Below are 211,195 nucleotides of genomic sequence, written 5' to 3' on the forward strand. Positions count from 1 at the left end.
AGCAAGAAGCATGCCGCGAATAAGTGGCGACAGCGCGGCGACATCGACGTCACCCTGCAACTTGATTTCCGGAAGCATCGTTGCGCTTTGATCCCTACTCGCCCCATGCGGTGCAAACGAGTATCAGCCGGCGATAGAAGAATTGCTACTGAGAAAGCTCACATGAGGATTTCGCCGTCAAGTTCAATCATAGTTTCATAGCTTGCCTTTTCGATTTTGTATCGAACCCATGGTCTGAGCCACCTTGCATGACGCGGCACGTTTCCGTCACCGGTTCAAACTCACATACGGTCGCCGTTTTGCCCGGCAGCACCATTATCCCGCTTTCGTAGCGGCAAGGCTCAGGAGAACGGGACCAATCTAAAGCGCGGCATTTAAAGCCCGACTTTGAGGCGGTTCGCTCACCTGGATCCGCCAGGAGTGATCAGTCCTGGAAGATTTGTGTATTCGGCAATCTTTTGGGGTCGTCAGGCGGTCTTCATGACAGCCCCCTCGATGACAACACCCGCAGTGACAAACTTCCACAGCGCGATAAGGAGTTTGCGCGCCAGGGCCACTATCGCGGCTTTCTTTAAGCGTCCACCATTCGACTGAACCCGATCCACAAACCAACGGCTAAGCGCTGATGCTGGCTGATTGCGTAGCCACAACCAAGACAGTTGGATCATCGTAGTGCGCAGCCGAGGGTTTCCTGCCTTTGAGACACCCTGTTCGTGGTCGATGGTCCCGCTCATCCATGGGGTTGGTGTCAAACCTGCATAGGCGGCAATCTGCCGCCGATTATCAAAATGCCGGGACAGGGCTTCGGTCCAAAGAACGGCGGCAAATTCAGCGCCAACACCCTTTAAGGACAGCAGCATCGCTGCGGGCGAGGTTGCCTCAACCGCTGGCTGCTCGTCCATCGATAGGAGAGAATTACGCTCGCTCTCCACTGCAGCGATCTGTTCCAGCAGCAACTCGAGACGGTCGAGTTCGCGATTGATTTGAGCCTTCAGGTGTTTCGGTAACTCGCGCCCATCTCCGGTCTGGAGTTCCTCCAGCCGCTGACGGCGATCCTTACGGAGCGGTTGATAGCCGCTGACGCCTTGAGCGAAGAGTAGCCCCTTCACGCGATTGACATGCCTGACCCGCTCAGCAATCAAAACTTTGCGTTCCCGGCAAATCCGACGCCGATCTTCGTCCTTCGGATCTGGCGCTCTGACCATCGCACAGACGCGAGGCTCGCCGCGCTTGAACGCAAGCAATGTGCGCGTCAGAGCCTCTCCATCGATCTTGTCGGTCTTCGCACGCCGACGTCGACGGGAAGTCGCGATCGAAGCTGCGTCGACGACGTAACTCTCGATGCCGTGAGTCTCCAGCACGCGGTGGATCCAGAAGCCGTCCAATCCTGCCTCTTGGATCGTCACGATGGGAAATAACTTCCCTGTTCTCAACCGCGCCTTCTGTTGTAGCTGCTCAAATCGATCCAGCAGCTCGGCTACATTGCCACCGGCCACTACGTGCTTCGACATCTTCTCGCCACTGCCCGGCGACAACGAAGTGATCAACCAGGTCGATCGGCTCAGTTCCAATGATACAAAAATTGCGCCAAGATCAATGCGGACAGCGGTCGGATGAATGGATGCAGGTTCCATAAACTGCTCCTCCTGAGCGAGTGTTTTGATGCAACCTCACTCTGCCAGAGCGGCGGCCGCTGTTCACTCCTCATGGGATCTAAAGCCGAAGGGGAGCTTCATTACCCGCCCCCGCTCCGCCCTTTCAACCCGGCCCAGCCGGTCGGACCGGGGGCTGATCGTCAGAACAAGAAGACCCTGTTGTCGCGTTTCTAACCGGCTGACCACGTCGCAGCCCTATCCAGCTTTGACATCAACGCTCCGCTTAATTAAGAGACCGGTTTTCAATTGCTTAGCGCATTAAGCACCGCGAAAATTGGATTGCTCGAAATATGTAACGACAATATCTATACGAGCCTTGTAAAGATATTGTCGTTACGCTATATGGGGGCAAAAGGAGTTTCCAATGCCGACCTCACATACAAGCAAAAGCCCGGACGCAAGCGTACCGCTGAATATGCGGATCAAGCCTGCGACCCGCAACTTGATCGATCGCGCCGCTGAGTTGCTTGGTAAGACGCGCACGGATTTCATGTTGGAGGCTTCCGAGCGGCGAGCAGAGGAAGTGCTGCTCGATCGCACTATCTTCACGGTAAGTCCCGAAATCTATGCTGAATATCTTGCTCGGCTCGATGCACCCACGCAGCCCAATGAGCGTTTAGCACGCACCATGTCGACCAAAGCACCGTGGGATGAGGCGTGACCCTCAGCGCACCGGCACCCCTGGCCGATCATCATCAGCTGGCCGAGTTTAATTCCGGGGTCCTTGAGTTGGACGACTGGTTGCGACGTCGCGCGCGTTCTAATCAAACGAGCGGCGCATCGCGGACCTTCGTCGTGTGCGAGGAGAGCCGCGTCATTGCCTATTACGCACTCGCCTCCGGCGCTGTCAAACAGCCGGAAGCGCCTGGCCGTTTTCGGCGCAATATGCCAGATCCAATTCCGGTCGCTGTGCTTGGTCGCCTCGCCATTGATCAGTCCTACCAGGGGCGTGGTCTCGGCAGGGCATTAGTGCGCGATGCGGGCCTGCGCCTGCTCAATGCCGCTGAAGTACTTGGCATCCGAGGCATGCTGGTTCATGCGATTTCAGATGACGCACGAGCCTTCTATGAGGCCGTGGGCTTTCTGTCTTCTCCGTCCGACCCCATGATGCTGATGGTCGGATTGCATGACCTCAATCAGGCGCTGAACCCTTAAGCGAAACTCATCAGTAATTTCGGTTGGATGCATTCTATCTCTGCTCTAAGTCGCTGTATTTTCGGAAAAGTGGTTATCATCGACGACTGATCGCGAAAAGGGCGGCCGAGGCAGAGCGCCCCAAACTGTGTCTAAGCTTCGACCGCGAACGGAGCAGCGCCAATCCAGCGCGGCGAGAATAATTCACTCGTCAATTCTCGAGCGACGACATCGTATCCGAGAGATGCATCTGGTGGCCCGCACGTGTCGGACAGTTTGACAGCATCGGACAGCCCGACGCTCATGATCGGCAAGCGAAGGGTCGTCCAGTCAAGAGCAGACCTTGGCCGGGATTCCGAAGCGTGAGGACGTCGATGTAAACTTCTTCGCGGGATTGAGTCTTGTCCGGTTGCGGAAAGATAGCATTGCCGCGCTTTATTCTCTTATCCCAGCAGTTCGGTGATAGCAAACGAGTTCGAAGGACCGTCTAAGTTCGAGTCAGGAATGCGAAATGCCGCTACAAATGTTCAACGATGAGCGACCATTTTTAGCGCCTGAGAGCCGGTTTTGTATTTGTCCATATCCGACTCTATGACGACAGCGCCGCGCGCGATCGATTTTGCGCAATAAAGTGCCGCGTCAGCGCCTTTGAGGGCAGCCTCGCAGCTTGTTTCGCCTCTCGAAACCTCGCTAATCCCAAACGAAGCGCCAATGGCGATTTCTTGGCCTAGCAGAAGCACTTTGGCTGAAAGAGATGTTGCCAATTGTTGACAGATTTCCGCAGCCTCTGCCGCAGAGAGGCCCGGCATCATGATAGCGAACTCGTCCCCGCCCAGCCGAAAAATCCTGTCCTGCGGGCGGACACCTGCTCGCAGCCGCGTGGCCACGACCTTTAGCAGCTCATCGCCCATAGCATGGCCGCAAGTATCGTTAACGGCCTTAAAGCCATCGAGATCGAGGCAAGCGATCATCAACGGCCCTTTTTTTGCCAAGGTGGAAAATTCCGCCTCCAGCAGTGAGCGGTTGGAAAGGCCCGTCAGGAAATCATGTGTTGCGGCATGCCGCATCTGCCGTTCCCGGTTCATCAGCATCTGGGCTGCTGTCTGCGTCATGTGGATCATCAGCGCGGCGCCGGCGACAAGAACCAACCCCACGGTCAAGATCAAAGGTAACGATTGCCAAACGAAGTCGGAAGCAGGCGTTGGCGGAAGCCAGGATAGAACTTCAATTTCACCCTGCGTTCCCACGGCGATTTCGGCACGAGCGCGATCGGGTGAGACTGTGGGAAGGGGACCGATTTGCGCGTTATTGAGCAGAAAGCGCTTACCGAAGAAATCTTGCAGGGTACCGCCGATCGGCATGGCTGTGATGAGCACGGGCGCGCGGTTGCCTTTGGGTTTGAAAGTCCCAAAATCCGGCTGGAACAGGCTGACAGTAAGCAGGACCGCCTCGTCTCCCATCACCTCAATTCGGCTCGTCGCCAACGGTGATGGAATGCCTGGTTTTGCCGGTCGTGGCTCGCGGGAGCGGATGGCTGTGAGAAGCTCGGAAGCATCCTTGACCATTGCCGCGGGACCACGCGCGAAAAACGGCTTGTCCTTTACGGTGTCATCCGTCCGTGAGTAGATGATCGCGTCATGGGAATCGAGGACCACCGCGGAACGTGTTCTCGATGTGCCGATCAAGGATGCCCCGATATTTCTGTCAGCCCACTTTTGATCAAAGGAATTATCTAGCTTTGCGATGGCCTCGTCCCAAATGGTCCAGGCTGTCAGGGAAAATTCGACATCGGAAATCCACAGGGAGATATTCCGTTCAACGAGCATCTCCTGGCTTCGTCGTGCCTCAGCATCGATCCGCTTCACGCCATAGTAGGGAAAGGTGGCCATTGCAGCGATGAATAAGGCTATGCCGACGATTGCTGGGCCGAGGAGCCGGATATGTAAGAAACGCATGTCTGCTCGTCGTCCCCAATGACTTGTGGATAGTGATGTCCACATTAGATCTCAGAGCTTACTGTGACGTTATCGCGCATAGACTTGAAGCGCATTTCCCGCGTCTCGTTTTCCTTGGGACAGCCCATATTTCGGGGGAGCTTCCACAACGACAGCCCAATGATACCGAACGGCACGGGAGCCTGTTACGACGTCAAAGGGTCTAGCGCAATGAGCCACGAAAGATGCAATTGAGACCATCCTCACCAAATTGCAAATCGCTGAGAACAAGCAGGTGGCTTCCGTGACGCAAGTCTCGCAGGAGCTCCCTTAGTATGTGCGCGTCCGGCCGAAAGAGCGCTGATAGTCCACCAGAGTTCGCATCTTATTGAACACGCAGCAAAAAGACTTTGCCTTGATTGCGCAAGCCTCGGATCAGGTGCGTCAGTTATGGAGGTCAGCAAGAAACATTCCCGTCTACAGCGGCGCTGTGAATACAAATGCGGTCGGTCAGTTCGTGGTTACTTCTATTCGTGGCATTGAGTGTCGAGCCGACGGACCATCCGAAAATCAGCTAGCCTTCCTACAAAGCGGGACAAGCAAGGCGCGACCAAGTCAATATCGAGGACGCTTTTCATGACGTCGATTATTTCCTCTCTGCCTGCCAATCTGATCCGTTCTCTTCCAACCGCCACGATTGCCTCGTTGAACACGAACGAGATTGGCGCACTTGGTACAGGCCAGATCAAGGCGCTAACCTCAGCCCAGCTCGCTGCATTGAGTACGCAGGATATTGCCGTTCTCACCAGTCAACAGATGAGCGCCATATCGGCGAGCGCCATTGTGGGCCTGGGGCTTGACCAACTGGCTGTTCTCTCATCGGCCCAGGTCCAGGGGGTTTCAACGACCACGCTGAAGGCTCTCACCAGCACGCAGGTCGCTGGGTTATCGACATTCCAGATCGCAGCCCTGTCGACTGGCCAGATCGCTGCTATGACCAGCACAGAGATTGGTGCTCTGTCATCCGAGGATATTGTCGCTCTTTCGAGCATTCAGATTGGATCCATCAATGCATCGGCCTTATCGCGGCTTTCCACCGATAATATCGCTTTGCTCTCGACCGGTGTGATCGCCAACCTGAAGACCACGCAGGTCGCGGCGCTGACATCCAGCCAGATCGCGGCATTGAAGACCGGTCAGGTTCATGTTCTGAGCTCTGCCCAGGTCGCGGCGTTGAGCCCGAAGCAAGTCGCGGCTCTGAGCACCGACGCCGTGGCGGTCCTTTCGACCACTCAAATTGCGGCGATGAAGACCGGTTCGATCGCGGCTCTCACCAGCGACCAGATCGCGGCGCTCTCGACATCCCAGATCGCGGCTCTGTCGACCGCGGAGATCGGCGCTCTGACCAGCACGGAGATCGGTACCCTGTCGTCCCAGGATATTACCGCTCTTTCGAGCAGCCAGATCGAAGCCATCAACGCGCACGCCCTATCGCAACTGTCCACCGATAACATCGCTTTGCTCTCGACCGGCGTCATCGCCAATCTGAAGACCACACAAATCGCGGCGCTGGCGTCCAGCCAGCTGGGTGTGCTGACGACCAGTCAAGTCCGAGTGTTGAGCTCCGCCCAGATCGCGGCGTTGAGCCCGAAGCAAGTCGCGGCTTTAAGCACCGATGCCGTGGCGGTGCTTTCGACGGTCCAGATCGCCGCGATGAAGACCGGCTCGATCGCGGCTCTCACCAGCGATCAGATCGCGGCGCTCGCGACGTCCCAGATCGCGGCTCTGTCGACCGCGGAGATCGGCGCTCTGACCAGCACGGAGATCGGTGCCCTGTCGTCGCAAGACATCGCGGCCTTGTCGAGCAACCAGATTGGATCCATCAATGCGCGCGCGCTCTCGCAGCTTTCCACTGATAACGTCGCGTTGCTATCGACCGGCGTCATCGCGAATTTGAAGACGGCACAGATCGCGGCGCTGGCGTCCGGCCAGCTGGGTGTGCTGACGACTGGCCAGGTTCATGTTCTGAGTTCTGCCCAGATCGCAGCGTTGAGCCCGAAGCAGGTCGCGGCTTTGAGCACTGACGCCGTGGCGGTCCTTTCGACCACTCAAATTGCCGCGATGAAGACTGGTTCGATCGCGGCTCTCACCAGCGATGAGATTGCGGCACTATCGACATCACAGGTCGCGGCTCTGTCGACCGGGCAGATTGGTGCGTTAATCAGCACGGAGATCGGTGTTCTATCGTCGCAAGACATCGCGGCCTTGTCGAGCGGCCAGATTGGATCCATCAGTGCGCATGCCCTTTCGCAACTGTCCACTGATAATATCGCATTGCTCTCGACCGGTGTGATCGCCAACCTGAAGACGGCGCAGATCGCGGCGCTGACATCCGGCCAGATCGCTGCATTGACGACCGGTCAGGTTCATGTTTTGAGTTCCGCCCATATTACAGCGTTGAACTCGAAGCAGGTCGCGGCTCTGAGCACCGACGCCGTGGCGGTGCTTTCGACCACTCAAATCGCCGCGATGAAGACCGGTTCGATCGCGGCTCTGACCAGCGACCAGATCGCGGTGCTGTCGACGTCTCAGATCGCGGCTCTATCGACCGCGGAGATCGGCGCTCTGACCAGCGTAGAGATCGGTGCTCTATCCTCCCAGGATATTGCCTCTCTTACGAGCAACCAAATTAGAGCGATTAGCGTTCGGGGTCTGCCGGGGCTTTCCGCCGATGATATCTCCCTGTTGTCCAGCAGCCAGCTGAACGCCATCACGACAACTCAAGAAAAAGCATTAAACTCGGACCAAGCTGCGGCCCTCATTGCCGCCTATACGGCTTTCAGTTGACCATGTCGCCTATGTGCGATGTCTGAAAATTGTCGGTACGGTGGGCCTTGGTCGCAGCCAAAGGCTGAAAGGCCTCGTTCGTCAGCTGAGCTCGGAAATGAGCTGTCGAGAAGCCGCGAAGTAACCGGTCTTTCGGCTTGGAGATCGCCTGCGAAGCAGGAGCATATGGAAGACGAATAGCATTTAAGATGAATCTCAGCTGGAATTCAACAGCTTGAAACTTAGCCTCAAAAACTCGTGCTACATGCGTTTGCTAAAGCCAAGCCGCCAGCACGCGTGTCGAATATACTCCGAATGCACATTCACCCCGCCAACCACCTAGGTTCCGGTTGGCTTGACCCACCCGTAAGTGGCATGTCGGCTTATTTTCCAAACGCGATGAATGAAAAGAAGGGCCGTTAGCTCAAGGGTTATGATCTGCACGAGCGTCTCGATCGCCTCGCCCTGTTCAATGGCCAGTTGCGCGCGTGAGACGTGCCAATTTGCTCTGTAACGCCGGCGAAATGTCTGGCTACATCCGCATCAGCTGCGGGCGGTCGATCACCTTCCCATCAGCCTAGCGATAATGCAAGTCTGGAGAAACCAGCGATAGGCAGTCGCGGATATCTCGACTGAGAAACGCTGCCCGCGCGGCGACATGACGCTCATCCAACTCATTCTCTATGCACAACGTCTGTGTCATGGTTTTTCAAGGAAGGCCGAAAGGCAGCGCCGATCGTGGTGAGTGTCCGTCGTCCAGACAATCGCCTTTCCAATCGCTGTGAATTGTAAGGTAGATCCGCGGATTGACAGTGAGCCCAGTTAACATGGCGGCTCAACCGCGTTTCCCGATCGTCGTTTCCAACAAAGCGCCATATGCATCGATCAGACGGTCCGCATCAATTTCGTTTTCTTGTGGTCCGAAGCTGAGATGGCTCACCATGAGATCGGAATAAATGGCTGTGGGACGATTGAGAAGCGCCGGTAGCTCGATCGTCAAGAGGCCTTCGTCATCGCTTTTGGGGAGCGCCATGTGAACCAGGTCCTTCCCGAGCCAGGCAATGAAATTGATCGACTGACGCTCGGTCCATTCGACCACCTTGGCGGGCAATGGCAGCCGCTTATCGTGAGTCTTTAGAAAATGATCATGCAGTTCGTTCGCCCGCATTCCACTCTGCCACAGACTTCCGCCGAATCCGCCCTGTGGCCATTCAAACTGGCCGAGATGTTCGGGAAGCGAGCCCGCGGCCTGTTGCCAATAGGCGCATACACCATTGTTCACGACATTGGCGGAGACGATGAAATAGTTGGGATTGCTCCGCCTGAACTCGATGAAATCATCAAGCTTGTCGATGTCGATATAGACAATGTCGTCGTCGCACTTCAGGAAGATCGTATCAGAATAGTTCTGCAGCCTGGTCGCGTAGTAATTATAGGCCTGAGAATATGGAGGTTTTTCCTCCGGATTGCCGAGAAACCGCTGCGTGCGCGAACGAGTGTCTCCTAGTTCCAGATTCGCGCCCCATCCTCCGCGTATCATGATGGATGCGCCTAACGAAAATCGTAAATCATTCCATTGCCCAACATTCACATGGTTGACATACAGTTGGACACCACGTTCACCACTCTTGAGAACGATTTGGTTGGGTATGCCAGGTGAGAGAATTCCGGGGGTCGTTCTGCTCCATATTTCCGATTCATTCGTACGCTCGAAAGTCAGCAATTCGCTTCGCGGCATTTTGCGTAAAGCCGTGTACTGATTGTCCCAGCCACCCACGACTATTTCATAGAAATGGTCTTTGTCGTCGTGCGGCAGGATCGCAATGTGAAGATCATTGCTGATCGCCGCGGTCGTGCGAAATGAAGTCTGGTCGGCAACCGTTCCAACCAGCTGATATCGCGCACCGCATTCCATGTAGCGTACCGGACCGAATTCCTGGGTGACCCACTCATGGTCGTGCTGCGAACGCGTGAAATCCCAGATATGCCATTCGTCGATTATACCGCGCGCCATCGCCTGCCGGATATAGTGGGTCAGAATTTCCATTCTCTTTTGCCTGCCGGCAAAGGTGACCAGGATAACGGGAGTCATGAAATCCTCAGAGATTTGAAACGAATGAGTCGCTTAAGGCTTTGGATTGACAGACGCGGGCCATAGGCGGCCGTCGGGTGAGATCGGTGCATAGTCGTGCCGCTCGGCCAGCTTTTCGATGTACCGCTGCCGATAAGCTACGTCGTCCTCAAACTCGACATTCTCCGAGACGATTTCCGCGCCGATCTCGTAATAGAGATCGAGATTGCGCAGATCGGGGATCGGCGTTTCGCCACGCTCACATTCACCCTGCATTTGCCAGAACAACCCCTCAAGACGCCGCGCCGTGGCCGGCATGTCACGTAGGACGCTCGTGTCTCGCTGGCGCTGCAATGAAGCCTTGATCACCGCCAGTCGATCTGGTTGCATCGCAAAGTCGACGGCCTTCCTCACATAATCTTCCGGTCCATGACAAATCAGGTCACCCACTCCCGCGGCGGAAACGATGCTATTGCAGAAGCGCGCAGCAAAGCCCTTGCCGGGGAAGGTCAGCACGGGTAGGCCCATGGTCAGGGCATCGGAGGCCGTCGAGTGTGCTCCATAGGGGAATGTGTCCAGGAAAAGGTCGGCCAGTCCAATTCGCGCGAGATGATCCGGATTGGCGGCCTTTGATGCGAATATAAGGCGCTCGGGCGCAACGCCGCTTCGCACGGCGGCCTGGCGCAGGCGTTGATTGACATCTTCCTCTCCTCCGAGCAGCCATAGAATGCTTTCAGGGACCGCCGCGAGGATCGTCATCCAGCGAGCAAAGCATGCTTGCGTGATTTTCTGCATGCCGTTGAAGCAGGCGAATATAAAGGCGTCCTCGGGCAATCCGACATCCGCACGGCTTGGTTTGGAGCTGATTAGCCGTTTGCGGTCGACTGGCTGATTGCAGCCGATCCGCAGCACCTTTTCCGTGAAATAGATTTCGTTTCCGGGTGGGATGATATGCTCGTCGGCGATGATATATTGATGATGAGGACTGCCCATCGTGCCGGGATAGCCGCAGAAATTGACGATCACGGGGGCGGGGCGCAAGGCGAAAATTTTCGTTCTCGCATGCTTCGTATATCCATTTACGTCAATCAGGATATCGATTTTATCCGTGATAATCCGTACAGCTGCATCCACGTCGCCTAGGCCGGAAATATCACGCCAGCAATCGACCGCATTCTTGATTCGGTCCTGCGTGGGATCGTTCGTTCGCTGCTCACCACAATAATAGGCGAAGATTTCGACACTGCTTTTGTCGTGCAGCTCCAGCACCTCGCTCAACGCAAAGCCGACGGCGTGATCCCGCAGATCCGACGAGACATAACCGACGCGCAAGCGCTGTCCGGTTCCGCACTTCATGCGCGGAAGCTGGCGCGGAAAATCTTTCAAGTCGGGCTGTCCGACGAGTTGCTTGTTGTAACGATAGGCCTTCGCGAGCTGAAACAGCGGATCGTCGGCATGACAGGAAAGTGTCAAGGGTGACATGGCGTCGAGCAATTGGCGCGTGGAGACATGTTCTGACACCACGAGAGTTGGCCACTTGCATTGACGCTGGCGCAGTGCCGTCCAATGCTGGGCGGATTCAGGCTTATCCGGCCGCAGCTCGATAGCTTGCCATAGCGCCATCTCTGCTTCCTCGAAACGACCCGCGTTCTCAAGCACCCGGCCAACATGCTGCAGCATCATCAGACGATGATTGGTTCGTTCGGCACTGATTTCGTTGGTCGCCTCCAGATAACTGCGCCACTGTTGGATGGCCTGGCCCGTCAGGCCGCAGTCTTCAAGCGCACGACCAAGGTTTACATGTGCTTGCCCGAAGCGAGGCTCGATCTTGAGACAGGTGCGCAGGGCGTTGATGGCGCCGGCGACATCCCCGATCTGTCGCAGGGCGACCGAGTAATTGAAATAGATAATGTGGAGTAGGGGATGCGTGTCGTTGAATGCTATCCACGTCTTGTAGAGCTCGGTTGTCAGAGCCGTCTTGCCGCTCGCGCTCAAGGCTTCGACGGCCTGTAAGAGCTCGGGCAGTGGTAGCTGTTGGCTGCGAGCCTTGTTCTGCAGCTCCGCAAGCGGAGAGGGAGCACTCGTGGCAAATGCATTGTTGATGAGCATGGACATCCCGTGACAAACGATGTTTCGGCCCGTCCTCGCGCTAAAGGACATCGCCATTGCACCCGTCTATCGATTCTAGCTTGCTTTGGGCTTGTCAGTGTCCCCTGAGGCTATAGTATTAATATCAACTTCCGGTAAATTCTTGCCTGCATATTGAGTAATCATAAGTTGTTTATATCGTGGTTCTGGTGTAATTACTCTCGTGGATTCGTGTTTCTTAAGGATGTACCATTTTCTCAAGTTAATGACTTTAATTCATCTTATTTTATTTGCCTAAATAAGATACGCCTCATAATAATATAAATCAGAATAGCTGATCCGATCTATTTTCTATATAATAGCATTTATGTCGCGACCGCTAACAACTTCAGGTTATGATATATTGATATAGAATACTTACTATTTTTCCAAAAAGTACTTAAAGGTGTTCGCGATGAAAAGAATATCTCAGGTTGTTTTCCGTATAGTTCGGCAAAAATAATGGTTCGTTAACCTGAAATTAAAGACGCTCCGTTAGTCCTGTCCTTAAGACACGAGCTGATGGCGCAATATCAGCCTGTGCTGAAGTCCGGTTTTGATCGAGCGGCTTAGCGGTAGCGGGACGCTTGAAAGGCAGGCGTTGGAATCAGGATCATTGCGGATCCTGCATGCATGAAGCCCTCCCAACGCTTCGGCTCCTGAGAGCCATGTTTCTCACAACACTCTTTCCGTTCGGCGGGATGCCAGGTCGCAAGGGCTGCCACAACGCCCGGCCATGTCGGTGTCACGGTTTCGACGCGTCACGCGTCTGAAGCCGGGTCAAGAGATGGCGCGCGCGTTTCATCCTGTCGACGTTTGAGAAATGACGTCTGCTAAAGGTTAACATTAGGGGCCCCCACACCAATGACCTCAATCATTTCTTCTTTGACCGTCAATCAAATCAAAGCTCTTTCCACCACTGTAATCGCGTCCTTGACGACCAACGATGTGGCCGCGTTGAGCACCACGCAAATCAAAGCGCTGTCTTCCACTCAGATCAAAGCGCTGCAGACCGCCGACATCGCGGCCCTGACGACCGACCAGATGAGCGCCGTATCCGCGAGCGCGATCAAGGGCCTCAGCCTCGGCCAGCTGGCGGTGCTCGACACGACAAAGATTGAAAATCTCAGCACCGAACAGGTTGCCGCCCTCGGCGCGGATCAGATCGGCGCGTTCGGCTCGTCACAGGCCGGAGCCTTGACCACCTCGCAGGTCCGCGTTTTGAGCTCGGCCCAAATCGCTTCCTTGTCGACGGATGATATCGCCAGCTTCTCGACGGACGATATCGCCGCCATCACGACAGCCGCGTTGGCGGGCTTGTCGACGGCCAATGTCGCCGCGCTCTCGTCTGATCAGGCTGCCGTGCTGACGACGGCACAAGTTGCCGCGTTGAAAACGACTCAGGTTAACGCCCTGACGTCGACCCAAATTGGCGCTTTGAGTTCTTCGCAGGTCGCTACCCTCAGCTCGACACAGGTCGCTGCTTTGACCACCGGCAATGTTGCCGGTCTCTCGACCGCACAGGTTGCGGCACTCAGCGCCAAGTCGGTTGTCGGGCTGACCACCGCCCAGATCGGCGCCCTCGGCTCCGACAACATCGCCGCGCTGACGACGGCACAGGTAGCAGCCCTGAACTCTGCGCAGATCGGCGCTCTTAGCAGCGCCGAAATCACCGGTCTTTCAACCGCCGACATTGCTGCGATCAACACCACGGCGCTCGGCGGTCTATCGACCGCGAATGTGGCAATCCTTTCCTCCGATCAGACTGCTGCCTTGAGAAATGAGCAGGTCGCCGCGCTTAAGACGATCCAGATCCATGCTCTTTCGTCCACGCAGGTCGGTGCCCTCACCACCGCTCAGGTCGCCACGCTCAGCTCGATACAGGTTGCCGCGTTGACCACCGACAATGTCGCGGGCCTTTCGACCGCGCAGATTGGGGCGCTGACATCGAAGTCCGTGACCGGTCTTTCGACTGCCCAGGTCGGCGCCCTCAGCTCCACGCAGGTCGAGGCGCTTAGCCCCGTGCTGATCAGCTCCTTGAATTCAGCCCAGATTGGCGCCCTGTCAACGGATGATATTGCCAGCTTCTCGACCGCTGACGTCGCCGCGATCACGACGGCGGCACTTGCCGGTCTGTCGGCCACCAACATCGCGGTGCTCTCATCCGACCAGGCGGCTGCGCTGACCACGGCGCAGGTTGCGGCATTGAAGACGACGCAGGTGCATGCGCTTACCTCGACCCAGGTGGGTGCCTTGAGCACTTCGCAGATCGGCAACTTTAGCGCGGCTCAGCTCGGAGCACTGACGACCGACAATGTCGCGGGCCTTTCGACGACGCAAATCGGCGCCCTCACCTCCAAGTCAGTCACCGGACTTTCGACCGCGCAAGTCGGCGCATTGGGCTCGGCTCAGGTCGAGGCCCTCAGCCCCGCCCTTGTCGGCGCGCTGAATTCTGCGCAGATCGGTGCGCTGTCGACGGTTGATATTGCCAGCTTCTCGACCGCCGACGTCGCGGCCATTACAACTGCCGCTCTTGCAGGTCTGTCGACCGCCAACATCGCGGCGCTCTCTTCCGACCAGGCAGCGGCGCTGACCACGGCGCAGGTGGCTGCCCTGAAGACCACGCAGGTCAACGCACTCACCTCGACCCAGGTCGGTGCGCTGAGTGCGTTGCAAGTTGGCACTCTGAGTGCGGCTCAGTTGACCGCCTTGACCACGGACAATGTTGCCGGACTATCGACCACACAGGTCGCGGCGCTCTCCGCCAAGTCGGTGACCGGTCTGACCACGGCACAGGTTGGCGCCCTTGGTTCTGACAATGTCGCGGCGCTGACGACCGCCCAGGTCGGCGCGTTGAACTCTACTCAGATCGGTGCGTTGAGCAGCGCGGAAATTGCCGGTCTTTCGACCGCTGACATTGCGGCCATCAACACGACAGCTCTCGGTGGGCTGTCGACGGCCAATGTCGCCAGCCTGTCGTCCGATCAGGCCGCGGCTCTGAGAACCGAGCAGGTCGCAGCGCTCAAGACCGCTCAGGTCCATGCCCTGACATCCACCCAACTTGGCGCTCTGAACACCGCGCAGGTGGGCGTGCTCAGTGCAACGCAAGTGACAGCGTTGACCACCGACAATGTCGCGGGTCTTTCGACCGCTCAGGCGGTGGCGCTCTCGGCCAAGTCGGTCACCGGTCTCACGACGGCGCAGGTCGGTGCTCTTGGTTCGGCCAATGTCGCGGCCCTTACGACGGCCCAGATTGGCGCCCTGAATTCCACGCAGATCGGCGCGCTCAGCAGTACCGAAATCGCCGGCTTGTCGACCGCCGATATCGCGGCAATCAACACAACGGCGCTTTCGGGCCTTTCGGAGGCGAACGTTGCGGCACTCTCGTCCGATCAGGCGGCTGCCCTGACGACCGCTCAAGTCTCTGTCTTGAAGACCAGCCAGGTTCACGCTCTCACTTCGACTCAGGTCGGTGCTCTGAGTGCCACTCAGGTCGGAATGCTAAATGCGGCTCAGCTCGGCGCAATGACGACCGACAATGTCGCTGGCCTTTCGACCACTCAGGTTGCGGCGCTTTCCGCCAAATCGGTCGCGGGCCTTACCACGGCTCAGGTTGGCGCGCTCGGTTCGGACAATGTCGCGGCGCTTACGACCGCTCAAGTCGGCGCCCTGAACTCGACCCAAATTGGCGCCTTGAGCAGCGCGGAAATCGCAGGACTTTCGACCGCTGACATTGCCGCGATCAACACCGCGGCCATCGGAGGCCTTTCGACCGCCAACGTCGCGGCTCTGTCGTCAGATCAGGCGGCAGCCCTGACAACGGCACAGATGGCGGCACTCAAGACCACACAGGTCCATTCTCTGACCTCCACCCAGGTCGGCGCGCTGAGCGCCTCCCAGGTTGGTACTCTAAGCGCGGCGCAGGTCAGTGCGCTGACGACCGATAACGTCGCTGGCCTTTCTACGGCACAGATCGGCGCTCTTACGTCGAAGTCCGTGACCGGCCTTACGAGCGCCCAGGTCGGTGTGCTGAACTCGACGCAAGTCGCGGCGTTAAGCCCCGCTCTGGTCGGCGCATTGAACTCTGCCCAGATCGGTGCCCTTTCGACCGATGATATCGCCAGCTTCTCGACCGCCGACATCGCCGCGATCAGCACCGCGGCTCTTGCCGGACTGTCGACGGCTAACGTCGCGGCATTGTCCTCCGATCAGGCGGCTGCGCTGACGACGGGTCAGGTGGCTGCCCTCAAAACCACGCAGGTCAATGCACTGACCTCGACCCAGGTTGGTGCCCTCAGCACCTCGCAGGTCGGGACCCTCAGCGCAACCCAGGTTGCTTCGTTGACGACCGGCAACATCGCCGGACTGTCGACCACCCAGGTCGCGGCGCTTTCCTCCAAGTCGGTGACCGGCCTCACAACGGCTCAGGTTGGTGCTCTCGGCTCTGACAATGTTGCTGCATTGACGACGGCTCAGGTCGGCGCCCTGAACTCTACCCAGATCGGTGCCTTGAGCAGCGGGGAACTTTCCGGTCTGTCGACGGCTGATATCAGCGCCATTAGCACGGCAGCACTCGGTGGGCTTTCGGAAGCCAATGTCGCGGCTCTGTCGTCCGACCAGGCGGCTGCCTTGAGCACGGCCCAGGTAGCCGCCCTGAAAACGAGCCAGGTCCATGCACTTACCTCCACCCAGGTCGGTGCGCTGAGCGCCTCCCAGGTTGGTACTCTAAGCGCGGCGCAGGTCAGTGCGCTGACGACCGATAACGTCGCTGGCCTTTCTACGGCACAGATCGGCGCTCTTACGTCGAAGTCCGTGACCGGTCTTTCGACCGCTCAGGTCGGCGTGTTGAACTCGACGCAAGTCGCGGCGTTAAGCCCCGCTCTGGTCGGCGCATTGAACTCTGCCCAGATCGGTGCCCTTTCGTCCGATGATATCGCCAGCTTCTCGACCGCCGACATCGCCGCGATCAGCACCGCGGCTCTTGCCGGACTGTCGACGGCTAACGTCGCGGCACTGTCCTCCGATCAGGCGGCTGCGCTGACGACGGGTCAGGTGGCTGCCCTCAAAACCACGCAGATCAGCGCTCTCACCTCGACGCAGGTTGGTGTTCTGAATGCATCGCAGGTGGGTACGCTCAGCTCGGCCCAACTCGGCGCGCTGACCACCGATAATGTCGCCGGCCTCTCGACCACCCAGGTCGCTGCACTAAGCGCAAAGTCGGTCACCGGTCTTTCCACGGCCCAGGTTGCCGCTCTGGGCTCGGAGAATGTCGGCGCTCTCACCACGTCCCAGGTCAGCGCCCTCAGCTCAGCGCAGATCGGTGCCTTGAGTAGCGCCGAAGTTTCCGGCCTGTCCACCGCTGATATTGCCGCAATCAACACAGCAGCACTCGGTGGATTGTCGGAGGCCAATATTGCCGCTCTCTCGTCCGACCAGGCCGCCGCCTTGACCACGGCACAGGTGGCAAGCCTGAAGACCAACCAGGTGCACGCTCTTACCTCGACGCAGGTCGGTGCTCTAAGCGCCTCTCAGGTGGGAACACTCAGCGCCGCTCAAGTCGGCGCGCTGACCACCGATAACGTTGCTGGCCTCTCGTCCACCCAGGTCGCGGCGCTGAGCTCAAAGTCGGTAGCCGGTCTCACCACGGCTCAAGTCGGCGCTCTCGGCTCGGCCAATGTCGGTGCTCTCACGACGGCTCAGGTCGGTGCGTTCAACTCGGCTCAGATCGGAGCCTTGAGTAGCAGCGAACTCGCCGGCCTGTCGACCGCCGATATCGCCGCAATCAACACCGTTGCTCTGGGGGGCCTGTCGACCTCGAATGTGGCGGCGCTGTCATCCGATCAGGCGGCGGCCCTGACGACGGCTCAGGTTGCTGCCCTGAAGACAACGCAGGTCAATGCACTCACTTCGACGCAGGTTGGCGCTTTGGATACCGCGCAGATCGCCACGCTCAGCTCGGCCCAGCTCGGCGCCCTTACCACCGACAATATAGCTGGCCTTACGACCACCCAGGTCGGTGCTCTTGCGACAAAGTCGGTGATTGGCCTGACCACGGCTCAGGTCGGTGCTCTCGGCTCTGACAATGTTGCTGCATTGACGACTGCTCAGGTCGGTGTGCTCAACTCGGCGCAAATCGGTGCTCTGAGCAGTGCGGAGGTCTCCGGTCTGTCGACGGCTGATATCGCCGCCATCAACACGACAGCACTCGGCGGCCTGTCGGAAGCCAGTGTTGCGGCTCTCTCGTCCGACCAGGTCGCCGCCTTGACCACGGCACAAGTGGCGAGCTTGAAGACCAGCCAGGTCCATGCTCTCACCTCGACACAGGTCAGCGCTCTAAGTGTCTCGCAAGTGGGAACGCTCAGCGCCGCTCAAGTGGGGGCGCTGACCACCGACAACGTGGCGGGTCTCTCGACCACGCAGGTGGGTGCTCTCGCGGCAAAGTCCGTGGCCGGTCTTACCACGGCTCAGGTCGGTGCGCTGAGCACGGACCAGGTTGGTGCTCTGACCTCCGCCCAGGCCGCCGCCTTGACCTCAAGCCAGGTCGGTGCTCTGTCAACGGCTGATATTGCGGCGTTCTCGACCGCGGATATTGCGGCTATCAGCACGACTGCCGTCGCCGGTCTCTCCACGGCGGACATCGGCAGCTTCTCGAGTGATCAGGTGCAAGCGGTCACGTCGACCCAGATCGCGGCAATGAACAACGATCAGGTGGCGGCCATTATTGCGGCTTATCATGCTAGCTGAAGTCTATCGTCAAGAGCTGCTTACATTTAAACAGCGAATGTAACAAACTGCTCACGGCGCCTTTCGGGCGCCGTGAATTTTTTGTAGGGAGTGACGTCCTTGTCGACTCTCCAGCCGTCATGTCGTCGACCAGCTCATTGAACGCGGTGCTAAGATTCGTGTGTATCTGCGCAAATTCGCTCCAGCCGATGAAATGGTCGACTTTTGGAATCCCTGCAACGCTCCGTTCGTGTCAATACCGGACCAGGCTTCGGTCCTGGCAGCCCTGGGCATCAAACAGCAGATACGGCTGAATTGAATCGAGATCTCGTCGCCTTTCGCGAGCTCACAGAAGTGTTTTGGTTGGAGTTGCTCATTTTCGGAGATTATTTCAAGACGGGAGACGCTAGATTGTCGGACTTCATCGTCCGCAGGTGACGCAAGGATAGATAGCGAAGCGATATGTGGATTTCAAAAAGTAAGAAGCTTGCCTTGCACTCGGTCACTCCGCGGGAAGAAAGCCCGAAGAAAAAGCTGACCGGCCGTGCTCCTGATGTGACCGACATCGAGTTCACTCCACAGGAGCTTTTCGGAGCAATGGCCCGGTGCTCACATCTTCATCCGGTAAATCCAGAGGTCGTGACCTTTGAAAGCGAGGGTAGCCGGCAACTTATTTCGATGCATGTCGACGATTATGCAGAGGATTTCTTCCTTCTCCCTTCGATGAAACGTCTAAAAGATTCTTCGCGTTCGCATCTCGTCGACGTGGACATAGGAATAGAGATAATCCGTGGCGACGCGATCGAAGAAGGCTTGCGGATTCATCAGGAACTCGCGGCCACGTCTGGTTGGCAGCAGCACATCCTTTTTCCGGCGAAGCAGCTTCAGATGGCGGGTCATGTCCCGCACGACCCAGAGCGGCGGCATGTCGCTTTCGTTCAGCACTTTGTTCATGCTGTAGAGGTCTTGGGCCGTAAAGTCGGGCCAGAGGAAGTTCACAGCGGCCCAATGCACGAACCTGCGGTTCATGGCGCCGGTCGCCGTCAATCCTATGCCACCCTCACCGTCAGCATAGGCAACCGCAAGAAGCATGCCGCGAATAAGTGGCGACAGCGCGGCGACATCGACGTCACCCTGCAACTTGATTTCCGGAAGCATCGTTGCGCTTTGATCCCTACTCGCCCCATGCGGTGCAAACGAGTATCAGCCGGCGATAGAAGAATTGCTACTGAGAAAGCTCACATGAGGATTTCGCCGTCAAGTTCAATCATAGTTTCATAGCTTGCCTTTTCGATTTTGTATCGAACCCATGGTCTGAGCCACCTTGCATGACGCGGCACGTTTCCGTCACCGGTTCAAACTCACATACGGTCGCCGTTTTGCCCGGCAGCACCATTATCCCGCTTTCGTAGCGGCAAGGCTCAGGAGAACGGGACCAATCTAAAGCGCGGCATTTAAAGCCCGACTTTGAGGCGGTTCGCTCACCTGGATCCGCCAGGAGTGATCAGTCCTGGAAGATTTGTGTATTCGGCAATCTTTTGGGGTCGTCAGGCGGTCTTCATGACAGCCCCCTCGATGACAACACCCGCAGTGACAAACTTCCACAGCGCGATAAGGAGTTTGCGCGCCAGGGCCACTATCGCGGCTTTCTTTAAGCGTCCACCATTCGACTGAACCCGATCCACAAACCAACGGCTAAGCGCTGATGCTGGCTGATTGCGTAGCCACAACCAAGACAGTTGGATCATCGTAGTGCGCAGCCGAGGGTTTCCTGCCTTTGAGACACCCTGTTCGTGGTCGATGGTCCCGCTCATCCATGGGGTTGGTGTCAAACCTGCATAGGCGGCAATCTGCCGCCGATTATCAAAATGCCGGGACAGGGCTTCGGTCCAAAGAACGGCGGCAAATTCAGCGCCAACACCCTTTAAGGACAGCAGCATCGCTGCGGGCGAGGTTGCCTCAACCGCTGGCTGCTCGTCCATCGATAGGAGAGAATTACGCTCGCTCTCCACTGCAGCGATCTGTTCCAGCAGCAACTCGAGACGGTCGAGTTCGCGATTGATTTGAGCCTTCAGGTGTTTCGGTAACTCGCGCCCATCTCCGGTCTGGAGTTCCTCCAGCCGCTGACGGCGATCCTTACGGAGCGGTTGATAGCCGCTGACGCCTTGAGCGAAGAGTAGCCCCTTCACGCGATTGACATGCCTGACCCGCTCAGCAATCAAAACTTTGCGTTCCCGGCAAATCCGACGCCGATCTTCGTCCTTCGGATCTGGCGCTCTGACCATCGCACAGACGCGAGGCTCGCCGCGCTTGAACGCAAGCAATGTGCGCGTCAGAGCCTCTCCATCGATCTTGTCGGTCTTCGCACGCCGACGTCGACGGGAAGTCGCGATCGAAGCTGCGTCGACGACGTAACTCTCGATGCCGTGAGTCTCCAGCACGCGGTGGATCCAGAAGCCGTCCAATCCTGCCTCTTGGATCGTCACGATGGGAAATAACTTCCCTGTTCTCAACCGCGCCTTCTGTTGTAGCTGCTCAAATCGATCCAGCAGCTCGGCTACATTGCCACCGGCCACTACGTGCTTCGACATCTTCTCGCCACTGCCCGGCGACAACGAAGTGATCAACCAGGTCGATCGGCTCAGTTCCAATGATACAAAAATTGCGCCAAGATCAATGCGGACAGCGGTCGGATGAATGGATGCAGGTTCCATAAACTGCTCCTCCTGAGCGAGTGTTTTGATGCAACCTCACTCTGCCAGAGCGGCGGCCGCTGTTCACTCCTCATGGGATCTAAAGCCGAAGGGGAGCTTCATTACCCGCCCCCGCTCCGCCCTTTCAACCCGGCCCAGCCGGTCGGACCGGGGGCTGATCGTCAGAACAAGAAGACCCTGTTGTCGCGTTTCTAACCGGCTGACCACGTCGCAGCCCTATCCAGCTTTGACACGGATGCCTAAGTCATTGATAATGTAGGATCCGACACGAAAATAAGGTTCGAATCCCTCAAGCGCAACAAGATGAATGATAGGACCTTATACGTTCCAACCCTTAAATTAGCTCGGGGGAGGTGTTTTGCTTCACGGCAACTGTCTATGGCGGATCGCTCGGAGCTCGGCAAGGAATCCAGTCGCAATTTCGATTGCTTCGGAGGCATCGCCAGGGGCGACATCCAATCCATGGGTGGCGCGGTTCATGATCTGCAGGGCGCTCCGAAACCGATCTGCGGCTTGGGGAAGCATGTCAAGTCGCTGCAATTCCGCTAGCATTGGTCCAAGAGCAAGCGGACGCTCGGCTTCCGTCTGATCCGTCAAAAGCAGTCGGATTTCCCGCTCAACCTCGATGCGTAGCTTCACAAGCGCCATCAACGGGAATTCGCGTGCAAATTCCGCTTCTGTCGGTAGCTCTGTCTGCAACGGCTCGGGAAGGGCGGCAGAGAGCCGGTATTCGGCAACCCCCATCGGTTTTGTTGAGTCTCGAAGCGCGTATTCGACAATCACCTCATTCTTCCCCTTGCACAGGATGATACCTATGCTCGGAGCATCGGACTCGTGACGGAGCTGGTCATCGACCGCGGAGAGATAAAAGTTCATTTTCCCGGCAAATTCGGGCTTAAAGTCCTCGATCTTCAATTCGACGACGACGAAGCAACGCAACCGCAAGTGATAGAACAGAAGGTCCAGATAGTAGTCCTGGCCACCAACCTCGAGTGGATGCTGGCTACCGACGAACGCAAAGCCTTTACCGAGTTCAAGGATTAGAGAACGTAGGTGCTCGAGCAATCCCTGCTCGAGTTCTCGCTCCGACATCGCAGGACCGAGAGTGAGAAAATCAAAACTATACGGATCTTTGATCAGTTCCTGGGCGAGTTCAGACTGCGGCGCGGGCAGTGTTCGAGCGAAATTGGTCAGAGCCTTTCCCTGCCGGCGATGAAGCCCGCTTTCAATCTGATGCACGAGGATGTTGCGACTCCATCCATGATCTACCGCCTGGCGGGCGTACCAGAGACGCTCTTCGGCGTCTTTCAGCATCTCGATGAGCTTGACGTTATGGCCCCAGGGCAAATGTGCAACAAGCTGTTGCACGATTTCCTCGTTTGGGAATGCCTCAGCAAAGGCACGCATATATTTGAGGTTTCGCGGCGAAAGGCCAGTCATTTCTGGAAAATCGCGCCTGAGGTCTGCTGCCAGCCGATCAATCACGCGGGTTCCCCAACCTTCCGCTGTCTGACGGGCCAGGATGTCGCGGCCAATGCTCCAATAGAGCATAATCAGTTCTCGGTTAACGGCAACAGCAGCCCTTAAGCGAGCCGCTCGGATTCTTTCCTTGAGCTCTGCGAGTAGGATACGTAACTACCGTCTGGTGCAGGGATAAGCGTCGCCATATCGTGAGTCTTTACCAGCTGCCGCCCCAAAAAGCTTCAATTCATTTCAACAGGGGCCGAGCGATTTATAAATTGGTGGAAAGACAATAGATTTCCGTAAAAAGATGGAGTTCCGGTTCGAATCTCATCAAGAGCGAGACATTGGACAGGAGGGCAATGCCTGTCGAATGGGCTATCCTAGCAGTTCTTCATCACCTGTGGCTTTGCGTTGCCGAGTATTTTCTACGCGGTATGCGAATTGTGCTCTAGTCAGTCCAAGCATACGAGCGGCGGCGGAAAGATTTCCATGCGCCCGATCCAAGGCCGCGGTGTATAGTGCCTGTTCAAGAGTACTGAGTGAAAATCCTTCGGATTCTAACAATTGATTGGGATCGGTCGGCGTTCCCCTGTATTCGTGGCTGTTGCTGCTCCCCGAACTGATAGCGAAGCGTGTCAGTTGAGCTTCGATCTGTGCAGCGGAAATCGTTGTATTGTTGGTCTTTGTGTCGAGCACGGCGACAAGTACGTTACGCATCTGGCGCAGGTTTCCTGGCCAGAGTTCTGCCTCGATCAACTCCTCGGCCGCCGCTTCGAAGCGGAGAGGCTCGAGGCTCATTCGATCCGCAAGCACCGGCAACATCGAGCGCGCCAACGCCACTCGCTCGCCTTCCCTTTCGCTTAATGTCGGCATGCGAACGGTTATCGGGGAGAGAACGGAAAAAAGTTCTTTTAGAGAGCCTTGCTCCTTCGTTGCAAAGCATTGGTCAGCGACCGCGACGACGCGCGGTCCACCAGTCGCGATGCCTTCCTCGATTGCGCGGGCGAAGTGGTGCTGGACGTCGTGGGGTATAGTTTCCACAGCGTCGATGACGATCATCTCGCGATGGGATGTTCGTCGGGTTGCCTTCATCGGCCGTGCGACCTCGGCGCAAAGCGCAAGGTCGACCTGCACCCCAACCAAGCGTCGCAGATCGGTCGCAGACGCAGCAGACCTGCGGTGCAGATAGCGCGCCGCTATACCGCGTCCCGTCCCCGGTGCACCCGTTAGCAGCACGGGCAGGGTTGTGGCCGCGAGGCGGTCGAGTTTGTCGCGGACCGGCATCAGGATCAGGTTGTCGAGGCTGGAGAAGGACGTGTCGGTGGCGCGCGCGGCGCTGCCCCGCGAGGCGGGAGCGGGGCTGATGTCGTCGGCAACATCGATACGTTCGCGGAAAAGCGTCACTTCTGGATCATTGAGGCCCCAGCCATCGGCTGGTTTTCCGACCACTCGGCAATGGCTGTGGCCCTGCGCGGCACATTCGATCTCCTTGTACACGATCAGCGTGTCAAAGAACTCGCTGGCATAACCCGAGGCGTAGCCAAGCTGCGTCCAGCAGACGGATTCGGATGCCAGTCGCGTCTTACTGAACTCGGCGGCTTCGACGCTGTCGCGCCAAAGGAATTCGGCAGAAAATCGCTTCTTGCGGAAGTCGTAGGAGTTGAAGACAGTCTCTACGCGCACCACGCCGCTAAAAGTGTGTAGCCGCGTTCCGGCCGTGAATGCGTCACCTATGTCCAGATTTGGCCAGCCGGCGCGCACGAAGCGTGCGTCCGAGCGGCCGGACATGAAGCCCAGGCGCAAAAGGAAGACGCGCGCCTCTTTCTCGCCGAGCAACCGCACAAGTTCCCGCCTCAGATCGGAAAGGGCGGACGCGCGCTGCATGACGATGCGTGCGCCATTCAGCTGGATCGTTCCGTCATTGGGATTGAAGACCAAGCTGGAGAGAAGCTGCCGGACGGTTGGATTGCCGCCTCGATCCAGCATCCTAGAAGATTCGACCAATCCCTGCATCAAGACCTCTTCCGCGCAGCGAGCCGTTTGGCGATCCTTTCTCGGACGCCGATTTATCATTTCATCAAGTCGCTTCATCTTTTCAGTAAGCGATTGCCTTGGCAAGCCACGTATGTGGGAGCGCGCATCCCAAAAAATACCGTTGTATTTCAACATATTGGAGTTTGGTCGAGAAACTTCTTTCATTCCCCCGCCTGCGTGTTTGACAGGCGGTCGGGAGTTCTCGTCCTAATGAACCAGTTCTGCTGCGTCGGGGAGGGCAAGGCAGAATGGAGGAAGTTCGGGCCGAGGCTCCGGCATGCCATCCTCGACGGCACGGGAGGAAAGATGACGAGCTTGCAGGATATGTTCGACGTTCGTGGCAAATCGGTCATCGTGACCGGCGGCGCGAGCGGCATAGGGCGGGCCTATGCGGAAGTGATGGCGGATAACGGTGCTCGTGTCTGCATCTTCGATATGGATGGCGAAAATCTCGACCGTGTCGTGGCGGAAATCGCCCGACATGGAGCTGACGTTTGCGGTCTGGAGATCGATGTCTCGGATCGGCCGGCCATGGCGGCGGCTTTCGACGCGGTAGCAGAGCGTCAGGGACGGATCGACATCGTCTTTGCAAATGCGGGCATCGATGCTGGGCCTGGCTTCCTGTCGACGACAGGTGAGCGGCTCCAAGGCGGCGCCATCGATGTTCTCGACGATCATCACTGGGATCGGGTGATCGAGGTCAATCTCTCTTCGGTCTACACAACCGTCAAGCATGCGGCCCGGCACATGAAAGCGACGGGGGGCGGTCGTATCATCGTGACCTCCTCGATCGCTGCCCAGATCAATGAGGCGATCGTTGGCACGCCCTACATGCCAGCCAAGGCCGGCGTAGACCATTTCGTGCGCCAGATGGCGATGGAATTGGGCCAATTCGGCATTCTCATCAATTGCATCTCGCCTGGTCCCTTCATGACCAATATCGCCGGCGGCAGGCTGCGGATACCGGCGGATCGCAAGGCCTTCGAACAGCAATCGCTGATCGGGCGGATTGGCGATCCCGAGGACATCAAGGGGCTTGCTCTCTATCTCGCGTCGCCGTGCTCGTCCTACGTCACGGGCAGCCAGATTGTCATTGACGGAGGTTCGATGCACCGCATCAAGTAAATGAACTTCGCCGGATGCGGGAGGAGGAAATCGCAGCCGGCGAATGAGCTTCAGAGGGAGGATAAAATAATGGAATCGAAAAGCAGTTTGTCGATGCCTTCTCGCCGCACGGTGCTGAAGGGAATAGGCGCCGGCCTTGCCGCCTCGGCGCTCGGTGCGCCGACGATTGCCCGCGCGCAATCGGCCGGCACGATCAAGGTCGGCTTCATCACGCCGGCGACCGGGCCCCTTGCCCTTTTCGGTGAGACCGACGGCTGGGCTCTGGAAAAGGTCAAGGCGCAGCTCAAGAATGGTCTGGAGACGGCGGCCGGCCACTACGATGTCGAATTCCTGATCCGCGACAGTCAGTCGGACCCCAACAAGTCGGCGGAAGTCGCCGGCGATCTCATTCTCAATGAGGGCGTTCACCTGCTGCTGCCGGCGTCTACGACCGATACGGTAAGCCCTGCTGCCGATCAGGCCGAACTCAACGAATGCCCCTGCATTTCGACAGGCGCGCCTTGGCAGGCGGTCATCTTCCCGCGTGGAGGCAAGGACAAGCCGTTCAAATGGACCTATCACTTCTTCTGGGGCCTGGACGAAGCGCTGAACACCTATGTCGGCCTCTGGAACACGCTGGACAGCAACCGCAAGGTCGGCATGCTGTTTCCGCAGAACGCCGATGGTGAGACATGGGGCAACATGGATTATGGCCTGCCTGCACCCACCAAGAAAGCCGGCTTCGAGATCGTCGTTCCCGGCTTCTTCCAGCCGCGCACCAACGATTTTTCGGCGCAGATCACGGCTTTCAAGCAAGCCGACTGCGATATCATCGGCGGTATTGCCTATCCGGCCGATCTGAAGACCTTCGTCAACCAGTGCGCCCAGCAGGGCTATAAGCCGAAGGCGATCACGGTCGCGGCTGCATTGCTCTTCGCCTCGGGCGTGGAAGCCATGGGCTCGCTCGGGGAGGGCATGTCTTCGGAAGTTTGGTGGACCCCCGCCTTTCCCTTCAAGTCGACGCTGACCGGTCAGGTGAGCCGCGATCTTGCCGACCAGTGGGAAGCGGAAAAGAAGAAGCAGTGGACGCAGCCACTCGGCTACAGCCATGCCATCCTCGAAGTGGCGATCGACCTTCTCAAGCGCTCCAAGAACCCACTCGACCGCACCGCCAATCTCGAGGCGGTTGTCGCCACCAACACGCAAACGTTGATCGGGCCAGTCAATTTTGCCAAGGGACCGCATCAGAACGTGGCGACCTCGCCGATTTTCGGCGGGCAATGGGTCAAGGGCGACAAATGGCCGTATGATCTGAAGATCGTCGACAATACCGTCAACAAGCTCTTCCAGCCGGAGCGCAAGATCGTGCCGCTGCCCTGGCGGACTGCCTGAACAAGGCGTGAAGCCAAGGCAAAGCGAGATACCGCCCCTGCTTGATGCGATCGGGCCGGGACGGATCGGACGGAGGATCGAAGGGCGCGCCCAAACGCGCCGCCGGCATTAAAAGGCCGGGGTGGAGGAGCATGGAAAACGGCGTACTACTCGAGGCACGCGACCTCAGCAAATCGTTCGGGGCTCTCAAGGTCCTGCACGAGGTGAGTTTTGCGGTCGGCGCTGGCGAGGTTCTGGGCATTGTCGGCCCGAATGGTGCCGGCAAGACAACCCTATTCAACCTGATCAGCGGCGACATGCGTGTCGATGGCGGTGAGTTGGTCTTTGACGGCCAGAAACTCGTTGGTCAGCCGCCCTATCGCCGCTGCAAAATCGGCATTGGCCGGACCTACCAGATCCCGCGTCCCTATGTCGGTATGACGACCTTCGAAAACCTCCTCGTCGCCGCGTTTTTCGGCAGCGGCACCAAGGATGCCGAGAGCTATCAGCGCTGCGCAGAGATCCTCAAGGCCTGCGAGTTGTCCGACAAGGCGAACCGTTCCGCCGGCTCGCTGACGCTGCTCGATCGTAAGCGGCTGGAACTGGCGCGTGCGCTTGCCTCGTCGCCAAAGCTCCTGTTGCTCGACGAAATTGCCGGTGGGCTTACCGATGAGGAGGGTAGGGCGCTCGTCTCGCTTATCCGCCGCATCCGCGACAGCGGGGTCACTATTGTCTGGATCGAACATGTGCTGCACGCGCTGCTCGCCGTCGCCGACCGCATGCTGGTGCTGAATTTCGGGGAGAAGATCGCAGAAGGTGTGCCGGCCGAAGTCATCCAAAGTCCGGAGGTGCGAAGGGTCTATATGGGGGTCGAGGCATGAGCGCAGCACTGCTTTCCACACATGGACTGGTCGCCCGCTACGGCGATTTTCAGGCTCTTTACGGTATCGACTTCGAGATTGCCGCGGGCGAGGTCGTCGCCCTGATCGGGGCAAACGGTGCCGGCAAGTCGACGCTTCTGAAATCGATCATGGGCCTTCTGAGCGTTGCGCCGGGCATGGTGCAGCTCGAGGGACGGCCGGTCGGCGGCGCCAAGCCGCACCGGATGGTGGCCGATGGCGTGGCGATCGTGCCCGAGGGCCGTCGCCTCTTTGTCGGCATGTCTGTCATCGACAATCTGCGCGTCGCTATCGACCATGCCGGCAAATCCGCCGCCAATGGCTGGACGCTGGAGCGCCTGTTCGCGCTCTTTCCGGTCCTGAAGGAAAAGCAGGCCGTGCCTGTGCAGTCCCTGTCCGGTGGACAGCAGCAGATGGTGGCGATTGGCAGGGCGCTGCTCAGCCAGCCGCGCGTACTTCTATGCGACGAAATCAGCCTGGGCCTCGCGCCGAAGGTGGTGAAGGAAATCTACCAGGCGCTGCCGTCGATCTGTGAAACAGGTACGGCGATCGTGTTGGTGGAGCAGGACGTCGGGCTCGCCCGCTCCTCGTCGAACCGGCTCTACTGCATGCTCGAAGGCCGCGTCAGCCTTACCGGCCGATCAGCTGATATCTCGCGCGAAGCGATTGGCGAAGCGTATTTCGGAGGGGCCCATGCTGTGGCTTGACGGCCTTGTCCAGGGCATTCTTCTCGGCGGTCTCTATGCCCAATATGCGCTCGGCATGGCGCTGATGTTCGGCGTCATGCGCGTCGTCAACATCACCCATGGCGACCTGGTGATCCTCCTGGCGCTGATCGGCATCAGCCTGGCTACCACATTCTCGCTCGGCCCGTGGTCGGTGCTGGTGATCCTCGTGGTGCTTGGGGCCATCATCGGCGTCATCCTGCAGCGACTCATCCTCAACCGCGTCGTCGGCGCCGATCCGCTTCCCTCGCTGATCGCCACCTTCGGGCTCTCCATCGCCCTGCAGAACGCCATGCTGCAGATATGGTCGGCCGACACCCGCTCGCTAGGCGGCGGCGACATCGTGCATGCCTCCTTCCAACTCGGGCCGCTCTTCGTCGGCGTCTTGCCAGTGATCGTGCTTCTGACGGCTACCGTGCTGACCGGCGGCCTCGATGTCGCGTTGCGCTCGACACGCTTTGGCCGTGCCCTGCGCGCAGCTTCGGCCGATGTGGAAGCCGCGGCGCTGACAGGTGTCAACCCGAAGACGGTCTATACCGGGGCAACGGCAATCGCTGTCGCGATCCTCGGATTTGCCGCGGTCTTCCAGTCGTTGCGTTCGACCGTGGCGCCTGCCGACGGGGCCTTCCAGCTGATCTACGCCTTCGAGGCTGTCATCATCGGCGGCATGGGGTCGATCTGGGGTGCCTTCCTCGGAGCGATGGCGCTCGGGGTCAGCCAGTCGGTGGGATTCCGCATCGACCCCGGCTTCGGCATCCTCGCCGGCCACCTCGTTTTTCTGATCATCCTCGCCCTGCGTCCCCAGGGCTTCCTAGGAAGGGGTTGAGCCGTGACCAATGCCTTCGCCGCCCGCTTGACCGATGCCGTCCCGCGGCCCGCCGTGCGCGTACAGCGCCAGACGCGCTCGAGCCTGATTGCACTCGTTATCAGCGTCGCGCTGCTCGCGGCTGTCGCTTCGATGCCGCTCTGGGCAAGCCAGGGCCTCATCCGCGATGTCGTTGAACTATGCTGCTACATCACCGTCGCGCAGATGTGGAACCTGCTCGCCGGTTATGGTGGCCTCGTCTCCGTCGGCCAGCAGGCCTTCGTCGGTACGGCCGCTTATGCAATGTTCATCATGGCGCAGCTTTGGGGCTTAAGCCCCTTCCTTGCCGTGCCTTTGTCGGTCATCGCACCGGCGATACTGGCGGCACTTACCTATGGCCTGCTGCATCGGCTCGATGGCCCATATTTCGCTATCGGCACCTGGGTGGTGGCGGAAGTCATGCGCCTTGCCACGTCCGTCTTCAGCTATGTCAATGCCGGCGCCGGCATGAGCCTGCGTGTCATGTCCAGCTATACGCCCACTGAACGCGCAATCGGCATTTCGGTACTGGCGGCGCTGATGCTGCTTGTCGCCGTCGGCGGCAGCTATCTGCTATTGCGTTCGCGCTATGGCTTGGCGCTGGTCGCCGTGCGAGACAATCCGATTGCCGCGGCAAGCCAGGGCGTCAATGTGGGCCTCCTGAAATTCCTGATCTGGGTTGCCGCCGCCATCGGCACTGGCCTTGCCGGTGCCATCTACTTCATGGCGCAGCTGCGCATAACGCCACCGGCTGCCTATAGCCCCACCTGGGCGAATGTGGCGATCTTCATCGTCATGGTGGGCGGGCTCGGCTCGCTCGAAGGGGTGCTGATCGGCGCGCTTGTCTATTTTGTCGCCGACCGCCTGTTCGGACAGTACGGCGCCACCTATCTCGTCGTCCTCGGGCTACTCACCCTCGTCATGGCGCTTTTTGCCCGCGGCGGTCTCTGGGGATTGATCCAGAAGGCGACAAACGCCTCCTGGTTCCCGACGAGGCGCACGCTTCTGGAGGACCCGCGATGAGGGCGGCACTGTTCGAGGCAGTCGGACGACCCCTGGATGTCAAAACGATCGAAACGCCGCAGCCCGGCGCTGACGAGCTATTGCTCCGCGTTGCCGCCTGCGGCATTTGCGGTTCCGACCTGCACATGACGGAAGATCCCGAAACCTTCGCGCTCAAAAGAGGCGGCGTCCTCGGCCATGAAATTTCTAGCGAAGTGGTGACCTGCGGCGCTGAGGTCGCGAATTTCAAAACCGGCGACCGGGTTGCCGTCGCACCGATGCGCGGCTGCGGCCACTGCGACAGCTGCTCGCGCGGCGAACCCGCGTGGTGCGCCGAGATGCGGCTGATCGGCGGCGGCTATGCCGAATTCGTCACCGTCGCTGCCCGTCAGTGCCGCCGGTTGCCGGACGATTTGCCGACCGAGGAGGGGGCTCTGGCCGAACCGGTTGCAGTCGGCCTGCATGCGGTCATGCGTTCGGGGCTGAAGCCGGGCAACCGCGTGCTGATTCTCGGTGCAGGCCCCATCGGTCTTCTTGTCGCCTTCTGGGCGAGGCGGCTGGGGGCGGCCCATGTCGTCATCGCCGATCTGAACCGCCACCAAGCAGAGCGTGCCGCCGAAATCGGCGCCACCGGCTTCGCACTCTCCGGGGAGGGTCTGGCAGAGGAGTTTCGCGCATTGACCGGTGGCGTACCGGACATCGTCTTTGAATGCGTCGGCAAACGCGGGTTGATCGATGCTGCCTGCCGGCTGGTACGCGTGCATGGCACGGTGGTCGCGGTTGGCCTCTGCGTCGGCGGCGACACATGGGACCCGTTCGCGGCGATTTCCAAGGAAATACAGGTGATCTTCGCCGTGTTCTTCACCATGGCGGAGTTCGACATGGCGCTGCAGGCGCTCAGTCCTGGCCGCCATCGGCCGCAGGCGCTGGTGACCGGCCGGATCGGTCTTGCCGCCGTGCCAGAGGCATTCGAAGCGCTCAAGCGACGCACCACGCAATGCAAGGTGCTGATTACGCCCGCGGTCGGCTGAAACGGCATAGGAGGAGGTTTGGAATGAATTTCGAAACGGTGCATTACGACATCGAAGGTGTTGCGACCGCTGTACGCGTCATCGGCAAAGGCCCGGCCGTGCTCGCGCTGCATGGCGCCGCCACCATCGAAGGCACGGAATGGGCGCGGGGTCTCGCCGATCGCTTCCGCGTCTACTTGCCCTATCATCCCGGCTTCGGCGACAGCGGCGAAGCGCCAGATATTACCGGCATGCAGGATATCATTGTCCACAACCTGCATCTGGTCGCCGCCCTTGGCCTCGATCGGCCGCATCTCGTCGGCCACTCCATGGGCGGTTGGATGGCTGCCGAAATGGCCGTCGTCGCAGGCGAGCGTTTCGGCAGGCTGGTGCTGAATGCGCCGGCTGGCCTCAACGATCCAGATCATCCTGGCGCCGACCTGCCGGCGATCGCGCCCGAGGCGCTACCCGGCTATCTCGCGCATAATATCGACGTTGCCTTGCGCTATTTTCCGGGCGGAGCCGAATGCCCGCCGCTCGACGCCTTCCTTGCCGCCCGCGAAAAGGAGGCGCAGGCGCTCGGCAACATCGTCAAGGCCCACGGCATGGGCCATCCCAATCTCCGCCGCTGGCTTTCCCGCATCCCGAACGAGACACTGATCGTCTGGGGCGAGAAGGACCGAATGCTGCCCGCGTCGCAGGCGCCGCTCTGGGAAAAACGCATTCCAAACGCCCACACCTTCATGGTGCCGGATGTCGGCCATTTCGCCATGCAGGAGGACCCGCGCGTGGTGACCGCCATCGGCGATTTCCTCGCCGGCTGAGACAGCTTGCCGCGAGAACACACCAGATTGTCAGGAGGAACAGATGAACGCACCTTTGAAACATGGCGCCGGGTATTGGGGCACCAAGACAAACTTCGCCAGCCTTCTCGAGCATATCAGCAAGATCGGCCCGATTCTTGAAGAGAATGCCGTGGCTACCGAAAAGCTCGGTAGGCTGAATGAGCCTACTTTCGAGGCGCTGAAGCCGCTTCGTATGTCGCACATCTTCGCGACCGAAGAACTCGGCGGCGCACAGCTTTCGCCGACACAAGGCCTGCAGTTGATCGAGGCCATCACCTACCACAGCGGCGCTGCCGGCTGGGTGTCGATGGTGCATGCCTGCATCGGGGCGATGTCCGCCGCCTTCCTGCCCGACACCGCGATCTCACGGCTCTTCGGCGGTGGCACCGACAACCGCTTTTCGGGTCAGGGCACACCGACCGGCATGCTGAAGAAGGTCGATGGCGGCTATTTGTTGAACGGCAAATGGTCCTATGCAAGCGGTATTCACCACGCCACGTTCACCCATACCGCCGCCCTGCTCGACGACGGCAACGGCCATCCGGCCAAGGATGAGAATGGTAACGTCGTGGTGCTGTGCGCCCACGCGCCGGTCGGCGAGCATGGACTGCTCGGCAATTGGAACGTGCTCGGCCTGCAGGGAACCGGCAGCATCGACTACGACGCCAAGGATGTCTTCATCGCCGACGACATGGTTTTCCCGATCATGACCGCCGAGCCGCAGCGCCAGAAGGAATTCTTCAGCCTCGGCGTCGTCGGGCTGGCTGCCATCGGCCATTCGGGCTGGGCGATCGGCGCATCCCGCCGCATGCTCGATGAAATGGCCAAGTTCGCCGTGACCAAAACCGGTCGCGCCGGCATGCTCGGCGAGAGCGATAAATTCTGGTTCGATTACGGCCGTGCGGAAGCTCGCGCGCGCGCCGCCCGCGCCTTCTTGTTTGAGGTCTGGCGCGACGTGGAGGCCTCGATCGAGGCGGGGAACCGGGTATCTACGCGGCAGATCACCCTCGTGCATCTCGCCAAGTCGGAAGTGCACGAGGCGGGCGTCGATGCCTGCCACTTCGTCTACCGCGCAGCCGGTGGTGCGTCGCTGCGCGACGGCGTGATGCAGCGCACTTACCGCGAGATGCTGGTGGCGGCCAACCATTTCACGATCAACACCAACATTGTCGGTGCCGCCGGCCGCGAGATCGGCGGGCTGTGGAGCGATCGCGTCTGGCAGTTCTACGACCTGGTGGAGAAGAAATGATGGCGCAGTCCGGAAAGCAGGAGCGTGAAGCTCCGGCGACGGTCGCTGCCGGCGTGACGGAGGCTTTCATGATGGCCTTCCGCCACCATCCGGCGGGCGTTGCCATCATCACCGCCGATCCGGGTGACGGGCCGGTGGCCCTGACGGTAAGCTCGCTAATCTCAATCAGTGCCTCGCCGCCGATGGTGGCTTTCTCGCTGTCGGATAATTCCTCCAGCGCGCACGCCGTGCGTCGGGCGCAGACGGTGGTCGTGCATTTCGTGCGACGCAGCGATAGGGAGCTTGCCCGGCTCTGCGCCACCAGCGGCAGGGATCGTTTCGGGCCTGATGTGCGCTGGGCGCGGTTCGAAAGCGGCGAACCTTATTATCCGGATGTCGGCCTCTGGTTCCGGGCAGCGGTTCGCGGACTGTTTCCGCTCCCCGGCGCCTGTCTGGTCTCAGCCGAACTCCTTGAGGCCTCTCCTGGGGCGCACGAGGAGCGCCGGGATGACGCCTTGGTCTATGCCAACCGCGCCTGGCACGGACTGCGCCCGATGGCCGATGCCGGCTTGGCGCCGTTGTTCCTATGGCCGGACGATTCTGCAACATTTTGAAGAACGTCATGAGCCGTCACAGGCTCCAGATCACCGCCTGCTCATGGCGCTTGATCAGGTGCCTGAGGTTTTCGAAGCTCTTGCGAATATGGGCGCAGAAGGCCTCGACTGCCGGGACACGGATTTCCTCGGTGCGCCGCAGGAGACCGAGCGCGCGCTCGGGATGAGGAATATTGACCGGCAGTGCCGTGATCGACTTGTCATTGCGATAGGCGAAAACGACGCTGTGCGGCAGGATGGTGAGCGCATCGCTCGCCTTCAGATAGTTGATTGCGCTCACCAGCGAGCCGCCGGAATAGCGGATCTTCGCCTCGGTGGCGCCGAGCGAGAGGACGAGACTGTGCAGATCGGCAAACAGCGGGCTGCCGGTGGGCGGGGCAATCCATGGATAGTCGAGGAGTTCCGCAGGCGCGAGCTTGTGCCTCAGGAGAAGGGGGTGGGTTACACGGCAGGCGACGACATTGCGGCCAGGAAGCAGTTCCTGGAAGCGCATCCCGGAGCCCTCGTCCAGCACGTCGATCGGGCAAATGGCGAGGTCGATGCGATCGGCGTCGATCGCCGCCCGCAGATCCGGCAGGTAGCCGTAGCTCTGCTCGATGCGCACGTCCGGTGTGGCATTCTGGAACTCGGCGATCATGCCGGAGATCAGCGCATCCATGAAGAAGGGCGTGCCGCCGACGCGCACTACGCCCGTCCGTCCGTGTCGGAAGCCGTCGACAAGCGACGAGGCCTTGCGCGCAGCCACCAGCATGGCTTGACCGTGGTCGGCGAGCGCCCTGCCCAGCGGGGTCGGCTGCAACGGCCGGCGGCCCTTGACGAACAACGGTTCGCCGAGCCGCTTTTCCAGCATGCCAAGGGTACGCGACACCGCCGGCTGCGTGAGCCCCAGCAGGGCCGCTCCCTCCGTGACGCCACCGGCCTGTACGACGGCGGCAAGCTGTATCAGGTGTCGTTCATCCATCTTCATAGCAATAAGGTATATTAAACTGCAGAAAAATCATCAACTGCTACGTTTGGAGCTGGTAACGTACGGTTGAGGAGGTGCCATGGTGATCATGTCTTTTACAGAAGCGGATTCGGCTGCGCTTGTGGCAGAGCGACTGGCGCAGTGCGCCGGACCGCTGCCGGCCTTCCTCACCGCGCTGGTCGGACATATCCATCAGGCCATTAAGGAAACGCGGCCGACCCATGCGGATTGGCGACACGCCATCGAATTTCTGACCGAAGTCGGTCACGTAAGTGACCACAAACGGCAGGAATGGGTGTTGCTCTCCGATCTTTTCGGCGTGACGGCGCTGGTGGAGGAGATCAACACCCGCCGCCCGAAGGGCGCTACGCCCAACACCGTGCGCGGCCCGTTCTATCGCGCCGATGCACCCCGGCTTGTGTCGGGCGCGGATATATCGCTCGACGGCATTGGCGACCCGTTGCTGGTCAATGCCCGCGTGACCGATCTCGATGGAAATCCCGTCGTCGGCGCGAAGGTCGAGACATGGCAGGCCAATGCGGAAGGGTTTTACGAGAACCAGCAGCCGGATCTCCAGCCGGAGTTCAATCTGCGTGGCGTTTTCAGCACTGATATAGATGGCGGCTTTTCCTATAGGACGGTTCGACCGGGCGGTTATGCCGTGCCCTGCGACGGACCGGTCGGACGGACGCTGCATGCGATCGGCTATCCGCTGCGCCGCCCGGCGCATCTCCATTTTACGATCACGGCACCCGGCTTCGAGACGATCAGTACCCACGTCTATGATGGGCGCGATCCGCATCTGTCACAGGACGCATTGTTCGGCGTCAAACAGGAACTGGTCGGCACCTTCCTGCCGGTTGGCGGCATTGAAGGCCCGACGCCGGTCAAAGGCAATTGCTGGTCGCTCGATTTCACCTTCATAATGGTGCGGGCGCGAGAGGAGCGCAGGTCGGCATGACACTCGATTTTTCCTATCAGCCGCATTCGACACGCGTCGTCTTTGCTTCCGGAGCGAGCGCCGGCGTCGCCCAATGGATCGAGACGCTGGGCTGCCGCCGCGCGCTGGTGCTGACGACGCCGCAGCAGGCAGCCGACGGCGAGGCGCTGGCCGCGCGGATTGGCGCGCTTGCAGTCGGCACGTTTGCAGGCGCCACGATGCACACCCCGGTCGATGTCACCGAGAAGGCCTTGGCGCGCGCGGCCGCACTTCAGGCCGATTGCGTCGTCTCGCTTGGCGGCGGCTCGACCACCGGTCTTGGCAAGGCGATGGCCTACCGTACCGACATTCATCAGATCGTCATCCCGACCACCTATGCCGGTTCGGAAATAACGCCGATCCTCGGTCAGACGGAAGGCGGCATCAAGACGACGGTTCGCAGCCCGAAGATCGTGCCGGAGGTGGTCATCTATGACCCCGACCTGACGCTTGGCCTGCCTGTTGCCATGAGCGTCACCAGCGGCCTCAACGCCATCGCGCATGCCGCCGAAGGTCTTTATGCCGATGATCGCAACCCCATTACCACCATAATTGCGATCGAGGGCATGCGCGCATTTGCCGAAGCGCTACCCGTGATCGTCAAGACGCCGCGCGATGCCGAGGCGCGGGAAAAGGCACTCTACGGCGCTTGGCTCTGCGGCACCGTGCTTGGGCAGATTTCGATGTCGCTGCATCACAAGATCTGCCACACGCTGGGCGGCAGTTTCGACACGCCGCATGCGGAGACGCATGCGATCATGCTGCCGCACACGATCGGCTTCAATGCCGCCGCAGTGCCGGAGCTGCTTGCGCCGATCGGGAGCATTTTCGGCGGCACGCCGGGCCAGGGGCTCTACGATTTCGCCAGATCCGTCGGCTCGCCGCTGGCGCTGAAGGATTTCGGCCTCACCGAGAGCGATCTCGACCGCGCCGCCGAAATCGCGACACGCAACCCTTATGCCAATCCGCGGCCGATCAACCGAGCCTCGATCCGCGCGCTGCTTCAGGACGCCTGGGCGGGAGAACGCCCACCACTCTAAAACGCTTGTGTTTACTTTGGGAGGAGGAAACCAAAATGTTTACGAGACGTGACCTGCTGAAAACCGCGGCGGCGACCGGCGCGCTCGCGGCGACATCCAGCCTTGCCATGCCCGCGATCGCCAAGGGAGCGGCGATCAAGCTCGGTTATGTCAGCCCGCAGACCGGTCCGCTTGCCGCTTTCGCCGAGGCCGACAAGTTCATCCTCGATGGCTTCCTGGCCAAGACGAAGGCCGCCGGGCTCAATTACGAAATTGTAGTCAAGGACAGCCAGTCCAACCCGAACCGCGCCGCCGAAGTCGCCAAGGAGCTGATCGTCAAGGACGAGGTCAATCTCGTGCTCGTCGCATCGACGCCGGAAACCACCAATCCGGTCGCCACTACCTGCGAGGCGGAAGAGATGCCCTGCATCTCGACGGCCGCGCCCTGGCAGCCCTGGTTCATCGGTCAGCAGGCCAATCCAGGCGACCCCTCATCATGGAAGCCCTTCAACAGCACTTTTCATTTCTTCTGGGGCCTGGAGGATGTGATCGCTGTCTACACCAACATGTGGCAGCAGCTGGAAACCAACAAGAAGGTGGGCGGCCTCTTCCCGAACGACGGGGACGGCAATGCCTGGGGCGATAAAGTGGTCGGTTTCCCGCCGGTTCTCGAAAAAGGCGGCTACACCCTTGCCGATCCCGGTCGCTACCAGAACCTGACCGATGATTTTTCCGCGCAGATCAATGCCTTCAAGTCGGGCAACTGCGAGGTCATCACAGGCGTCATGATCCCGCCTGATTTCACCACCTTCTGGAACCAGGCCAAGCAGCAGGGTTTCCATCCGAAGATCGCCTCCATCGGCAAAGCCATCCTATTCCCGCAAGCTCTTGAGGCTTTGGGCAAGAGTGGTCACAACCTGTCCTGCGAGGTCTGGTGGTCGGCCAGCCATCCGTTCAAATCTTCGCTGACGGGAGAGAGCGCCGCGGAACTTGCCGCAGGCTTCACCAAAGCCACAGGTCGGCCCTGGACGCAGCCGATCGGCTTCGTTCACGCGCTCTTCGAGCTGGCCGCGGATGTCATGAAGCGGGCGGACCCGACGGACGGCGCGGCAGTGATCAAGGCGATCGCGGCAACCAAGCTGGACACGATCGTTGGCCCGGTCGCCTGGGACGGTGCTAATGTCCCGCCTTTTGCCGCGAAGAACGTGGCCAAAACACCGCTCGTTGGTGGCCAGTGGAGATTGAAGGACGGCGGCGGCTACGATCTTGTCATCACCGACAACAGGACCGCTCTCAATATTCCCACAGGCGGCAAGATGGAGCCGATCGCCTCGGCGTGATGCCTTGACCGGGTTCGGCCCGGAGGCGGTCATGCGCCGGATTCGGCGAAGGACGAAACGGACACCAATCAGGAAGACGATGGTCATACTTGCCCTCGAAAACGTTTCGAAGAGCTTCGGCGCCCTGAAGGTCGCGGATGGAGTGTCGTTTGCACTGGAGAGCGGAGAGGCGCTCGGCATCATCGGGCCAAACGGTGCGGGAAAATCCTCCCTGTTCAATCTCATCAGCGGCAATCTGCGCGTCGATGAGGGGCGGATTATCTATCGCGACGAAGACGTGACGTGCCAGCCGCCGATGGCGCGATGCCTGGTAGGGATCGGCCGCACATTCCAGATCCCGCAGCCCTTCCAGCAGCTAACCGTTTTCGAAAACCTTCTGGTCGCTGCCGCCTACGGATCGCGAAAGACGGAGCGGGAGGTGTCGGAGCGCTGCGCGGATATTCTGGTAAACACCGGGCTGATCGCGCGCGCCAACCAAGTTGCCGGCAGTCTCGGCCTACTCCAGCGCAAACGCCTCGAACTTGCTCGGGCGCTGGCGACAGAACCCAAGGTGCTGCTGCTGGACGAGATCGCCGGCGGCCTGACGGAGGGCGAGTGTGGGGAGCTGGTGGAGACGATCCGGACGATCCACGGAGCCGGTGTCGCCATCATCTGGGTCGAGCACGTGCTGCATGCCCTCAACTCCGTAGTGAGCCGTCTTCTCGTCCTAAATTTCGGCAAGGTGGTCGGCCTCGGCAGGCCGGCCGAAATCATGGAATCGCAGGCGGTCCGCCAGATCTATCTCGGGATTGACGTCTGATGGCTCTTCTTGAAACACGGGGCCTCACGGCTTTCTACGGCGACTTCCAGGCGCTCTTCGGGGTCGACATCACGCTTGATGCCGGTGAGACTTTGGCGATCATCGGCGCAAACGGCGCCGGCAAATCCACGCTGATGCGCTCGATTTCGGGCATGCTCGCCAACGAGCCCGACCAGATCAGTTTCGATGGCAGGCCGATCGGCGCACTGCCGGCGCCAGAGGTCATGGCGCTCGGTGTCGCCATGGTGCCGGAAGGTCGCAGGCTCTTCCCGTCGCTCACGGTGGAGGAAAATCTGCTGATCGGCAAATATGGGCGCAGCGTCAAAGGGGCGTGGACGCTTGAGACAATATACGAGCTCTTTCCGGTCTTGAAGGAGAGGCGCGGCAATTCCGGCACCGCGCTATCGGGCGGCCAGCAGCAGATGGTCGCGATCGGCCGGGCGCTGATGTCCAATCCGAGGGTGTTGCTCTGCGACGAAATCAGCCTGGGCCTGGCACCGGTGGTGATCCGCGATATCTACGCAGCCTTTCCCAAAATCCGCGCCGAGGGCGCAGCCATCGTGATTGTCGAACAGGATATCGGCCAGGCACTCAAGGTGGCAGACCGTCTCTATTGCATGATGGAGGGACGCGTGACGCTGACCGGAACGCCGGACGCAATTAGCCGCACCGACATCCATTCTGCCTATTTCGGAGCGCATACGGGATGAACTGGTTCGACACGATCATACAAGGCATTCTGCTTGGCGGTCTGTACGCGCTGTTCGCGGCCGGCCTGAGCCTCGTTTTCGGCATCATGCGGCTGGTCAATCTCGCGCATGGCGATCTTATCGTCCTAGCCGCCTTCCTGCTTCTGGTGCTGGTCAGCGCGCTCGGGCTCAATCCCTTCGTTGCGGCTCTCGTCGCCGTTCCGGTGATGTATGTGGTCGGCTGGGCCCTGCAGTTCCTCGTGCTCAATCGCACCATCGGAGACGACATCCTGCCGCCGCTGCTTGTCACCTTCGGCCTTTCGGTCGTTATCCAGAACGCGCTGTTGGAAGGCTTTTCCGCCGATAGCCGCCGCGTTTCGGTGGGCGCGCTGGAAACCGCGTCTCTCAAATTCGGTCCGGTCAGTGTCGGCACTATGCCGCTCCTGACTTTTCTGGCGGCGGTTGCCGTTATCGTCGGACTGAACCTCGTCTTCTACAAGACGAGCCTTGGCCGCGCCTTCCGCGCCACCTCCGACGATCGCGCCACGGCGGGCCTCATGGGCATCCGCTCCGACCGCATCTTCGCGACCGCGACGGGGCTCGCAATGGTGGTAGTAACGATTGCGGCCCTCTTTCTCGGCACGCGCGCCAATTTCGACCCAACCATGGGTCCGGCGCGGCTGATCTACGCCTTCGAGGCGGTCATCATCGGCGGGCTCGGCTCCTTCTGGGGTACGCTCGCCGGCGGCGTGATCATCGGCGTCGCGCAAACGATGGGCGCAGCCGTCAACCCCGAATGGCAGATCCTTGCGGGCCATGTTGCGTTTCTTCTCGTGCTGTTGGTCCGCCCGCGCGGGCTTTTTCCAAGGGCGGTGGACTGACATGGTGTATGACAGGCTTTCCTCCGATTCCGCTTCGCCCGCGCCGCCGCCCAGCTGGACCGTATCGACGCGCAACCGCGCCTCGTCGTTTGCGGTGATTCTCGTCGTTGCGATGGTCGCAGCAGGCGTTGCCGCTCCCTTTTTCGTGCCACGCGCCGCACTTCAGGACCTGTTCTTCATCCTGACGATGTTGACGCTCGCGCAATGCTGGAACCTGCTTGCCGGCTATGCCGGGCTCGTTTCGGTCGGCCAGCAGGCCTTCGTCGGCTTCGGGGCCTACGTCATGTCCGCTGCCGTCATCCTCAGCGGGCTCAATCCTGTTGTCGCGATCGTGCTCGGCGGGCTTGCCGCCATGATGCTTTCCGTGCCGACGGCCTTTTTCGTCTTCCGGTTACACGGTGCCTATTTCGCGATCGGTACCTGGGTTATCGCCGAGGTAACGCGGCTGTCCCTGGCGCAATGGAAGGCGCTCGGCGGCGGCACGGGAACATCGCTGCCTTCCGGTATCACGCGCGATTTGCCGGGTGCCCGCTTTGCTGCCGAATGGCTCGGCGTGCGGCCGGCCCAGGCCGCGGATATGGTGTGCTATTGGCTGGCGCTTTTGCTGGCGTTTGCCGCCATCGGCTTTGCCTATCGGCTATTGCGTTCCAAGCAGGGATTGGGGCTTGCCGCCGTGCGTGACAACCGCGAGGCGGCAAGATCGGTCGGCATCGATCCAAACCGCATTAAATTTGCCGTCTATCTCGCCACTGCCTTCGTCACGGGCCTGACCGGCGCGCTCATCTACCTGCAAAAGGCACGCATCTCGCCGGACGCCGCCTTTTCGGTCACCGACTGGACCGCCTATGTGATCTTCATCGTCGTCATTGGCGGCATCGGTACGATCGAGGGACCGATCGTCGGCGTCATCGTCTTCTTCATTCTGCAGAAGCTCTTTGCCGATTACGGCTCTTGGTATCTGCTCGTTCTCGGCCTTCTCGGCATTGCCGTCATGCTGTTTGCCCCGCGCGGATTGTGGGGCCTCTTTGCCGAGCGCACCGGACTTCAACTTTTTCCCGTTCGCCGCATCCTTGCCGGTGGACCATTGACCAAGACTATCAAGGGAGGGCCGCATGGCTGACATCAATACCGACGTTTTGATCATAGGGACGGGCCCTGCCGGCTCGGGCTCAGCGGCACTGCTTGCCAGCTACGGCGTCGAGACTATGGTCATCAACCGCTACCGCTGGCTGGCCAACACGCCGCGCGCGCATATCACCAACCAGCGCACGATGGAGGTTTTGCGCGATCTTGGAAGGGATGTCGAGGACGAGGCCTATCTCTTTGCCACCGGGCAGGATTTGATGGGTCAGAACGTCTTTTGCACCTCGCTTGCCGGCGAAGAGATCGGGCGTATGCGCAGTTGGGGAACGCATCCGGTCAGCCGGGCCGAGCATCAGCTGTCGTCCCCCTCGCACATGAACGATCTGCCCCAGACCTTCATGGAGCCGTTGCTTTTCAAGACGGCATGTTCGCGCGGCGCGCAGGCGCGGATGTCGACCGAATATATTCGCCACAAGCAGGACGCCGACGGCGTAACGACGACCTGCCGCGACAGGCTCACAGGCGCGGAGCTCACGGTCCGGTCCAAATACCTGATTGGCGCCGACGGCGGCAATTCCAAGGTGGCTGAAGATGCAGGGCTCAGCTTCGAGGGCCGTATGGGCGTCGGCGGATCGATGAATATTCTCTTTAAAGCCGATCTTTCGAAATACGTCGCCCATCGTCCCTCGGTGCTCTACTGGGTCGTCCAGCCGGGCGCTGACGTCGGCGGCATCGGCATGGGCCTGGTGCGCATGGTTCGACCATGGAATGAATGGCTGATCGTCTGGGGATACGACATCAACCAGCCGGCGCCGGATGTAGACACGGCCTTCGCCACCAAGGTGGTGCGCGACCTCGTCGGGGACCACGAGCTGGCGGTGGAAATCCAGTCGGTTTCGACCTGGACCGTCAATAATCTCTATGCAACGACGATGCAGAACGGCCGGGTCTTCTGCATGGGTGATGCCACCCATCGGCATCCGCCGTCGAACGGACTGGGTTCCAATACGTCGATCCAGGATGCTTTCAATCTCGCGTGGAAACTCAGTTATGTGTTGAAAGGCAAGGCTGGTCCCGCTTTGCTCGACAGCTACCAGCGCGAGCGCGCGCCGATCGCCAAGCAGATCGTGACCAGAGCCAACAAGTCGATCGAGGAGTTCGGGCCGATCTTCAAGGCGCTTGGCCTACTCGATTCCATCGACCCCGTGAAAATGCAGCAGAACATGGATTCACGCTGCGACGATACGCCGGCAGCCGAAACACAGCGCGCTGCCATCCGTCAGGCGATCGCAGCCAAGGTCTATGAATTCGATGCCCACGGCGTCGAAATGAACCAGCGTTATCGCTCGGATGCCGTTCTCGCCGACGGTGAGCCCGAGCCGGCCTTTGAGAAAGATGCGGAGTTGCACTACCAGCCGACTACCTGGCCGGGTGCGCGGCTGCCGCATGCCTGGATCTTTGCCGATGACGGCGCCAAGGCTTCGACGCTCGATCTTTGCGGTAAGGGCCGCTTTACGGTGCTCACCGGCATTGGCGGCCGCGGTTGGGTCGAGGCTGCAAAGCTGCTCGGCCGTGAGCTTGGCCTTGACATCGAGGCACATATCATCGGGCCGCGCCAGCGTTGGCAGGATCTGACCGGCGACTGGGCCAATCTGCGCGAGGTCCGTGACAGCGGCGTCGTGCTTGTTCGACCCGACCAACATGTCTGCTGGCGCCGCGAAACCATCGCCCGGGATCCCATGGCGGAGCTTCGTCGTGCACTGTCCTTTGTTCTAGCTTTGTGAGATTTCGCTATGGAAACGCATGAAAAGGGATTTTTCACGGAGGAGAACTCCGTCGAGGTCGTCACCGGGCGCAATGCCAATGCGCGTGATCCGCGGCTGAAGCAGGTGATCGAGGTCATCACGCGCAAGCTGCACGAGGCGGTCAAGGAAATCGAGCCGACGCAGGATGAATGGTTCAAGGCGATCATGTACCTGACCCAGACCGGTCATCTCTGCAACGAGTGGCGGCAGGAATTCATCCTGCTTTCGGACGTGCTCGGCGTGTCGATGCTTGTCGATGCGATCAACAACCGCAAACCGTCGGGTGCGTCGGAATCGACCGTGCTTGGACCATTCCATGTCGCGGACGCGCCCGAATTGCCGATGGGGGCCAATATCTGCCTCGATCAGAAAGGCGAGGATATGGTCATTCATGGCCGCATTCTCGATATCGACGGCCGACCCGTTGCCAATGCCGTGCTCGACGTCTGGCAGGCCAACGATGAAGGTTTCTACGACGTGCAGCAGAAGGGCATTCAGCCCGATTTCAATCTGCGCGGCGTGTTCCGCACCGGCGCGGACGGCCGCTACTGGTTCCGGGCGGTCAAGCCGAAGTTCTATCCGATCCCCGATGACGGCACGGTCGGCAAGCTCCTGGCGGGACTCGGCCGCCATCCCTATCGCCCGGCCCACCTGCATTTCATCCTCAAGGCCGAGGGGTTCGAGACGCTGACGACACATATATTCGACCCCCACGATCCCTATATCAACTCCGACGCCGTCTTCGGCGTCAAGGAAAGCCTGCTGGCCGAATTCAAACGCGTCGACGATGCGGCGCGGGCTCACGAGCTGGAGTTTCCGGGCTGGTTCTGGGAGGTCGAATACGATTTCGTGCTGGCACCCTCGAAACCGGGCTAGGCTTTGCCGGCGACGCGAAAAGGCCGGAGCGCGACAACCTGTGCTTCGGCCTCACGCAGCCGATTGCGGCGACGGCCGCTCGGGCCGGACCCTTTCATTCACGCTCGGCCATGAAAGGGCCGTGGGCCCAGCGGATTTCCTGCTCGTGCTTTTCGACCGACCGGCGCAGCTCGGAGAATTCGCGTCGCAGATGTCCAATAAGCTTGCGGGCGGCCGGATTTGAATAGGGCTTCGTTCTCGTCATAATCCCGAGCGCGCGCTGCGGCTGCGGGATGTCAAGCGGAATGACGCTAATCCTGTTTTCACGCCGGAACGAGTGAGCGACGGAAAGCGGCAGGATTGCCAGGGCGTCCGTTCCGACCAGATAGTTCAAGACGCTCATCAGGGAGCCTCCGGCGTAACGGATCGAAACTTCCTCAATTCCCAGCGTGAGCAGAATATTGTGCAGGTCCAGTACCAGCGGCGAGCCGGGCAGAGGAGCGACCCATGGATAATTGAGGATGTCCTCCGTCGCCAGATTGCGTTTGCGCATCAGCGGATGGCCCGCACCGCAGGCCAGCACGTTTCGCGCAGGCAGCAGTGGTTCGAACTGCTGGTCAGCGCGAAGGTCGGTGGAGCCCGTCGGTGTAACCGCGACATCGATCTGGCCGGATTCGAGCTCGCTTACAAGGTCGGAATAGTTGCCGTAAGACTGGTGCACCATGATCCCCGGTTCATCGTGCTGGAACGAGGCGATCATGGGCGAGACAACCGCATCCATGAAGAAAGGAACGCCGCCGATCCGCACGCGGCCGAACGAACCCGACTTGAAGCTGCGGATGATTTCCATCGCCTTGCGCGAGGACGCGAGAATAGCCTTGCCTTGCAGGCCAAGCTGTTCGCCAAGGGGCGTCGGCTGCATCGGCCGGCGCCCGGAAACGAACAGCGGCTCACCTACACGCTTTTCGAGGATGGAGATGGTCCGCGACACGGCCGACTGTGTCATGCCAAGCATGGCAGCGGCTTCCGTCACGCCTCCGGTTTCGATGACGGCGGCAAGCTGAACAAGGTGATGTTCCACAATCTTCATAGCAAAATGCTATAGTATTTATGAACAATCTCATCAACAGTCGTTTTAGATCGGCTATATTTTGCAAGTGTTGAGTGATTGGCAAGCGGCTGAGATCCTGATTGCCAATCGACGGGGAGAAAGCGGAGGAGGGCCGCGCCCCGGGACGATCGATTGTTTCACGGGAGGAGAACGATGGCACTTGTCAGCGGCTATCATCATTTGACCCTTTGCACCGATGGCGTGCAAGAGGATTACGATTTTTATACCAAAGCGCTCGGCCTTTATTCGGTCAAACGCACCGTGCTGTTCGACGGCACCATCCCCGTCTATCACCTCTATTACGGATCCCGCAGCGGCGAGGCTTCGACGATCATCACGACCTTTCCGTTCCGTAAGCCCGCCGTTTTTGGCCGACGTGGAACGAACCAGTCGAAGATCATCCAGCAGGCGATCCCTGCCGGCGCGTCCGGCTATTGGGTCGAGCGGCTCAATGCCCGTGGTATCGAGGCTAAGAAAATATCGCGCTTCGGTATCGCGCGCGTGGCCTTCAAACACCCTTGCGGCATTCCGCATGAACTTGTCGAAAGCCCTGCAGACAACCGGCCGCCCATCGTCAACGAGGCGCAAGGCGTTACGGCGGAGCATGGTATCAAGGGCATTTACGGCGCGGCGATTGCCGTGTTCGATCGCACCGCCATGGATGACTTCCTGACAGTTGGCCTGTCGATGAAAAAGGAGGCTGACAGCAATGAGGGACTGATGTTCTCCGTCCCGAACGCAAACGGTCCCAACAGCATGGTCGAAATCCTGCATGAAGCAAATAGCCCGCAGGGCACTTGGACGCTTGCTGGCGGTACCATTCATCATCTGGCGCTGAACACTGGCGACGAACAGAACCAGCTGCAGCTGAAGGCGCATCTGGAGGGTTTGGGGTTCACGGACGTTTCCGACCAGAAGGATCGTAACTATTTCAAGTCCTGCTACGTCCGCTCACCGGGCGGCGCGCTGTTTGAGATTGCCTGGTCGGTCGAGGGCGGTTGGGCGCTTGACGAGCCGGCCGACCGTATCGGCACCACGCTGGTCTTCCCGCCGTGGTTCGAGAACCGTCGCGAAGAGCTGATCGCCGGCCTGGAACCGGCGAACTTCTGAGCCGGGGCAATGGCGATGCATCATGAATCTCTCCTGCTCGGCGCTACGCCCGAGGAGGCCCAAGTCCACTGCATCTTCATCCATGGGCGTACCCAGTCGCCCGAAGACATGCACCAGCAGGTGATCGCCAGGCTCAAAGCATCGGGCGTGGCCTTTATTCTACCGCGCGCCACCGGCAAGAGCTGGTACGGAGCGCGGGCGACGGAGCGGCTGACATCGACAACGCGGAAGGAACTGGAAGACTCCCTGGCTTATCTACGTGGCATCACAGGCGACCTGACTTATCGCCGTCATGGGACGCCGCTGGTGATCGGAGGCTTCAGTCAGGGTGCGTGCCTGGCTTTGGAATATGCGATGAAATATGGACCATGGCGGGGTGCCATGGTCAATCTTACTGGTTGCCGTGTTGGCACCTCGGAGTGCGACAGACCCTTTGCGGACCTTGATCGCATGCCGGTTTATCTAACCGGGTCCGACAAGGATCCTTGGATACCAGTCGGGGCCTTTGCCGAAGCTGCCGAAAGTCTTGCCCGAGCACGGGCGAGCTTACGTTGCGAGGTCTTGCCCGATCGTGCCCATGAGGTGTCGGCCCAGGAAATTGGCGAGTTCGACAATTTGCTCTCGCAGATGCCGGCGGTGATCGCGTAGCACTGTAATATGCACTGCTCCTTTGAAAAATTATGATGATGTTCGCGAGGAATGTGCAAGCGGAGGATATTTAGACTCCGCCAACAAACGGACAAACCTTCAATTGAGCACCGTGCTGGAGCTACCCTTCCCGGTCTTGCCGCGTGGTAGCACACCAGGGTTTGGCCGCGTCGGCATTCCGGCAACGTTAGAGCAGGACATCAGAACGAAACCATCCTGATCAACCGCTCTCCTCAACCAGCATTTCTGACCATTGACGGGTACCGCGACTTCATCGAAATACTAGACATGTTCTTCGTCGGCACCATCGGCGGATAGTCTCATAAGAAACGACGACCCCGTGATCGAGCAGCGTTTCCGCGACGGCGTTCAGGCTCAGATTAAAACGGAAGCAGAGCCAGACAGAATAGGCAACGATTTCGGTCGGTTGGCGGGCGGTGGTCCTGTGGGCCGGCTTATTCAGGCATCGCTTCATGGATAGGGATTTGCGGTTCGATACTCTTCAAGAGCAAAAGTAGGAGGGACTGAAGGCAGAGGCATTTCAGGGCTATCGGCTAACTTAGCAGTAAGAAGAAGCAAGCTGCGCCATCTGAGATCACTTCCAACGATTGGCCGGATCGTTGTCGCTTGCGGGAGACGACTAAGGGGATTTCTACCGGTGCCAGGCTAAATGCCCTGCGTATCGCTTGACGATCCTTGTAGGCAGGGTAGCGATCAAGGGGACTCCCTGAACGGCGGTCAGCACAGTGGAAATTTCGACGCGTCAGGGGAAGACTTTCGACGTGCGTCATTCCCAGATCACGGTTTAGTAATTTCCAATCCTGATGACGTTGACTTCCAATTATCATGGTGCAAATTTCCAACTGTCAGAGATTCGGAGAAAGCATGTACGAACGTCTCGTCGCGCACCGGGTGGAGGAAGCCCTTTCAGATACCCCGGTGGTCCTGATCGTAGGACCGCGCCGGGCAGGCAAAACCACACTTGTCCGGAAAATCGGGGAGGCCGGTCGGACCTATATTACTCTCGACGATCAGACGACGCTCGATGCCGCGCAATCCGATCCGACCGGTTTCATTCGCAGCCTCGATCGCGCCATAATCGATGAGGTCCAGCGCGCGCCCGATCTGCTGCTTGCGATCAAAAAGACGGTGGACGAGGGCTATCGTCCCGGGCGCTTCCTCCTGACTGGCTCGGCCAATGTGCTCACCTTGCCGCGAGTTGCCGACAGTCTAGCGGGACGGATGGAAACCATTCGAATGCTGCCACTTGCTCGCGCTGAAATAAAAAGTCAGACGCCGACGTTCCTCGAACGACTATTTGAGGGGACGCTTCAGGGAAACCGAGAGGCGATTGTCGGCGACGACCTCATCCAACTCGTGCTGTTAGGAGGTTTTCCCGAGGCGATTAGCCGCGAGAGCGAACGGCGACGACAAGATTGGGCTCGGTCCTATCTGACATCTGTTCTGACCCGCGATCTTAGAGACATCGCCGAGATCGAGAAGCTGACCGAGCTGCCGAAATTTGTTCGACTGCTGGCGGAGCATTCGGGGCAGTTGGTCAACTATTCGCAGTTCGGCTCCAGCATCCATGTCAGCCACAAGACGGGGCAGCGCTATGTGGCGCTGTTGGAGCAGGTCTACCTCGTCTCGACATTGCAGCCTTGGTACACAAACGCGCTGAAGCGGATCGCCAAGACGCCTAAGCTACATTTTCTCGATTCCGGCCTTCTCGCAGCGGTGCGCGGGTTGACGTTCGATCGGACAAAGGCGGACCGCAGCGTATTTGGCGCGCTTCTGGAAAGCTTCGTGTTTGCCGAAATCCTGAAGCTCTCGGATGCGTCCGACTTACGCCTGACGCCATATCATTTTCGCGATCAACAGATGCATGAGGTGGACATCGTCCTAGAACGCGATGATGGCATGATCGTGGGGATCGAGGTTAAGGCCTCAGCGACGGTGAAATCCGGTGACTTCGCCGGACTGCGGACCCTGGCCGAAGCGTGCAAGGACCGGTTCGCCTACGGTGTAGTGCTGTACGATAGCACCGATTTCGTTCCCTTCGGCGACAGGTTGGCCGCAGCGCCATTGTCCGCCTTATGGGGCTGATGATCATCCGACAATCTGCAAATCATCGCGCACAAGGCACAGCCTGTCCATCAAACCTGTTTTGAGATGGACCTGTTGCCGTAAGGGGTGCTAAAGCAAGCCAAAGCAGATCTGATTTCCGACAATCGCCACGTAGGCGGTGAATACTGCCCAAACTGGAAGACTTGGCAGCGCTAGAATCAGGCTGGTTAATAGGATCGTATCCACAATAGCGTCGCCTCAGCAAAGAGAAATGATACACGTCGCCGCGGGTTCGAATCTAATCAAGAGCATAAATACACTCCGTTTTTTTGCGTGAGTAGTAAACGGGTGCGTGCGTTTGTGAACGCCAACAGCAGCCGTTCCTGGGATTTTCGGTTGGCGGACCATAAACATCCGCCGACGACACAATGCGTGAGGGTTGCAGCGCTAAGTCGCCTGACTCTGTTGCTGCGCCGCAAAATTATTCCCTGACCACAATCAGTGTCGGCAAAATCTGCTTTGTCTACGGCTTCATGGACAATAATCTCGTGCGAAATTAACAGGGGACGTCTATGAGAAAATACTTTGCAGGCATCGTCGCACTCGCGGCATTGACTTTCGCTAGCAGCGTCAGCGCCGAAACGATCAAGGTGGGCGTCGTCCCAGGAGTGTATGCCGACTCCATCGAGGCACTGGTTCCTGAAGCGAAGGCGAAGGGGCTCGACATCCAGGTTGTCGAATTCACCGACTGGACGACGCCGAACATAGCCCTGCAGTCGGGCGATATCGACGTGAACTATTTCCAGCATCAGCCGTTTCTGGACAACGCCATCAAGGAGCGTGGATACGACTTCAAGAGCGCCGGTATCGGCGTGCTCGCCAACATCGGCCTTTATTCCCTCAAGCATAAGAGCTTCGACGAGATCCCGGACAAGGGCACCGTTGCGATCGCCAACGACCCCGTGAACCAGGGACGCGGCCTTCTTCTCCTGCAGAAGGCGGGCCTTCTGAAGCTCAAGGATGGCGTCGGATTCAAGGGGACGCTTGACGACATCATCGACAATCCGAAGCACCTCACGTTCAACGAGGTCGAAGGGCCGCAGCTCTCCCGCGTGACCGCAGACGTCGATCTCGCGCAGGGCTACCCGCACTTCATCGTCGCATCGAAGGCGTTCAATCCGAGCTCGGGATTGCTCTATTCCGGCGTTGACGACAAGCAGTTCGCAATCGTCTTCGCAGTGCAGTCGGCGAAGGTCGACGATGCCGGGATCAAGGAACTGGTCGATCTCTATCAGAAATCGGACGCCGTGAGGGGCGCGATCGACAAGGCGTTCGCCTCGGACCCCAAGCTCTATACGCTGCCATGGGTACATTGAACGCAACGGTACGACGCAAGTCCGAAGCAGAAGGCGACAAGCCGCAGGCTCCGGCAATCGCAACAGTCCCGGTGGAGCACGCTCTTCCGGGACAAAATGTCGGCACAGTATCGTTCACTGATGTCGAGAAGCGCTACAAGTCGTCGGCAGGCGAGGTGCACGCGCTTCGCGGTATTTCCGTCGATGTGCCTGCCGGATCGATCTACGGCATCATCGGTCGGAGCGGCGCAGGCAAATCGAGCCTTCTTCGCACGATCAACCGCCTGGAACGGCCGACTGGCGGACGTGTGACGGTGGACGGCGTCGATGTCTCGTCGCTCGACGAAAACGGGCTTGTTGGGCTTCGCCGCAGGATCGGAATGATCTTCCAGCACTTCAACCTCCTGTCGTCGAAGTCCGTCTGGGGCAATGTCGCGTTCCCACTGATCGTCGCGGGCGTTCCGAAGCGCCAAATCGAAGAGCGTGTCGCGGAGGTTCTGTCGCTCGTCGGGCTCGAGGGCAAGGAAAAGACCTACCCGTCGCGGCTGTCGGGCGGACAGAAGCAACGGGTCGGCATCGCGCGGGCACTCGTTCACCGGCCGGAGATCCTGCTCTGCGACGAGGCCACGTCCGCACTTGATCCGGAAACGACTCTTTCGATACTTGCGCTTCTCAAGGACATCAACCGCCGGCTCAATCTGACGATCATTCTCATCACGCACGAGATGAGCGTCATTCGTGAGATCTGTGACCAGGTTTTGGTCCTCGACGAGGGAAGCGTTGCGGAAACCGGCCCTGTCTGGCAGGTCTTTGGAAATCCGACCCATCCGGCAACCCGGGCATTGCTCCAACCATTGAACCGCGACATCCCTGAAGACGTCCAAGTCGACTTCGCGGTCAGCCGGATCGAGAGACAAGGCGAACGATCATGGAACTGTCTTACACTGGACTGGGCGGCTTGGAGCCAGACGTCGCAGCGATCGCCAATGCACTGGGTACGTCGACGCGGGTCCTGCAGAGTTCGCTCGACCGCATTCAGGGACATGTGAGTGGTCGCCTGCTCATTTCCATCAACGGGGCGACAACGACGGTGCCCAAGGGTCTCGAAAATCTCGCTCATCAAGTCAGGATACTCGGCTATGTCGGCGATGATGTATGAGCGCCTGTGGCAGGCGTTGCTCGACACGATTGTGATGGTCGGTGTCTCCTCGCTGATCGCATTTGCGGCAGGCATTCCGCTTGCAGTGTTTCTGGTACTTGCCCAGCCCGGCGGGCTGATCGAGGCTCCGAAAACCCAGCGCGTTCTGGCAGCGATCATCAACGGCTTTCGCGCCACGCCGTTCATCGTGCTACTCGTCGCGCTGCTGCCGCTCACCCGGCTGATCACGGGGACGACATCATCTGCTCGCCCACGGCCTTTACCTTTCCGCCGCCGGCGGTTTTGATGTAATAGAGCACGTTCGGCGTATCGTGCATGGCGGCGTCCACTCGACCGGTCTGAAGTTCCATGTAGGCGTTGTCGACATTGGGGAACTGGCGCAGTTCCGTGTCCTTGAAGTTCGCCTTGGCGTAGTCGGCGGCAGAGGTGCCGGTCTTGATTGCGAGCGTCTTGCCTTTCAGGTCGGCTGGGCCGACAATTTTGCTGTCTGCAGGTACCATCAGCAGGAAACCGCTATCGTAATAGCCGTCGGAGAAATCGATGACCTTCTTGCGCTCGTCCTTGATGGTGATGCCGGCGAGGCCAACATCGACCTGCTTGGTCTGGAGTGCAGGGATGATACCGTTGAAGTCCATCGGCTGAAGCGTGTAGGTCACGCCGATATCCTTGGCGACCGCATCCCACAGGTCGATATCGAAGCCTACATATTTGTCGCCTTGTTTGAATTCGAACGGCACGAAGGCGGTATCGGTGGCCACGACGAGGTCTTTCGCCTGAGCGGCACCCTGTACGCAAATGTAGAACGCTTTATTGATCTTGTCGCATTGAAAATTTGCGTGGCGATTTCGCGTGGAAATCAGCCTCTGCCCCAATTTTGTGCCTTCGTCGTACCCATCACCTCCGTAGGTAGACAAAGATCATGGCGAAAAAACCATATGGCAGAATGACTTAGGATGCACGGGAAGCACGTGCGGACGAACCCTCGTCAAGCCGATTGATTAAACACGATGCGATCTGCTGAAATATGAAACACATGAACCGCATGATGCAAAATCGCAACATCTGTTTCAAAACTCAAGAAAAGCTCAATTGTCCCTGATGTTTCGGAAGGGTTTCGGGGGGCTTGGCTCCCAGCCCGCCGAGGGCGAACAGCCTTGCTATGACCGGTTTCGCTGTCCTGCAGCGCGAGGCATGAAAAATCCAAATAATGGGCGCAACTGGTGCTCCGCCATCAGCGCGTGACGATCGCCGCCGCCAGTTGCCGTGATGAGGATCGGTTTCGACTTGAGCTCATGGGGGGCGATGAGATCGATCAGATGCTTGAACAGGCCAGGATATGTACCCTTATAGGTTGGAGCACCGACGATCAAAATATCGGCGTCGACAATCTCCTCGATGACATGCTGTGCCTTGTCATCGAGTTCTTTGCGCCAGAAGAGAAGTACCGAGCGATGGCCCGACATCAATCATGTCGTAAGTCACCCTATCAAAGCCGTAGCGATCGCTTGCGCGTCCGGCGACATGCTGCACGAGCGCTGTGGTTTTGGAAGGCCGACTAAAGCTTCCAGATATCGCGGCGATCCTAGGGGTTCCCATATCTTTCCTTTCTGTCGGTTTGCGGGGCCGCATGCCCGCTCAGTGCTGCCCTTTCGGTAATGACGGGATAGAATTCGCCAATATCTCGCGTGCCTGGGGAATGGCCATCGATCGCAAGCCTCGCTGCTGCCCGCTGGAAGGCTGCGTTGATAGGTGCTGCGACGCCGTGAATTCTTCCTAGCCGGACGATTTCGCCGTTCAGATAATCGACCTCGCTTGAGGTGCCGCGGGTGAAGCTTTGCCAGGTCGATTGCTGGCCGGGCTTGATGCCGCTCTCTGGCGCGACGCGCCAGGACGAGATGTCGATCGTCCACTCCGAGGGGGCTGCCGGATCGTAACCGGCAGCAATGAGAACGGCGCGTGCCTCTTGGGCCAACCTGGCTGCGGCCTCTGAGCGAAGCTCGGGAGAACCTGCGAAAAGCTCGACCGCATTGGTAACGTTATGTTCGAGCTTGGCTGCCTTCCATCGCCGGATGTCGGGGCGTGCTTCGGCGAGGTAGCCCGCCTTTGCAAGATCGGCGACGATCGACACGGCCGTGTCGTCGAGCCCTTCGGGATAGCGGCCAAGGGCGACGATGCCGACATTTGGCTCGCCTCCGACGACGACCTCGCCGGTGACGGTGTAGCACGCCGGAATGCGGATACTGGCCGCATAGACACGATCGAAGCGCCGCAGCGCGATATCTTCCGCGGCGAGCCCGTTTTGCAATGTTACGAGAGGCAGTTCCGATGCAGAGCCTTTACCCTCGACCTGCCGCCAGGCCCAGAATTTCGTGGCCGACTCGACATCCTGTGCCTTGACCGCAAGGACAAGAATATCACCCGGGCGAAGCGTTGGCGGCGAAGCTGTGTCGGCGGTCTTGAGCCGGAGCACACTGTGTGCGCCCGCCCGTCGATACGAGAGACCGTGAGCGGCGATATGGGCAATCTGGGCGCCGCGTCCAACGAGCACATAGGGAATGCCATGCGTTTCGAACTCGGCAGCAAGGCTCGCGCCGACCGCGCCGGCACCGATGATGATGTAGCGTGTCATGATCAGGCCGTCTTCAATACGGTGAGACTGGCCGGAGGCGCCAATGGCGCGTCCCTTTCGCTCTTCCAACGTTCGAAGGCGGCGCGCCCGAGAATGGAAATGGATGTGTCTTCCTGCGGCGCATGGACGAGCACCGACTGAATGTCCCGGAAATGGCGTTCCAGTCCCAGTTCGTTCCCGAGGCCGGGATTACCAATGCCGCGCACGGCGATCTGTACCGCGTCGCGCAGCTGCCGGCCCGCAAGCAGCCGGGCCCGTATGTGCTTTTCGGCCTCGGCTTGCTTGTCCTTCAGGGCATCGAAAATGATCTGCCGGGCGCCGGAGACGAGGAGGTCGATTTCACCGGAAAGCGTCACGAAGCGTTCGGTACGAGCGATCGGATGGCCGAGGTTTGTTGGAACACGCTCGTGGGCAAAACGGATGAACGCCTCCTGTGCCGCTTCGGCCACCCCCAGATAGAGCGCGGTCAGCGCCAACGTGATTGCTGCGTGGGCACGGTTGTCCTGCTGGGCAACGGATGGATCGACGAGATCGATGACATTTTCCAGCGGGATTTCCACATCGGTATATTCGACATCGTGAGAGCCGGAGGCACGCATGCCAAGGCTGTTCCAGTTCTCGATCACGCGAATGCCCGGAAGCTTGTTCGGAACGACGAATGTTCCCACCTGGGCGGGTGTTTCATCGGTGTGTGCCCAGACCAGGAAATGGGTCAGTCCGTGCGCGCCGGTGACGAAGCGCTTGCGGCCGGTGATCGACCAGCCGGTGGCGGTACGGCGAGCGACCGTCGCCGGCAGGCCGCCACGGGCGGGTGAGCCGAGCTCGGGCTCGACACGCGCCGCGTTGAGAAGCAGCGGACGCTGCTTGGCCTGCGCGAGCAGGCTCGTATAGAGATCCTCCGGCCAATGGCTTTTTGTTGCCTGGCCGAGATGGCTAAAGATCGTCATTGCGCTGATGAGCGCGACCGACGGATCACCCCGCCCGAGCGCCGCAAGGATCGTCGCGACCTCGTATAGGGTTGCGCCGGCGCCACCATATCTCTCCGCGACGGTGCTTTCGAGCAGGCCGCTTTGATGAACCGCGCGGATACCGACCCATGGGAAGTCCCCGGTCCGGTCCGCCTCCGGGGCAGCGTCCGCAAGAGCACGCGTTGTCGCCTTCAGCAGGCCTGGATCGAAAGGCGTGTCATGGGCGATCATCAAGCCGCGGCCTTTTTCTTTGCGTCTTCCCGTTCGCGTATGCCCTCACGCACCAGCGGCAGGATGTGGCGGCCGTAGTCGACGGCGTCGTTGAAGTTGTCGTAGCCGCGGATAGAGATCAGGTCGGCGCCGAGATCGATATAGTCGAGGATCGAATCGGCGATCGTGCGCGGCGATCCGACAAGCGCGGTAGTTGCCCCGGAGGCATTGGTCGCAGTAACCGTCGGATACCATAGGGCGCGATCATGGACGTCGCCGCGTGCGGCAATGTCGAGAAGCCGCTGCGATCCGACATTGGCGGGGCGAGGGGCGGTGGGCGGCGCGCGATGAAGGCCCTTTTCCCGGTTTTCCTTAAGGCGATCGAGGACCCGGTGAGCTTTTTCCCAAGCCAGTTCGTCGGTCTCCGCGACGATCGGACGGAAGGTCACCCAGATTCGAGGCCGGTCGGTCCTACCGGCCTTTGCCGCCTCGGCATAGATCCGCTCGATCTGCTGCTTGGTTTCCGCCAGAGGCTCGCCCCACAGTCCGAAGATGTCGCAGAGAGAGCCGCCAATGCGGTAGGCGGCGTCCGATGATCCGCCGAGCGAGATCGGGATCAGTCCGTGCGTCGGGCGAACGGCACTGCGGAATTGCTTGAATTGGTAGTATTTGCCGTCGAAATCAAAGGGCTCCGTTGAGCTCCATGCAAGCCGCAGGATACGGATATATTCCTCCTGCCGCTCGTAGCGCTGCTCCTTGTCGAGGAAGTCGCCCTCGCGCGCCTGTTCCTCGTCGCTGCCGCCGGCTATGAAGTGGACGACCACGCGCCCGCCGCTCAACTGGTCAAGTGTGGCAAGCGATTTGGCCGCGACCGTCGGATAGATGGTATTAGGCCTGAGCGCGACGATGATCTTGATGTTCTTCGTATGCGCAAGGACGGTGGCGCCAATGGTGAATGGGTCGAAGGAGGAGGACGAGTAGGGGATCAGCGTATAGTTGAAGCCGTAGTCATCGAGCGCGCGTGCATAGCGCTCGAGATAGCTGGGATCCACCGGAGCGTCCGGGATGGGATTGAGATCGTTCGAGGCGTTGGGAAAGCTAACGCTGATGAATTCCGCGGACATGGGAGCTCCTCTGATTGTCGAATGTTGGACAAAAGTTAGGCGGCAGCTAAGAAGTAAGGAAGACAGGTCTTTCTATTTCCATTGAAACTATAGAAAATATTCCCTAATCGCTCCCGCGGAAGATCTGGCCGGGCGGCGGCCTTACCAGTCGGGCGACCAACCGAGGCTTGGAGCGACGGTTTCAGTAAGATCGGTGAGCAGCCGGATGTTCTCGGCAAGGTCGAAGGCAGGCGGCAGAAAGAGGACGACTTCGTCGGCCGCGGCAAGGCCGGGATCACTGAGCACCGCTTCCATGACCTGGTCCGGCGTGCCGTGGAAGACCGGTGAGATCTGGCTTCCTGGCGGCTGATTGGTCCGCGAGCTCGGCTCAAGCGCGCCCTTCGGCCGCGATGCCGCAATGCCTTGGGTGCGACGCTCGAGATCATAGGCGGCGTATTTTTCGCGAAGGTCCGGCGTGGTGCCGACCAGGATTGACGCTGCCACAGCAACAGGCGGCGGCTCGCTTGTCCGTTCCCTCCGCCAGGTGGCTCGGAAAGCCTCGATGCAGCGCGCCTGATAATCTGCGAAGCTCTCACCTTCGGCGTGATCATGCTGTACGGTTCCCGCTATCAGCCCGATGCCGAGTTCGGCGGCTTGTATCGCCGATCCAAGGCTGGCGGAGCCCTGTCTGATGCGCGAGCGAAGGGTCGGACTATGCGGCGTCACCCTCAGTTGGCTGCCCTCCGCGGCACCCTGGCCGGGTCCTGTGATGGTGTGCAGAACTTCGCCTGCGATCGCGGAAAGAAAACGGGCCTGACGGCGCTTGGCTTCCGTCCGGGCATCGGTATCGACCGTGCCGAAGACGGCATCGAAGGCGGCGTTGGAGCCGGTCGAGATCGCCAGTTCCAGCCGGCCGCCGATCAGGAGATCTGTCGTGCCTGCGGCTTCCGCCAGCAGGATGGGGTCCTGATAGCGCATCGGAATGACGGCCGAACCGAGGACGATATGGCTGGTGTGTTGGCCGGCTGCGGCAAAGAAGGGGAGCGGTGAGGACAGATAATGGTCGAAATGGCGCTGATAGGCCCAGCCCGACTGGTAGCCCAGACGTTCGGCCGCCTTGAAAAGTTCGATGCCCTCCCGCAAGCCGTGGGCAGGCCCGGTCTCGTCGTTGAACGAGACGCGCGTGTTGAAGCCAAGCCGCTTCTTCGGACGGAATGACGCGGACGGCGCCGCGGCGGGGGCGATGACGGTCATGCAATCTTTTCCTTGTCGAAGATCGGCCGGTGCTGCGGGGGTTGGGTGCGTGTGAAACGTGCGGCACCCGAAGGGATCGATTCCAACAGCGAGCGCGTATAGGCCTGGCGGGGGGTGTCGAAGATCTCACCCACGGTGCCATGCTCGACGATGCGTCCGCGCTGCATGACCGAGACCGTGTGGGCAAGCTGGCGCACGAGCGCCAGATCATGCGACACGAAAATATAGGTAAGGCCGAGCTTGACCTGCAGCGACAGCAGTACCTCGACAATATCGGCCTGAACGCTGACGTCGAGCGCGGAGGTAGGCTCGTCAAGCACGATCACGTCAGGTTTCAGGACAAGCGAGCGGGCAATGGCGACGCGCTGGCGCTGGCCGCCAGACAAGGCGGCGGGCTTGCGGGACAGGAGATGCTCTCCCAGCCCGACGTTTGCGAACGCCCTGCGCACCGCAAGTGCCCGCTCCTGATGGGTCCCGATCTTGAAGCGGTCCAGCGGCTCGCGCACGAGCCTCTCGACGTTCCAGGTCGGATCAAGCGATGTGAAGGGGTTCTGGTAGACGAGCTGCAGGTGCCGCCAGACAGAGCGCAGCTGTTCGGGTGATCGACCGTTGACCTGTTCGCCGCCAACAGTGATCTTCCCGGCGTCGGGCTGCTCAAGCCCGAGCAGAAGCCGGATCGCCGTTGTCTTTCCGGATCCGGATTCACCGACCAGCGCATGCGTCGTTCCCGCCTGAACGTCGAACGAGACGTCGTTGACGGCGGTCAGCACCTTGCCGTCGACGGTGAAGGTCTTCGTTACGCCGCTGACCTCGATCTTCGGTGTCCTTTCACGCGGGGCGCCAAGATGCCGGAAACCGGGCTCTCGCAACGGCCGGTACCGGTTCGGGTTGAGTGCCGGCACGTCGCCGTGAAGTTTTCTGGCGTAAGAGGAGGAAGGCGCGGAGAATATCGTAGCGGTACTGCCAGCCTCCTGGACGATGCCGTCCTTGAGGACCACGATGGAATCCGCGCGCTCGGCTGCGATCGCCAGGTCGTGGGTGATCAGGAGAAGACTGATCTGCAGTTCCTCCTGCAACTTCGACAACAGGTCGAGAATCCGCTTTTGGATCGTCACATCGAGCGCGGAGGTCGGCTCGTCTGCGACCAGCAGCGACGGCCGCGGCAGAACGGCGAGCCCGATCAGCACGCGCTGGAGCATGCCGCCGGAAAGTTGATGCGGATAGGAGTCGTAGACGCGCTGGGGATTGTCGAGCCCGACCTGTGCGAATGTCTCAAGAACGAGTGCCTTGCGAAGCACCTTGTCCGTTTCGTCGAGCAGTGCGGCCGCTTCCATCGCCTGCGCGCCGATGGTGCGGACCGGGTTCAAGGAGTTGCCGGGGTCCTGCGGCACGAAACCGATCCTGCGTCCCCTGAATGGACGGAAGCGGCGCTCCGGAAGCCCCAGAAGCTCCTGGCCCTCGAATTCGACGCGGCCCGTGGCATGTCCCGCTGCGGGAAGCAGTCGCAGGACGGCGCGGGCGATGGTCGATTTTCCCGATCCGGATTCGCCGATCAGCGCGAGACCTTTGCCGCGTCCAAGCTCGAAGCCGACATTGCTGACGACCCTATGGGTACTGTAGGCGACCGACAATCCTTCGGCCCGCAGCAGCGGGGTCGATGGGCGGTTTGAAAGCATGGTCAGTCTGTCTTGCGGAGCCATCGGCTGATCCTGTTTACAGAGAGGACGGTTGCGATCGTGACGAGGGCCGGGGCATAAACCAGCCAGGGCCATTTGAGGTAATCCTTGCCGATCGAGATCAGCAGACCCCAGTCGGAGGCCGGCGGCGGATCGCCGTAGCCAAGGAAGGCGAGGCTGGCGATCACCAGGATGGAATCGCCAAACTGCAGGACGGCAAGCGGCAGCACCGATCGCGATGCGTTCGGAAGCACGTGACGCCACAGAATGTGCCAGCGCGAGCCACCGAGGAGGAAGGACGATTCGACGAATGTGGCCTGTCGGGTCTTGATGACTTCGGAGCGCATCACCCGGGCAAACAGCGCAACGGCTGAGATGCCGGTCGCGATTGCCGCATTGGTCGTGTCGAAACCGATTGCGGTGACGACGATGACCGCCAGCAGGAATTTGGGGATGGCCAGCAACACATCGACGAGCCGGGCAAAGACCGTGTCCACCCAGCCGCCGAAGAAGCCGGCCAGCAGTCCGATAATTCCGCCGGCGACGACGCCGATGACGACTGCAATCAGTGCGCTCGCCACCGAAGAAGCCGTGCCATAGACGACGCGTGTATAGAGGTCGCGGCCGAGATGGTCAGTACCGAACCAGTGTGCCGCACTTGGGCCGAGCAGCTTTTGAGCGGGAGTGCCGTTCACCGGATCGTAATGGGTAAACAGGCTGGGCGCCAAAGACCAGCCGATCGCCAGAGCAACGACCAGAAACGAAAGGATGACGACGGGCGGCACGCGCAGGCCCGTCAGACGGCTGAGCGCGGTCGTGCGGGGGGTGGAGGAAACAGAGGCAAGTGTCATGGGGTCAGCCCCTTGGAGATGGGGAGAGAGCTGTCGTCGGCAGTCGTCGGACGGCGGTCTTGCCCGCCGAGAAGTTTGACGCGCGGATCGAGCAGCGGATAGGTAAGGTCGGCGATCAGGTTGACGACCACGAAGACCACTGCGGCGAGCGAGACGACGGCTTGCAGGACCGGCAGGTCCTGCGTGCTGACCGACCGCTGCACCAGGCTGCCGAGCCCGTTTCGGCCAAACACCGTCTCGGTTATCAGCGAGCCCCCGAGCAATTCGCCGATCGTCAAAGCGACGACCGTGATGACCGGAAGCGATGAGGGCTTGAGCAGGTGCATGACGAAGAGACGCATCTGGCCGAGCCCGCGTCCACGTGCGACGGCGGCATAATCCTGGCTGGATTCATGGTCGAGATTGGCAATCAGGACTTCGGCGATCTGTGCCGAGATCGGAATGCCGAGGGCGATCGCCGCGAAAAGCGTTGCCCAGAAACTGTCGGGCTGGATGACGCGAAAGACGCCGAGCTGAAAGCCGAAGAGATGGATCAGCACCAGGCCGATCACGAAGTTCGGAACCGACAGGAACAGGGACGGGAAGCCGCGGAGCAGTCCCTGGCCAAGCCGCCGGGGCAGAAATTGCGTGCCGTAGGCGATGATTGCCGCCAGGAACAGCGCAACCGCGAGCCCCGCCGAGGCAAGCACGAGTGTCGACGGCAGAACCTCCGCGATCAGCGTTGCCACCGGCCGGTTAGTTCGCATCGACAGACCAAGATCGCCAGTCATGAAGCCGGAAAAGGCGTTCCAGAGCTGCACGGGGACCGGCTTGTCCAATCCCTGCGCGGCGATGATCTCCTTGATCTCATCCGGGGTGAAGCCGTTCTGCGGGTTGTTCAGGACGTTGGTAATCGGATCGCCGGGCAGGATGCTGACGACGACAAAGGTGAAGACATAAGACAACAGGATCACGACGATCGCTTGCAGGAGCCGCTTTCCGGCATACACGAAATAGGCTTTTCTCATGCCCATCACCTCTGTGTCTGTTGAACGGCCGGACTATTCGCTTTTCGTGGCGGTGTAGTAGCTGGCATAGGCGACGCCGTTGTAGACCGCTCCCTTGAGCTTAGGCGACTGCACATAGATGCGCTGGACGATCTGTGTCCGCGGAATGAAATAACCCTGGTCGAGGACGTATGTCTGCAACTCATCGAGCAGCGGTTTGCGGGCTTCGATGGAGCCGGCGCCGGCGATCTTGTCGCGCAGGTCGTTGAGGGTCTTGTCGCTCTCGTCGAGCGCGAACCAGTTCTCGCCATTGTTGGCATTCGTCAGGATGCTGGCGACGGTGCCGGCGTCGATGAAGGAGCGCGTCACCTCATATGCCGGTACGCCCGCGCCGCCATACTTTACCTTCTGCCCGAAGGTGACGACGTCATAGGCACGGATATCGACCTTCCAGCCGATCTTGCCGAGCTGCTGGGCAATCAGTTCGTCGATCGATTTCGATGTCGCGAGGTAGGGGTTGGAATTCAACGTCAGCGACAGCGGCTTGCCATCCTTGACGCGAATGCCGTCCGTTCCCTTCTTCCAGCCTGCCTCGTCGAGAAGCTTCTCTGCCTTTTCAGGATTGTAGGCAAGCAGCGGGCTCTGGTCGGTCGCACCCGGAACGTTGCTCTGGATGAACGACGTCGCAAGCTTCCAGTCGGGCGTATAGACCGTGTCGATGATCTCCTGGCGATTGATGCCAGCCTGAAGTGCTTGGCGAACCCTCACGTCGTCATAGGGCGCAAGCTTGGTGTTGATCGCCCAGCCGTTGACGAAGCCGAGATAGCGAGGCGTCGCTACCGTGAGGCCTTCCGACTTGAGAGACTCGAGCTCCTGCGGCGATGCGTTGTAGGCAACGTCGGCCTGCCCGGACTGGACGGCCGCGACGCGCAGCGACGGTTCCGAGACGAGCTTGTAGGTGATCGTATCGAGATGGGCGGGACCGGTCTGGCCGACCGCGGCAGGACCCCAGTTGTAATCCTTGCGCTTGGCAAGCTTGACGTAGTCGCCTTCCTTCCAGGACTCGACGACATAAGGCCCGCTGCCGGAGGTCCTGCTCAGGTCCGCTTGGGCGCTTGCCGGCGAGGCGATGGTCTTCGGGGAGATGAGGATAGAGCCGTGATAGCCGAGTGTCGGGATGAAGCCGAGGGTCGGCTTCTTGAAGAAAACCTTCACGGTCGTCGCATCGACGGCTTCGGCATGATCATAGGTCTTGGGGAACAGGCCGATCGGGTTGATGCCCTCGCTCTTGCGTCCGGCATACCAGATGTCGAGATTGGCAACGACGGCTGCTGCATCGAGCGGGCTCCCGTCGGAGAAGGTCACGCCGGTCTTCAGATGCAGGGTGAATTCCGTCGCATTGTCATTCTGCTCCCAGCGCTCGGCGATCCACGGGCTTACCTTGCCGTCGGCATCGACATAAAGAAGCTTGTCGGTGACATGGCCCCAGATATGGCCCTGAAAGCTTGAGATCGCGCTGTTGTTGGGAATCCAGGTGTCGCCCAGCGAATCGATCAGGAAGACGACATCTCCGCCATCATGCGCGCCGTCCTCAGCCAATGCCGGGGTTACATTCGCTGTTGCGACCAGGGCGGCAAATGCCAGCGCAGAGGTGGCGGTCAGCAGACGACGCCGGGAAAGAAGAAGGCGAGGAGAACGGTCGTTCATGAAGCAGTCCTGTTTGGTTGCCGGGCTAATGACGAACAGGAGCCTATGTGAGCGGATCGGTTTCGAGAAAGACTGGTTGTTCTTTTTCCATCAAATTTGTAGATTATTTTGTCAGCGCGATCTGAAGCACGAGGATCAGGATTTCCGCCGGTCGAGTGCCGGGCGAGTGGGATTGCGTGACGACGGTCTATCCGACGATAAACGTCATTCCATCGAGAATGCGTACGGGCGGCGGTTCACCGGTAAAGCGCTCGACATCGACCTTCGTCAGCTGGCCCGTCGAGCCTTGGGAAAGCTGCGATGTGCCGGCGTCACGGGTGAGGATGTTCGGATTTCCATGAACGCACATGGCCATCGCAGCTTCAGCGTTATCGGGCTCGAACCATGCGCCGGTGGCAAGCTGCATGACACCCGGTCTTACATCCCTACTGATGACAGCGGCGGCGAGGCAACTGCCGCGGGCGTTGAACAGCCTGACGATATCGCGGTCCGAAATGCCACGCTCTGCGGCATCGGCAGGGTGGATGCGCAGCGGTTCCCGGCCGCCGATCTTGGTGGAACGGCTGAAGTCACCATAGTCCAGCTGGCTGTGAAGGCGCGAGTGGGGCTGGTTGCAGACGAGATAAAGAGGATAGGGACCTTCCGCCGCCTCCGTCTTCGGGTCCGGTCCATACCAACGTGGATGGCCGCGGCAATCGTCATAACCAAAGCTCTCGATTGTTTCGGAGAAAATTTCGATCTTGCCCGATGGCGTCGGCAACGGATGGGCGTTCGGATCGGCCCGGAATGCGCGCGCAGGCCCGCCGTCGTCGGGTCTTACCGGTAGCAGCAGCTCTCCCTTTTCCCAGAACGTTTCGAAGTCCGGCGCCGGATGACCGGCTGCGACGAGGGCTGTTCGCGTGGTCTCGAAGAGGAAAGCGAGCCACTCACGGCTTGACCGGTTTTCGGTGAATTCAGCGCGCTTGCCGAGGCGCTCTGCAATATCAGCGAATATCTCGTAGTCGGAGCGTGCTTCGCCGACCGGTTCAATCAGCTTCTTCATCGCGATCATCATCGGATCGCGGTCGGCCGCACCGATATCGTCGCGCTCGAGCGTCGTGGTTGCGGGCAGGACGATATCGGCGTGGCGTGCAGACGACGTCCAGGCCGTCTCGTGCACGATAATCGTCTCCGGCTTCTTGAACGCCTGGCGAAGCCTGTTGAGATCCTGATGGTGGTGGAACGGATTGCCGCCGGCCCAATAGACGAGGCGGATGTCAGGATAATGCAGGGCCTGACCATTGTAATGGAACGGTTCGCCCGGGTTCAGAAGCATGTCGGCGATCCGTGCGACGGGAATGAAATCCGGCACCGGATTGTGAAACTGCTTGAGCGTCGGCAGGGGCACGGCATGCTGGCTTTTGCCGATATTGCCGAGCGCACCAAGCGAATAGGAAAAGCCGCCGCCATCCAGGCCGATCTGGCCGAGCATGGCCGCCAGTACGATCCCCATCCAGACCGGCTGCTCGCCGTAATCGGCGCGCTGCAGCGAATGGCTGACGGTGATCAGCGTTCGGGCATTCGCCATGCTGCGCGCCAAATCCACGATCGTCTCGGCGGCGATACCGCAGATGCCGGCTGCCCATTGCGGGCTCTTCTCGATGCCATCCTCGCGTCCCAGCAGATAGGCCTCAAGGCGTGGATAGCCTGTCGTATAGCGGTCGAGAAATTCCCGATCGTGCCGTCCCTCGCTGATGAGCACGAAGGCGATCGCCAGCATGAGCGCGACATCCGTTCCCGGGATGACCGGCAGCCATTCGGCCTCGAGATCACCTGCAATGTCATCCTTGAGCGGGCTGATGAGGACGAAACGCGCGCCGCGCGCACGGGCGCTGCTCAGCGCCGGGCGTACGACGTGCCGGCTGATGCCGCCGCCGTGGACATCGGTATTCTTCACCGCCATGCCGCCGAAGGCGACGATCAGCTCGCTGCTGCGCTCTATCGCTTCCCAGGTAACGCTCTTTCGGTCGAAGGTATCGTAAGGACCGAGCACATGCGGAATGATGACCATCGCCGCGCCCGAACTGTAGGTATTGACCGATCTGACATATCCGCCGAGCACGTTGAGGAAGCGGTGGATCTGGCTTTGCGCATGATGAAACCGCCCTGCGCTGGACCAGCCGTACGAGCCGCCGAAAATGGCCTGCGGTCCGGCTTCGGCGTGAACACGGCGAAGCTCGTTGGCGACAAGATCGAGCGCTTCGGGCCAGCTGACCTCGACATAACCGTCGCTCCCACGTTTTCCGGCATTATCAGGCCGGCCTTCAAGCCAGCCGCGCCTGACGGCCGGGCGCCGGATGCGGGCGGGGCTATGAGCGATTGCGGACAGGTTGCCGAGCAGGGGCGATGGATGCGGGTCGGCGGGATGGGGACGGATTTCGAGGACGTCGCCCCGGTACCGTCCGTAGAATGCGCCCCAATGAGAGCTGTGGGGTTTGAAGCCGTCCATCGCAGCGTCTCCCGTGAACGAGGGTGGAAAGATCGGCAATCCTCACCCAGGCAGGATCTTGCCGGGGTTCATGATGCCCTCGGATCGCCGGCGTGGGATGGATTCGCCACGGCCATGCTGGTCACGCAACGCGTGCGAGGTCGATAAGCGGTTATCGAATCTTGCTGTAGTTGGACCGATAGCTCGGGGGATAGGATGCCCATCTTTCACGTCCTTTTCCGTGCTGACCGTGACAGCCGGAATCGCGCTATGCCGTCACGATCAGGCATCGATGCGGGTTGGCCGGTACCAAGTCTCACAGACGCGCCGTCAGACGGCGATCTTCTCGCCATTCAGGTGGCGCTCAAGGAAGGGCAGGCTATCCTGCCCCCAGTAGAGCTCATTTTCGTAGCGAAACGTCGGGAGACCGAAGACGCCGGCGGCCCTGGCGATCTCGATGTTGGATCGCCAGATCGACTGGATGGCCTCGGTCTTCGCGCGTTCTTCCAGCTTCGCACCGTTGAAGCCGACGGAATGGGCGATCGCCTGACGCACCTCGCTCCGGCCGATATCCGCCGCTTCGGCCCAGAATGCCGTCTGCAGCGCGCGGGTTAGTTTTAGCCAATCCAAACGATCCTCGATGGCCGCAATGACCATGAAGCCCGCGGGAGTCGGGTCCGAAAGGGCGGCGCGATTTTCGAAATTGAGCGTCTTGCCGCGCAAAGCCGCCCAGCGTTTCAGGTCTTTCATCCAGTAGGCGCGCCGAACCTCGGGCCTGTTGCGGGAATAGATACCGCCGTTCTCTTCGATTACGGAAATGACGTGCGGGCGGATCAACATGTCGTGCGCTTGTGCAAGATCTGTAAACGCATCGAGGCCGATGAAGGACCAGGGCGAGCCGATGCCGAAGAAATAGTCAATTACCTTTGTCATGCTATGCCTTTTCAGCGTTTTTGATCGAAGAAACCGCGACGTCAAATACAAAAAGCGCGCAGTCTCTGGCGGTCAGAACAGCCTGGGGATCGCGGCCGACGGCGACTGTCGCGAGTGCTCCCTCGTAGAGAAGGCAAAGATGGGCGGCCGGCTGGACTGCTTCTACGCCTGCTCTCGTCATGAGCGAGGCAAACAAATGACGCACCGTTGCTTTGTGGTTGCGCGCGACGGCAACGACGCGTTCTGAATCGCCATGCTCGGCGACCGCAAGCGCAAATGCGCACCCTCGAAATTCAGGGCTATCTGCTTTTTCATGCAGACGCTCGAAGATCAGGTTGAGCTGATCTCGCGGATTTGCTGCCTCGGCGAAGACGGCGTCCAAAGAGCGGATTACCCGCTCATGGCGATCCTTAAGATAGGCCGCGACGAGATGATCCTTGGATGGAAAATGCCGGTAGAGCGTTGCCTTGGCGACCTTGGTCTCATCGATGATGCGATCGATGCCCACAGCGCGGATACCCTCTCGATAGAAAAGCGCGCCGGCAGACGCAAGAATGTGATCTGAAATGGAGGCTTTCATGGAATTGCTACGGGGCCTTCTCGAAACAGCGCGCTGACATGCGAGTGCAGCGAGGGAGATTTCTATGCCCTCCGACCATTAAGAGAAAGACAGGTCATTCCGCTTGAATGGGTCGCTGGAAATATTTTTGCTCCGACACATGGCGTTGGTGCATGGCTCAAGGAGTGGCCGGATTCCAGTCCATGATCCCGTGGCTATGTCGTAGGCGGCTTGCACCGGACAGATTTCGGGCGTTCGGATGCCAGCATCCGGTTAAGCACGGTGCAGCCAATGGCGACTTCCGTCTGCTGCGTGCGGAAGGATCGTGGCCGCAGTCGATGCCCGACAATCGCGGTCTCAACCAGCGAACGCTTGCCGTGGCAGGTCGCAGCTTGCCATTTCATCCGTCCGCCCGTGTTGATCGCCGCGATGTGCCGGTCTCGTTGACTGGCGGTTTCTGTATCGGAGCAGTTGATCGCATTGTTGCGCGGCGGAATGACGACGACAGCATCGGCGCCGTGCTTGATGACGTCGTTGTAGGTCGGCTTCCCACCATAGGCACCATCGGGCGTGATTTGGCGGATCGGAGTGTCGATTTGGCCGAGCAGCGGTTCGACTTGCGAGCCGTTGCCGGTGTCTTGGTCGGTCATGACGTGGGCGATGATCTCGCCGCTGTCGGCATCCAGTGCAAGGTGCAGTTTGCGCCAGGTCCGTCGGGAGTTGGTGTCGTGCTTTTCCTCCAGCCACTGGCCAGCGCCGTAGACCTCGGCCCCGGTGCTGTCAATGAGGACGTGAACGGGCTCATTTCTCGAAACCGGGCGGCTTTGCCGCCGATCAGACGATCGCCACAAACTTGCCCTCCGGCTCAGCGTGGCATGATGGGGAACGGCGAGATCTAGCCCCGTCAATTGCAGCACCGAAGTCAGCGAACCTTCCATCTGGCGCAGCCGCAAGCTGAATACGAGGGCCAAGGTCAGGGCAGTCTCAATCGGCAGGCACGAGTAGCGTGGCTGGCCGCCACGCATTGTTCTCTTCGGCGCCGGCCGGGATGACAGCGCCGCTGGCGTCATCCAAAGCGTCAGGCTGCCGCGCCGGCGTGGATCGGCCTCCTATTCCGACCAATTGGTCAACTTGAATTTCATCTTGCCAATATGGTGACGGCGGGCGGAATGGTGTTTGTAGGGCATGGACGAAAATCATGGCGTCCGTTGGCGATCCCGCCCGCCTATCGGCAAACCATTGGAATTTGATCCATGCACCAACGCTCATCGTCAGCGAATAGCGCTGACGATGTCCATGAAGCGCTTGACGCGGGCGGGCTCGACCTTGTTCCAAGTATTGCCCTCATATTTGAAATGCGTGCCGATGACGACGCCGCTGGCGCAGGAGAGGATGTCGGTGACATTGTCCTTGTTGACGCCTGTATTGGCGAAAACGGGAACATCCCTCACGGCTTCGCAGACCTTGCGCAAGCCGGACTGATCGACCGGCTGCCCGGTCAGCGGACCGGACACAAGGATGGCGTCGGCCAGCGATGAGAAGACCGCGCTCTTTGCGCGCAGTTCGATCGGGCGCTGGTCGAGCGAATGGGCGAATTCGGCATTGATGTTGAACAGCATCTTCATGTCGGTGCGGCCGAGCTTGGCGCGCAGCCGCGCCGGCGTCGCGCAATCCGGGGCCCAGATACCCATGTCGGAGGCGAAGACGCCGGTGAAGATCTCGCGCACGAAGCTTGCGCCGGTGGCGGCACCGATGGCGACGCTTGCCGTCGGATCCCAGAGATAATTGACGCCGAAGGGAATCTTGAGTTCCGCCTTCGCAGCCTGGACGATCGCCGTCATTGCAGCGATACCCTCCGGCGGTGCCTTCAACTCGTAAGGCCTGTCATTCTCGTTGCCAAACATGATGGCATCGACGCCGCCTTCCTGCAGCGCGCGAATATCTTCCATCACGTCGTCGATGAGTTTCGAGACGCCGCCTTTCGGATCATAATTCGGCGAACCGGGCAATGCGCCGATATGCGCCATGGCAATGATGACCTTCTTCTTGTCACCAAAAAATTCAAAAACCATCGAAAGCTCCGAAATTGGGCGTTAGGGAAAGCGGGTTTTCACAAACCGGATGCTTCAGGAGGATGCGCCGGCGACCATCACTTCAACCCTGGCGGCTTCAAGCGCTTTTGCCAGTTCTGGCGGCGGCGATGCATTGGTGATCAGCATGTCGAATTGTGACAGCGGGGCGATATGAACGAGCGACATGCAATCGAATTTCGATGCGTCGCAGAGAACGACCTTCTTCGTCGAGCGGCGGAGATAGACGCGCTTCATCTCCGTATCATCGAAGGAATAATCATAAATACCGTCTGACGTCAGTCCGGAAACGCCGACAAAGGCGATGTCGAACCAAAGTGCTTCGAACTGGGAAATCGCCGTTGCATTGGAGATCGACAATTCATCGTTTCTCATGCGTCCGCCAGGCAAGTAGACTTCCGCCAGGCCTTCCCCAAGCTGGGTGGCGTTGCGCACGCTGTTGGTGAAAAACTTTACATGCTGCTGGCCGGCGAGCAACCGGGCAAGCAGGAATGTTGTCGTGCCGACATCCAGCGCGATGGTGCGAAGTCCTGAGGCGACCCGCGCTGCCGCTTCCGCAATCAGCCGTTTCGGCAATGCGTTCTTGGCAAGGCGAGCCTGAAAGGTCGGCTCGTTGAGGCGCGAGGTGGTTGCTGAAAGGCCGGGTTCGACAATTGTGGTAAGGTCGGTGCTGACTGCTCCGCCATGGGTGCGGGCAAGCCGTCCTTCCTTCTCCAGTTCCGTCAGGTCGCGCCGCACGGTCATTTCAGACACGCCGAGCTGTGCGGCAATTTCCGTTACGGATACGGCGCCCGTTTCGGCCAGCGCATCCAAAATGAAGGAACGGCGCGTGCGCGCGAGAACTTTCGTTTTTTCGACGGTCAGCGTTTCGGCGTCATGGCCTGTGATCATTGGTCTGTCTTTCATTTAGATAAGCTGAGCGGGTGTTTGCGTTCGCATGCTACCGAAGCTCAGCCTTCCCATTACATAACCAGTGCTTAGCTCAGAAAGCGAACAAATTCAAACATAAATTTCGATTGATTTGTAAGTTTTTGTTGTTATATGATCGCGGTGTTGTTTTGGTCGGAGATATGGCTCGTGGGACATCCGAAGTTTGCGGAACTCGACGGTTTGAAGGCGATCGTTACCGGCGGCGGCAATGGAATAGGCCGTGCAATCGCGCAGGCGCTGGCAAAACAGGGTGTCAAGATCACCATTTGCGACATCAATCTGGAGGCGGCGAACACAGTCGCACAATCGATTGCCGGCCATGCGCTGGAGATTGATGTTCGTTCGCGTTCCTCCGTGGAAAAGACGTTCGAACGAGCCGCGGATCTCATGGGCGGCTACGATATACTGATTGCCAATGCCGGGGTCTCTACGATGCAGCATGCGCTGGAGATCACCGACGAGGAGTGGGACTTCAACTTCGACGTCAACACGCGCGGCATCTTCCTGACGAACCAGATCGCTGCGCGCCGCTTCGTGTCGCAGGGCCAGGGTGTGATTGTCAACACGGCCTCGCTTGCCGCGAAGGTCGGCGCGCCGCTTCTGGCGCATTACTCTGCCAGCAAGTTCGCCGTTCTCGGCTGGACACAGGCGCTTGCCCGCGAACTGGCCTCGAAAGGCATCCGCGTCAATGCCGTCTGCCCGGGCTTCGTCAAGACCGGCATGCAGGAGCGCGAGATCGATTGGGAAGCCAAATTGCGCGGCGTCAGCCCCGAGCGCGTCGTTGAAGACTATATCGCCCAGACGCCGCTCGGGCGGCTGGAAACACCCGAAGATGTCGCCGATGTCGTCGTTTTCCTCTGCTCGAATTCCGCCCGTTTCATGACCGGTCAGGGCGTCAATGTCACCGGCGGCGTCTATATGACCTGACAGGCCAGCCGACCGCCCAAGCCGCATCATATCGGAGAGAGCATGGCATCCATCGTCTTTGAGGGAGTGGAAAAGCGTTATCCGGACGGATATGCGGCAATCCAGCACCTCGATCTCACCATCGAGGATGGTGAGTTTCTGGTTCTAGTCGGCCCAAGCGGCTGTGGTAAGTCGACCGCGCTGCGAATGATTGCGGGTCTCGAGGATATCACTTCGGGTCGCCTGTTGGTTGGCGATACGCTCGCCAACGGCCTTGCGCCCCGTGACCGCGACATCGCGATGGTCTTTCAATCCTACGCGCTTTATCCGCATATGACCGTTGCCGAGAATATCGGCTTCGGCCTTTCCGTGCGCGGCGTCGACAAGACGGAAATCGATCGCAAGGTCAGGGAAACGGCCAAGCTTCTCGAACTCGACGCCTATCTCGGCCGCAAGCCGGGGCAGCTTTCCGGCGGTCAGCGACAGCGCGTGGCGATGGGCCGGGCGCTGGTGCGCGCGCCCAAGGCGTTTCTGATGGACGAACCTTTGAGCAATCTCGACGCACGGCTGCGCGGCCAGATGCGGGCCGAAATCGCCCGGCTGCAGAAGTTGAGCGGCATTACCACCGTCTATGTCACGCATGACCAGATCGAGGCGATGACCATGGGTGACCGCGTCGCCGTGATGCGCGCCGGCGTTTTGCAGCAGCTCGGCACGCCGCGCGCGCTTTACGACACGCCCGCCAATCTCTTCGTTGCCGGTTTCATCGGCACGCCGTCGATGAACTTCCTGAAAGCCACGCTGGCGGGCAGTGAGGGCGGTCTGGCTGCTGCCGCCGGAGGGTTCACTCTGCCGGTGCCAGAGCCTGTCATTGCCGCGCGTCCGGCGCTTGCGCGTCATGTCGGCAAGGAGATCATTGTCGGCGTTCGGGCCGAGGCGTTGAGCACCGCGGATGCTGTTGATCCGAGTTTCGGGCGCATGGAAGGAACGGTTGCCTTCATGGAGGATTTCGGCGCCACGAAACTTATCCATCTCGAGATTGGCGGGGCCGGCAAGCTGGAGGAGGTGACGGCGGAGGCAGACGAAGTTTCGCTTTCCGGCCCTCGATTGCGTGCCTCCGTGCCGGCAACACTTCCGCTTCGCGTTGGCGAGACGATCGCCCTGTCGGTCAACCCGGCAGAACTGCATTTCTTCGACGCAGCGACTGAAAACGCGATCCGCGACTGAAAGGTTCTTTCGCCATGCCCGTGTTCATCGGCATCGATATCGGGACGACCTCGACGATCGCGGTAGCGATGTCGGAAACCGGAAAACCGTTGGCCTCGGCCTCGCGCCCCTCGCATTTGTCCTCGCCGCATCCCGGTTTTGCCGAGGCCGACCCTGGGCAATGGTGGGCGAACACGCAGGTCGTGGTGCGGGACATGATCACGCGCTTGCCTGAGGGATGCGAACTCGCCGGCGTCTGCGTCACCGGAATGTTGCCGGCTGTGGTGCTGCTCGATCGCCAGCGCCGCGTCCTGCGTGCGAGCATCCAGCAGAGCGATGCGCGTTGCGGGGCGGAAGTCGAAGCCATGAAAGCGGCGTTGGACGAGGCGCGCTTCCTCAGCCGCACCGGCCAGGGCCTGACCCAGCAATTGGTCGCCCCGAAACTGCAATGGCTCAAGGCGCATGAGCCGGATGTCTATGGCCGGATCGCCCATGTCCTCGGCTCCTATGATTTCATCAACATGCACCTGACCGGGCGCCTGACGGTCGAGCGCAACTGGGCGCTCGAAGCGGGATTCATCGATCTTGACGATCACCGGATTGCGGACGACCTCGTGGTGCTGTCGGGACTTCGCCCCGGCGCCCTGCCGGAGCTCGTCGCATCGCATGAGGTCATCGGCGCGGTGACGGCAGACGCGGCGCAACTGACCGGCCTGCCGGAAGGCCTGCCCGTCTTCGGCGGAGCCGCCGACCATATCGCCTCCGCGCTAGCGGCTGGCCTGACGCAGGCCGGCGATGTCCTCCTCAAATTTGGTGGGGCAGGCGATATCATCGCCATTGCCGGCAGGCCGGAGCCAGATCGTCAACTTTTTCTGGATTACCATCTCGTCCCCGGCCTTTATGCGCCGAACGGCTGCATGGCCTCCTCCGGCTCGCTTCTCAGATGGCTTGCCGCCCTCATCGGTGGCTCGGAAGGTGACGATGTTTTAAAGCAGCTCGACCAGGAAGCGGCGGCCGTGCCTGCCGGCGCGGACGGCGTGCGTGCACTGCCTTATTTTCTCGGCGAGAAGACGCCGATTCATGACCCGCTGGCGCGCGGTACGTTCACCGGCCTCAGTCTCGGTCATACGCGCGGCCATATATGGCGCGCGGCGTTGGAGGCGATTGCCTGCGGCTTCCGCCATCATCTCGATGTTCTTTCGGAAACGGGGCGCCCGGCAACACGGCTGATCGCCTCCGACGGGGGAAGCCGAAGCCGTATCTGGATGCAGATCGTCGCCGATATCTGCGGCCAGCCGATCCATGTCTTGTCGGATGCCTTCGGCTCGTCGATTGGTGCGGCCTGGGTGACGGCGGCCGGATCAGGCGTGGCGGCATGGGGGGATGTCGCGGCCTCCGTGCGCTTTGGCGCGGTGCTGCAGCCTTCGCCCGAAGGTGTCGCCGCCGGCGACCGGATCTATGCCGACTACCGCGATCTCTACCGGTCGCTGAAACCCTTCTTCGCGCGTGGAGACTAGCCATGATCAAGGCAATCGCCTGGGATGTCGACGGGACGCTGATCGACAGCGAACCGGTTCACCACAAGGCGCTAATGGCCGTTTCGGAGCGCTATGGCGTCAACATTGCTGCCGATGATACGCGTTTCATCGGGGTGGCGATGAGCGATGTCTGGACGACGCTCGCACCGCTCTATCCGCTGGGACTTGGCCCGGAGACTTGGATCGCCGAGATTGTCGAAGCCTATATTGAGCGGACCGCCGAATTGCAACCGATTGCTGGCGCGCGGGAGACGGTGCTTGCGCTAGCCGAGTCCGGGCTTGTTCAATGCGCGGTTTCCAATTCGTCTCGCCGCATCGTCGAGGCCAATCTTAAGGCTATGGGGCTCGACCGCGCGATGGCCTTTGCGATCGGGCGCGAGGATGTAGTGCACGGCAAGCCCGATCCCGAGCCCTATCGGCTTGCCAGCGGGCGTCTTGGCCTTGATGCTTCGCACATGCTGGCCGTCGAGGATAGCGTCGTGGGCGCGGCCTCGGCGCGGGCGGCGGGCATGCCGGTGCTGCGCTATGGCGCGGATTTCACCGACTTCGCGGCGATCCTCGACCTGGTTGAGGAGCGGAGGCTTCGCGCATGATGAATTTCTGGCCCTGTAATCCGCCTGAACGCGCCGCAAAGGCGGCGCTCGTCGTGATTGACATGCAGGTCGATTTCTGCGCGCCGGGCGGGTGGGTCGATCAGTTGGGCGAGGATGTCAACAATACGCGCTCCATCATCCCGGCCGTTGCCGAGGCCCTGACAATCGCGCGGGCCGCGGGCCTAGCCGTCTTCCACACCCGAGAGGGCCATAAGCCGGACCTGTCGGATCTACCGGCCAACAAGCAATGGCGCACCCGCATCCATGGGCTCGGCATCGGCGATGAAGGTGCTTCCGGGCGCATCCTCGTGCGCGGCGAACCCGGCTTCGAAATCGTTCCCGAGCTTGCGCCGCTCGCTGGCGAAATGGTGATCGACAAGCCGGGCAAGTCGGGTTTCCACGCGACCGATTTCGATGCGCGGCTGACGGCTCTAGGCATCACCCATCTCATCGTCATCGGCGTCACCTCCGATTGCTGTGTGCAATCGACCTTCAGAGACGGCTTCGAGCGCGGTTATGAATGCGTCATTCTCGAAGACTGCACGGCAGCGGTCGAAACGGCCAATCACGAAGCGACGATGGATATCTTGAAAGCCTTCGGCGGCCGCTGGGGGACAGTGTCCGATCTCGCGAGCTTCCGCGCCGCCGTGGAGGCGCTTCATGGCTGACAACTTCCCCGGCGTTGCCGCCGCCCCGTATTCCTGGCCCTTCGACGGGCAATGGAGCGCTGCCGACAGCGCGCTTCTCATCCTGGGGTTCCAGAACGGTACGATCGCCGCACTCGGTGCGGAGCCGGAGGCTGCTGTTGCGGCAAAGCTGATCGCATGCGCCCGGGAAGCCGGCCTGCCGGTGATTGCGAGCCGGCGCGGCCGCAGCGAGACGCTTTCCCCGGCTGCTGCCCGGCGCGCCGCCATGGGCGATCCCGTCTTTGCGCCCGGGACGTCGGAATGGCAGCTTTCCGACATGCTCGGCCTGCAGGTGGAGGCTTTGATCTTCGACCATCCGGGCGACAATGCCTTCTATTCGACTGGGCTCGAAGCCTGGTTGCGGCGGCGCGGCATCCGCAATCTGGTGCTGGCGGGTGTTCCAACCGAGGGCCTGCTGCACGCGACCCAACGTGCTGCCAATGACATGGGCTTCGAATGCATCGCCGTTTCCGATGCGTGCAAGGGAACGACGGATGCACGTCATGCCGGGCAATTGCGCATCACCGTCTTCGGCAACGGGCTTTTTGGCACCGTGACGTGCTCGGATCAACTGCTCTCGGCGCTGAGGGCGCCCATCCCGACCTGAAGAGGATCGACATGTCTGATTTTCACTGGCCGGCCGAGACCGGCAGCCTCGACTTCCATACGCTGACAGCTGCCTATGCGTCCGGTCAACTCAAGCCTTCCACGGTCGTCAACGCCATCTATGACCGGATCGAGGCGCGGGGTGACGACCATGTATGGATCTATCTTGTCTCCCGCGCCGACGCACTGAGAGCGGCAGAGGAATTGGAGAATGCCGGCTATGACGGCCGTCCTCTCTGGGGGATTCCTTTTTCGATCAAGGATTGCAACGACGTTATCGGCCTACCGACGACGAATGCGCTGAAAGAGGGGACCTATATAGCCGAAAGCACCGGTCAGGCCGTGACTCGCCTTTTCGACAATGGCGCGATCCTGATCGGCAAGACCAACATGGACCAGTTCGGCATCGGCCTTGTCGGCATGCGCACGCCGTATGGTGCGTGTTCGTCGGTGTTCAACGATGATTATATTTCCGGTGGTTCCAGTTCCGGTTCTGGTGTTTCCGTGGCGGCAGGGCTTTCCAGCTTCTCGATCGCCAATGACGCCGCCGGCTCCGGCCGCGTGCCGGCGGGCTTCAACAATATCGTCGGGATCAAGCCGACGCCGGGCATTGTCAGCAATGCCTGCGTATCGGGCGGCGGCTGCGTGAAGACGATCGAGACCGTGTCCGTCTTCGCGCTGACGGTGGAGGATGGCATGGCGGTCATGCGCGTCATCACCGGCTACGATCCGACCTATCCCTTTTCCAAGCCCGAGGCCGATCATGTCGCGCTCGACATGCGGCCGGCCCCGCCGAAGTTCCGCTTCGGCATTCCTGCCGGCGCGGCGCTTCGCTTCTTCGGCGATAGCGAGGCGGAGCGGCTGTTCCAGGAAGCCGTCAAGCGGCTGGATGCCATGGGTGGCGTGGCGGTCGAGGTCGATTTCGCCGCATTCGAGGAAACCCAGCGTATTCTCTACGAAGGCCCGTGGATTTCGGAGCGTGCGCTCAGCCTCGATAAGGTGCTGGCCCAGCATGGCGACGCGATCCATCCGGTCACAAAGACGATTCTCGAAAACAGCGGGCAATATTCATCCGTTGATACATTCCGCGCCATTCACCGCATCGCCGAGTTGAAATGCGCGACACGCCCAATCTGGGACGACATCGAAGTGCTTTTGGTGCCGACGACGCCGACGATCTATCGCAAAAGCGAGATTCTCGCCGATCCGATCGCGCTCAACGCGCGCCTCGGTATCTATACCAATTTCGTCAATCTGATGGGGCTTTGCGGGATCGCCGTGCCGAACGGTTTCCGCGTCGACGGGTTGCCCTCGGGTGTCACCTTCCTCGCTCCCGGCATGGCTGAAGCAAAAGCGGCGGCGATCGCGGCTGAATTCCATCATCGCGCCGGCATCGGGCTCGGCATGAACCTCAATCCCTATCCGGCCTATGGCGCCCCAACGGAAATTCCGGCCGGTCACCGCGAGATTGCCGTTGTCGGCGCACATCTGTCCGGCATGCCGCTCAATCATGAACTGACGGAGCGCGGCGGCGTATTCCGTGGCCATACCCGCACGACAGGCGATTATCGGCTTTATGCGCTCACCGGCACGACACCGGCCAAGCCCGGTCTCGTTCGCGATCCGAACGCCAAGGGGCCGGGCATCGAGGTCGAGATCTGGTCACTGCCGCTCGCAGGCTTTGCCGATTTCATCGAGCGCATTCCGCAACCGCTGGGGATCGGTAAGGTCGCGCTCGAGAGCGGTCGCCAGGTATCCGGATTCCTTTGCGAGACCGTGGCGCTGAACGGCGCGATCGACATTACCGCGCATGCCGGCTGGAAGAATTATCTGGCTTCGAAAGCGGCTTGAGAAAGGTGCTCGCGGGGAGCGTTTCCGTTAAAACCGGAAGCATATGAAGCGCTTCGGACGTTTTGTTTGTCTTGCTCGAAATGCCAAAAAGGCCCCGCGAGATGCCCACCTTTTTAATCGTCGGAGTTTGTCCGCTCAGTTGATGCCTTTGGTCAGTCCCTGCACGAAATAGCGGTTGAGGACGAGGACGATGAGCACGATTGGCACGGTCGAGAAATGCGCCAACGCCCCCAGCGTCCCCCAGGTGATATCCTTTGTGCCGTAGGCCGAAAGTAACGCCACCGAGATCGGCTTGGAATCGAGCCGTGTCAGGAACATGGCGAAGAGGAAGTCGTTCCACGAGAAGAGCACGCAAAAGAGTGCGGAGGCGATGATGCCGGAACGCACCGCGGGCAAAGATACTTTCCAGAAGGCGCTGAACTGCCGGCAGCCATCCGTCAGCGCCGCTTCTTCCAGCTCCTGCGGCAGGCCACGGAAATAGGAATACATCATCCAGCTCACGAAGGCGGTGTTAAGCACGCAATTGATGAGGACGACGCTGAACCAGCTGCCGATAAGGCCGATATCGCGCATCAGCAGATAGAACGGGATAAGCGCCGCGACAGCGGGGACCATGCGGATCGTCATGAAGAAATAAGCAACGCCCATGGCGGCAGGATGTCTCGAGCGGGCGAGCGCATAGCCGGCAGGAACGCCGAGTATCAGCGAAAACAGCATCGAGCCGCCTGCAATCAAGAGGCTGGAAGCGATGAGGCTGCCGACATCGAAGATTCGCAGCGCATTGCGGAACTGGTCCAGCGTCGGCGTGAAGAAGAGATGCGGCGGAATGGAGAAGATCGCGTTCGACGGTTTGTAGGCGGTCATGGCGAGCCACAGGAAGGGCAGCAGGAAGAAGACGAGGGTCAGCAGCAGGAAGCCGCGTCGTGCCGTGTCAAAGACCATGGAGCGTCGCGTCATCGGCCGTTGGCCTTCTTGTCGAAATGGCGGATCATGAGGATGAAGCAGGTGGCGATGATCGCCACACAGAGAAGCGCGATGTTGGAAATCGCCGACGCCTTGCCGATATTGAAGAAGCTCAGGCCCTCCTTCACCGCATAGACCATGAGCATGTTGGTCGAATTGCCCGGTCCGCCACCGGTCGTCACGAACACGCTGTCAAAGACGCGGAAGGCGTCGATGGTGCGCAGCGTCAGCGCCAGCATGACGGCTGGCAGCATGAGCGGCAAGGTGATGGAACGGAAGGTGCGCCAGGCGGTTGCTCCGTCGACGGCGGCGGCCTCCAGGAGGTCGCCGGGCAGCGCCTTTAGGCCGGCCAGCAGAATGAGCGCGACGAGCGGCGTCCATTCCCAGATGTCGATGAAGATGAGCGTGGCCAGCGCGGTCGACGGCGTGGCGAAGAGGCCGCGCGGATCGGTGATACCCCACTGGGCAAGATAATAGCCGACCATGCCGTAGTCGGCGAGCAGCAAGCCCTTGAAGATGAGACCGACGACCAGCGGCGTGATGGTGACGGGAACAAGGATCAATGTCAGGCAGACGCGATTAAACCGGTCGTCGCGCCAGAGCGCCAGCGCGATGACAAAGCCGAAGATGAGTTCGATGGCGACGGAAAAGACGGTGAAGATCACCGTATTGGCGATGGCGCCGCGAAAATCGGCGTCTGCCAGCAGGTTGAAGTAATTGTCGATGCCGACGAAATGCGTCCGCGCCGGTTTCAGCAGATTGTATTCGTATAGGCTGTACCACATGCCTTTTACGAGCGGGAAGACGCCGAGCGCGATCACATAGGCGACGGCGGGGAGCGCCATGGCAAGCAGGAACAATTTTCGCCGCGTGGCAAAAGGGACAGGCGAGAAGCCCGTGGCCGCCTTGCTTTCAACGGAGCTGGTCAGGTTCATCGCGTAATTCGTCATCACCGAATGGCCGCTTGCTTCGCGTTTCGATCTGAGAGGAAAACGGGCCGGCGTGCAAACGGAATCTTGCTTTCAGCGTACCGCTGAAGCTCGCGCGACCAGCGCCCTCGAAAATGAAAGGCCCGCATCACGGTCTTTCGTGAAGCGGGCCTGTTCTTAGAACAGCTTGGCGGCTGCTTCCTGCGCCGCGTCAAGCGCGGCCTTGGGCTCGACCGTACCAACGAGGACGGAGTTGACTGCCGTGCCCAGGATGTCCTGGATTTCCGGATACTCCGGAATGCGCGGGCGATAGTCGCCGTCGCCGTTCTCGAAGACTTCGTTGAGGACAGGCAGGAATGGATACTTGGCGTTCAGCTCCTTGTCGGTAACCGTGCTCTTGCGGATGTAGCTGCCCGCACCGAGCATATTCATCTCCTTCTGGATCTTCGGACTGGTGACCCATTTGATGAAGGTCCAGGCGGCTTCTTTCTGCTTGTCCTTCGCATCGGCGTTGATGGCCATGCCCCAGCCGCCGATTCCGTAGATCTTCGGTAAACCCTTACCGCGCGGAGCAAGCGCGACATCGACCTTGCCGACCACCTTCGACGTCTTCGGATCGTAATAGCCGGGCGCGCCGACAGACCAAGTCTGCATCGTGGCGGCAATCCCTTGGCGGAAGCTTTCCTCGCGGCCGCCCCAGTCATAATCGGCGGCACCGGGAGGAGCTGCCTTCTTGAAGAGATCGCGATAAACAGTCAGGCTCTTGATATTGGCTTCGGAATTGAGCGCCGGCTTGCCGTCCTTGTCGAGGATGGCGCCGCCCATTTCGGCGTTATATTGCATCCAGTCCTGAGCGACCGCCGGGCCTTTCTGGCCGTTGGCGACAAAGCCGTACTGCTTCTTGGCCGGGTCGGTCAGCTTATAGGCGGCGGCAACCAGATCTTCCATCGTTTCCGGCGCCTTCAGGCCGGCGGCATCGAAGAGATCCTTGCGATAGGCGAGAACGTTGGCATAGCCGGCAAAGGGGTAGGCGACCTGCTTGCCTTTGTAGTTGCCGAGCGCTTCCATGAGCTTGGGATAGATGTCGGCGGTATCGAGCTCCTTGGCATCGCGCTTCATCAGGTCGTTGAGATCAATCGTATAGCCATTGGCGGCGAACTGCCCTGCCCAGACGATGTCCATGGTGATCAGGTCATAGCCGGCGGTGTGGCCCACGAAATCGGCGGTCGTCTTCGTCAGCAGAGAGCCGTAATCCATGATGTCGACCTTGATCTCTGCGCCGGTCGCTTCCTTGAACTCGGGCGCGATCTGCGCCAGCACGGCCGAAAACTGGTCGTTCATGGATGCCAGATTGAGAGTGATGCCGGCCAGCGGCTTGTCGGCGGCCTGCGCCATGCCCGCTGTCAGGGCAAGGATGCAAACGGTAGCAAATTTCTGAAAATTCCCCTTCATGAATGTCATTAGTGTTCTCCTTTTCATGATTGATTGCCACTATACATCAAACAAAAACGCACTCAAGTACACTTGACAAAAAAGCAATAACGGCCTGAATATAACAAAATTGAACAATATCGCTCATTTTTTGCTTGATGATTGTGCAATATGCCTCGTTTTTGCGCATCGGCCGGCTTGCTTAAGAGACTGCGGTCATGCCGGACTTGGCGCGAGGCCGTGTCAAAGAAAAAAATGTCAGGATCGAACATGAATGGGGGTCTCAGCATATCGCGACTTGAAACGCTAGAAAAACGGCTCGTCGCCGAGATGGAGGCCACGGAAGCGCTCGGGCGGGTCTGGGCTCCAGCACCGGAGCCAGGACCTGCTTGTATCTCGCGCTATAATGTCGTGATCTGTGGGGCCGGCATGTCGGGGCTCGCTATCGCCTTTGGCCTGAAACGGCGTGGGGTTGCGGGCGTTCAGGTGATCGACAAGGCCGGGAAGGGGCGGGAAGGGCCTTGGATCGGCTGCGCGCGCATGAAGACGCTGCGCTCGCCGAAATATCTCGCGGGGCCGGATTTTGGCCTGCCGTCGCTGACGCCGCGCGCCTGGTACGAAGCCGTCCATGGCACAGACGCCTATGAAAGCCTCGACAAGATGTCACGGCAAGACTGGATGGCCTATCTCGGCTGGTATCGTGCGGTGACGGAGCCCGATGTGGCCAACGGCACGAGCCTTGCCGGTATCTCGCAAGTCGGAGGCTGGTTGCGGCTTGCGCTCGAAGCGGACGGTGAAACGCGACAGATCGAATGCCATCGGCTTGTGCTGGCGACCGGTATTGATGGCGGCGGCGCGCCCATGATCCCCGATTTCGTTCGTACCTTGCCCAAGTCGTACTGGACCCATAGTGCCGAGATCGCAGACGACAGCCATCTCAAGGATCGAGATGTCGCCATTCTGGGTTCGGCGACCTCCAGCTTCGACTGGGCGGTGACGGCTTTGGAAAAGGGTGCGAAAAGCGTGGCGATGATCGGCCGCTCGCGCAATTTCGGCCGGACGGAAGTGTTGGCCTGGACCAATTTTCCGGGCTTCCTCGGTCATTTCGGCGATCTGTCGGATCTGCAAAAATGGCGCTATATGCGGCTATACAATGGCTTCAAGATCCCGCCGACACAGGATCAGTTCGACCGTGTCGTGTCCGATCCGCGCTTCACGATGGCGCTGGGCCACAAGGTGCAGTCCGTGACATTGGATGCCGCGCGGGTTGTGATCGAAAGCGACAGCGGCATGTTCAGCGCCGATCATCTCCTGCTTGGAACCGGTTATACGATCGATTTCAACCAGCGCGCGGAATTGAAGAGCATTGCGCCGCATGTTGCTTTCTGGTCCGATCGTTTCACGCCGCCGGATGGCGAGGCATCGGCCGAGATCGCGGCCCATCCCTATCTCGGGCGCGGCTTCGAACTCACGCCGAAGAATGCGGCGACCCACGGCTGGCTGTCGCACATCCATTTGTTTAATTGTTCAGCCATTGCTAGCCTAGGCCCGATCAGTAACGGTGTGACTGGCATGAAATACGGTCTGCCGCGCATCGTCGATGCGGTTGTGGGTGGTCTCTTTCACGAGGCGGCCGACGATTTTCTCCGTGACCTTGCGGCCTATCGGGAGCATCATTTCGATCCGCGCGGCTATGATGGAGACCTTGAAGGCATGAAGGAAGTGTCATCATGACAATCATACCTACGTTTCCGCTCGACAGGGTTCTGGAAAGGGCTCGGCGTGACAGCGTGGAATTTCCCTATCTGCTCGCCAATCACGTTCCAATGGTCCTCGTGGCGCTCGATCGCATGGGCGCGACCCCTGAGCGTCTCGACGAATGGTACGAGATTTATCGCGTGGCAAACCAGCTCGTTCCCGCGCCGCCAACCGTGGCCCCGATCGAGCGTGAGCATTGGGACGTGGCGCTCGGTGACCGGACACGGGAATCAGATTATCGCGCCTATTTCGTCGCGGAAGTCGAACGGCTCGGGACCGATGCCGCGATCCGCCATTATTTGCCTCGGCTTATCCAGGGTGTGGCCGGCAGTGCGCTGCACCCGCTGATGCGGCTGGCTTACGCGGTGCTCAATAGCGACCCAGCGGAAGTGGGAACGGCGCTCGGATACTGGGCAACCTGTTATCTGCCCTTGCCCGATCCGACTGGGATAAAACCGGACACGGACGATCCGGCAGCGATTCTCGCTGCTATGAATGATGTTGCCGGCGCACACGACTATGTGCCTGAAACCGATCTTCTCTGGCACAATATACGCGAAGTCGCCGCCTTGCCGGACTTTCCGCCGGTGATCGATCGCTTGCGCATTGATGAAGCGACACCGAAACGCATGGCGGAGACGGCCCTGGCCCTATTCGCCGCGACCATGGATTTCTCGGCGCTCCACGCCGTTACCGGCTTGCATTGGGCTCGGTTGGTCGCGCCGCATCTGGATGCTCCGCTGCCGCTCTACCGTGCCTTTTGGCAGGTGATTGCCACACTCGTTCCGAAGATCGGCTTCCCGGTGCTTCCGACCGCCGAAGCCCTTCAGGTGATGCGTGAGATGCAGGTGCCGGACTGGCCGGAGATAAGGGCCGCCGCGGTGGCCTCTAACGACGAACACGACGTTAGCCTGGTCTTTTCGGCGTTGCAGGAACACCTGGCCTGGGGTGATCCTCTTTATCGAGTCGTGGCGGCGCGCCGCGTCCGGCTGATCTAGAGGTTGGCGTGCTGAGTTTCAGCTCAATTTGAGCCACTTTTTCATTTCGCGTTGTACCAACTGAGTGCAATTATGGTGTTGATCGAAAACATTTTCTTGCGGTGTGGGCGGATCCGTCCAGAATAAAAAAGTGAATTAAATTCGTGCGATAATCAACACTCCGACATCACTTCCTCACCCTCTTCCACTAATCCCATCATCCCCTTGCAGGGCTTCGCCCTTGCGGATGATCCCAGGATGCGCAGACATTCGTTCAGGCGCTCCACCTGAGTTTCGGTCTCGGCCAGATGTTTTTCCAACAGAGTCTGCAGCTGTACTGAGCGTGCACTCTTCTGCATTGTGGGAAGCGCCTTCACCAACTGCTTCTCCGCATGCAAGAGATCTCGTAGTTCATCGAGAAGCACGGCTTCAATCGCCTCTGATGCTTCTGGCGGGGCGCTGCGGGCCGCGATCTTCGTGGCTTTGTCCGGGGCGCCTCTCAAGTCTTGAAAGGCCGGAGCTTCGACAAACTTCCACGGCTCGCCCTCGTTCCAGGGGCCGCGCGTGTCTACCTCGCCAAGATCGCCTTCCCCGGTCGAATCGTTGAAGAACTGATCAACCAGCCCGGCCGTGGGCGCAATCCTGCCGACGCTGAGCGGCGGCTTTCCCATGCTTTCGAGCGCAAGCTGGAATGCCCGCATGTGAGTGATTTCCCTGGTCATCAAGAATTGAAGAGCGTCCTTCGTTCCGGGATCGCGACAAAAATCGATCAGGCGCTCGTAAACGATCTTGGCGCGCGCTTCCGCGGCAATATTGCTTCGGAGGTCGACATCGAGTTCGCCTGTGATCTTCAGATAATCGGCTGTCCACGGATTACCCATCGAGTTAAACAGGTTCACGCCACCACCTCCAGCGATAGCGATCAGAGGATCGGCCTCGGCTTCTTCGCGCACTGACTTCAGTGGCTTGAGGTGCATTCTTGCGAGCGTACCGACAATTTCAAGGTGGCTGAGCTCCTCGGTGCCGATGTCCATCAACAGGTCCTTGCGACCAGCGTCTTCGCAGTTAAGGCCTTGGATCGAGTACTGCATCGCTGCGGCCAGTTCGCCGTTTGCCCCTCCAAACTGCTCCAGCAGCATGTTTCCGAACTTCGGGTCCGGTTCGTCCACACGAACGGTATACATAAGCTTCTTGACATGATGATACACGGGCGGCGTCCTCCTTGGTTGCCGCGCTCGAACACCAGCGGCTGAGGTTTGTTCCGGCTCTCATCAAAAATGGCTGGCCAATGAACCAGGCGGAAGCAATCCGCGCGAACCTCTCTTGGCCGCTAGGTTTAATTCCGCCCATGTTCGTTGACCGAACTCAGAAATAATTGTCGGTAAGCATGCCAGCTATGCGAGCCCGGGAAAAAACGACCGGAAGTCGTTATTTTGAGCGATTGAGAGTCTTTAGCCCGTTAGGTGGTGGTCGATCTCTCCCGGGCGAAATTCACACGGATAGATGAGTGCCCGCTCGACATCGGCTTTGCTCAAGAGTTTTTCGATGACGCCAATGGCTGATTTGTTGGTAGCGACCACCTCCGGCTTCGCGATCGCAAAGATCACCGTAACGTTGTACTCCTGAACGAGATGGTCCGCCACCATCGGACCGCTTCTCCCGTCGCTCAAATGGACATCGATCAGAGCTATATCGGCAATTGCGCCGAGGGCCTGCTCTTCATTGAAGCTTCTTGCGAGCCCGACAAGGGCATAACCGAGCGATGATATCGTATGCTCTAGATCCGCCGCGAGCTAGGAGGCGTGACGCAGGTTGCCGTCATACGTCGATCCGCGAAACTCGGCGATGAGGGTCGGCCATACGAAGGCCAGGTTCTTTCCCTTGAGCGGCACGGCAAGTCGGCTGGTTTTCAGGGTGTCGAGTGTCTTCCTGAGGTAGGCGGCATCCTTGGCATCGAAGCCGGTTCCCACCCACCGACATAGATCCAGTCGCGTCCCTTGTGGCCGGCAACAAGAAGGCTTCCGATGCCCCGCGGGCGGAGGCTGATTGCTCATAGCCGACGATCATTAAGCTTTTGCTTTGCACACATTTGATCTTTATCCAGTCCCCAGTTCGCCCGCAGCGATAGGGTCGATCCCAGTGTTTCGCGATCATACGCTCGAGCACCCTGGAACAGGCCTTGGCGAGAAGTGCCGCGCCATCGCCTCGAATTCTTCGGAGCTGTATTGCGCCTGCGGCGCCATCGAGAGAATCCTCAGGCAGATGCCGGCGGACGGAAAGTTCCATTCCCGTGAGATCATGGCCGTTGAAATAAAGCGGATCGAAGGCAAAAATGACCGCTTCCGCCGGGGCTCGCTTGCCGCCGCGTCCGACGAGCGAGCGCTGCAACGCCCCAAAAGTCCGAGTACCCCTTGTTATCGAACACAATGGCCTCGCCATCGAGAATGGCGGTGTCGACATCCAGTTTCCGCGCGGCATTGGTGATAGCTGGAAAGTGATGGGTCCAATCGTGGCCTCCGCGTGTAATGACGCGCATACGTTTCCGCTCAATATGGACACATGGGCGATAGCCGTTTCACTTTAAGCGCCCGGTCAGGGCCTTCCGGCGGATCCGTCTTCAAGAGAGCGAGACACGGCTCGATACGGTCCGACATTTAGCCAAAGGGAAGATTTGGGCTGGGCAGGGTCACGGCGTTGGGCGGGCTTCGACCGGGCGACCCAGGCGAGCCGTGTTGCAGGGGCAACTCGGTCATGAGCGATCTTAAAAGTGAGTCTGGAAAACGGTCACTTTTTATTCAGCGGGCATGAGTTTCGCGTTCGGCTCGGCCTTGTGTCGCGAAGCCTACGACTTCACCTGTCTAAACAGCCAATCTCTAGCAGCGTTGATGTAGAAAAACTTCCGCGCGGAACCCATGTGGTCGACACCCTTGAATGTGAGAAATGTAATGTTGCTGTCCTCATTCAGGTAACCGTTGATCTGATTGCTCAGTACTTTCTGATTATTGACTGGGAATATAAGTGCTGGATCGAGCTGCTCGGCTGGCCGAGTTACTTTGGCACCCGCGTTTCTCCATACTGGCACGCACTTCTCGTTCCAGGGTGTCGCCTTGTTGTCCTCGGTACCCGTGATAATCAGGACCTTCTGCTTGGCAAGCGCGACAACATCGCTAGGTCGCTGCTGGCCAGCGATTATGAGCCCGGCTGCAAAAGTCTCTGGATGTTTTGCCATCAGCCAGAGGGAACTCATCGCGCCCATCGACCATCCGGTGCAGTAGACCCTCTTTGGGTCGATCTTCAGCACCTTGTCTCTCCGGTCGTCTAAATTCGGGTTGCCGTAGTTCCATGTGTTGCTCAGCAGAGACTCGACCAGCCGATACGTATTTTCAACGTCGCAAGTGTGCTCCCAATAGTCGTTCATCGTGGTGCGCTCGTAGCGCGGCGTGATAACCACGCATTCATGTTTGTCTTGCTCCTCCGGTAAGGTCCATATGCTCGCGATGCACTGTTCAGTCAGCGTCTGAGCGCATGTGCCGTCGTAGCTCGTTCCCGAATGGGTGATAGCGAGGAGGAGAGGGTAGGCTTTGTTCTCGCCGCCTTTTTCCAGGAACGACTTCGGCAGATAGATACTATATTCGAGCCAAGCGGAACGCGTATCGTCCCACCACCAATGGTTCTGCTCCCAGGCGTCGACGCCGCGGATCACGACGCTGTTTCCGCGCCGGCCGGCATTCGTCCCATACAGTTCCGGTTGCGGCGTAGACCGACCCGCCCACTGTTCTGACGTTCTTGGCCTGTGTCAGCGCGACCTTGTCGCTGTCTGCGGTTGGAAGGCTGAGGTCTGGGTTATGCTCGAATTCGGTGATAACGTACCGGCCGGCAACACTCTTTTGGTCAGGACGCAGCGCCGGCTCTGCATTGGTATAGATGGTGGCGATCGCCCTTGGTTTGGCGGGGGCGGTCGTAGCGTTTTTGTCGGGTTCCCGCGGCATTCCCGGGAAAAATCCTTCGGCGGCCGGGAAGACAGCAGTAGCGTATGTGTCAGTCGTTAAACTGGCTGGATCGATATCGACGTCATATTCAACCGCAATTCCATAAACCTGTTCGCCACCGCCGGTGACTTCGCAGAGTGCATAAATGTTCCGAAGACCTGGACCCTTGTGGCTATTTGATCTCCCGAAGTCGTCTGGTGCGGCCGCCGCGAAGCCGTTTCCAACCTCTGCGCGGGCCTCCCTGCCTCCGAGACCTATTACGGAGGCGGCGCCGGCCAAGGCCGTCCCAATTGCAACAAAATCCCGTCTCGATAGATTGGCCATGAGAGTCTCCTCTTGATGTCAGGCTGGGGCGTCTTGGGACACGCGGGCCGAGTTGTCGGTTTCGATGACATAGAAATAGATGAGCATGCCCACGAAAATCACTCCCGTGAGAAGCGTGCTGGGGATCAGGTCGACTTTGTGGGCAAGCGCATCGCCCGCGCCTGGCCGCCAGTGCGAATAAGGGCTAGTGTCGTCCAGTAGGGTATTGCCTCGCTTAGTTTGCCGTCCTGCCTCCAAAGGGTCGTTGCAAGCGCGACCAGGGCAAAGAGCACGACGGCGGTACCGATCGGCGTGAAACCAAGTCTGAATGATACTGCGTCTCCCCCGATCGTGCCCAGTACACCCGCCAACCATTGTAATCCAGTACATCGGGTTGACGCCTACCGACGTAGCTCCCGAACGCAGCCAATAGGCTCGATAAAGAAGCACGCTCACAACATAGAAACCTAGGACAACAGCCGCGGATATAGAGAAATCGATCTTGTGGTCGTGGAATGCGTCGCCGATGGTCGGAGCGCCGGCGCGAATTATGATGATTGCGGCCCAGAAGAAGAGCGCTGTTTTCCGGGGGCTCGCATGCTCGGCCATGAATACTAGAAGCAGAGCGCCGATGATCCAGGGAAGCCCGGTCACATGCCCAAGGCCAAGACCGTCGGACATAACATCCCCGGTGTTGGTTCCGAAGGTACTGGCTGGCACCAGCGTAAGCCAGTATCGGGCGTTGAGTTTGGGCAGTGTATGCATGACAGGCGCCGTCTCTTCGTCTGGACAACAGTGCAATTTATAGGTACTTATAGGTACCATAATTGTGGCGAACGTTCGACGGGTAACGAGGAGAGGCTTCTTGAGCGATGGCACCGACCAGCCTCCAACTCGTAAGAAACGAGGTCGCCCGCCAACGATGGCGCCAGAGGCGCGTCGCGCTCTCGTTGTCGATGCGGCCTACACGGTTTTTCTAGAAAACGGCTTTGCGGGGACGACCACCGAGATGGTCGCGTCCAAAGCGAGCATATCGAAGCGATCCATCTATGAGCACTTCGCGGGCAAGATCGAGCTGTTCGGGGCAGTAGTGTTGAACAACCGCCATCTGCTCATCGATCTGCCACGCCCATCCGACGAAGGCCTTCCGATGATCGACAAGCTTGTGAAGGTGTTCCGCCTCGATTTGGACAGCCGACGCGACCAGGAACGGGAAGCGCTGCTGAACCTCATCTTGCGAGAGTCCGTCCTCTTTCCCGAGTTGGCGGACTATCTTTACGGGCAAAACATACTCCGGACGCGTGAAGACCTAATCGAATGGCTGGAGGCCGAGCGTGATCGTGGTGCCATAGAGCTGAATGATGTTGTGCTGTGCGCCGGCATGCTGATGGACATCGCCTTTGGAGCGCTGCTGCCCAGAAGGCGACAACAGGGCGACGAAGCAAGAGACCAGCGGAAGCAGGAGATTCGTCAGCGCTTTCAGATATTTCTCAGAGGCATCGCGCATTACGCCGAGCGCTAAGTGGGCTTACCGGCGATGACCGCTACGGAATGATCGGTAATAGGCTGGGAAGGGTCGGCATTATAGCCTAATCACGCGGGACGTGGTCAGACTGTTTTCGGCGTGGGATATCCGACGACGTGGCCGTGACGCCGGCGCGTCGAGCAACCTACTTGCACGATCTCAAAACGTCCTATTATATTCAACAGGCTGGTCTGCTCGATCTGGGAGACAAGGGATGATCCCACTGACGAAATTGAAGCCGAGCGCTTTCTATTGGGCGACGCGGAAAGACGATCGGGAGGAAGGAGCGCAGATTGTTCAAGTGTCCACAATATTTGGTGAGGACCCAGAATATTGGACCGTTGCTTGTCTGGGCTCGGACGAGCATCGCATGCCTGCAGATTTCGAATTCATTGTCAGGATTGTTCCACCGGGTTCCAAACTCGCGATTGATTTGGCCGCGCAGTGATTACATTCGCATCTCTTTCGCCAGCCGCGACTTAGATCTCTTCGCCGCCGCGCGCATTTTTCCCAGCCCAACTCCCGGACCTTGTTTCCGGGGTTTTTTATTTCGATAATAAACCTCCACCTGCGGCGGAGGGCTGGACGAGTTCTACACGGTATTTGAGAGACCTCCTGCTTGAACCGCTGGGGTGGCCCAGACTTCGAACAAGGAGGTTTTATGGATGAGCAGACGCTCTCGCATGCGCTGCTTTCCCAGATCGGCACTAATCATGCTGTACACCATCGAACGGAAGAAGGTCGGGGTTTATCAACTATTATGAATCCTTCACCTTCATTCCGAATGTGCGAGGTGAGATCGGAAAGTGGCAAGAAAGAGATGACGCTGCACGGCAACATTGCCTCCTTCCGGAGCATCTTCATTCGAGATCGATACGCGCATCATCGTGTTCTCCCATATCGATGATAAAGGACATTATCATGCATTTCAGGGAGCTGGTGAACGGCCAAATGGTCGTGCGTTCGAATCTCATCATCTCCTTCAGCCGCAAAAAGCGATCGGCCAACGACATCTCTTGGTAGCAGGCGCTCTCAAGACCATAATGCGGGGGAAGGCGGGAATGATCAGTACTTCAGAGGTTGTGAATACACGCACGGCGATATTTGCCCGATTAGAAAAACCAATCGCGTAAACGGTTGGGCTGCCCGTCTCCTTGATCGACACATCGCATGATTTTCGAAATTCAATTCGCTCTGATGATTCGTATTTCAGGCGCTAAGCGGCCCGAATGAGGCTGTTCAGAGAGCCGTCAAAGAGGTGCTGAACTCCTATTCGGTTGCCATTTGGACACAATGGTAAACAACCGAACTGTCACAATTCACTATTTGTTAGGTCCGGATATTGCCTCCCGCCTTCTGGTTGATATTTCTGCCTTGCTTCTAACATCCGAAGGAGATTCCGGAATGCGGAAATGGGCGGCGATTTTACCCTTGGTTGCACTCAGCGCCTGCGCGGGACCATCCGATGGACCGAGCGCCCTCAATATTCGCAACGCAAGGATGCCCGATACCCAGCGGAAGATTCCGGTCGTGCCGCTCTCGGAGGCTCCGATGGGTGCGCAGATCGTCGCATCGTCCCATGCGTACACGGATCAGGGATTGGCAAGCCTACGCTCGGGCGGCGTTTCGGATGCACGCCTGCGGCCGGGCGACGTGTTCGACGTAACGGTGCTGGATACCGGCGAGGACGGATTGCTGTCCGCCACCCAAAGCAAGTCCCTCAATCTCGGCCGCTTCACCGTCGATTCTCGCGGTTTCGTCACCATGCCATACGTCGGCAAGCAGCGCGTCATCGATTCCACGCCGGAAGGCCTGCAGTCGAAGATCGTCACCGCCCTCAAAGGCTCCTCGGTCAATCCTCAGGCTGTCGTGACGGTCGTCGACAAGCCGTCCAGCGCCGTAACAGTCGATGGCAAGGTGCGCTCCGCCGGCCGCTTCCCGTTGACAGCCCGTGGGGAGCGCGTGCTTGACGTTCTTGCGCTCGCCGGCGGCGCATCGTCCGCGCCGGCCAACACGACGGTGACGCTGACGCGCGGTTCGCAAAGAGCAAGCGCGCCTCTGGATCGCATCCTTCAGGATAGCAAGCAGAACGTGCGCCTCCTGCCTGGCGATCAACTGTTCGTCAGTGGCTCTTTGCAGACGTTCACGGCGCTCGGCGCCTTCAAGAGCGTCGGCGAGTTCCCACTTGAGCCTGGCCAGACCACCTTGGCGCAGGCGCTCGCCCGTGCCGGCGGCCTGCTCGATGACCGCGCGGACTCCCGCAACTTCTATCTTTTCCGAAACCAGAAGAGCTACTCGCAGGTTGCGTCGGGCGCAGCCAAGAGTTCCAGCGCTCCGGCCGTTGTTTCGGTCAAGCCGATCATCTACAGCGTCAATCTCAAGCAAGTCTCGAATTTCGTGCTGATGCAGCAGTTCAAGATGCAGGATGGCGACACGATCTTCGCCAGCAATGCGGACACGGTCGATTTTGCCAAGCTGTTGACCGTCTATCAGAAGAGCGCGCCGACAGCTGCGGCCCCGCTTCCAGGTAGTTCCTCCTCGAATTGACAGGGCTGAAACTAGATCGCCTCTATCAAGGCAAGGGCCGCCATAGCGTTTGGCGGCCTTTGGGAAGGCGCCGGGTCCGCCAGATGTCGGGCAGCGGCCTTGATTTGAGCGATTGATTCCTGGGCCTCGTCACAATGGTCCAGAAGCAGGTTGATGACGCATCCGGCCGAGTAAAGATCGGCGCTGATCTGCATGGCGGTATCGCCTGAAACCTCCGGCGCTGTGAAGCCAGGCGTCATCGCTTTGGCGATGTCGAGATCGCTGTATCGGCTTCCACATTCTACCGTTGTCCCGAAATCGGCGATTTTCAGCTGATTGAGATCACCATCTTGAAGCAGAAGATTGGCCGGCGAAATATCTCCGTGGACATAACCGGCGTGATGGATCGCGCTCAGTCCGGCGAGCATGGACTTCGCCGCGGCCCTGACATCCGCCTCCGACAGGGAAACTTCCGCCAATCGTTGAGACAAGGATGGCCCAATCCATTCCATAATGAGCGCCGGTCGCCCATCGGGCAGGCGGATGGCACACTGAGTAGTGGCAAGGTCGTTGCAGCGTAGCGACATGCCGATGCTCGCTTCCCGCAGCAGCAAGGCCTTGGCGGTTGCCTCATTCATCCGATCCGGCGGGATCGTTTTCATGACATGAAAGGTGCCGAGATCGCGATGGCGCAACCGCCTGATTTCGGTCCGGTCGTTGCGGTGTACAATTGCTTCGACAAGAAAGGTATTTCCGATCATAGCCGTTTCACCCTCGGGAAGGGATGGCAGGCGTCGGTCCAATGCATCGCGCAATCGATCGATCAGAAGATCGCGCATCATCTTCGGTCGCTCGACATTGCCATCATGGGTGAGGAGATGCAGCAGCTCAGCAAAGCTGGCCGCAATCCTTTTAATGCCCTCGTCGTTGGTATCGCCACTCATGTCGCGCCGATGACAATTGCGCTGACATTTTCGCGGCAATTGGCGATGAGTGCTTCCTGGATCAGCGCCTCGGCCGCTTGTTCCAGCGGCGTCTCGATCAGGATTTCCGCGATGACGCGATCGGTCAGCGTGCGCGAAAGCGGACCGCTTGCAAGCAGGAGCCTGTCGCCGCGTTGAAGCTGGTCGCCAACGGTTTCCGAGACGAATTGATCCTTCAGCCCCAGAGCTCGGCCAAGTGTGCGCCGCAATCCTATGTCGATATGGTCGTGGGTCAACAGCCGCATCATGCCGTCGCGAAGCAGATAGCAGCGTGCATCTCCCGCCCATATCGCCACAAACTCGCCATCTAGCAAGGTCGCGGTCACGACGCTGGCGACGAGAGGCTCGCGTTCGGCGGTGGCAGCCTTGGCGCGTAGGATCGCATGGGCATGGTTGAGCTTGCTCTTGATATCCTGTACCAGCGGCTGCAGCGCTTCACGCTGCGAAATACCGGTAAGGATTCCCGTCGTTATTCTTGCCGCCTCGATGGCGCTGATGCCATCGCCGACACCATCCGCTATCGCGAAGATATGCGGTGCGGCGCTTATAAGAAGCGCATCGGCATTCAATGAGAGACGCGTTCCGGCATGGCTGGCATGGCTGTACGCTATCGCAAAATCTGACGATTCAGTCTTCGCCGTTTGTGGCGCTTCGATTGCGGCAGCAGAGTATATATCCGGCTCGACGCTGACAGGGGTTTTCGGGGCTTCTACCGTGACGAGCTTGACGAAATCCTGTGCGGTGGGAGCGGCCGCGGTGCGGAACCCTTTGCCCTGGCGCGTGCCGGGATTGATACGCCACCAAAGCGAGCCCGGTGCGGGAGCATTGCTCATTGCGGCGGACTGCATCACGCTTGAGTGCTTGTCGATGAATGGCGGGCGAAGCCGCTTGATGCCCTCGACGAAACGGCTCATCGCGAAATCGGCCTTGTCGGAGGTCTCCGCCAGGGCTTCGGCAGCGGTAAACCAGCTATCGTCTTCGCACAGATCACGCAGCTGTCCGGAGAAGCGCTGCAATTGAGCGGCGATAATCAGAGGAAAACTTCGGCCGACGCGGTCACGGCTGGGCAGAAGGACGCCTGCGACAGCAGACGGCCCCCAGACGCCCTTGCCGACGACGAAGCGCCAGGCGGTCGTCGCATGAAACAGCCGGCGCCAATCCGATCCCAATGTCGCTTCCAGTGCGATCAGGCCATTGTGAACCCATTGGTCGAGTTCGCTCTGGAGACGCGAGCCGAGCGCGGCGGAAACGAAATCTCCATGCGTCGGCAATTTTCCGAAAAAGCCGACCGCATCTGCTTGCATCGGCGATTGGGTGCGGGCGAGCGGCTCGTTCATCGGCGGACCGTCAGAATTGCGCCGGGCAGCTGAAATCGGACAATGCCTGCAGCCGGAAGGGATTAAGCACCGAGCCGAATTGGACGTCGAATTCCGCCGTCTGGCCCTTGTCCTCAAATCGAGCCCGGAAAAGATCGGGGGCCTGGACCGTCACCTTGGCGGCATCGAACAGGCGGAAGGGCGACCAGTCGCCGGTCTGTGTGATGGCCGGTTGCAGATCTCCCGGGAAAAATCTGACATTGGACTGGTTCACTGCGCCAGCGGGTGGCCAGGTTATGGATTTTGGCACTATTTGTCCGTGATTATAAAGGACATGCTCGCCGACGATATCAACCATCACTGAATTGGCATTGTCCGACAACGAAACGGGCTTGATATTGATTGATATCGAGGGTTTCTCACTGCCGGCCGGAAAGAAGGCATGCTCGATCTTGCTGGCATTTTCGAACTGCGCGATTGCCTGGCTCGGAATGCTGTCGCCGCCGAAAGTACCACGCCAGCCCCAAGGCTGAGCGCTCGTGTCGACAAATGCATCCAGCCGGTTCTTGAAGAAAGACTGGAACAGGCCTTGCGGTCCGAACAATCGGATGAAGTCCGCCATGGCGATGTCCTGGCTGGATTTCCGGTCGAACGGATAGCGACCGGTTACGATGCGGGCGCAGAGATCGGCGCCTTCCGCAGCCCATAGATCGTTGATGCGGGCGCGGGCCGTCTTGACCGCCAGCGAGCCGATATCTGCGGCAACCGCCACCATCCATGCATCGGCCGGCGCCGGCAGCCCGCGGGCCTGCTGCAGCAAGTCCTGATTGGCATTGGCGAGTTGGCCGCCGGCGTCGAAGACACGTGCCACTTCCGCCGTCGAGTTCGCTGCGCGCGACAATTGGCCGTAGATATTCTGGAGGATCGGCTGGAGACTTTGGATCTGGGAGCGCGGCTTATCGTTGCCATTGGCGTTGCCGTCCTGGGATGCCGGTTGCGCATTGACGGCATTCGCCTCGAGCGCGGCCCGCAACGGACCGTAAGGATCGGGCGCGCTGACCGCGCCTGTGGTGGCGGCTGTCAGCGCCACGTCCGGCACGTCGTCGAGCGAGGCAATCTCGGCACTTACGTGAGGGCGCAGGTCGGTGGCGGCTGCTATGGATTTCAGCGCCATCTCCACTGGGCTTGGATTGGCCGCCAGGATGCGCGCCGTCTCGGTCGCATCGGCAAGATTGCTCGATGGGCGCACCTGAAGATCGGCCAGCAACGAAGACCATTGCTGCTGGAATGCGTCGAAATAAAGCTGCAGCGTCGCCTGGGAAATCGCGTCCGTGGTCATTGTCGAAGGAGCCGCGCCGCCGTCACCGCGGACCCATTGTTCCTTGAGCGCTTCGGAGGCTGCGGTCGCGACCATCGGCAGCACCACGTCACGATAACCTTTGCCCGTGAAAATTCCCGGAATGCCCTCCCGCAGCGCTGTCTTGGATTTGCGTTGGAAAATCTGGGCTCCGAGCGGCCCCAATGCGTCGGTAGGGAGCCAGGCATCAAGCTGGCGAGCCTGCCGGGAATGGATGAGGATATCATAGGCTCGGGCCGCAAGACTTTGCGAGTGGATCGTTTCCCGTGCCTTGGCAATCAGGGCATTGTCCAGCTCGATCGCGGGCAGGCTGCCCGCTGCCATGGCCTCTGCGTGAGCAGCGAGCGCCTTGCGCGTGGCCGAGCGTCCTTCGCCGGGGTAAAGTGCAGCAAACATGTCTTCCGATTGCTGCGCGACGAAATCCCTGTCGGACGGCCCCAATCCACCCAGCATGCCGTACAGTTTCAAGGCGTCGAAAGTCTTCTGAACGTCCGATGTCTGCTTGAGCTCGTTTTGAAGTGCCACGAGCATACGAGGCAGAAGCAGCGCGTTCAAGGCGCGCTGATAGGCTCCGCGCTGGCGGCTGGCGATCTTGTCACCTTGGTCCAGGCCGAAACTGGTCGGCCAGACGCGCGCCTCATCGAAGCCGCTGTTGACCGCACGCAGATTGTCGAGCGCCGGCAGGACCCGCAGAAAATCCGCGTCGGTGACATCGCGCACCTGAATACCGCTTGCGAGCTTCTCGTAATTGTCGATCCGCCGCTCTGCTGCCGCGATCGCGCGCGAGTTCTGAAAGTAGGTTGCCGTCCAGCCGGTGAAGACGATCGCAAGCGCGACGGCCGCCGCGCCATAAGCGATCCGTCTGATCATGGCTTGCCGGCCCGAAAGGCGCCTGTCGCGGGCGACCAGCGACGCCTCGCCGAAGATGACCTCCTTGAACAGACGCGACAGGAAATAGCTGCGTCGCGTGCGCGGAGTGTCCGTCGCGCGGCTCTGCGTGCCCGAAGCAAAATAGACGCCGCGAACGAGAGGGGATTCGATGAGGCTGGAGGATGCACAGAGCTCGGTCAACAGCTCCTGCAGGCGCTCTCCCAATGAGGCAAGCTCCGCAGGAAAGCGGAAGATGCGACCGCGAACCTCGATATTCGGCTCCTGCTGCAGGCGTTCAATCAGCATGGCATCCACGCGCTGCTGCAGCAGCGCGAACTCTTCCATGAAACGCTCGGGCAGGTTCTCGCCCTTATAGCTTTCATCGAGATTGAAGGTCGTGCCCCAGACCTGCTCACGATCGGTTTTGGCAAGACCGTCGAAGAATTCGACAAAGCCGGTCAGAAGATCGGCCTTCGTCAGGACGACGTAGACGGGTACGCGCGCATGCAGGAACTCGTCGAGCTCCGACAGGCGTTTGCGAATGGAACGCACCTCTTCGAGCTGTGCCTCATGATCGCGGCTGAGAAGGTCGCTGATCGAGAGCGTGACGAGCGCGCCGTTGATCGGCTGCGAGCGGCGGTACTTGCGCAACAGCCCGAGAAAGCCTTCCCATCCGGCCTTGGACGCACCATTCAAATCGTCTTGCGTGGTATAGCGGCCAGCGGTGTCGATCAGGATCGCCTCGTCGGCGAACCACCAATTGCAGTTGCGGGTGCCGCCGGCGCCCTGCACGGAATTGCTGCCCATGGCATCGCCGAGCGGGAACTTCAACCCCGAATTGGTCAGCGCCGTCGTCTTTCCCGATCCCGGCGCGCCGAAGATGACATACCAGGGCAGTTCGTAGATATAGCCGAAACGCTTCTTGCTGATGCGGCGCAGAAGCAGCAGGGCTTCCTTCAGGCGGCTATGGATTTCGCCGACTTCCGCCTGCTGGCTGGCGGCATCGTCGGCAATACCTTCCACGAGCGCCTTGTCCCTTTTGCGCGCGCGCATGGTCGTCACCAGCATGTAGATCAGCCAACCCGCTACGATCACGCCGATCGCGATCATCCGGGCGGTGCTGCTCGACAGCGGCTTGAAAGCACCATAGCCGGCCATGGAACCGTAGAACCAGATGACGACGCAGATCGCCACGACCCAGATCAGCGAGATGAAGCGCTGACCGAGAAGACCGGCATAGGCCGAGACATAGGAGCGAAGCGTGTAAAACGCGCCAAGCGGATTCATCGAACTCCTCCCGTCGTCGCGGATGTAGCCGGTGCATTAGCGCTCGGCGTTTGTGGTGTTGCCTGCGGATTGAGGGCTGCATCGCCAAGACGTTGTGTTGGGTCGGTCAGCACCAGGATCTCCGTCCGGCGGTTGGCTTCGCGGCCTTCCGCCGTGTCGTTGCTTGCGAGCGGATCGCTGTCGGCGCGCCCTTCCGTGAGAATGGCCTCCTTGCCGGTATAGGCGGCAAGAATATCGCCGACGGCGCGGGCGCGAGCCTCGGAAAGATGCCAGTTCGACGGGAACTGCGCCGTGCGGATCGGCACATTGTCGGTATAGCCGACGACGACGGCACGGAATTTTTCCGAAGCCAACGCTCCGCCGATGCGCTGGAGGAGATCGCGGAATTTAGCGCTGACTTCGGCGCTGCCCGTGTCGAACAGGCCGGAATTGTTGATGCGCACCAGTAGCCTGCCATTGGAATTCGACAGCGTGACCAGTTTGCGGTCGACTTCTGGCTGCAGGAAAGCGAGCAGATTGTCGAGCGGCGTCGGCTGCGGCTTGACCTGCGGCGGTATTTCCGGCTGCTTCTTCGCGGGAGGGGGCGTCTGTGCGACTTCTTTCGGCTTCGGCGCGTCGATCAGAACGCTCGGCGTATCGCGTGGCGGCAGGTTGGCCAGGCGCTCGAATGTGGCGTCGGAGGCGTTGTTGAGCGAAAGCGTGAAGAACATGTAGCCGAGCGCGAACAGAAGCGCGAGGACGGAAAGGATCGTCCAAAGCGCGACAGCCGTGCGCAGCGGCTTGTGGCGCGCCGAAACGCCGCGCCAGTGCGGCGACAGCTCGCGTTCGAAAACACCATACTGACCAAGCAACGTCTTGTAGAGACTGTCGCGGATACGCCCGAGTTCCAGCGATCCGCGCGGCGAAACGCGCGTGCGGCCTTCGAAGGCGAGCGACAGGCAGAGATAGATGAGAAGCAGCAGGTCCTTGTTGGTGCCCGGGCTCTGCTGGAAATGGTCCAGGAGATCGAAAACCCGGTCGCCGCCGGTCACGTCCATGTGGAAGGTCGAGACGAGGCCGGATCGCGCCCAGCCGGCGCGTACGCCCCAAGGCTTGCTCAGAACCACGTCGTCAATGGTCGCGCAGATGACATAATGCGCCGCGCGTGCTCGTTCCGGGCTGATGCGCGCACCCGCGAGATCGCGCTCATAGCGCCCAACCGCATCGATCGTCAGCTGCCTGAGCTCGGCAATGTCGGGCTGTTGTTCGGTGTTGCGCAGGCTGTGAGCGAGATTGAGCAATGGTGCGGCCGAGCGCACGATGGTTGGAACATCATCACCGCCAAAGCGAAAGCCGCGGATCAGCGCATCGACGGACCAGCCGCCGGCTGCATTGCCCGATTTGTCGTTCGGCTGCTTATCCAGCTCCTCGTCGAGAATATCGGCCACCTTGCGGGCTGCTTCGTTCTTGCGCGCGCCGTCCTCCGTCAGCTCGATGATCGTCGGCAGTTCGTGCCAGGGTGTTGAGCGTGGTGTGTTCATTCTCTGAGAGCCCACAGTTCCATCTCCAGACCAGGGAAGTCGCCCGCGAGATGCAGCGCGATCGCGCCGGAGGTATCAAGCTGTTTCCAAAGCGGATTCTTCGTATCGAGTTCGAAGTAGATCGTGCCGGACCGGTATGGCAGCTGCCGCGGCAGCACGGGAAGGGGCCTGACGGGAATGCCGGGTAGTGCGACATTGACAAGTTCGGCGATCCGCTCCACAGAGCCGATCTTGATCTGCGCGGGCAGCTTGCGTCTGACATCCTCGGCCGACATCTCGGCGCGAACGGCAAGCACAAAGCCCGCATCCTTGAGCAGCGAGCGGTCGTTGATGGTGCCGACGCGCACGTCGTGACGCCGTTCGATAAGTTCGATCGCAACGGCGGCCTGCTCGAGCACCGCGGAAAGCGAGGCGCGCAGATCGTTGAACACAGCGGCAAACGTCGCCTTCAGATCGTCATGGCGATAGGGCGGAAAATCGGTCGCCCGCTTGCGATCGGTTGTGAAGGTGGCGAGTTCGCCGGCTAGCTGGATGCATTCCTCGTAGAAGATGATCGGATGCATCCGCGAAGCATTCGCCGCGATATGCCGCAGCATCGGATCGGCACGATTGAGAATATGCAGCAGAAAATAATCGCCGACCTCGGCGGTTCCACGCACCGTCGGGTCACCAATGCGCTCGGCGATTGCTTCAGCGCGATGCCGCACGATTCCGAGCAATTCGGTAATGAGCTCATTCAAACGTGCTTCGGCCGCGCAATTCAGCGACGGGGCGATATAATCCGGATCGAGAATGACCGAACGGTCGGAGCGAACCTCGATGATGCGTGCAAGGCCGATCAAGTCGTATCCAGCGAGTTCGTCGCCGGTCTTCAGGTAGCGCAGGTTCAGGCGGCCGACATCGATCGGCGCCATGAAGTCGGTTTCCACATTCGCATCCGGCGCCTCATATTGCGAGGCTGTTATGCGCACGCTGTTGCGCATGGCGCTGCCGTTCATGGCGACGTCGGCTCTTCCAGGCTGACGGCTGGGCAGGGCCAGATAGACGATAGCGTTCTTCGTTGAATCGTCGAGTTCCAAGGGGGGCGGCAGATCCGCATCAACAGGCGCTTCGAAGGGCGTGCCATCGGGCAGGATGCCGCGCAGGTTCGACAAAGCAAACTGGCCGATCGCGAGCGCGCTGCGATCGATGCCGATCTCGGCGATGCCCCAGGGGTAAGGTGCGAGCCCCCGCGCGGTCGTTCGGACCAACCTCTCCGTCCAGCGGTCGGCTTGCTGGAAATGCTGCACGCGAAGGAACATACCCTCGCTCCAAGCCACGCGATTTTCGTTCTTCATCGGGTGTTGCCCGTCCTCTCTGCCAAACTGGCGGTATCGTCTTCGTCGCGGCCATGGGCGTGGGCGCTGAACGCCTCGGCCAGCAGGTCGCGGACCGAGATGCTTCTGCCGCCTCTTTCGAACTGCGCGCGGTAAGCCTTCCAGTAATCGCCGTTGCCGCGCCAAAGAGCCTTGCGCTGGGAGGCATCGACATGCGCCTCGATCATGCGGGGCTCGAACATCCGATTGGCTTCGCGAACAAGGTTTTCAAGACCGGCGTTAAGCGTGGATTGCCTCGAAATGAGCGATCGAAGGCGGTCGGCCAATTGCTCCGTCCGTTCGCGACTGAACAATGACGTAGACGCACCGGCCCGGCTGTCCTCAATTCCGAAGATGGAGGCTTCGTCGTCGAGTGTCTGCTCCAGCGTCGAAACGAGCGCTTCGAGCTGCCGCAGCGGATCGAATTGCAGCGCAAAACTCGCATCGTCCAGGCCTTGATCCGTATTGTCGGCGGCGCGCATATCATTGGCCGGAATGATCGTCTTTGCAGTTTCGACCGTCTCGGAACCGGAATCGCGGGCAACGGCAACGGAGACATGGGTTGCCGCGCCATGTTCCAGCTGGCTGCCCAGCTCGAAGTCCGAATTCCAATCATCCGGAAGTATCGGTTTGATGCCGTTGACATCGGGCGGGCCGTTCCAGCCGATGTCGACATTCCTACTTGGCGACTTGCCATTTTTCGACGATTGCGCCAGCCCGGCGATCCAGTCGTCGCCATTGCGCTGCCCGAGTACGCCGGTTGCCGTGCCGCCGCCGGGCGCGATGTCGGCAAGGATCGACGAGATCGTCAACCTTTCGTCGCTGAGGCGCAGATCCGCTGCCGGATCGTCCATCTCGCGATCAGCTTCCCCAGTAATGACGACGGTGAACGCGACGTCGCCGAATGCGATTTTGGACTTATCCGTAAGTCTCGCCGTCTCGCCTTCGAAAATGGTCGCGCCGTCCACACGAGTGCCATTGGCGCTCTGGTCCCGCACGAAAAAGCCGGCGCGATCGCGTTCGATCGCGCAATGAATTTTCGAAATCAGCCGCTTTGGATCGGAAACCTGCCAATCGCAATCGGGCGATCGACCGAGTGTGCGTTTGCCCCGCTCGAAGAACCACCCCTTGCTGGAACCTTCTCCGGCTGTCTGCCGCAGTTCAAGCCGCATGGGGGACTCCTTGATCGGATTGGCGCTTCACCTTGCGTGGCTCGGCGACAATGGCATCGCCACTGTCTCTATCCGCCGCCGCGACGCGCGCCCAGCTATTCCATCCGAGCCTCGGCGGATCATCGACGTCGCCAAGCCTGCAAAATGGGATGTGTTCCTTCTTCAGAACCACCTGAATGTCAAAATCGAGCGACGGATCCACATAAAGGCGCGTCAGGGCAAACAGCGCATTTATACTGGCGCTGCCCGGAGAAAGAGACCGGTAATCCTCATAATCGACCGGGCCGATCACGACGCGGAAACTGCCGCCGAAATCATGGACTGCCGCGCCCGCGGTCGAGTTCACGCCAAGCTGCACACCCTGCGGCTGCCCCATGCGGCTGCGCTCGCCCTCGGGAATGGAAAGCCATCTGCCTTTGAATAATTCGATCGCAACCGGCAGGCCGCTGAACTCCTGCAGCATGGCCTGCAGATTGACCGCATTGCGGTTTCTGGCCGAAAAAAATCCGGAAAATCGGAGGATCAGTTCGTCATCGGGGCGTACCTGCTCCCTCAGCCGGGCGGTACCGAAACCCGTCAGTGCGAACAGGGTCTTGATAAAGGCGTTTCCGTTTCTGTCCCGGCTCCATCGCAATCCGCGCGCAAGACGATATTTCTCGCAGGCATCGACGAAAAGCTCCGCAAGGCGGCTCGTAAAGAGATCAAAAAAGCTTGAAAGGCCATGAGCTCGATTGCGCTCTTCGCGCATGACTAGCTCGTTGTAACTCGGCGGCATGGCACCGAGTGGCCCGAGCAGACCGGCCATGCTTGCCTTGATCGATCCCGCTCCGCCCTTTCGCTTGAAGTCGCTCATGGCAAGCGGCACCGGCGAAACGCCAACGGGTGAGGACACCGTCAAATGATCACCGGCCGCGTGCTGGGCGATACGAAACGCCGTCGATGGCTCGAAACGACCGGGGTCGCGTTCGAGCAGCGCGGCAAGCATTTCGCTATCACTTGGCCGGAACTGGTCCATCGCTTGCGTTCATCTCCCTCGTCACAATAGCGGCCGCTCGGCGGCGCGCGCCGGCCAGACGGCGATTGGTTTCGATTGCCCCTTCATCGAGATGGAAAGGCGAGTGAAGCTGTTGATCGAGGTGTAAAGCCCGAAAAACCGGTCGAGGACACTGCCGAAGAGATAGGCCGAAGGCCTGTCGATGGCGGCCGGATCAAACTCCAGGGTGATATCGGTGCCCGTCACCATCCCGCCGCCGCCAAGCCGCGTCATCGAGCTTTTGGCGTCGACCCGCACAAGAGCATCCGCGAGCAGTCTGGTTTCGCGGCTGTCCCTGAAAGCATAGAGCGCAAGAATATCCTTCAGCGCGGCGCCATCATTGTCGAATATGGAAAGATGATTGAGCTGGAGATGCGACATGAGCCGCCAGTTGCGCCCTTGCTGCTCGTTCATTCGCACGGAAGGCGTAGGTGCCATCAAGGCTTCGACTGAGCCGACTGCCTCGCTGCCGGAAGCCAGCTGCAGATAGGGATGACCGCCGCCAAAGGGCAATTGCTCCGGCAGTTCGCGGTTAAGGCACAGCGCGTCGATGCTGGCGATCTTGTCAAGCGGACCGCTTGCCCGGCGAGCGCGGTCTACGAACGCGATTTCCATGTCCGAGGTATGGTCATCGGCGTCAAAGCGGCGCGTGCATTGCCAAAAGAGCGTAGAGGCTCCGCCCTTCAGGCTGCGACCGAAGAAGGGTTGGCACTCTTCCTCGTCCCCAGTGCGCGCCGACACGACCACCTTCTCGATCGTATAGATCTCCCGCGTCTTCTGCCGTCTAGCATCGGGAAGCACGCGATATTCGGTGCGCGCACCGTCGAGTGCGATCGGTTCGCAACTCTGGCGAAACAAGTTTACGATCGGAGTGGCATTCAGGACGAAATCCCGGGCGGAGATGGCGCGCTCCAGCTTTACGCTGCTTTCATCGAGATAAATGAAGATTTCCAGCGTTTCGCCACGCCAGGCCTTCAGGCCGACGATATCGATGAAGAGGAATTTCTGCGGCAAGGCGAAGAATTCCGTCAGCAGACGATAACCGGTGAAGCTTGAGTTGGGATAGGGCAGGATCGCCTCGTCCGGTTCGAAGCCGACCGGGCGGAGCGCGGCCGCCGGCAGCGTGACCGGCGCTCGATCATCGGCGTGGTGGGCAAGTGCGATGCCGAGCGTGTGATTGACGAGAAGCTCGTAAATGGCGACGGCCTGCTGCCAGGACGAACCGATATGAAGCCGCAGCCTGTCCACGCCGATCTCACTGAGCGGTTTGTTGGCATCTCGTGCCCGGATCGACAGGCGAAGACAACCGGCCGCACCTGCATGAGGGGAGGGCGGCGCGCTGATCGGGTGGCCAGTCAGCGAAGCCGAGACGATCTCGATCGGCGCGACCAGCGTATCCTGTGTCGTGCGGAAGCGGCAGCTCTCGCCGCCAATCGGCTCCGCGAAGATTTCGGTGTGACGCGGCAGGGTTTGCACCGATGTTAGCGTGCTGCTTGGCGTGAAGCGCACGATGCTCATCGAGGGCAATGGCGCGAGATAATGCGGATAAAGAGTTTCCAGCAACCCATCCGTCAGTTCCGGAAACTCGTCGTCGAGCTTCTGGCGCACGCGGGCGGCGGAATAAGCAAAGCTCTGGATCAGCCGTTCGACATGCGGATCGTCCGCAACCTCGCCCGTCAGGCGTAGACGACCAGCGATTTTAGGGAAAGCGTCGGCAAAACGTGCCGCACGCCGACGGATCGCGGCCAGCTCGTCGTTGTAACGCTGCAGGAAGCCGTCAGCCATTATTGGCCTCCACCAGGAAGCGCTGAGTGGAGGGGTCGATCGTCGATTCAAAGCTGATCGGCGGCATACCCTCATGCACGCGGAAGGTTGCGTGGATGCGCAGCCGCAAGGCTCGTTCGCCATTTCCGCGGCTCTTGAGGATACTCACCTGCACATCGGAAAGCCGCGTTTCGAACAGCGTGATGCGCCGCTCGATCAGGCGTGCGAGACGGCTCTTGGCTTCATCGGTGACGAGATTTGCCGAGACCATGCCATCGACGCCGAAGGACACCAGCGCATCGCCGAGTTCATCGTAAATGGAGGGCGGAGCAGTCGGCCGGCGGCGCGTGTTGAGTAGAGCTTCGAGATCGCGGCGAATGCATTCGCGCAGTTCGCGCAGTTGCTCGGCCGCCGTCAGCGGTGGATCCTGCAGGCGATCGGGGTCCCCGTCGATCAGTCGATCGATGATCGACCTCGCGACGATCCTTTCTCGCGGCCTGTAGCGCTCCAACGGATCAGCCATGGGCAGCGCGCCTCGTCCCGGCAGAGTTTGCAGCAACTTCCAGCGACTTCAGATCATGGAAGGAAACCAGATCGTCGCCCGCCAGGAAGCACTTTTGGCCGCGGCCGGTCGTAATGCCCGTCGGCTCGTCGACCCATTCGGTCTCGCGGCCCAGCAGCAGCTTGGCGCCTGTCGTGCCGTGATAGATCGCCGGCAGCAGCACGGGTGCGCTAGCGCCGTCCACGAGCTCAAGCTCGGCCCTGCGGAAAGCGAGATCGCGGGGGCGGGCAATCGGCTCAAGGCGAAGCGCGGCAATCCTGGAAAAGTCGATCCACAGATAGGAGCCGCCGGTCATGATGACCTCAAGAGCATGCGGGATCCGATCATCTAGATCGCGAAGGTCCGAAACGAGTTGACCATTCCAGCGCAATGGCCGTTCACCCCTGATCGCCTCAAGGGACTGCAGTGCCGCGGCCGTATCCGAAGAATGGTCGCGATGGGCGATCGCCACCTTCATGGTCGCCTGATCGAGCGCCGTCGGGCCGTTCGGGAATTCCGGCACCGCCGCTTCCTCGAACCAGGCCAAACGTGCAGCCATCGCACGAAGCTGGTTGCGCAGCATAGCGAAGCCCATCATGTCTTCCGGCGCGAATGTTGTCGCGATATTGCACTGCGCATCGGCTCGCGCGTAATCACCGGCAAGGATCAGAAGATCGATCAGAATATGCCTGCCATCCTTGTCCGTCGGCGCTGCCTTTACATGTGCCTTCGCCTGCTCAATTGCGTCGTCGAGCGCGTTTTCGCTAAGAGCTTCGGCGATCCTGGCGGAGAGCGTCATGCGGACATCCTTTGCGTGTTCGCGGGGCGGGAGAATGCATAGGTCGCATTCGCCGTTTCCGCGATGAGGTGAAAACTTGTCGAGACGTCGTCGAGCTGAAAATGCGGCTGCAGCCGTACCGTGCAGGCGAACATGCCCGGCTTGCCGGGAATTTCATCGACGCTGATGCCGGCCGAGCGCAACGGGAAACGCGTGCGCAGCGACAGGTCGGCGTCGTCGTTGCCAAGCGTGTAGGTTGACAGCCAATCGTTCAGCTTGCGTTCGATAGAGGCGCTATCGGCCAGCTTGCCGATGTCATCGCGCATGATGACCTTGAGATAGTGCGAGAAGCGCGAGGCGCACAGCACATACTGCAGCATCGCAGCTATGCGGGCATTTTGCCGGGCGTGCTCGCTCGAATAATGCGGCGGCGCATGCAGGGACTGATTGGAATTGAAGATCGCCGACGATGAGAGATATGTCGTAGCTACAGGGACGATGCCGAGCTCGCACAACTGCTGCTCCTGTCCACTGGTCAGACGTATTTCGACGGGAGCCTGTTGCGACAACCCGTTGCTTTCGATGCCGAGATCATAGGGAGCGAGCTCCTCCGCGCTCAGCATGCCGCCATCGATGGCGTCCTGCGTCACGCCGCGAATATCGGCGAACCAGCCGGTTTCGATGAAATTGCGGATGACGATCATCGCGAAAGCGAAGGCACCATTGCCCCAAAGCAAGGTGCTGCCATCGGCTGCGATGCTTTCGCGGAAAGGGAACCGATCGTCGCGCTCGCGCGAAAACGCCTCATAGGGCGCGCGCATCAGGATCCGTGGGGCGACCAGCCCGAGGAAACGGGAATCCTCGCGCGCGCGAAGCCCATTCCAGCGGATGCGGGTGGGATCATAGGCCAGCCAGGAAAAATCCTGGACGCGATTGAGCTCGTCAAAATCCTGCAGGCCGATGGCCTGTGGTGCGGCGGCGGCTACGAACGGGCAGAAGGCAGCGGCGGCGGCCATGCCGATCTGCGTGAGCGCGCCGACCGTATCGCTGCTGACCCGATCTTGTGGAGAAAGCTCGTAGTCGCCGATCAACAGACCGAACGGCTCTCCACCGGGCATGCCGAATTCGCGACTGTAGATCAGCTCGAAGAGATGGCTCTGGTCGAACTCCGTCGTCCGCTCCAGATGCCGCGTCAGCTGAGCCCAGCTGACGCTGAGGATCTTGACCTTCACCTCTTCCGATCGGCCGGTGTGGCGCATCAGCATGGCAAGTCCGCGCCACCGCGCTTCCATTGCCTGGAAGTCCGGATGGTGCAAGATGGCATTGACCTGCTTGTTGAGCGCATCGTCGATCATGGCGATCACGCGATGCACCTGACGCGGCCAGGCTGCTCTCGGTTCCGTCGTTGTCACGGTCATGGCGCTGACTGAAGGCGCGCGGCGAGGAGATCGCCGCGCCGCCCCTCCTAGTTCTTGCTCGGAATGCGCGCGACCATGCGAAGCGACGTGGTCAGCTCTTCCATCTGCAGCCAGGGGCGCATCCAGGCGACGGCGTTGTAGGAGCCCGGCTTGCCCGGAACTTCCTGGACGGTCACCTTGGCATCGCGCAACGGATATTTGGCGCGAGATTCCTCGCCTGCATCGTCGTTCGCGTTGACGTAGTTGGCGATCCAGCGGTTGAGCCAGTTCTCGCAATCCTGCGCTTCCATGAAGGAGCCGATCTTGTCGCGGCCCATGACCTTCAGATAATGGGCAAAGCGCGAGGTGGCCATCATGTAGGGCAGGCGCGCGGAAACCGCGGCATTGGCCGTTGCTTCAGGCTTGTCGTAAACCTTCGGCTTGTGAGTCGTCTGCGCACCGAAGAACACGGCGTAATCGGTGTTCTTGTAATGGCAGAGCGGCAGGAAGCCCAGCTTGCCGAGTTCGGCGTCGCGACGGTCGGTGATGCCGACTTCGGTCGGGCACTTGAGGTCGAGGTCGCCATCGTCGCTCGAGAAGATGTGCATCGGCAGGTTTTCGACCTTGCCGCCGTTTTCCGCGCCGCGGATCGCCGTGCACCAGCCGCTCTGGGCAAAGGCATCCGTCAGCCGCGTTCCCATCACGTAGGCTGCATTCATCCAGCAGTAGGAATTGTGCTCGAGCTCGCCGGTCTTCGAATGATCGGTTTCATCGAAAGCGAAGTCGTCGATCGGATTGGTCTTCGGGCCATAGGGCATGCGGGCAAGCACGCGGGGGAGGGCGAGTGTCACGAAGCGCGAATCCTCGCTCTCGCGCAGGCTGCGCCACTTGGCGTATTCGACCGTTTCGAAGATCTTTTCCAGGTCACGCGGACGGGCGAGTTCGCGATAGTCGTCGAAGCCGAACATGCGCGGGCTTGCGGCCGAAATGAACGGCGCGAAAGCGGCGGCCGCGATCGACGAAATCGCCTGCAGCGTCTGCACGTCATCGAAGGAATTGTCGAATTCGTAATCGCCGATAAGGGCGCCCATGGGCTCACCGCCCGGCGTGCCGAATTCGTCTTCGTAGATCGACTTGAAGAGCCGCGACTGATCGAACTCCACTGCCTTTGCGAGATCCTTGGAAACGTCGCGCTTGGAAGCGTTCAGCACACGGATTTTCAGGTTGACGCTGGTCTCGCTGTTCTTGACGAGATATTGTAGGCCGCGCCAGCTGCCTTCCAGCTTGGTGAATTCGGGCGACTGCATGATTGCGGCAAGCTGACGGGAGATTTTCCGGTCGAGCTCGGCAATGGCCTTGTTGAGCGTTACCGTCAGGTTGCGGTCATAGGTGACGGTGCCCTTGAGTGCCTGATCGGTCAGCGTTCTAAGGAGATCCTGCGCACGATCGGGCTCGGTCTGCCTGGTGGCCGCCACGATCTGCGACAGCAGATTTTCCTCGGGCGCGAACTCGGCCTCTTTGGTCTTCAGTTGGCTTTCAGCGCTCATTTTTCGATCCTTGCGGAAATGCGGGCGATACCGATGGAGTTCAAATCTGTCGTTATCGGCCGCTTGAAACGAAACTGGGCGATCGGCTTAGGCTGATCGCCGACGACGATCAGCTTGCGGCGGGCTTTTCGGCCAATCCGAGCTCGGACATCAGCTTGGAAAGATCAGCCTTGTTCTGGAGCACGTCTTCCAGCAGCCGCTCCAGCTCTTCCGAACGGTCGGCCTTGCTCATGAGATCGCGGAGCTGGTTGCGCGCATCGAGGAGGGCCTTGAGCGCCGGGACCTGACTAACGATGGAACCCGGCTCGAAATCCCGCATGCTCTCGAATTTCAGCGAGACGGGAAGCTGCGAACCGTCGCCCTCCAGCGTGTTTTCGACAGAAATGTTCAGGCCGGGCGTCATGCGGCGCATGACATCGTCGAAATTATCGCGATCGATCTGAACGAATTTGCGCTCGCCGAACGGTTTCAGCGGTTGGGTCGGGTTACCCGAGAAGTCGCCGAGAACGCCGACGACGAAAGGCAATTCCTTGACGACCATCGCACCTTCGGTCTCCACCTCATACTTGATGTGGACCCTGGGCTTGCGCACTCGCTCCAGCTTTTCGTGAACACTCGCCATAAAGTTTCTCCTTCCATGCCAGCGGCAAATTCGCTCTACAGATGTGGCGCAACTCGACTTTGGAAAGGGCCGGTTGCAAAAAGTTAAGAAGACGGTTGTATTTCTCACCCATTCTTATTCGATTTCAGCTGGATGCCCGCCGCCGTCAGCACGGCGTTGCGAGCCTGCTGCTCCGGCAGTAATTCGGCCAGTAGTTCGGAAAAATCCATGCGACCGCGCCTGACCATCGTCTCGATCGACATCGAGATCGGAGAGTGGGGTTCAGTGCGGCGGAAGTAGCGCGCCACGGCAAGCAGCAGCTCGAAGGCCTCCTCGCGCGAGCCGATCTGTTCAGCGCTCAACGCGCGTGGACGCACTTGCACCTGCTCGCCGTCCTCCGGCTGCGGTTCCATCGCAGCCACGGCCTCAGACGATTCGATGCCGGCGAGAGAGCGAAGCGCCAAGGCCGCCTCCTGCAAAACATTATGCGTATTGGAACTCGGCGGCGCCATCTGCCCGCAGCGCTCGTTCAGGATGGATACGAGCCGGTCGAAGGCGGCAATGCAGCCATTGACCGTTTCAAGATGCGAACTCATCGCCGTCGTGCCTGCATCGAGAACTGCCTGACTTAACTCGTCACGCCGCTTCACTTCGTTGGGCCGTTGCGACAGCTGAAAGTCCCAGAGGGAAAACTGGCCAAATTTGGCGCCAGGAATGAGCGGCGACAACCTGATCGCTTGGATGATGGTTCCTTCGCCGCCAATGCCATTGAGACCCGAAAGCGGGGCAAGTCGTTCCTCGATATCGTCGACACCGACGGAATGAAATTTCTCCCAATGCTTGTCCAAAAGCGACGCGATTGCATGATAGACGTCCCGCAACCCTTCGAAACCGCGCAGACGTAATTCCGCTTCAGCCAACCATGCTAATACTTCGAGGTCCTTACTTTTTGAAGAAATAATCTGCAATCCGAGATTGCTGACATCTGTCCAAAGAGGCGAAACGCTAATATTTTCACCCGGCGATATACCTCGTTCCGCCGCGCGAGCCTGGTTTCTTGCATCCTTTATTCTATAGTATATTTCACGCATAGAAGTATTATTGCGCAGATTTTCTCCGCACGGCGCGTTTTCTTCAAATGGATTTTCTATGTCGCGAACGTTCAGCAGGGAATTAACTCCATATCATGAACTACATCGTTAGAGGGCGTGATAGTTAGGTCGATATATTCCTTTGTCAACCATGTCTATTCTGCAACAGATTTATGACGATTCCATTTTTTGACCACGTGAAAAATTTTTTGTAGTCCATCTGGACGTATGGAAATAACCGCCCTAGTTGTTGCCGCGATTTGGAGCGTGTGGTTGAAATGTAACCAGAGGGAGGAAACTTCTAGGTGTCGAACATCGATCTCAATCGTCTGATCAGAACGCTTGAGCCAGCATTGCGCGTCGGTCTCGAGGCTGCAGCATCGCTTGCAGCACGTGATCGCCATGCGAATGTCGATGTCGCACATTGGATATTGTCGTTGCTGGATATATCCGAAGTTAGCTCTTTGTTTGAAGAGCTTAGCGTTTCTTCCGCGGCGCTCCGCGCCGAGCTTGATAGCGCCATCGCCGACCTGCCGAGAGGCGATGGTGCCGCACTGGTGCTCTCTCAAAATTTGCTCGCTCTGATGCGCGAGGCCTGGCTTGTCGCGTCGCTCCAATGTGGGCGGAGCCACATCACGGTCGCCGATCTTTTGACCGCGTTGAGCGACGACCAGTCGCTGCGAATCATGGCGCGGGGCATGGCGCCTTCGCTGCGCGGCCTTGATCGCAACGCGCTCGAAAAAAAATTGAACGCGACTTCCGCTTCCGATGGCGCATCGTCATTGTCAGAGAATTCCGAAACCGTTACCGCCGCCGGCGAGAACGAATTCCTGCGCCTCTACACACGCGATATGACGGCGGATGCAAGGCTTGGCCGTATAGATCCGGTTGTCGGACGTGATCGCGAGCTGCGCCAGGTGATCGATATCCTGATGCGCCGCCGCCAGAACAATCCGATGCTGGTCGGCGAAGCGGGTGTCGGCAAGACGGCCGTTGCCGAGGCGCTGGCACTGGAAATTGCGTCCGGCAACGTGCCTGATATGCTGAAGCCGGTACGGATTCTTCTTCTCGACCTCAGCCTGCTGCAGGCCGGCGCCGGCGTCAAAGGCGAGTTCGAGCGCCGCTTGCACGGCGTTGTCGCGGCCGTGCGGGCCTCCGTGGAGCCGATCATCCTTTTCATCGATGAGGCGCATGGCCTGATTGGTGCCGGCGGACAGGCCGGGCAGGGGGATGCCGCCAATATTCTGAAACCGGCGCTGGCGCGCGGTGAGCTCAGGACGATCGCGGCCACGACTTGGAGCGAATACAAGCGCTATATCGAGAAGGATGCGGCGCTGACCCGGCGCTTCCAGGTCGTTCAGGTGCTTGAGCCCGACGAAGAAACCGCAATCCGCATGTTGCGTGGCGTCGTCGGCAGCTTCAAGGCTCATCACAAGGTACGTATTCGCGACGAGGCGCTCGCGGCAGCCGTCCGCCTCTCGGCGCGCTATATCCCGGCGCGGCAATTGCCCGACAAGGCAATCAGCCTCATCGATACCGCGGCGGCAGCCGTCTCGCTGGCTCGGCAGACCGTTCCCGAGGCGCTCAAGGAATTGCGTAACGAGCAGCAGATGCTCGAGGTTGAAGCCGCCGCGCTTTCAGCCGAGCCGCCGAGCCCGGATATCGTCGAGCGTCTTGCGATCATCGAACGCGAAAAGGTCGAGGTGGTAGGTGAGATCGAACGGCTACAGGCCAAGCTCGACGCCGAAATCAGGCTATCGGCTGAGGCCGATCGCATCGAAGCCGCGCTCGGCGGTCCTGATGATCAGCAGGTAGAAGAGGGCATTCGGCAGCGCGGCGGCAACGTCGCTCTTTTCCCGCCCAATGGCTCATCCGTCGAGGTCGCTCGCGCGGCTCTCATACAGGCCGAGCGCAGCCTTGCCGACGTTGCCGGAGAGGCGCCTCTGGTTCCCCGCGTGGTCGATAAGGAAGTGATAGCCGGGATCGTCGCGCGCTGGACCGGCATTCCCGTTGGCAAACTGCTGTCTGATCAGGTCGAGACCGTCAAGACGCTCGATGCAAGGCTGAAGGAGCGCGTGCTCGGACAAGATAACGCGATCGCACGGATTTCGGCCGCTATGCGGTCCGCCCGCGCCGGCCTTTCCGACCCACGTCGTCCGCCCGCCGTCTTCCTACTCGTCGGCATGTCGGGAACCGGCAAGACCGAGACGGCGCTTTCGCTCGCCGATCTTCTTTATGGCGGCAGCCAGTATCTGACGACCATCAACATGTCCGAGTTTAAGGAGGAGCACAAGGTTTCGCTGCTGCTCGGATCTCCCCCCGGTTATGTCGGCTATGGCGAGGGCGGCGTCCTGACCGAGGCCGTTCGCCGTCGTCCTTATGGCGTGCTGCTGCTGGATGAGATCGACAAGGCGCATCCGGGCGTCCAGGAAGTATTTTACCAGGTTTTCGACAAGGGAACGCTGCGCGACGGCGAGGGCCGGGACATCGATTTCAAGAACACCACCATCGTGATGACCGCCAATACCGGCTCCGAACTGCTGGCGGCCCTGGCGGCAGACCCGGAAACTATGCCTGAGGGCGAGGCGCTGGAAGCACTACTGCTTCCCGAATTGCAGAAACACTTCAAGCCGGCCTTTATCGGCCGCGCGACCGTTCTGCCCTTCATGCCGCTGAACGGCGAGACGCTGAGCGGGATCGTCGACATTCAGATCGGCCGCATCCGTGATCGCGTCGCCGCCTCGTACGGCACAAGTGTTTCGCTCGCCCCCGAAGCCCGCGAGGCGCTGGTTGGCCGCGCCAAGGCGAGCGAGATGGGCGCGCGTGCCATCGAAACCATGATTGGCCGCGATCTTCTGCCCGAGCTTTCGACCTTCTTCCTCGACGCGGTTGCGCAGGGGCGCAAGGTTGGCGGCATCACCATCAGCTTTCACGATCACCGCTTTCTCGTCGAGGAGGATCCGGTGGGTGACCACGAATTCGCTGGCCCCGAGGAAGGCGGCACGGCGAATAAAGCAGCCCCGGACGAACACAGCGCCCGGATGCGGCATTAGACGGAAGGGTAACCCCGCCCTGCAGCGACAGGGCGAATTCAAATCTCAACAGGAGAGTTCAGAGCATGCCGATTTATCTGCAGATCGACGGAATTCAGGGTGATGCAACCCACGAGCAGCACAAGAAGTGGATGGACATCGAAGTCATCCACTGGAATGTCTCGCGCAACATGAAGACGTCAGCCGGCTCGGCTGCCAATCGCGAAGCTTCCGAGCCGACCGTTTCGGAAGTTATCCTGACCAAGGTCAGCGATTCCTCGTCGACGAAGCTGTTCCAGGAAGCATGCTCGGGCCGCACCGGCAAGCAGGCCGTGATCCATCTGGTAACGACCGGCAACCCGGGCGATACCTACATCGAGTACACGCTTACCAACACGCTGATCGCCAGCTACTCGGTCGATTCCAACGGCGACCGCCCGGTCGAGACGATCAAGCTCAACTTCACCAAGATGGAAGTGAAGTACACGCCTTACGACGACTCGCAGACGCCGCAGTCGCCGATGATCGCATCCTACGACCTGGCAACGACCAAGGCTGCCTAACATCAGTATCGTTTTCCGGCGCGCTGGCATCAGCGCGCCGGAAGCGCGTCCGCTGCCAGATCGTGCTTTGTTGCGATCGGCATGTTTCGGCAAACGTCCCTCAAAAGAGGTCGCCATGGTAGATTTTTCCGTTTCGTCAGCGGCACTGCAAATGGAGCCCGTGAAGCAGGCCGATCTTCCGCCCGTGAAGCGCGCAGGCCGCGGGCCGTCCTACGACTACTTTTCCTATCAAAGCGGCCCGCGCGAATTCGCGGCGCGTGGTCAGGCGATGGGAGCCGCCGCATCGCTTTTCCGGATGTTCTCCGAAAAAGCCAACGAGATGTCGCTGACGCATTGGCTCCAGCGATGGCTGCGCAACAACGAGGCGCATATCATTCGCGAGATGGATACCAACCATCATTCGGTGTTCGTTGCGCAATTCAATTATTCCGTCACCGACGGCGAAACACGGGTCCTGATGGCGCGCGGTGCCTATCTGCTTGGCACAGTGCCGAACCGCGCCGATATCGGCAAGATCCTGACCCCGCAAGTACTCTATGGCCCGGGCATGCACGAGACGCTGCCGAACGGCACCCTGTTCCAAATCGTCTATCTGGTTGGCGGCCGCAAACAGCAGATCGGCAGTACCGGCACCGTAGGGTCGGCAAGCTCATTGGTAGGATAAGCGCAGATGAACGATCAGCCCTCGGCCAATGATTTCATCCAGGCGACCCGAAACCTCAGGGTTTCCTCACCGCTTGGAACGGACCAACTCCTGCCGGAGCGAGTGATGATCACGGAAGGCGTTTCGTCGCTTTTCGACATCCGCCTCTCCGTACGCGCCAAGCGTGAAGTCATCAAGCCGGAGGAGCTGATCGGTCGACTGATCGATATATCCCTGGAAGTCCAGCAGGATGACGGCGGTGGGGATGGCGTTCGCCGCCCGTTCAACGGCTTGGTCACCGCGCTTCAGGAGGGGCCACCGATCACGCGCGGCCTGCGCTCCTATTCGATGGTGCTGAAACCGCAGATGTGGCTGCTATCGCAGCGCTCCGACTGCCGCATCTGGATGGACAAGACCAGTATCGATATTGTCGAGACGCTGTTTTCCGAACACGGAATTCCCGCCCCGGATGTGTCCGGCGTCGTCACACCGCCGCCGCCACAACATTATTCCGTGCAGTGGAACGAAACGGATCTGGATTATCTGACGCGCCGCTTCGAGGAAGACGGTCTCTTCTACTGGTTTTCGCATGAAGAGGGTAGCCACCGGCTGCATGTCGCCGATGGCGCCAACTCATGGGCCGGCCCGTCTCCGTCGGCGCAGGGAGAGGGGCGCGTGCGCCTTGCCCAAGGCTCGACAGACCGCAATCACATCAGCGATTGGACGAAGCATTACGCCTATGTTCCAGGCCAGCGTGCCGGCGCCGACTGGAACTTCGAGACACCGCAAATGGTGCCGGGCACCACCACGCCGTCATTGGTGCAGATGCCCGGCGCGATAAAGCGGGAGCTTTACGAATATCCGGCCCGCATTTCATCCGTTGCGGAAGCCGAGAGGGCGCAGAAGCTGCGCATGCAGGCGAGCGAGGCCGACCATAATCGGGTCGTCGGCCGATCGTCATCGCGCATATTAGAGGCCGGCCGGCGATTTACGCCTTACGAAGTGGCGCATCCCGAACATGTCTATGAAGAGCATGTGATCATTCGCGCCACTCATTATGCGGTCGATCCCTCTTACGAAACCAATGCGGATCAGCCGGAATATACCAACGAATTCGAAGCCGTGCCGTCGCGCGTGCCGATGACGCCGCATCGCACGACCGAGCGCCCACGCATCCGCGGCACGCAGGTCGCAATCGTCGCCGGTCCTCCCGGGGAGGAAATCCATCCGGACCAATATGGCCGCATCAAGCTCTGGTATCCCTGGGATCGCCGCGCCAAGAAGGACGGATCGGACACCTGCTGGGTGCGCGTCGCCCAGAGCTGGGCCGGCGGCACCTGGGGCGGCCAGGTCATTCCCCGCATCGGCATGGAAGTCATGGTCGCCTTCATCGACGGCGATCCGGATCGCCCGCTGGTGACGGGCGTGGTGCCGAACCCGAGCAACAGCGTGCCCTACGACCTTCCCGCCAACAAAACCCGCATGGTCCTGCGCTCCAATACGCATAAGGGCACCGGCTTCAATGAGATGACCTTCGAGGACGATGCCGGCCGCGAAAACATGTTCTTCCACGCCCAGAAGGACCAGACGACGCGCGTGCGCAACGACCGCACCAAACGCGTCGACCGCCACGAAGTCGCCTCCATCGGCGGAAACCGCGCGGTGGAGGTGAGCGGCAACCAGAAGCACGAGATCGGTGGATCGGTGAATACGGTGGTCGGCGGTACGGGGCCTATGGCCATGGCGCTGATGGGGGCGGTGCAAGGACTGTCGGGTCACACCGCCGGATTGCTCGCACAAGCAGGGCAGATTGCTGGCGGCGGCGGTGAGGGGCTTGCTGCATTTGCGGGCACCGTTGCCTCTTCCGCTCTGGGCTTCCTCGGTGCAGGAGGGCTTGACAGCCGGGAAGGCGTTGTTTCAGGACCCAATCCGAGGGCTGATGCCGGTACAGATCTTGCCGGATCAGGCACGGGCGTTGGAGACGCCGCAGGCGGTCTCTTTCCGCTTCCGGGCATCATGAATACCGTTGTCGGCGCCTTCAAATCCGACACGATCGGTATTGCGCGAGCCGAGCAGATCGGCATGAGCAAGGTTACGAATGTCGGCCAGACCTCGTTGGAGAGCGTGGGCAAATTCAAGAAAATTGCGGTTGGCGAGGAATTCGTCATCGAATGCGGCGACTCCAAGTTCATCATGAAATCCAATGGCGAAGTCATAATTCTTGGGAAGACATTCAATTTCGTCGCTACCGGTCATTTCCAAATGCGTGGCAAGCCGATCGATTTGAACTGAGGCATCTCATGGAATTGATCAATCGGCTGCCTTTTCCGGCGATGGCATTCCGTCAATTCGATAAGGACGGGAAGCTCGATTGTGTCGTCGCTGTTCGCGGCACGTTCCTGCATAATCAGGGCCAGCCGCTGGAAATCATGCGGGAGCAGGAAGAGTTCCAGTGGGAAGATGCTTATGATGGCGATCCCCATAAGGGCATCATACTGCGACAAACCGATTTGACGCCGGAAAAACCGGGCACGGACGTCACATTCCTTGGTAACGCCTATGCACCCGAAGGTCGCCCTTCAACAAATTGGACGGTTTCGCTGCGTGTCGGCCATCTCGAAAAAAAGCTGCGCGTCTATGGTGAGCGCTTCTGGAAACCGGTTGTTCGCGACGCTTGGGCCGGATTCTCCGCGAAAGAACCGAAGCGCGTGCTCAAGGACTGGAGGCTTTCCGAGGCGACGCCTGTGAGTGTTTTGCCGATGACATGGTCGAAAGCCTATGGCGGCGAGGTGCCGGGCACAGGTGATCCGGACGCCGATATTCCCGCAGACGTCGAACTATATAATCCTTTAGGCTGCGGCATCGTCAATCTTGATATGGAGCCGGGCTCCGCTCCAGTGCAGGCGCCGCAGATCACGAGCGGTAACGACGAGGGACTGGATTGGCGTGCTGCCGCAAAGCCGGAAGGATTCGGCCCGATCTCCCCCTGGTGGCGTTTTCGCCAAAAGCATTCCGGGACTTACGACGAGCATTGGCTAAGCGAGCGTCATCCATTGCTGCCTGATGATTTCGATCCTTTGTTTTGGCAGTGCGCCCATCCCGACCTGATCGCGACACCGCATCTGCTGGGAGATGAGGATTATCAGCTCGAAAATCTGCATGCCGATTTACCGCGGGCGACGGGCCAATTGCCGGGCCTGACCTTCGGCGTTCATTGCATGCGCGAGGATATCGGCGATTGGCATGTCCTGAAGCTTGATGGCGTTCATTTCGATTGGCGCTCGGACGACCGCGTGTTGCTGACCTGGAGGGCGCGGTTTCCTCTTCCGGAAGCGGCGGATGCTAGGCTTACGTTGACACGGGTCAAATTGGGGGGCGTTTCGTCAAATGCTCAAGCCGAGGTGCTGGCATGAGCATATCGCGCGGCGATTATATCGGCGAACCTGGCTACCCCGATCCCTGGACTACGAAGCAGCCACGCGAGGGTCTCCGCGATATCGATGAAGCGCGGATCGTGTCGCTTTCGCCTGATGTATGCTTGACGCCCGTCGGCTCTTCCGTGGTGCCGATCCCTTATCCGGTCGTGGATTATTGCGGCCATGACCGCGATTATACGCCGTCGGTGCGCTTCACCGGTAAGAAGGCCATGGTGATGCGCTCCTGTACAACCCATGTGCATGGTGACGCCCCCGGAACCAGAAAAGGTGTGAAATCGGGCACAGTCGAAAGTATTTGCGAGCCGATTGGCCACGCCGCGCAGGTACGTGCGGAAGGGGCGAATGTCATCCGTCACCTCGATCGCTTCTGGATGAACAACAAGAATACGCAAGGAGAGGCTATCTTTGTACGTGATATGGCAACGTACCAGGCTCCTGCGATTGGTGATCCCGTACCCGGTTCATTGCGTAGCCGGCCCATACTTCTAGCGCAAGCGAACACGGGTACGATGACGGACGCGGGAGGAGGCCTGTTTTCTCCGGGGGCAACCACCGCCGGAGGGCAAACCAGAGCGCCTGCCCCTTCTATTCCCAATTCTCAACTGCCCTCGGCCGGGCAAGCGGCGCGCAGATTGCTGCTGCGACGCCTTGGTATCTACGGAATTGCAGCCGAAGAGCTCATTCGGGAGTTGAATCTTCCTTCGGAGCAGAGGGCAGCGGAAAACCGTGCGCTTGGGGTCATACTTTCTCCGGCTGGTGCTTCCATAATGACGCGAGACAAATTGCTGGGTGGTCGTCAACCAGTGACATTCGGCAATATCCTGGATGCCAACACGTGGGATTTCTCAGGCAAATACGGTTTGGCTATTGATGCGGATGAAAGGGTGCCGCTTGCAAATGATATTCTATCATCGATAGCAGGCAGACCGATGGACGTGCGCACAATGTCAGACGCCCAGGTTAAAGGTCTGCTTTCGCCTTTCCAGGGTTTGTCTGAGAAGGAGGTCGAGCAGAAGCTCAAGGATATGGCCGAGGCGCGACGCCAAGAGGAACAGGAAAAGAAGGAGAAACCAAATCCGAATCCTGAACCTGTTCCACCTCCGCCGATCGATCCCGGCGCCCGCGTCGACGACAAGAAGAAACGCAGAAAGAAATGCTTGATTGGCCCCTACGATGAGATCAAGAAGGAATGTTCCGAAGCTGGTGACTATGCACATCATGTAGTAGCTGACATGACTTATCGGTTGGGAGATCGGCCCGGAAAGGTAACAAAAGACCGCGTTCCGAACGCACCGACTGAAGGCGAGGGTGAGTCAATATGCCTGACGGAAGCACAGCATAGCAGAAAAGAAGGTTCTGGAGGGGTCCATGAAAACCTTCGAAACCTAATGAAGGGCATTGACAACCCTGAATATCCCGGCACAGCTCTGATGGCTAATATTCTCGACAAGTCCCAAGAAGCATTGCTAAACACGAAGGGTATCGACAAGGCTTGTGCCAAGGCAGCAAACGCACGTGCCGAGGCACAGGTCAAGGAGAAAACAGGATTATTGGCGCCTGGGCGCACGAAGGAAAAGCCTCTCCCGACAGGGCGTATCGCTGATGTTCTACTCCAGGGGCACTATCCGTAAGCAAAGGAAATCTGGCTATGACCGATATATTGGAAGATGAAGAAGATTTCGAAGAGCTATACGGCAAGTGGGAGCCGAAACTGTATCACGCTGTCATGGCGGAAAACGATCGCTATTTCGCGGCTCTTGTTGGCGGTCCGCGTTGGGACGATCCCTATACCATTATCCTCATGCGTGACGTTATCGGACAAACCTTCTCTCGCTCAGACGTTCGGCGGGAGCTCCGTGATATCCAAGTGCTGCCTGCGAAGGATAAGGATGCAGCGCCGTCCTATGTGGCGATCAGCCTCAACGGCGACATATATGTTGTGGGTCCTCAAGGGTCGGAACATTCAGTCATTCCAGGTACCCGGGCCGAATCCGAGGCTGCGCCGGACATTGAATTTAACTCGATCCTTCCATTTGATGACCGCTGGCTAGTCGCGGGCAGCGATGGCTTCCTGAAACTCGGCAAGGGTGAAATCTGGGAAGAGGCGGCTCCGCCCTTGAAATCAGAATATCCCTACCGCGAGCCAAAATGGTCGATTCTTGGCGCCAACGGCGAAGGCAATATCTTTGTGGTTGCAACTCAGGCCGCAGATACACGGCACTTTAATCTCTATCCGGGCCATCCGCTGTATCGCAAGGACATGAGCGGAGACGAAGTGCTCACGCTTCAAAGAAAGCTGTCGGCGGAACGAAATGCCTTTCCTCAGCTGACGACGCTTTTCACTGGCAGGCCTGATGCTTGGAAAAAGCACGAATTGCCACCACGCATAGCCAGCGCAATATCCGACTACCCCTATGTCGCGAGTTTTGTAAGCGGAGTGAACGGTAGCGACTACGTCATAGGTTCGGACGGACTTGTAATGGAGGGGGGCCCTCCAAGAGGTCTTTCGGAGATTTCGTCAGTTCCCGATCGAGAAAAAAACTTCTTTGGCGGAGCGTTCTGGCAACGCAACCTAGTTCTTATCGCTGATTCCGAAATATTCCAATTTGATGGTCATCTCGCGAAGACCTTCACACCGAAGGTAAAGATTAAGCTCGGGTCCCGGAGAATTCAGCCATCTGCTATTTTTGCCCGCAACGAAAAGCTCTACGTTTTCGACTACGGCCTTCGCTACTTCATTTTCGACGGCCAAGAATGGGTCCAGCGCGACATACCGGCGAATCTGTCAGAGCGACCTTTTAAAGGGAGTAGATAGAGGCAACGGCGTTGGTGCCGAGGGAGCGAATTCAAAATAATGAGCGAGAAGCTAAAGATCGAATTTACCCGCGCCTGCGCTCGGTCCGAAAGTATCGTGATTGTCAACGCAGTGCAGGAGATATCAGACACTTATGATCCTGATTGCCGAATTTACCGTTTTGAGCATGACGGTAAAGTTGGCGAACAATGGTATTATGACAACTTTAATTTCCACATGCAGGACATAACGTTGTTCCGCAATCCGGATGTTGATCCGACGACCGACTATCTAACTTACATGTCCTCTGAAGGCGACGTCTATCATGCATGGTGGAAGGGCAATTTTCGCGAGAAAATTCATGGCGCCGGAAGTTGGGTCGATGACGCCAAGGGCTACGGCCGACTACTGTCGATCGCGTCTATAGGAAACGTCTTATATGCTGTCGGAGCGGGCGGCCAAATTTACATACGTGACGGGCGCGATGACTGGCGTCTTTTGACAGATAAGCTTCTATATGATCCGGAAGCTCATCGTAAAGTCGCTGCCGAAGCTCCCGATGCCACTGATCCCAAATTTCTCGATTGGTTGATGAATTCTGAAAAGGATGAGCCGCGCAATGTCTATTTCAATTGCATAAAAGGTGTCAGTGGTGACGCAATATACCTTTGCGGAGAGGAAGGCACAAAGCCAATTCTATGCTTTTGGGACGGCGCTGAACTGCATGAGTTGAATACCCACCTTCCCGAGGCCGCTCTCACCGGAATACACATAGAAAACTCCGACAGTATCTGGATCTGTGGTCGAGAAGGTGTGTTGCTGCACGGTAGCTATGCTCGCGGCTTTACGCCGGTTTCATTGCGACCGCAGCATAATCTTTTTCATATGATTACACCCTATCGAGGCAAATTGGTCTTGCCATCGAGCGCGCGTCCGGGTGGGCTCTTCGAGCTCGATCCAAAAACCTCCGATCTGAAGAGATTTTCACCCGCATTGCCGAAACTGCGTGGCGACTACATTTTCTATGCTGGTGCGGTCGCGGACGTTCTTTGGGTCGTTGGTCAGAAGGATATTTTCCGTTTGGAAGGAGCCGAGTGGGAACGCATTGAGCATCCGGATCTCTAGCGTATTTGCCGGAAAAGGACGGCGCTACGGGGACACATTCGAAAGGCGAGCAATAGCATGAGAATGTTATCCCGAGCGCGCGCAGCATCCGAGGATGTGCTTTCCATTGTCGCGGTGGTGGAGAATTCCGAAATCTACCAACCTGACGCGCGCGCCTATCAGTACCGCCATCGGGCCGATCTTGGCGAATATTGGTACTACGAAAATTTCCCGCTCAGCGTTCAGGATGTCGTCTATTTTAATGACCGCAATTCATCTCAGTCCTATTTCGTTCTATTGTCGGCAGAAGGTGACGTTTATCACTTCGCTTCGCCCGATAGATTCCAGGAGCGGATTGTCGGTGCAGGCACAACGGCGGATGACTCCAAATTCTACGGCAAGATCTTGAAAATCTCTCAGATTGGCGACCGGTTGTATGCTTGTGGCGCGGGTGGGCAGATCTACGTGCGTCACGGCCGCGATGACTGGCGAATGCTATCTGACGCGGTACTGAATGATCCTGAAGCAAAGAAGCGGTTGTTGGAGAGTGGCCCTAGCTTGGGGCAGCCCGGCTGGAAAGAATGGATAATTCAGAAAGCTCTCAATCCAGGTACGCGGGAGGTAGTCTTCTACGATATCAAGGGCTTTTCAGAAGATGCCATCTATGTGTGTGGGACTGAGCGAACAAAGCCTGTCCTTTGCTTCTGGGACGGCAGTGAACTGCATGAAATCAATATTCCGCTGGCTGAAGCTGCGCTGACGGGCATTTATATTGAAAACTCCGAAAGTGTCTGGTCTGCGGTCGTGAGGGTGTTATTTTGCATGGCAGCCGCAATCGCGGCTTCGCTCCGGTAAACGCCGACACGCGATTGAATCTGTTTCATTCTATCACGCCCTATCGCGGCAAGCTCGTCTTGCCAGCGAGCGTCAGGCCGGGCGGCCTTTACGAGCTTGATCCAAGCAGTGGCGAATTTCGCCGATTCCAGCCGCCCCTGCCTCGCCTCAGCAGCCGCGATGATCCTGCATCCATTGACAATGGGCCATTCTTCGCACAATCCGCTGGAGATGTTTTATGGGTAGTTGCGTCAAAGGATATTTTCCGATTTGACGGTCAGGCTTGGGAGCGGATCAAGCATCCGGACATCTAATTGTTGCCTCGATAGGCCTGAAAGTCGCAAGAACGAGAACCGGCTACCAACGCCGAATAGACATTGGCGCGAGCAATTTAGCGAGGTCATATGTCAGCCGTCGAATTTCTTGCAACGCGAGGAGAGCCGCGACAGGCGAAGCGGATTTTGGAAGCAGAGGCCAATAAGGCCCACGACAGGCTTCCGGCGGATTTGATAGCTTTCTGGGCGAAGCACGGCGTCGGGCATTACGCAGACCGTAATTATTGGTTGTGCATGCCGTTCATGTTTGACGATTTTCTCGCAGTTATATTAGCCGAAGCGCCAAACCTACAAAGTAAGGATTTCGCCGCTTTTGGATATTCGAGCCTGGGAACGATCGATCTCTGGAACAGGAACGGGCGTCATTTCACCCTTCTCGCTGGATGTTGGGCTGTTGATGGATTTGACCAGTCGCAAGGAAACCGATCCGCTGCCACATGATCTGCACGAGCTATATAGTTTGGCAGGCGTTGAAATGCCGGAAAATGCGAATGAGCTCTTTCTCGAAAGGCGAAAAGCCCCGGAGGCCATCTGGAATATCCTGATGGGAGCCACGTCGTCCGACGCCCATAGATTCATCCAGGATGAGAATAGGCATCAGCTTTTACCGCAACTGCGCAAGGCTCATGGTCAATTGTCGGAAGCGGAAATCTATCTGCGCGAAAATCCCAAGCTTCCTAATATTGCAACCTCCTATCGAAAAACGAGTTGACTAGTTCACTCGCTCGACTTCCTAGCTCATTGCACTATTCATTTGCGGTCGAAATCGACGGGCGTCAGAATATCGTCGACGAGGTCATTCCAGTTACGGCATCAGACCTGTAAGCGCTCAGTGGCATCCGCATGGTGTGGAAAAAGCATGTGAACCCGGAGAACATTTTGTCCGAACCCCATCCTCGCACAATCGCGACCTTAGATAAGCTGGATTCCGTCGAATGGTTCGCCAACGTCGGGAAAAGAGATCAGAACTACGCGAACTATCTAAATTCATGGGACGAGGCCATCGAAGCCTGCTCGGCGCTCGAGTGGGAGAACCTTACTCTGGAAGCCGCCAATCAACTAACGGCGCAAATTAGAGTGAAGAGTAAGGAGAGATTCAATCAGTGGAATGCGGTTCTCAAAATTGTAAAACCACTTTCTGATGCTCTGGTGAGAGTTAAGTCAGAACATATCGCAACATCGAACAAACTGCCTGATTCATTTTTGAGTTGCGTCAGATGGGACATATTCCATTTGTGCATGGAAGCTGAATATTCCGATCTGGTCGAACCAGGATTTTTCTCTTCTCTTTCGTTTTATTATTTCAATGGTCACTTCCCCTGCGGCTTTTCCGGCGTGTTTCCGAAAGGGCGATTTCTAATATACTGAGATGACAAGCCTGATGGAGCCAATAACGTTCCCGAGGTCTTAAATGAACGATACCTATCTTTCACGCTTTTGGGGCAATGACTATCATATCGTCCTCGATGTCGCAGATATCGGGCGCTCGTTGCCGCTTCTTTGGACGGACATTGCGATTGCGGATCAAAGCAGGAGATTGGAAGCCTTCAAGGCGCTGGTGCGCCAAGTTTTTGTTCACATGCCGGAGACGAGTAGTTTACTTCTGCAGAGAACGACGGACGCCTATCTCGTCAAAGTGCGCGATGATGTGGTGCTCGTTGCCGACCGGCAAGCGGGCGATCAGGTTTTATCCTACAGGGGATTTGCGCCGACTGTTAAACCCAGGTTCGGGGGAAGTGTTGGAGCCTTCTACAAAATGCTCGACGGCTTCTGCGACTTCCATTCTATGGGTGGTTTGTTGCCAGAAAGAGAAATCCGCCCGATAGGCAAGGATGGCAATGAATACTGGACGGAACCTTCTTCAAAGCTCTTTGAGACTGTCAAATCGAAGGATTATTTTCATATATTCAACAGCGGTGGAAAGGGACAAGGCTATATCAATCTTAGCAGCACTGTCGATGATGATCCGGAGGGGTTGCTTCTTTGGGTCGATGATGACGAGCCTATGACCGATATGGATTTCTGGGATCTGTTCGATAATTGGACCTCCATCGCCATGGAGGACGATTGATCGAGGCGGCATCCGCATAGTGTAGAAATAGCGTGTGCATCCGAAGGACATTTCCGTCGAACCTTATTTTCGCAAACCGCGATGCTTGATAGCTGGATTCCGTCGAATGGTTCGTAAATGCGTGAAAAAAGGGATCAGAACTACATGCGCTATGTAAATTCATAGGACGAGGTTATTGAAGCCTGAGTTACGGTGATAGTTCGTTTAAATAAGAACGCGCCCTAATTGGCACACCCGATGACCCGTCTCATTGCGGCTGGAGAACCAAAATTTAGTGCACTGTCACCGTAATTCTTATGAGTCTCGAAATGAACGAAGAGCTTTCGGACCTACTTGCGCAACCGGATGAAATGGGAAGGCCCAAGAAGCCGATTACCGAGCAAGATATACAGCTTTTCGAGGACATGGAACATGTTCGCCTGCCGGATGACTTTAGGTCATTCCTGCTTGAGTATGGAGCTCGCGATCTGAACAGCCGGCGCATTTTTGCGTTTAAAAGCAAAGCGAAGTTTGCTGACGGAAAAAGGAAAACCATCTCAGTTGGCGCTATTTCCGGCCCTTTAAAAATGCTGGAAACTCGCAAGCGGTACGTAGACCCAGCGAATAATAATTCCGGCCCGATCGCACGGAGGCGACCCATTCCAACCATGTTTGGGCCATGGACTTCGTTCATGACCAATTGGCCACGGGCCGCAAAATCCGGGTATTGACGGTTGTCGATACCTTCTCGCGCTTCTCGCCAGCAGTCGATGCCCGCTTCAGCTATCGAGGCGAAGACGTGGTGCAGACGCTTGAGCGGGTGTGCCGGCAAGTCGGTTATCCGGCGTCCTTCGTGTCGATAATGGCAGTGAATTCATCTCCCGAGATCTTGATCTCTGGGCCTACCACAAGGGTGTCGTGCTCGACTTCTCGCGCCCAGGCAAACCGACAGACAACAGCTACATCGAGTCATTTAACGGCAAGTTTCGCGCCGAGTGCCTGAACGCTCATTGGTTCATGTGCCCACGCCATTGCGACGCAATGGCGGATGACGACGCGCGTTCGAAGATGGAGGATTGGCGTAGAGACTATAACGAGTTCCGGCCACACAGCGCGATCGGCAACAAGGTTCCGATTTCGCTCATGAATGGCTCATCGGCACCCCCGCCGGCTTGAGCCCTAACCCCGGAAAATTCCAGCGCCCGCTGGCCCAAATTCGGGGAGCACTTCAAATAAACCGCTGGAGCGAACTCAAAACTGGATAAAACTTGGGGCAAGGTCAGGACCTCCATAGCGATGGAAGACGATTAATCGGGCGGTGTCTTTCGAAGCAATCCAAATCAACTTGAGTTTGTAGACTCGTGAGGGGCGGCTATAAAATCCCGCTCGGCACGATGCTCATTGATATCGGCATGAAGCCATGTTCAATGTCTGTCCGCGACCCCATCATGAGGAAACTAGCCAACCCAATAGGTTTTGTTTCACTACGAAATCTAGGGTTGGGCGGCGTTCGCATGCACGCCGCCCGGTTTCTCAGAAGGGATAATGTTGCGCCGAATCCTCGATGGTGATCCATCTGAGATCGGTGAACTCGGCAATCGCAGCCTTGCCGCCGAAGCGGCCGTAGCCGCTGCCCTTCACGCCGCCGAACGGCATTTGCGCCTCGTCGTTCAGTGTTGGACCGTTGATGTGGCAAATGCCAGACTGGATTCGGCCGGCGACAGCAAGCGCCCGCTGCACGTCGCGGCTGAAGACGGCGGATGACAGGCCGTATTCCGTGTCGTTGGCGACACGCACCGCCTCGTCCTCGCTCGCTACCCGGATGATCGGCTTTACCGGACCGAAGGATTCTTCCGAATAAACGCGCATGTCGGGTGTGACGAAATCAAGCAGTGTCGCTTCGACCACGGTGTGGTCGCGCTTGCCGCCGGCCACAAGCTTGGCTCCCTTGGTCTGCGCGTCGGCGATCAGCTCTTCCATCTTCTTGGCCGATTCGAGGCTGATCAGTGAGCCGAGAACCACATGACCGCGCGGATCGCCGGCGGGCAATGCTGCCGCACGCGCCGCCAGCTTGACGACGAAGGCATCCGCGATCGCCTGATGCACGATGATGCGCTCGGTCGACATGCAAATTTGGCCCTGATGCATGAAGGCGCCGAAGATCGCCCCGTTGACGGCTCCATCGATATCCGCATCCTCAAGCACGACAAGCGGGGCCTTGCCGCCGAGCTCGAGCAGCGCCGGCTTCAGATGTTTGCCACTGAGTTCGGCGATAATCTTGCCGACCTTGGTCGAGCCGGTGAAATTGATGCGACGGACAGCCGGGTGGGCAATCAGCGCCTCGACGATACCGGGCGCGTCTTCGGGTGCATTGGTGATGACGTTGATGACGCCGGCAGGCATACCGGCTTCGGTCAGCGCGGTTCCGATCAGCCGCTGCGTACCGGGGCATTGCTCGGATGCCTTGAGGATGACGGTATTGCCGCAGGCAATCGGCATGGCAATGGCACGTGTCGCGAGGATCACGGGTGCATTCCAGGGCGCGATTGCCAGGCAGACGCCGGCAGCCTGGCGCACGCCCAAGGCGAGCGTGCCGGGCTTGTCGGAGGGGATGATCTCGCCGCCTATCTGCGTCGTCATGGCGGCCGCCTCGCGCAGAATATTGGCCGCAAGCATGACGTTGAAGCCGGCCCAGGGCGCCGTCGCCCCCGTCTCTTCCATCATCAATTTCGTAAACTCGCCGACCTTGGAGTCCATGATATCGGCCGCCTTCGCCAAGATCGCGCGCCGCCGACCGGGACCTGTGCTCGACCAGGCGGAAAAGGCGTTGGAAGCGGCCTCGATGGCCGCTGCGACGTCCTCCAGCCCCGCCGCCGGTGCCGTGCTTGCCAGCTCACCCGTGAAGGGATCGAGCCGGTTGTAGGTGCGGCCGCTGGCCGCTGGGCGGTCAGCGCCGTTGATGAGAAGGGAAATGTTCATCTCTTGTCTCCTGATGAGGGCAATATTCTAGAATCCGACCACGTCGGCATTGATGGAGGCTTCCAGCCCGCCATCGACCGGAAGGTTGGCGCCGTTGATCCAGCGCGCACCGTCCGAGCAAAGGAACAGGATCGCGGGCGCGATATCGGCCGACCTACCGGCCCGACCGACGCGGGTGATATCGCTGTCGACGCGGGCATCACCCAGCACGGCGCGGAACTGTTTCAGGATCGGCGTCTCCACGGGGCCGGGGCTGACGGCATTGACGCGAATGCCGCGCTCCCTGAAGAGCGGCTGATGTGCGGCTCGCATCGTCCAGAGCAGCAGCAACTCCTTGGAGAGCGGGTAGCCCTCGTCGTTCTTCAATCCATGTTCGCTGACGAGAGTGGCGACATCCGGAAAACCCTGGATTCCAGTCAACATCTTTGCCCGCTCCAGATTGGCGCGCCAGCCATAGCCGGCGATAGACGCGACATTGACGATCGCTCCACCCTCGCGCAGTCGGAGCGCGAGGGCTTCCGAAAGGGCGCGCAGGCCGTAGAAATTGACAGCCAACGTCGCCGTGACGCCGGTATTTCCGGAGAGACCGGCGACATTGGCGAGCGCGTCGATGCGATTGGGCAGCTGCTTGACTATGTCCTCGACACCGGCGGCGCTCGAAATATCCCCCTTGATGAAGGAGCTGATGCCCGATGATGGTTCGCGGACGTCGACGCCGATAACGTCGGCTCCCATCTGTCCCGCGAGTTCCGCGGCACGCGCGCCGATGCCCGAGGCAACCCCGGTAATGAGGATGGTCTTGCCGAAAAGCATGATTTCACCTTTCTATGAAAGCAGCGAAAGCTCGCCGTTAATGTTTATCCTTGAGGAGATCGGAAAAGGTCAGCCGGTAGCCGACGGGCAGGAGCTGCAGATCGAAACGGCGTTCGATCTCCCCCCAGAGGCCGCGCGGCAAATAGAGCGAGAAGATCACCGCGGCCGCGCCCAGGCCGACCAAGTACCAGACACCCGTTCCGCCGAAGACGGTTTCGATGACGAAGAAGAGAATGGCGCCGAGGATCGCACCCTCGAACTTGCCGATGCCGCCGACCAGCACCATGAAGATCATGTAGGCGGTCCATTGCACGCTGAAATAGGTCTTGGGCTGGAAGGTAACCGCCGTTGCCAGCCACAGCCCCCCGGCAACGGCGATGCCGAAGGCGGCAAGAACGAAGAGTAGCCGTTTCGTCGCCGCGACGCGGACGCCGACGGAGGCTGCCGCGTCCTCATTGTCGCGGATCGCCTGCATGGCGGCCCCTGTCCGGCTGCGCATCAGGGCAAAGAGCGCGCCTAGCAGCCCGACCATGACCGCAAGCGCCAGCCAATAGATCGCCACGCGCCGAATGCCGCTATCATAGGCATTGAGCGAGATCAGCGAGGTTCCTGTTTCGCCCTGAATGAGCCGGTCGAGATTGACGAGCAGATGGGCAAGCTCGGCAAGCACCCACATGCCAATGGCGAATTCGCCGCCCTTCAACCGCAACATCAGCCATGAGAGCGGCAGCGATATCGCGCCGGTGACAATTGCGGCGGCAATCAACGAAATAAAGGGATCAAGCCCGGCATCCGCCAAACGAATGGTGAAATAGGCGCCAAGTCCGAAGAAGACCTGCTGGCCGACGGAAACGAGGCCGCCGAAGCCCGCCAGCGCATTCCACATCGCCGCCAGGATCACATAAATGAAAAGAGTCGTCATGCGATCGGTGACGCCGTCACTCGATATGGCGGGCATGGCGGCGAGAAGCCCAATTACGACGATCATGGCGGCCAAGGTCATTCGCGAGGATGAGGTCCAGCGCTCGATGGAAATTCGGGGTGCGATCGTGCTCATGATGGGCTCCGAAGCAGCGTGCGGATTTTACCGAGGCCCGGGAAACCGAAACGGTGCAGCCGCACGAAAAGAACGAGAAGGAAGGCGACGTGGCCGCCGATCAGGAAACCCTGCGGATGGATCTGGGCACCGATCGATTGCGAAAGCCCGAGCACGATGCCGCCTGCCAAGGTTCCCCAGAGCGAGCCGGCGCCGCCGATGACGGCCGCCTCGAAGGCAAACAGCAGTTGCGGGCCGCCCGAATAAGGGTTGAAGGTCGCCCGCATGGCCAGGAAAGCGCCGGCAATGCCTACGGTGCCCATGGTGATCGCGGTTGCGACGGCATTGACGCGGCGGGCATCGATACCGACGAGGCCGGCGGTATCCGGATCCTCCGCCGTGGCGCGAATGGAACGGCCGAGCGCGAAGCGGCTCAAGAAAAGCTGCAGTCCGCCGATGATGACGATCGCCGTCACCATCATCAGCACGGCAAGCTTGCCGACGAAGACGTGACCGGGCAACTGCCAGGACGCATAGGAGAGATTGCCGATGAAGGGCGCCAGCGAGCGCGTATCCGCCCCGAATTGCTCGAACAGCAGGTTGTCGATGACGATCGACAGGCCGAAGGTCGTGAGGATCGGTAGCAACGTCCCTCCACGCGCGCTGCGCTCGAGGACGAAGCGCTGCAGAAGCCAACCGATGACAGCCATGACAGGCAATATGATCAGAAGGCCGACAAAGGGCGGAATGCCGAGTTTCGCTGCCAGCAGCCAAAGCCCATAGGCGGCGACGATGGCAAGGCTGCCATGCGCGAGATTGATGATGCGCATGACGGAGAACATGAAGGAGAGGCCGCAGGCGATAACGGCATAGTAGCCGCCAAGCAGGATGCCTTGAACGAGGGTGTTGATCACGAAACGCTCCTCTCGGCTGTCGGCCGATGTAGGCCGAAATAGGCCCGGGTCACCTCCTCGCGCGTAACGCCGTTTGCCGGCCTGTCGAGCACGATGTTTCCCTCCAACATGCAGATGACGCGGCTCGCGACGCTCATGGCGCGCGCCAGGTCCTGCTCGACAAGCACGATGGTCGTGCCGGATGAGAGAAGACCCTGCAATTGGTCGTAGACGCGGTCGACGACGAGCGGCGACAGGCCGAGGGAGACCTCGTCGAGCAGCAGGATATCCGGATTGCTCATCAGCGCTCGGCCGATCGCGGTCGCCTGTTGCTCGCCACCCGAGAGGTGGCCGGTCTTGGCGTATCGGCGCGGCTTCAGGTTGGGAAAAGCATCGAAGATCCGCTCGATCGTCCAGTCACCCTCGCGGCCGGCGCTGGTGCCGAGCTGCAGATTTTCTTCCACGGTCATCTGTGAGAACAGCCGCCGCCCCTCCGGCACAAGCGCGATGCCCCTGGCGATACGCCTGTGCGAGGGAACTGCCGTGACGTCTTCGCCGTCGAGCAGAATCTGGCCGGCGGCCGGCAGATGCGCACCGGCAATGGAACGCAGCAAGGTCGTCTTGCCGGCACCATTGGCGCCGACCATTGCCAGCACCTCTCCCTTGGAGAGATCGAAGCTGATGCCGCGCACCGCCTGCAGCAGACCATGCCGAACATCGAGATTGCGAATGGACAGAATGCTCATGCGGGCGTTCCTCCAAGATAGGCGCGCACCACTTCGGTATCGCTCATGACGGCCTTCGGATCGCCATCGGCAATGATCTTGCCGGCATCCATGCAGATCAGCCGTTCGACCACCTGGACGAGGATGTGGACGATATGCTCGATCCAGACGATGCCGATGCCGCGCCGCCGCAGCTCCAAAATGGTCCCGACAAGCTCGCTCGCTTCGCCATCCGTCAGCCCGCCGCCGATCTCGTCGAGCAGCAGCAGACGAGGACCGGTGGCAAGCGCGCGAGCCAGCTCGAGCCGCTTGCGATCGAGCAGGCCGAGCGTATCGGCGCGACGATTGGCAACGCCAAGCATGCCGCAGAGCCGCAGGGAATCGATGACGCGCTCATAGGCTTCATCACGGCTCGATGCCTTGCCGTGGGAGGCAGCGACGAAGACATTCTCGAATGTCGTCATGCCGCTAAAAGGTTTCGGGATCTGATGCGTCCTGACGAGACCGGACCGGCAGCGATCAGCCGCTGTCAAAGTCGTCACATTCCGGCCGTCGAAGATGATCGTTCCGGCACTCAGCGGAAAGGCGCCGGCCAGCGCGCTCAGCAGCGTCGTCTTGCCGGCTCCATTCGGGCCGACAATACCAATCGCATCGCCATCTCCCATGGAAAAATCAAGATTTTCGAGGACCACAAGCGCTCCGAAGCGCTTGCGGATCCCCCTGGCCGACAGGAAATCCTGGCTTGGCCTTTGTCGTTCCTGTTCCCGCACGATAGCCTTACCCATTATAAGCGATGAGCTTGGCTGCGACGGGCACGTTCGGATCGGTGGCATGCTCGGTGACGACATAGTCAAGCGCGAACTTCGAACCGGCTGGGGCCTTGACCCATTGTGTGCCGATGATCGGGCCGGGAGAAACATTGGCGACGGGGCCGCTGGTGAAATCCACCTTGCCGGCGATGGTCGTCGTCTTCAGCCCACTTAGCGCCTTGGCGACAGCCTCCTTGCTTTTCGCATCCGAGGCGGCCTTTAGCGCCTCAAAACCGGCGTCGAGCAGGGATAGGCTGGCGCCGAGCTGCTGGGTCCACTGCTTGCCGCTTGCCGTCTCGTAGCCATCGGCGAGCTCGGACCCCGAAACATCTGTCAGCGTCGACTTGTAGGGAAAAGCCTTGTGCCAATAGGCGGCGCTGGCGATGTTGACGCCGAGGTCGCCGAGCGACTCGATGTCGGATGGAAAGAGCCCGGTCTTGGCGACCTGGCAGATCTTGAACTGCTGGATGAGACCCTGCTGGGCCGCCTGGCGCCAGAAAGCGGCGAAATCCGGCGGAATCGGGAAGCTGTTGAAGATCTCGACGCCTTCCTGGCGGAAGAGCGCGATCTGCGAGGAGAAATCGGTCGTGCCGGTCTCATAGGCGCCGGGATCGACGATGGTGAAACCGGCCTTGGCAAGCGCCGGCGCCAAATTGGCGCGGATGGCATTGCCATCGGCATCATTCGGATACATGACGCCAACCTTCTTGTTGGTCTCGATCAGGTTCCATTGCGATATATAGGTCTTCAGGAATTCGCCGACACCGAAGCCGAAGTGGTAGGTCCATTTGAATGGCGAGGGAGCCCCAGGCTTGGCTCCGCGGCCGAAATACCAGGCTTCCCACGGCATGACCGTCGACAGGCACGGCACGCCGGCGGCCTCGCAGGCATCGGCGACGGGATTGATGGTCTCCGGCGTCGAAACGGCCAGCATCAGATCGACCGCCTGGTTGTTGATCAGATCCTTTGCCAGTTGGCCGGCGCGCGACGGATCGGACTGCGTATCGCGGTCGAGGATATCGACCTTCCATGTCTTGCCACCGGCCCGCAATCCATTGGCCAGCGCCTTGCGCGCGAGATCGAGCACATAGCCATCCGTTTCGCCGAAGCCACCAAGCGGCCCGGTCCGCGGGCTGATGAAGCCGACCTTCAGTGTGTCGTCGGCGGCAAAGGCCTCGCGGCCGCCAAAGGCCAATGCGGTTGTTCCCGCCGCGGCCGCGGCCATGAAATCGCGCCGCGTCAGTCCGCCGCCCAAAATTCGTTCCCTGAAACCAGTCATGCCATTTCCTCCCTTTTGGCGGAGCCCTCTTAACTCCGTATTCCCTCGTTTCTTGCCGATCCGCGGCGTCAGATCGGATAGTTCCGTCTGCCGGAAGCGAGCGTGATCCAGCGCAGTTCCGTGAATTCGTCGATCGCCGCCCGGCCGCCGAAGCGGCCATAGCCGCTCGACTTGACGCCGCCAAACGGCATTTGCGGCTCGTCCGCGACGGTTGCCTCGTTGATGTGGCAGATGCCGGTCTCGATGCGTCTGGCGACGGCGAACGCCTGGTTGATGTCCTGGCTGAAGACAGCTGACGACAGGCCATATTCGTTGTCGTTGGCGACGGTCACGGCTTCGTCGATGCTGTCGACACGGATGATGGCCGCCAGCGGCCCGAAGCTTTCCTCGCGATAGATGCGCATGGCCGGTGTTACGTGATCGATGACGGTCGCGTCGATCAGCGTGCCGCGGGCGTGACCACCGCAGACGACCACCGCGCCCTTCTGTGAGGCATCCTCGACCAGCGCGCGGACACGGCGTGCGGCTTCGGCCGTGATCATCGTCCCGAGCGGCGTGTTGCCGTCGCGCGGGTTGCCGGCCACGAGCGTCTCGGCCTTGACCCTGAACTTCTCCACGAATTCATCGGCGATCTCCTCCATGAGGATGATCCGCTCGGTCGACATGCAGATCTGGCCCTGGTTCATGAAGGCGCCAAAGGCGGCGGCGCGAACGGCCTCATCGATATCGGCATCGGCAAGCACGATGAAGGGCGCCTTGCCGCCAAGCTCGAGCAGACAGCGCTTGAGATGACGCGCGGACGTTTCGGCGATCAGGCGGCCGACGCGGGTCGAGCCGGTGAAATTGATCCGGCGCACGGCCGGATGTGCGATCAAGACCTCGACGATGGCGGCGGCATCCTTCGGCGCATTGGTAACGACATTGACGACCCCGGCTGGAAATCCGGCTTCGCGCATGATTTCGCCGATCAGACAATGGGTCTTGGGGCAAAGCTCGGATGCCTTCAGAATGACCGTATTGCCGCAAGCAAGCGGCATGGCGATCGCGCGCACGCCGAGAATGATTGGCGCATTCCACGGCGCGATCCCAAGACAGACGCCGGCAGGCTGGCGAACCGCCATGGCGAGGCTCCCTGCCTCGCCGGACGGGATGATCTCGCCGGCAACCTGCGTTGTCATGGCTCCGGCTTCGCGCAGCATGTCGGCGGCGAGATCGCAATTGATCCGCGCCCAGAGCGCGGTCGCTCCGGTCTCGCCAACCATCGCCTCGACGAAGCCTGCCGTTCGGGCCGCCAGAATATCGGCGGCCTTGTTCAACAGCGCCCTTCGTTGATGGGGGCCTATTTCGGACCATGCTGGAAAGGCGGCCGCGGCGGCATTGGCAGCGCTGGTCGCGTCGGCCAGAGAGGCGGCCGGTGCGATCGTCGCGACATCGCCCGTCGCCGGATCGATGCATTCGAATGTCGACGCATCCGATGCGTCGAGCGCTTTGTCATTGATCAGCAGTTTCGCCACCAACATCGCGATCATCCGCTCTCTGGCAGGCCACGCTTGCCATCATCTGACTGGGAAGGGATGCACACGGATTCACGCGGCCGGGATGCAGCCTCGTCGAGCATATGTTTCGTGTGGAGACCTCCTCCCAAAGGCTCATGGGAAGAGATTACGTGGTTACCGAGAGCTTTGAATGTGATTTTCTGGGTTAATATTGCAATTATCTGGCAATCATGTCACGTTTTCGTCACCCCAAGCCAAGGAGAATGCATTGGTTTTCGACAGCGGCATCCATCTTCATGCCCGCGGTGAATGGCACGAGCCATCCCTGACGCACCGCACGATCCGCTTCCAAAAAGGTCTTTACGTCTCCTTCCACCATATCGTCCTGCTGCAGGCGGGCAGAGCCACATTTGTCCTTGACGCCGAAGATGAGAGAACCCTGCGGGGGCCGACCATTGCCTATATGCCGCCACAGGCGCGCGGCGAGCTGCATATGGCCGCCGGCGCGGCGAGCTTCCTCGTCGGCGCCTCGCCGCAGATCATGGTCGATGCGATTGGCAATCGAGCAGAATCCTACGCGCTCAGAATTTTCAGCGAGCGCCCCTGGTTCATGATCGAACGCAATATCAACGCCGTCAATGAGGTACAGCCGCTGGTCGCCGGCTTCGTTCGAGAACTCGGCGATCCCGCGCGCGCGTCCTGGATGGCGATTTCGGCCTATATGCGCCTGATCCTTCTGACGCTTTGGCGGGCCGGAGGAGCAGAGACATCGGAGCAGCGCGGGCGCGGTGGCAATGCGTCGATCCTGCAGCGATATCGGCAGCTGGTGGAAGCCTGGTTCCGGCAGCATCGGCCGATCACGGACTATGCGCGAGAACTCGGCGTCACGACCGATCGCCTGCACGCCATCTGCCAGGGCGCGCTCGGGCGCTCCCCTGTGCAATTGCTGCATGAGCGGGTGGTGCAGGAGGCAAAGTTGCGGCTGGAGCGCTCGGCCCGCACCGTGCAGGAAATCTCGGACGGGCTTGGCTTTCGCGACCCGACCTATTTCAGCCACTTCTTCAAACGGAAGACCGGCTTTTCGCCGGCGGCCTATCGTGAGGTTGCCCGCAGTAGCGAGGTCGCGGAAAGCACGCTTTCGTCGGGCTATGCCGATTGGCCGTAATTTCGAGCGGGCAGGCTTTGCGGCTCAAGCGTCGGTAGGCTTGGTTACTGCCAACATCAAGGCATCCAGCGCCACCGCACCTTCGCCGTCGGGATAGATCACGACAGGATTGAGGTCTATTTCCCGGATAGCCGGTTCGGCCAGCAGCAGCTGGCCGAGCGCAGCGATGATGCGGGCGGCGGCATTCACGTCGAGCGGCGGCGAGCCGCGGAAACCGCGCAGCAGAGGCGCATTCTTCAGCCGATGTAGCTCGCGGCTGATAGCGTCTTCAGGCAGATCGGGCGTCAGAATCCGAACATCCTTCAGGATTTCAGCCGTAACGCCGCCAAAGCCCGCCAGGATCACGGGTCCCCAGTCAGGGTCGTTGCGTGCTCCGATGATCAGCTCGATGCCGCGTTTGCACATGGCTTCGATCAGTACGCCGTCCAGGGTAAGGCCTGGGCGATGGCGCGCGATATCGGCATGCAGCTTGCTCCAGCCCTCCTGGAGGCTGGCTGCGTCCGACAATCCAATGACGACACCGCCGGCGTCGCTCTTGTGGCTGAGCTCGGGCGATTGCGCCTTCAGCACCACCGGATACCCAATCGCGCCGGCTGCGGTGAAAGCTTGTTCGAGGGTTGTTGCCAGGCGGCCTTCAGGAAACGGAATTCCAAGCGGCGCTAGCATTTGCTTGGCTTGATATTCGGGAATGACACCTCCCTGCCAGGGGAGGCCGGCAATCGCGACCGGAGCGGAGGTGTAGGTGGCAATGTCACTCGCCGCGAACGCATCGATGCGCTTCAGCGCGCGGAAGGCCCGTTCTGTCGATGGGAAATAGACGATACCGAGCGCCCGCAACTGCGCAATATAGTTCGCCGGGATGGGGGCTCCCTCATCAAGCCCGGCGAAGATCAGCGGCTTTGTCGGCTTGCGCTCTCGCACGGCTTTCAGGATCGGCGGCAGTTTGATGGCTAGGGTGACGGGATCGGTCTGGATGATGCAAGCGACAATGCTGGCGAACCGGGTATCGTCGAAGAGGGCCGTGAGCGTTCTGTCGTAAAGGTCCGGCTCCACGAGACCCTGTGCCGTCAGATCCAGCGGATTGCTGACACCGACGAAGGGCGGCAGAACAGCGCGCAGCGCTGGCGCTGTCTCATCGTTAATTGGAGGAAGATCCAGTCCAAGCTCCTCACACAGGTCGAGCGTCAGCGCCTTGAACGCGCCGGATTCGCCAAGCACCGCGAGGCCTCCAGCCGGAGGCGCCAGGCATCGCAGAGCGATCTCGGCGATGTCACCAAGTTCCTCGAGCGTTTCGGCCAGGATAACGCCGGCATGGGCGACCTTGGCGCGCATGAGCTGATAATCGCCGGCCATGGCACCGGTGTGGGTCGCGGCGGATTCACGCGCCGCGCTGCTCCGGCCGGGATGAAGAAGGACGATCCGCTTTCCCCTCGCATATGCTTCGCGCGCCGCGGCAAGGAAACGGGCGGGCTTGCGGAATTGTTCGACGATCATCGCGATGACCCGCGTGGAGGCATCCTCCACCAGAAATTCCACATAGTCCTCGACGCCGCTTGCAGCTTCGTTGCCGGTGGAGACGGAATAGGAGAGGCCCAGATCACGGCTGGCGAAGGTCACGCCGAGGACGGCGGCCATGGCGCCGCTCTGCGAGACTATCGCGATACCCGGCCGATCGCCCAGTGCCTTTGAAGCGGTTTCGATAAAGGTCAGGGGGATGCGGTCAACATGGTTGACCATGCCGAGGCAGTTCGGCCCCTCGATCACCATTCCGACTTCCGCCGCCATGCGGGTGATCTCGCGTTGTTCGGCCACCCCTTCCTCACCGCCCTCGGCAAAGCCCGCCGAAAAGATCACCGCCGCGCCAACGCGGCGACGGGCAAGCGCCTCGATCGAGGAAAGCACGGCAGCGCGCGGAACGGCAAGAACCGCCGCATCCACCCCGTCCGGAAGGTCACTGATCGAGGCGAGGCAGGGCCGGTTGCCGATTTCGGTCCGTTTGGGGTTGATCAGATGAATGGCCCCGGCATAGCCGCTGCGATCGAGGTTGGAAAGTACCGAAGCGCCAAGCGCGCCGGGCTTGTCGGAGGCGCCGACGATCGCCACCGATCTCGGGCGCAGCAGCCGTTCCATGGAGCCGCTAGGAAGAGCCGATGGGTGTGCGCTGGTGATCTCGACCGTCATGTAAGGCTCTCCTCAGGCCTGATGCTTGGATTTGTCATAGGCACCCAGACCGGGCTTGTACGTCTTGTCGTCGATGAACTGCTTGATACCTTCCTTGCGTCCCTCGTTATCATAACTGTTGGCCGCTTCCTGGGCGCGGACGAGGTAATCCTCCGCATTGTCGTAAGTCATCTCCCGCACGCGCCGAATGACATCCTTGGTGGCTTTGAGCGCGACGGGGTTCTTTTGCAGCAGGATGTTGGCGACATCGGTTACCCGCGCTTTCAACTGTGCAAGCGGTAGGGACTCGTTGACGAAGCCCCATTCGGCCGCCTTCCTGCCGTCGATGTTTTCGCCGGTCAGCGCGTGATACATGGCGTTGCGGAAGGATGTAAGTTCGCTCGCCACCTTGGCGGCGCCACCGCCGGGCAGGATGCCCCAGTTGATTTCGCTCAGTCCGAATCTGGCTTCATCGGCGGCAAAGGCGAGGTCGCAGGCGAAAAGAGGTCCGTAACCGCCGCCGAAGCACCAGCCATTCACCATGGCGATGGTCGGTTTCTGATACCAGCGCAGCCGACGCCACCAGCCGTAGCTTTCGCGCTGCGCCTTTCGCGTACCCTGTAGACCGTAAGCCTCGGTCTCGCGGAAATATTCCTTGAGATCCATACCTGCTGACCAGGCCGTGCCCTCGCCGGAAAGAACCAGAACACCGACATCGGCCCGAAACTCGAGCCCATCCAGAACCTCCGTCATGCGCCGATTGAGCGTGGGGCTCATCGCGTTGCGTTTCTCCGGGCGATTGAAGCTGACCCAGGCGATGCCGGCTTCAACGGTAAAGGCGACGGTATCTTTTTCGGGATGCTCTGTTGTCATGATGGTGTCCTTCTTGCCGCCAGGGCCTGCACATCAAGGGGAGCGGGCCGCAAGGAGGTGACCCGCATCGAATGCGGTAAGCTGTACCGGGGCCGTTTGACGGCAGCGCGATCGAAATGAAATTCCTCTCATCTCCGCCGGCGGCAATGCGGTTAACGAGACGTGGAGCGCGCTGTAGCGTCGCTGATCAACGGATCGCGGCGCTGCTGCCGATATTCTTCAAAAGAAAATTCCTCCAATACCGGCATATGACCTCCTCGCCGATAATGTTATGTCTCATAGCATTGTTTGATTGTTATGTGCAATAGCATTATAGGCGAATTATGGATATCGACACCCGTGCATCAAGATTGAGCGACCCGCTTGACGCTTTGCTTGGCTATCAGCTGAGGAGGGCATCCAATGTGATGATGGCCGACCTGGGCTCAAGGCTTCAGGCCATTGAACTCAGGCCGGTCGAAGCTTCCATTCTGACACTGATCGATGCCAATCCCGGCTGTACCCAGAGCGATCTTGGACGTAGCCTCGGCATCCAGCGTGCCAACATGGTTCCCCTGATGGTCGGGCTGACCAAGGCCGGGCTTGTCGACCGGGCTCCGGTCGGCGGCCGATCGCGGGCTCTTCGCCTGACAAGGACCGGCTCGGCGAAACTGGAGACGGTGCACGCCATCATCGAGGCGCACGAGGCGCGGTTTCGGCGTCTTTTCGCGCCCGAGCTTAGGGAGGCAGCGTTGGAAGTCCTGCGAGGCATCCGGCAAGAAGGCGAAGGGGTCTCGCGCCAGTATGATCGGGAACCGCCGGCCGGTGCTTGATGGGGCTCGAGCCGCGACGGCTGGCCGTCGGGGCGCTGTACCAATTATCCTGCCGCGGCAAGCTCACGGCGATAGCCGACATCGATGACGATTCGTCCGCCGGAGGCCCTCGAAACGCAGGCGCACATGCGTGAATTTTCCTGCCGCTCGGCTTCGGAAAAGAAGACATCTCTATGGTCGATCACGCCATCTGTTTCCACGATCTTGACGGCACAGTGCCCATATTCTCCATCGGGAATCGAAAACCATGCCGACGCCCGCCTCCAGCCATACGTCTAACATCGATTGATCGGCCCGAACCCGAACAGGAGCACCGAGCTCCGCGACTTCGACATGGAAGGCGTGCTCTGCAAAGCGACCATATCGCCGAAGACCTCGCAGCGCAGCCGGCTCATGGAGCGGCCACCTTTATGCTGAGCCTGGCGCGCCGCTTCCAGGAGGGCCGCGCGGGCCGCAGATATGGGCCTCGTCATCTGGTGGCAGGGCCGCGAATTCGGCATCGAGATCCGGTATTTCGCCGTCATCTTCAGCAAAAACCTGCAGCCGCTCGTCAAGCAGTGCGGCAAACTCGTCGAGAAAAGCCATCTGGTTGCGGATTTTCGCGGCATAGGCCAGCCGGAGCGTCTTCGCCCGTGAGGCGAGTACTTTTGCCATGCCGTAGATCGGGGTAATCCCGATACCGCCGGCAATCAGGGGTAGCGGGAGGCGTGCCAGGAAAGCTCGAAGCGGTTTTCGGGTTCGGTCAGTTCTATGTCGTCACCCGATGGCTTGGATCCAGGATTATTCGCCTCAAAAGCCGCGCACCGTCCTGTCGTCTCTGGTGATGACCAGGCGGCCAAGGAAGAGCTAAGGCTCGACTAGAGTCGGCGGAATTTTGGCCTCGCACGTCCGTGGTCGATCTCATGATTGGGCATGCTCATTGTATCGATTGCTCGCGCTTTTAGTCCCGCATGAACCCTAGCAGGACAGGGACTCGCCGTCCTTATCGTTCGCGGTACCCTCGAGAAGATATTGCGGCGCGTAGCTCGAGCGGCGGAATTCACGGCCTCAAAGCACGCTTAATTGCGCCCAAGATCGAGCATAAACGCAAGCATTTTATCGAATTACTCACCTTTGCCGTCAAGTTTCACATTGGACAATTGGAGCCAAGGAGGATTGTCGGCGTACATCTCGCGGATCAAACGCTTGATTTGCTCGATCCGGGCGTTGGGCTCATTGTGCCGATAGCTCATGATCACCGGGGAGGTCGCTCTTTCCTCCGCGATTGTCCGATAGCACACGTCATCTGGCCGCTGCCGTTGAGATGCAGCAGGGATGAGACAGACTCCGGCGCCGGCGGCGACCATGCCTAGCGCACCCTGGATGTCGCGAACCTCCTCGACCTTCGAGATCCCAATTCCGAACTCTGTAAACAGAGATAGAACTTCGTCGGCGAAACTCGGCCGCGGCGCAGAAGGATAAAGAATGACAGTTTCCTGCGAGAGCGAAGCAAGGTCAATTGGCTCTTCGGAAACAGACAAGGGGTGAAACTTGGGTATCGCCGCGACAAGGCGCTCTTCGCGAAGCGTAAGACGTTCGACCTCCCTATCGTTGAACCTGACCCTACCGAAGCCGAGATCAATACGTCGCTCCTTCAAAGCGCTGACCTGCTCCGTCGACATCATCTCCCGAATTTCGATATCAAGATCGGGCCAGACCTGCCTCATACGCCGAACCAGATCAGGAATGCCGCCGTAAAGCGTTGAGCCCACGCATCCGATAACAAACCGCTCGCGTTTCGAGCTGCCGATCTTGCGGGTCTGATCAATAATATGCTCAGTCCGTACGAGGATATGGCGAGCCTGCTCATAGAGAAACCGCCCGGCCTCCGTCAGCGCGATCGGACGTTGATTGCGATCGATCAGTTGTACGCCCAGTTCTTCCTCAAGCTGCTGAATTTGTCGGCTAAGCGGCGGTTGGGCTATATGGAGCAGATCGGCAGCTCGTGAGAAGTTCCGCTCACGCGCCACCGTTACGAAATATCTAAGTTGGCGAAGATCCATCCGCTGGCCTCCCGATGCATCTTTTGGGACTATCGCTGGCGATCGCCAGGCCGTCCAGCCGGATTGCATCGGCCGTTACCGGCATAAAAAATCACAAACCGCCGCATTGAAAGCGTCTGGACTCTCCACGTTTAAAATATGTCGGCCTGGTAGGCAAAGATGACGGCCGTCGCACACCCCCTTTGCTATCGCTTCCAGATCGTTCGGCGGACATACACTATCATCGGCACCGGACAGAGCGAGGATCGGGTTCGAGATCGAGCCAATATCCTCTCGGAGGTCTGCATCCCGCAACGCTTCGCAGCAGCCGAGATAGCCTTCCTTGGAGGTCCTCGAAAAGCTATCAAGTACCCTCGCGGTTGCGTCGGGGTGGGAGGCGCGAAACTCCGGCGTGAACCAGCGCTCGGCCGTGGCGGGCACCAAAGCCTCCAAGCCGCTGGCCCTGACGTCATCGATCCTCGCTGTCCAACCTTCGGCACTCCCGATCTTGGCCGCCGTTGCGCAAAGTATTATTTTCTCAAATCGAGCCCGATGATGGATCCCGAGCCACTGTCCCGTCAGGCCACCGATGGAGAGACCACAGAAGTGGGCACGCGGGATACCGAGAGCGTCCATTAGCGAGATCACATCACCGCCGAGGTCGGCAAGCGTATAGGGCCGAGGGGGTGCGGATGACAACCCGTGCCCCCGGCGGTCATAGCGCAGAATCCTGAAACTGTCAGCGAGTTCGCGAATTTGGCGATCCCACATGCGCAGGTCCGTGCCAAGCGAGTTGCAAAATATAAGCCAGGCCTTGTCGGAGGTCTCGCTAGTAGTACCGTCAACTCGATAATGCAGGCGATGCGTTGGTAGGTCTAGGAATGACATTAGATCAACGTAACGCCCACTGAAACGCACTAAGCGGAGCGTTGTCTATTGTGTCATTCACACCAAAGTCGCACATTGTCTCCTCCCGAGTTGCTACGCATTCAAGAACACGAGGTCAGCCGAGGTCGCCTCCCGCGACCGGCAGTATGCTTCCAGTAATGTATGAGGCCTCGTCGGAAGCCAGAAATAGGATTGGCGCGGCCTGCTCGGCGATGCTGCCATAACGCTTCATGAAGCTTGATTGCCTTACCTGCGCGACGACCTCGCCCATCCAGGCCTTTTCCTCGTCGGTGTCGCCTTCAGCGTTCCGAGGGATAGCCCGTGCGGGAGCTTCCGTACCGCCGGGCGCGGTCGCCACGACACGGATGTTCCGTTCAGCCAGCTCCATGGCTAGCGACTGGGTGATGGCATTGATGCCGCCCTTGGCCGCCGAGTAGGGCACGCGATGAATCCCCCGGGTGGCATTCGATGATACGTTGACAATAGTGCCGCCGCCGCGCGCCAGCAGATGCGGGATCACCGCGTGGCATCCGTAGAGCGTCGGCATCAAGGATCGACGTATTTCCGCGTCGATCTGCGTCGGCTGGAATGCTTCGTAGGGACGCATTCGGATCGCTCCGCCGACGTTGTTAATCAATACATCGATGCCGCCGAAGGTTTCTACGGCAAAACGCATCGCAGCCGATGCGCCTTCGTAGGTCTCCAGATCGGCCATGAACGACGCCGCGTGCGTGCCTGCCTCGCGCGCCACTTCCCCGACAAGATCGGCGCGATCCACCAGCACGACGCGAGCACCTTCTTCGGCGGCGCGTATGGCCACGGCACGCCCAATGCCTTGCGCCGCGCCCGTCACAACGAGTACCTTGCGAGCAAAGCGGTCTCGATAGGTGGTCATCGCTATGCCGCCTCTTTCCCAACCGCATTGGGCGTGAACTTCTCGTAGTAGAAGCTGCTAGGGCTGACACCATTGTCATTAAAGTGCTTGCGCACCGCATCGACCATGGGCGGCGGGCCGCAAAGGTAGACGTCGACATCACCGCCGTGCAGGACTTCCGCGGGCATATGCTGCGTTATCCAACCTTTGCGCGGGTGGCTGGACGTGTTTTCGGCGACGACGGTGCTGAAGCTGAAATTCGGCAGGCGATCGGCATAAGCCTCTATCACGTCGACGAGAACGAGATCGAGATCTCGCGTCACCCCATAGATCATATGGATCGACTGGTCAGAGCCGGCGCGAGCGAGCGTTTCAAGCATCGAGAGGAAGGGCGCGAGCCCTGTCCCGCCAGCAAGAAACAACAGGGGACGTTTCACTTCACGCAGATAGAAACTTCCCAGCGGGCCCGTCAGGTCAAGCTTGTCGCCAGGCTTCGCGCCGGCGAGCCAGCCGCTCATCGCACCGTTGGGAATCCGCTTGATGAGAAAGGCGACGCGCTGATCACCCGGAGCCGAGGAGAAGGAGTAGGAGCGGTTCTGACCATAGCCGGGAACGTCGATATTGACGTATTGGCCGGGCAGGAAGGCCGGTAAGGATGCCGCATCCACTCGCAGTTCAAGGACAATCGCAGCATCTAGGTGCGGCGTCACGGCGGTAACGGTGGCCGCGAACTTCTGATGGCCGGTCTTGCAGGCAAGCGAGGTCGCGGGCACTGAAAGAACGCAATCCGATGTCGGTCTCATCTGGCAGGTGAGCACCAGACCCCTTTCCGCCTCGTCCGCGGTCAGGGCGTCGTCGATAAAATCATCACCGAGGTCGTAGCTGCCGCTTTCAGCGCGGCACTTGCACGTGCCGCACACGCCGTCGGAGCAATCCATCGGGAGGTTGATCTTGGCGCGATAGGCAGCGTCGAGAACCTTCTCGCCGCTATTGCATCCGATGAAACGGGTAACGCCGTCCTCGAAGTTCAAAGCGATGTTGTAGCTGGTCATGGAAGCCTCCTCATGCGTTCCAATGCCGTCAGGAGATGCCTGTCAGATGTGATAGACGTCGATGACCTGGCGAATGTAGTCATTCTTCAGCACGATCTTCTTGTTTGAGATCAGCAGTTGATCGCCGCTCCTGCGCAAGGTGACAAACATGGTTCCGAAGAACTGGTCCGTCACCTTGTAGCGGTGATTGAGCGTGTGGAAGTTGCAGCGAATGTCGACCTCCGCTTCGCGGCGAGCCAATACCTCGACATTGGTGACGTTGTGGCTGGTGCGTGGTTCAGGCGTCGATGCACCGGAGCGCTCGGTCTTGATACGGAACACCCGGTCTTCCAGCCCGTCCCGGCTTGGATAGAAAATCAGCGATATCTGGCTATCCGGGTCCTCGGTCAGTTGATCGTCATCATCCCAGGCCGGCATCCAGTATTCGACATCCGGTGCATAGCAGGTCAACCATTCATCCCATTCGCGATCATCGAGCAGTCGCGCCTCGCGATAGAGGAAGGCGCGGATCTCGTCATAGGAAATGCTCATGAGAGGACTCCTTCCTTCTCGGCCGCGAGCGCCTCGCGCATCACCTTCGCCCAATATTCATGCTGGCGGACGAACAGTCCCTCGTCCTCGCTGCGTTCCCCTGACAGCAGCGGCTCCAGGCCCATCCGCCTGGCATTCTCGTCCGGGCCGTCGATCCAGAGGGGCGCCCCGCGCGACAGATCATTCCATAGTGCCGTCGTTCCGGCGTAACCGGCCTGGCAGGCTCGGAATTCCTCCAGGTCATCTGCGGTACCCATGCCCGATACATTGAAGAAGTCTTCATATTGCCGGATACGAAGCGTGCGATCCGCCTCGCTTTCGCCCTTCGGCGCAAAGCAGAAGATGCTGATCTCTGTCTTGTCGACGCTGATGGGGCGGGTCACGCGGATCTGGGTGCTGAACTGGTCCATCAGGAACATATTCGGATAAAGGCAGAGATTGCGGGTCTGGTTGATGATGAAATCCGCCTTGTCGGCGCCCATGCGGGTTTCGATCTCGTCGCGACGGTTATAGACCGGCCTGACCTCCGGGTTCATCGCCCGGGTCCACAACAGGATATGGCCGTTCTCGAAACCGTAGACGCCGGCGATGGACTTGCTCCAGCCATTGGCATCGACGGCCTTCGTGCCCTCCTCGTTGCGCCGTCCCATGGTGGCGGCGTAGTTCCAGTGGACGGAGCTGACGTGATAGCCGTCGCAACCGTTCTCCATCTGCAGCTTCCAGTTTCCGTCATAGATGTAGGACGAGTTGCCACGCAGGACTTCCAGGCCCTCGGGCGCCTGATCCACGATCTGGTCGATGATGACCTTGGCTGCGCCGAGATAATGCTCCAGTGAGGCAACGTCTCCGTTCAAGCTGCCGAAGAGGAAGCCGCGATAGCTCTGGAAACGCGGCACCCGCTTGAGATCGTGCGAGCCATCCTTTGCGAATTGCTCGGGATATTGCGTCGTCTTCTCGTCCTTGACCTTCAGCAGCTTGCCGGTGTTGGAGAAGGTCCAGCCGTGGAAGGGGCAGGTGAAGCTGCCCTTGTTGCCATGCTTGCGGCGGCAGAGCATGGCGCCGCGATGAGCACAGGCATTGATGACGGCATGCAGCTCTCCAGTCTTGTCGCGAGTGATGACCACGGGCTGGCGGCCGATATAGGTGGTGTAATAGTCGTTGTTATCTGGAATCTGGCTTTCATGCGCCAGGTAGACCCAATTGCTCTCGAAGATATGCTTCATCTCCAGCTCGAACAGGTCTTCATTAGTGAAGATGTCGCGGCGGCAGCGGAATATTCCCGCCTCCTTGTCATCCTGCACCGCGGTTGCAAGCAGATGATCGAGATCTCGGGCCTTATCGATGATCGCAGACATGGTTTTTCTCCCGCTCGCGGCGCCTCGGCGCGGCACTAGCAACAATGTCGATGATGAAGAGAGGGGCGGTGGCCGTCCCGGCCACCGCGTCATGCGGTTAGGCTGCCGCGCGCTTGCGCTGCTCGTTGATCTGGTTGTCGACGCCGTTGACGAGGGCTGTCAGATGGAAGTCGAACTCGATTTCGGCATAGGGGCCACTGAGATTATTGGCCTTGATACCGGCCTCGTCGGTGCGTTCGGTGACCTCGGGCACGAGGCCGTCCCTGGTCGCATAGGCAAAGTCGTCATTGACGAGCGGATCGCCGGCGATGTTGATCTGGGTCGTCAGCTTGCGATGGTCGTCGGCGCTGATGAAGAAGTGGATATGAGCTGGGCGCTGGCCGTGGCGGCCGAGTGCCGACAGCAGCTTTTCGGTGGGGCTGCCCGGCGGCACGCCATAGCCATGCGGCACGATGCTCTGGAACTTGTAACAGCCATTGACGTCGGCGATGATCGTGCGACGCATGTTGAACGGGGCCTGCTTTCCCGTGGGGTCGAAATGCGAATAGAAGCCACGGGTATCACAGTGCCATACCTCGACGCTTGCGCCGGGTAGCGGCTTGCCATCGGCGCCATGGACGGTGCCGTGCATGATGAGCGCGTGGCCGTTGGCATCGGTGCCGTCGTCAAGGCGGGCAAAGCCGTGCGCGACCGGCGCGCCGGCCACATAGAGCGGCCCTTCGATCGTGCGCGGCGTCTCGTTCTTGATGCCGAGCGCGTCGTCGATGGCATCGAGGCGTTCGTCGAGAAAATGGTCCAGCCCGAGGCCGGGCGAGATGAGGCCGGCCTGGCCGGCCGCGCCGAGTTCGTTCAGCCAGGCGATCGCCGTCCAGTATTCGTCGGGTGTGATGTCGAGGTCGTCAATCGCCCTGAACAGATCCGACACCAGCCGGTGGATGACCTGCTTGACGCGCGGATTGCCGCCATCATTGGTCAGGCCGCTGAGCACCTTCAGGAAATCCTGTACGTCAGGCCTGTCAAAAATCCTCACACTCATGTCGTACTCCTCCTCTTTTCCGATCGTTGCGATAGCCGCTTCGAAGACCCTGCGAGCGGCAAGGCCCTCTTGCGGGTCGTCGCCTCAGGTGTCGTCGTCGCGGATCGACGACGGATGCCGCAAAAGCGGCGTGACTTTGATGGTCATGAACTTGAACAGCGGCAATCCACTCAGGATCGCATGCAGCTCTTCATTGTCCTTCACATCGAAAATACTGTGGTTCGCGTATTCGCCGGCAATGCGCCAAATATGCCGCCATTTGCCGCTGCGCTGCAGTTCCTGAGAATAGGCCTTCTCTCTAGCGATAATCTCACCCGCGTCGGTCTGCGGGAGATCCCAGGGGATGTTAACGTCCATTCGCACGAGAAAAAGCATGACCCCTATCCTTTACATAGCGACGCTGACGGTCTTGCGCGGCCCATCGCGTAGGAAGAATTTCACGCGCTCATCGTCGAGCGCGATGCCGAGGCCTGGCCCATTTGGAACGGCGAGCTCGAATTCGCCATAGTCTAGCGGCGTCGCGAGAATTTCCTCGGTCAGCAGCAGCGGCCCGAAGAGTTCCGTTCCCCATTGCAGATTGGCGAAAGTGGAAAAGACGTGAGCGGAAGCGGCGGTCCCAACGACGCCCTCGAGCATGGTGCCACCATAGAGTTCGATGCCGGCTGCATCGGCGATGGACGCGACGCGCTGCGCATTGAAGAGGCCGCCGCTTTGCTCGATCTTGATGGCGAAGACATCCACGCCGTTGGTCTTCGCGAGCTCGAAAGCGGTTTCTGGACCCTGTAGGGATTCATCGGCCATCAGGGCGATGGAAAAGCGGCGCACGAGCCGCGTCAATGCCGCCGCGGAAGCGACTGGCTGTTCGACCAGCTGGCAGCCCGCATCAGCAAGCGCGGCCATGCCGTAGGCCGCTTCGGTTTCGCTCCAGGCCATGTTGACGTCGACGCGAACCGCACCGCGGTCCCCAAGCGCGCGCTTGATCGCCGCGACATGCGCGATGTCTTCGCTGAGCGTCCTGGCGCCGATCTTCAGCTTGAAAATCCTGTGGCGGCGAAGGTCGAGCATCTTCTCGGCCTCGGCTATGTCGGTGGCCGTATCGCCGGAGGCGAGTGTCCATGCGACTGGCAACCGGTCGCGTACGCGTCCTCCCAGGAGTTCGCTGACCGGCAAGCCGAGACGCTTGCCGTGCGCATCCAGCAGTGCCGTTTCGACGGCGCATTTGGCGAAGCGGTTTTCCTTGATCCTTTTACCGACGCGCGCCATCAGGAGCTGTATACGGGTGGCGTCCTGGCCCATCAGAGCCGGCTGAAAATAGGTATCGATCGCGAGTTTCATACCCTCCGGGCTTTCCCCGCCGTAGGAGAGCCCGCCGATCGTCGTTCCCTCGCCAATGCCAACGATGCCGTCGCTGCAATGGATTTTGACCAGCATCAGGCTCTGACCATGCATCGTCGTGACGGAGAGCCTGTGCGGCCGGATGGTCGGCAGGTCGATCAGCAAGGTTTCCACCCCGTCGATGACCGGGGCCATGGGTGCGTTCTGAGCAATGGGTGCGAAAACCGTGTTCATGACGCAAATGTGCGCCGCGGCCGAAGGATCGTCCAACACTGAATAGGTTTATTATAATACCCTGTAGGTATAATGTGCTTCAACCTGACCGGAATGCAGGCTTTCCGCACTACACAACACCAGACGAGTTTAAAAATAAGCGGTGAGTAGGAGGCGTCGAAAGGGACTTCGTCAACTCCGCTCCTCGTCGGCCGACGAGCACCCAAGCGATCCGGTATCAGTTATCGATAATCGCTACCGCGCGGCACCAGCCGGCGGATGCTCGCTCGATCTTGACGGGGAAGCAGCTGATCGTGAAGCCGGCCGAGGGGAGTTCCTCCAGATTGTGCAGCTTTTCGATATGGCAATAGCCGGTGTGCCGGCCGGCCTTGTGGCCTTCCCAGATCAGCGATGCATCCCCGGTCTCGATATATTTTTTTGCGGTATGCACGAACGGAGCATCCCAGCTCCAGCCGTCCGTGCCGGTGACGCGGACGCCCCGGTCCAGAAGGTACATGGTCGCTTCATAGCCCATGCCGCAGCCGCTTGCGACATAGTCCGGCTGGCCGAACTTGATGCCAGCGGATGTGTTGACGACGACGATTTCCAGGGGCTTCAGCACGTGGCCGATACGCTTCAGCTCGGCTTCGACGTCGGCCGCCGTGGCGACATAACCGTCGGGAAAATGGCGGAAGTCGAGCTTCACCGCCGGCTGGTAGCACCATTCGAGCGGCACCTCGTCGATACGCCAGGCCGGTTCGCCATGGTTCATCGTCGGATGGTAATGCCACGGCGCGTCAAGATGCGTGCCGTTGTGGGTCGAAAGCACCACTTTTTCAACCGCCCAGCCTGCTCCTTCGGGCAGGTCCTCGGCCTTCAACCCTGGAAAGAAGGACAGGATCTGGTCGAGGCTTTGGACGTGGTCGATATAGCTCACGGACGGAATCTGGATCGGCGGGTCGGCCGGGATGTCGTTGGCAATCGGGACTGAAAGGTCGATGATACGGTGCGCCATTGTTTCCTCCCAAGGCGATGCGTTCGCGCAATATGGCGTCAGGCGAATTGCCGGACGACCTTGTTCTTCAAGATGCCGATCTTCTCGATCTCCAACTCGACGATGTCGCCGTCCTCCAGGAAGTGGCCGGTTTCCAGGCCGCATCCGTTGCCGATCGTGCCCGAGCCGATAAATTCGCCAGCATGGACGGTTTCGTCCTGCGACATATGCGCCAGGATCTGCTCGAAGCTGAAGAGCATGCCAGCCGTCGTGCTTTCGCAACGGACCTCGCCGTTCACTCGGACGGCAGCCTTCAGCGAATAGGGATCGGGTATCTCGTCCCGGGTCACGATCCAAGGACCGAGAACGTTGGCGCCGTCGAAGCTTTTGCCCTTGGCCGGGCCGAGCCATCCCGGCATTTCCTTGCCCTGCTGGTCGCGCGCCGAAAAGTCGTTGAAGATCGTGTAACCGAAGATGTGGTCTCGGGCGTCTTCGACGCTGATATTGGCGGCGGTCTTGCCCACGACGATGCCGTATTCGAGCTCGTAGTCCATCACCCTGGAATAACGGGGCCATGCCACCGTGGCGCCGGGGCCGCCCACGATCAGCCGGTTTGTGATGTAGTAGATCGGCAATTGACGATAGATATCCGCAAGCGGCGCAAGCGGTTCGGCGTCTATGGCCGCAATGGCCTCGCTGTCGCCCGCGGCCATCAGCCGCCGCATGCCTCGGCCCGACTGCCGTATATGGGTTTCGTAGCTCATGCCGTCGCGCATCTGACGCGGTTCGGGAAGCGGCGCCAGCAATTCGGCCGAACCGACCGGCAGCCCGAGCGCGGCGTTGTCGCCGTGTTCGGCAAACAGGCGCCGGGCTTCCTCAAGCGCGCCATCGCCGCCGTCGATCAGCGCCAGCATCGAAGAAAAGCTTCGCGCATTGTCACTGTGAAGCTCGGCCGCGTGTGTCAAGTCGAATAGGCGCGTATCGCCTTCATGCACGATTCCGACACGTGGGGAACCGTCCGCGTTTCGAAAAGTCGCCAGTTTCATCAGTCTCCTCCGACTTGCGATCATATATATTTTGTGACTATATCGATATTTGATATCATCCCGATTGGGAAGCGGGATTTTGGGAGGAATTTAAATGACGGTTTTCGCGAGGGCCGCGTTCGGAGCGGCACTGGTACTTGCTGCGTGGGCGGACAATGCTACGGCGCAGACGAAGGTCAATATCGGCTGCACGGCGACGACGGATTGCGCATCCGCCGCGGTGGCGCTGCAGGAGGGCATCTTCAAGAAGAACGGTCTGGACGTCAGTCTGACGCTGATAGGGCTGAATTCCAACATTCCCGCGGCCCTGCTCTCGGACTCGATCCAGATCGGGGGGCCGACGCCGTCCGTCTTCTTGCAGGCCATCGATGGCGGGCTCGATCTCGTCGCGGTGGCGGGAGCCAGTTCCACCGCCAACAGTACCTATGACTCGGCAGGGGTGATCGCCGCGCCGGCAAGCGGGATCAGGGGCCCGAAGGATTTCGTTGGCAAGAAGGTGGGCGCACCCGGTATAGGGGCCTTCCTCCAGGTCCTTTTCTCCAAGTGGCTGATCGATAACGGCGTCGATCCCAAACAGGTGAATTTCGTCGAGGTCACCTTTCCGACGATGAGCGATGCACTGAAATCCGGAGCCGTGGATGCCGTGGTCGGGGCCGAGCCGTTCATGTCGCGCATTCTGGCGAGCGGCACAGGCAAGATCGCGGGCTATTTCCTCGAAAAGCTGCCGGAGCGCCGACCGCAGATCCTTTATGCGTCCACTCGTGTCTGGGCGGATGCGAATCCGGATGCCTTGAAGGCGTTCCGGGCCTCCATCCAGGAAGGCGCGAAGATCGTCAACGAGTATCCCGACAAGGGCCGGAAAGCCATCGCCAATTTCACGAAGATTTCGATGGACGTGCTTTCGAAGATGAAGCTTTCTGTTGCGGATCCAGGGATCGATCAGGAACAACTTGATTGGTGGGTCAGCACCATGAGCGAGCAGAATATGCTGCAGGGAAAGCCGGATACGGCGACACTTATCCAGAAATGATCGAAGCTAAAATCAATCCACTGTTCGGGGAGGCTGCGACGGCCTCCGATACCTTGAGCGAGCGCGCCGCGGCGGTTGTCGAGCACGATATTCTGTCGGGCATCTGGCCGCCCGGGGAACGCCTCGGTATTCAGGCCCTCTCCGAGCGTTACGGCATCGGTGCCACGCCGCTCAGGGAAGGTCTGTCTCGTCTTGTCTCGAGAGGATTGATTTCGGCCGTCGGCCAAAAAGGTTTCCGGGTCGCCGGTGTTTCGAAAGCCGATCTTGCCGACATCACGCTCGTGCGAACCCTGACTGAGCTGGAAGCCCTGCGGCTTTCAATGCAGCAGGGAGGCGATGAATGGGAGGCGGGCATCCTGTCGGCTCTCCACCGTCTCGTCCGGTCCGTCGAACGCGATCCTGAGACGATGCGGGAAGGAACTCCGGAGTTCGACCGCCTGCACAAAGCCTTCCATCGGGCGTTGCTCGAAGCCTGCGGCTCGGAGCGCCTGCTGCGAATACACGATGATCTGTATTACCAGGCTTATCGCTACCGACGGGTGATGATGAGTCGCCTTGCGCCGCATCACGATGCTTTCCTGGAAGCCCACAAGGCGCTTGCCGATGTCGTTCTGGCGCGGCGGTTCGACAAGGCCGAGGCCGAGCTCGCCAGCCATCTCGCCCAAACCCTCGATGTCGTCTACGGCCGAACAGAAACATAAGGGGAAACATGAACATGGCCGTGACAGCCAATCCAACGGCGATAAGCAGAGATGCCGCGCAGTCGGTGATAAGCTTCGACGGGGTGAGCCTTGCCTATGGCGGCCGGGTCATCATCTCCGAATTGAGCCTCGACGTCCGCCGCGGCGAAATCGTCTGCATCATCGGGCCTTCGGGCTGCGGCAAGACCACGGCGCTTCGCATGGCCGGGGGCCTCGTGCGTCCGAGCGCCGGCACGGTGAGGCTGCTCGGCGCCCCGCTGACCGCCCCACGGCAGGACGTGGCGATCGTCTTTCAAGACTACGCCAAGGCGCTACTCCCCTGGCGCACGGCGGCCGCGAATATCTCGCTGGCGCTTGAGGCGGCCGGCGTACCGCGTGGCGAGCGGCAGGCCCGCATCGGGCCACTTCTCACCAAGGTTGGGCTTGCGGGACACGAAGATAAATATCCTGGGGAGATGTCGGGTGGCATGCAGCAGCGCATTCAGATTGCCCGCTGTCTGGCCCAGGAGCCGGCCGTGTTGCTGATGGACGAACCGTTCGGAGCTCTCGACGCCATGACCCGACAGGGCCTGCAGGACGAGATGCTCTCGCTGGTGGCGGAAACAGGGACGACCGTCTTCTTCGTGACCCATGACCTGGAGGAGGCGGTCTATCTCGGCGACCGGGTCATTGGCCTCATGCCTAATCCCGGCCGCATCGGCATCGACCAGCCGGTAGATCTGCCCCGCCCGCGCAATCAACTCGAGACCCGCGAAATGCCCGAATTCCTGCGGCTTCGGCGCGCGCTGTTCGATTTCATTGAGAAGGCTGAACCATGAGCGCTAGCCGATGGAAAGGTTTCGTTGTGCCGGGAGCGCTGCTGATTGCGGCGGAAATCGGCATGCGGACCCGTGAATCGGATTCTCTGTCGCTTGCTGCACCGAGCGACATCGCTGCTGCTCTAGTCCGGATCCTGGTTGACGGATCACTGCTGGCTGCAACGCGTGATACGCTGGTGACCGCAGGTGTCGGCCTGTTTCTCGGCGGAGTGATCGGTTTGATACTCGGCATGCTGTTTGGTCTGGTCGAGACGGTGGATCGTCTGATGGAGGTGACTGTGGAAGCGGTACGCCCGATTCCGTCGGTCGCGGTTCTGCCGATCGCCATGCTGCTATTTGGTTTCGGTTATCGCATGGAGATCGCCATTGTCGCCTTCTCCTGCCTTTGGCCGATCATGATCCTGACTCGCTCGGCAATGGGTGGCATCGAGCCGCGACTGATGGAAGTCGCGCGAGCACTCAGGCTGTCGACCTGGAGCCAGCTGCGAAAGATCGTGCTGCCCGCAGCGCTACCGCGCATCATGGTCGCATTTCGTTTGGCGGCGGCGATTGCGCTTGTCGTGTCCGTCACAGTCGAAATCGCCGTCAATCCAATCGGACTGGGCTACGGCATCCTGATCGCGCAGCAGGCCCTGCAGCCAGCCATTATGCTCGCATATCTGGTCTGGATCGGTATCGTGGGATGGGGGCTGAACGGTCTGTTGTCGCTGGTGCAGAACAAATTTTTTGGCCGCATCGGACGAGTGGAGACCATTACATGAAGGCCTGGCGCGTGCTCTGGCTCGGATTGAGCTTTCTGATCGCCGTTCTCCTCGTCTGGGCATGGCAGATGCTGGCGGAATATAAACTGGTCAGCCCCGTTTTCCTGCCCGGGCCGGATCGCGCCTGGGGCGCTTTGATGAAAGGCTTCATGACCGGCGATCTCGGGAGAAAGCTGCTCTCGACAGTGGGGCGGATGTTCTGGGGATGGCTGATCGCCTCCTTACTCGGCATTATTCTAGGCGCCGCCATCGGCACCTCTCCGCGCCTGCGCGCCTATCTTTCGCCGATGCTGGAGTTCCTTCGCCCGCTGCCGGCCTCCGCGACGATTCCCGTGGCCATCGCGATACTCGGCCTGTCGGACGGCATGGTGCTTGCCGTGATCGCCTTCGGCGCGCTTTGGCCGGTGCTCCTTGCCACCGTGCATGGTTTTTCGGGGGTTGAACCGCGCCTCTATGAGGTCGGGCGAGCGCTAAAACTTTCGCGAGTGGCCGTGATCGGCAAGATTGCATTGCCATCGGCGAGCCCGGATATTCTCGCTGGTATGCGCCTCGGGCTCACGGTGGCTCTCATCCTGTCAATCGTATGTGAGATGATTGCAGGTCGGGATGGACTCGGTAACTGGATTCTGCTCGCCGCACGCTCGTTTCGTGCCCCGGACCTCTATGCTGGCGTGATCCTGCTCGGTGTGCTGGGATATCTGACCGCGGTTGCGATTGGACTTGTCGAGGCCCGATTGCTTGACTGGCGACGGCGCACGAAATAACTCCAAGCAACAGACGTTGAATCTGCTCACGCGCGGCCACGACGGCACTGCTTTTGCAACCTCCGGCGAGCAACCTATCGCTACGGTTCGGAGGTTGGTCAACGGCGCTGTGTCGCAACGCCAGGCCTATTCGGACCCGCAGCTAAAGCGGCGCTGGCAGACTTGGAGCGCTTCGACATCATCAAGGAAATAACGGGTCGCAAGCGCGGGAGAGTCTTCAGCTATGGCCCGTACCTCGCAATTCTGAGTGAGGGCACCGATCCGTCGTCCCCGGCCGCGTGAAAAAACAGAATATTTATAGGTCGCTGGGTCGAATCCGTTCAGCTGCAAACAGTACCGGAGATTGCGATTGCTTCTGGCCCAAATCTATTAAGCTGATGCATGACCTGAGATTGATGCGCGGGCGCGACTGGTACCTGAATTTATGACGCCACAAGCCACATATACGCTGCCGCCGTCCAGGAGAAGCCAAGGCCGCCGCAGCCTTCACCAGTGACCGGGTCGAAATATTCAGCAAAACCCTCCGCCTCAATTGCCGAGATGGTCGACTTGCGCAGCTTCTCGGCATCATCTACGCGGCCATTGCGCTTCAGGCCGTCGATCAGCAGCCAGTTGATGATCGCCCAGGCCGGGCCGCGCCAGTACCGTTTCGGCTCCCAGCTGTCGATGCCGGGCTTTACTGTCGGGAAGGCGACTTTCATCCCCTTGGACCAAGCCTTCATTTCATCGGCGAGAGCGCCGACGACTGCCTTGTCGAGATCGAGCGACAGAAGCGGGATGAAGCCCGCCTGTGTCGGCGCCACGATATCCTGGCCAGAAACGAGATCGCGGGATACGAAACGCGACAGATCGGGTCGCCACTGGGCGAGGATCGCGTTACGAGTTTTTTCATTGAGCGCGGCGATCTCGGACGCGTCTTCCATGCGGCCAAATTCGTGGGCGAGTGCAGCAAGGTCTTCGCCGGCCTTGAGCAGGATCGCGGTGGTCTGGATCTCGGCGACCTTGAAAGGTGCCTTCGCCCACTGTCTAGCTGGCTCCCAGGCGCAGGCGGCATAGGTATCAACCAGGTGGATGAAGCGCTGATAGTCCTCGTTGCGGGGACGCATCAAAGCGTTCACGTGGCCGGTATCCTTGCGCACGACCGGCGTGTCGGTGGTGGTGGGAACGCGGGCGAGCGCGACGTCCCATGCGGGAGAATTGTCGCTGCCACTTTCCCAGGGATGGAGCAGGGCAACGAGGCCTGTTCCTTGCGGGTCGCGGGCCGCATACCACCAGCGCTGCCATTTCAGGGCCGCCTCGTAGAGCGGCAGGGTGCGGGTCTTGTCACCGGTGGCTTGGTGCAGCTTGCGCAGCGCGATGGCGAAAACCGGCGGCTGGGTGATGCCGGAGGTGGGGATCGTGTGGTGGGTGCGCCAGACGTTCGGGCCTGGAAAATAGGTATCGCTCGCCTGGTGGAAGACGATATGCGGGATCATGCCGTCCGCCCACTGGCCCTCGACCAGCCGCTCCAGTTCGCGATAGGCGCGGTCCGTATCGTAGAGCGCGAAGCCCATGGCGACGAAGGCGGAATCCCAGTTCCATTGGAAGGGATAGAGCCGGTCCGTCGGCACCGTATAGCCGCCGCGGTCATTGGCGACGAGAATGCGCTTGGCTTGATCGATATGCAGGTTCATGTGGGTACTCCGGTATTGGGGAGGGACGCCCCTAGGCCGTCACGGGCGGAAAGGATTGGCCGCTTTCGGCGGAAAGCCAGGTGATGCGCTTGCGATCGAGCTTCAGGCCGATCGTATCGCCGCTCCTGACGGTTTCGGAGGCAGGCAGGATGACGCGGACGGGCTGATCGTGGATCGAGCCGGTCAGGAGCAGGTGCGAGCCCATCGGTTCGGCGACCCGCACTTTCATTTCAAGGCCCTCGGGCAGGCCCGCGAGCTCGACCGCCTCGCCGCGCAGGCCGAGGATGATCTCCTTGCCGGCTTCCCGCGGCGTATTCAGTTGCTCGATCCCGGCAGCGACCTGGCCGTTCAGGACGGGGACCTTGATGAAGTTCATCGGCGGATTGCCGATGAACCCGCCGACGAAGCGCGTTGCGGGATGATTGTAAACATCGACCGGCGAGCCGACCTGCTCTACGATCCCTCCGTGCATGACGGCGATGCGATCGGAAAGGCCCATCGCCTCCGTCTGGTCGTGCGTGACGTAGATCGTCGTCGTGCCGGCCGACTGCAGCACCGTCTTGAGTTCGGTGCGCATTTCGAGGCGAAGCAGCGCATCGAGGTTGGAGAGCGGTTCGTCCATGAGGAGTACCTTGGGCTCGACGGCAAGCGCGCGGGCAACGGCGACGCGCTGGCGCTGGCCGCCCGAAAGCTTGTTCGGGTAACGGTCGAGATATTGCTCGATATGCAGCAGGCCGGCGGCCTTTTCGACTTGCGCCTTGACGCGTGCCTCGTCCGCCTTCTGCATGCGCAACCCGAAGGCGACGTTTTCATAGACCGTCATATGCGGGAAGACCGCGTAGTTTTGGAAGACCATCGCGAGGCCGCGGTCCTTGGGAGCGAGCCCGAGGACCGACTTGTCGCCGATGCGGACATCGCCGCCGGATGCGGTTTCGAGACCGGCGATGATGCGCAGGAGCGTGGTCTTGCCGCAGCCGGACGGGCCGAGAAGCGAGACGAATTCACCGTCGTTGATCGCCAGCGAGACCTCTTTCAGGGCCTGGAATGTTCCGAAACTCTTGCGGACACGGTCGATGACAATATTGGCCATGGAGTTGGTCCCGTTATTTGGAGGAAATGCCCCAGATCGCGAAAAGGTAGCGCCTGACCGCGAAGATGAAGACAACAGAGGGAAGGATGAGCATCAGGCCGCCGGCGAAGCGGTAATGCATCGGGCTTTCGGAAAGCACCGTCAGCAGATAGGCGGTCAGCGTGCGATTGCGCACCGTCAGCACCGAGGCGGCGAAGACTTCGTTCCACGAAATGACGAACGCGAAGACCGCCGTCGCGACGATCCCCGGCAAGGCGAGCGGCGCCACGACCTTGAAAAAGGCCTGGATGCGGGTGCAGCCGAAAACCCATGCGACTTCTTCCAGCTCCTTCGGGACGCCGAGGAAAATGCCCTGGGTCACTAGAGCCGCGAAGGGGAGCGCCAGGACCGTATGGATCAGGCCGACGCCGACGATCGTATCGTAAAGGCCGAGCCGGATGAAGGAGACGGTGAGCGGCAGCGCCAGGATCGCCAGCGGGAAGGCGCGCGTCAGCAGAACCAGCAGCCGGTAGCTGTCCTTGCCCGGAAAATTGTATCGGGCGAGCGCATAACCGGCGGGTGCCCCGAGCAGGATGGAGAGCGCTACCGTGATGCCCGCGGCGCCCAGCGAATTGAGGAACGAGCGGACGACCCCTTCCGTCTGCAGGAAGAGCATGAAGGGTTCGAGCGAGATACCGGTCGGCAGGCCGGTCTTCGGCCAAATGTAAACGCCCTGTCGTCCGCCGAGCGCGCCTAGCGCCACGAGATAGATCGGCACCAGAACCCAGGCGCAAAGCGCGCCGATACCGCTCCAGAGCAACCAGCGGCGCGATGAAACGAAGCTTGCGGGATTGGCTGTTGCTGCTTCGGAACCGATGGCTTGTGTACTCATGGCAGGCGCTCCGGATCGACCTTGAAGGCCTTGAGATAGACGAGGGTTGCGGCGAGCGAGATGACCATGATCAGAACCGCATAGGCGGCCGCGACGCTGTAATTCTGGTTCTGGTTCTGCCAGTTGTAGGCTTCGCCCACGAGGACCGGGAAATTACGGCCGCCCAGTGCGTATACGACTGCGAAGACCTCGAAGGCGAGCACGGTGCGCAGGATGAGGGCCGATTGCAGCGCCGGGCGGATCAATGGCAGGGTTATTTTCCAGAAGCGCGTCCATGGACCAGCCCCGAAAATTTCGGCGGCCTCCTTGAACTCCTTCGGCACCTGGTTGAGGCCGGCGACGATGATGACCATGACGATCGCCGTGCCGCGCCAGATCTCCGCCACCGCGATGGCGACGAAAAGCGCGACCGGCGTCTGATAGGAGAGCCAACTCGCCTGCCGGCTGATCACGCCGAGGCTGAAGAGCAGCGAGTTGAAATAACCGGTATTCTGCAGGATCGACAGCCAGACGAGGCCGGCGGCGAGATCCGAAATGCCGAGCGGAATCGTCCAGATCCAAAGGATCGTCTCCCGCCCGCGACCGATCTTGGCGACCATCGTGCCCATGGCTAGCGCGATGGCGATCTGGACCGGTACGACCATGATCGTCAGCAGGAAGGTGTTGCGCACCGATTGGATGAAATTGATGTCCGCTACCATGCGCTGCATGTTTGCAAGCGACGGCGCGCCGTCATCCGAGACCGCCAGCCAGATCGTCTGCACCAGCGGCACGATGAAAAGCAGGCCGAGGAAAACGACGGATGGCAGGATCAGCAGATAGGGGATCCAGGGTCGGTTTTGGCTCATAGGCTCCCGCCTCGAAAAGCAGGGTTACGGAAAGAATGACCGGACATTCGCGTCCAGGCACCCCAGGAAGGGTTATTGAACCGGACAGGCGCCGTCACTCTTGGCATCCGGTGCCCAGCAGGAAGCCTTGGTGTCGGTCATCAGCTTGGCCATGACGGCACCCTGCTTGGCGAGCACGTCGCCAACGGGCTGATTCTGCAGCACGATCAGCTGGAAGCTGTCCATATAGATCTTGTTGAACTCGCCGCCCTTGTCGCCGAGGCCGACTGGGAGAAGCGAGATCACCGCGTCCTTGGCGGCCTGGGTCTTGGTGACGGCACCGGCGAGAAGCGCGATGCCCTGATCGAGATCCGGCGGCAGCTGAACGTTCAGCGTTGGAAAGAAGCCGACCTTGGACGCGGTGAGCAGCTGGATCTTCTCAGTCGTCAGTGTTTCGATGATCTTCATCGCGCCCGCCGCATCCGGGGCGCCCTTCGGGATCGAAAGGCCGGCGAGAACGGGCATGTATCCGCGCCCCTTGGGGCCGGCCGGAGGCGGGAATACGACATAGTCGTCCGGCGAGGCGGAAATGGCATTCTTCAGTCGGGCGACATGGTCCCAGGCGACCATGACTTCACCGGCGGCCAGCGGCTCCTGCATGAAGTCGTAATTGGTCGAGTTGGGGTTTACATAGGCCCAGAGCGACTTGAGTTTCTCCCAGCCTGCCACGGCATCGGCGTTCTTGAAGGTGCGTACTACGCCGCCGGTAAAGGACGGATAGAAATAACCCTGGAAGTAACGTGCCATCAGGCCCTTGGGACCGGCCGGGAAGCCGATCTGCGGCTGGCCAGTCGCCTGCTGCATGTTCTTGCCCCACTCGATCAGCTGATCGTAGGTGATGGCGTTGATATCGGCGCCCTTTGGCAGGTATTGCAGGGCTTCCTTCTTGGCGGCCATGACATAGGTCGCCTGCATCCACGGAATGTATTGCTGAGTGGATTTGCCGAGCTTGCCGAGGTCGAGGAGCGATTGCGGCATGCCGCCGGCAGCGAGCGTCTTAGCGAGATTATCAAGCGGTTCGAGCTGATCCTTGTCGGCAAGTGGCGAAAGCTCACCGTGCAGCGCGCCGATCAGGCTGACGGTGTGCTTGCCGGCCTTGGCCTCCGCTTCCATGCGTACGGCGAACTGCGGCGGTTCCTCGACCACATAATCTACCTTGCCGGCATCCTTCAGCAGGTCCTGCCGCACGACGGTTGCCTCCTCGATCGGGCGAAGCTGGGTGGATACGAAAACCGTCTGGGCAAGCACCGGCGAAGCAAAGGCCAGCACAGCGGAAGCCAGAATTCCGAATGACGTGATGCGTTTCATGTTCTCTCCTCCTTCATTGTTTTTATCTGTGATGCACTGTGTCGGATCATGCCGCCTTCATTGGACGGCGATGACTGTCGCGATCAATGAATTCGATCGCGTGAAGCTCCTGCAGTTCCTCCGCGGGTTCGCCGGCGATCGCCCGCAACAGCAGCGAGGCGAAGCTCGCGCCGAGGTTTTCGCCGGTCATGCGCATGGTCGAGAGGGAAGGGCTGGTGAAAGCGCCCGTCGGCAGGTCGTCGTGACCGACAATGCTGATCGCGTCGCCGCCGTCGATCTCGCGTAGCGCCCTCAGCGCTCCGATCGCCATTTCGTCCGTGGAGCAAACGAGCGCAGTGGGACGCGAAGGCTGCCGTAGCAATTCCAGTGCGGCGAGATAACCGCCCTGTTCCGTGGGCGCGCCTTCGGCGCAGAGATCGGCATTCAGACCTGCCTCATCCATCGCGGCCTTCCAGCCCGTGCGGCGCGCATGCGCGAAGTAATATTCCTGAGGCCCGGCAACATGGCCGATGCGGCGGTGGCCGGCGGCCTGAAAGCGGACCGTTGCCGCGTGGAACCCGGCAAAGCCGTCGCCGTCGATATAGGGATGCGGCACGAGGCTTTCGGTGCGGCCGTTGGTGACGAAGGGAATGCCACGCGACTGGAGAAATTCGACGCGTTCATCCCGTCGCCTGGTGCGGACGAGAAGCATGGCGTCGACGCGGCGGCCATCAACGAACCGACGGCAGATGTCGAGTTCGCTCTCACCGCGTGGCACGGGTGCGATGACGAGATTGAGGCCAGCACTCGCAAGATGTTCAGCACAGTTGGAGAGCATGTCGAGGAAATGCGGCGGACCGATATGGCCGGGGTCGCTCGGCAGCGTGACGGCAACCAGTTCCGCGCGTTGTTTTCTGAGCCTGCGCGCCGATGCGTTGGGACGGTAACCAGCTATGTCCGCGGCCTCTCTGACCCGCTTGCGGGTCGCGGCAGAGACATCGTCATAACCATCGAGTGCACGGGAAACCGTGGTGATCGACAGTCCGAGCGACTGCGCGAGCTGCTTGAGATTGGCCAAGATCATCCTCCAAAACAGCAAGAAAGATTCTCCAAAACGTTTTGGGAGTCAAGTCAAAACGTTTTGGGTCCATCGATGGGCAAGCTAAGGTGAACACCTGCCGCCTCCCGATGCGCATGTTTCAGATCCCGTTCGCGATCTGACACCAGCCATGTGATCTCATCTATGGAGATCGCGGCTTTTGCATAAGGCCGCGCCGCCTGCTGACAGATCGTCATGCTGGGAAGGTCGATGCTTTGAAGAAACGTCCTTGGAACAATGGTCAATCCGAAGGGCGGATCAAGCGCCTCGAGATGCCGAAGCGAGCCATGGACGGCCGCGCGGCCCAGACTGATGAGAGAGAATGCTGCCGATGAATCACGGAAATCGAGGATGAGCCCCGAGAAGTTACTCGGCTCAGTTCCGCATTGAAACCGACAGCGTGAGTTCTTGGATCTCGGACCCGCCATGCTTCTGTCCCGACGTTTTGCTGCAGGACCGAAAGCAAACTGGACCCGACGGAGGAGCAGCGATCGAATAACAGGCGCGAGACCCGGACACTATTTCAGACGGAAAGATATCTTATCTCGCGCAGCACGCGCTGTGTCGTCCTTTCGAAAGCGAATATCTTGGCATCGATTATATCCGCTCGAAACCCGATGAAGAGCCTTCCGTTCTCGATATCCGGCGTGCAGGAAAGGGATTGGACCGTTCCGGCCGCCACATAGCGGTTGGCAATGGACGTAGGTAGAATGCCGACGCCAAGAGCCGCGGCAACCAGCTCGCCAATGACCGCGACGCTGTTGCAAATAATAATGCGCTCCGGTTTCAAGCCTTCAAGTGCAAACCAATGCGTCACCTGCCGGTACATCGCGGATGGTGGCGGGTTCGAAATGATCGGCCTGTCGGCCAGCACCTTGGGTGTGATCTCGCCCGGCAGGTGCCACGCCCTCGGAGCGACCCATTGTGTCGGCTGAGGTCCGAGCGGCCGCAGATCGAGCTTCTCGTCGCCCAGCGGATTCAACAGCACCGCCACGTCCAGCCGGTTGTCGATCAGCATCCCCTCCAAGAGCGTACTGGTCGTGACCGTCCACTCGGGCTCCAAGGCAGGATGATCGCCGGACAATCCGGCAAGCAATGGTGCGAGGCAGGTGACGGCGAAACCTTCCGCAAGACCTACGCGCAGTGGACCGACAACCTTCGGATCGAACTCCCGCTCCTTGATGCCTCGCATCTCGGCCATGATGGTTGCCGCGCGTGGCAGCAGGTCGCGTCCCTGCGCCGTGATTTCCAGCCCTCGGCTTCCCCTGTGAAACAAGTCGCTCGCGAGCGTCGTGCTCAGCTCCTTGAGTCTCAGGGATACCGTGGGTTGGGCAACGTGAAGCTGGTCCGCCGCCTTCTGGACCGAGCCCAGCTGGGCTGTCCAATAAAAGGCCTCAATCTGGGCAAAGGTGATCCGCATTATTTAAAAAACCTATATGACAAGCTCAGAATAACAAATTTGCTCAGGAAAATAAATGATTATAAGAAAATATCTCGACGGCATGTGAAGGGCCGCTGGGGAGGAGCAAGATCATGACTGAGCGTTCGGATATCATTCTCAAGGTAAGGAGGAGGGTCATTCCGATCCTGCTGCTTTGCTATTTCGCGGCCTTTCTCGACCGCGTGAATATCGGCTTTGCGGCACTGACCATGAACGCCGATCTTGGCTTCAGCGCATCCGCTTTCGGCTTTGGCGCGGGAATATTCTTCCTCGGGTATGTTCTTTGCGAGCTGCCGAGCAACCTCATGCTTGCAAAGGTGGGGGCGCGGCTTTGGATTGCGCGCATATTGATCACTTGGGGCATTCTTTCGGCGCTCACCGCATTCGTCTGGTCGCCCGCCAGCTTCTATGTGGTCCGGGTACTTCTCGGTGCCGCGGAAGCCGGTTTCTTTCCGGGCATCATCTTCTACATTACGCTTTGGTTTCCGAGAGCATATCGTGGTTCGACCTTCGCGCTCTTCAATGTCGCCGTTCCTTTGGCCTCGGTAATCGGTGCGCCGCTATCCGGATTGATTTTGCAGGGGTTCGACGGCGTGGCAGGCCTCCATGGCTGGCAGTGGATGTTCCTCATCGAGGGGTTGCCCGCATTCATCATGGGCTTCGTGGTCCTCTTCGCCTTGCCGGAATTACCTGAAACGGCGCGCTTTCTCACCCACGATGAACGGGGCTGGCTCGTCGACGCCCTGCGAAGCGATCGGCAGATGCAGGAAGCATCCGGACGTTTTTCCGCCGTGCAGGCGCTCTTCGATCCCAAGGTATTGTTGATGTGTCTGATTGCCGTCGGGCTGGTCATGGGCACGACCGGCATTGCCATCTGGATGCCGCAGTTCATCAAGCAATTCGGCCTCTCCAATCTGCAGACCAGCTTTATGGCTGCTATTCCATCTGCTTTCATGGCAGTTGCAATGATCGTGGTGGGCCGGAGTTCGGATCGCAGGCACGAGCGCGTCTGGCATACCGCCGGGCCATTTATGGTGAGCGCTCTCGGATTTCTGATCGCTGCCTTCTCGGGCAATCCGGTTGTTTCGGTGGTGGGCCTGACCCTGGGGGCGGCCGGAATTGGCGGCGCGTCGCCGACTATCTGGACATTCCCATCGACGCTGTTGACGGGCACCGCCGCCGCTGCTGGAATCGCACTCATCAACTCGGTCGGCAGTACCGGCGGTTTCTTTGGGCCCTCGATTATCGGTTGGGTTCGCGACGCGACGGGCGGCTTTCAGGGAGCACTCATATTCCTGGCGATCGTCATGGCGATCACCGCCAGTCTCATCCTCATTCTCGGCAGAAGCATGCGAGAGCTCCTTTCCCCGCTCGGTCGGGGCCAGACTCCGACAAAGGCATGATCATGAAAATCGACGAAATACGCCTCTATCATCTAGTCGCCATGTTGCCGGAGCCAATCGGCAACGCGCTGGTCTCCTTTGCGAAGCGGGAAACCTTGCTGGTGGAAGTCGCGGCCGGTGACCTGACGGGCTGGGGGGAGGCGTGGCTCGCGCCCAGAACCGCGGCTGCCGCCATCGAGTTTCAGCTCGCGGGGCGGATACTCGGGCAGGATCCCTCCCACATATTGTCGGTGTGGCGAAATTTGCGGCAGGCCGTCGAGGGAGAAACCGCCGCACCTGCCATCGCCGCCCTGGATATGGCGCTGCACGATCTGACCGCGCGCGCCTACAAGATTCCGGTGTCCACGCTCATTGGCGGCGCCCGGCGTCAACGGGTGACGGCCTATGCAAGCGGGCCGTTTTTCAAGCCTGGCGGACATCCTTACCGCGACTTTGAGCGGGAGATCGATGGATATCTCGAGGCGGGCTTTCGGGCCATCAAGCTGAGAAGCGGATACACGGTTGAAGACGATGCCAAGACGGTCCTCGCCTCTCGACGGCAAATCGGCGCTGATCGCGATCTGATGGTCGACTTCAATCAGTCCTGCTCGGCCCGGCGCGCCATGCGAACCGCCGATCTCATGAAAGATGCCGAACTGCTGTGGATCGAAGAGCCGACTAAGCCGACGGATATCGGCGGTTATCATGCTTTCGCTGCTCATGCCGCAACCGCGCTTGCTGGCGGAGAGACATTCACCAATGCATCGGCGTTCCTCCCGTTCCTAATGGGCGGATGCCTGGATATCCTGCAACCCGATATAGCGATCTGCGGCGGGCTGACCGGGGTCTCACAGGTAGGCCTACTCGCCGACCTTTACGATCGACCGCTTATACCGCATGTCTGGGGAAGCATCGTCAATTTGCATGCCGCCCTGCACTTTGTTTCGACATTGCCGGAACATAGAGGCGGTGGGCAAGCGCATTTTCCCTATCTGGAATTCGACGTCGGTCCCAATCCCTTGCTCGATCTTGCGCAAAGACCTGTCCTGAATGTCGATGGAACGATCAGCGTGCCGGACCTGCCAGGCCTTGGCGTGAATCTCAAGGCGGAAGACTTGCAACCCTATACCGCCGAATTCAGGAGGATCGCCTGATCGGGCATCACGACGCCGGCTATGCTTGCCGCCTACAAGTTCACGCTTAGCGAAGTCGCCAACCTCTCCGAAGGTTTCGATCCGCTTCATTGGGGTGCCGTTTGACTATCCTTTGATTGAGCGCATTAGCGGCCTTAAGATAGCGCGCTATTTCCGGACCAAGCTGAAGGTGAAGTGGCTGCCGCGATGATAGTCGACGGCGTAGATCACGGGAACTCCGACATCATTAAAGCAGGTTTCAGTAATGAGGAGGGCAGGGCCGAAATCCTTGAGATCGTGGCGCTCAGCCACCTGTTGGGGAAGCATGACGGCGCTAACGGACGCGGACGACATTCGGGGGCGGTGCCGGTATTGCTCCAGCAGAGACAGTAGCGATCCGCTCCAGTCGATATCGTATAGCCGAGCGGGAACGATACGACGTGGTACGAAGTCAAGGCAATACATGATCGGATTATCGTTCTCGAGGCGTACCCGCTCCAGACGGATGACCGTCTCCTTATCGTCCAGCCGTAAATGCTTGGCGACCGTCGCATCGGGAATTTCTTCGGAGATGGAAAGCACCTTGTTCACGGTCTTATAGCCGTAGGCGAGCGTCATGTCGGTGACGCTTTCGAAGACCGTGATCGGGCGATCGACGTGGACGGCCGACATTGCGGAGACAAAACGGCCGCGGCCATGCTCGACATAAATATCGCCCTCCTGCTCGAGCAATTTCAATGCCTCGCGCAGGGCGGGTCGGGAAACGTTGAAGCGCTGCGTCAGCTGGGCTTCGGTTGGCAATTTTTCGCCGGGCCTTAGTCCCTCGCTTTGAATGAGGTCAGCGATACGGTCGCGAAGCTGGATCACGATGGTGCGCGTATCGCGAATAGACTCGTCCAATTCATCCCTCTCACAACAATTTCATCACATCCACCGTCTTGTCTGACAAATATCGCTTGGTCAAGGCTTTCATGCAAGGTCGAAGGCTTCTCCAACTCTGCCAGTGCACGCGTAGGCACCAATGATCGCATGATCAACGTCTTGACAGTTAGACTCGATGATGTCAGTTGTCTTACAACTTTGCTGGATCGGCGAAGCTACACCCCAAAGCGCGTCCATGCGACGTCATCAACCGAGAGACACTCATGCTGAATTTTGATGAAGAGCGGTTCCTGCGTATTCAGTCCGGCGCCTTGGCGCTGGCCCAGCGCCTCGACCACGTGATTGGTACCTGCCTCGCCGCGGGTGCGCAGAATGTATTTTTCCTCGGAACTGGCGGCGCCGCCATTCTCATGCAGCCGGCGGCCCAATTGCTGCAGCGCAATTCGTCCTTCCCAACCTTCATCGATCTGACGGCTGAGCTTTATATTTCCTCCTCTGTCAACCTGACTGCAAGATCCATCGTCGTCATGCCTTCGCTTTCCGGGACGACAAAAGAGAGCGTCGCCATGCTCTCCAAGCTCAAGGAGATCGGCGCCACCGTGCTGACGCTGGTCGGGCATGAGGAAACGCCTCTCGGCAAAGGCGGCGACCATGTCTTCGTCAACTTCGCCGAGGATGATACGTCCTGCGAATCCTTCTATCTGCAGTCACTTATTATCGCTCTGTCGATCATGAAGCATCGAGGTGAAATCTCCAACTATGACAGCATAGTCAGGGAACTGACGACACTCCCCAAACTTCTGCTGGAGGTGAAGCGCGATTTCGAGGCCAAGGCCGAAGCCTATGCGACGGCGTTCGCATCGTCTGATTATCACATCATCACAGGCGCCGGAAATGTCTGGCCGGAGGCCTTCTACTACGGCATGTGCATCCTTGAAGAAATGCAGTGGATCCGCACGCGCCCGGTCCACGCGTCCGATTTCTTCCACGGCACGCTGGAGTTGATCGACAAGGACGTCAGCGTTATCCTGTTTAAGGGCGAGGACGCCTTCCGGCCAGTGGCCGAGCGCGTTCAGAACTTCGCCCCGAACTACACGGAAAGGCTGATCGTGCTGGATACGGCGGAATTCACGTTGTCGGGGATATCTGAGGAGGTCCGCGCGCTGATTTCGCCGGTGCTGCTTGCAACCGTGCTGGAACGCATCAGCGCGCATCTCGAGATCATGCGCAATCATCCGCTGACCACCCGTCGGTACTATAAGCGGGTTGCCTATTGAGCCACCCGGCGAAACAAGCAGCCTAGCCGCGGACGCTGAAGGCGCTCGCGGCTGCAAGCGTCATTAACAGCTGGGTTTTCCGCGGGGGGACGAATGCCGCCTTTTCGATTTGCGACCGTCGGTGACAATTGTATCGATCGCTTTCTGCCGCCGGTGGCCCAGTCGCTCGTCGGCGGAAACGCCGTGAATGTCGCGGTTCAACTCGCCCGGCTCGGTCACTCGGCCACCTATTTTGGGGCGGTAGGCGATGACCTGGACGGTGTCCGGACAAAACACATACTCAAGGAGAATGGCGTTAAAACCGATCATGTTCGTCTCCGTCCCGGCGTGACCGCCTATACGGACATCGACCAGACCGCTGTTGGTGACCGGATCATGGTCTTTGAAGAGTTCGGCGTCTGCGCGGGCTATCGACCGAGCGAGAGCGAGGTTGCTATTCTGAAGGATGTCGATCACGTCCATCTCGGCTGGATGGATGACGGCGGCGCCTTGCGTCGCCGGCTCGCCGCTGATGGCGTGAGCGTGTCCCAGGACATTTCCGTCAATGCAAGTCCTGAAAATCTGGGCGTCGCGGGACTGACAGTCGCTTTTGCTTCCGCCGGCGCTCGTGGTGACAAGGCCGAAGCCATGCTGTGGCATATGATCAGGGGCGGCGCGATCTGTGCCGTCGTCACGTGCGGCGCCGACGGGGCGATTGCCTCGCGCGGATCGGAGAGGGCCGAGATCGGCATTTCCAAGGTTCAAGTCATCGATACGACAGGGGCAGGAGACAGCTTCATTGCTGGCTTCCTCGCGTCTTTCATTGCTTCGATGCCGCTGTCGGCCTGCATGGCGGCCGGCCGCGACAGGGCCGCGATCACCTGCACCCATGTCGGCGGCTTTCCTCAGGCGCCGATGCCGCTCAGCTCCGCGGCGCGATAACTCGCGCCGCGAAAGTGGCGGCCGGCCCTGCCTTCAATGCAGGATCTGGCTTAGGAAGAGTTTGCTGCGCTCGTTCCGAGGATTGTCGAAGAACTCCGCCGGCGTCGCTTCCTCGACGATCGCGCCGCGATCCATGAAGATGACGCGGTCGGCGACCTGGCGCGCGAAGCCCATTTCATGGGTGACGCAGATCATCGTCATACCGGTATCGGCAAGCGATACCATCGTATCGAGAACTTCCTTGACCATTTCAGGATCGAGCGCCGAGGTTGGCTCGTCAAAAAGCATGACCTTCGGCTGCATGCAGAGCGCGCGGGCGATCGCGACGCGCTGTTGCTGGCCGCCGGAAAGCTGGGCAGGAAACTTGTTGGCGTGCTCGGGAATGCGAACCCGTTCGAGATAATGCCTCGCGATTTCGATTGCTTTGTACCTGTCCATCTTACGCACCCAGACGGGCGCAAGAATGCAGTTTTGCAAAACAGTGAGATGTGGGAAGAGATTGAAATGCTGGAAGACCATTCCAACCTCGCGACGGATCTCGTCTATGTTCTTCTCGTTTTCCGAAAGCTCGGTGCCGCGCACGGCGATCCGGCCCTCCTGGTGCGCTTCGAGCCGGTTGATGCAGCGGATAAGCGTCGATTTTCCCGAACCGGACGGGCCGCATATGACCACGCGCTCGCCTTTGCGGATCGAAAGATTGATATCGTCCAGCGCATGGTAGTGACCATACCATTTATGTACGCCTGACAGTTCGATTTCCGGCTGTTCGATGCGGGGCTGTGACATCAATTTATCTCCCTGGATGACTTGAGAACGAGCCAGCCCGACAGGATGATGATAACCCCGCCGGCGATCGTATAGGTTTCAATCGGATTGCCGAACAGCATCACGCCATAAAGGCAGCCCCAGATGATCTGACTGTATTGAAAAGGGGCGAGAACCGAGGCATCGCCACTGCGAAAGGCGCGCACGAGAAATGCATGTCCGGCGTAGAGCAGTGTGCCCGCCAGCCCGGCATACGCCAAGGTGGGCAACGCGACGCGGCCGAAGCCGCCCGTCGCCATGGTGACGCCAAATGCGCCGCAGCCAAGCATGAAGAGAAGGGCGGCGACCAAGGCATCGTCGCTTTCTTCTGCCTCGATGACGCGCAACAGAATGAGCGAGGCGGCGAACAGGAGCGCCGAGCCAATCGCCGCGGCGTGGCCGAGGTTCAGCATCACGCCAGCGGGCCTGAGCGCGACGGCCACGCCGGCAAAACCAAGCAGCACACCCAACTGACCGGTCCAGGACAGCCGCTCTCCCAAAAGGATATAGGCGAGAACGGCAACGAGAACCGGTGTCAGGAACGCTAGGACATAGGCTTGCGCGAGCGGAAGCATCGCGAAAGCATAATGGATGAGGAGCGTATCGCCGGCGAGTAGCAAGGCGCGCAGAAGCGCAAGCCGCGGCCGTTTCGGCACCAGTCCGCTGAGCGTGCCGTTCGAGGCCGCGCGTCCAATGACGAGCGCGAATGCCGCGCAGGTGGTCATGAATGTCACCTGTGGCACCCGCACATCCGCACTCATCAGTTTCACCAGCGCATCGCAGCCGGAAAAGACGCCGAAGGCGGCCAGGACGCCGCCGATAGCGGGCAGATTGGCGCTGGCCCTGAGGGTCGGCGGATGAGGGCTATCGGGCATTGAAGCGGCCAAATCGCTCTTCGATGCGAGCCTGAAGGAATTCCAGCGCCATGGAGAGAATCCAGTAGATCATCGAAGCGGTGATAAGCATTTCGATGTGGCGGAACTCCGTTTGACCCTGGGTGCGGGCAAGATACATGATCTCCCAGACGCCGACGACCGAGACGAGCGAGGAATCCTTCAGCATGGCGATGAACTGATTGCCCGTTGGCGGGATGATGACGCGCATCGCTTGCGGAAGGATTACCAGGAACATGGTCTGGTTCGGGCTGAGCCCCAGAGCTGTCGCGCCTTCGGATTGACCGCGCGGAATGCTCTGGATACCGGCGCGAAAGATTTCCGTCATGTAGGCACCGTAGCACAGGGAAAGCGCCAAGATGCCCGCCGGTATGGCGCTGATGACGTAACCGACCTGAGGCAGGCCGAGATAGATGATATAGATCTGCATCAGGAGCGGCAGACCGCGAAAGAGCGAAGTGTAGAACGTCGCAAGGCCGTAGATGACGCCGTTTCGCGACAATTTCGCGATGGCGCCCGCCAACGCGATCACGGTGGCGATGATGATCGATATGGCGGATATGTAGAGTGTCGTCACCACACCCTGTGAGATGAGGAACCCGATCTTTTTGGCAATGAAGGTATAGGAAAGATCGAATGTATAAAAGAAGAGCAGCAGGAGCGCGAGGAGCTCGATCCACACACCCACGATCTGCTGACCGCGCGGCAACAATCTCAGAAGCTTGATGTTGACGGCGATGATAAGGGAGATCAGCACGGCGGAGACGAGCCTGCTTGCCTGGGGACTGTCCGTCAGCCAGCCAACCGTCATCGGCACCAGCTTGCCAATCCAGGCCGAACTGATGCCAAGCGCGTATAAAACAGTGGTCATCAGCGTCAGCAGGAGCAGCAGCCCGGTTCGTCGTGCCGCGTCCGGGTAGTTCAAGATCAATCTTCCAAGCATCATCGTTCCCCTTGATGATCTTTCTAGGCGGCTCTTTCGCGCCACCAGTCCTGTGCCTGCAGCTTCCAATAGGTGAGTTGTGCCGCCGCGAGTCCGGCAATCCCGCCGGCCCAGACGAGACCGAAGGGCTGAAACAGGCGGTAACGATCGGATTGGCCCAGAATCCCCTCCGCCACGATCTTGCCACCAATCGCGGTCGTATTGAGACCGTGGCCACCAAACGCGGTACAATGCCAGACACCCGGCATCATCTCGCCAATTTGTGGCATGAGGTGACGGGCGTAGGACATTAGCCCTGACCAGGCGAGCTCGGTCTTGAGTTCGGAGAGTTGCGGGTAAGTCCCAGTCATTTCGCGACGCAATTCGCGGGCGAGCGCTACCGGCGAGGCGGCGCGCGTGGTGATGCGCCCGCCCCAGAGAAGACGCCTGCCGTCTTCCACGACGCGATAATAGTCCCCGGCGCGGCGGTTGTCGCCGATCGCGCAGCGTGTCGTGATCGCTTGGGCGATCAGATCGGGATTTTCCTCGGAGATCATCACATAGGTGGCGATCGGCAGGAAAGAGCGCTTGAGCTTGCCAACCAACTGGCCGGTATAACCGCCCGTCGTCAGCACGACCCGGCGCGCCTTCACATGGCCACGCGCCGTCTGCACGATCTTCTGGGCGCCCGCGAGCTGGCAACCGGTCGCCGCCGAACTTTCATATATGCGCCCGCCGAGGCGCTCGAATTCGCGGGCTATCGCTCGCAGATAATTCAGCGGATGGATGTGGAAGGACTTCTTGCTGTGGAGGGCCTGAAAATAGCGATTGGATTTCAAAATGGCGCGAAGCTGATCGCGGTCCATAAATTCGAGATCGCTGCCGAAATCGCGGTTCATGTCTTCGGCATAGCGCTTGAGGCCGTCACCGCCGTCATATCGCAGCGCGCTGATGATGCCCGGCGTCAGCTTAGCGTCGGCAATATCGAGATCGCGGATGGTATCGCGAACGAAGTCGACGCCCTCGATGGAAAGGCGGTGAATGGCCTTTGCGGTTTCGGTGCCGGTGACGCGGGCGATCGCCGCGCTGTCGGTGGCAAACCCCGCGCTGACGAAGCCGCCATTCCGGCCGGAAGCGCCAAAGCCGACGGATTCGGCCTCCAGCACGACGACGTTGAGATTGGCGCGCGCGAGTTGCAAGGCCGTCGTCAATCCGGCAAGGCCGCCGCCGATGATCACCGTGTCGCATTCGACCGGGCCACTCAGCGCGGGCCGTGCGGCAGTCTCACTCATCGTTCGGCGATAATAGGTGTCGGGATACGACATGGTCGATCTTTCAAGGCAATCGGGAAGAAAAAGGGTCGGGGCTGCCGCCCTGACCCGCGCTTGATCAGTCGGTGCTGTAATCCGCGCCGTACCACTTCTTGGTAAGCGTTCCGAGCGTGCCGTCGGCTTTCATGGATTTGATGATCTCGCCAACCTTGGCGGTCCATTCTGAATCACCTTTTTCCGCGATGACCACAAGTGGTTCACGAAAGGCATATTCGCCTTGGATGATGCGAAGCGGATAGCCGTTCTTGATCGCATTCAAAGCGGTCTGTTCTGGCGCGATGACGGCGTCAAGGCGTACGCCCGGACCGAGGCGCAGGTCGTCGAAGGGAAGCATGGAATCAGCGAAGGTACGCACTTCGCCAGGCTCGACCTTATATTGAATTGGCGGCATACCTGGCGCGTCGATCTGCAAATTGCGGCGAATGAAGTCTTCCGAAGTGGTTGCCGTTTCGACCCCGATTACCTTGCCGTTGAGATCGCCAACGGACTTCAGCGGGCTGTCTTTATGGACCACGTAGACATAAGGGCTGTAATAGTAGATGCCGGCGAAATCGATGACCTGGGCGCGGGATTTGGTGGGTGTAACCGAGCCGACACCGACATCGTAGCGGCCCTGCCAGTGCCCACCCGTGAGGGTTGCCCAGTCTGGGGTCTGGAAGCTGACCTCCACGCCAAGGCGCTTGCCGATCTCTCGGGAGACGTCGATATCGAAGCCGACCATCTCATTATTGTCGTTGAGGAAGCTTTGTGGTGGCCAGCCGCTGTTCGTCGCGACCACCATGGTTTTCTTTGACATGACGCGGTCAAGCGTTCCGCCCGCGTGCGCGAGGGATGCCATTGCGAGGACGGCCGCGGCGATTGCCGTACATTTCACGAAACGTTTCATAGATCCTCCATTGCCAGGCACTCGTTCCACTTTATGTAAGATGTCTGACAACTGGAACTAGATTGCATTGGTCCTAGAGTGTCAAGGCTCCTGTCCCAAAAACTTTATGACCCTTCGGCAATAACTCATGAAATCCCCGCATAGCAACTCCCAAGAACACCAATAGCGCGGGTATGGAGGGATCGAATCCGTGAGAGGTGGTGTCAGACGAGTTTCGCCCACGCACCGAAACTGTGTGCTTTGCGCATTTGCTTATGCGCGCCAGGTCCGGAGATAACCTCTCGGGCTATTCCAACCGGATAATGTCCAAGCAGCGTTGCCGCATGGACCATATGGCACCGTCGATCCTGGGCTGGACGGAAGCTGAAATGTTGGGCCAGACGCTGGAGCGCATGTTTACCGACCAGCACCGTCAGCGAGACATATTGGGAAATGAGATGCGCGACGCGCTGGCATACGGATGTGAAGAGGTTTAGACGATACTCGGCCACTAGGCGAGCCGTGTGGAACATTATTTCACTTTGGCAGTTGATCATAAGGGAAATTAAGGAGGATACGCAAATGCGAAAGATAATTATTGCCTGTGCGGCCATCTTCATCGGTGCTGGTTTACCTGTGGCTGCGGTTGCGGAAGAGGTCGTCATTGATGGGCCTTCCTATGATCAGGGCTATCGCCATCATCGCCATCACCATCCGTATGTTGCCTTAACCGATCGGGGCGTTGCCATTGGATCGGTTCGCGATCGTGACCGTTACGATCGATATAATGATCGCGGCGGCTGCATGACAAGGACTGTCACACGCACCGATGAAAACGGCGACCAGATCACTAAAACCATTCGGCGCTGCGATTAACAGCGCCGATGGGTAATTGCTCCCTGCGAGCATCTATCCCTAACGTCACCGGGAGTGGCACGGTCGTCGATTAGACTTCTGCCGGACTGGCACGCGAAGAAAAAGCGCCGCAAGAGATCGTGCGCCCCCAGCTTTTCTGCGCCAGTGCTTGGGCTTGGCGAAGAGCTTATAAGATCGGTCTGAGGCCGCACGAGTACTTGGACGGGAAGAGAAGGCGCACCCTGGCTTTGCGAATGGCGAGGCGCGGCGCCTTGCCCCTGTGACTACGCTCCCGGTCTCGGCCACCTGCTTCGCGATTTAATTGGCGCCCTGTGGCTGACGCCGCGCCGAGCAGAGGCCGCACCCCGCGAAAGCCTCGCGCGAATTAGTCGAATACCCAGCTACCGAGACTGGCCTCCTGTTGGATGGTGGTGCTCGTCGATCAGCAAGGTTTTCGCATCGATACATCTGGCGCTTCATTCTGCTGGCAGGCCGCGGTCCGAACACGATAGCGGAGGTATTCTATTGTCAAACGGCCGCTGGCCTCAGTTGCAGACTCAATTCGATAAACTCCCTCCGAAGGAGATAAGAGCGCGCAGCTGGTGAATTGGAGGTGGCCTGATTGGCTCTGCCTCCAATTTCCAATTCATACATACTCGATAATTCGGCGGATGGCTGGATTACAGCGAGATTTCGCCTACGATGCCGCGAGTAAATATCCCTCCCGCGGATCATCAATTGCGGTCCCATTGATCGTGATCGCATATCCTCCTGTCGGATCAACTCTCGAAACCGAAATTTCGTATCGACCGCTGGGCAGTTCCAGCGCAGCCGAGTAGCCGTCCCATCCGGCCGGCAGCGCAGGCTTGATGTGCAATCGCCCGCTGTCGGTGCGAATGCCGAGGATACCTTCGATTGCGACGCGATAGAACCACCCGGCCGAACCGGTGTACCAGCTCCAGCCACCGCGGCCCCTGAGGTCGCCTTCTCCATAAACGTCGCCGGCGATGACATAGGGCTCGACGCGATAGGTCTCCGCGGACGATTTGTCGAGCGCGTGGTTGATGGGGTTCAGCATTTCGACCGCGCGCCAGGCGTCCTCGCCGCGGCCCATCCGGGCAAGGGCAAGAGCCGTCCACATGGCGGCATGCGTGTATTGGCCGCCGTTTTCGCGGACACCTGGCGGGTAGGCCTTGATCACACCGGGATCATTGACCGGCTTGACGAAAGGTGGCGTCAGCAGGCGGATGAACTTGCCCTCCTCATCAACCAGCTTATCGAGGACCGCGTTCATGGCCATGTTGCTGCGATCGGCATCTCCCTCGCCGGAGAGCACGCTCCAGGATTGGGCGATCGAGTCGATCTTGTCTTCCGCCGATTGGCTGGAGCCGAGAGGCGCGCCGTTGTCGTAGTAACCACGGCGATAATATTCGCCATCCCATCCGGCCGTTTCGATCGCGGCCTTGAGCTTTTCAAGATGATCCGCCCAACGGCTGACGCGTTGCGTGTCGCCGCGCTTTTCCGCATAGGCGATGAAGCGACGCAAGGCGCCCGCGAGGAACCAGCCCAGCCAAACGCTTTCACCACGGCCGGCGATGCCGACACGATCCATCTTGTCGCACCAGTCACCGCTCATCATCAGCGGCAACCCGTTGACGCCCGTGCGCTTGATCGCGAGATCGAGGCCGAGAGCGGCATGTTCGTAGAGCGATGCGGTCTCGTCGGAGACACGTGGCTGCAGGAAGGCGTCGTACTGGCCGGGGCTGAGCTGCGCGCCTTCGACGAAGGGCAGCATCTCGTCCATGATCGAGGCGTCGCCGGTCACCGTGCAATATTGGTCGAGGGCATAGGCAAGCCAGACCGGATCGTCGGAGATGTTCGTGCGAACGCCGGCACCGCTATCTTCCAGCCACCAGTGCTGGAAATCGCCTTCTGGGAACTGACGGCGGCCGGTATTGAGGATCTGCTTGCGGGCGATCTCAGGCGAATGCAGCAGGAAGGCCAGCGAATCCTGCAGCTGGTCGCGCAGGTTCCACGCACCGCTCGATTGGTAGAAGGCGGTACGGGCCATGATGCGGCAGCCATAGGTCTGATAGGGCAGCCAATTGTTGACCATGAAGTCAAGCCGCTTGTCCGGTGTCGAGACGTGCGTCTTGCCGGTGAAGCTCTTCCAGAACTCACGCGTCTTCTCTAGAACCTCCGCAAAACCGATGGAGCGGATGTCGGCGATGAGAGCGGCGGCTTCCTCCTGCGAGGCGGCATCACCCATATAAAAGCAGATGTCGCGCACTTCACCTGACTCGATCGTCAGGTCGAATGCCATAGCGGCTGCGGGATCACCATCGAGATCGACGGCATTGGAGAGCCGCGAGCCGGCCGAAACCGTGCGCGGCTGCTGGATCGTCCCGTGCCGGCCGATGAACTCGCGGCGGCTGGTGGAGACGCTCGACGGTGCTTCGCTTGCAGCAAAAGCCGCAACACGCGTCCCGAAGCTTACGCTGAACGGATTTTTCGCAAAGACCGCTCCGCTCACGCTGTCGAAGCTCGAGATGATGAAGGGCTTGCTCTTCGTCGGGTTGTTGCCGAGAATCCATTCGGCATAGCCGTAAAGACGCAGCTTGCGTGCTTCGCCTGCATCGTTGCGGATACGCAGTTGCGTCAGCTTGACGGGCTTTTCCATGTCGAGGGTCTGGGTGACCTCCAGGGAAATCTCGTCCTGAACCGTCGAAAAGATCGAGTAGCCAAGGCCATGCCGGGCTTCGAAGCGCGTGTCTGCGCGCTGCGCGAGCGACGCGTAGGGCACGATGACGGAGCCGCGGTCGAGATCCTTCAGATAGAAGGCCTCACCCGGACGGTTTGTGACCATGTCGTTGGTCCAGGGCGTCAGCTGATGATCGCGGGAATTCTGGCTCCAGGTGAAGGCAGCGCCTTCCGCCGAGACATGGAAGCCGAAGCTCTCGTTGGCCATGATGTTAACCCACGGATGAGGCGTCTGTTCGCCGCCGGACAGGCGCACGACATATTCGCTGCCGTCGGCCGCAAAGCCGCCATAGCCGTTCCAGAAGACAAGATCACTGCCATCGACTGGGGGCGTCCCGACAGTGTCGCGAACCATACGCGGCACCAGGGTGGAATCGCCCCACTGACCAAGCAGCGCGGGCGTACCGGAAACGGAACGGGCCTTCTGCACCTGATCGATGAGGCTGCCGTCGCGACCGCGCAGCACGACGCGCGAGGCGGCGATGATGGCGTCATAGGCTTCCGGAGTCGTCAGATCCTTGCGCAGGACATAGATATTGCGCTGGATGCCGGCAACCTCGCTGGCGTGGCGCGCCGCGTCACAGAGCTGGTCGATGGTACGTTGCATTTCGGCAGCAGCCTCACCGGTGCGCTCGTTGAAGATGACAAGATCGACCTCGACGCCGCGCGATTGTAAGAGGCCTTGCGCACGCAGAAGTTCCTTGACGAGATCGGTGCCGAGCTCGTCGGTGATGCGCAAGGTCATCAGTGGTGCATCACCGGAGAGAGTCGCTCCCCAAAGAACGGACTGCGACTTTAGGCCTTCGCGAACCGTCTTATTGTCGGCACGCAGCGCCATGTCCGGATAGATGATGTAGCGGGCAAAGCGCTGGTAGGCGGCCGCCTCCTTCGAGTTGACGCCGATCTGGCGCAGCTGGCTCTGCGTTCTCGTCCAGGCCTGCACAAGACCTTGGGCAAAGCTTTCCGGCTGGCGATAGTGCTCGACCGCAGCCTCGAGCTCGGTGCGTTCGGCCGCGGCAATGGTCCAGAAGGTTACGCTGACCTTTTCTCCTGCCGGCACACGAAGCGTCCTGCGCAGCGACAGGCAGGTATCCATCGTGAAGCCGCTCGAATTGGAAAGTTCCGCACCTGCGTCGAACGCGGCAGCTTCCGTTAGCGTGCGCCCCCGCCCAAGGAAGCGCATGCGGTCCGTCTCATACTGTGTCTGCAGGCTCTCGCCCGACGTATCGACGATGAGATGGGCGATGGCGACCTCGGGATCCGTCACGCCACGCTTCTGCCGCTCGACGAAGATTGCGTCACCTTTCGCGGCGATTTCTGTCTTCAGGAACATGCGGGCAAAGACGGGGTGACCTGTATCGACGGCATCGAGAGTGGCGACAGGCTCCATATAGGAGGTCACCTCGATCACTCGATCTTCCGTGCCGGTGTTGCTGATCGTCAGACGGCGGCCTTCGGCATCGTAATTGCTTGCGACGAAGACTTCCATTTCGCTCGTCAGCTCGCCGACGGTCTTGATAAACTCCGCCTTGTCGTCGCTGAAGCTCACCCGAACATGCTCGTTGGCGATCGAACGCGGCTCCGCCGTTGCCGACCACCATTCGTTCGATGCGGTGTCGCGCAGAAAGACGAACGATCCCCAGCGATCCTCGGTCGGGTCGGCACGCCAGCGATTGACGGAGAGATTTTTCCAGCGGCTGTAGCCGGAGCCGGTCGCCGTCAGCATCGTGGAGTAACGGCCGTTCGACAACAGCAGCAATTCGCGCTCGCGTGAGGCCGGATCTTCCAGGCGCCGCACTTCCGGACGCATCAGGTCGCCTTGGATGGTCGCGGGCGCGTCGGTTTCGTGCTTCGAGGCCATGACGGGAATATCGCGCGGCGCCTTTTCCTGCAGCAGCAATTCGGCAGCCTCGATCACTGGATCGGCATGGAACAGTTCGCGCAGCAGCCCATCGAAAGCCACGTTGGCGACAGCGGCGATCGACATGCCGTGATGGTGCGCATAGTAGTTGTAAACCACCGCGCATTGCTTGCCCTCGGGCACGCGGCTTGCCGTGAAATCGACCGCATCATGGAAACCATACATGCCGAGCGCGCCGACGGCCCGCAACCGCTCTAGGTTTTCGAGGGCCGCGACCGGATTGTACTGGCTGGCCAGCAACGAGGCGTAAGGCGCGATGACGGCGTTCTGTCCGAGACCGCGTTTCAGGCCGAGCGTCGGCACCCCGAAGTTGCTGTACTGATAGTTCATCTGATGATCGCGGGCGTTGAAGGCCGCTTCCGAGATGCCCCACGGCGTGCCAAGCTTGCGCGCGTAGTTCATCTGCTCCAGAACGATCAGATTGTTGGTCTGGTTGAGAATCCCGCCGCTGCGCTCCTGCATGACGAGAGGCGGCATCAGATATTCGAACATCGAGCCGGACCACGAGACCAGCGCACCGCGCGTGCCGACGGGCACGACGTGGCGGCCGAGCTTGTACCAGTGCTCGGTCGGGAGATCACCTTTTGCTACGGAGAAGAGGCTCGTCAGACGAGCTTCCGAAGCAAGTAGATCGTAGCAGGCGGCATCCACTTCTTCCGTCTCGACGCGGAAGCCGATCGACAGCAACCGGCGCTCCGGGCGATAGAGGAAGCTGAAATCCATATCGAAGGCGATTTCACGGGCGCGATTGCCGATCCGGATCAGCCTTTCGCTGATATCAGGTGCCTGGGCGGGATCGAAAGCCTTGTCGACCTGATGGAGTTCGCAGGTTTCGACCAGCTTCTCCGCCCAATGGACGACTTCCTCGCTCCGCGTGGTCTTGACTTCCCTGTCAAGGCTTCCGGCAAGTTCGCGGATTTCCCGAGCCTGCCCGGCAAATCGTTCGATGAGGCCCGAGGAGAATTGCTTCTCGCGTTTACCGGTCGCGACCGCCGCTTCAAGCTCGGCGATACGGCCGTCCAGCCGGTCATGAAGGGATCGGTTCGACCGCGTATCGTCATCAAGCTCCGAAAGCACCTCGCGCAGAATTGCCGCGACGTCGCCGATGCCGTCGAGATCGGTGTGGATATGGGCAAGAGGAGACTGGGCCCAGATGCGGCATGCGGATGAAACGGCGATCAGATGGCCGGCAAAATTTCCGCTATCGACTGAGGATACATATTTGCGGCCCAGCGGCTTCAACGTGTCCGTATGATACCAGTTGAAGAGATGACCTCGATATTTTTCCAGCTTTTCGACCGTCTCGATCGTCTGTTCGATGCGCTTGACCGCGTCCTCGAACGAAATCCAGCCGAAACGACGCGCCGAAATGACCGACAGCAGATAGACGCCGATATTGGTCGGCGATGTGCGCATGGCGACGACCGCATGCGGCGTCTGCTGAACGTTGTCGGGCGGCAGGAAGTGCTGGTCGGGAACGACGAAGTGGTCGAAGTAGCGCCAGGTACGTCTCGCGATCTTGCGCAATTCGTTGCGGACGTGGTCGGGCACAACAAGCCGATCTTCGGTTTCCGCCGTCTGGCTGACCAGCCAGGCGATGGCTGGCGACAGCACCCAGAGAAACGCGAAGGGAAGTCCGACCAGCCACGCGATGCCGCCGGAAGAGGCGGCGAAGACCAGCGCCACAACGGCCAGGAGGGGCGCGCGCCACATGACCTTGTAATGGCCGAGGATCGTCGTCTGCGCCATGGCCTGCGCACTTGCGGCGGTGCGCCACTGCAACATCAGCTTGCGGCTGACGAACATGCGGTAGAGCGAGCGGACAATCGCATCCGCCATGACGCAGGCGATGTCGGCGATGAAGATGATGCGCAGCGCCACCTGGGCATTGGCATTCTCAATATCTTTCCAGACGGTATGGAGATGCGCCCGCAGGATGATGTCGCTGCTTCGCGGGATGATACCATTGATCAGTGACAATGTCGGAGCAACGAACAGGCTGAAGATCAGCAGGATCTGCCAGATGAGCGCGCCGAAAGGATCCATCCAGTACCAACCGAGCACGGAAGCGAAGAACCAGGCGATCGGCGTCAGCGAGCGACGCAAATTGTCGAGCATCTTCCAGCAGCCGAGCGCGGTAATGCCACGGCGCTCGTCGAAAATGTACGGAATAAGCTGCCAATCGCCGCGAGCCCAGCGATGCTGACGCGAGACTTCGACCTCGTAGCGAATGGGGAAATCTTCAACGAGCTCGCAGTCCGTCACCAGACCGCATCGCGCCATCGAGCCTTCGAGCAGGTCGTGGCTCAATATCGAGTTCTCACTGATCCGACCCTTCAGCGAGGCTTCGAAGGCGTCGACATGATAAAGGCCCTTGCCGGTGAAGGTACCCTCACCGGTGATGTCCTGATAAACGTCGGAAACCGCGAAGACATAAGGGTCTAGACCGCGATTGACCGAGAAGACACGCTGGAAGGTCGATGCGTCCTTGCCCGTCGTCAGCGACGGCGTTACGCGCGGCTGCAGCACGCCATAGCCATCGACGACGCGCTGCTTCTTGTCGTCGAAAACCGGGCGATTGATCGGATGGTGCATCTTGCCGACGAGCTTCGTGACGGTATCACGAACAATGCGCGTGTCGCTGTCCAACGTCATGACGTACTTGACATCGGCCGGCACGACATCGAAGCCCGCGATAAAGCTCGTGTCTTGGCTGCCGCGCAGCAGCATGTTGAGCTCGTGCAGCTTGCCCCGCTTGCGCTCCCAGCCCATCCACACGCCTTCGGCCGGGTTATATTGCCGGCGGCGATGCAGGAGATAGAAGCGCTGCCTGCCTTCTTCCGAATAACGTGATTCCAATTCGGCGATCTTGCCGCGCGCATAATCGAGAACGTCGAGATCGCGGGCGGTCTGTTCTTCCTCGGCATCCGGCCAGTCGGTCAGGAGCCCGTAATAGATCTCACCGCGAGCATTGGCAAGGTAATGTACCTCAAGATTGCGGACGAGTTCATCGACGTGCTCACGCCTGCCGATCAGGGAAGGAATGGTGACAAGCGTGCGGGCGTCCGCCGGCAAGCCCTTCTTGAATTCATAGCCGACGAGACGATCCGGTGTGATGAAGAACGTGGCGAAGAAATTGAAGAGGCCGGTCGCGCCCTCGGATGCTGGGAGCGCGAACATCAGCAGCAGGACGATCGTCGCAAACAGCGGCATTCCCGCGTCGACGAATGCCCATTCGACCAAGACGAGCGCCAGCAAAGTCAGGAGAAGCACGGGAACGGCGATCGATAGCCAGTTCAGCTTGCGGACCATCCGCATGAACCGCAGGCCGAGCGTCGGTCGGAAGCCGATTTCCGCCTCCAGTGCCGGGCGCCCGTCGCCGACGAAATAGTAGCCAACGTTGCTTGCAGATCCGTCCCTGCTCTCATTCTTTGCACGGTCGGTCAGCCGCACGGCGGCCTCGGCGATATCCATCTCCGTCTTGTCGGACCGCTTCGCGAGCTTTTCGATCTGGCGGCGGTAGCTGTTGCGAGATCCGGCATCGAGCTCTGCATAATCCGTCTGCTGCCAGAGCAGCTTGTCGATGGTGCTGACCTCTTCGACCCACTCCGACCAGTCGGTGTCGTTGATCTCGCGCAGGCTCTTGATGATGCTGCCCATCAGCGCATTGGCCGCGCCGAGACGGGTCTGCTCAGCCGACATGACGGCTTCGGCATCCGTTTCCTTGGCGGAAAGTTTGGCCTCCAACCAATTCAACGCAGCTTCTGTTGGTTCGAGTGCATTGCGAAGACGATAGTGGAGCTGCGTGACGAAGGTCGTGTCGTCGAGATTGGCAGCGAGCGTTTCCAGATGTTGCGCCGCGCCGGCGTCACCGAGCGAAATTGCCTCGGTGGCCGCTGCATTGGCCGCCGCGCGCATTTCGCGGCTCTTATCGATCTGCGATGCCACCCGGCGAAGATTGTCGATCAAGACATAGCGCACCAGCGAAGGGAGCGCCCAGAGTTCGCCGATCCGTAAGGTTTCGCGGTCCTGGAACCCTTCGGTGACTGCGGTCATGCCAGCATTGCTGATATTGCTGTGCGCATGCGCCATGTAGAGCCAGGCGAGCGCGAGGGTGCGCGGCACCTCCGTGCCGTCGAGATTGATCTTGCGCAGTTCGCGATAGAATTTTTTCGGAAAGTCGCGGCGAACTTCCTGGATTGCCTCTTCGACAATGTAGTGGTTGTCGAGCAGCCATTCGGCAGCTGGCGTGATGCTTTCGCCAGCATCGACATCCGCGGCGGCGGCGCGATAGACCCGCAGGATCTCGTTTTCGTTCTCCTTGTGTCGGAGATAGAAATCGAAGCCACTGAATTTTAGGAGATCAAGCGTGCGAGTTTCTGCAAACTTCGCTGCCATGGTTCTCAGCTGATCGTTGGACAAGAGAGTGGCGCGAATTCCGAATTCGCGATCCAGATGAGCCATCTGAGGAGTTGGAGCAGAATCGTTGACAGTATCTTTAGATGACATGTGTCTTTCGCTTTTGTCTCGTCGTTTCCCAAATGCAGAGTTCCAGAAACGACAACCCGGAGCCTGAGATCTTCATTGCAGCGCCCCAGTTGACGGTAACTGGGGCGATGATTGCCGCTTAACTAGCCGCACCACCCTGAACGCAGGATTAATTGTCTGGGCCGGCGACGTTGGCGGCCGTCGGAATTGCCGTCTCGAAGCAATCGGCCATTCTCGCTGAGCTTTCCTGCAAAGCTCCTTAGAGGCAAAACAAAATCATCTTATTCCTGAACTACTGGCACACAATCTGACGGCGTATTTGATCCCGTAATTCACAAAGGAATGAATTACCAGAAGGGGAGCTTAAATGTCCGTAATCGCACCGACACTTTCCCATGTGCTTCAAAATATCGAGCGGTTCAAGGCAGAGCTAGACAGCAGCGCCGACCTCCAGCGTCGCCTGGCATATGCTCGCGCTTGGTATGCTCTTCAAACCGAAGCCGTGGCAAGTCGCCTATCACCTGAGGAGCGCCTCAGACTGAGAGCCGCCCTCTAGGCGGGAATCCTCGCATTTCCTGCGGTTTTCAGCCGAACTTCATGCCACTGCGCGGGCTTACCACGCAGACGTCGTCGAGACACCTAGAATGTGGCGATATTACAATGTGTTAGAGGAAGGAGGGCGCAATTCCAATCAAAAGCATGAATAAGATGAAGGCGACTCCAACCGGACACCTGCGTGCCTTCCCGATAGTCGGCACGCGTTCACAATCAAGCTCCGAAACGGACGGCTACAAATTCCGGATTGGACGCATGTAAGTTCCGAGGTGAACGCGCCGGCTATCTTAATTCGCGCCACGGTCGTTTGGTGATAATACGACCGAAAGGTGGCCCCTGTTGGCTAATGTCGTCTAGTCGCGCCAAGGCGCACCAACGCATATCCGGCACCGCCAATCTCAATCAAAAGGTCTGATCTCATTTCCCGATCGGTGACCACCTTGATTTTGGTCCATTTGTCTATCTTCGTGTCGTGCGGGAGAGGCAATCCCTCTCGCAGCAGGAGGGTGAGCTCAGGTGCTCTTTCCGACTTATAAATACAAATCCTCATTGCGCGGGACCCTAACTGCACAGATTTGTGACAGCTATATTGCAGTGCGTTATCAACTATTGCAATGCCGCGAAATCATCCTTTGCAAATGGCCGACGAATATGTCTGTCCTCTTATCCATGATTCTACCGCTTCTGCCGCTATGCGTATGGGATAACGATAGATCAATCAGCTTCCGGCATTCGACCGCACGCCTTGATCCAACGGCCTCATTGGCTCGTGAGCCGACACGTGGAGCCTCGGCAACAGGGCACTACGTCCGCTGGCGATGAGCTTCGATGTGCCAGCTTTCATGACGAAAGCCATTTTTGGTGGCATGCACCATGAAAAGCAATGATTGCAGTCCATTCAAGTGCTGAAGCTCAGGTCGGTGGAGTGCCGATGGGCTGCTCACGAGCACAATGCATTCTCGCTGTGACGGTCAGAACGCGCTCTTCACCACGCCGCCATCAACCCTGAGCGCCGCACCATTGGTGGCCGAGGAAAGCGGGCTCGCGATATAGGCGACCATGGTTGCTATTTCTTCGGGCGTTGTGAAACGCTTGATCAGTGAAGTTGGTCGGATTTTCTCGAAGAATTCGGTCTCGAACTGCGCGAAGCTCTTTCCTTCGGATCCGGGCAACGCTGCGACGAAATCCTCGACCCCGCGCGACTTCGTTGGACCAGGCAGCACACTGTTGACCGTGATCGCGGTGCCGGCAACGGATTCGGCGATACCGCGCGCTGCCGCGATCTGAGCCGCCTTGGTCACACCATAATGCACCATCTCGGCAGGAATATGCACGCCGCTTTCGCTCGATATGAAGATGATGCGCCCCCAGTTATGCCGGCGCATCGACGACAGATAAAGACGCGCGAGACGAACGCCCGAAAGCACGTTGACATCGAAGAAACGTCGCCAGTCAGCATCGGGGATTTCTTCGAATGGCTTGGGTTCGAATATGCCAAGGTTGTTGATCAGGATCTCGACGTTTGGGAAGCGCTTCGTGACCGCATCGGCCGCCGCCTCGGTGCCGAGATCGCCGGCAAATCCGTCAACGTGGCCACTTCCGATCGCGGCAAGTTCGGCGACCGTGCGATCGACCGCATCTTGGGTTCGTCCGTTGACGATGACATGGGCGCCTTCGCGAAGGAGAGTTGCCGCGATGGCATGACCGATGCCGGCGGTGCTGCCGGTGACCAGAGCCAGTTTACCGTTAAGCTCGAGGTTCATGAGGGTTCTCCAATGAGAGATATGACAGGAAGAGCACGCGGAATAAGCATGTTTCGCAAGGGAAGGCTATTTGCTTTGAGAACCACGACCCTACGACGGATCCGGTTGATTGACTAGTTCACTTCCTTGGTAGCGATCGCCGAATGACGATCAACGCATTATCCGTGAGCGATCGTGCGAGATCCTTTGCATTCAACCTCGGCTTCTTCTTCCGATGAGCAACGGCGCCGGTATGGCATTGCCGTCAATGGGTTATCAGATTTCGCATCGGTCGTTCCTCGCGTCTCTGTTAAAGGCAGCGAGACGGCGTCACGTCCTGGTGGATGCCGGGATTTATGCAGAAGGCGCATAAATTGCATGTTCAAATCTCGTTTGTGGCCGAATTCAAAAGCAACGTAAGCTTTTCCCATTAGAAAACGGAAGCTCACCAACGAGCTCAGGGGATCGAAATTTGATGAATTCAGCGCCACTGGACGTGAATGCGCTTGTGATCGTGCCGCAGCGAAAAATCGGCACGAAGATCATGGCGGCGATCTGCGTCATCCTGCTTGTTCTTCTGGCGAGAGCCTTCTGGAAGGGCGATATCGCCTGGGAATATGTCGGACAGAACCTGTTCACCAGGGCCGTCATGGCGGGTGTCGGCAACACGATCATCATGACCTTCTGCGCCATGATCGTCGGCATCGTTCTCGGTGTCGTTGCCGCAATCATGCGCATGTCGGACAATCCGGTTCTGCGCGGTATCTCGGTCGGCTATATCTGGCTGTTCCGCGGCACACCGGCGTTGCTGCAGCTTCTCCTGTGGTTCAATCTTGCCTTGATCTTCCCGACGATCGGTATTCCCGGATTGTGGTCGCTCCGCACCGTCGATGTCATGACACCCTTCGTTGCCGCCCTCCTTGGCCTTGGCATTCAGCAGGGTGCTTATACCGCCGAAGTCGTGCGCGCCGGTCTTCTGTCGATCGACAAGGGGCAGATGGAAGCAGCCCAATCGATCGGCATGACGAAATTGCGGGCAACGCTGAAGATCGTTCTGCCGCAGGCCATGCGTGTCATCGTCCCGCCGATCGGCAACGAAACCATCGGCATGGTGAAGCTCACCTCGCTTGCCAGCGTCATTCAATATTCGGAAGTGCTCAAAAACGTCGAGGATATCTACTATGTCAACTCGCGGGTCATCGAACTGCTGATCGTCGCCGCCATCTGGTACATGGTCGTCGTCACCATCCTCAGCATCGCACAAATCTATATCGAGCGGCATTTCTCCAAGGGCTGGGGCAGGCGGGATGCGGGCGCCCAGCAGGCGGCCAACCAGGCTCTCACCGGGGAGGCAAGCTGATGGACGCGATCATCAAGGCGCACGGCCTGCAGAAGTACTTCGGCACGTTTCATGTCCTGAAGGATATCGATTTCGAGATCAGGAAAGGCGAAGTCGTCTGCATTATCGGACCTTCCGGTTCGGGAAAAAGCACCTTTCTGCGCTGCATCAACCAGCTCGAACAGATCGATGCCGGCTATGTCACGGTCGAAGATGAAATCGCCGGCTATCGCCGCGAGGGCAATCGGCTCTTTCCGCTGCCGGATCGGGAGATCGCCCGCCAGCGGCAGGCCGTCGGCATGGTCTTCCAGAAGTTTCATCTCTTCCCGCATCGCACGGTCCTGCAGAACATCATCGAAGGTCCGGTCGGCGTGCAGAAGCGGCCGAGGCAGGAATGCCTCGCCGAGGCGCGCGTTCTTCTGCGGCGTGTCGGCCTCGCCGACAAGGCGGGCGCCTATCCAGGCGAATTGTCCGGTGGTCAGCAGCAGCGCATCGCCATTGCCCGTGCGCTCGCCATGAAACCGAAGGCCATGCTCTTCGACGAGCCGACCTCGGCACTCGATCCCGAACTTGTCGGCGAAGTCCTCGGCGTCATGAAGGAGCTTGCCGCCTCCGGGACGACGATGATCGTCGTCACCCATGAAATCGGCTTTTGCCGAGAGGTCGCCGACCGTGTCGTCTTCATGGATGCCGGCATGATCGTCGAGACCGGCACACCCAGCGACATATTGGAAAACCCCAGGAATCCCAGAGTGAAGAACTTCATCTCTGCGGTGCTTTAACAAGAAAAACCCGAAGCAAGATCATCAGAGGACAATCGCATGAAACTCATTCGTCTCGCCGTTTCGGCGGCCCTGCTTTCGCTCGCGGCCACCGCCGCCTCCGCGGACTCGAGCCTGAACCTCATCAAGGACGGCGAGCTACGCATCATGACCAACCCGATCTATCCGCCCATGGAGTTCGTCAATCCGGATACTGGCACGATCGATGGCTTCGACGTCGACCTGGCAAATGCGATCGCCAAGAAGCTCAACCTGACGACCGTGTTCGTGACCTCCGCCTTCCAGGAGCTGCAGAGCGGCCTTCAGACCGGCCGCGCCGACATGATCATCTCCGGCATGAGCGACAACGTGAAGCGCCAGGCCAGCATGGATTTCGTCGATTACATCACCAGCGGCCCGATCCTCTTCACCGTCAACGCCAATGCCGCGACCTACAAGCAGGCGACCGACCTTTGCGGCAAGACAGTTGCCGGAAGCCGCAGCACCTCCTTCGGTGATAACGTCAAGGCGTGGAGCGCGGAGAATTGCGAAGGCAAGGGCAAGCCCGCCATCAAGTTCGAGGGAACAGCGGATTCGAACGCCGCCCGGCTCGGCATGAAGCAGGGCCGCTATGACGCGGTCGTGCAGGGCATCGAAACGATCGCCTATCAGATGCGCATCGAGCCGAACACCTACACGCTCGTCGGCGAGCCGCTGCTCAGCAACGACACATTTGGCATTGGTTTCAAGAAGGACCACACCGCGCTTCGCGATGCGGTTGCCGGTGCTCTCGATGGGCTGATCAAGGACGGCACCTATGACGAGATCCTCAAGAAGTGGGGCCTCATCCACAATGCCGTTCCGAAAGCCGTGATCAACGGCGTCAAGTAAAGCTTGAAGAAGCGCCGCGATAAGAGCGGCGCTTCCCTTTCCATCGTAGGCAGTCATCGGCCGGGGTGTCTCAGCGCCCGCGGATGGATGGCTGCGTCCCAAACACCTTGAAGCGCATGCAGAGTCCCATGACTGCGAAGAGTGCAATCAAATCGGCAAGACCAAGCCTGTGGCCGGCAGGCCGGCAATCGGCTGTGGCGCTTGCCTTCGATGTCGATGGCCCGACGGGCGATGCGATGCTTGACGGCTCGCTGCTCTCCAATCCCCGCTATTTCACGCAAGGCGCCTATGGTCCGTGGCGGGCATTGCCGCGGCTTCTCGATCTGCTCGCGGCTCATGGGCTCAAGGCGACCTTCTTCGTGCCGACCTGGGTGGTCGAACATTGGCCGTCGCAATGCGAACGGATCCTTCGGGATGCGCATGAGATCGCTTATCACGGCCACTATCACGAGGTTTTCATCGACTGCAGCCGGCAGCAGCAGCTCGACATCATGGGGCGCTCCCGCGACATCTTTCAAAGCCGCATGGGTGTGACGCCGGTCGGCTTCCGCACGCCCTCCGGCGACTGGAGTGACGAGACCGCGCAATTGCTGCACGAGTTCGGCGTCATCTATTCGAGCTCTATGCGCGGCGACGACAGGCCTTATTTTCACACGGCATCGCTCGGTCGTGGGCTGGTCGAGATTCCGGGCCGCTGGGATATCGATGATTATACCGCGCTCGCCTACAGCGAAGAGCCTGATTTTCCCATCGGCCTCGACCGCATCTTCGGTTACGCCGATGTTCAAAGGAACTGGTGCGCCGAATTCGAAGGCTATCACCGCGAAGGGCTCTGCTGGACGACGATCCTGCATCCGAAAGTCTGCGCCAAACCTGGTCGGCTTGCGATCCTCGAGGGTCTGTTCAAGGCGATCACCAGCCATGGCGACAGCGTCTGGGCGACACACTGCGCGGAAATCGCGAAGTGGTGGATCGCACAACATCCGGAGAAGGCCGCATGAGCAGCACGGCATTTGAAGGTTTCTGGCCACGGGGCAAGACATGCGCGGCGATCGTCTCGGTGATCTTCGACGATGGGCTCGATGCCGTCGTGCAGGCGCCGGATCTCAAAGGGCGCAGCAAGAGCTTTTCGGTCTGGCAATATGGCGCCGCGCGCGGCGTCGAGCGTCTCTGCAACGTCTTTGCCGATGCTGGCATATCCACCAGCTGGTTCGTGCCCGGCATCGTTGCGGAGAAACACGAACGGTTGCTGCGCGATATCGTGGCGCCACACCATCAGATCGAGAGCCACGGCTGGGATTTCGAGCGCTATGACGCGATGGATGCGCCTGCCGCCGCGGACCTACTCAAGCGCAGCCGTGACAGGTTGAGCGGGATCGCATCGAATGAGGTTTCCGGCTTCCGGTTGCCTGCCGGCAACTGGCCGCATCACTTCGACCGGCTACTGGTTGAGGCGGGATATACCTGGTCGGCATCGCTGAACGGAGACGATGTGCCCTACAGCCATTCCTCGTCGCTGGTGGAGATCCCGGTTCACATCGAGCTGGAAGATCGGCCCTATTTCCAGTTCAATTTCACCCCGGCCTTTCCAAAAGGGCAAAGCCGCATTCCGTCTTATGAGGCGGTTCTTGGCAACTGGATCGCCGAGTTCGATGCCTATCGCAAATACGGCCTTTGCTATGTCATCCAGCTTCGCCCGGAATGGACCGGCACGCCGGGCCGGATCGCGCTCGTCGAAGCCTTGCTCGCCCATATTACAAGCTTCGGTGACGTGTGGCTGGCGACGGCGGCGGATGTCGCGCGCTGGCATGCCAATAAGGGCCTTGCCGCACCGGGCGATCACCCGATCAATGTCTACGAAGCCTATGTCGATGAGGAACGGCCCCGTGAGCGATAATCTGACACAGGCACTGGCGGAGCTTGTGTGCTCGACGAGCTATGAAGCTTTTCCGCCCGAGACCATTCACAAGGCGAAGCTCCATATTCTCGATACGCTGGGAGCGGCCATCGCCGGCTCGGCCTCTCGCGAAACCAATGCGGTCGTGGCGATGCTTGATATCAAGGCCCAGACCGGTCATGCCGCGATCTGGGGACGACCGATCGCGTCGGACGCAAGGACAGCCGCCTTCGTCAACGGCGTATCGGCCCATGCCTACGAGCTTGATGACAGCGGCGGTTGCGATCATTCCGGCGCCGTCGTCCTTCCAGCTGTGGTCGCCGCGCTTGGCGATCGAAGCCAGCCAGTGAGCGGCAGCGTGCTGCTGCGCAGCGTCCTGCTCGGCTATGAAGTCGGCCGTCGCGTGCTGGAGGCGGTCGGCGGATATGAAGAGCACAACGGTCTTGGCTGGCATTCGACAGGCACTTGCGGTTCATTCGGCGCTGCCGCTGCCGTCGGCAGCATCGTGAACCTCGATGTCAATGCAATGGCCTCCGCTCTCGGCTCCGCTTGCTCCTTTGCTGGTGGAACCTGGGCCTTCATCCGCAATGGCAGCTCGACCAAGAAGCTTCATGCCGGCCGCGCCGCCGAAGGCGGGCTTATGGCCGCCTATCTCGCACGGCAGGGATTCGAGGGGCCTGATAGCGTCTTCGAGGTGGAGCGCTGGGGCAGCTTTTTTGCGACTTTCGGCGCCGGCAAGGGCGATCCGCAGGCGCTGATCCGCGACTTCGGACACAACTGGCGCCTGAACCGATGCTCGATCAAGCCGCATGCCACCTGCCGTGGCACGCATGCGGGCATCGATGCGCTTGATATCATGCTACAACGTCATGGTCTCAAGCCCGACGATATCGCCGCCATCGAGGTCGATATCAGCGGCTTCCAGTATGGCATGTGCGGCGGCAAGATCATCGAGTCGCGCGCACAGGCCCAGATGAGCTTGCCCTATGCCCTGGCGGCCCGGCTGCGCTACGGCAAGGTCTTTCTGGCCGAGCTTGAGGAGGCCGCGTGGTCGGCCGTGGAGATCGGCCTGTTGATGGATCGCATCACGGTGCGAATTGATCCCTCCATGAAGGACGAGGACGAGCCGGCGATCACCATCGTCACGACATCCGGCGAACGGCATCAGCTCGTCGTCGAATTTCCTCTTGGAGGCCCGCAGAACCCGCTGAGTGATGAGCGACTGATCGGCAAATATGCCGCGCTTGCCGCCATGGTGCTGCCGGCATCAAGGGTCGACGCCCTCAGCGACTTCGTTCTCGATCTCGAAAATCAGACCGACGCCAGCAGCCTGCTGGCGCTCCTTCAATAGGGAGTGCGCCCGGAGGAGGGCGGCATTCGTTCAAAAGGGAAGACCGCGATGAGGAATCAGAAAGAAGTCACATGGTCGCCGCTGTTCAAGGAGGCCGTCTCCAGGGATTTCGAGAGCTTTCATGAGTGCCTTGATCAAGACAAGCGCATCGCCTTGCACGACGTCGCCGGATCGAAGGTCCACGCCGAGATGCTTGCGCGCGCGGGCATTCTGACCGCGGAGGACAACGCGCAGATTCAGGCCGGTCTCGACAAGGTGGCCGAAGAGATGCGTTCAGGTGCCTTCGAATGGAAGACCGAACTCGAAGACGTCCACACCAATGTCGAGGATCGGCTGATCGCGCTTATCGGCGATGCGGGCAAGAAGCTGCACACGGCAAGATCGCGCAACGACCAGGTGGCGACCGACATTCGTCTCTATGCCCGCGAGCAACTGGATCTTCTCGGCGGCGATCTCAAGACGCTGATCGGCGCCTTTGTCGATCTCGCTGAGAAACATGCCGATGCGATCATGCCCGGCTTCACGCATTTGCAGGTGGCGCAGCCCGTCACCTTCGGCCATCACCTGATGGCCTATGTCGAAATGTTCCTGCGCGATCTCGACCGGGTTGGCGCGGCACGCGAACGGCTCAACATTTCGCCGCTTGGCGCGGCGGCGCTTGCGGGCACCGGTTATCCGATTGATCCTGAATACAGCGCCTCCAAGCTTGGCTTTTCTACCTCCTTCGCCAACTCGCTCGACGCCGTTTCCGATCGCGATTATGTCGTCGATGTCTGCAGCGCCGGCTCGATCATCATGGGGCACCTGTCGCGTTTCAGCGAGGAAGTCATTCTCTGGTGCACGCCGATGTTCGGTTTCATCGAGGTCGGCGATCAGTTCTGCACCGGTTCCTCGATCATGCCCCAGAAGCGCAATCCGGATCTGGCCGAGCTGGTGCGCGGCAAGGCCGCCCGCGTCATGGGCAATCTCGCCTTTTCGGCCGCGCTCATGAAAAGCCAGCCGCTTGCCTTCAACAAGGACCAGCAGGAATCGAAGCCGCCGCTGACCGATACGCTTGAGACCGTCCGCGCCGCCGTCAGCGTCACGGCGCAAATGATCCCGACCATCACGGTCAAGCACGCAAGGATGCTCGCGGCCGCTACTCAAGGCTATTCGACCGCAACCGACCTTGCCGATTACCTCGTCCGCGCCGGCGTTCCGTTCCGCGATGCGCACCATGCGGTCGCCGCGATCGTCGGTGCGGCCCGCGACAAGGCCCTTCCGACGCTCTCGGAGCTTTCCCTTGCCGAGATGCAGGCCTTTGCGCCTGGTATTCGCGAGGATGTCTTCGAGGTGCTGACGGTCGAGGGATCGGTTGCTAGCCGCGATCACAGGGGCGGCACGGCGCCGCGAAGGGTCCGGCAAGCCATCGAGACCGTGCGTCGGGCGATCGCCTGAGCGGATCGGTTGCCATTCCATCCACATGCTTTAATGCTTGCCGTTCGAGACAGCAAAGAAGCCGGGTAGGGAATGGAGCCAAGGTTCGATCACAACAGGTTGCCGCCGCTACAGACCCTGCAGACCTTTTCCGTTGTCGCGGAAACGGGCAGTTTCACAGCGGCGGCGGCGGAGCTCAACCTCAGTCAGAGCGCGATCAGCCGGCAGGTGCAGCAGCTCGAGCATTATTTCGGCTGCAGCCTGTTCGAACGCCACACCCGCAAGGTGGCGCTGACGGAGCGCGGCATGGCGCTGATTCCGATCGTCGACGGATTGCTGGCGTCGCTGAAGACCTCGTTCGAGGCGACGCGAACGACAGTGCGCTCGCTGACCATCCGCATGCCGCCGACCTTCGCGCGCAAATGGTTCCTGCCGCGCCTGCCGGATCTCCACAGGCATCACGAGGACCTGAACATCAATATCGATACCGCCTGGTTCCTGAGGCCGACATTTTCGGTCGGCGATATCGACATGCTGATTACCTACGGCAATGGTAACTGGCCCGGAATGGACGTGCTGCCGCTATTGCGGGAGCAGTTGACGCCGATGTGCTCGCCACAGTTTCTATCGAAACTGGGCGATCCGCCCGCGGTCAAAAACCTGCAGAACTGCGTTCTGCTGCATTCCAATCCGCGCCATAGCGACTGGACCCTTTGGCTGCAGGCCGAAGGCGTTTATTCGTTCCAGGCGGCCCGTCATCAAGTCTTCGACACGCAGGATTTCGCGATGACCGCTGCTGCGAGCGGCTATGGCGTGACGATGGGCGATCTTGCCTTTTCGCGCCAGGATCTCCAAAGCGGCGAGCTGGTCGCTCCATTCGAGCGGATTATCGACAGCGGCTACGGCTACTACGCACTCTGGCCGGCCCGCGCCGAAGCGCGCCAGAAAGTGCGCGCCTTTTCGGATTGGCTGAGGCACGCCTGCAGCGCGAGCTCGGACGGCTTTGGCGGAGATCGAGCCGGGACGTCATCGTAAGTTCCGTTTCCCGCGCGCGATGGAGCGACCTCAAAGCCTGGTTCATGCCCGGCCGTGCCACCCAAAAAAACGCATCGGCCGCTAGTTCTCCGAAGACAAGGGCAGGGGAGGGCCGAGGAGCGCAGGCGAACTGGGGATCATTGGTCTTCAGGGTATCTGTGATGCCGCATCCTTGTATTGAGGGAATGCCGATAGCTGCGAGCGAGCAGCTATCGGCGTCGGTCAGGAGAACCGAAAGGAAGGCGGGGAGCCCTTCCAGTGCCAGAACGAGGCACCATGCGGAAAGTTCCTGATGACCATTGAAAGAGGTGTGTTCCTCTATTTCCTCGCCAGCTTAGCGCATGGTCGCCGTTGGCCATTTCGCCGTCCGCCCAGAGGCTTCGTCAATCGCCGACCTCATATTCCCCGGCGAGTTGTCTATCGAGTGGAACATTTTGGGAGCTTCTGAGTAGTTTGTTCAAGCCAGACTTCTTTTACCCATGGACAAACGCGGAAACGGAACAATTCCGCCCAGCGCGGAATTGAAACTGTTGAAAACTGTCCCTCGATTTGACGGAGAACGCCGTGCCAAAGACCGCAAGAATTCCTGACGTTATCTCACCCGACGATCACGTCCTCACGGCAAAGGAAGCGCTTGAGGTTTCTTTTCTCAAGCTGGAGCAAGAAGTGGAGGTCCGCCTCGTCGCCGCGGCTCTACGTGCGGGATGGTCGGCAGACGAGGCGTTGGATGCCATCGATCAGCTCCGGGCGGAGGAAAACGGAGATTGAGGCGCGCGCTCGGGCGCGGCCCTCGCGGTCGGCGTTTAAATCACGTGGCCGTGTGATGAAAAAAGAGACCTGATATAATCGGGCGCCATCTGAATTCCGCTGGGTGCGGCGACGGCGACTGTGTCCAAGATGTAGGTTCGAAAGGGAGGCTCCGCATGCGGAAGCTCCCTCCAGCGTTTAATCGCGATGCTCCGGCATTGCCTTCAGTTGGTCCTTTGTCCAAGACGTCACGCCATGGACATCGCCGCTTTCGTCACGCATGAAATCGAGATCGGTCACTCGCACGGATACCGGCTTCGCACCGATGCCAAGGAAGCCGCCGACATCAATTACGACGCTGCTGCTGCTGCCGGCTCCATGCACGTGGTCAACCGTACCGATCTTATGATCATCGGCGCCATAAATGGATGCGCCTTCCAGATTAGCTTGTGTGAGTTCTTCTTCGGTCAGTCGTATGTGGTTGCTATGATCCATGAGCGTTTCCTCCTTTTGCTTCCGAACGCCTATTGACCAGCGACGTGATGGTGTTGCGTTCGTGTTTATCCGTGTGTTGGGAGCTGACGTCACAAACCGCGACATCGTCTCCTCGATCAACATGAAGACCAACGACCGTGTAATCGCTTTGTTCCCGGATTGAGACTTCTGGCAAGCAATGGCTGCCCTTCATGCGCGCCAAAACCGTTTAGGTGGCGGCCTCCACGCACCTCAAAAAGAAAGCAGGGCGTCTGGCCTCTTCAAAAACACTGATTTGCGTTTAACCACACTTCGAAACGCGGGTGGTTTGCTCATAGTTGTTCCGCGATCCAGGAACTCGATCTCGTGATCGGGCGTTGTACGTCGTCAATTTGGTGTACGCGAGAGGTGAACGTGGTTGAGAGCAAGAAGCCGGTAGTGGTCAGTTCCGGCATTCCCGGGCTGGACGAAATTCTCCGTGGCGGTTTGCCCGCATCAAATCTCTATATCGTTCAAGGTGCGCCGGGGTCGGGCAAGACGACCGCAGCTTTACAATTCCTCCGCGCCGGTGCCGCGAACGGAGAGCGCTGCATTTATGTCAGCCTGTCTCAGACGAGGGCGGAGCTAGAAGCGATCGCCCTGTCGCACGGCTGGACGCTTGAGGGCATCCGGGTGGAAGAGCTCGCGGCCTCCGATTCGATCAAGGGAGTGACCGACCAGTCCATTTTTCAGACGGCCGAACTCCGTCTCGACGAGACAAGGAAGATGATCGAAACCGCGATTGAGGAACACAAACCGAGCCGATTGGTCTATGACTCACTGCTGGAAATACGGTTGATCACCGGCGATTCACCCCGCTTTCGTCGTGAGTTGATCGCCTTCAAGGCGTTTCTTGCCAAACGCGACATCGTGGCTCTGCTGCTTGATACCCAAACACCAGAGACCGATCGAACAGGCGAAGAGGTCGATGGCATCGCTCACGGCGTCATTCGTCTCGACAAATCGCTTGAGGAATATGGCGCGGTTCGCCGCCGCATCGAGGTCAGTAAGATGCGCGGCGTGCCTGTCGCGGACGGCTATCACGACATGGCGATCCGAGAAGGCGAGGGCGTGGTCGTGTTCCCGCGGATCATACCGGGCGCCGTGGCGAGAGCGATCGAGCCTCAGTTGATCAAGTCAGGTGTGGATACCCTCGATGACATGTTCGGCGGTGGGCAGGAAGCGGGAACAACCACGCTCGTCATCGGTCAGGCGGGTACTGGTAAATCAACCATGGCCTCGCTTTATGCGACTGCGGCCCTCAAACGAGGCGAGAGCGTAGGCCTGTTCTTGTTTGAGGAACGAATAGAGACTTTCTTCCGGCGTTCGGAGGGATTGGGAATGGATCTGCGCCAATTCCACGAAGATGGTCAGTTGATCATCCGGGATTTCAACCCGAATGAGATATCGCCAGGTGAGTTCGGTCAGATCGTGCAGCAAGCGGTGAGCAGTGAAAGGGTAAAAGTCGTCGTCATCGATAGCTTCACGGGATATCTGAATTCATTGCCCCATCGCGAGAAGGCGGTCCGAGACATCCAATCGCTCCTGAAATTTCTCGCGCGAGCTGGCGTGCTTACCATCCTTATAGTGGCGCAGCATGGTCTGCTCGGACAAGGGGTCGCTATTGATGTCGATGTAAGCTTTCTGGGCGACACGGTGCTTTTGCTGCGAATTACCGAGCATGAGGGTAGGCTGCGACGGAGCATTACCGTCGTGAAGAAACGGCACGGTCCACACGATCTCGACGTACGGGAATTGTTCATTCAAAGCTCCGGTGTCGCGGTGATCCCTTATAACCCCATTCCGGAGACCTAATCGCCCGTGGCCGCGAATGACAGCCATCTCGACTGGGTATTGGTAATCGCGCCTTATCGGCGCGACGCCGAACATTTGGAGATACTCTTAGCTCAGGAGGACGTCATTGCGCGGCGAGCGGAGGGCTTGGAACAATTGAGGGCGCTGTTGGCACAAACGCCCGGTGTCGTGGTTGCGACCCAGGAAGCACTCGATCCGGAGGTGCAGAAGGCGATCGGTCGCCACCTTGTCGAGCAGCCAGAATGGTCCGAGATGCCTATCCTTATCCTATTGGATCGGATGGTTCCTCCGACCCGCGTTCAGGCTGAGCTGTCAACCGTTTGGCCCCGCTCGCGGCAGCTCTACTATCAGCGTCCCGTAACGGCGCTCGAATTGCTGAGTGGCGTTCAATCGAGCCTCTTGGCCCGCCTGCGCCAACGAGACGTTCGGGATCACATCGAGCGTGAGCGCGAGCTTCGGCGTGAGCTCAACCATCGGGTAAAGAACATTCTTTCCAGCATTTCCTCAATCTTCCAGATGACGCGTCGGCGTGCAGTTTCGCTGGATGAGTTCGCCGACGATTTCGCCGGTCGGCTTGCCGCTCTTGCCAACGTACATTCCGCGGTGTTCCAGGCGAATGGCGATGCAGCCGAGTTCTCCCATATCGCCGAATTGACCTTCAGCCCATATCGGGCGAAAGGCGCCGATCGCATTAGTTTCGCGGGGCCGGAAATTTTGCTGAGTGCCGAAGCCGCGACGACGTTGGCCTTGTGCTTCCATGAGCTCGCGACAAATGCGCTTAAATACGGTGCCCTCTTAAAACCAGAGGGCCGGATCAGTCTGAAATGGTCCGTCTCACAAGATGGGAACCTGGATCTCGAATGGCTTGAGAGAGGAGGTCCGCCAGTATCGGAACCCAAAAGGAGTGGATATGGAACACGCTACATCCGCTCGGCGTTATACAACCTCTTTGGCACGCCGCCCACCATCCTGTTTCATCCACAGGGGCTACGGTGTACTCAAGTCGGTCCCCTTGCACGCGTGTCACCGAAGGACCTTTGACCTCCAGGAGGCCTTTTAGCCATGTCATCTTCGGCACATCCACTGCGCATATTCTGTCTTGAAGACAACCCGCTGATCATCTTTCAGCTTGAGGCCATGATTGAGGATTTGGGGCATATCTTTGCGGGGTCCGCCATGAGCTTCACCGACCTCGTCAAAAGACAGGATCTTGGCAGTATAGACGGAGTGCTAGTGGATATCGATCTCGCTGATGGACGCACTGGCCCTAATGCGGCTATCTGGCTTTCCCAGCAGGGGATTCCAAGTATCTTCGTCACAGGCCAGGAGGCGATCGCGGCGGAATATTCCCAAGCGGTGCTTGCAATTATTGGGAAACCGGTGGCCGAGATCGAACTCGCGGAAAGGCTGGAGCTGTTTCGGCACACCAAACCGCAACCATGACCCAAGACGCTGACGATCGCTCGTCGACAGAGGAGCGGTCTTCGGTCGGTTCGAAAGCGGGCTCGTCAATGCCCTGGCGGCTGAAATCCGCCGTGTCTAGCAACCGTCGGGCTTGTCGGCTTTGCTTGGTATTCCCTTGGCACATCTAAGATCATAAGCAAGGCTCTGTTCGCCGAGGGGTGCATGGTTCGCGGGCACGAGGCTTCAGACCGTGTCCACCCACGAACTCTTCCCATACGCGCACTTTCACAGGCCTTTTCGGGGGCTTAGCCGGCGGGTGTTTCGCAATCCGTTACTGATCACGAACCTTGTCACAAGCAGCTAACTCGTGATTGCTCTTGATGGTAACCGAAGAGGAACATTCTCTTTACTGAGTAATTTTCCTTTCAGCTCATAGGAGCTGAAAATCGAAAGGAGAATGCCATGAAAACGAGACTTGTAGTTTCAGTTACTGCCCTTGGCCTTCTGGCCGGTTCGGCGTTCGCGCAATCTTCCACGGTAACCGGCGCTGCGGGCGGCGCGGTGACGGGAGCGGTTGTCGGCGGCCCTGTCGGGGCTGCCGTGGGAGGTGTGGCCGGTGCGATTGCCGGTACAGCGATCGATCCGCCGCCGGAGAAAGTGGTCACCTACGTTCAGGAACAGCCCCTGCCTCCATCCGAGGCCGTCGTGCAGGATCAGATCGTTGTGGGCCGCGCGCTTCCAGAGACGGTTGTCGTCACGCCGGTGCCGGATAACCCGACTTATGCCTACGCCGTCGTCAACCACAAACGCGTCATCGTTCAACCGAAGACGCGCAAGGTCGTTCGCATCCTTGAATAATGCCGAAAGGGCCTCCGAGAGAGGCCCTTTTCATTGCATTCGGAAGGTGGTGCGAGGCGGACTCAAGCTTGCGACCCTGGACCGACGGGAAGCTTATGGAAGAATTGCGCCCGGTTGGCATCGAGCGCCGAGTGGAAGCCGTCGAACACCTCATTTGTGAGACCTTAGGGATTGGCTTCCGTCTTCAGCATCAGGGAGGGACAGCGGAGACGAGGACGGCCTTGTTGCGGAACTCCGCTCATTCTCGGTAAAAGTCGCTGGTTCGGCTCCTCTCAAGAGCGAACATGCTCGGAGCATATTCCCTGAGAATTTCCATGAGCCCGTTACAGCCCAGCCGGCTCGGCACAGCCGAACAGGATTGCTTGGCTCATCTGCCGGTAGCGTGCGGTGATTTCCTCTGGTGACGGTGCGAAAAAGCTCTGATTGGTCCCACGAGCACCGTCGCAGAGCAACTGCACCAAGGTCTCGACCGATATCGTCGGCCGAAGAGTCAGTTGGCCGTTTGCCATGATTTGCTCGAGTAGTGCGGCGAAATCGGCCTGGAAAACTGTTGCAGCTTCTACCATCTCCGGGCGGCATAGGCGAAACGCGTAGTCGTTGACTTCAAACGCGAAAGGTGAAAGCACCAATTTTCTTCTCGTATCGCCATACCGAACGTCGAGCACAGCTGTGACGATATCAAGGACATCGGCGCCAGCCGAAAACAGCCTGCTGCCTTCGCTAAGACTGCCTTGCCGAGTACGCTCATTGTTTTGGCGAACCATTGCCTGGAAAGCTTCTTCCTTGCTGCTGAAGTGATGATAGAGGCCTCGGCGCGTGATATTGCAATATTTTGCCAGTTTGCTCATCGTCATGGCTTCGTAGCCATGATCGAGAAAACTCTGGGTAATATTGGAAACCAGGACTTCATAGGCCGACATGCAACGCGCTTTCAACGAATCTTTCAGGTCAATCTATAAGATGCGGCGTGACCATGGAGCAAGAACAGCGAGCATTCGGTACGCGGCTGGCGGTCCCTTTGAGGATTATTGATAGCCATGCAAAGTTGTCGTGGCGCGAACCGGTAGAGCAGTCTGACAATCCTGATCTTCAAACGTGGCTTTGTCTCCATAGGCTCGATTTTCATACCGCGCGTGCCGCTGTGTTGTTCGGCTCGAACTTGTAGTTGACGATGGCCACCAACGCCAATGCCGACGAGACGATAAGAGCGATTGTCGATACGAAGCTCAGCGCGAGGCCAATCTTGCTTGGATCGCCGATAATGTCCTGACTGACGAAGCCGATCAACGTGGGGCCGACGCCCATGCCGATGAGTGTCACAATCAGGACGCCGACTGCGCTTGAGATGCCACGCATGCGTGATGGTGTGATGTCCTGAAGTGCGGCAGGACCGTTCGCAACGATGATTGTGGAAAGAAATGTTGCGGTAGATATCAAGGCAAGCGCGACGTTGAGGGTCGAAGCAAAAGGTACTGCCGCGGTGAACAGCGATGCAACCAGGGCAGCGCCGCACATAAGGATGGGGCGAGCGGCCGCAATACCACGTCGAACCAGGCTATCGCCGAGTACTGCGCCAAGGATCAACCCCGATACACTCGAGGCGATCAAGAGCGGTCCGAGGCTAAAGCCGACGGCGACTGGCGGCATATGAAAGGTGCGGATCAACATGGTGGGGATCCATGCACTGTAGCTATAGGCTTGGGTCGCCGCGAAGGCCAGGCAGAAATAAAGGCTCGCGAGTTCCACCCGATTATTCAAGAAATAGGCGCGGATCTCGACCATGCCCGGTACAGCGGCTGGAACGGTTCCGGAATGCCTGCGGGGTTCCTTGAGGCTTGCAGCCCAAAGGGCGACAGCGATGCCAGGCAGTCCGATGAAGACGAATACCATCTGCCATATGTACCGCATGCCGGACAGAAGGAAGACGTTTCCCGCGCTCGATAATTCATGAAGAACCGTTGCTGCCAAAACGAGCGATAGACCGGCTCCGATGAATGCGCCTGTGCTGTAAATGCTTATCGAAAGTCCGCGTCGGCGGGTGGGGAACAAATCGCTGATCAGGGAATAGGCGGCGGGTGTGAGGGCCGCTTCTCCCAATGCGACACCCGTCCGGCACAGCAAAAGAGCTCCAAAACTGCCTGCAAAGCCGCAAGCGGCTGTCATGATGCTCCAGAGCGCGATTCCAACGGCGGCGATCCGCACACGGTTTCCGGCATCAACCCAGCGACCCAGCGGCAATCCGGCGGTTGCGAGAACAATGGCGAAGGTGAAACCCTGCAGGAGGCCGATCTGCAGATCCGTCAGATGAAGGTCCTGTCTCAGCGGCTCCGCCAGGAGACCAAGTATCTGCCGGTCGAGGTAAGACAAGGTGGAGGCGATGGTCAGAACGCCCAAGGTGTAGAACGGGTTGATCGGTCTGGGTAAGGGCATCCGCTCAGGTCCTTTTGGCAAACCAGTGGTTTTGCCGATGATATGAAGCGTCCATTAAATTTCCCACCTTCTCGTGCGCGTACAATTCGACACCGGTCGATTTCTCATATTGCAATAATATGAGAAACATTCTCGTTGACAAGTTACCTACGATCCGGCATTTACTTCTCATATTTTTATAATCTGAGAAGTTTTTAAATCGTCGCCAAAGAATTGCGAGTCGGCGCAGCGCTCCTAGTCAGCAGGTGGACCGGAACGATCTGACGAGGACTTTGGATGGTTTCGTTGGCGGATGCGCTAGCCGGAGATCGCATTCTTGGAGCAGATAGTAGAATTTCCGGAGGCATTTCCACCTCTTGCAGGCGAGGGAACAAACGATCGGCCATGGAGCGGCGTGAGCGGCATGATTTCGCGCGTTTCCTTCCCGTCAGCGGTTTTTTTCCTGGCTTCGGCAATGTTCGAGGCCCATAAGCAATCGCCGCGATCCGCAGCGCTGTTTGCGACACAGCAGCGTTGGCTCCTAAGCCATGCCGCGGTCGCCCACTTTTTTCGGCCTATCGGCGATGTAGAGCCGGGTCTCAGCCGTAGAAGTCTTGGCCTTCTGGCAACCTTCCTTGGTCTTGCGAGCCGCAATACAGCCTATACCTTCTTTGATGAATCGATGAAGTATGGCGTCATTCAGGCTATCGACAGTCGGGTAGCCGACCATCGTGGATGGGCAAAACCATCGCCTGATTCCCTGTCTCTCCTGGCGCTCTGGTACAATCTGCATTTCCAGGCACTCGATCTGCTCGATGACGGACAAAGATACGTGCAGTTCTCCACGCAATGGGAGAGCTTGCTTCCGTTGATCCAGCCGCTTGTGGCGGATGCTCTGTTCTTCACTCCCGAAGTGCGCACGCCGGGACCGCTCTACAGGATCTTCAGCTGGATCGATTCGGGTGGCTGGGTGATGGACCGGCTGATCGCAGGTGTCGATCGGCAAAGCTTCCCGCAGCCGGAGCGATATCTCACGGACGTCAGCTCCATTGCATATCTGGCACGAGCGACCGGTCTTTCTAGCGCGCATACCAGCCGCAAGATCTCGGAAGCTCAAGCGATCGGAGGCCTCGGCTGGGCTGGGCGGCCGGGACATTCGCCGATGTGGATTTCGCGCGGCTTCTACGAGGAATATGCGGCGTTTCAGGCGCAAAAGCTGATCATCCTCGATGGCGCGCTCGCCAACGCTTTAAGGGGTGGCGCGCCGGTTTCTCAAGGAGCCCGCAATTGCGAATAAGACGATCTGTCTTCCTCGGCGTTTGCCGACATTCGCCTGCAGAAACTCCTCAAGATCTCCCAAGTCAAAAATGGATGCTGACCTCTGTAGCCAACTTTATTAGTCCTGCTGCGGGAAGGGGTTGTGCCGGCAATTTTCGACCATTCCTTGCGGAATTCCTTCCAACACGACTGCGTATGCTGAGATTGAGGTTCATTTTGACTTTCGGATACCGTTTTTTCCGATCCTGGGGACTGGCCGCGAGCGTTGCAGTAATGGCGCCGGCATGCCTTGCCTTTGCGCAGACGGCCTCGCAGGTAACGCCGCAGAGCTTCGAGCCGCAGTTGCAGAAGCAGAACAGCGGCATCGTCATTCCCGAAGCATCAGGTCCGGTCGCGCCCAAGGGAGCGGAGAAGCTCACCGTGCGCCTGAAGGCCGTCACGGTCGAAGGCGGGCTTCCGGGCTTTGCCGAAGATGAGGCGCGCGTGACGAAGAGCCTGACCGGCAGCCGAGTGACGGCGGCCGCCCTCTTCGAGGCGGCGGGTCAGCTCGAGCGGGCCTATGGCGCCAAGGGATATGGCCTGGTGCGTGTGGTGCTGCCGGCGCAGCGCCTGGTCGATGGCGCGACCTTGCGCATTGTCGTCATCAACGGCTTCGTCGAAAGCATCGACACCTCGCATCTTCCCGACAATATCCGCAAACGCATTGGCAAGATGCTCTCGCCGCTGGTGGGCGAGAAGGGGATGTCCAACGATGAGATCGAGCGTCGGCTGCTTTTGGCGGGCGACCTGCCGGGCACGGTGCTGCGCTCGACGCTGTCGCGCGGCACGAAGCCCGGCGGCAGCGTGCTGACGATCGAGGCGCGCTACAAGCCGGTCACGGGCTTCGTCTCGGGCGACAATAATTCCACCGACGCGCTCGGCAAATACAACACCGGCGTCGGTCTGGACTTCAATTCAGTATTCGGCTTCGGTGAACTCTTCTATCTGAGAGCCTCGGGTGCGCCGCGTTTCGGCGGTGACGAAGGCTATTTCACCGGCGCGCCGCGCAACCGGTCCTTGGCCGGCGGTGTAACCCTGCCGATCGGCATCGACGGGCTGACGCTGAACCTTGAAGCCACCGCCTCGCGCACGACGCCGGAGGCGAGCGCATCCGGGCTGCAGTTCATGTCGGACTTCACCCGCTATTCGGCCCGGCTCGCCTATCCGTTGATCCGCTCGCGCGAGCTCACGTTCAACCTCAATGGCGGCTTCGATGCGCAGGACGAAGAACTGCAGCTTCTCAATGGCGGCGGTGCCGCACTGTCGAAGGATCGGCTGCGCATCCTGCGCGCGGGCGCGGATCTTTCCTGGTATGTATCCGGCGATGCGCTCGTCAGTGCTGGTCTGACCGGTTCGTTCGGCCTCAATGCGCTTGGCGCACGCAGTGCAGCCGATGCCAATGGCAGCGGCACGCCCTTGTCGCGCCAAGGCGCGGACGCCGATTTCCAGAAGGTCGAGGTCACTCTCGGCTATCGCCAGCCGATCGTAGAGCATCTGGTCTTCGATCTCCGCGCGAAGGCGCAGACCTCCTTCGGCCAGCCGCTGCTCAATTCCGAGCAGATCGGCCTCGTCTCCTCCTCGGGCCTGTCGAGCTTTCCGACTGGCTCGATGCAGGGCGATTCCGGCTTCGTGCTGCGCGCGGAGGCGCAGTTCCCCTTCGTTACCAGTTTCACCTTGCCGTTCGGCTGGCCGGAATTCCCGGCGCAGCAGGGAACCAGTCTGCCGGATGGAAAGACCACAACCGGCGGCGTGGTGGTTTCGCCTTACCTGTTCGGCGCCTATGGCGGCGTCAAGCTCTACCAGCCGACGGCGCTGGAAAGTGGCTTCTCGCGCGGCGCGGCCTATGGCCTCGGCCTGCGGCTGGCAGCGGCCGAGCAGGCGAGCTTCAACAGCACCAACGTCAATCTTGAATACGGCCGTGTCGAGCACTTCGGCGATGGCTCCAACGACAACCGCTTCACCGTCTCGGCGGCGTTTCAGTTTTAGGATAGCAGCGATGACCCCACAGACGAACCGTCGGACGTTCAGCAATGGAGTGCTTTCGCACGGAACCCGGACGCGCAAGGTCCGGCTCCTCGCGCTTCTGGCATCGACGGCGCTTGCCCACGCGACGGTGGCGCCGGCCCAGTCACTGCCTTCAGGCGGGCAGGTGGCAGCGGGTAGTGCCACGATCGGGACACCATCGGCCGGCGCCTTGACCATCAACCAGACGAGCGGCAGCGCCGTCGTCAATTGGCAGAGCTTCAATGTCGGCAAGGCAAATCGCGTCACCTTCGTCCAACCCGATGCCAATGCCGCCATCCTCAATCGTGTGACCGGTGAGACAAGCTCGACCATATCAGGCCAGATCAACGCTAATGGCCAAGTCTATCTGATCAATCCGAACGGCATTGCGATCACCAGTTCAGGCACGGTCAAGGCAGGCGCCTTCGTCGCCTCGACCCTCGGCATCTCTGATGACGACTTCATGGGCGGCAAGAGGACGTTCACCGGTAATGGCGCCTCTGCCCCGGTGGCGAATACCGGTGCGATCACCATCAACCGCGGCGGCTACATGGCGCTGATCGGCGGCACGGTCGCCAATGCCGGTGTCATCACCGTGCCGATGGGCAAGGCGGCCTTGGGATCCGGCGAACAGGCAACGCTGGATCTGTCCGGCGACGGTTTCCTGCAGGTGGCGGTGCCGACCAAGGCGGGCGGCAGTGGCGCGCTGGTCGACAATAGCGGCAAGATTTCTGCCAGGGGCGGCACGGTACAGCTCACCGCCGCCGCGGCCAAGGATATGGCGCGGCAGGCGGTCAACATGTCGGGCACGATTGAGGCCAATGGCGTTTCCGGCAAGAGCGGCGATATCACGCTCACCGGCGGCGACGGCGAAGTGGCGGTTTCGGGCTCGCTCGATGCCGGCAACGCCGCCGGTACGGGTGGCAAAGTCACCGTGACGGGCCGGTCGATCAAGCTTGCCTCCGCCAAGGTCAACGCGTCCGGCAAGACCGGCGGCGGCACGGTCAATATCGGCGGCAACCGTCAGGGGAAGGGTCCGCTGCAGCATGCCGAGACGCTTGATGTCGACGCGCATACCGTCATCAATGCCAATGCGGTGACCATGGGCACCGGCGGCAATGTCGTCTTATGGTCTGACGATCTGACGAACTTTGCCGGCACGATCACGGCCAAGGGCGGCGCAATCTCGGGCAATGGCGGCGAGGCCGAGGTATCGGGCAAGGCGCTGCTTTCCTATACCGGCCTTACCGATCTGACGGCAGCGCATGGTTCCGTCGGCAATCTGCTGCTTGATCCCTACAATGTCACGATCTCGACGGGGACAGGCAGCAACACGGATGGCGGTTTTAACGCCACCGGCAACGACAGCGTCATCAATGTCAACACGCTCACCAACGCACTCCAGACCGCAAATGTCACGGTCACGACCGGATCGTCGTCGGATGCCACCAATCCGCAGGCCGGCACCATCACCGTCGCGGCGCCGATCAACTGGAGTGCGCTCACCACGCTGACGCTCGCGGCGGCATCGGACATCAACATCAACAGCGCGATCACGGCAAATGGCGGCCTGATCGTCTCTTCCGGCGGTACGATTTCTGCTCCGGCGGCGGTCAATGTCGGCGCCTTCGTGCTGGCTGCAGGCAACTGGGTGCAGAACAGCGGAACGCTGCCCGCCTTCTCGGCCAAGGACTTCCGCATCACCGATGGTACGTCCTTCCTGCGCGTAACCGGCGGCGACGGCACCAGCGCCACGCCCTACACGGTCGCGGATGTCTACGGCTTGCAGGGCATCGGCTCGCGCGGCGCCAATCTCGCCGCCAATTGGATCTTGGCTAACGACATCGACGCCTCCGGAACCGCGATCTGGAATGACGGCGCGGGATTCGTGCCCATTGGCGACGACTACACCCAATTCCGCGGCACGTTCGACGGCAATGGCCACACCATCAGCGGCCTCACCGTTTCCTTGGCCGAGAGCCAATCCGACAATTCCCATTATCCGGGTTCTCCGACCTTAGCTGGTTTGTTCGGCGGCATCCTGGGTGGATCGGTTAGCAATGTCGGGCTCGTCGGCGGATCGATCAGCGGCGGTTATGCCGGCGCGCTGGCGGGCGTAAGTGTGAATACGATAATCAATGGGTATGCGATCGGCGTTACGGTCAGGGCCGGCGCGGGCGAAGCCGGCGGGCTCGTCGGTATCAACGAAGGTACGATCATCAATTCCTATGCCACCGGCTCGGTCAGCGGGGTGAACTCCTCCGTCGGCGGACTGGTGGGTTCTAACCATTCCCAGGGCAGTATCACCAATTCCTATGCCAGCGGCTCGGTCAGCGGCACGGGCAGCCTTGGCGGGTTGACCGGCGACAACTACGGAACCGTCACGACCTCGTTCTGGGACATGGACACCACCGGTCAGTCCTCGGCTTGCGGATACTGTGGGGGTGTCGTCTCCGCGACCGGCCTGACCACGGGGCAGGCGCGCGATTCATCCAGTTACGCGGGCTTGGATTTTGCCAACACTTGGTACCAGGCCGGCGACATGCGGCCGATCCTGCGCTCGGAGGCTGCCGTCAACGGCGTCATCACCAATCTGCATCAGCTCGCGCTGATCGGCGCGAACCTTAACGGCAACTACACGCTCGCCAACAATATCGACGCCAGCGAGACGTCGGGTGCCAACGCTTCCGGCATCTGGTCGACGAACGGCTGGGTGCCGCTCGGGGACATGGTGAACGCGGCGTTCAACGGCAACTTCAACGGCAACAACCACACCATCAGCGCCCTCACTGTGAGCGGCAATGACTATGTTGGTTTGTTCGGAGTGTCGAGCGGATTGATTAGCAATGTGGGGCTTGTTGGAGGGTCGGTCAGGGGCGTCAACTTGTATGTCGGCGCGCTGGTTGGCTACAATTACGGTTCGATCAGTAATTCCTACAGCACCGCTACCGTCTCTGGTGGAGGTTTAGTCGGCGGGCTGGTCGGCCGGAACTACTCCGGCAGCATCAGCAATTCCTATGCCAGCGGCGCCGTCAGCGGCAGCCAAGAAGTGGGTGGGCTGGTCGGCCGGAACGAGGGCGGTACGATCATCAACACCTATGCCAGCGGCGCCGTCAGCGGCAGCCAAGAAGTGGGTGGGCTGGTCGGCCAGAACAGCATCAGAGGCACGATCAGCAACAATTACGCGATCGGCGCGGTCAGCGGTTTCCAATATGTGGGTGGACTGGTCGGCTATGACCAGGGCGGTACGATTTCCAACGCCTATGCGACCGGATTAGTTGGCGGCAGCTCCAACGTCGGAGGTTTGGTGGGCGCCACTAACAGCGGTTCCAATTTCACCAATAGTTTCTGGGACATCGACACCACAGGACAGCCGTCCGGTTATGGTTCTAATCTCGGGACATTTTCCGCAACCGGCCTCACCACGGCGCAGATGGCCGACCCCTTCAGCTTCATCGATGCCGGCTGGGATTTGGCCAATGTCTGGGGCAAATCGACAAGCGGCGCCAATGGTGGCTACATGATGCTGCGCTCGCTCAGCACCGGGCTCTATGACGATTATGTCAAGATCGGTAGCGGCACGCGGAGCTATGGCGACGCCAATTCTGCGATTACCGGCGCGACGCTATCGGGCGTCGGCACAGGCAATGTCTCGCTCGCCTGGGGCAGTGCGATTTCGGGCACGACCAATGCCGGGACCTACAATTATTCCGACCCCGATATCGTCTCGGTGACGGAGAACGGTCCTCGCACGGCCTATGTCGATTATAGCGGCGCGTTGACGATTTCGCAGCGCGTGCTCAACCTTTCGGGCGGTCGCACCTATGACGGCACGACCAATGTCGCCGCCGGCAATCTGTCACTCGACAATTTCGCCAATGGCGAGACGCTGACGCTGACCGGCGTGGGCTCCATGGCCGACAAGAATGCCGGCACCGGCAAGGTGCTGTCGGTTGGCACGCTGTCGCTCAGCAATGGCAGCGGCCTGGCCTCGAACTATACGCTGATCGGCGGCACCGACACGGTCGACATCACCAAGGCGACGATCTCCGACATCACCGGCATCACGGCAATCAATAGAACCTATGACGGCACGACCAATGCGGCGTTGAACACGTCGGGCGCCGTCTTTAACGGTATGATCGCCGGAGATAG

General features: G+C 59.7%; 166 protein-coding genes and 14 pseudogenes. 87 read left to right on the top strand and 93 right to left on the bottom strand.

Annotation, left to right across the window (positions count from 1 at the left end):
- Positions 1-467 precede the first annotated feature (467 nt).
- Entirely contained in the window at positions 468-1,634 is a 1,167-nt protein-coding gene (locus JJQ51_RS00355) for an IS110-like element ISRel9 family transposase (RefSeq protein ID WP_011053406.1), read from the bottom strand.
- Positions 1,635-2,019: 385 nt separating this feature from the next.
- Here JJQ51_RS00355 and JJQ51_RS00360 point away from each other — a divergent pair, with 385 nt between their 5' ends.
- Both JJQ51_RS00360 and JJQ51_RS00365 read left to right on the top strand, forming a co-directional pair.
- Positions 2,020-2,316, top strand: a complete 297-nt coding sequence (locus JJQ51_RS00360; RefSeq protein ID WP_113396042.1) for a type II toxin-antitoxin system TacA family antitoxin — start codon at positions 2,020-2,022, stop codon at positions 2,314-2,316.
- On the top strand, positions 2,313-2,810 hold the full coding sequence (locus JJQ51_RS00365) for a GNAT family N-acetyltransferase (RefSeq protein WP_113396041.1): 498 nt from the start codon (positions 2,313-2,315) through the stop codon (positions 2,808-2,810). The genes JJQ51_RS00360 and JJQ51_RS00365 overlap by 4 nt, the downstream gene beginning before the upstream one ends.
- Before the next feature lie 506 nt (positions 2,811-3,316).
- Here JJQ51_RS00365 and JJQ51_RS00370 read toward each other — a convergent pair.
- Positions 3,317-4,744, bottom strand: coding sequence for a sensor domain-containing diguanylate cyclase (locus JJQ51_RS00370; RefSeq protein ID WP_269244115.1), 1,428 nt, complete (start codon positions 4,742-4,744; stop codon positions 3,317-3,319).
- Between the two features lie 615 nt (positions 4,745-5,359).
- On the opposite strand from JJQ51_RS00370, the gene JJQ51_RS00375 reads away from it, so the two are divergent.
- A complete protein-coding gene (locus JJQ51_RS00375; RefSeq protein WP_269244116.1) occupies positions 5,360-7,570 on the top strand; it encodes a beta strand repeat-containing protein in 2,211 nt (736 codons plus the stop codon).
- A gap of 814 nt (positions 7,571-8,384) precedes the next feature.
- Here JJQ51_RS00375 and JJQ51_RS00380 read toward each other — a convergent pair.
- Positions 8,385-9,641, bottom strand: a complete 1,257-nt coding sequence (locus tag JJQ51_RS00380) for a hypothetical protein (RefSeq protein WP_269244117.1) — start codon at positions 9,639-9,641, stop codon at positions 8,385-8,387.
- A gap of 33 nt (positions 9,642-9,674) precedes the next feature.
- Entirely contained in the window at positions 9,675-11,729 is a 2,055-nt protein-coding gene (locus JJQ51_RS00385; RefSeq protein ID WP_269244118.1) for an O-linked N-acetylglucosamine transferase, SPINDLY family protein, read from the bottom strand.
- Positions 11,730-12,611: 882 nt separating this feature from the next.
- Here JJQ51_RS00385 and JJQ51_RS00390 point away from each other — a divergent pair.
- Entirely contained in the window at positions 12,612-18,491 is a 5,880-nt protein-coding gene (locus JJQ51_RS00390) for a beta strand repeat-containing protein (protein ID WP_269244119.1), read from the top strand.
- 729 nt (positions 18,492-19,220) lie between these two features.
- Here JJQ51_RS00390 and JJQ51_RS00395 read toward each other — a convergent pair.
- The 4 genes and pseudogenes from JJQ51_RS00395 to JJQ51_RS00410 form a co-directional block, all read right to left on the bottom strand.
- Positions 19,221-19,628: pseudogene (locus JJQ51_RS00395) on the bottom strand (hypothetical protein); the annotation flags it as partial.
- Between the two features lie 389 nt (positions 19,629-20,017).
- On the bottom strand, positions 20,018-21,184 hold the full coding sequence (locus JJQ51_RS00400) for an IS110-like element ISRel9 family transposase (protein WP_011053406.1): 1,167 nt from the start codon (positions 21,182-21,184) through the stop codon (positions 20,018-20,020).
- A gap of 363 nt (positions 21,185-21,547) precedes the next feature.
- Positions 21,548-22,813, bottom strand: coding sequence for a PDDEXK nuclease domain-containing protein (locus tag JJQ51_RS00405; protein WP_269244348.1), 1,266 nt, complete (start codon positions 22,811-22,813; stop codon positions 21,548-21,550).
- Between the two features lie 210 nt (positions 22,814-23,023).
- Positions 23,024-24,847 (bottom strand): XylR N-terminal domain-containing protein, encoded by a 1,824-nt coding sequence (locus JJQ51_RS00410; RefSeq protein ID WP_145636417.1) that lies wholly within the window; start codon positions 24,845-24,847, stop codon positions 23,024-23,026.
- Between the two features lie 141 nt (positions 24,848-24,988).
- Between JJQ51_RS00410 and JJQ51_RS00415 the strand changes: the two genes are divergently transcribed.
- The 10 genes from JJQ51_RS00415 to JJQ51_RS00460 all read left to right on the top strand — a co-directional run bounded on the left by JJQ51_RS00415 (position 24,989) and on the right by JJQ51_RS00460 (position 34,324).
- Positions 24,989-25,807 (top strand): SDR family NAD(P)-dependent oxidoreductase, encoded by an 819-nt coding sequence (locus tag JJQ51_RS00415; RefSeq protein WP_112341950.1) that lies wholly within the window; start codon positions 24,989-24,991, stop codon positions 25,805-25,807.
- A 69-nt stretch (positions 25,808-25,876) separates the two neighbouring features.
- Positions 25,877-27,178, top strand: a complete 1,302-nt coding sequence (locus JJQ51_RS00420; RefSeq protein ID WP_269244120.1) for an ABC transporter substrate-binding protein — start codon at positions 25,877-25,879, stop codon at positions 27,176-27,178.
- 131 nt (positions 27,179-27,309) lie between these two features.
- The gene (locus JJQ51_RS00425; RefSeq protein ID WP_113396038.1) at positions 27,310-28,038 is read left to right on the top strand and encodes an ABC transporter ATP-binding protein; all 729 of its coding nucleotides are present in this window, start codon (positions 27,310-27,312) and stop codon (positions 28,036-28,038) included.
- Positions 28,035-28,763 carry an ABC transporter ATP-binding protein gene (locus JJQ51_RS00430; RefSeq protein ID WP_113396037.1) on the top strand — a complete coding sequence of 243 codons (729 nt, stop codon included), beginning with the start codon at positions 28,035-28,037 and terminating at the stop codon, positions 28,761-28,763. The genes JJQ51_RS00425 and JJQ51_RS00430 overlap by 4 nt, the downstream gene beginning before the upstream one ends.
- Complete coding sequence (locus tag JJQ51_RS00435) at positions 28,750-29,607, top strand: branched-chain amino acid ABC transporter permease (RefSeq protein WP_113396036.1); 858 nt, start codon at positions 28,750-28,752, stop codon at positions 29,605-29,607. Before JJQ51_RS00430 ends, JJQ51_RS00435 begins: the two co-directional genes overlap by 14 nt.
- A 3-nt stretch (positions 29,608-29,610) precedes the next feature.
- Positions 29,611-30,648: a branched-chain amino acid ABC transporter permease gene (locus JJQ51_RS00440; RefSeq protein ID WP_246661223.1), complete on the top strand. Its 1,038-nt coding sequence runs from the start codon at positions 29,611-29,613 to the stop codon at positions 30,646-30,648.
- Positions 30,645-31,658, top strand: coding sequence for a zinc-dependent alcohol dehydrogenase (locus JJQ51_RS00445; RefSeq protein ID WP_269244121.1), 1,014 nt, complete (start codon positions 30,645-30,647; stop codon positions 31,656-31,658). Before JJQ51_RS00440 ends, JJQ51_RS00445 begins: the two co-directional genes overlap by 4 nt.
- A 23-nt stretch (positions 31,659-31,681) precedes the next feature.
- The gene (locus JJQ51_RS00450) at positions 31,682-32,461 is read left to right on the top strand and encodes an alpha/beta fold hydrolase (protein ID WP_113396034.1); all 780 of its coding nucleotides are present in this window, start codon (positions 31,682-31,684) and stop codon (positions 32,459-32,461) included.
- A gap of 43 nt (positions 32,462-32,504) precedes the next feature.
- Positions 32,505-33,731 carry an acyl-CoA dehydrogenase gene (locus tag JJQ51_RS00455; protein WP_113396033.1) on the top strand — a complete coding sequence of 409 codons (1,227 nt, stop codon included), beginning with the start codon at positions 32,505-32,507 and terminating at the stop codon, positions 33,729-33,731.
- Positions 33,728-34,324: a flavin reductase family protein gene (locus JJQ51_RS00460; RefSeq protein ID WP_233790218.1), complete on the top strand. Its 597-nt coding sequence runs from the start codon at positions 33,728-33,730 to the stop codon at positions 34,322-34,324. Before JJQ51_RS00455 ends, JJQ51_RS00460 begins: the two co-directional genes overlap by 4 nt.
- A 16-nt stretch (positions 34,325-34,340) precedes the next feature.
- On the opposite strand, the gene JJQ51_RS00465 is transcribed toward JJQ51_RS00460, so the two are convergent.
- The gene (locus JJQ51_RS00465; protein ID WP_269244122.1) at positions 34,341-35,291 is read right to left on the bottom strand and encodes a LysR family transcriptional regulator; all 951 of its coding nucleotides are present in this window, start codon (positions 35,289-35,291) and stop codon (positions 34,341-34,343) included.
- Positions 35,292-35,370: 79 nt separating this feature from the next.
- Here JJQ51_RS00465 and JJQ51_RS00470 point away from each other — a divergent pair, with 79 nt between their 5' ends.
- From JJQ51_RS00470 to JJQ51_RS00510, 9 genes are all read left to right on the top strand, one after another.
- The gene (locus JJQ51_RS00470) at positions 35,371-36,252 is read left to right on the top strand and encodes a dioxygenase family protein (protein WP_113396030.1); all 882 of its coding nucleotides are present in this window, start codon (positions 35,371-35,373) and stop codon (positions 36,250-36,252) included.
- Positions 36,249-37,310, top strand: a complete 1,062-nt coding sequence (locus JJQ51_RS00475; protein WP_269244123.1) for a maleylacetate reductase — start codon at positions 36,249-36,251, stop codon at positions 37,308-37,310. Before JJQ51_RS00470 ends, JJQ51_RS00475 begins: the two co-directional genes overlap by 4 nt.
- Before the next feature lie 35 nt (positions 37,311-37,345).
- On the top strand, positions 37,346-38,629 hold the full coding sequence (locus JJQ51_RS00480) for an ABC transporter substrate-binding protein (RefSeq protein ID WP_269244124.1): 1,284 nt from the start codon (positions 37,346-37,348) through the stop codon (positions 38,627-38,629).
- A 79-nt stretch (positions 38,630-38,708) separates the two neighbouring features.
- Positions 38,709-39,428 (top strand): ABC transporter ATP-binding protein, encoded by a 720-nt coding sequence (locus JJQ51_RS00485; protein WP_269244125.1) that lies wholly within the window; start codon positions 38,709-38,711, stop codon positions 39,426-39,428.
- A complete protein-coding gene (locus JJQ51_RS00490) occupies positions 39,428-40,138 on the top strand; it encodes an ABC transporter ATP-binding protein (RefSeq protein WP_269244126.1) in 711 nt (236 codons plus the stop codon). The genes JJQ51_RS00485 and JJQ51_RS00490 overlap by 1 nt, the downstream gene beginning before the upstream one ends.
- Positions 40,135-40,998: a branched-chain amino acid ABC transporter permease gene (locus tag JJQ51_RS00495; protein ID WP_269244127.1), complete on the top strand. Its 864-nt coding sequence runs from the start codon at positions 40,135-40,137 to the stop codon at positions 40,996-40,998. The genes JJQ51_RS00490 and JJQ51_RS00495 overlap by 4 nt, the downstream gene beginning before the upstream one ends.
- 1 nt (position 40,999) lies before the next feature.
- Positions 41,000-42,118: a branched-chain amino acid ABC transporter permease gene (locus JJQ51_RS00500; protein ID WP_145321099.1), complete on the top strand. Its 1,119-nt coding sequence runs from the start codon at positions 41,000-41,002 to the stop codon at positions 42,116-42,118.
- Complete coding sequence (locus JJQ51_RS00505; protein WP_269244128.1) at positions 42,111-43,865, top strand: FAD-dependent oxidoreductase; 1,755 nt, start codon at positions 42,111-42,113, stop codon at positions 43,863-43,865. Before JJQ51_RS00500 ends, JJQ51_RS00505 begins: the two co-directional genes overlap by 8 nt.
- Positions 43,866-43,874: 9 nt before the next feature.
- Positions 43,875-44,762: an intradiol ring-cleavage dioxygenase gene (locus JJQ51_RS00510; RefSeq protein ID WP_113396022.1), complete on the top strand. Its 888-nt coding sequence runs from the start codon at positions 43,875-43,877 to the stop codon at positions 44,760-44,762.
- 94 nt (positions 44,763-44,856) lie between these two features.
- Here the strand turns inward: JJQ51_RS00510 and JJQ51_RS00515 are convergent, their stop codons facing one another.
- Positions 44,857-45,831 (bottom strand): LysR family transcriptional regulator, encoded by a 975-nt coding sequence (locus JJQ51_RS00515; RefSeq protein WP_113248730.1) that lies wholly within the window; start codon positions 45,829-45,831, stop codon positions 44,857-44,859.
- Positions 45,832-46,005: 174 nt separating this feature from the next.
- Here JJQ51_RS00515 and JJQ51_RS00520 point away from each other — a divergent pair, with 174 nt between their 5' ends.
- Positions 46,006-46,962 (top strand): VOC family protein, encoded by a 957-nt coding sequence (locus JJQ51_RS00520; RefSeq protein WP_113396021.1) that lies wholly within the window; start codon positions 46,006-46,008, stop codon positions 46,960-46,962.
- A gap of 9 nt (positions 46,963-46,971) precedes the next feature.
- Positions 46,972-47,610 carry an alpha/beta hydrolase gene (locus JJQ51_RS00525; protein ID WP_113396020.1) on the top strand — a complete coding sequence of 213 codons (639 nt, stop codon included), beginning with the start codon at positions 46,972-46,974 and terminating at the stop codon, positions 47,608-47,610.
- Between the two features lie 201 nt (positions 47,611-47,811).
- Here JJQ51_RS00525 and JJQ51_RS00530 read toward each other — a convergent pair.
- Positions 47,812-48,085, bottom strand: a pseudogene (locus JJQ51_RS00530) (IS6 family transposase); the annotation flags it as partial.
- 410 nt (positions 48,086-48,495) lie between these two features.
- Between JJQ51_RS00530 and JJQ51_RS00535 the strand changes: the two are divergent.
- The 4 genes and pseudogenes from JJQ51_RS00535 to JJQ51_RS00550 all read left to right on the top strand — a co-directional run.
- The gene (locus JJQ51_RS00535) at positions 48,496-49,716 is read left to right on the top strand and encodes an ATP-binding protein (RefSeq protein ID WP_152094995.1); all 1,221 of its coding nucleotides are present in this window, start codon (positions 48,496-48,498) and stop codon (positions 49,714-49,716) included.
- Between the two features lie 533 nt (positions 49,717-50,249).
- Positions 50,250-51,053, top strand: a complete 804-nt coding sequence (locus JJQ51_RS00540) for a MetQ/NlpA family ABC transporter substrate-binding protein (protein WP_269244129.1) — start codon at positions 50,250-50,252, stop codon at positions 51,051-51,053.
- A pseudogene (locus JJQ51_RS00545) lies at positions 51,041-52,191 on the top strand (methionine ABC transporter ATP-binding protein). Before JJQ51_RS00540 ends, JJQ51_RS00545 begins: the two are co-directional and overlap by 13 nt.
- Positions 52,172-52,429, top strand: a pseudogene (locus tag JJQ51_RS00550) (ABC transporter permease); the annotation flags it as partial. The pseudogenes JJQ51_RS00545 and JJQ51_RS00550, both read left to right, overlap by 20 nt.
- Here the strand turns inward: JJQ51_RS00550 and glnH are convergent.
- The 16 genes and pseudogenes from glnH to JJQ51_RS00630 all read right to left on the bottom strand — a co-directional run.
- Positions 52,425-53,006: pseudogene (glnH, locus tag JJQ51_RS00555) on the bottom strand (glutamine ABC transporter substrate-binding protein GlnH); the annotation flags it as partial. The pseudogenes JJQ51_RS00550 and glnH overlap by 5 nt on opposite strands.
- Positions 53,007-53,381: 375 nt before the next feature.
- Positions 53,382-53,787, bottom strand: a pseudogene (locus JJQ51_RS00560) (NAD(P)H-dependent oxidoreductase); the annotation flags it as partial.
- Positions 53,774-54,820 (bottom strand): ketopantoate reductase family protein, encoded by a 1,047-nt coding sequence (locus JJQ51_RS00565; RefSeq protein ID WP_269244131.1) that lies wholly within the window; start codon positions 54,818-54,820, stop codon positions 53,774-53,776. The gene JJQ51_RS00565 and the pseudogene JJQ51_RS00560, both read right to left, overlap by 14 nt.
- A 2-nt stretch (positions 54,821-54,822) precedes the next feature.
- Positions 54,823-56,019 (bottom strand): acyl-CoA dehydrogenase family protein, encoded by a 1,197-nt coding sequence (locus JJQ51_RS00570; RefSeq protein ID WP_152094337.1) that lies wholly within the window; start codon positions 56,017-56,019, stop codon positions 54,823-54,825.
- Positions 56,019-57,122 (bottom strand): LLM class flavin-dependent oxidoreductase, encoded by a 1,104-nt coding sequence (locus tag JJQ51_RS00575; protein WP_113396178.1) that lies wholly within the window; start codon positions 57,120-57,122, stop codon positions 56,019-56,021. Before JJQ51_RS00575 ends, JJQ51_RS00570 begins: the two co-directional genes overlap by 1 nt.
- 141 nt (positions 57,123-57,263) lie before the next feature.
- Positions 57,264-58,355, bottom strand: a complete 1,092-nt coding sequence (locus JJQ51_RS00580; RefSeq protein ID WP_113396177.1) for an LLM class flavin-dependent oxidoreductase — start codon at positions 58,353-58,355, stop codon at positions 57,264-57,266.
- On the bottom strand, positions 58,352-60,055 hold the full coding sequence (locus JJQ51_RS00585) for an ABC transporter ATP-binding protein (protein ID WP_269244132.1): 1,704 nt from the start codon (positions 60,053-60,055) through the stop codon (positions 58,352-58,354). Before JJQ51_RS00585 ends, JJQ51_RS00580 begins: the two co-directional genes overlap by 4 nt.
- Positions 60,034-60,882, bottom strand: coding sequence for an ABC transporter permease (locus tag JJQ51_RS00590; RefSeq protein ID WP_113352285.1), 849 nt, complete (start codon positions 60,880-60,882; stop codon positions 60,034-60,036). Before JJQ51_RS00590 ends, JJQ51_RS00585 begins: the two co-directional genes overlap by 22 nt.
- Positions 60,879-61,889, bottom strand: coding sequence for an ABC transporter permease (locus JJQ51_RS00595; RefSeq protein ID WP_269244133.1), 1,011 nt, complete (start codon positions 61,887-61,889; stop codon positions 60,879-60,881). The genes JJQ51_RS00590 and JJQ51_RS00595 overlap by 4 nt, the downstream gene beginning before the upstream one ends.
- A 33-nt stretch (positions 61,890-61,922) precedes the next feature.
- Positions 61,923-63,575, bottom strand: a complete 1,653-nt coding sequence (locus JJQ51_RS00600) for an ABC transporter substrate-binding protein (protein ID WP_269244134.1) — start codon at positions 63,573-63,575, stop codon at positions 61,923-61,925.
- A gap of 187 nt (positions 63,576-63,762) precedes the next feature.
- Positions 63,763-66,063, bottom strand: a complete 2,301-nt coding sequence (locus JJQ51_RS00605; protein ID WP_269244135.1) for a molybdopterin guanine dinucleotide-containing S/N-oxide reductase — start codon at positions 66,061-66,063, stop codon at positions 63,763-63,765.
- Positions 66,064-66,372: 309 nt separating this feature from the next.
- Positions 66,373-66,975, bottom strand: coding sequence for a 2-hydroxychromene-2-carboxylate isomerase (locus tag JJQ51_RS00610; protein WP_269244136.1), 603 nt, complete (start codon positions 66,973-66,975; stop codon positions 66,373-66,375).
- 1 nt (position 66,976) lies between these two features.
- Positions 66,977-67,555, bottom strand: a complete 579-nt coding sequence (locus JJQ51_RS00615; protein WP_269244137.1) for a TetR/AcrR family transcriptional regulator — start codon at positions 67,553-67,555, stop codon at positions 66,977-66,979.
- 194 nt (positions 67,556-67,749) lie between these two features.
- Entirely contained in the window at positions 67,750-68,616 is an 867-nt protein-coding gene (locus JJQ51_RS00620) for an IS5 family transposase (protein ID WP_246661867.1), read from the bottom strand.
- A 189-nt stretch (positions 68,617-68,805) separates the two neighbouring features.
- Positions 68,806-69,606 carry a BtpA/SgcQ family protein gene (locus tag JJQ51_RS00625; RefSeq protein WP_113352280.1) on the bottom strand — a complete coding sequence of 267 codons (801 nt, stop codon included), beginning with the start codon at positions 69,604-69,606 and terminating at the stop codon, positions 68,806-68,808.
- Positions 69,607-69,660: 54 nt separating this feature from the next.
- Entirely contained in the window at positions 69,661-70,515 is an 855-nt protein-coding gene (locus tag JJQ51_RS00630) for a DeoR/GlpR family DNA-binding transcription regulator (protein ID WP_113352279.1), read from the bottom strand.
- 150 nt (positions 70,516-70,665) lie between these two features.
- On the opposite strand from JJQ51_RS00630, the gene JJQ51_RS00635 reads away from it, so the two are divergent.
- Genes JJQ51_RS00635 through atzF form a run of 7 tightly spaced genes read left to right on the top strand, consistent with a single transcriptional unit; the run spans position 70,666 to position 77,940 of the window.
- Positions 70,666-71,481, top strand: a complete 816-nt coding sequence (locus tag JJQ51_RS00635) for an SDR family NAD(P)-dependent oxidoreductase (RefSeq protein ID WP_113352278.1) — start codon at positions 70,666-70,668, stop codon at positions 71,479-71,481.
- Between the two features lie 42 nt (positions 71,482-71,523).
- Positions 71,524-72,687 carry an ABC transporter ATP-binding protein gene (locus tag JJQ51_RS00640; RefSeq protein ID WP_113352277.1) on the top strand — a complete coding sequence of 388 codons (1,164 nt, stop codon included), beginning with the start codon at positions 71,524-71,526 and terminating at the stop codon, positions 72,685-72,687.
- Positions 72,688-72,701: 14 nt separating this feature from the next.
- Positions 72,702-74,183: an FGGY-family carbohydrate kinase gene (locus tag JJQ51_RS00645; protein WP_113390728.1), complete on the top strand. Its 1,482-nt coding sequence runs from the start codon at positions 72,702-72,704 to the stop codon at positions 74,181-74,183.
- Positions 74,184-74,185: 2 nt separating this feature from the next.
- Positions 74,186-74,797 carry an HAD family hydrolase gene (locus tag JJQ51_RS00650; RefSeq protein ID WP_113352275.1) on the top strand — a complete coding sequence of 204 codons (612 nt, stop codon included), beginning with the start codon at positions 74,186-74,188 and terminating at the stop codon, positions 74,795-74,797.
- On the top strand, positions 74,794-75,465 hold the full coding sequence (locus JJQ51_RS00655; RefSeq protein ID WP_113352274.1) for a cysteine hydrolase family protein: 672 nt from the start codon (positions 74,794-74,796) through the stop codon (positions 75,463-75,465). The genes JJQ51_RS00650 and JJQ51_RS00655 overlap by 4 nt, the downstream gene beginning before the upstream one ends.
- Positions 75,458-76,090, top strand: a complete 633-nt coding sequence (locus JJQ51_RS00660; protein WP_113390727.1) for a cysteine hydrolase family protein — start codon at positions 75,458-75,460, stop codon at positions 76,088-76,090. Before JJQ51_RS00655 ends, JJQ51_RS00660 begins: the two co-directional genes overlap by 8 nt.
- Positions 76,091-76,101: 11 nt before the next feature.
- Entirely contained in the window at positions 76,102-77,940 is a 1,839-nt protein-coding gene (gene atzF, locus JJQ51_RS00665) for an allophanate hydrolase (RefSeq protein ID WP_113390726.1), read from the top strand.
- A 135-nt stretch (positions 77,941-78,075) separates the two neighbouring features.
- Here atzF and JJQ51_RS00670 read toward each other — a convergent pair whose 3' ends face one another.
- The 3 genes from JJQ51_RS00670 to JJQ51_RS00680 form a co-directional block, all read right to left on the bottom strand.
- Positions 78,076-78,882, bottom strand: a complete 807-nt coding sequence (locus tag JJQ51_RS00670) for a carbohydrate ABC transporter permease (protein WP_113390745.1) — start codon at positions 78,880-78,882, stop codon at positions 78,076-78,078.
- Between the two features lie 11 nt (positions 78,883-78,893).
- Positions 78,894-79,838: a carbohydrate ABC transporter permease gene (locus JJQ51_RS00675; protein ID WP_113390744.1), complete on the bottom strand. Its 945-nt coding sequence runs from the start codon at positions 79,836-79,838 to the stop codon at positions 78,894-78,896.
- Between the two features lie 171 nt (positions 79,839-80,009).
- The gene (locus JJQ51_RS00680; RefSeq protein WP_442967280.1) at positions 80,010-81,284 is read right to left on the bottom strand and encodes an ABC transporter substrate-binding protein; all 1,275 of its coding nucleotides are present in this window, start codon (positions 81,282-81,284) and stop codon (positions 80,010-80,012) included.
- A 249-nt stretch (positions 81,285-81,533) separates the two neighbouring features.
- Here JJQ51_RS00680 and JJQ51_RS00685 point away from each other — a divergent pair, with 249 nt between their 5' ends.
- Positions 81,534-82,997, top strand: coding sequence for a SidA/IucD/PvdA family monooxygenase (locus JJQ51_RS00685; protein WP_233790072.1), 1,464 nt, complete (start codon positions 81,534-81,536; stop codon positions 82,995-82,997).
- The gene (locus JJQ51_RS00690) at positions 82,994-84,019 is read left to right on the top strand and encodes a questin oxidase family protein (RefSeq protein WP_113352268.1); all 1,026 of its coding nucleotides are present in this window, start codon (positions 82,994-82,996) and stop codon (positions 84,017-84,019) included. Before JJQ51_RS00685 ends, JJQ51_RS00690 begins: the two co-directional genes overlap by 4 nt.
- Positions 84,020-84,177: 158 nt before the next feature.
- Here the strand turns inward: JJQ51_RS00690 and JJQ51_RS00695 are convergent.
- The 7 genes and pseudogenes from JJQ51_RS00695 to JJQ51_RS32875 form a co-directional block, all read right to left on the bottom strand.
- Positions 84,178-85,206: pseudogene (locus JJQ51_RS00695) on the bottom strand (DUF892 family protein); the annotation flags it as partial.
- A gap of 243 nt (positions 85,207-85,449) precedes the next feature.
- Positions 85,450-85,644, bottom strand: coding sequence for a hypothetical protein (locus tag JJQ51_RS00700; RefSeq protein WP_113352239.1), 195 nt, complete (start codon positions 85,642-85,644; stop codon positions 85,450-85,452).
- A gap of 147 nt (positions 85,645-85,791) precedes the next feature.
- Positions 85,792-86,758, bottom strand: a pseudogene (locus tag JJQ51_RS00705) (ATP-dependent DNA ligase).
- Positions 86,759-86,840: 82 nt separating this feature from the next.
- On the bottom strand, positions 86,841-87,701 hold the full coding sequence (locus tag JJQ51_RS00710; RefSeq protein ID WP_269244138.1) for a prolyl oligopeptidase family serine peptidase: 861 nt from the start codon (positions 87,699-87,701) through the stop codon (positions 86,841-86,843).
- Positions 87,625-88,311, bottom strand: a complete 687-nt coding sequence (locus JJQ51_RS00715; RefSeq protein WP_269244139.1) for a hypothetical protein — start codon at positions 88,309-88,311, stop codon at positions 87,625-87,627. Before JJQ51_RS00715 ends, JJQ51_RS00710 begins: the two co-directional genes overlap by 77 nt.
- A gap of 125 nt (positions 88,312-88,436) precedes the next feature.
- Entirely contained in the window at positions 88,437-88,661 is a 225-nt protein-coding gene (locus tag JJQ51_RS00720) for a hypothetical protein (protein WP_246661226.1), read from the bottom strand.
- 232 nt (positions 88,662-88,893) lie between these two features.
- Positions 88,894-89,115, bottom strand: a pseudogene (locus JJQ51_RS32875) (hypothetical protein); the annotation flags it as partial.
- A gap of 40 nt (positions 89,116-89,155) precedes the next feature.
- Between JJQ51_RS32875 and JJQ51_RS00725 the strand changes: the two are divergent.
- From JJQ51_RS00725 to JJQ51_RS00735, 3 genes are all read left to right on the top strand, one after another.
- Positions 89,156-89,812 carry a TetR/AcrR family transcriptional regulator gene (locus tag JJQ51_RS00725; RefSeq protein ID WP_145322882.1) on the top strand — a complete coding sequence of 219 codons (657 nt, stop codon included), beginning with the start codon at positions 89,156-89,158 and terminating at the stop codon, positions 89,810-89,812.
- 217 nt (positions 89,813-90,029) lie between these two features.
- On the top strand, positions 90,030-90,263 hold the full coding sequence (locus JJQ51_RS00730; RefSeq protein ID WP_113352235.1) for a hypothetical protein: 234 nt from the start codon (positions 90,030-90,032) through the stop codon (positions 90,261-90,263).
- A gap of 956 nt (positions 90,264-91,219) precedes the next feature.
- A complete protein-coding gene (locus tag JJQ51_RS00735) occupies positions 91,220-92,362 on the top strand; it encodes a polysaccharide biosynthesis/export family protein (RefSeq protein ID WP_113352234.1) in 1,143 nt (380 codons plus the stop codon).
- A gap of 11 nt (positions 92,363-92,373) precedes the next feature.
- On the opposite strand, the gene JJQ51_RS00740 is transcribed toward JJQ51_RS00735, so the two are convergent.
- The 14 genes from JJQ51_RS00740 to tssA form a co-directional block, all read right to left on the bottom strand.
- Positions 92,374-93,285, bottom strand: a complete 912-nt coding sequence (locus JJQ51_RS00740; RefSeq protein WP_113352233.1) for a protein kinase domain-containing protein — start codon at positions 93,283-93,285, stop codon at positions 92,374-92,376.
- Positions 93,282-94,661 carry a type VI secretion system-associated protein TagF gene (tagF, locus tag JJQ51_RS00745; RefSeq protein ID WP_113352232.1) on the bottom strand — a complete coding sequence of 460 codons (1,380 nt, stop codon included), beginning with the start codon at positions 94,659-94,661 and terminating at the stop codon, positions 93,282-93,284. The genes JJQ51_RS00740 and tagF overlap by 4 nt, the downstream gene beginning before the upstream one ends.
- A 10-nt stretch (positions 94,662-94,671) precedes the next feature.
- Entirely contained in the window at positions 94,672-98,154 is a 3,483-nt protein-coding gene (gene tssM, locus JJQ51_RS00750; protein WP_113352231.1) for a type VI secretion system membrane subunit TssM, read from the bottom strand.
- Positions 98,151-99,674, bottom strand: a complete 1,524-nt coding sequence (gene tssL / locus JJQ51_RS00755) for a type VI secretion system protein TssL, long form (protein ID WP_113390702.1) — start codon at positions 99,672-99,674, stop codon at positions 98,151-98,153. Before tssL ends, tssM begins: the two co-directional genes overlap by 4 nt.
- A complete protein-coding gene (gene tssK / locus JJQ51_RS00760; protein WP_269244140.1) occupies positions 99,671-101,011 on the bottom strand; it encodes a type VI secretion system baseplate subunit TssK in 1,341 nt (446 codons plus the stop codon). The genes tssL and tssK overlap by 4 nt, the downstream gene beginning before the upstream one ends.
- A complete protein-coding gene (locus JJQ51_RS00765; RefSeq protein ID WP_113390701.1) occupies positions 101,008-102,201 on the bottom strand; it encodes an FHA domain-containing protein in 1,194 nt (397 codons plus the stop codon). The genes tssK and JJQ51_RS00765 overlap by 4 nt, the downstream gene beginning before the upstream one ends.
- Entirely contained in the window at positions 102,191-103,216 is a 1,026-nt protein-coding gene (gene tssG / locus JJQ51_RS00770; protein ID WP_113352227.1) for a type VI secretion system baseplate subunit TssG, read from the bottom strand. The genes JJQ51_RS00765 and tssG overlap by 11 nt, the downstream gene beginning before the upstream one ends.
- Before the next feature lie 21 nt (positions 103,217-103,237).
- On the bottom strand, positions 103,238-105,019 hold the full coding sequence (gene tssF, locus JJQ51_RS00775; protein WP_152095320.1) for a type VI secretion system baseplate subunit TssF: 1,782 nt from the start codon (positions 105,017-105,019) through the stop codon (positions 103,238-103,240).
- Complete coding sequence (tssE, locus tag JJQ51_RS00780) at positions 105,012-105,521, bottom strand: type VI secretion system baseplate subunit TssE (RefSeq protein WP_113390699.1); 510 nt, start codon at positions 105,519-105,521, stop codon at positions 105,012-105,014. The genes tssF and tssE overlap by 8 nt, the downstream gene beginning before the upstream one ends.
- Positions 105,514-106,338, bottom strand: a complete 825-nt coding sequence (locus JJQ51_RS00785; protein WP_113390698.1) for a type VI secretion system accessory protein TagJ — start codon at positions 106,336-106,338, stop codon at positions 105,514-105,516. Before JJQ51_RS00785 ends, tssE begins: the two co-directional genes overlap by 8 nt.
- On the bottom strand, positions 106,335-107,735 hold the full coding sequence (gene tssC / locus JJQ51_RS00790) for a type VI secretion system contractile sheath large subunit (RefSeq protein ID WP_145322886.1): 1,401 nt from the start codon (positions 107,733-107,735) through the stop codon (positions 106,335-106,337). The genes JJQ51_RS00785 and tssC (JJQ51_RS00790) overlap by 4 nt, the downstream gene beginning before the upstream one ends.
- Before the next feature lie 47 nt (positions 107,736-107,782).
- On the bottom strand, positions 107,783-109,261 hold the full coding sequence (tssC, locus tag JJQ51_RS00795) for a type VI secretion system contractile sheath large subunit (RefSeq protein ID WP_095437909.1): 1,479 nt from the start codon (positions 109,259-109,261) through the stop codon (positions 107,783-107,785).
- A gap of 109 nt (positions 109,262-109,370) precedes the next feature.
- Complete coding sequence (gene tssB, locus JJQ51_RS00800) at positions 109,371-109,883, bottom strand: type VI secretion system contractile sheath small subunit (RefSeq protein WP_069613678.1); 513 nt, start codon at positions 109,881-109,883, stop codon at positions 109,371-109,373.
- A gap of 104 nt (positions 109,884-109,987) precedes the next feature.
- On the bottom strand, positions 109,988-111,028 hold the full coding sequence (tssA, locus tag JJQ51_RS00805) for a type VI secretion system protein TssA (protein ID WP_113331839.1): 1,041 nt from the start codon (positions 111,026-111,028) through the stop codon (positions 109,988-109,990).
- 230 nt (positions 111,029-111,258) lie between these two features.
- On the opposite strand from tssA, the gene tssH reads away from it, so the two are divergent.
- The 15 genes and pseudogenes from tssH to JJQ51_RS00875 all read left to right on the top strand — a co-directional run.
- Positions 111,259-114,006: a type VI secretion system ATPase TssH gene (gene tssH / locus JJQ51_RS00810; protein ID WP_113352220.1), complete on the top strand. Its 2,748-nt coding sequence runs from the start codon at positions 111,259-111,261 to the stop codon at positions 114,004-114,006.
- A gap of 65 nt (positions 114,007-114,071) precedes the next feature.
- Positions 114,072-114,548 carry an Hcp family type VI secretion system effector gene (locus tag JJQ51_RS00815; protein ID WP_069613675.1) on the top strand — a complete coding sequence of 159 codons (477 nt, stop codon included), beginning with the start codon at positions 114,072-114,074 and terminating at the stop codon, positions 114,546-114,548.
- Positions 114,549-114,663: 115 nt separating this feature from the next.
- The gene (locus JJQ51_RS00820) at positions 114,664-115,212 is read left to right on the top strand and encodes a hypothetical protein (RefSeq protein WP_113352219.1); all 549 of its coding nucleotides are present in this window, start codon (positions 114,664-114,666) and stop codon (positions 115,210-115,212) included.
- A 6-nt stretch (positions 115,213-115,218) separates the two neighbouring features.
- Complete coding sequence (gene tssI / locus JJQ51_RS00825; protein ID WP_113352218.1) at positions 115,219-117,483, top strand: type VI secretion system tip protein TssI/VgrG; 2,265 nt, start codon at positions 115,219-115,221, stop codon at positions 117,481-117,483.
- An 8-nt stretch (positions 117,484-117,491) separates the two neighbouring features.
- On the top strand, positions 117,492-118,604 hold the full coding sequence (locus JJQ51_RS00830) for a DUF2169 family type VI secretion system accessory protein (RefSeq protein WP_113352217.1): 1,113 nt from the start codon (positions 117,492-117,494) through the stop codon (positions 118,602-118,604).
- The gene (locus JJQ51_RS00835; RefSeq protein WP_233788536.1) at positions 118,601-120,259 is read left to right on the top strand and encodes a DUF4150 domain-containing protein; all 1,659 of its coding nucleotides are present in this window, start codon (positions 118,601-118,603) and stop codon (positions 120,257-120,259) included. Before JJQ51_RS00830 ends, JJQ51_RS00835 begins: the two co-directional genes overlap by 4 nt.
- 17 nt (positions 120,260-120,276) lie before the next feature.
- Entirely contained in the window at positions 120,277-121,443 is a 1,167-nt protein-coding gene (locus tag JJQ51_RS00840) for a hypothetical protein (RefSeq protein ID WP_233788535.1), read from the top strand.
- A gap of 39 nt (positions 121,444-121,482) precedes the next feature.
- On the top strand, positions 121,483-122,547 hold the full coding sequence (locus JJQ51_RS00845; RefSeq protein ID WP_113390696.1) for a hypothetical protein: 1,065 nt from the start codon (positions 121,483-121,485) through the stop codon (positions 122,545-122,547).
- A 57-nt stretch (positions 122,548-122,604) separates the two neighbouring features.
- Positions 122,605-123,381 (top strand): hypothetical protein, encoded by a 777-nt coding sequence (locus JJQ51_RS00850; protein ID WP_152095318.1) that lies wholly within the window; start codon positions 122,605-122,607, stop codon positions 123,379-123,381.
- A gap of 383 nt (positions 123,382-123,764) precedes the next feature.
- Positions 123,765-124,001: pseudogene (locus JJQ51_RS32880) on the top strand (GAD-like domain-containing protein); the annotation flags it as partial.
- 7 nt (positions 124,002-124,008) lie between these two features.
- Positions 124,009-124,407 (top strand): hypothetical protein, encoded by a 399-nt coding sequence (locus JJQ51_RS00855; protein ID WP_269244141.1) that lies wholly within the window; start codon positions 124,009-124,011, stop codon positions 124,405-124,407.
- A gap of 149 nt (positions 124,408-124,556) precedes the next feature.
- Complete coding sequence (locus JJQ51_RS00860; RefSeq protein WP_113352213.1) at positions 124,557-125,063, top strand: hypothetical protein; 507 nt, start codon at positions 124,557-124,559, stop codon at positions 125,061-125,063.
- A gap of 43 nt (positions 125,064-125,106) precedes the next feature.
- Entirely contained in the window at positions 125,107-125,766 is a 660-nt protein-coding gene (locus tag JJQ51_RS00865) for a hypothetical protein (protein WP_152095315.1), read from the top strand.
- A gap of 350 nt (positions 125,767-126,116) precedes the next feature.
- Positions 126,117-126,476, top strand: coding sequence for an SMI1/KNR4 family protein (locus JJQ51_RS00870; protein WP_331275821.1), 360 nt, complete (start codon positions 126,117-126,119; stop codon positions 126,474-126,476).
- A pseudogene (locus JJQ51_RS00875) lies at positions 126,380-126,921 on the top strand (DDE-type integrase/transposase/recombinase); the annotation flags it as partial. The gene JJQ51_RS00870 and the pseudogene JJQ51_RS00875, both read left to right, overlap by 97 nt.
- Before the next feature lie 357 nt (positions 126,922-127,278).
- On the opposite strand, the gene JJQ51_RS00880 reads toward JJQ51_RS00875, so the two are convergent.
- The 8 genes from JJQ51_RS00880 to JJQ51_RS00915 form a co-directional block, all read right to left on the bottom strand.
- On the bottom strand, positions 127,279-128,724 hold the full coding sequence (locus tag JJQ51_RS00880; protein WP_113352210.1) for an aldehyde dehydrogenase: 1,446 nt from the start codon (positions 128,722-128,724) through the stop codon (positions 127,279-127,281).
- A 27-nt stretch (positions 128,725-128,751) separates the two neighbouring features.
- Positions 128,752-129,537: a coniferyl-alcohol dehydrogenase gene (locus JJQ51_RS00885; RefSeq protein WP_113352209.1), complete on the bottom strand. Its 786-nt coding sequence runs from the start codon at positions 129,535-129,537 to the stop codon at positions 128,752-128,754.
- A 37-nt stretch (positions 129,538-129,574) separates the two neighbouring features.
- Complete coding sequence (locus JJQ51_RS00890; protein WP_113352208.1) at positions 129,575-130,594, bottom strand: branched-chain amino acid ABC transporter permease; 1,020 nt, start codon at positions 130,592-130,594, stop codon at positions 129,575-129,577.
- Positions 130,591-131,487 carry a branched-chain amino acid ABC transporter permease gene (locus JJQ51_RS00895; RefSeq protein ID WP_113352207.1) on the bottom strand — a complete coding sequence of 299 codons (897 nt, stop codon included), beginning with the start codon at positions 131,485-131,487 and terminating at the stop codon, positions 130,591-130,593. The genes JJQ51_RS00890 and JJQ51_RS00895 overlap by 4 nt, the downstream gene beginning before the upstream one ends.
- On the bottom strand, positions 131,484-132,212 hold the full coding sequence (locus JJQ51_RS00900) for an ABC transporter ATP-binding protein (protein ID WP_113352206.1): 729 nt from the start codon (positions 132,210-132,212) through the stop codon (positions 131,484-131,486). The genes JJQ51_RS00895 and JJQ51_RS00900 overlap by 4 nt, the downstream gene beginning before the upstream one ends.
- Positions 132,209-132,976: an ABC transporter ATP-binding protein gene (locus JJQ51_RS00905; protein WP_113352205.1), complete on the bottom strand. Its 768-nt coding sequence runs from the start codon at positions 132,974-132,976 to the stop codon at positions 132,209-132,211. The genes JJQ51_RS00900 and JJQ51_RS00905 overlap by 4 nt, the downstream gene beginning before the upstream one ends.
- Positions 132,969-134,279, bottom strand: coding sequence for an ABC transporter substrate-binding protein (locus tag JJQ51_RS00910; protein ID WP_113352204.1), 1,311 nt, complete (start codon positions 134,277-134,279; stop codon positions 132,969-132,971). Before JJQ51_RS00910 ends, JJQ51_RS00905 begins: the two co-directional genes overlap by 8 nt.
- Positions 134,280-134,347: 68 nt before the next feature.
- The gene (locus JJQ51_RS00915; RefSeq protein ID WP_113352309.1) at positions 134,348-135,799 is read right to left on the bottom strand and encodes an aldehyde dehydrogenase; all 1,452 of its coding nucleotides are present in this window, start codon (positions 135,797-135,799) and stop codon (positions 134,348-134,350) included.
- Positions 135,800-136,043: 244 nt separating this feature from the next.
- Between JJQ51_RS00915 and JJQ51_RS00920 the strand changes: the two genes are divergently transcribed.
- Positions 136,044-136,940: a helix-turn-helix transcriptional regulator gene (locus JJQ51_RS00920; RefSeq protein ID WP_113352203.1), complete on the top strand. Its 897-nt coding sequence runs from the start codon at positions 136,044-136,046 to the stop codon at positions 136,938-136,940.
- Between the two features lie 24 nt (positions 136,941-136,964).
- Here the strand turns inward: JJQ51_RS00920 and JJQ51_RS00925 are convergent, their stop codons facing one another.
- Both JJQ51_RS00925 and JJQ51_RS00930 read right to left on the bottom strand, forming a co-directional pair.
- Positions 136,965-139,121, bottom strand: a complete 2,157-nt coding sequence (locus JJQ51_RS00925) for an acetate--CoA ligase family protein (protein WP_113352202.1) — start codon at positions 139,119-139,121, stop codon at positions 136,965-136,967.
- Positions 139,122-139,133: 12 nt separating this feature from the next.
- Positions 139,134-139,973 carry a p-hydroxycinnamoyl CoA hydratase/lyase gene (locus tag JJQ51_RS00930; RefSeq protein WP_113395616.1) on the bottom strand — a complete coding sequence of 280 codons (840 nt, stop codon included), beginning with the start codon at positions 139,971-139,973 and terminating at the stop codon, positions 139,134-139,136.
- 407 nt (positions 139,974-140,380) lie between these two features.
- On the opposite strand from JJQ51_RS00930, the gene JJQ51_RS00935 reads away from it, so the two are divergent.
- Positions 140,381-140,785 carry a MarR family winged helix-turn-helix transcriptional regulator gene (locus tag JJQ51_RS00935; RefSeq protein WP_233788533.1) on the top strand — a complete coding sequence of 135 codons (405 nt, stop codon included), beginning with the start codon at positions 140,381-140,383 and terminating at the stop codon, positions 140,783-140,785.
- A gap of 44 nt (positions 140,786-140,829) precedes the next feature.
- Here the strand turns inward: JJQ51_RS00935 and JJQ51_RS00940 are convergent, their stop codons facing one another.
- The 13 genes from JJQ51_RS00940 to JJQ51_RS01000 all read right to left on the bottom strand — a co-directional run bounded on the left by JJQ51_RS00940 (position 140,830) and on the right by JJQ51_RS01000 (position 152,130).
- Positions 140,830-140,970 (bottom strand): hypothetical protein, encoded by a 141-nt coding sequence (locus JJQ51_RS00940; RefSeq protein ID WP_156090770.1) that lies wholly within the window; start codon positions 140,968-140,970, stop codon positions 140,830-140,832.
- 223 nt (positions 140,971-141,193) lie between these two features.
- Positions 141,194-141,439 (bottom strand): hypothetical protein, encoded by a 246-nt coding sequence (locus JJQ51_RS00945; protein WP_113352199.1) that lies wholly within the window; start codon positions 141,437-141,439, stop codon positions 141,194-141,196.
- Positions 141,440-141,888: 449 nt separating this feature from the next.
- Positions 141,889-142,827: a LysR family transcriptional regulator gene (locus tag JJQ51_RS00950; protein WP_113352198.1), complete on the bottom strand. Its 939-nt coding sequence runs from the start codon at positions 142,825-142,827 to the stop codon at positions 141,889-141,891.
- Positions 142,828-142,902: 75 nt separating this feature from the next.
- The gene (gene pcaD / locus JJQ51_RS00955; protein ID WP_113352197.1) at positions 142,903-143,694 is read right to left on the bottom strand and encodes a 3-oxoadipate enol-lactonase; all 792 of its coding nucleotides are present in this window, start codon (positions 143,692-143,694) and stop codon (positions 142,903-142,905) included.
- 115 nt (positions 143,695-143,809) lie between these two features.
- Positions 143,810-144,589, bottom strand: coding sequence for a benzoate diol dehydrogenase BenD (benD, locus tag JJQ51_RS00960; RefSeq protein WP_113352196.1), 780 nt, complete (start codon positions 144,587-144,589; stop codon positions 143,810-143,812).
- A 2-nt stretch (positions 144,590-144,591) separates the two neighbouring features.
- A complete protein-coding gene (gene benC / locus JJQ51_RS00965) occupies positions 144,592-145,620 on the bottom strand; it encodes a benzoate 1,2-dioxygenase electron transfer component BenC (RefSeq protein ID WP_269244142.1) in 1,029 nt (342 codons plus the stop codon).
- A 42-nt stretch (positions 145,621-145,662) separates the two neighbouring features.
- On the bottom strand, positions 145,663-146,151 hold the full coding sequence (gene benB, locus JJQ51_RS00970; protein ID WP_113352194.1) for a benzoate 1,2-dioxygenase small subunit: 489 nt from the start codon (positions 146,149-146,151) through the stop codon (positions 145,663-145,665).
- The gene (locus JJQ51_RS00975; RefSeq protein WP_269244143.1) at positions 146,148-147,506 is read right to left on the bottom strand and encodes a Rieske 2Fe-2S domain-containing protein; all 1,359 of its coding nucleotides are present in this window, start codon (positions 147,504-147,506) and stop codon (positions 146,148-146,150) included. The genes benB and JJQ51_RS00975 overlap by 4 nt, the downstream gene beginning before the upstream one ends.
- A gap of 97 nt (positions 147,507-147,603) precedes the next feature.
- On the bottom strand, positions 147,604-148,542 hold the full coding sequence (catA, locus tag JJQ51_RS00980) for a catechol 1,2-dioxygenase (protein ID WP_269244144.1): 939 nt from the start codon (positions 148,540-148,542) through the stop codon (positions 147,604-147,606).
- An 84-nt stretch (positions 148,543-148,626) separates the two neighbouring features.
- Entirely contained in the window at positions 148,627-148,917 is a 291-nt protein-coding gene (catC, locus tag JJQ51_RS00985) for a muconolactone Delta-isomerase (RefSeq protein WP_113352191.1), read from the bottom strand.
- 12 nt (positions 148,918-148,929) lie between these two features.
- Positions 148,930-150,072, bottom strand: coding sequence for a muconate/chloromuconate family cycloisomerase (locus JJQ51_RS00990; protein WP_113352190.1), 1,143 nt, complete (start codon positions 150,070-150,072; stop codon positions 148,930-148,932).
- A gap of 256 nt (positions 150,073-150,328) precedes the next feature.
- On the bottom strand, positions 150,329-151,105 hold the full coding sequence (locus JJQ51_RS00995; protein WP_113352189.1) for a cyclase family protein: 777 nt from the start codon (positions 151,103-151,105) through the stop codon (positions 150,329-150,331).
- 38 nt (positions 151,106-151,143) lie between these two features.
- Positions 151,144-152,130, bottom strand: a complete 987-nt coding sequence (locus JJQ51_RS01000) for a fumarylacetoacetate hydrolase family protein (protein WP_113352188.1) — start codon at positions 152,128-152,130, stop codon at positions 151,144-151,146.
- A gap of 94 nt (positions 152,131-152,224) precedes the next feature.
- Between JJQ51_RS01000 and JJQ51_RS01005 the strand changes: the two genes are divergently transcribed.
- From JJQ51_RS01005 to JJQ51_RS32830, 6 genes and pseudogenes are all read left to right on the top strand, one after another.
- Positions 152,225-153,160: an ABC transporter substrate-binding protein gene (locus tag JJQ51_RS01005; protein WP_113352187.1), complete on the top strand. Its 936-nt coding sequence runs from the start codon at positions 152,225-152,227 to the stop codon at positions 153,158-153,160.
- Positions 153,157-153,861, top strand: a complete 705-nt coding sequence (locus JJQ51_RS01010; protein WP_113352186.1) for a GntR family transcriptional regulator — start codon at positions 153,157-153,159, stop codon at positions 153,859-153,861. The genes JJQ51_RS01005 and JJQ51_RS01010 overlap by 4 nt, the downstream gene beginning before the upstream one ends.
- Positions 153,862-153,875: 14 nt before the next feature.
- Positions 153,876-154,679, top strand: a complete 804-nt coding sequence (locus tag JJQ51_RS01015; RefSeq protein WP_113352185.1) for an ABC transporter ATP-binding protein — start codon at positions 153,876-153,878, stop codon at positions 154,677-154,679.
- Positions 154,676-155,440 (top strand): ABC transporter permease, encoded by a 765-nt coding sequence (locus tag JJQ51_RS01020; protein WP_113352184.1) that lies wholly within the window; start codon positions 154,676-154,678, stop codon positions 155,438-155,440. The genes JJQ51_RS01015 and JJQ51_RS01020 overlap by 4 nt, the downstream gene beginning before the upstream one ends.
- Positions 155,437-156,204, top strand: coding sequence for an ABC transporter permease (locus JJQ51_RS01025; protein WP_113352183.1), 768 nt, complete (start codon positions 155,437-155,439; stop codon positions 156,202-156,204). The genes JJQ51_RS01020 and JJQ51_RS01025 overlap by 4 nt, the downstream gene beginning before the upstream one ends.
- A gap of 141 nt (positions 156,205-156,345) precedes the next feature.
- Positions 156,346-156,486: pseudogene (locus JJQ51_RS32830) on the top strand (Fic family protein); the annotation flags it as partial.
- A 140-nt stretch (positions 156,487-156,626) separates the two neighbouring features.
- On the opposite strand, the gene JJQ51_RS01030 reads toward JJQ51_RS32830, so the two are convergent.
- From JJQ51_RS01030 to JJQ51_RS01055, 6 genes are all read right to left on the bottom strand, one after another.
- Entirely contained in the window at positions 156,627-157,877 is a 1,251-nt protein-coding gene (locus JJQ51_RS01030; RefSeq protein ID WP_145636527.1) for an MGH1-like glycoside hydrolase domain-containing protein, read from the bottom strand.
- 31 nt (positions 157,878-157,908) lie between these two features.
- Complete coding sequence (locus tag JJQ51_RS01035; RefSeq protein WP_113352181.1) at positions 157,909-158,967, bottom strand: ABC transporter ATP-binding protein; 1,059 nt, start codon at positions 158,965-158,967, stop codon at positions 157,909-157,911.
- 13 nt (positions 158,968-158,980) lie between these two features.
- Positions 158,981-159,838, bottom strand: a complete 858-nt coding sequence (locus JJQ51_RS01040; protein WP_113390684.1) for a carbohydrate ABC transporter permease — start codon at positions 159,836-159,838, stop codon at positions 158,981-158,983.
- On the bottom strand, positions 159,835-160,686 hold the full coding sequence (locus JJQ51_RS01045; protein WP_113352179.1) for a carbohydrate ABC transporter permease: 852 nt from the start codon (positions 160,684-160,686) through the stop codon (positions 159,835-159,837). The genes JJQ51_RS01040 and JJQ51_RS01045 overlap by 4 nt, the downstream gene beginning before the upstream one ends.
- 72 nt (positions 160,687-160,758) lie before the next feature.
- Positions 160,759-162,033, bottom strand: a complete 1,275-nt coding sequence (locus JJQ51_RS01050) for an ABC transporter substrate-binding protein (RefSeq protein ID WP_269244145.1) — start codon at positions 162,031-162,033, stop codon at positions 160,759-160,761.
- Between the two features lie 46 nt (positions 162,034-162,079).
- Positions 162,080-163,090, bottom strand: a complete 1,011-nt coding sequence (locus JJQ51_RS01055) for a LacI family DNA-binding transcriptional regulator (RefSeq protein ID WP_113352308.1) — start codon at positions 163,088-163,090, stop codon at positions 162,080-162,082.
- Between the two features lie 103 nt (positions 163,091-163,193).
- Here JJQ51_RS01055 and JJQ51_RS32885 point away from each other — a divergent pair.
- Positions 163,194-163,446 (top strand): annotated as a pseudogene (locus JJQ51_RS32885) (hypothetical protein); the annotation flags it as partial.
- A 188-nt stretch (positions 163,447-163,634) separates the two neighbouring features.
- Here JJQ51_RS32885 and JJQ51_RS01065 read toward each other — a convergent pair.
- Positions 163,635-164,531 carry a LysR family transcriptional regulator gene (locus JJQ51_RS01065; protein WP_113390683.1) on the bottom strand — a complete coding sequence of 299 codons (897 nt, stop codon included), beginning with the start codon at positions 164,529-164,531 and terminating at the stop codon, positions 163,635-163,637.
- A 113-nt stretch (positions 164,532-164,644) separates the two neighbouring features.
- Here JJQ51_RS01065 and JJQ51_RS01070 point away from each other — a divergent pair, with 113 nt between their 5' ends.
- Both JJQ51_RS01070 and JJQ51_RS01075 read left to right on the top strand, forming a co-directional pair.
- On the top strand, positions 164,645-165,955 hold the full coding sequence (locus JJQ51_RS01070; protein ID WP_113352175.1) for an MFS transporter: 1,311 nt from the start codon (positions 164,645-164,647) through the stop codon (positions 165,953-165,955).
- On the top strand, positions 165,952-167,088 hold the full coding sequence (locus JJQ51_RS01075; protein ID WP_269244146.1) for a mandelate racemase/muconate lactonizing enzyme family protein: 1,137 nt from the start codon (positions 165,952-165,954) through the stop codon (positions 167,086-167,088). The genes JJQ51_RS01070 and JJQ51_RS01075 overlap by 4 nt, the downstream gene beginning before the upstream one ends.
- Before the next feature lie 147 nt (positions 167,089-167,235).
- Here the strand turns inward: JJQ51_RS01075 and JJQ51_RS01080 are convergent, their stop codons facing one another.
- Positions 167,236-167,967: a GntR family transcriptional regulator gene (locus tag JJQ51_RS01080; RefSeq protein ID WP_113390680.1), complete on the bottom strand. Its 732-nt coding sequence runs from the start codon at positions 167,965-167,967 to the stop codon at positions 167,236-167,238.
- A 245-nt stretch (positions 167,968-168,212) separates the two neighbouring features.
- On the opposite strand from JJQ51_RS01080, the gene JJQ51_RS01085 reads away from it, so the two are divergent.
- Together JJQ51_RS01085 and JJQ51_RS01090 are read left to right on the top strand one after the other, a co-directional pair.
- Entirely contained in the window at positions 168,213-169,226 is a 1,014-nt protein-coding gene (locus tag JJQ51_RS01085) for an SIS domain-containing protein (protein ID WP_269244147.1), read from the top strand.
- A 93-nt stretch (positions 169,227-169,319) separates the two neighbouring features.
- Entirely contained in the window at positions 169,320-170,147 is an 828-nt protein-coding gene (locus tag JJQ51_RS01090) for a PfkB family carbohydrate kinase (protein ID WP_269244148.1), read from the top strand.
- Positions 170,148-170,180: 33 nt separating this feature from the next.
- On the opposite strand, the gene JJQ51_RS01095 is transcribed toward JJQ51_RS01090, so the two are convergent.
- From JJQ51_RS01095 to JJQ51_RS01115, 5 genes are all read right to left on the bottom strand, one after another.
- A complete protein-coding gene (locus JJQ51_RS01095; protein WP_145322933.1) occupies positions 170,181-170,933 on the bottom strand; it encodes an amino acid ABC transporter ATP-binding protein in 753 nt (250 codons plus the stop codon).
- Entirely contained in the window at positions 170,933-171,826 is an 894-nt protein-coding gene (locus tag JJQ51_RS01100) for a DMT family transporter (protein ID WP_269244149.1), read from the bottom strand. Before JJQ51_RS01100 ends, JJQ51_RS01095 begins: the two co-directional genes overlap by 1 nt.
- The gene (locus JJQ51_RS01105) at positions 171,816-172,787 is read right to left on the bottom strand and encodes an amino acid ABC transporter permease (RefSeq protein WP_183811528.1); all 972 of its coding nucleotides are present in this window, start codon (positions 172,785-172,787) and stop codon (positions 171,816-171,818) included. Before JJQ51_RS01105 ends, JJQ51_RS01100 begins: the two co-directional genes overlap by 11 nt.
- A 23-nt stretch (positions 172,788-172,810) precedes the next feature.
- Positions 172,811-174,091 (bottom strand): NAD(P)/FAD-dependent oxidoreductase, encoded by a 1,281-nt coding sequence (locus JJQ51_RS01110; RefSeq protein WP_113420268.1) that lies wholly within the window; start codon positions 174,089-174,091, stop codon positions 172,811-172,813.
- Between the two features lie 64 nt (positions 174,092-174,155).
- On the bottom strand, positions 174,156-174,983 hold the full coding sequence (locus tag JJQ51_RS01115) for a transporter substrate-binding domain-containing protein (protein WP_183811524.1): 828 nt from the start codon (positions 174,981-174,983) through the stop codon (positions 174,156-174,158).
- 323 nt (positions 174,984-175,306) lie between these two features.
- Between JJQ51_RS01115 and JJQ51_RS01120 the strand changes: the two genes are divergently transcribed.
- Positions 175,307-175,459 carry a hypothetical protein gene (locus tag JJQ51_RS01120; RefSeq protein ID WP_269244150.1) on the top strand — a complete coding sequence of 51 codons (153 nt, stop codon included), beginning with the start codon at positions 175,307-175,309 and terminating at the stop codon, positions 175,457-175,459.
- 25 nt (positions 175,460-175,484) lie between these two features.
- A complete protein-coding gene (locus JJQ51_RS01125; RefSeq protein ID WP_145322941.1) occupies positions 175,485-175,838 on the top strand; it encodes a hypothetical protein in 354 nt (117 codons plus the stop codon).
- Between the two features lie 676 nt (positions 175,839-176,514).
- Here the strand turns inward: JJQ51_RS01125 and JJQ51_RS01130 are convergent.
- Both JJQ51_RS01130 and JJQ51_RS01135 read right to left on the bottom strand, forming a co-directional pair.
- The gene (locus JJQ51_RS01130; RefSeq protein WP_442967269.1) at positions 176,515-185,007 is read right to left on the bottom strand and encodes a GH36-type glycosyl hydrolase domain-containing protein; all 8,493 of its coding nucleotides are present in this window, start codon (positions 185,005-185,007) and stop codon (positions 176,515-176,517) included.
- Between the two features lie 1,505 nt (positions 185,008-186,512).
- Complete coding sequence (locus tag JJQ51_RS01135) at positions 186,513-187,304, bottom strand: SDR family NAD(P)-dependent oxidoreductase (RefSeq protein ID WP_113352158.1); 792 nt, start codon at positions 187,302-187,304, stop codon at positions 186,513-186,515.
- A 454-nt stretch (positions 187,305-187,758) separates the two neighbouring features.
- Between JJQ51_RS01135 and JJQ51_RS01140 the strand changes: the two genes are divergently transcribed.
- The 9 genes from JJQ51_RS01140 (at position 187,759) to JJQ51_RS01180 (ending at position 196,741) form a co-directional block, all read left to right on the top strand.
- Entirely contained in the window at positions 187,759-188,643 is an 885-nt protein-coding gene (locus JJQ51_RS01140) for an amino acid ABC transporter permease (RefSeq protein ID WP_152094370.1), read from the top strand.
- On the top strand, positions 188,643-189,404 hold the full coding sequence (locus tag JJQ51_RS01145) for an amino acid ABC transporter ATP-binding protein (RefSeq protein WP_269244151.1): 762 nt from the start codon (positions 188,643-188,645) through the stop codon (positions 189,402-189,404). Before JJQ51_RS01140 ends, JJQ51_RS01145 begins: the two co-directional genes overlap by 1 nt.
- Positions 189,405-189,443: 39 nt before the next feature.
- Entirely contained in the window at positions 189,444-190,274 is an 831-nt protein-coding gene (locus JJQ51_RS01150) for an ABC transporter substrate-binding protein (protein WP_269244152.1), read from the top strand.
- Positions 190,275-190,402: 128 nt separating this feature from the next.
- Complete coding sequence (locus tag JJQ51_RS01155; protein WP_233788532.1) at positions 190,403-191,275, top strand: polysaccharide deacetylase family protein; 873 nt, start codon at positions 190,403-190,405, stop codon at positions 191,273-191,275.
- Positions 191,272-192,171, top strand: coding sequence for a polysaccharide deacetylase family protein (locus JJQ51_RS01160; RefSeq protein ID WP_145322947.1), 900 nt, complete (start codon positions 191,272-191,274; stop codon positions 192,169-192,171). The genes JJQ51_RS01155 and JJQ51_RS01160 overlap by 4 nt, the downstream gene beginning before the upstream one ends.
- Positions 192,161-193,522, top strand: coding sequence for an MmgE/PrpD family protein (locus tag JJQ51_RS01165; RefSeq protein ID WP_145322949.1), 1,362 nt, complete (start codon positions 192,161-192,163; stop codon positions 193,520-193,522). Before JJQ51_RS01160 ends, JJQ51_RS01165 begins: the two co-directional genes overlap by 11 nt.
- 48 nt (positions 193,523-193,570) lie before the next feature.
- Complete coding sequence (argH, locus tag JJQ51_RS01170) at positions 193,571-194,959, top strand: argininosuccinate lyase (RefSeq protein WP_113420256.1); 1,389 nt, start codon at positions 193,571-193,573, stop codon at positions 194,957-194,959.
- Between the two features lie 72 nt (positions 194,960-195,031).
- Positions 195,032-195,973: a LysR substrate-binding domain-containing protein gene (locus tag JJQ51_RS01175; RefSeq protein WP_113352151.1), complete on the top strand. Its 942-nt coding sequence runs from the start codon at positions 195,032-195,034 to the stop codon at positions 195,971-195,973.
- Between the two features lie 564 nt (positions 195,974-196,537).
- Entirely contained in the window at positions 196,538-196,741 is a 204-nt protein-coding gene (locus tag JJQ51_RS01180; protein WP_152094378.1) for a hypothetical protein, read from the top strand.
- A gap of 177 nt (positions 196,742-196,918) precedes the next feature.
- Here the strand turns inward: JJQ51_RS01180 and JJQ51_RS01185 are convergent, their stop codons facing one another.
- Positions 196,919-197,215, bottom strand: coding sequence for a PRC-barrel domain-containing protein (locus tag JJQ51_RS01185; RefSeq protein WP_113420254.1), 297 nt, complete (start codon positions 197,213-197,215; stop codon positions 196,919-196,921).
- 393 nt (positions 197,216-197,608) lie between these two features.
- Between JJQ51_RS01185 and JJQ51_RS01190 the strand changes: the two genes are divergently transcribed.
- The 4 genes from JJQ51_RS01190 to JJQ51_RS01205 all read left to right on the top strand — a co-directional run bounded on the left by JJQ51_RS01190 (position 197,609) and on the right by JJQ51_RS01205 (position 201,310).
- Positions 197,609-199,048 (top strand): ATPase domain-containing protein, encoded by a 1,440-nt coding sequence (locus JJQ51_RS01190; RefSeq protein ID WP_269244153.1) that lies wholly within the window; start codon positions 197,609-197,611, stop codon positions 199,046-199,048.
- Between the two features lie 6 nt (positions 199,049-199,054).
- Positions 199,055-200,089, top strand: coding sequence for a sensor histidine kinase (locus tag JJQ51_RS01195; RefSeq protein ID WP_269244154.1), 1,035 nt, complete (start codon positions 199,055-199,057; stop codon positions 200,087-200,089).
- Positions 200,090-200,110: 21 nt separating this feature from the next.
- Entirely contained in the window at positions 200,111-200,491 is a 381-nt protein-coding gene (locus tag JJQ51_RS01200) for a response regulator (protein WP_152095297.1), read from the top strand.
- Positions 200,492-200,914: 423 nt separating this feature from the next.
- Positions 200,915-201,310 (top strand): DUF1236 domain-containing protein, encoded by a 396-nt coding sequence (locus JJQ51_RS01205; protein WP_145322951.1) that lies wholly within the window; start codon positions 200,915-200,917, stop codon positions 201,308-201,310.
- 77 nt (positions 201,311-201,387) lie between these two features.
- Here the strand turns inward: JJQ51_RS01205 and JJQ51_RS01210 are convergent.
- The 3 genes and pseudogenes from JJQ51_RS01210 to JJQ51_RS01220 all read right to left on the bottom strand — a co-directional run.
- Positions 201,388-201,533: pseudogene (locus JJQ51_RS01210) on the bottom strand (alpha/beta fold hydrolase); the annotation flags it as partial.
- 100 nt (positions 201,534-201,633) lie between these two features.
- Positions 201,634-202,230 (bottom strand): TetR/AcrR family transcriptional regulator, encoded by a 597-nt coding sequence (locus JJQ51_RS01215; protein ID WP_145322953.1) that lies wholly within the window; start codon positions 202,228-202,230, stop codon positions 201,634-201,636.
- 202 nt (positions 202,231-202,432) lie between these two features.
- Positions 202,433-203,740, bottom strand: coding sequence for an MFS transporter (locus JJQ51_RS01220; RefSeq protein ID WP_269244155.1), 1,308 nt, complete (start codon positions 203,738-203,740; stop codon positions 202,433-202,435).
- Between the two features lie 316 nt (positions 203,741-204,056).
- On the opposite strand from JJQ51_RS01220, the gene JJQ51_RS01225 reads away from it, so the two are divergent.
- The 3 genes from JJQ51_RS01225 to JJQ51_RS01235 form a co-directional block, all read left to right on the top strand.
- Positions 204,057-205,016, top strand: a complete 960-nt coding sequence (locus JJQ51_RS01225) for a hypothetical protein (protein ID WP_269244156.1) — start codon at positions 204,057-204,059, stop codon at positions 205,014-205,016.
- 254 nt (positions 205,017-205,270) lie between these two features.
- Positions 205,271-207,022 (top strand): ShlB/FhaC/HecB family hemolysin secretion/activation protein, encoded by a 1,752-nt coding sequence (locus JJQ51_RS01230; protein ID WP_269244157.1) that lies wholly within the window; start codon positions 205,271-205,273, stop codon positions 207,020-207,022.
- Positions 207,023-207,032: 10 nt separating this feature from the next.
- Positions 207,033-211,195 (top strand): beta strand repeat-containing protein (locus JJQ51_RS01235; protein WP_269244158.1); only part of this gene is annotated, 4,163 nt, incomplete at its 3' end.

Origin of the sequence: Rhizobium sp. AG207R (assembly GCF_027109195.1) — a bacterium.
Taxonomy (GTDB): Bacteria; Pseudomonadota; Alphaproteobacteria; order Rhizobiales; family Rhizobiaceae; genus Rhizobium; species Rhizobium dioscoreae.

Bases quoted from the DNA above. Each gene is read 5' to 3' on its own strand.
- JJQ51_RS00610 (WP_269244136.1), bottom strand. From the start codon at position 66,975: ATGACAAAGGTAATTGACTATTTCTTCGGCATCGGCTCGCCCTGGTCC.
- JJQ51_RS00495 (WP_269244127.1), top strand. From the start codon at position 40,135: ATGAACTGGTTCGACACGATCATACAAGGCATTCTGCTTGGCGGTCTG.
- JJQ51_RS00935 (WP_233788533.1), top strand. From the start codon at position 140,381: ATGATGGCCGACCTGGGCTCAAGGCTTCAGGCCATTGAACTCAGGCCG.
- JJQ51_RS00540 (WP_269244129.1), top strand. From the start codon at position 50,250: ATGAGAAAATACTTTGCAGGCATCGTCGCACTCGCGGCATTGACTTTC.
- tssG (WP_113352227.1), bottom strand. From the start codon at position 103,216: ATGGACCAGTTCCGGCCAAGTGATAGCGAAATGCTTGCCGCGCTGCTC.
- JJQ51_RS00535 (WP_152094995.1), top strand. From the start codon at position 48,496: ATGTACGAACGTCTCGTCGCGCACCGGGTGGAGGAAGCCCTTTCAGAT.
- JJQ51_RS00435 (WP_113396036.1), top strand. From the start codon at position 28,750: ATGCTGTGGCTTGACGGCCTTGTCCAGGGCATTCTTCTCGGCGGTCTC.
- JJQ51_RS01155 (WP_233788532.1), top strand. From the start codon at position 190,403: ATGACTGCGAAGAGTGCAATCAAATCGGCAAGACCAAGCCTGTGGCCG.
- JJQ51_RS01160 (WP_145322947.1), top strand. From the start codon at position 191,272: ATGAGCAGCACGGCATTTGAAGGTTTCTGGCCACGGGGCAAGACATGC.
- JJQ51_RS01095 (WP_145322933.1), bottom strand. From the start codon at position 170,933: ATGTCACAGCCCCGCATCGAACAGCCGGAAATCGAACTGTCAGGCGTA.
- JJQ51_RS01035 (WP_113352181.1), bottom strand. From the start codon at position 158,967: ATGGCCAATATTGTCATCGACCGTGTCCGCAAGAGTTTCGGAACATTC.
- JJQ51_RS00410 (WP_145636417.1), bottom strand. From the start codon at position 24,847: ATGAAAGAAGTTTCTCGACCAAACTCCAATATGTTGAAATACAACGGT.
- JJQ51_RS00505 (WP_269244128.1), top strand. From the start codon at position 42,111: ATGGCTGACATCAATACCGACGTTTTGATCATAGGGACGGGCCCTGCC.
- JJQ51_RS00850 (WP_152095318.1), top strand. From the start codon at position 122,605: ATGAGAATGTTATCCCGAGCGCGCGCAGCATCCGAGGATGTGCTTTCC.
- JJQ51_RS00375 (WP_269244116.1), top strand. From the start codon at position 5,360: ATGACGTCGATTATTTCCTCTCTGCCTGCCAATCTGATCCGTTCTCTT.
- JJQ51_RS00645 (WP_113390728.1), top strand. From the start codon at position 72,702: ATGCCCGTGTTCATCGGCATCGATATCGGGACGACCTCGACGATCGCG.
- JJQ51_RS01215 (WP_145322953.1), bottom strand. From the start codon at position 202,230: ATGTCGGCCTATGAAGTCCTGGTTTCCAATATTACCCAGAGTTTTCTC.
- JJQ51_RS00575 (WP_113396178.1), bottom strand. From the start codon at position 57,122: ATGTCCGCGGAATTCATCAGCGTTAGCTTTCCCAACGCCTCGAACGAT.
- JJQ51_RS00995 (WP_113352189.1), bottom strand. From the start codon at position 151,105: ATGGCGCACCGTATCATCGACCTTTCAGTCCCGATTGCCAACGACATC.
- JJQ51_RS00380 (WP_269244117.1), bottom strand. From the start codon at position 9,641: ATGACTCCCGTTATCCTGGTCACCTTTGCCGGCAGGCAAAAGAGAATG.
- JJQ51_RS00635 (WP_113352278.1), top strand. From the start codon at position 70,666: ATGATCGCGGTGTTGTTTTGGTCGGAGATATGGCTCGTGGGACATCCG.
- JJQ51_RS01070 (WP_113352175.1), top strand. From the start codon at position 164,645: ATGACTGAGCGTTCGGATATCATTCTCAAGGTAAGGAGGAGGGTCATT.
- JJQ51_RS00640 (WP_113352277.1), top strand. From the start codon at position 71,524: ATGGCATCCATCGTCTTTGAGGGAGTGGAAAAGCGTTATCCGGACGGA.
- JJQ51_RS01140 (WP_152094370.1), top strand. From the start codon at position 187,759: ATGAATTCAGCGCCACTGGACGTGAATGCGCTTGTGATCGTGCCGCAG.
- benC (WP_269244142.1), bottom strand. From the start codon at position 145,620: ATGACCAGCTACAACATCGCTTTGAACTTCGAGGACGGCGTTACCCGT.
- JJQ51_RS01110 (WP_113420268.1), bottom strand. From the start codon at position 174,091: ATGTCGTATCCCGACACCTATTATCGCCGAACGATGAGTGAGACTGCC.
- JJQ51_RS01025 (WP_113352183.1), top strand. From the start codon at position 155,437: ATGAAGGCCTGGCGCGTGCTCTGGCTCGGATTGAGCTTTCTGATCGCC.
- benD (WP_113352196.1), bottom strand. From the start codon at position 144,589: ATGACCACCTATCGAGACCGCTTTGCTCGCAAGGTACTCGTTGTGACG.
- JJQ51_RS01015 (WP_113352185.1), top strand. From the start codon at position 153,876: ATGGCCGTGACAGCCAATCCAACGGCGATAAGCAGAGATGCCGCGCAG.
- JJQ51_RS00880 (WP_113352210.1), bottom strand. From the start codon at position 128,724: ATGAACATTTCCCTTCTCATCAACGGCGCTGACCGCCCAGCGGCCAGC.
- JJQ51_RS00615 (WP_269244137.1), bottom strand. From the start codon at position 67,555: ATGAAAGCCTCCATTTCAGATCACATTCTTGCGTCTGCCGGCGCGCTT.
- JJQ51_RS00385 (WP_269244118.1), bottom strand. From the start codon at position 11,729: ATGCTCATCAACAATGCATTTGCCACGAGTGCTCCCTCTCCGCTTGCG.
- pcaD (WP_113352197.1), bottom strand. From the start codon at position 143,694: ATGTCATTCCTAGACCTACCAACGCATCGCCTGCATTATCGAGTTGAC.
- JJQ51_RS01090 (WP_269244148.1), top strand. From the start codon at position 169,320: ATGCCGCCTTTTCGATTTGCGACCGTCGGTGACAATTGTATCGATCGC.
- JJQ51_RS00500 (WP_145321099.1), top strand. From the start codon at position 41,000: ATGGTGTATGACAGGCTTTCCTCCGATTCCGCTTCGCCCGCGCCGCCG.
- JJQ51_RS01075 (WP_269244146.1), top strand. From the start codon at position 165,952: ATGATCATGAAAATCGACGAAATACGCCTCTATCATCTAGTCGCCATG.
- JJQ51_RS00685 (WP_233790072.1), top strand. From the start codon at position 81,534: ATGAATGGGGGTCTCAGCATATCGCGACTTGAAACGCTAGAAAAACGG.
- JJQ51_RS00910 (WP_113352204.1), bottom strand. From the start codon at position 134,279: ATGACTGGTTTCAGGGAACGAATTTTGGGCGGCGGACTGACGCGGCGC.
- JJQ51_RS00715 (WP_269244139.1), bottom strand. From the start codon at position 88,311: ATGGCCAATCTATCGAGACGGGATTTTGTTGCAATTGGGACGGCCTTG.
- JJQ51_RS01205 (WP_145322951.1), top strand. From the start codon at position 200,915: ATGAAAACGAGACTTGTAGTTTCAGTTACTGCCCTTGGCCTTCTGGCC.
- JJQ51_RS00590 (WP_113352285.1), bottom strand. From the start codon at position 60,882: ATGACACTTGCCTCTGTTTCCTCCACCCCCCGCACGACCGCGCTCAGC.
- catA (WP_269244144.1), bottom strand. From the start codon at position 148,542: ATGAGTGTGAGGATTTTTGACAGGCCTGACGTACAGGATTTCCTGAAG.
- JJQ51_RS00830 (WP_113352217.1), top strand. From the start codon at position 117,492: ATGGAATTGATCAATCGGCTGCCTTTTCCGGCGATGGCATTCCGTCAA.
- JJQ51_RS01230 (WP_269244157.1), top strand. From the start codon at position 205,271: ATGGCGCCGGCATGCCTTGCCTTTGCGCAGACGGCCTCGCAGGTAACG.
- JJQ51_RS00425 (WP_113396038.1), top strand. From the start codon at position 27,310: ATGGAAAACGGCGTACTACTCGAGGCACGCGACCTCAGCAAATCGTTC.
- JJQ51_RS00865 (WP_152095315.1), top strand. From the start codon at position 125,107: ATGAACGATACCTATCTTTCACGCTTTTGGGGCAATGACTATCATATC.
- JJQ51_RS00670 (WP_113390745.1), bottom strand. From the start codon at position 78,882: ATGGTCTTTGACACGGCACGACGCGGCTTCCTGCTGCTGACCCTCGTC.
- JJQ51_RS00605 (WP_269244135.1), bottom strand. From the start codon at position 66,063: ATGGACGGCTTCAAACCCCACAGCTCTCATTGGGGCGCATTCTACGGA.
- JJQ51_RS01010 (WP_113352186.1), top strand. From the start codon at position 153,157: ATGATCGAAGCTAAAATCAATCCACTGTTCGGGGAGGCTGCGACGGCC.
- catC (WP_113352191.1), bottom strand. From the start codon at position 148,917: ATGCTTTTTCTCGTGCGAATGGACGTTAACATCCCCTGGGATCTCCCG.
- JJQ51_RS00580 (WP_113396177.1), bottom strand. From the start codon at position 58,355: ATGACCGTCATCGCCCCCGCCGCGGCGCCGTCCGCGTCATTCCGTCCG.
- tssM (WP_113352231.1), bottom strand. From the start codon at position 98,154: ATGAATCCGCTTGGCGCGTTTTACACGCTTCGCTCCTATGTCTCGGCC.
- JJQ51_RS00475 (WP_269244123.1), top strand. From the start codon at position 36,249: ATGACACTCGATTTTTCCTATCAGCCGCATTCGACACGCGTCGTCTTT.
- JJQ51_RS00490 (WP_269244126.1), top strand. From the start codon at position 39,428: ATGGCTCTTCTTGAAACACGGGGCCTCACGGCTTTCTACGGCGACTTC.
- JJQ51_RS01150 (WP_269244152.1), top strand. From the start codon at position 189,444: ATGAAACTCATTCGTCTCGCCGTTTCGGCGGCCCTGCTTTCGCTCGCG.
- JJQ51_RS00600 (WP_269244134.1), bottom strand. From the start codon at position 63,575: ATGAACGACCGTTCTCCTCGCCTTCTTCTTTCCCGGCGTCGTCTGCTG.
- JJQ51_RS01065 (WP_113390683.1), bottom strand. From the start codon at position 164,531: ATGCGGATCACCTTTGCCCAGATTGAGGCCTTTTATTGGACAGCCCAG.
- JJQ51_RS00975 (WP_269244143.1), bottom strand. From the start codon at position 147,506: ATGTCTGCGATCATCGATAAGGCCCGAGATCTCGATCATCTGCTTGCA.
- JJQ51_RS01185 (WP_113420254.1), bottom strand. From the start codon at position 197,215: ATGGATCATAGCAACCACATACGACTGACCGAAGAAGAACTCACACAA.
- JJQ51_RS00390 (WP_269244119.1), top strand. From the start codon at position 12,612: ATGACCTCAATCATTTCTTCTTTGACCGTCAATCAAATCAAAGCTCTT.
- JJQ51_RS00835 (WP_233788536.1), top strand. From the start codon at position 118,601: ATGAGCATATCGCGCGGCGATTATATCGGCGAACCTGGCTACCCCGAT.
- JJQ51_RS00445 (WP_269244121.1), top strand. From the start codon at position 30,645: ATGAGGGCGGCACTGTTCGAGGCAGTCGGACGACCCCTGGATGTCAAA.
- JJQ51_RS00905 (WP_113352205.1), bottom strand. From the start codon at position 132,976: ATGGGTAAGGCTATCGTGCGGGAACAGGAACGACAAAGGCCAAGCCAG.
- JJQ51_RS00650 (WP_113352275.1), top strand. From the start codon at position 74,186: ATGATCAAGGCAATCGCCTGGGATGTCGACGGGACGCTGATCGACAGC.
- JJQ51_RS01175 (WP_113352151.1), top strand. From the start codon at position 195,032: ATGGAGCCAAGGTTCGATCACAACAGGTTGCCGCCGCTACAGACCCTG.
- JJQ51_RS01145 (WP_269244151.1), top strand. From the start codon at position 188,643: ATGGACGCGATCATCAAGGCGCACGGCCTGCAGAAGTACTTCGGCACG.
- JJQ51_RS00870 (WP_331275821.1), top strand. From the start codon at position 126,117: ATGGGAAGGCCCAAGAAGCCGATTACCGAGCAAGATATACAGCTTTTC.
- JJQ51_RS01200 (WP_152095297.1), top strand. From the start codon at position 200,111: ATGTCATCTTCGGCACATCCACTGCGCATATTCTGTCTTGAAGACAAC.
- JJQ51_RS01030 (WP_145636527.1), bottom strand. From the start codon at position 157,877: ATGAACCTGCATATCGATCAAGCCAAGCGCATTCTCGTCGCCAATGAC.
- JJQ51_RS01115 (WP_183811524.1), bottom strand. From the start codon at position 174,983: ATGAAACGTTTCGTGAAATGTACGGCAATCGCCGCGGCCGTCCTCGCA.
- JJQ51_RS01000 (WP_113352188.1), bottom strand. From the start codon at position 152,130: ATGAAACTGGCGACTTTTCGAAACGCGGACGGTTCCCCACGTGTCGGA.
- tssI (WP_113352218.1), top strand. From the start codon at position 115,219: ATGAACGATCAGCCCTCGGCCAATGATTTCATCCAGGCGACCCGAAAC.
- JJQ51_RS00885 (WP_113352209.1), bottom strand. From the start codon at position 129,537: ATGCTTTTCGGCAAGACCATCCTCATTACCGGGGTTGCCTCGGGCATC.
- JJQ51_RS00510 (WP_113396022.1), top strand. From the start codon at position 43,875: ATGGAAACGCATGAAAAGGGATTTTTCACGGAGGAGAACTCCGTCGAG.
- benB (WP_113352194.1), bottom strand. From the start codon at position 146,151: ATGAGCATTTCCTATGACGAGATCCGCGCCTTCCTCTATCGCGAGGCG.
- JJQ51_RS00525 (WP_113396020.1), top strand. From the start codon at position 46,972: ATGGCGATGCATCATGAATCTCTCCTGCTCGGCGCTACGCCCGAGGAG.
- JJQ51_RS00415 (WP_112341950.1), top strand. From the start codon at position 24,989: ATGACGAGCTTGCAGGATATGTTCGACGTTCGTGGCAAATCGGTCATC.
- JJQ51_RS00915 (WP_113352309.1), bottom strand. From the start codon at position 135,799: ATGTTGGTGGCGAAACTGCTGATCAATGACAAAGCGCTCGACGCATCG.
- JJQ51_RS00470 (WP_113396030.1), top strand. From the start codon at position 35,371: ATGGTGATCATGTCTTTTACAGAAGCGGATTCGGCTGCGCTTGTGGCA.
- tssB (WP_069613678.1), bottom strand. From the start codon at position 109,883: ATGGCGAGTGTTCACGAAAAGCTGGAGCGAGTGCGCAAGCCCAGGGTC.
- JJQ51_RS01050 (WP_269244145.1), bottom strand. From the start codon at position 162,033: ATGAAACGCATCACGTCATTCGGAATTCTGGCTTCCGCTGTGCTGGCC.
- tssK (WP_269244140.1), bottom strand. From the start codon at position 101,011: ATGAAGAACGAAAATCGCGTGGCTTGGAGCGAGGGTATGTTCCTTCGC.
- tssC (WP_145322886.1), bottom strand. From the start codon at position 107,735: ATGACCGTGACAACGACGGAACCGAGAGCAGCCTGGCCGCGTCAGGTG.
- JJQ51_RS00460 (WP_233790218.1), top strand. From the start codon at position 33,728: ATGATGGCGCAGTCCGGAAAGCAGGAGCGTGAAGCTCCGGCGACGGTC.
- JJQ51_RS01040 (WP_113390684.1), bottom strand. From the start codon at position 159,838: ATGAGTACACAAGCCATCGGTTCCGAAGCAGCAACAGCCAATCCCGCA.
- JJQ51_RS00450 (WP_113396034.1), top strand. From the start codon at position 31,682: ATGAATTTCGAAACGGTGCATTACGACATCGAAGGTGTTGCGACCGCT.
- atzF (WP_113390726.1), top strand. From the start codon at position 76,102: ATGTCTGATTTTCACTGGCCGGCCGAGACCGGCAGCCTCGACTTCCAT.
- JJQ51_RS00455 (WP_113396033.1), top strand. From the start codon at position 32,505: ATGAACGCACCTTTGAAACATGGCGCCGGGTATTGGGGCACCAAGACA.
- JJQ51_RS00930 (WP_113395616.1), bottom strand. From the start codon at position 139,973: ATGACAACAGAGCATCCCGAAAAAGATACCGTCGCCTTTACCGTTGAA.
- JJQ51_RS00730 (WP_113352235.1), top strand. From the start codon at position 90,030: ATGATCCCACTGACGAAATTGAAGCCGAGCGCTTTCTATTGGGCGACG.
- JJQ51_RS00945 (WP_113352199.1), bottom strand. From the start codon at position 141,439: ATGGCAAAAGTACTCGCCTCACGGGCGAAGACGCTCCGGCTGGCCTAT.
- JJQ51_RS00515 (WP_113248730.1), bottom strand. From the start codon at position 45,831: ATGAAGATTGTGGAACATCACCTTGTTCAGCTTGCCGCCGTCATCGAA.
- JJQ51_RS00355 (WP_011053406.1), bottom strand. From the start codon at position 1,634: ATGGAACCTGCATCCATTCATCCGACCGCTGTCCGCATTGATCTTGGC.
- JJQ51_RS00900 (WP_113352206.1), bottom strand. From the start codon at position 132,212: ATGAGCATTCTGTCCATTCGCAATCTCGATGTTCGGCATGGTCTGCTG.
- JJQ51_RS01220 (WP_269244155.1), bottom strand. From the start codon at position 203,740: ATGCCCTTACCCAGACCGATCAACCCGTTCTACACCTTGGGCGTTCTG.
- JJQ51_RS01135 (WP_113352158.1), bottom strand. From the start codon at position 187,304: ATGAACCTCGAGCTTAACGGTAAACTGGCTCTGGTCACCGGCAGCACC.
- JJQ51_RS00595 (WP_269244133.1), bottom strand. From the start codon at position 61,889: ATGAGAAAAGCCTATTTCGTGTATGCCGGAAAGCGGCTCCTGCAAGCG.
- JJQ51_RS01045 (WP_113352179.1), bottom strand. From the start codon at position 160,686: ATGAGCCAAAACCGACCCTGGATCCCCTATCTGCTGATCCTGCCATCC.
- JJQ51_RS00740 (WP_113352233.1), bottom strand. From the start codon at position 93,285: ATGAGTGGCGATACCAACGACGAGGGCATTAAAAGGATTGCGGCCAGC.
- JJQ51_RS00765 (WP_113390701.1), bottom strand. From the start codon at position 102,201: ATGCGGCTTGAACTGCGGCAGACAGCCGGAGAAGGTTCCAGCAAGGGG.
- JJQ51_RS01100 (WP_269244149.1), bottom strand. From the start codon at position 171,826: ATGCCCGATAGCCCTCATCCGCCGACCCTCAGGGCCAGCGCCAATCTG.
- tssL (WP_113390702.1), bottom strand. From the start codon at position 99,674: ATGAACACACCACGCTCAACACCCTGGCACGAACTGCCGACGATCATC.
- JJQ51_RS00950 (WP_113352198.1), bottom strand. From the start codon at position 142,827: ATGGATCTTCGCCAACTTAGATATTTCGTAACGGTGGCGCGTGAGCGG.
- JJQ51_RS00990 (WP_113352190.1), bottom strand. From the start codon at position 150,072: ATGGCCCCGGTCATCGACGGGGTGGAAACCTTGCTGATCGACCTGCCG.
- JJQ51_RS00625 (WP_113352280.1), bottom strand. From the start codon at position 69,606: ATGGTTTTTGAATTTTTTGGTGACAAGAAGAAGGTCATCATTGCCATG.
- JJQ51_RS00700 (WP_113352239.1), bottom strand. From the start codon at position 85,644: ATGGTGGCGGACCATCTCGTTCAGGAGTACAACGTTACGGTGATCTTT.
- tssF (WP_152095320.1), bottom strand. From the start codon at position 105,019: ATGGCTGACGGCTTCCTGCAGCGTTACAACGACGAGCTGGCCGCGATC.
- JJQ51_RS00430 (WP_113396037.1), top strand. From the start codon at position 28,035: ATGAGCGCAGCACTGCTTTCCACACATGGACTGGTCGCCCGCTACGGC.
- JJQ51_RS00420 (WP_269244120.1), top strand. From the start codon at position 25,877: ATGGAATCGAAAAGCAGTTTGTCGATGCCTTCTCGCCGCACGGTGCTG.
- JJQ51_RS01020 (WP_113352184.1), top strand. From the start codon at position 154,676: ATGAGCGCTAGCCGATGGAAAGGTTTCGTTGTGCCGGGAGCGCTGCTG.
- JJQ51_RS00465 (WP_269244122.1), bottom strand. From the start codon at position 35,291: ATGAAGATGGATGAACGACACCTGATACAGCTTGCCGCCGTCGTACAG.
- JJQ51_RS00840 (WP_233788535.1), top strand. From the start codon at position 120,277: ATGACCGATATATTGGAAGATGAAGAAGATTTCGAAGAGCTATACGGC.
- JJQ51_RS00660 (WP_113390727.1), top strand. From the start codon at position 75,458: ATGGCTGACAACTTCCCCGGCGTTGCCGCCGCCCCGTATTCCTGGCCC.
- JJQ51_RS00485 (WP_269244125.1), top strand. From the start codon at position 38,709: ATGGTCATACTTGCCCTCGAAAACGTTTCGAAGAGCTTCGGCGCCCTG.
- JJQ51_RS00735 (WP_113352234.1), top strand. From the start codon at position 91,220: ATGCGGAAATGGGCGGCGATTTTACCCTTGGTTGCACTCAGCGCCTGC.
- JJQ51_RS01130 (WP_442967269.1), bottom strand. From the start codon at position 185,007: ATGTCATCTAAAGATACTGTCAACGATTCTGCTCCAACTCCTCAGATG.
- tssE (WP_113390699.1), bottom strand. From the start codon at position 105,521: ATGGCTGATCCGTTGGAGCGCTACAGGCCGCGAGAAAGGATCGTCGCG.
- JJQ51_RS01120 (WP_269244150.1), top strand. From the start codon at position 175,307: ATGGACCATATGGCACCGTCGATCCTGGGCTGGACGGAAGCTGAAATG.
- JJQ51_RS00690 (WP_113352268.1), top strand. From the start codon at position 82,994: ATGACAATCATACCTACGTTTCCGCTCGACAGGGTTCTGGAAAGGGCT.
- JJQ51_RS00890 (WP_113352208.1), bottom strand. From the start codon at position 130,594: ATGAGCACGATCGCACCCCGAATTTCCATCGAGCGCTGGACCTCATCC.
- JJQ51_RS01085 (WP_269244147.1), top strand. From the start codon at position 168,213: ATGCTGAATTTTGATGAAGAGCGGTTCCTGCGTATTCAGTCCGGCGCC.
- JJQ51_RS00480 (WP_269244124.1), top strand. From the start codon at position 37,346: ATGTTTACGAGACGTGACCTGCTGAAAACCGCGGCGGCGACCGGCGCG.
- JJQ51_RS00370 (WP_269244115.1), bottom strand. From the start codon at position 4,744: ATGCGTTTCTTACATATCCGGCTCCTCGGCCCAGCAATCGTCGGCATA.
- argH (WP_113420256.1), top strand. From the start codon at position 193,571: ATGAGGAATCAGAAAGAAGTCACATGGTCGCCGCTGTTCAAGGAGGCC.
- JJQ51_RS00570 (WP_152094337.1), bottom strand. From the start codon at position 56,019: ATGATCGCCCATGACACGCCTTTCGATCCAGGCCTGCTGAAGGCGACA.
- JJQ51_RS00400 (WP_011053406.1), bottom strand. From the start codon at position 21,184: ATGGAACCTGCATCCATTCATCCGACCGCTGTCCGCATTGATCTTGGC.
- JJQ51_RS00820 (WP_113352219.1), top strand. From the start codon at position 114,664: ATGGTAGATTTTTCCGTTTCGTCAGCGGCACTGCAAATGGAGCCCGTG.
- JJQ51_RS01105 (WP_183811528.1), bottom strand. From the start codon at position 172,787: ATGCTTGGAAGATTGATCTTGAACTACCCGGACGCGGCACGACGAACC.
- JJQ51_RS00815 (WP_069613675.1), top strand. From the start codon at position 114,072: ATGCCGATTTATCTGCAGATCGACGGAATTCAGGGTGATGCAACCCAC.
- JJQ51_RS00655 (WP_113352274.1), top strand. From the start codon at position 74,794: ATGATGAATTTCTGGCCCTGTAATCCGCCTGAACGCGCCGCAAAGGCG.
- JJQ51_RS00520 (WP_113396021.1), top strand. From the start codon at position 46,006: ATGGCACTTGTCAGCGGCTATCATCATTTGACCCTTTGCACCGATGGC.
- JJQ51_RS00360 (WP_113396042.1), top strand. From the start codon at position 2,020: ATGCCGACCTCACATACAAGCAAAAGCCCGGACGCAAGCGTACCGCTG.
- JJQ51_RS00925 (WP_113352202.1), bottom strand. From the start codon at position 139,121: ATGACGGTCGAGATCACCAGCGCACACCCATCGGCTCTTCCTAGCGGC.
- JJQ51_RS00585 (WP_269244132.1), bottom strand. From the start codon at position 60,055: ATGGCTCCGCAAGACAGACTGACCATGCTTTCAAACCGCCCATCGACC.
- tssC (WP_095437909.1), bottom strand. From the start codon at position 109,261: ATGAGCGCTGAAAGCCAACTGAAGACCAAAGAGGCCGAGTTCGCGCCC.
- JJQ51_RS00785 (WP_113390698.1), bottom strand. From the start codon at position 106,338: ATGACGCTCTCCGCCAGGATCGCCGAAGCTCTTAGCGAAAACGCGCTC.
- JJQ51_RS00565 (WP_269244131.1), bottom strand. From the start codon at position 54,820: ATGACACGCTACATCATCATCGGTGCCGGCGCGGTCGGCGCGAGCCTT.
- JJQ51_RS01005 (WP_113352187.1), top strand. From the start codon at position 152,225: ATGACGGTTTTCGCGAGGGCCGCGTTCGGAGCGGCACTGGTACTTGCT.
- JJQ51_RS00675 (WP_113390744.1), bottom strand. From the start codon at position 79,838: ATGAACCTGACCAGCTCCGTTGAAAGCAAGGCGGCCACGGGCTTCTCG.
- JJQ51_RS00680 (WP_442967280.1), bottom strand. From the start codon at position 81,284: ATGAAGGGGAATTTTCAGAAATTTGCTACCGTTTGCATCCTTGCCCTG.
- JJQ51_RS00845 (WP_113390696.1), top strand. From the start codon at position 121,483: ATGAGCGAGAAGCTAAAGATCGAATTTACCCGCGCCTGCGCTCGGTCC.
- JJQ51_RS00630 (WP_113352279.1), bottom strand. From the start codon at position 70,515: ATGATCACAGGCCATGACGCCGAAACGCTGACCGTCGAAAAAACGAAA.
- tagF (WP_113352232.1), bottom strand. From the start codon at position 94,661: ATGAACGAGCCGCTCGCCCGCACCCAATCGCCGATGCAAGCAGATGCG.